214 protein-coding genes, 2 tRNA genes, 3 riboswitches and 1 other annotated feature (1 of these 220 cut by a window edge) are annotated in these 227,440 nt (G+C 66.0%); of the genes, 110 read left to right on the top strand and 106 right to left on the bottom strand.

Annotated features, from left to right (window positions below):
- The 5 genes in view from B215_RS0105395 to B215_RS0105375 are tightly spaced (at most 51 nt apart) and all read left to right on the top strand, a layout consistent with a single transcriptional unit that may run on beyond the window.
- Positions 1-337, top strand: partial view of an alpha/beta hydrolase gene (locus B215_RS0105395; protein WP_192813032.1) — the 3' portion only. 617 nt of this gene lie to the left of the window's left edge; 337 of the gene's 954 nt are visible here — the last part of the coding sequence; its start codon lies off the left edge, out of view; the stop codon is at positions 335-337.
- Between the two features lie 2 nt (positions 338-339).
- A complete protein-coding gene (gene dut / locus B215_RS0105390) occupies positions 340-786 on the top strand; it encodes a dUTP diphosphatase (protein WP_019368614.1) in 447 nt (148 codons plus the stop codon).
- Positions 783-1,163 (top strand): hypothetical protein, encoded by a 381-nt coding sequence (locus B215_RS0105385; protein ID WP_019368613.1) that lies wholly within the window; start codon positions 783-785, stop codon positions 1,161-1,163. The genes dut and B215_RS0105385 overlap by 4 nt, the downstream gene beginning before the upstream one ends.
- Complete coding sequence (locus B215_RS0105380) at positions 1,160-1,924, top strand: HesA/MoeB/ThiF family protein (RefSeq protein WP_019368612.1); 765 nt, start codon at positions 1,160-1,162, stop codon at positions 1,922-1,924. The genes B215_RS0105385 and B215_RS0105380 overlap by 4 nt, the downstream gene beginning before the upstream one ends.
- 51 nt (positions 1,925-1,975) lie before the next feature.
- A complete protein-coding gene (locus B215_RS0105375; RefSeq protein WP_019368611.1) occupies positions 1,976-2,995 on the top strand; it encodes an NAD-dependent epimerase/dehydratase family protein in 1,020 nt (339 codons plus the stop codon).
- A gap of 39 nt (positions 2,996-3,034) precedes the next feature.
- Here the strand turns inward: B215_RS0105375 and galU are convergent, their stop codons facing one another.
- Positions 3,035-3,904, bottom strand: coding sequence for a UTP--glucose-1-phosphate uridylyltransferase GalU (galU, locus tag B215_RS0105370; protein WP_019368610.1), 870 nt, complete (start codon positions 3,902-3,904; stop codon positions 3,035-3,037).
- Positions 3,905-4,016: 112 nt separating this feature from the next.
- Between galU and wecB the strand changes: the two genes are divergently transcribed.
- On the top strand, positions 4,017-5,213 hold the full coding sequence (wecB, locus tag B215_RS19595; protein ID WP_082664508.1) for a non-hydrolyzing UDP-N-acetylglucosamine 2-epimerase: 1,197 nt from the start codon (positions 4,017-4,019) through the stop codon (positions 5,211-5,213).
- Here the strand turns inward: wecB and B215_RS0105360 are convergent, their stop codons facing one another.
- Positions 5,214-6,710 carry a SulP family inorganic anion transporter gene (locus B215_RS0105360; protein WP_019368608.1) on the bottom strand — a complete coding sequence of 499 codons (1,497 nt, stop codon included), beginning with the start codon at positions 6,708-6,710 and terminating at the stop codon, positions 5,214-5,216.
- Positions 6,711-6,766: 56 nt separating this feature from the next.
- Positions 6,767-6,822: a sequence feature (sul1 is cis-regulatory element that is thought to sense ions involved in sulfur or methionine metabolism; They are found in Alphaproteobacteria), on the bottom strand.
- Between the two features lie 97 nt (positions 6,823-6,919).
- Here B215_RS0105360 and B215_RS0105355 point away from each other — a divergent pair.
- The gene (locus B215_RS0105355; RefSeq protein ID WP_019368607.1) at positions 6,920-7,681 is read left to right on the top strand and encodes a metallophosphoesterase family protein; all 762 of its coding nucleotides are present in this window, start codon (positions 6,920-6,922) and stop codon (positions 7,679-7,681) included.
- Positions 7,682-7,747: 66 nt separating this feature from the next.
- Here the strand turns inward: B215_RS0105355 and B215_RS0105350 are convergent, their stop codons facing one another.
- The gene (locus B215_RS0105350) at positions 7,748-8,317 is read right to left on the bottom strand and encodes an FKBP-type peptidyl-prolyl cis-trans isomerase (protein ID WP_019368606.1); all 570 of its coding nucleotides are present in this window, start codon (positions 8,315-8,317) and stop codon (positions 7,748-7,750) included.
- An 84-nt stretch (positions 8,318-8,401) separates the two neighbouring features.
- Entirely contained in the window at positions 8,402-8,608 is a 207-nt protein-coding gene (gene rpsU / locus B215_RS0105345; RefSeq protein ID WP_019368605.1) for a 30S ribosomal protein S21, read from the bottom strand.
- 222 nt (positions 8,609-8,830) lie between these two features.
- Between rpsU and B215_RS0105340 the strand changes: the two genes are divergently transcribed.
- From B215_RS0105340 to B215_RS0105325, 4 genes are all read left to right on the top strand, one after another.
- Positions 8,831-9,568 carry a response regulator gene (locus tag B215_RS0105340; protein ID WP_019368604.1) on the top strand — a complete coding sequence of 246 codons (738 nt, stop codon included), beginning with the start codon at positions 8,831-8,833 and terminating at the stop codon, positions 9,566-9,568.
- Positions 9,565-10,845, top strand: a complete 1,281-nt coding sequence (locus B215_RS0105335; RefSeq protein ID WP_026008977.1) for a sensor histidine kinase — start codon at positions 9,565-9,567, stop codon at positions 10,843-10,845. The genes B215_RS0105340 and B215_RS0105335 overlap by 4 nt, the downstream gene beginning before the upstream one ends.
- 122 nt (positions 10,846-10,967) lie before the next feature.
- On the top strand, positions 10,968-11,816 hold the full coding sequence (locus B215_RS0105330; protein WP_050990135.1) for an intradiol ring-cleavage dioxygenase: 849 nt from the start codon (positions 10,968-10,970) through the stop codon (positions 11,814-11,816).
- Positions 11,817-11,901: 85 nt separating this feature from the next.
- Positions 11,902-13,188, top strand: a complete 1,287-nt coding sequence (locus tag B215_RS0105325; protein WP_019368601.1) for an MFS transporter — start codon at positions 11,902-11,904, stop codon at positions 13,186-13,188.
- A gap of 20 nt (positions 13,189-13,208) precedes the next feature.
- Here B215_RS0105325 and B215_RS0105320 read toward each other — a convergent pair whose 3' ends face one another.
- The 3 genes from B215_RS0105320 to B215_RS19590 form a co-directional block, all read right to left on the bottom strand.
- Positions 13,209-13,595 (bottom strand): response regulator, encoded by a 387-nt coding sequence (locus B215_RS0105320; protein WP_019368600.1) that lies wholly within the window; start codon positions 13,593-13,595, stop codon positions 13,209-13,211.
- A gap of 69 nt (positions 13,596-13,664) precedes the next feature.
- Positions 13,665-16,130 (bottom strand): ATP-binding protein, encoded by a 2,466-nt coding sequence (locus B215_RS0105315; protein WP_152997934.1) that lies wholly within the window; start codon positions 16,128-16,130, stop codon positions 13,665-13,667.
- On the bottom strand, positions 16,127-17,695 hold the full coding sequence (locus B215_RS19590; RefSeq protein ID WP_236704541.1) for an EAL domain-containing protein: 1,569 nt from the start codon (positions 17,693-17,695) through the stop codon (positions 16,127-16,129). The genes B215_RS0105315 and B215_RS19590 overlap by 4 nt, the downstream gene beginning before the upstream one ends.
- 254 nt (positions 17,696-17,949) lie before the next feature.
- On the opposite strand from B215_RS19590, the gene B215_RS0105305 reads away from it, so the two are divergent.
- The 4 genes from B215_RS0105305 (at position 17,950) to B215_RS0105290 (ending at position 22,953) form a co-directional block, all read left to right on the top strand.
- On the top strand, positions 17,950-19,266 hold the full coding sequence (locus B215_RS0105305) for a UDP-glucose dehydrogenase family protein (protein WP_026008974.1): 1,317 nt from the start codon (positions 17,950-17,952) through the stop codon (positions 19,264-19,266).
- Positions 19,267-19,367: 101 nt separating this feature from the next.
- Positions 19,368-20,306: a sulfate adenylyltransferase subunit CysD gene (cysD, locus tag B215_RS0105300; RefSeq protein ID WP_019368595.1), complete on the top strand. Its 939-nt coding sequence runs from the start codon at positions 19,368-19,370 to the stop codon at positions 20,304-20,306.
- Entirely contained in the window at positions 20,306-22,219 is a 1,914-nt protein-coding gene (gene cysN, locus B215_RS0105295; RefSeq protein ID WP_019368594.1) for a sulfate adenylyltransferase subunit CysN, read from the top strand. The genes cysD and cysN overlap by 1 nt, the downstream gene beginning before the upstream one ends.
- The gene (locus B215_RS0105290) at positions 22,216-22,953 is read left to right on the top strand and encodes a 3'(2'),5'-bisphosphate nucleotidase CysQ (protein WP_019368593.1); all 738 of its coding nucleotides are present in this window, start codon (positions 22,216-22,218) and stop codon (positions 22,951-22,953) included. Before cysN ends, B215_RS0105290 begins: the two co-directional genes overlap by 4 nt.
- 265 nt (positions 22,954-23,218) lie before the next feature.
- Here the strand turns inward: B215_RS0105290 and B215_RS0105285 are convergent, their stop codons facing one another.
- A complete protein-coding gene (locus tag B215_RS0105285; protein WP_019368592.1) occupies positions 23,219-25,996 on the bottom strand; it encodes a TonB-dependent receptor in 2,778 nt (925 codons plus the stop codon).
- Between the two features lie 231 nt (positions 25,997-26,227).
- Between B215_RS0105285 and B215_RS0105280 the strand changes: the two genes are divergently transcribed.
- Positions 26,228-27,442 carry a histidine-type phosphatase gene (locus tag B215_RS0105280; RefSeq protein WP_082664509.1) on the top strand — a complete coding sequence of 405 codons (1,215 nt, stop codon included), beginning with the start codon at positions 26,228-26,230 and terminating at the stop codon, positions 27,440-27,442.
- A gap of 8 nt (positions 27,443-27,450) precedes the next feature.
- Here B215_RS0105280 and B215_RS0105275 read toward each other — a convergent pair whose 3' ends face one another.
- The 4 genes from B215_RS0105275 to B215_RS0105260 all read right to left on the bottom strand — a co-directional run bounded on the left by B215_RS0105275 (position 27,451) and on the right by B215_RS0105260 (position 32,332).
- Positions 27,451-28,620, bottom strand: a complete 1,170-nt coding sequence (locus B215_RS0105275; protein ID WP_019368590.1) for a glycosyltransferase — start codon at positions 28,618-28,620, stop codon at positions 27,451-27,453.
- Positions 28,620-29,399: a DUF2334 domain-containing protein gene (locus B215_RS0105270; RefSeq protein WP_050990134.1), complete on the bottom strand. Its 780-nt coding sequence runs from the start codon at positions 29,397-29,399 to the stop codon at positions 28,620-28,622. The genes B215_RS0105275 and B215_RS0105270 overlap by 1 nt, the downstream gene beginning before the upstream one ends.
- Positions 29,400-29,561: 162 nt before the next feature.
- Entirely contained in the window at positions 29,562-30,326 is a 765-nt protein-coding gene (locus B215_RS0105265; protein ID WP_419724229.1) for a copper resistance protein B, read from the bottom strand.
- 239 nt (positions 30,327-30,565) lie between these two features.
- Positions 30,566-32,332, bottom strand: a complete 1,767-nt coding sequence (locus B215_RS0105260; protein WP_019368586.1) for a copper resistance system multicopper oxidase — start codon at positions 32,330-32,332, stop codon at positions 30,566-30,568.
- A gap of 127 nt (positions 32,333-32,459) precedes the next feature.
- Between B215_RS0105260 and B215_RS0105255 the strand changes: the two genes are divergently transcribed.
- A complete protein-coding gene (locus tag B215_RS0105255; protein ID WP_083844709.1) occupies positions 32,460-34,790 on the top strand; it encodes a heavy metal translocating P-type ATPase in 2,331 nt (776 codons plus the stop codon).
- Complete coding sequence (gene cueR / locus B215_RS0105250; RefSeq protein WP_026008968.1) at positions 34,787-35,191, top strand: Cu(I)-responsive transcriptional regulator; 405 nt, start codon at positions 34,787-34,789, stop codon at positions 35,189-35,191. The genes B215_RS0105255 and cueR overlap by 4 nt, the downstream gene beginning before the upstream one ends.
- On the opposite strand, the gene glmS is transcribed toward cueR, so the two are convergent.
- From glmS to glmU, 3 genes are all read right to left on the bottom strand, one after another.
- Positions 35,178-37,001, bottom strand: coding sequence for a glutamine--fructose-6-phosphate transaminase (isomerizing) (glmS, locus tag B215_RS0105245; protein WP_019368583.1), 1,824 nt, complete (start codon positions 36,999-37,001; stop codon positions 35,178-35,180). The two genes, cueR and glmS, sit on opposite strands and share 14 nt — an antisense overlap.
- Positions 37,002-37,175: 174 nt before the next feature.
- Positions 37,176-37,487 carry a hypothetical protein gene (locus tag B215_RS0105240; protein ID WP_019368582.1) on the bottom strand — a complete coding sequence of 104 codons (312 nt, stop codon included), beginning with the start codon at positions 37,485-37,487 and terminating at the stop codon, positions 37,176-37,178.
- Positions 37,484-38,851: a bifunctional UDP-N-acetylglucosamine diphosphorylase/glucosamine-1-phosphate N-acetyltransferase GlmU gene (gene glmU / locus B215_RS0105235; RefSeq protein ID WP_019368581.1), complete on the bottom strand. Its 1,368-nt coding sequence runs from the start codon at positions 38,849-38,851 to the stop codon at positions 37,484-37,486. The genes B215_RS0105240 and glmU overlap by 4 nt, the downstream gene beginning before the upstream one ends.
- A gap of 67 nt (positions 38,852-38,918) precedes the next feature.
- On the opposite strand from glmU, the gene B215_RS0105230 reads away from it, so the two are divergent.
- Positions 38,919-39,599: an HAD hydrolase-like protein gene (locus tag B215_RS0105230; protein WP_019368580.1), complete on the top strand. Its 681-nt coding sequence runs from the start codon at positions 38,919-38,921 to the stop codon at positions 39,597-39,599.
- Between the two features lie 28 nt (positions 39,600-39,627).
- Positions 39,628-39,717, top strand: a riboswitch (glycine riboswitch).
- 102 nt (positions 39,718-39,819) lie between these two features.
- Positions 39,820-41,205: an L-serine ammonia-lyase gene (locus B215_RS0105225; RefSeq protein WP_026008967.1), complete on the top strand. Its 1,386-nt coding sequence runs from the start codon at positions 39,820-39,822 to the stop codon at positions 41,203-41,205.
- Positions 41,206-41,242: 37 nt separating this feature from the next.
- On the opposite strand, the gene B215_RS0105220 is transcribed toward B215_RS0105225, so the two are convergent.
- From B215_RS0105220 to B215_RS0105190, 7 genes are all read right to left on the bottom strand, one after another.
- A complete protein-coding gene (locus B215_RS0105220) occupies positions 41,243-43,138 on the bottom strand; it encodes a glycoside hydrolase family 2 protein (protein ID WP_152997936.1) in 1,896 nt (631 codons plus the stop codon).
- A gap of 82 nt (positions 43,139-43,220) precedes the next feature.
- Positions 43,221-44,531, bottom strand: a complete 1,311-nt coding sequence (locus B215_RS0105215) for an alpha/beta hydrolase family protein (RefSeq protein ID WP_019368577.1) — start codon at positions 44,529-44,531, stop codon at positions 43,221-43,223.
- A gap of 63 nt (positions 44,532-44,594) precedes the next feature.
- On the bottom strand, positions 44,595-46,874 hold the full coding sequence (locus B215_RS0105210; protein WP_082664511.1) for a TonB-dependent receptor: 2,280 nt from the start codon (positions 46,872-46,874) through the stop codon (positions 44,595-44,597).
- 103 nt (positions 46,875-46,977) lie between these two features.
- Positions 46,978-49,371, bottom strand: coding sequence for a glycoside hydrolase family 31 protein (locus tag B215_RS0105205; protein ID WP_019368575.1), 2,394 nt, complete (start codon positions 49,369-49,371; stop codon positions 46,978-46,980).
- Positions 49,368-50,624, bottom strand: coding sequence for an MFS transporter (locus tag B215_RS0105200; RefSeq protein ID WP_019368574.1), 1,257 nt, complete (start codon positions 50,622-50,624; stop codon positions 49,368-49,370). Before B215_RS0105200 ends, B215_RS0105205 begins: the two co-directional genes overlap by 4 nt.
- An 83-nt stretch (positions 50,625-50,707) precedes the next feature.
- Positions 50,708-51,490, bottom strand: a complete 783-nt coding sequence (locus B215_RS0105195; protein WP_019368573.1) for a DeoR/GlpR family DNA-binding transcription regulator — start codon at positions 51,488-51,490, stop codon at positions 50,708-50,710.
- A complete protein-coding gene (locus tag B215_RS0105190; RefSeq protein ID WP_026008965.1) occupies positions 51,490-53,022 on the bottom strand; it encodes a glycerol-3-phosphate dehydrogenase in 1,533 nt (510 codons plus the stop codon). Before B215_RS0105190 ends, B215_RS0105195 begins: the two co-directional genes overlap by 1 nt.
- Before the next feature lie 80 nt (positions 53,023-53,102).
- Here B215_RS0105190 and glpK point away from each other — a divergent pair, with 80 nt between their 5' ends.
- The 3 genes from glpK to B215_RS0105175 all read left to right on the top strand — a co-directional run bounded on the left by glpK (position 53,103) and on the right by B215_RS0105175 (position 56,482).
- Positions 53,103-54,620 (top strand): glycerol kinase GlpK, encoded by a 1,518-nt coding sequence (glpK, locus tag B215_RS0105185; protein WP_236704543.1) that lies wholly within the window; start codon positions 53,103-53,105, stop codon positions 54,618-54,620.
- Positions 54,621-54,686: 66 nt separating this feature from the next.
- The gene (locus B215_RS0105180; RefSeq protein ID WP_019368570.1) at positions 54,687-55,271 is read left to right on the top strand and encodes an ANTAR domain-containing response regulator; all 585 of its coding nucleotides are present in this window, start codon (positions 54,687-54,689) and stop codon (positions 55,269-55,271) included.
- Complete coding sequence (locus B215_RS0105175) at positions 55,268-56,482, top strand: CmpA/NrtA family ABC transporter substrate-binding protein (RefSeq protein ID WP_019368569.1); 1,215 nt, start codon at positions 55,268-55,270, stop codon at positions 56,480-56,482. The genes B215_RS0105180 and B215_RS0105175 overlap by 4 nt, the downstream gene beginning before the upstream one ends.
- A gap of 394 nt (positions 56,483-56,876) precedes the next feature.
- Here the strand turns inward: B215_RS0105175 and B215_RS21235 are convergent, their stop codons facing one another.
- Complete coding sequence (locus tag B215_RS21235) at positions 56,877-57,212, bottom strand: hypothetical protein (RefSeq protein ID WP_152997937.1); 336 nt, start codon at positions 57,210-57,212, stop codon at positions 56,877-56,879.
- Positions 57,213-57,506: 294 nt separating this feature from the next.
- Between B215_RS21235 and B215_RS0105170 the strand changes: the two genes are divergently transcribed.
- From B215_RS0105170 to cobA, 6 genes are all read left to right on the top strand, one after another.
- A complete protein-coding gene (locus B215_RS0105170) occupies positions 57,507-58,754 on the top strand; it encodes a nitrate/nitrite transporter (RefSeq protein WP_019368568.1) in 1,248 nt (415 codons plus the stop codon).
- Positions 58,755-58,814: 60 nt separating this feature from the next.
- Positions 58,815-60,020 (top strand): alginate export family protein, encoded by a 1,206-nt coding sequence (locus tag B215_RS0105165; RefSeq protein ID WP_019368567.1) that lies wholly within the window; start codon positions 58,815-58,817, stop codon positions 60,018-60,020.
- A gap of 225 nt (positions 60,021-60,245) precedes the next feature.
- Positions 60,246-62,747: a nitrite reductase large subunit NirB gene (gene nirB, locus B215_RS0105160; protein ID WP_019368566.1), complete on the top strand. Its 2,502-nt coding sequence runs from the start codon at positions 60,246-60,248 to the stop codon at positions 62,745-62,747.
- A gap of 5 nt (positions 62,748-62,752) precedes the next feature.
- Positions 62,753-63,079, top strand: a complete 327-nt coding sequence (nirD, locus tag B215_RS0105155; protein WP_026008963.1) for a nitrite reductase small subunit NirD — start codon at positions 62,753-62,755, stop codon at positions 63,077-63,079.
- On the top strand, positions 63,076-65,664 hold the full coding sequence (locus B215_RS0105150; protein WP_019368564.1) for a nitrate reductase: 2,589 nt from the start codon (positions 63,076-63,078) through the stop codon (positions 65,662-65,664). Before nirD ends, B215_RS0105150 begins: the two co-directional genes overlap by 4 nt.
- On the top strand, positions 65,654-66,460 hold the full coding sequence (gene cobA / locus B215_RS0105145; protein ID WP_019368563.1) for a uroporphyrinogen-III C-methyltransferase: 807 nt from the start codon (positions 65,654-65,656) through the stop codon (positions 66,458-66,460). Before B215_RS0105150 ends, cobA begins: the two co-directional genes overlap by 11 nt.
- On the opposite strand, the gene B215_RS0105140 is transcribed toward cobA, so the two are convergent.
- The 6 genes from B215_RS0105140 to B215_RS0105115 all read right to left on the bottom strand — a co-directional run bounded on the left by B215_RS0105140 (position 66,436) and on the right by B215_RS0105115 (position 72,993).
- Entirely contained in the window at positions 66,436-67,122 is a 687-nt protein-coding gene (locus B215_RS0105140) for a response regulator (protein ID WP_019368562.1), read from the bottom strand. The genes cobA and B215_RS0105140 overlap by 25 nt on opposite strands.
- Before the next feature lie 182 nt (positions 67,123-67,304).
- Positions 67,305-68,180, bottom strand: coding sequence for a 3-hydroxyisobutyrate dehydrogenase (gene mmsB / locus B215_RS0105135; protein WP_026008962.1), 876 nt, complete (start codon positions 68,178-68,180; stop codon positions 67,305-67,307).
- Positions 68,181-68,313: 133 nt separating this feature from the next.
- The gene (locus tag B215_RS0105130) at positions 68,314-69,090 is read right to left on the bottom strand and encodes an enoyl-CoA hydratase (RefSeq protein ID WP_019368560.1); all 777 of its coding nucleotides are present in this window, start codon (positions 69,088-69,090) and stop codon (positions 68,314-68,316) included.
- 12 nt (positions 69,091-69,102) lie between these two features.
- Complete coding sequence (locus B215_RS0105125; protein ID WP_019368559.1) at positions 69,103-70,140, bottom strand: enoyl-CoA hydratase/isomerase family protein; 1,038 nt, start codon at positions 70,138-70,140, stop codon at positions 69,103-69,105.
- On the bottom strand, positions 70,137-71,282 hold the full coding sequence (locus tag B215_RS0105120; RefSeq protein WP_019368558.1) for an acyl-CoA dehydrogenase family protein: 1,146 nt from the start codon (positions 71,280-71,282) through the stop codon (positions 70,137-70,139). The genes B215_RS0105125 and B215_RS0105120 overlap by 4 nt, the downstream gene beginning before the upstream one ends.
- A gap of 214 nt (positions 71,283-71,496) precedes the next feature.
- Positions 71,497-72,993 (bottom strand): CoA-acylating methylmalonate-semialdehyde dehydrogenase, encoded by a 1,497-nt coding sequence (locus B215_RS0105115; RefSeq protein ID WP_019368557.1) that lies wholly within the window; start codon positions 72,991-72,993, stop codon positions 71,497-71,499.
- Positions 72,994-73,115: 122 nt separating this feature from the next.
- Between B215_RS0105115 and B215_RS0105110 the strand changes: the two genes are divergently transcribed.
- On the top strand, positions 73,116-74,012 hold the full coding sequence (locus B215_RS0105110) for a LysR family transcriptional regulator (protein ID WP_019368556.1): 897 nt from the start codon (positions 73,116-73,118) through the stop codon (positions 74,010-74,012).
- 92 nt (positions 74,013-74,104) lie between these two features.
- Here B215_RS0105110 and B215_RS0105105 read toward each other — a convergent pair.
- A tRNA-Ala gene (locus tag B215_RS0105105) sits at positions 74,105-74,180 on the bottom strand.
- An 84-nt stretch (positions 74,181-74,264) separates the two neighbouring features.
- A complete protein-coding gene (locus tag B215_RS0105100; RefSeq protein WP_026008961.1) occupies positions 74,265-74,591 on the bottom strand; it encodes a TIGR02300 family protein in 327 nt (108 codons plus the stop codon).
- A 106-nt stretch (positions 74,592-74,697) separates the two neighbouring features.
- Here B215_RS0105100 and aroA point away from each other — a divergent pair, with 106 nt between their 5' ends.
- Together aroA and cmk are read left to right on the top strand one after the other, a co-directional pair.
- On the top strand, positions 74,698-76,023 hold the full coding sequence (gene aroA, locus B215_RS0105095) for a 3-phosphoshikimate 1-carboxyvinyltransferase (RefSeq protein WP_026008960.1): 1,326 nt from the start codon (positions 74,698-74,700) through the stop codon (positions 76,021-76,023).
- Positions 76,024-76,209: 186 nt separating this feature from the next.
- Positions 76,210-76,839 carry a (d)CMP kinase gene (gene cmk, locus B215_RS0105085; RefSeq protein WP_019368552.1) on the top strand — a complete coding sequence of 210 codons (630 nt, stop codon included), beginning with the start codon at positions 76,210-76,212 and terminating at the stop codon, positions 76,837-76,839.
- 28 nt (positions 76,840-76,867) lie between these two features.
- Here cmk and B215_RS0105080 read toward each other — a convergent pair whose 3' ends face one another.
- Complete coding sequence (locus B215_RS0105080; RefSeq protein WP_019368551.1) at positions 76,868-78,511, bottom strand: alkaline phosphatase family protein; 1,644 nt, start codon at positions 78,509-78,511, stop codon at positions 76,868-76,870.
- A gap of 32 nt (positions 78,512-78,543) precedes the next feature.
- Here B215_RS0105080 and B215_RS0105075 point away from each other — a divergent pair, with 32 nt between their 5' ends.
- The 6 genes from B215_RS0105075 (at position 78,544) to B215_RS0105050 (ending at position 86,032) form a co-directional block, all read left to right on the top strand.
- The gene (locus tag B215_RS0105075) at positions 78,544-80,619 is read left to right on the top strand and encodes a protein-disulfide reductase DsbD family protein (protein WP_019368550.1); all 2,076 of its coding nucleotides are present in this window, start codon (positions 78,544-78,546) and stop codon (positions 80,617-80,619) included.
- Positions 80,620-80,731: 112 nt separating this feature from the next.
- Positions 80,732-82,168 (top strand): circularly permuted type 2 ATP-grasp protein, encoded by a 1,437-nt coding sequence (locus B215_RS0105070; protein WP_019368549.1) that lies wholly within the window; start codon positions 80,732-80,734, stop codon positions 82,166-82,168.
- Positions 82,169-82,232: 64 nt separating this feature from the next.
- Positions 82,233-83,168 carry an alpha-E domain-containing protein gene (locus tag B215_RS0105065; protein ID WP_026008958.1) on the top strand — a complete coding sequence of 312 codons (936 nt, stop codon included), beginning with the start codon at positions 82,233-82,235 and terminating at the stop codon, positions 83,166-83,168.
- Complete coding sequence (locus B215_RS0105060) at positions 83,168-83,977, top strand: transglutaminase family protein (RefSeq protein WP_019368547.1); 810 nt, start codon at positions 83,168-83,170, stop codon at positions 83,975-83,977. The genes B215_RS0105065 and B215_RS0105060 overlap by 1 nt, the downstream gene beginning before the upstream one ends.
- Positions 83,978-84,105: 128 nt before the next feature.
- Positions 84,106-85,629: a fumarate hydratase gene (locus tag B215_RS0105055; protein ID WP_019368546.1), complete on the top strand. Its 1,524-nt coding sequence runs from the start codon at positions 84,106-84,108 to the stop codon at positions 85,627-85,629.
- A 4-nt stretch (positions 85,630-85,633) separates the two neighbouring features.
- Positions 85,634-86,032 (top strand): DoxX family protein, encoded by a 399-nt coding sequence (locus B215_RS0105050; RefSeq protein WP_019368545.1) that lies wholly within the window; start codon positions 85,634-85,636, stop codon positions 86,030-86,032.
- A 56-nt stretch (positions 86,033-86,088) separates the two neighbouring features.
- On the opposite strand, the gene B215_RS0105045 is transcribed toward B215_RS0105050, so the two are convergent.
- From B215_RS0105045 to B215_RS0105030, 4 genes are read right to left on the bottom strand one after another with little or no spacing between them, the layout of a single operon-like run.
- Entirely contained in the window at positions 86,089-86,466 is a 378-nt protein-coding gene (locus tag B215_RS0105045; protein WP_026008957.1) for a hypothetical protein, read from the bottom strand.
- Complete coding sequence (locus B215_RS0105040) at positions 86,408-86,881, bottom strand: hypothetical protein (protein WP_019368543.1); 474 nt, start codon at positions 86,879-86,881, stop codon at positions 86,408-86,410. Before B215_RS0105040 ends, B215_RS0105045 begins: the two co-directional genes overlap by 59 nt.
- A gap of 42 nt (positions 86,882-86,923) precedes the next feature.
- Entirely contained in the window at positions 86,924-87,424 is a 501-nt protein-coding gene (locus B215_RS0105035; protein WP_019368542.1) for a hypothetical protein, read from the bottom strand.
- A 23-nt stretch (positions 87,425-87,447) separates the two neighbouring features.
- Positions 87,448-88,089: a TetR/AcrR family transcriptional regulator gene (locus B215_RS0105030; RefSeq protein WP_019368541.1), complete on the bottom strand. Its 642-nt coding sequence runs from the start codon at positions 88,087-88,089 to the stop codon at positions 87,448-87,450.
- A gap of 90 nt (positions 88,090-88,179) precedes the next feature.
- Here B215_RS0105030 and B215_RS0105025 point away from each other — a divergent pair, with 90 nt between their 5' ends.
- From B215_RS0105025 to B215_RS0104995, 6 genes are all read left to right on the top strand, one after another.
- On the top strand, positions 88,180-89,646 hold the full coding sequence (locus tag B215_RS0105025) for an efflux transporter outer membrane subunit (RefSeq protein ID WP_152997717.1): 1,467 nt from the start codon (positions 88,180-88,182) through the stop codon (positions 89,644-89,646).
- Positions 89,639-90,832 carry an HlyD family secretion protein gene (locus B215_RS0105020; RefSeq protein ID WP_082664390.1) on the top strand — a complete coding sequence of 398 codons (1,194 nt, stop codon included), beginning with the start codon at positions 89,639-89,641 and terminating at the stop codon, positions 90,830-90,832. Before B215_RS0105025 ends, B215_RS0105020 begins: the two co-directional genes overlap by 8 nt.
- A gap of 12 nt (positions 90,833-90,844) precedes the next feature.
- On the top strand, positions 90,845-92,374 hold the full coding sequence (locus B215_RS0105015) for a DHA2 family efflux MFS transporter permease subunit (protein WP_019368538.1): 1,530 nt from the start codon (positions 90,845-90,847) through the stop codon (positions 92,372-92,374).
- Positions 92,375-93,106: 732 nt separating this feature from the next.
- On the top strand, positions 93,107-95,716 hold the full coding sequence (locus tag B215_RS0105005) for a TonB-dependent receptor plug domain-containing protein (protein ID WP_019368536.1): 2,610 nt from the start codon (positions 93,107-93,109) through the stop codon (positions 95,714-95,716).
- A 66-nt stretch (positions 95,717-95,782) separates the two neighbouring features.
- A complete protein-coding gene (locus tag B215_RS0105000; RefSeq protein ID WP_026008955.1) occupies positions 95,783-96,619 on the top strand; it encodes a sulfite exporter TauE/SafE family protein in 837 nt (278 codons plus the stop codon).
- 35 nt (positions 96,620-96,654) lie between these two features.
- Positions 96,655-97,824, top strand: a complete 1,170-nt coding sequence (locus tag B215_RS0104995) for a pyridoxal phosphate-dependent aminotransferase (protein WP_037513147.1) — start codon at positions 96,655-96,657, stop codon at positions 97,822-97,824.
- A gap of 164 nt (positions 97,825-97,988) precedes the next feature.
- Here B215_RS0104995 and B215_RS0104990 read toward each other — a convergent pair whose 3' ends face one another.
- A complete protein-coding gene (locus tag B215_RS0104990; RefSeq protein ID WP_192813031.1) occupies positions 97,989-104,672 on the bottom strand; it encodes an autotransporter domain-containing protein in 6,684 nt (2,227 codons plus the stop codon).
- A 466-nt stretch (positions 104,673-105,138) separates the two neighbouring features.
- On the opposite strand from B215_RS0104990, the gene B215_RS0104985 reads away from it, so the two are divergent.
- On the top strand, positions 105,139-105,774 hold the full coding sequence (locus B215_RS0104985) for a phage tail protein (RefSeq protein ID WP_019368532.1): 636 nt from the start codon (positions 105,139-105,141) through the stop codon (positions 105,772-105,774).
- Positions 105,775-105,955: 181 nt separating this feature from the next.
- On the opposite strand, the gene B215_RS0104980 is transcribed toward B215_RS0104985, so the two are convergent.
- Positions 105,956-106,246: a DUF6916 family protein gene (locus B215_RS0104980; RefSeq protein ID WP_019368531.1), complete on the bottom strand. Its 291-nt coding sequence runs from the start codon at positions 106,244-106,246 to the stop codon at positions 105,956-105,958.
- 99 nt (positions 106,247-106,345) lie between these two features.
- Here B215_RS0104980 and B215_RS19580 point away from each other — a divergent pair, with 99 nt between their 5' ends.
- Positions 106,346-106,849, top strand: coding sequence for a GNAT family N-acetyltransferase (locus B215_RS19580; protein WP_050990133.1), 504 nt, complete (start codon positions 106,346-106,348; stop codon positions 106,847-106,849).
- A gap of 25 nt (positions 106,850-106,874) precedes the next feature.
- On the opposite strand, the gene B215_RS0104970 is transcribed toward B215_RS19580, so the two are convergent.
- The 3 genes from B215_RS0104970 to B215_RS21750 form a co-directional block, all read right to left on the bottom strand.
- Positions 106,875-108,041, bottom strand: a complete 1,167-nt coding sequence (locus tag B215_RS0104970; RefSeq protein WP_019368529.1) for a sensor histidine kinase — start codon at positions 108,039-108,041, stop codon at positions 106,875-106,877.
- Positions 108,031-109,275 carry a sigma-54-dependent transcriptional regulator gene (locus B215_RS0104965; RefSeq protein ID WP_019368528.1) on the bottom strand — a complete coding sequence of 415 codons (1,245 nt, stop codon included), beginning with the start codon at positions 109,273-109,275 and terminating at the stop codon, positions 108,031-108,033. The genes B215_RS0104970 and B215_RS0104965 overlap by 11 nt, the downstream gene beginning before the upstream one ends.
- A 154-nt stretch (positions 109,276-109,429) precedes the next feature.
- The gene (locus B215_RS21750) at positions 109,430-109,843 is read right to left on the bottom strand and encodes a hypothetical protein (protein WP_019368527.1); all 414 of its coding nucleotides are present in this window, start codon (positions 109,841-109,843) and stop codon (positions 109,430-109,432) included.
- 157 nt (positions 109,844-110,000) lie between these two features.
- On the opposite strand from B215_RS21750, the gene B215_RS21745 reads away from it, so the two are divergent.
- The 4 genes from B215_RS21745 to B215_RS22065 all read left to right on the top strand — a co-directional run bounded on the left by B215_RS21745 (position 110,001) and on the right by B215_RS22065 (position 113,905).
- Positions 110,001-110,696 carry an efflux RND transporter periplasmic adaptor subunit gene (locus B215_RS21745; protein WP_019368526.1) on the top strand — a complete coding sequence of 232 codons (696 nt, stop codon included), beginning with the start codon at positions 110,001-110,003 and terminating at the stop codon, positions 110,694-110,696.
- 10 nt (positions 110,697-110,706) lie between these two features.
- Entirely contained in the window at positions 110,707-111,387 is a 681-nt protein-coding gene (locus B215_RS0104955) for an ABC transporter ATP-binding protein (protein WP_019368525.1), read from the top strand.
- A gap of 94 nt (positions 111,388-111,481) precedes the next feature.
- The gene (locus B215_RS22070; RefSeq protein ID WP_019368523.1) at positions 111,482-112,918 is read left to right on the top strand and encodes an ABC transporter permease; all 1,437 of its coding nucleotides are present in this window, start codon (positions 111,482-111,484) and stop codon (positions 112,916-112,918) included.
- A gap of 9 nt (positions 112,919-112,927) precedes the next feature.
- The gene (locus B215_RS22065; protein WP_019368522.1) at positions 112,928-113,905 is read left to right on the top strand and encodes an FtsX-like permease family protein; all 978 of its coding nucleotides are present in this window, start codon (positions 112,928-112,930) and stop codon (positions 113,903-113,905) included.
- A 7-nt stretch (positions 113,906-113,912) separates the two neighbouring features.
- Here B215_RS22065 and B215_RS0104940 read toward each other — a convergent pair whose 3' ends face one another.
- The 8 genes from B215_RS0104940 to B215_RS0104905 are packed head-to-tail and all read right to left on the bottom strand — an operon-like array spanning position 113,913 to position 119,928.
- Positions 113,913-114,320, bottom strand: coding sequence for a DUF1636 domain-containing protein (locus B215_RS0104940; RefSeq protein ID WP_019368521.1), 408 nt, complete (start codon positions 114,318-114,320; stop codon positions 113,913-113,915).
- 22 nt (positions 114,321-114,342) lie between these two features.
- A complete protein-coding gene (gene bluB, locus B215_RS0104935; protein WP_152997716.1) occupies positions 114,343-114,990 on the bottom strand; it encodes a 5,6-dimethylbenzimidazole synthase in 648 nt (215 codons plus the stop codon).
- Positions 114,984-115,586: a cob(I)yrinic acid a,c-diamide adenosyltransferase gene (cobO, locus tag B215_RS0104930; RefSeq protein ID WP_019368519.1), complete on the bottom strand. Its 603-nt coding sequence runs from the start codon at positions 115,584-115,586 to the stop codon at positions 114,984-114,986. Before cobO ends, bluB begins: the two co-directional genes overlap by 7 nt.
- Positions 115,583-116,326, bottom strand: coding sequence for a precorrin-6A synthase (deacetylating) (cobF, locus tag B215_RS0104925; protein WP_019368518.1), 744 nt, complete (start codon positions 116,324-116,326; stop codon positions 115,583-115,585). The genes cobO and cobF overlap by 4 nt, the downstream gene beginning before the upstream one ends.
- Positions 116,323-117,633 carry a cobyrinate a,c-diamide synthase gene (locus B215_RS0104920; RefSeq protein ID WP_019368517.1) on the bottom strand — a complete coding sequence of 437 codons (1,311 nt, stop codon included), beginning with the start codon at positions 117,631-117,633 and terminating at the stop codon, positions 116,323-116,325. Before B215_RS0104920 ends, cobF begins: the two co-directional genes overlap by 4 nt.
- Positions 117,630-118,391: a precorrin-4 C(11)-methyltransferase gene (gene cobM / locus B215_RS0104915; protein WP_019368516.1), complete on the bottom strand. Its 762-nt coding sequence runs from the start codon at positions 118,389-118,391 to the stop codon at positions 117,630-117,632. Before cobM ends, B215_RS0104920 begins: the two co-directional genes overlap by 4 nt.
- Positions 118,388-118,735: a cobalamin biosynthesis protein gene (locus B215_RS0104910; protein WP_026008952.1), complete on the bottom strand. Its 348-nt coding sequence runs from the start codon at positions 118,733-118,735 to the stop codon at positions 118,388-118,390. The genes cobM and B215_RS0104910 overlap by 4 nt, the downstream gene beginning before the upstream one ends.
- Positions 118,732-119,928, bottom strand: coding sequence for a bifunctional cobalt-precorrin-7 (C(5))-methyltransferase/cobalt-precorrin-6B (C(15))-methyltransferase (locus tag B215_RS0104905; protein WP_019368514.1), 1,197 nt, complete (start codon positions 119,926-119,928; stop codon positions 118,732-118,734). Before B215_RS0104905 ends, B215_RS0104910 begins: the two co-directional genes overlap by 4 nt.
- Here B215_RS0104905 and B215_RS0104900 point away from each other — a divergent pair.
- Positions 119,927-120,685, top strand: a complete 759-nt coding sequence (locus B215_RS0104900) for a cobalt-precorrin-6A reductase (RefSeq protein ID WP_019368513.1) — start codon at positions 119,927-119,929, stop codon at positions 120,683-120,685. The two genes, B215_RS0104905 and B215_RS0104900, sit on opposite strands and share 2 nt — an antisense overlap.
- Here B215_RS0104900 and cobJ read toward each other — a convergent pair.
- The 7 genes from cobJ to B215_RS0104865 all read right to left on the bottom strand — a co-directional run bounded on the left by cobJ (position 120,652) and on the right by B215_RS0104865 (position 129,728).
- Complete coding sequence (cobJ, locus tag B215_RS0104895) at positions 120,652-121,410, bottom strand: precorrin-3B C(17)-methyltransferase (RefSeq protein ID WP_019368512.1); 759 nt, start codon at positions 121,408-121,410, stop codon at positions 120,652-120,654. The two genes, B215_RS0104900 and cobJ, sit on opposite strands and share 34 nt — an antisense overlap.
- Positions 121,407-122,132 (bottom strand): precorrin-2 C(20)-methyltransferase, encoded by a 726-nt coding sequence (cobI, locus tag B215_RS0104890; protein WP_019368511.1) that lies wholly within the window; start codon positions 122,130-122,132, stop codon positions 121,407-121,409. The genes cobJ and cobI overlap by 4 nt, the downstream gene beginning before the upstream one ends.
- Complete coding sequence (locus B215_RS0104885; protein ID WP_019368510.1) at positions 122,129-122,758, bottom strand: precorrin-8X methylmutase; 630 nt, start codon at positions 122,756-122,758, stop codon at positions 122,129-122,131. Before B215_RS0104885 ends, cobI begins: the two co-directional genes overlap by 4 nt.
- Positions 122,758-123,867 carry a hypothetical protein gene (locus tag B215_RS0104880; RefSeq protein ID WP_019368509.1) on the bottom strand — a complete coding sequence of 370 codons (1,110 nt, stop codon included), beginning with the start codon at positions 123,865-123,867 and terminating at the stop codon, positions 122,758-122,760. The genes B215_RS0104885 and B215_RS0104880 overlap by 1 nt, the downstream gene beginning before the upstream one ends.
- Positions 123,864-127,223 (bottom strand): cobaltochelatase subunit CobN, encoded by a 3,360-nt coding sequence (gene cobN / locus B215_RS0104875; protein ID WP_019368508.1) that lies wholly within the window; start codon positions 127,221-127,223, stop codon positions 123,864-123,866. Before cobN ends, B215_RS0104880 begins: the two co-directional genes overlap by 4 nt.
- 12 nt (positions 127,224-127,235) lie before the next feature.
- On the bottom strand, positions 127,236-128,273 hold the full coding sequence (gene cobW, locus B215_RS0104870; protein WP_019368507.1) for a cobalamin biosynthesis protein CobW: 1,038 nt from the start codon (positions 128,271-128,273) through the stop codon (positions 127,236-127,238).
- 186 nt (positions 128,274-128,459) lie between these two features.
- Positions 128,460-128,678, bottom strand: a riboswitch (cobalamin riboswitch).
- A gap of 27 nt (positions 128,679-128,705) precedes the next feature.
- Positions 128,706-129,728: a HoxN/HupN/NixA family nickel/cobalt transporter gene (locus B215_RS0104865; protein WP_037513141.1), complete on the bottom strand. Its 1,023-nt coding sequence runs from the start codon at positions 129,726-129,728 to the stop codon at positions 128,706-128,708.
- 174 nt (positions 129,729-129,902) lie between these two features.
- Positions 129,903-130,121: riboswitch (cobalamin riboswitch) on the bottom strand.
- A 107-nt stretch (positions 130,122-130,228) separates the two neighbouring features.
- On the opposite strand from B215_RS0104865, the gene B215_RS0104860 reads away from it, so the two are divergent.
- The gene (locus B215_RS0104860) at positions 130,229-131,611 is read left to right on the top strand and encodes a M20/M25/M40 family metallo-hydrolase (RefSeq protein ID WP_019368505.1); all 1,383 of its coding nucleotides are present in this window, start codon (positions 130,229-130,231) and stop codon (positions 131,609-131,611) included.
- On the opposite strand, the gene B215_RS0104855 is transcribed toward B215_RS0104860, so the two are convergent.
- A complete protein-coding gene (locus B215_RS0104855) occupies positions 131,608-131,979 on the bottom strand; it encodes a JAB domain-containing protein (protein ID WP_236704386.1) in 372 nt (123 codons plus the stop codon). The genes B215_RS0104860 and B215_RS0104855 overlap by 4 nt on opposite strands.
- Positions 131,980-132,116: 137 nt before the next feature.
- Between B215_RS0104855 and B215_RS0104850 the strand changes: the two genes are divergently transcribed.
- From B215_RS0104850 to B215_RS0104835, 4 genes are all read left to right on the top strand, one after another.
- Complete coding sequence (locus tag B215_RS0104850) at positions 132,117-132,911, top strand: thymidylate synthase (RefSeq protein ID WP_019368503.1); 795 nt, start codon at positions 132,117-132,119, stop codon at positions 132,909-132,911.
- On the top strand, positions 132,908-133,384 hold the full coding sequence (locus B215_RS0104845) for a dihydrofolate reductase (RefSeq protein ID WP_019368502.1): 477 nt from the start codon (positions 132,908-132,910) through the stop codon (positions 133,382-133,384). The genes B215_RS0104850 and B215_RS0104845 overlap by 4 nt, the downstream gene beginning before the upstream one ends.
- Positions 133,381-134,553: a dipeptidase gene (locus B215_RS0104840; RefSeq protein WP_019368501.1), complete on the top strand. Its 1,173-nt coding sequence runs from the start codon at positions 133,381-133,383 to the stop codon at positions 134,551-134,553. The genes B215_RS0104845 and B215_RS0104840 overlap by 4 nt, the downstream gene beginning before the upstream one ends.
- 61 nt (positions 134,554-134,614) lie before the next feature.
- Positions 134,615-135,538 (top strand): bifunctional riboflavin kinase/FAD synthetase, encoded by a 924-nt coding sequence (locus B215_RS0104835; protein WP_019368500.1) that lies wholly within the window; start codon positions 134,615-134,617, stop codon positions 135,536-135,538.
- A gap of 10 nt (positions 135,539-135,548) precedes the next feature.
- Here the strand turns inward: B215_RS0104835 and fliP are convergent, their stop codons facing one another.
- Genes fliP through B215_RS0104820 form a run of 3 tightly spaced genes read right to left on the bottom strand, consistent with a single transcriptional unit; the run spans position 135,549 to position 137,195 of the window.
- Positions 135,549-136,292, bottom strand: a complete 744-nt coding sequence (fliP, locus tag B215_RS0104830; RefSeq protein ID WP_019368499.1) for a flagellar type III secretion system pore protein FliP — start codon at positions 136,290-136,292, stop codon at positions 135,549-135,551.
- Positions 136,285-136,944, bottom strand: a complete 660-nt coding sequence (locus B215_RS21230) for a flagellar biosynthetic protein FliO (RefSeq protein ID WP_236704385.1) — start codon at positions 136,942-136,944, stop codon at positions 136,285-136,287. The genes fliP and B215_RS21230 overlap by 8 nt, the downstream gene beginning before the upstream one ends.
- A gap of 14 nt (positions 136,945-136,958) precedes the next feature.
- The gene (locus B215_RS0104820) at positions 136,959-137,195 is read right to left on the bottom strand and encodes a FliM/FliN family flagellar motor switch protein (protein WP_019368498.1); all 237 of its coding nucleotides are present in this window, start codon (positions 137,193-137,195) and stop codon (positions 136,959-136,961) included.
- Positions 137,196-137,310: 115 nt separating this feature from the next.
- Between B215_RS0104820 and flgC the strand changes: the two genes are divergently transcribed.
- The 5 genes from flgC to flhB are packed head-to-tail and all read left to right on the top strand — an operon-like array spanning position 137,311 to position 140,169.
- Positions 137,311-137,718, top strand: coding sequence for a flagellar basal body rod protein FlgC (flgC, locus tag B215_RS0104815; protein WP_019368497.1), 408 nt, complete (start codon positions 137,311-137,313; stop codon positions 137,716-137,718).
- Positions 137,719-137,741: 23 nt separating this feature from the next.
- Positions 137,742-138,059, top strand: coding sequence for a flagellar hook-basal body complex protein FliE (locus tag B215_RS0104810; RefSeq protein WP_026008950.1), 318 nt, complete (start codon positions 137,742-137,744; stop codon positions 138,057-138,059).
- Between the two features lie 18 nt (positions 138,060-138,077).
- Complete coding sequence (locus B215_RS0104805; RefSeq protein ID WP_019368495.1) at positions 138,078-138,341, top strand: flagellar biosynthetic protein FliQ; 264 nt, start codon at positions 138,078-138,080, stop codon at positions 138,339-138,341.
- Positions 138,338-139,096: a flagellar biosynthetic protein FliR gene (fliR, locus tag B215_RS0104800; RefSeq protein ID WP_019368494.1), complete on the top strand. Its 759-nt coding sequence runs from the start codon at positions 138,338-138,340 to the stop codon at positions 139,094-139,096. The genes B215_RS0104805 and fliR overlap by 4 nt, the downstream gene beginning before the upstream one ends.
- On the top strand, positions 139,096-140,169 hold the full coding sequence (gene flhB, locus B215_RS0104795; RefSeq protein ID WP_019368493.1) for a flagellar biosynthesis protein FlhB: 1,074 nt from the start codon (positions 139,096-139,098) through the stop codon (positions 140,167-140,169). The genes fliR and flhB overlap by 1 nt, the downstream gene beginning before the upstream one ends.
- A gap of 10 nt (positions 140,170-140,179) precedes the next feature.
- On the opposite strand, the gene B215_RS0104790 is transcribed toward flhB, so the two are convergent.
- From B215_RS0104790 to B215_RS0104780, 3 genes are all read right to left on the bottom strand, one after another.
- The gene (locus tag B215_RS0104790; protein WP_019368492.1) at positions 140,180-140,662 is read right to left on the bottom strand and encodes a GNAT family N-acetyltransferase; all 483 of its coding nucleotides are present in this window, start codon (positions 140,660-140,662) and stop codon (positions 140,180-140,182) included.
- A 54-nt stretch (positions 140,663-140,716) separates the two neighbouring features.
- Positions 140,717-141,682: an SGNH/GDSL hydrolase family protein gene (locus B215_RS0104785; protein WP_019368491.1), complete on the bottom strand. Its 966-nt coding sequence runs from the start codon at positions 141,680-141,682 to the stop codon at positions 140,717-140,719.
- A 195-nt stretch (positions 141,683-141,877) separates the two neighbouring features.
- Positions 141,878-142,267: a flagellar assembly protein FliX gene (locus B215_RS0104780; RefSeq protein WP_019368490.1), complete on the bottom strand. Its 390-nt coding sequence runs from the start codon at positions 142,265-142,267 to the stop codon at positions 141,878-141,880.
- 153 nt (positions 142,268-142,420) lie between these two features.
- Between B215_RS0104780 and B215_RS0104775 the strand changes: the two genes are divergently transcribed.
- From B215_RS0104775 to B215_RS20545, 4 genes are all read left to right on the top strand, one after another.
- On the top strand, positions 142,421-143,482 hold the full coding sequence (locus B215_RS0104775; protein WP_419724247.1) for a flagellar basal body P-ring protein FlgI: 1,062 nt from the start codon (positions 142,421-142,423) through the stop codon (positions 143,480-143,482).
- Positions 143,482-143,772, top strand: a complete 291-nt coding sequence (locus B215_RS0104770) for a rod-binding protein (protein ID WP_037513135.1) — start codon at positions 143,482-143,484, stop codon at positions 143,770-143,772. The genes B215_RS0104775 and B215_RS0104770 overlap by 1 nt, the downstream gene beginning before the upstream one ends.
- The gene (locus B215_RS0104765) at positions 143,769-144,194 is read left to right on the top strand and encodes a hypothetical protein (protein ID WP_019368487.1); all 426 of its coding nucleotides are present in this window, start codon (positions 143,769-143,771) and stop codon (positions 144,192-144,194) included. Before B215_RS0104770 ends, B215_RS0104765 begins: the two co-directional genes overlap by 4 nt.
- 493 nt (positions 144,195-144,687) lie before the next feature.
- Positions 144,688-145,188, top strand: a complete 501-nt coding sequence (locus B215_RS20545) for an FxDxF family PEP-CTERM protein (protein ID WP_019368486.1) — start codon at positions 144,688-144,690, stop codon at positions 145,186-145,188.
- A 106-nt stretch (positions 145,189-145,294) separates the two neighbouring features.
- On the opposite strand, the gene B215_RS0104755 is transcribed toward B215_RS20545, so the two are convergent.
- Positions 145,295-145,711 (bottom strand): flagellar basal body protein, encoded by a 417-nt coding sequence (locus tag B215_RS0104755; RefSeq protein WP_152997713.1) that lies wholly within the window; start codon positions 145,709-145,711, stop codon positions 145,295-145,297.
- A gap of 2 nt (positions 145,712-145,713) precedes the next feature.
- Positions 145,714-148,497, bottom strand: a complete 2,784-nt coding sequence (locus tag B215_RS0104750) for a hypothetical protein (protein WP_026008948.1) — start codon at positions 148,495-148,497, stop codon at positions 145,714-145,716.
- An 87-nt stretch (positions 148,498-148,584) separates the two neighbouring features.
- Here B215_RS0104750 and B215_RS0104745 point away from each other — a divergent pair, with 87 nt between their 5' ends.
- The 3 genes from B215_RS0104745 (at position 148,585) to B215_RS0104735 (ending at position 151,521) form a co-directional block, all read left to right on the top strand.
- Positions 148,585-149,619, top strand: coding sequence for a flagellar motor switch protein FliG (locus B215_RS0104745; RefSeq protein ID WP_152997712.1), 1,035 nt, complete (start codon positions 148,585-148,587; stop codon positions 149,617-149,619).
- Positions 149,620-149,632: 13 nt separating this feature from the next.
- Positions 149,633-150,280, top strand: coding sequence for a FliH/SctL family protein (locus B215_RS0104740; RefSeq protein WP_019368482.1), 648 nt, complete (start codon positions 149,633-149,635; stop codon positions 150,278-150,280).
- A 92-nt stretch (positions 150,281-150,372) separates the two neighbouring features.
- Positions 150,373-151,521, top strand: coding sequence for a TonB family protein (locus B215_RS0104735; protein ID WP_019368481.1), 1,149 nt, complete (start codon positions 150,373-150,375; stop codon positions 151,519-151,521).
- A 183-nt stretch (positions 151,522-151,704) separates the two neighbouring features.
- On the opposite strand, the gene B215_RS21225 is transcribed toward B215_RS0104735, so the two are convergent.
- Both B215_RS21225 and B215_RS0104730 read right to left on the bottom strand, forming a co-directional pair.
- Positions 151,705-152,121 (bottom strand): hypothetical protein, encoded by a 417-nt coding sequence (locus B215_RS21225; protein ID WP_156804356.1) that lies wholly within the window; start codon positions 152,119-152,121, stop codon positions 151,705-151,707.
- 41 nt (positions 152,122-152,162) lie between these two features.
- Positions 152,163-152,399 carry a hypothetical protein gene (locus tag B215_RS0104730; RefSeq protein WP_019368480.1) on the bottom strand — a complete coding sequence of 79 codons (237 nt, stop codon included), beginning with the start codon at positions 152,397-152,399 and terminating at the stop codon, positions 152,163-152,165.
- Between the two features lie 515 nt (positions 152,400-152,914).
- On the opposite strand from B215_RS0104730, the gene fliF reads away from it, so the two are divergent.
- The 6 genes from fliF (at position 152,915) to B215_RS0104700 (ending at position 160,689) form a co-directional block, all read left to right on the top strand.
- Complete coding sequence (gene fliF, locus B215_RS0104725; protein ID WP_019368479.1) at positions 152,915-154,519, top strand: flagellar basal-body MS-ring/collar protein FliF; 1,605 nt, start codon at positions 152,915-152,917, stop codon at positions 154,517-154,519.
- Between the two features lie 10 nt (positions 154,520-154,529).
- Entirely contained in the window at positions 154,530-154,883 is a 354-nt protein-coding gene (gene fliN, locus B215_RS0104720; protein ID WP_019368478.1) for a flagellar motor switch protein FliN, read from the top strand.
- Positions 154,883-156,214, top strand: coding sequence for a sigma-54-dependent transcriptional regulator (locus B215_RS0104715; RefSeq protein WP_019368477.1), 1,332 nt, complete (start codon positions 154,883-154,885; stop codon positions 156,212-156,214). The genes fliN and B215_RS0104715 overlap by 1 nt, the downstream gene beginning before the upstream one ends.
- Positions 156,215-156,236: 22 nt before the next feature.
- Positions 156,237-158,318 (top strand): flagellar biosynthesis protein FlhA, encoded by a 2,082-nt coding sequence (gene flhA / locus B215_RS0104710; RefSeq protein ID WP_019368476.1) that lies wholly within the window; start codon positions 156,237-156,239, stop codon positions 158,316-158,318.
- A gap of 76 nt (positions 158,319-158,394) precedes the next feature.
- Complete coding sequence (locus B215_RS0104705; protein WP_019368475.1) at positions 158,395-160,023, top strand: flagellar hook-length control protein FliK; 1,629 nt, start codon at positions 158,395-158,397, stop codon at positions 160,021-160,023.
- Positions 160,024-160,032: 9 nt separating this feature from the next.
- On the top strand, positions 160,033-160,689 hold the full coding sequence (locus B215_RS0104700) for a flagellar hook assembly protein FlgD (protein WP_019368474.1): 657 nt from the start codon (positions 160,033-160,035) through the stop codon (positions 160,687-160,689).
- A gap of 420 nt (positions 160,690-161,109) precedes the next feature.
- On the opposite strand, the gene B215_RS0104695 is transcribed toward B215_RS0104700, so the two are convergent.
- From B215_RS0104695 to B215_RS0104670, 6 genes are all read right to left on the bottom strand, one after another.
- Positions 161,110-161,511, bottom strand: a complete 402-nt coding sequence (locus tag B215_RS0104695; RefSeq protein WP_019368473.1) for a hypothetical protein — start codon at positions 161,509-161,511, stop codon at positions 161,110-161,112.
- Positions 161,512-161,649: 138 nt separating this feature from the next.
- On the bottom strand, positions 161,650-162,507 hold the full coding sequence (locus B215_RS0104690; RefSeq protein WP_026008946.1) for a flagellin: 858 nt from the start codon (positions 162,505-162,507) through the stop codon (positions 161,650-161,652).
- Positions 162,508-162,762: 255 nt separating this feature from the next.
- Positions 162,763-163,515 (bottom strand): flagellar basal body L-ring protein FlgH, encoded by a 753-nt coding sequence (gene flgH / locus B215_RS0104685; protein WP_026008945.1) that lies wholly within the window; start codon positions 163,513-163,515, stop codon positions 162,763-162,765.
- 12 nt (positions 163,516-163,527) lie between these two features.
- Positions 163,528-163,956, bottom strand: coding sequence for a flagellar basal body P-ring formation chaperone FlgA (flgA, locus tag B215_RS0104680; protein ID WP_019368470.1), 429 nt, complete (start codon positions 163,954-163,956; stop codon positions 163,528-163,530).
- The gene (gene flgG, locus B215_RS0104675; RefSeq protein WP_019368469.1) at positions 163,956-164,738 is read right to left on the bottom strand and encodes a flagellar basal-body rod protein FlgG; all 783 of its coding nucleotides are present in this window, start codon (positions 164,736-164,738) and stop codon (positions 163,956-163,958) included. The genes flgA and flgG overlap by 1 nt, the downstream gene beginning before the upstream one ends.
- 22 nt (positions 164,739-164,760) lie before the next feature.
- Positions 164,761-165,501: a flagellar hook-basal body complex protein gene (locus B215_RS0104670; protein WP_019368468.1), complete on the bottom strand. Its 741-nt coding sequence runs from the start codon at positions 165,499-165,501 to the stop codon at positions 164,761-164,763.
- 115 nt (positions 165,502-165,616) lie between these two features.
- Here B215_RS0104670 and B215_RS0104665 point away from each other — a divergent pair, with 115 nt between their 5' ends.
- From B215_RS0104665 to B215_RS0104650, 4 genes are read left to right on the top strand one after another with little or no spacing between them, the layout of a single operon-like run.
- Positions 165,617-166,165 (top strand): flagellar basal body-associated FliL family protein, encoded by a 549-nt coding sequence (locus B215_RS0104665; RefSeq protein ID WP_019368467.1) that lies wholly within the window; start codon positions 165,617-165,619, stop codon positions 166,163-166,165.
- The gene (fliM, locus tag B215_RS0104660; RefSeq protein ID WP_019368466.1) at positions 166,162-167,181 is read left to right on the top strand and encodes a flagellar motor switch protein FliM; all 1,020 of its coding nucleotides are present in this window, start codon (positions 166,162-166,164) and stop codon (positions 167,179-167,181) included. The genes B215_RS0104665 and fliM overlap by 4 nt, the downstream gene beginning before the upstream one ends.
- Complete coding sequence (locus B215_RS0104655; protein ID WP_019368465.1) at positions 167,178-167,606, top strand: DUF6468 domain-containing protein; 429 nt, start codon at positions 167,178-167,180, stop codon at positions 167,604-167,606. The genes fliM and B215_RS0104655 overlap by 4 nt, the downstream gene beginning before the upstream one ends.
- Complete coding sequence (locus B215_RS0104650) at positions 167,603-168,163, top strand: MotE family protein (protein WP_019368464.1); 561 nt, start codon at positions 167,603-167,605, stop codon at positions 168,161-168,163. Before B215_RS0104655 ends, B215_RS0104650 begins: the two co-directional genes overlap by 4 nt.
- A 64-nt stretch (positions 168,164-168,227) precedes the next feature.
- Here the strand turns inward: B215_RS0104650 and B215_RS0104645 are convergent, their stop codons facing one another.
- Positions 168,228-168,650 carry a hypothetical protein gene (locus B215_RS0104645; protein WP_026008944.1) on the bottom strand — a complete coding sequence of 141 codons (423 nt, stop codon included), beginning with the start codon at positions 168,648-168,650 and terminating at the stop codon, positions 168,228-168,230.
- An 88-nt stretch (positions 168,651-168,738) separates the two neighbouring features.
- Between B215_RS0104645 and B215_RS0104640 the strand changes: the two genes are divergently transcribed.
- Both B215_RS0104640 and B215_RS0104635 read left to right on the top strand, forming a co-directional pair.
- Positions 168,739-168,972: a hypothetical protein gene (locus B215_RS0104640; RefSeq protein ID WP_236704384.1), complete on the top strand. Its 234-nt coding sequence runs from the start codon at positions 168,739-168,741 to the stop codon at positions 168,970-168,972.
- Positions 168,972-170,780, top strand: coding sequence for a hypothetical protein (locus B215_RS0104635; RefSeq protein ID WP_019368461.1), 1,809 nt, complete (start codon positions 168,972-168,974; stop codon positions 170,778-170,780). Before B215_RS0104640 ends, B215_RS0104635 begins: the two co-directional genes overlap by 1 nt.
- Here B215_RS0104635 and B215_RS0104630 read toward each other — a convergent pair.
- Positions 170,770-172,944, bottom strand: a complete 2,175-nt coding sequence (locus B215_RS0104630) for a TonB-dependent receptor (RefSeq protein WP_019368460.1) — start codon at positions 172,942-172,944, stop codon at positions 170,770-170,772. The two genes, B215_RS0104635 and B215_RS0104630, sit on opposite strands and share 11 nt — an antisense overlap.
- 567 nt (positions 172,945-173,511) lie before the next feature.
- Here B215_RS0104630 and B215_RS0104625 point away from each other — a divergent pair.
- Positions 173,512-174,492 carry a right-handed parallel beta-helix repeat-containing protein gene (locus tag B215_RS0104625; RefSeq protein WP_236704383.1) on the top strand — a complete coding sequence of 327 codons (981 nt, stop codon included), beginning with the start codon at positions 173,512-173,514 and terminating at the stop codon, positions 174,490-174,492.
- Between the two features lie 79 nt (positions 174,493-174,571).
- On the opposite strand, the gene B215_RS0104620 is transcribed toward B215_RS0104625, so the two are convergent.
- Positions 174,572-174,647, bottom strand: a tRNA-Lys gene (locus B215_RS0104620).
- A gap of 12 nt (positions 174,648-174,659) precedes the next feature.
- The gene (gene folK, locus B215_RS0104615; protein ID WP_019368458.1) at positions 174,660-175,136 is read right to left on the bottom strand and encodes a 2-amino-4-hydroxy-6-hydroxymethyldihydropteridine diphosphokinase; all 477 of its coding nucleotides are present in this window, start codon (positions 175,134-175,136) and stop codon (positions 174,660-174,662) included.
- A 23-nt stretch (positions 175,137-175,159) separates the two neighbouring features.
- On the opposite strand from folK, the gene B215_RS0104610 reads away from it, so the two are divergent.
- A complete protein-coding gene (locus B215_RS0104610; protein WP_026008943.1) occupies positions 175,160-175,786 on the top strand; it encodes a uracil-DNA glycosylase in 627 nt (208 codons plus the stop codon).
- Between the two features lie 42 nt (positions 175,787-175,828).
- Here B215_RS0104610 and B215_RS0104605 read toward each other — a convergent pair whose 3' ends face one another.
- Genes B215_RS0104605 through B215_RS0104595 form a run of 3 tightly spaced genes read right to left on the bottom strand, consistent with a single transcriptional unit; the run spans position 175,829 to position 180,263 of the window.
- Positions 175,829-176,734, bottom strand: a complete 906-nt coding sequence (locus B215_RS0104605; protein ID WP_026008942.1) for a flagellin — start codon at positions 176,732-176,734, stop codon at positions 175,829-175,831.
- A 12-nt stretch (positions 176,735-176,746) separates the two neighbouring features.
- Positions 176,747-178,849 carry a flagellar hook-associated protein FlgK gene (locus tag B215_RS0104600; RefSeq protein WP_019368455.1) on the bottom strand — a complete coding sequence of 701 codons (2,103 nt, stop codon included), beginning with the start codon at positions 178,847-178,849 and terminating at the stop codon, positions 176,747-176,749.
- 25 nt (positions 178,850-178,874) lie between these two features.
- On the bottom strand, positions 178,875-180,263 hold the full coding sequence (locus B215_RS0104595) for a flagellar hook protein FlgE (protein WP_082664388.1): 1,389 nt from the start codon (positions 180,261-180,263) through the stop codon (positions 178,875-178,877).
- A gap of 196 nt (positions 180,264-180,459) precedes the next feature.
- On the opposite strand from B215_RS0104595, the gene B215_RS0104590 reads away from it, so the two are divergent.
- From B215_RS0104590 to B215_RS0104545, 10 genes are all read left to right on the top strand, one after another.
- Entirely contained in the window at positions 180,460-180,858 is a 399-nt protein-coding gene (locus tag B215_RS0104590) for a flagellar biosynthesis repressor FlbT (protein WP_019368453.1), read from the top strand.
- Between the two features lie 13 nt (positions 180,859-180,871).
- A complete protein-coding gene (gene fliI / locus B215_RS0104585; protein ID WP_019368452.1) occupies positions 180,872-182,233 on the top strand; it encodes a flagellar protein export ATPase FliI in 1,362 nt (453 codons plus the stop codon).
- Positions 182,230-182,661 (top strand): hypothetical protein, encoded by a 432-nt coding sequence (locus B215_RS0104580; protein ID WP_019368451.1) that lies wholly within the window; start codon positions 182,230-182,232, stop codon positions 182,659-182,661. The genes fliI and B215_RS0104580 overlap by 4 nt, the downstream gene beginning before the upstream one ends.
- Positions 182,658-183,689: a hypothetical protein gene (locus B215_RS0104575; protein WP_019368450.1), complete on the top strand. Its 1,032-nt coding sequence runs from the start codon at positions 182,658-182,660 to the stop codon at positions 183,687-183,689. The genes B215_RS0104580 and B215_RS0104575 overlap by 4 nt, the downstream gene beginning before the upstream one ends.
- A 238-nt stretch (positions 183,690-183,927) precedes the next feature.
- Positions 183,928-184,983, top strand: a complete 1,056-nt coding sequence (locus B215_RS0104570) for a sigma factor-like helix-turn-helix DNA-binding protein (RefSeq protein ID WP_019368449.1) — start codon at positions 183,928-183,930, stop codon at positions 184,981-184,983.
- Between the two features lie 59 nt (positions 184,984-185,042).
- Positions 185,043-185,555 carry a hypothetical protein gene (locus B215_RS0104565; protein WP_019368448.1) on the top strand — a complete coding sequence of 171 codons (513 nt, stop codon included), beginning with the start codon at positions 185,043-185,045 and terminating at the stop codon, positions 185,553-185,555.
- A 52-nt stretch (positions 185,556-185,607) separates the two neighbouring features.
- A complete protein-coding gene (locus B215_RS0104560) occupies positions 185,608-186,264 on the top strand; it encodes a dTMP kinase (RefSeq protein ID WP_019368447.1) in 657 nt (218 codons plus the stop codon).
- A 118-nt stretch (positions 186,265-186,382) separates the two neighbouring features.
- Positions 186,383-187,495, top strand: coding sequence for a fumarylacetoacetate hydrolase family protein (locus B215_RS0104555; protein WP_019368446.1), 1,113 nt, complete (start codon positions 186,383-186,385; stop codon positions 187,493-187,495).
- A gap of 8 nt (positions 187,496-187,503) precedes the next feature.
- Entirely contained in the window at positions 187,504-188,301 is a 798-nt protein-coding gene (locus tag B215_RS0104550) for an SDR family NAD(P)-dependent oxidoreductase (RefSeq protein ID WP_019368445.1), read from the top strand.
- A gap of 1 nt (position 188,302) precedes the next feature.
- On the top strand, positions 188,303-189,196 hold the full coding sequence (locus B215_RS0104545) for an SMP-30/gluconolactonase/LRE family protein (RefSeq protein WP_019368444.1): 894 nt from the start codon (positions 188,303-188,305) through the stop codon (positions 189,194-189,196).
- Between the two features lie 74 nt (positions 189,197-189,270).
- Here the strand turns inward: B215_RS0104545 and B215_RS0104540 are convergent, their stop codons facing one another.
- The 4 genes from B215_RS0104540 to B215_RS0104525 form a co-directional block, all read right to left on the bottom strand.
- Positions 189,271-189,900, bottom strand: a complete 630-nt coding sequence (locus B215_RS0104540) for a TetR/AcrR family transcriptional regulator (RefSeq protein WP_019368443.1) — start codon at positions 189,898-189,900, stop codon at positions 189,271-189,273.
- A 91-nt stretch (positions 189,901-189,991) separates the two neighbouring features.
- Complete coding sequence (locus B215_RS0104535) at positions 189,992-190,642, bottom strand: 3-oxoacid CoA-transferase subunit B (protein WP_019368442.1); 651 nt, start codon at positions 190,640-190,642, stop codon at positions 189,992-189,994.
- Positions 190,642-191,517 carry an HAD family acid phosphatase gene (locus B215_RS0104530; protein WP_019368441.1) on the bottom strand — a complete coding sequence of 292 codons (876 nt, stop codon included), beginning with the start codon at positions 191,515-191,517 and terminating at the stop codon, positions 190,642-190,644. The genes B215_RS0104535 and B215_RS0104530 overlap by 1 nt, the downstream gene beginning before the upstream one ends.
- Positions 191,514-192,221 carry a CoA transferase subunit A gene (locus tag B215_RS0104525; protein ID WP_019368440.1) on the bottom strand — a complete coding sequence of 236 codons (708 nt, stop codon included), beginning with the start codon at positions 192,219-192,221 and terminating at the stop codon, positions 191,514-191,516. Before B215_RS0104525 ends, B215_RS0104530 begins: the two co-directional genes overlap by 4 nt.
- 329 nt (positions 192,222-192,550) lie before the next feature.
- On the opposite strand from B215_RS0104525, the gene B215_RS0104520 reads away from it, so the two are divergent.
- The 4 genes from B215_RS0104520 to B215_RS0104505 are packed head-to-tail and all read left to right on the top strand — an operon-like array spanning position 192,551 to position 195,823.
- Complete coding sequence (locus B215_RS0104520; RefSeq protein WP_156804355.1) at positions 192,551-192,946, top strand: hypothetical protein; 396 nt, start codon at positions 192,551-192,553, stop codon at positions 192,944-192,946.
- Entirely contained in the window at positions 192,946-193,827 is an 882-nt protein-coding gene (locus tag B215_RS0104515; protein WP_019368438.1) for a glycoside hydrolase family 25 protein, read from the top strand. The genes B215_RS0104520 and B215_RS0104515 overlap by 1 nt, the downstream gene beginning before the upstream one ends.
- Before the next feature lie 40 nt (positions 193,828-193,867).
- Entirely contained in the window at positions 193,868-195,523 is a 1,656-nt protein-coding gene (locus B215_RS0104510) for a thiamine pyrophosphate-binding protein (protein WP_019368437.1), read from the top strand.
- Between the two features lie 54 nt (positions 195,524-195,577).
- Complete coding sequence (locus B215_RS0104505) at positions 195,578-195,823, top strand: hypothetical protein (protein ID WP_236704382.1); 246 nt, start codon at positions 195,578-195,580, stop codon at positions 195,821-195,823.
- Between the two features lie 108 nt (positions 195,824-195,931).
- Here B215_RS0104505 and B215_RS0104500 read toward each other — a convergent pair whose 3' ends face one another.
- The 3 genes from B215_RS0104500 to thiS all read right to left on the bottom strand — a co-directional run bounded on the left by B215_RS0104500 (position 195,932) and on the right by thiS (position 197,968).
- Positions 195,932-196,102: a CsbD family protein gene (locus B215_RS0104500; RefSeq protein WP_019368435.1), complete on the bottom strand. Its 171-nt coding sequence runs from the start codon at positions 196,100-196,102 to the stop codon at positions 195,932-195,934.
- 91 nt (positions 196,103-196,193) lie between these two features.
- Positions 196,194-196,964: an alpha/beta hydrolase gene (locus B215_RS0104495; RefSeq protein WP_019368434.1), complete on the bottom strand. Its 771-nt coding sequence runs from the start codon at positions 196,962-196,964 to the stop codon at positions 196,194-196,196.
- On the bottom strand, positions 196,964-197,968 hold the full coding sequence (thiS, locus tag B215_RS0104490) for a sulfur carrier protein ThiS (protein ID WP_019368433.1): 1,005 nt from the start codon (positions 197,966-197,968) through the stop codon (positions 196,964-196,966). The genes B215_RS0104495 and thiS overlap by 1 nt, the downstream gene beginning before the upstream one ends.
- A 79-nt stretch (positions 197,969-198,047) precedes the next feature.
- On the opposite strand from thiS, the gene aroQ reads away from it, so the two are divergent.
- From aroQ to arsC, 4 genes are read left to right on the top strand one after another with little or no spacing between them, the layout of a single operon-like run.
- Positions 198,048-198,482, top strand: coding sequence for a type II 3-dehydroquinate dehydratase (aroQ, locus tag B215_RS0104485; protein ID WP_019368432.1), 435 nt, complete (start codon positions 198,048-198,050; stop codon positions 198,480-198,482).
- Between the two features lie 44 nt (positions 198,483-198,526).
- Entirely contained in the window at positions 198,527-199,012 is a 486-nt protein-coding gene (gene accB / locus B215_RS0104480) for an acetyl-CoA carboxylase biotin carboxyl carrier protein (RefSeq protein ID WP_019368431.1), read from the top strand.
- A gap of 10 nt (positions 199,013-199,022) precedes the next feature.
- On the top strand, positions 199,023-200,387 hold the full coding sequence (gene accC / locus B215_RS0104475; RefSeq protein WP_019368430.1) for an acetyl-CoA carboxylase biotin carboxylase subunit: 1,365 nt from the start codon (positions 199,023-199,025) through the stop codon (positions 200,385-200,387).
- Complete coding sequence (gene arsC, locus B215_RS0104470) at positions 200,384-200,719, top strand: arsenate reductase (glutaredoxin) (RefSeq protein ID WP_019368429.1); 336 nt, start codon at positions 200,384-200,386, stop codon at positions 200,717-200,719. Before accC ends, arsC begins: the two co-directional genes overlap by 4 nt.
- Positions 200,720-200,750: 31 nt before the next feature.
- On the opposite strand, the gene B215_RS0104465 is transcribed toward arsC, so the two are convergent.
- Positions 200,751-201,599: an NAD(P)H-binding protein gene (locus B215_RS0104465; RefSeq protein ID WP_019368428.1), complete on the bottom strand. Its 849-nt coding sequence runs from the start codon at positions 201,597-201,599 to the stop codon at positions 200,751-200,753.
- Between the two features lie 91 nt (positions 201,600-201,690).
- On the opposite strand from B215_RS0104465, the gene B215_RS0104460 reads away from it, so the two are divergent.
- Genes B215_RS0104460 through B215_RS0104450 form a run of 3 tightly spaced genes read left to right on the top strand, consistent with a single transcriptional unit; the run spans position 201,691 to position 203,195 of the window.
- Positions 201,691-202,095 (top strand): winged helix-turn-helix transcriptional regulator, encoded by a 405-nt coding sequence (locus B215_RS0104460; RefSeq protein WP_019368427.1) that lies wholly within the window; start codon positions 201,691-201,693, stop codon positions 202,093-202,095.
- Between the two features lie 33 nt (positions 202,096-202,128).
- Complete coding sequence (locus B215_RS0104455; protein WP_019368426.1) at positions 202,129-202,497, top strand: CidA/LrgA family protein; 369 nt, start codon at positions 202,129-202,131, stop codon at positions 202,495-202,497.
- Entirely contained in the window at positions 202,494-203,195 is a 702-nt protein-coding gene (locus tag B215_RS0104450; protein ID WP_019368425.1) for an LrgB family protein, read from the top strand. Before B215_RS0104455 ends, B215_RS0104450 begins: the two co-directional genes overlap by 4 nt.
- A 6-nt stretch (positions 203,196-203,201) precedes the next feature.
- On the opposite strand, the gene B215_RS0104445 is transcribed toward B215_RS0104450, so the two are convergent.
- Positions 203,202-203,576: a hypothetical protein gene (locus tag B215_RS0104445; RefSeq protein WP_019368424.1), complete on the bottom strand. Its 375-nt coding sequence runs from the start codon at positions 203,574-203,576 to the stop codon at positions 203,202-203,204.
- 98 nt (positions 203,577-203,674) lie between these two features.
- Between B215_RS0104445 and purL the strand changes: the two genes are divergently transcribed.
- From purL to bfr, 7 genes are all read left to right on the top strand, one after another.
- A complete protein-coding gene (gene purL, locus B215_RS0104440) occupies positions 203,675-205,891 on the top strand; it encodes a phosphoribosylformylglycinamidine synthase subunit PurL (protein WP_019368423.1) in 2,217 nt (738 codons plus the stop codon).
- A 177-nt stretch (positions 205,892-206,068) separates the two neighbouring features.
- On the top strand, positions 206,069-207,088 hold the full coding sequence (locus B215_RS0104435; RefSeq protein WP_019368422.1) for a sensor histidine kinase: 1,020 nt from the start codon (positions 206,069-206,071) through the stop codon (positions 207,086-207,088).
- A gap of 64 nt (positions 207,089-207,152) precedes the next feature.
- The gene (locus B215_RS0104430; RefSeq protein ID WP_037513054.1) at positions 207,153-207,557 is read left to right on the top strand and encodes a DUF3052 family protein; all 405 of its coding nucleotides are present in this window, start codon (positions 207,153-207,155) and stop codon (positions 207,555-207,557) included.
- Positions 207,558-207,679: 122 nt separating this feature from the next.
- On the top strand, positions 207,680-208,303 hold the full coding sequence (locus B215_RS0104425) for a nitroreductase family protein (RefSeq protein WP_019368420.1): 624 nt from the start codon (positions 207,680-207,682) through the stop codon (positions 208,301-208,303).
- A gap of 9 nt (positions 208,304-208,312) precedes the next feature.
- Positions 208,313-209,554: a DUF418 domain-containing protein gene (locus B215_RS0104420; protein ID WP_019368419.1), complete on the top strand. Its 1,242-nt coding sequence runs from the start codon at positions 208,313-208,315 to the stop codon at positions 209,552-209,554.
- A 38-nt stretch (positions 209,555-209,592) separates the two neighbouring features.
- Complete coding sequence (locus B215_RS20800) at positions 209,593-209,763, top strand: (2Fe-2S)-binding protein (protein ID WP_082664387.1); 171 nt, start codon at positions 209,593-209,595, stop codon at positions 209,761-209,763.
- A gap of 85 nt (positions 209,764-209,848) precedes the next feature.
- Entirely contained in the window at positions 209,849-210,331 is a 483-nt protein-coding gene (gene bfr, locus B215_RS0104410; RefSeq protein ID WP_019368417.1) for a bacterioferritin, read from the top strand.
- Between the two features lie 52 nt (positions 210,332-210,383).
- Here the strand turns inward: bfr and der are convergent, their stop codons facing one another.
- From der to B215_RS0104325, 17 genes are all read right to left on the bottom strand, one after another.
- Positions 210,384-211,754, bottom strand: coding sequence for a ribosome biogenesis GTPase Der (gene der, locus B215_RS0104405; protein ID WP_019368416.1), 1,371 nt, complete (start codon positions 211,752-211,754; stop codon positions 210,384-210,386).
- A 127-nt stretch (positions 211,755-211,881) separates the two neighbouring features.
- Positions 211,882-213,207 carry an outer membrane protein assembly factor BamB family protein gene (locus tag B215_RS0104400; RefSeq protein WP_019368415.1) on the bottom strand — a complete coding sequence of 442 codons (1,326 nt, stop codon included), beginning with the start codon at positions 213,205-213,207 and terminating at the stop codon, positions 211,882-211,884.
- A complete protein-coding gene (locus B215_RS0104395) occupies positions 213,204-213,914 on the bottom strand; it encodes a tetratricopeptide repeat protein (protein WP_019368414.1) in 711 nt (236 codons plus the stop codon). The genes B215_RS0104400 and B215_RS0104395 overlap by 4 nt, the downstream gene beginning before the upstream one ends.
- A 73-nt stretch (positions 213,915-213,987) precedes the next feature.
- On the bottom strand, positions 213,988-214,845 hold the full coding sequence (gene panB, locus B215_RS0104390) for a 3-methyl-2-oxobutanoate hydroxymethyltransferase (protein ID WP_019368413.1): 858 nt from the start codon (positions 214,843-214,845) through the stop codon (positions 213,988-213,990).
- Between the two features lie 41 nt (positions 214,846-214,886).
- Positions 214,887-215,324 carry a hypothetical protein gene (locus B215_RS0104385; protein WP_236704381.1) on the bottom strand — a complete coding sequence of 146 codons (438 nt, stop codon included), beginning with the start codon at positions 215,322-215,324 and terminating at the stop codon, positions 214,887-214,889.
- Between the two features lie 83 nt (positions 215,325-215,407).
- Complete coding sequence (locus tag B215_RS0104380; RefSeq protein WP_019368411.1) at positions 215,408-215,755, bottom strand: ArsC family reductase; 348 nt, start codon at positions 215,753-215,755, stop codon at positions 215,408-215,410.
- Positions 215,756-215,762: 7 nt separating this feature from the next.
- Positions 215,763-216,173, bottom strand: a complete 411-nt coding sequence (locus B215_RS0104375; protein ID WP_019368410.1) for a GNAT family acetyltransferase — start codon at positions 216,171-216,173, stop codon at positions 215,763-215,765.
- A 32-nt stretch (positions 216,174-216,205) separates the two neighbouring features.
- Positions 216,206-217,504, bottom strand: a complete 1,299-nt coding sequence (locus B215_RS0104370; RefSeq protein WP_019368409.1) for an MFS transporter — start codon at positions 217,502-217,504, stop codon at positions 216,206-216,208.
- 42 nt (positions 217,505-217,546) lie between these two features.
- Entirely contained in the window at positions 217,547-219,679 is a 2,133-nt protein-coding gene (locus B215_RS0104365) for an acetate--CoA ligase family protein (RefSeq protein ID WP_019368408.1), read from the bottom strand.
- 14 nt (positions 219,680-219,693) lie between these two features.
- Positions 219,694-220,530 carry a p-hydroxycinnamoyl CoA hydratase/lyase gene (locus B215_RS0104360; RefSeq protein WP_019368407.1) on the bottom strand — a complete coding sequence of 279 codons (837 nt, stop codon included), beginning with the start codon at positions 220,528-220,530 and terminating at the stop codon, positions 219,694-219,696.
- A 56-nt stretch (positions 220,531-220,586) separates the two neighbouring features.
- The gene (locus B215_RS0104355; RefSeq protein WP_019368406.1) at positions 220,587-222,038 is read right to left on the bottom strand and encodes an aldehyde dehydrogenase; all 1,452 of its coding nucleotides are present in this window, start codon (positions 222,036-222,038) and stop codon (positions 220,587-220,589) included.
- A gap of 140 nt (positions 222,039-222,178) precedes the next feature.
- On the bottom strand, positions 222,179-222,601 hold the full coding sequence (gene rplQ, locus B215_RS0104350; RefSeq protein WP_019368405.1) for a 50S ribosomal protein L17: 423 nt from the start codon (positions 222,599-222,601) through the stop codon (positions 222,179-222,181).
- A 124-nt stretch (positions 222,602-222,725) separates the two neighbouring features.
- Positions 222,726-223,529 carry a formate/nitrite transporter family protein gene (locus tag B215_RS0104345; RefSeq protein WP_037513121.1) on the bottom strand — a complete coding sequence of 268 codons (804 nt, stop codon included), beginning with the start codon at positions 223,527-223,529 and terminating at the stop codon, positions 222,726-222,728.
- Positions 223,530-223,698: 169 nt separating this feature from the next.
- Entirely contained in the window at positions 223,699-224,766 is a 1,068-nt protein-coding gene (locus tag B215_RS0104340) for a DNA-directed RNA polymerase subunit alpha (RefSeq protein ID WP_019368403.1), read from the bottom strand.
- Positions 224,767-224,865: 99 nt separating this feature from the next.
- The gene (rpsK, locus tag B215_RS0104335; RefSeq protein WP_019368402.1) at positions 224,866-225,255 is read right to left on the bottom strand and encodes a 30S ribosomal protein S11; all 390 of its coding nucleotides are present in this window, start codon (positions 225,253-225,255) and stop codon (positions 224,866-224,868) included.
- Between the two features lie 74 nt (positions 225,256-225,329).
- Positions 225,330-225,698 carry a 30S ribosomal protein S13 gene (gene rpsM, locus B215_RS0104330; protein WP_019368401.1) on the bottom strand — a complete coding sequence of 123 codons (369 nt, stop codon included), beginning with the start codon at positions 225,696-225,698 and terminating at the stop codon, positions 225,330-225,332.
- 1,009 nt (positions 225,699-226,707) lie between these two features.
- Positions 226,708-227,235 carry a DUF4269 domain-containing protein gene (locus B215_RS0104325; RefSeq protein WP_019368400.1) on the bottom strand — a complete coding sequence of 176 codons (528 nt, stop codon included), beginning with the start codon at positions 227,233-227,235 and terminating at the stop codon, positions 226,708-226,710.
- Positions 227,236-227,440: the final 205 nt, after the last annotated feature.

The raw sequence follows: 227,440 nt of genomic DNA, 5'->3' as shown, positions 1-227,440 counted from the left end.
GATGGTGCTGGTCGGCTGCCCCTGCGCGCTGCCCGAATGGCGCAAGGGCATGCAGAAGCAGCGCCAGGGCGCGGCTTGGGCGACGCCGGTCGCCAGTCTCGATCCGCTCAAGACCGCGGGCGGGGTGATGCCCGGCCTGCGCGCCGCCGTGCTGGTCGGCCTTGACGACAAGATCACGCCTCCGGCGCTGTCGCGCGCCTATGCGGAGGCCCTTGCGCTTCGCGGCATCGCTACCGATCTGCGGATCGTCCCCGGGCGGGGACATGATTTGCTCAACGATCCCGAAGTGCTGGCGGCTACCGTGCGGTTGGCGGCAGCACTTCCGATGAAAGGCTGACCTTGCTGCCGCCGATCCGCATCGCGATCCAACGCCTCTCCCATGGCGAGAATCTGCCGCTTCCCCGCTATGCCACCGACGGCGCCGCCGGCATGGACGTTGTCTCTGCAGAGGATGTTACGCTTCCGCCCGGCGGTCGTCACGCCGTCGCGACCGGCTTCGCGATGGCCATTCCGGCCGGCTTCGAGGTGCAGGTGCGCCCGCGCTCCGGTCTGGCGCTCAAGCATGGCGTCACTTGCCTCAACACGCCGGGCACGATCGACAGCGATTACCGCGGCGAGGTCAAGGTGATCTTGGCCAATCTTGGTGCGGAGGATTTCGTCATCGCGCGCGGCGATCGAATCGCGCAATTGGTGCCCGCCCCGGTCCAGCACGCCACGCTGGACGAAGTGACCAGTCTGGACGAGACGGCGCGGGGGGCCGGCGGCTTCGGCTCGACCGGCCGGTGATCCCCGCCGTTGCCTTGGCACTGGCGCTGAACAGCGCCCAAGTGCGGACGATCGATTGGCGCGCGCTTGCGCCGCTTCCCTATCGGTCCACACCGGTTATCACGCCGGAGATGCTCGCCTTCGTTGCCAATGAAGTAACGACGCGGAAATGTCCGCTGGCGATCGGGCCGGGCGTGACGCTCGCCCTGGACGTAGCCGTACTGGTCGATGCGCAGGATGGCATCCGCACCACGGTGCCTCGAGCGGTCCAGTGCCCGACCATCGAACAATATGCCGCAGCAATGGTGGCATCTTCCGCGCGCGGCAATCTGCTGCCGCGCATGGCAACCGCCGATCAATGGTATCGCGCCACCGTCACCTTCACCTGGCCCAGATGACGCTCTCCGACGAGGAGCTTGAGCGCTATGCCCGCCACATCGTCCTTCGCGAAATCGGCGGCGCAGGCCAGGCTAGGCTGAAGGCCGCGCGGGTACTGGTGATCGGTGCCGGCGGGATTGGCGCGCCTGCGATCCAGTATCTTGCCGCCGCCGGTCTTGGCGCGCTTACCATCGTCGACGACGATCGCGTTGATCGTTCCAATCTCCAGCGACAGGTGTTGTTCACCACCGCCGATGTTGGCGCAGGCAAGGCAGAAACAGCCGCGGCGCGCGTTGCCGGGATCAACCCGAACGTCGCCGTCACCGCCCATGCCCAGCGCCTGACTGCGGCCGAGGCCCCGGCGTTGATCGCCGGCCATGATGTCGTGCTGGACGGCACCGACAATTTCGCCACGCGCCTCGCCGTGGCCGATGCTGCGCTCGCGGCGCGCGTGCCGCTTGTCTCCTCGGCCGTCGCCGAATTTGAAGGCCAGCTCGGCACCTTTCGGGGTTGGGAGGCGGAGAAGCCCTGTTACCGTTGCTTCGTCGGGACGGATCCGGAGCGGGAAGGCGTGAGCTGCTCGGAGCAAGGCGTACTCGGCGCGCTTACCGGTATCCTGGGCAGCCTCGCCGCGCTGGAGGTGATCCGCGCGGTCGCGCCGTTCGGCGAGGATAGTGCCGGTAAGCTGCTGCTGGTCGATGCACTTGGCCTCCGCTTCCGCACGCTTCACCTACCCAAGGATACGGGGTGCCCTGCTTGCGGCACGGGAACGCTCCGGTAAGGAGAACGCGGCTACCGATTGGCGCGCCAGCAATCGACAGGAATCCGCACGATGCCCGAACCGACCGTTTCCGCCCCGCGCGTGCTCGTCACCGGATCGGCAGGTTTCATCGGATTTCACACCGCCAGTCGCCTGCTGCAGGCGGGCGCAACCGTACTGGGCGTCGACAATTTCTCTGATTATTACGACGTGGCGCTGAAAGAATCGCGCAACGCGATTCTGGCCAACCACCCAAGCTTCCAGCTGGCCCGGCTCTCGATCGAGGATCAGCCTGCGCTCGCCGCTGCCTGGGAGTCGTTTCGGCCCGATGTGGTGATTCACCTCGCCGCCCAGGCGGGCGTGCGGTTCAGCATCGAACAGCCGGCGAGCTATGTGGGTGCCAACATTGTCGGCACGTTCAATCTGCTCGAATTGGCGCGCCACCACCCGGTGCGTCACCTGCTCGTCGCCTCCACCAGTTCGGTGTACGGCGCCAACACCGAGATGCCGTTCGGCGAAACGCAGCGCACCGCGACGCCGATGAGCCTCTACGCCGCAACCAAGGGCGCCACCGAACTGATGGGCCACAGCTATGCCCATCTGTTTGGCACGCCGATGACATTTTTCCGCTTCTTCACGGTCTATGGGCCTTGGGGCCGGCCGGACATGGCGCTGTTCAAGTTCACCCGCGCGATCCTCGCGGGCGAGCCGATCGACGTTTACAATAACGGCAATATGGTGCGGGATTTCACGTTCATCGACGATCTCGCCGAAGCGATCGTGCGGCTGATCGATGCCGTGCCGGGGACTGTTCCGGTGGAAGGCGACAGCCTGTCGCCGGCGGCGCCCTTCCGCATCGTCAATATCGGCGCCGGCCGCCCGACCCCATTGATGGACTATATCGCCGCGCTCGAAAAAGCGCTGGGGCGGGAAGCAATCAAGAACTTCCTGCCGATGCAGGCAGGGGATGTGCACGCCACCGAGGCGTCGTCCGATCTGCTTCGCAGGCTCACCGGCTACGCCCCTTCTACCGCGCCGAACGAAGGCGTCGCCGCCTTCGTCCACTGGTATATGGAACAGTATCGGGACTGAAGCGGGGCGCCGGGTTCGCCGGCGCCCCTGCCCCATGACTCAACCGAGCGCACGCTCGGCAAAATCGCGCACCGCTGGCGCCAGATCCGGCCGCGAAAGCGCGACGGCGATGTTGGCGGTGATGAAGCCGGCCTTGTCGCCACAGTCATAGCGCGTGCCTTCGAAGGTCACGCCGTGGAACGGCTGGTCGCCGATCATCTGCTGCATCGCGTCGGTCAGCTGGATCTCCCCGCCGGCGCCCTTGCCCTGGTTCTCCAGGATCCGCATGACTTCCGGCTGCAGGATGTAGCGTCCGATCACCGACAGGTTCGACGGCGCGGTGCCCGGCGCCGGCTTTTCCACCAGCCCCTTCACTTCCGTGAGCGTGCCTTCCTGCGTGCCCGGGGTGATGATGCCATAGCGATGCGTCTGGTCGTCCGGCACGATCTCGGCGCAGATCAGGTTGCCGCCGACGCGGTTATAAGCATCCACCATCTGCTTCAGGCAGCCCGGCTTGCCGAACATGAAATCGTCCGGCAGCAGCACCGCGAACGGCTCGTCCCCCACGATGTCGCGCGCGCACCATACGGCATGGCCCAGGCCCATCGGCTCCTGCTGGCGAACATAGGCGATGTTGCCGGGCTTCAACCGGGTGCCGTCGAGCACCTCAAGCGACTTTCCGCGCGCGGTCATCGTCGCTTCCAGTTCGTACGCGATGTCGAAATGGTCCTCGAGCGCGGACTTGCCGCGACCGGTGACGAAGATCATCTGCTCGATCCCGGCCTCGATCGCCTCGTCCACCGCATATTGGATCAGCGGTCGATCGACGACGGGCAGCATCTCCTTCGGCATCGCCTTGGTGGCGGGCAGAAATCGGGTGCCGAGTCCCGCAACCGGGAAAACAGCCTTGCGCAGCGGCTTGATCGTCATAACCCCCTCAGAGCGAAAATTGGGTGCAGTGCGGCATAGCGATACGCCGCGAATGTGGCAAACGGTTGCTAAGGCCTATTCGTTCATCCGTCGCTTACGTTATGCTGACTGCATGGGGTGGGCACGAAAAAAGCTGTTCATTGTCTTTGGCACGCGGCCCGAAGCGATCAAACTCTTCCCCCTAATTCGGGCGTTAGCCGCCTATCCCGAATTGGAAGTCGTCACGTGTGTTACTGGCCAGCACCGGGGATTACTCGATCAAGTGCTTGGCATTGCCGGGATAAGACCGAACTTTGATCTCAACCTGATGGTGCACGGTCAGTCGCTCGATCAGCTTACCGCGCGACTGCTCCTCGGCATCGGCGAGGCGCTGGATGAGGCACGTCCCGACCGCGTGATCGTCCAGGGCGATACGGCAAGCGCCATGGCTGGGGCGCTTGCCGCCCAGTATCGGAAGATTGCGGTGAGTCATGTCGAGGCCGGTCTGCGCTCCGGCGATCTCCATCGCCCTTGGCCTGAGGAGGCGAACCGCCGAATCATTGGCGCTCTGGCCGATCAGCATTTCGCGCCCACCGAAGCTGCGGCGAGCGCCCTGCGCGCAGAGAATGTCCCTTCCGGTCGCATCCACATCACCGGCAACACGGTGATTGATGCGCTGGTGGAGATGCGGCGCCGCATCGCGGCCGATCCGTCGCTGGCAGCGGGGCTCGACGCGACAGCCCGGCGTTTCGCCGGCAAGCGGATCGTGTTGGTCACCACGCATCGGCGGGAGAATCTCGACGGAGGAATTGCAGGCATCGCGGCGGCGTTGCGGCGCATCGCCGCGCGGCCCGACATTGCCATTCTCTATCCCGTGCACCCCAATCCGGCGATTGGCGCGGCGTTGGATGCCCATCTGCCCGAACATCCCCGCATCGTTCGCACCGCGCCGCTCGACTACCTGCACTTCGTCCGCGCGCTGGAGATGGCGGACATCGTGCTCAGTGATTCCGGCGGCGTCCAGGAAGAGGCCCCGGCCCTGGGCAAGCCGCTGCTCGTCCTCCGCGACACGACGGAGCGCGCCGAAGGCCTTGCTGCGGGTACCGCGCGCCTGGTGGGCACCTGCACCGATCGCATCCACCGGGAAGTCACCCGGCTGCTGGACGATCCGGCGGCTTATGCCGCCATGGCGAAGGCCCACAATCCGTTCGGAGACGGCAACGCTGCGGCGCGCATTGCCGCGCTGATCCGCGCGGGATTCGAAGGCGAGCGTGCAAGCCATAACGACGCCGGCATCTCAGCCGCAGGCAGGGTGCGACTCGACGCGTGATCAGTGCGGCACGGCACCCAGCGCTACACCGGTCTTGTCGTGCAAGGCGAAGCGGTCAACCAGATCCGCACTGGCACGATTGAAGCCGACGAGTTCAACCTCCCGTCCGTCGCGACGCAACCTCGCCACGATCTTATCGAGGGCGCCGACGGCGGAGATGTCCCAGAAATGCGCGCCGCTCACGTCGATGCGCACGCGCTTTGCGCGGTCCTCCGCGTGGAAGGCGCGGGTAAACCGGTCGACCGAAGCGAAGAAGATTTCGCCCGCCACACGATAGGTTGCGTCCAAGCCGTCGCTGGAGACCGCCCGGTCGACCGAAAACATGCGCTGAACCTTGCCGGCGAAGAAGATGCCGGAAAGCAGCACGCCGGCCAGCACACCCATCGACAGATCCTGCGTCGCGACTACGACGGCCACCGTGGTCAGCATGACCACCGACGATGTTGGTGGGTGCCGGCGCAGGTTGGGGATCGAGTTCCAGCTGAAAGTTCCGATCGAAACCATGATCATCACCGCCACCAGCGCCGCCATCGGTATCCGTCCGACCAGCGGCCCCAGCACAGCGAGCAGGAACAGCAGAAATGCGCCTGCGGCAAAGGTGGAGAGCCGACTGCGCCCGCCAGAGGTGACGTTGATCACCGACTGCCCGATCATCGCACAACCGCCCATGCCGCCGAACAGCGCGGAGACGATGTTCGCCCCGCCCTGCCCGGCACATTCCTGGCGCTTGTCGCTTTCGGTATCCGTCATGTCGTCGACGATCTGGGCGGTCAGCAGCGACTCCAGCAGGCCTACCGCCGCCATCGTGACGGCATAAGGGAGAATGATCCGCAGCGTTTCGAACGTCAGCGGGATCTGGGGCAGCACGAAGCTCGGTAGCCCATCGGGCAGCTTCCCCATGTCGCCCACGGTATGGACGGGCAGGCCCAGACCGATGCTGATCGTGCTGAGAACGACGATGGCCACCAGGGGCGAAGGTAACGCCTTGGTCAGGCAGGGAAAGCCATAGATGATCGCCAGACCGCCAGCGACCATTGCATAGGTTTGCCAGCCGACGTTGGTCAGCTGGGGCAGCTGTGCGAGGAAGATCAGGATCGCCAGCGCGTTGACGAAGCCGGTAATCACCGATCGCGACACGAATTGCATGATGAGGTCGAGCCGGAGCAGCCCCGCAACGATCTGGATCAGGCCCATGAGGATGGTGGCGGCGAAGAGATAGTCGACGCCATGTTCCCGCACCAGCGGGCCAACCAGCACGGCGACCGCCGCGGTAGCGGCAGAGACCATGCCGGGGCGGCCACCGATCAGGGCGATCGTCATGGCGATCGCGACCGAGGCGTACAGGCCGACACGCGGATCCACGCCCGCGATGATCGAAAAGCCGATCGCTTCGGGAATGAGCGCGAGAGCGACGACGACGCCGGCCATAAGGTCGCGGCGCGCGCTGGCCACATCGGTGAACCATTGGCGCCGATAGGCAGAAAAGGTGAAAGTCATTGAAAATCCACAACAGAGCACGTGGCGCAGAACTGCGCATCGATATCGGTGCATGTTGTTGTCCGGCGGATCGGCGGCCGGAATAGCCACCCGGAATTGCACCGGGTCCTTGCGAATGCGCGGTCTGTAGACGCTTGCGGTGAGGGAAGCAACCGCCTCCACGGGCTGCCCTTGTTGCCCGCCGGCGCGCTGCGCTCTACCTCTGGCGCGTGAAGCTGCTTTCCTCCCTGTTCCGCTCCCGCTCGCCACGTGCCTTTGCACTGCCGCCGGATGTGCGGGCGATCGCGGTGGGCGATGTGCATGGCCGGCGCGACCTGCTCGTCCGGCTGCTGAACGAGATCGATGCGCTACGCACCGCCGATCCCCGCCGTGACGACCATCTGGTGTTCCTGGGCGACCTGATCGATCGGGGCCCCGATTCACGCGGCGTGCTCGATCTGCTGGTCGCCCGGCGGGCGAGCGATCCCGGCCTGACGATCCTCGCCGGCAACCACGAGGAGATGCTGCTGGCCATCCTCGACGGCGCCAGCGAGCATCTGGGCGAATGGCTGCGATTCGGCGGCCAGGAATGCATCGAAAGCTATGGTCTGTCGGCGGCAGACCTGATGGCGACCACTCCCGAAGAGGCGGTCGAGCGGCTGCGCGACGCGATCCCAGAACCTCACGTCGCGCTGATGCGGGAAATGCGCGATACGGTCGCGCTCGGCGACTATCTGTTCGTCCATGCCGGCATCCGCCCCGGCGTCGCGATCGAAGACCAGCAGGCGCAGGACCTGCGCTGGATCCGCGCTCCGTTCCTCACCAGCAGGGCGGATCATGGCGTAATGGTCGTCCATGGACACAGCATCAGCGAGGCGCCCGAAGAACGCCCGAATCGCATCGGCATCGATACCGGCGCTTATGCCAGCGGCCGGCTGACTGCCTTGTGCATCGATGGCGACGCGCGGCGCTTCCTGGCCGTCAGCAGCTGAATACGCACGAAAAAGCCCGCGAGCGGAACCGCGCGCGGGCTTTTCGATCTTGCGTCGTGTCCCGGCTTATTGGCCGGCAGCACCCGGCGGCATCGCGCCTTGCTGCTGCATCATCTGACGGATCACCGCAGCAGGAACCAGTTCTTCCATCTTCACGTCGAAGATCAGCACCTGATCCGCCAGCTCGTTCGCGGCGCCGGGCTCGGCCCCATAGCCCAGCTTCGGCGGCAGCCAGAAGCGATAGTGCGACCCCTTCTTCATCAGCTTCACGCCTTCGGTGAAGCCGGGGATCATCGGCTGGCCCAGCTGAAAACGCATCGGCGTCTTCGGCTGAAATTCCTTGCCGTCGCGCAGCACGCCGCGGATTTCCAGGACGACGCCGTCCTGCTCTTCCGGAGTGGCGCCACTGCCGGGCTCGATCACCTGATATTGCAGCCCCGATGCCGTGGTCTGCACGCCTGGCTGGCCTTTGTGCCATGCCATGAAGGCGTCGGCATCATAGCGGGAGACCACCGCGGTGCGCGTACCGCCCCAGGCGAGCGCGAACGCGACGGCGATCGCCGCCAGCACCCCCAACCAGATCCAGAGCTTGTAGCTGCCCTTGACGGGCTGGAGCGGAACGGCGGTAACCGACATGATCGGACTCCGGTAGGGGCATCGGCCCCGTCATGGAACATAGACAAAGACGACGAGCGCGATTCGCGCTCGTCGTACCGCAGCTTAGCGGGCGCTGTCGCGCTCGACGCGCTTGCGCTCCAGCTTGCGCGCGCGGCGAACCGCAGCCGCACGCTCGCGAGCGCGCTTTTCGCTGGGCTTTTCGTAGTGACGGCGGAGCTTCATCTCGCGATACACGCCTTCACGCTGCAGCTTCTTCTTGAGCGCCCGCAGCGCCTGGTCGACGTTATTGTCGCGAACGATGATTTGCATGAGGCCGTACAACTCCGATCAAAACTCAATAGAAAGGGGCCGCCGAAACCATAGTTACGGCGTCGAACGGGCCTCCTACCAGCGAGAAGGCGATTCTTCAAGCGAAAGCGTGCACCGCCGGCTGCGAGCCGCCGCTGTTGCATCAAAGCAACGCCGCTGTAGATTACACCAGATTGCAGGGCTGTAACCCGCTCGATAGATTCTGGCGGCACAAGCTCACCCATGATGCAGTCAGCCCTCGCCATGGATCTCGAAACCCGCCTTCTGATTGTCGATGACGACCCGGGGATCCGTGAACTCACCGCGGCATTCCTGTCGCAGCATGGCTATGTGGTCGACACCGCCGAGGACGCGACCACGATGCGGGCCGCGCTTGCCGAGAACGAATATGCGCTAATTGTTCTCGATCTGATGATGCCGGGCGAAGACGGCCTGTCGATTCTGCGCACCATGGACAGGGATGCGCGACCGGCGGTTATCTTCCATTCTGTGCTCAGCGACGATATCGATCGCATCGTGGGGCTGGAAATGGGCGCGGACGATTATGTCGCAAAGCCCGCCAATCCGCGAGAGCTGCTCGCCCGCATCCGTTCGGTGCTCCGCCGCTTCGCCAGTGCCCCGGCCGCATCGGTGCCGCAGGGGCGCACCTTTCTTCGCTTCGCCGGCTGGCGGCTGGATCCGCTGGGGCGGCAGCTTTATGATCCCGATGGCGTGCTCATCAACCTTTCCGATGGTGAGTTCCGCCTGTTGATCGCGCTGGTGGAGCGTCCGCGCCGGGTGCTGTCGCGCGACGCGCTGCTCGATCATTCGCGCGGGCCCCAGGCAGAGCATTTTGATCGTGCAATCGACGTCCAGATGAGCCGGCTACGCAAGAAGCTCGCACGGCCGAGCGACGACGAGCTGATCCGCACCATTCGCAACGAAGGCTATATGTTCGTGGCCGAAGTCACGACCAAGTGATCCGCAGGCCCGTTTCCATCGTCGTGCCGATGATGCTGTTCGCCATTACCTCGGCGGCGGTGGTGATGCTGGTGCAGTTCGCGATCGTGTTTCGCGGCCCTCCTCCAGGCTTCAGCCCCGTGCCGATCGCGCGGATCGCCGAGGCGCTGCGCACCGGTCGGGCGCCGACCGGCAACCCGGGCCATCCCATCCAGCTACGCTATGCCGCCGACGAATATTTCGGCCGTCGCGAGGAGCGCCCCTCGCCCGCACGCGATCGGTCGATCGCAGCACTGATCCCGCTCCCCGCCGATCAGGTGCGCGGTTATTATGAATGGCCGGTGCGCGATCCCGATCAGGATGTGCATGGCAGCTTCAGCATTGGCCGGCGAACCGACAAGGGCTGGCTGGTGGTATCGATCAGCCGCGCGCCGGCGCTGGGCCGCTGGCGGCTGGCGATCCTGCAATGGATGCTGATCACGCTGTTCATCCTCTCGTTGCTGGCCTGGGTGGCGGCGCGCCGGATATCGCGGCCGATTCGTAGTTTGGCCGAGGCGGCGAAGCGCGCGCGGCTGGGCGCTCCCGAAGCGATACCGCTGCACGGCCCGCGCGAGATCCGCGATCTGGGTCACGCGATGGAAGCGATGCAGACCCGCATCCTGCACCAGGCGGAGAATCGCACGGTGATGCTGGCCGCGATGGCGCACGATCTCGGCACCCCGTTGTCCCGCCTCGCTTTCTGGGTCGAACAATTGCCCGATGCCGCGCGCGATCGTGCCAATGCCGACATCGAAGAGATGCGCGGCATGCTTGCCGCCACGCTGCGCTTCAACCGCGATGATCGCGCCCATGGCGAAATGGTCCGGCTCGATCTCGGCAGCGTTGTCGAAAGCCTGGCCGATGATCTTTCCGCCGCCGGGCAAAACGTAACCGTCGACCCAGGCCCCCGCATGGTCGTGATGGGAGACGCGCAGGCGCTGCGGCGGCTGTTTGGCAATCTGGTCGAAAATGCGATTCGCTACGGCCAGGCCGCCGAAATCTCGTGGACCGTGGGACAGGGCTATGGCGAGATACTGGTTGACGATCATGGTGCGGGCTTCGATCTCGCGCGCGCCGATCAATTGTTCGCGCCGTTCGTCCGCGGTGAAAGCTCGCGAAACCGGGCGACGGGCGGCACCGGCCTCGGGCTCGCCATCGTCCGTTCGATCACCGAACTGCACGGGGGCGAGGTAACGCTCGCGAATCGGCCGGGTGGCGCCGGCGGGCGCGTTCGCGTCCGGATGCCGCTTGCAACCTGACGCAACACGCCGCGAAACGGCGACATCGGCAAGCAAACTCGCTCGATCAGTTCAGCCTTCATCACAGGAGGGCTGTTTTGAACGACCATCACGACCACGGACTCTTGCACGACCTGGAAGCAATGACCGCGCTTGCCAGCCGTCGTCGCGCGCTGCGCTGGTTCACCGGCGCGGGTACCGCTGTGGTGCTCGCCGCCTGCGACGGCAGCAGCTCCAGCGGCACCACCACCGCGACGGCCACCGCCACGCCCACGCCGACACCCACCGCCACCAGCACGCCCACGCCCACTCCGACGGCAACAGCGACCGGCAGCTGCGTGGCCGACCCGACCGAAACCAACGGCCCCTACCCGGCGGACGGCACCAATACCTCGTCGGGCCTCACATCCAACGCGCTCACGGCCAGCAATGTCGTGCGCAGCGACATCCGCCCCAGTTTCATCGGCAGCTCGACCACCGTGGCAGCGGGCGTCCAGCTCACTCTCACGCTTACCGTGGTAGACGTGAACAGCAGTTGCGGGCCGCTAGCCGGCTATGCGATCTATCTCTGGCATTGCGATCGGAACGGCAAATACTCGCTCTATGACCTGCCGAACGAAAGCTATCTGCGCGGCGTGGGCGTCACCGATGCAAACGGCCAGGTGACCTTCACCACGATTTTCCCCGGCTGCTATGCCGGGCGCTGGCCGCACATCCACTTCGAGGTGTTCTCCAGCCTGGCCACCGCCACCAGCGGCAGATACGCAACGCTGATCTCGCAGTTGGCGATGCCGTCCGCCATCTGCTCGACGGTATATAGTACCGCCAGCGGATATAGCAGCAGCCTGACGAACCTGTCCGGCGTCTCGATCGCCCGCGACAACGTGTTCGGCGACAACAGCGCCGCCCAGATTGCCCAGCAGACGCCGACGATGAGCGGCAGCGTCGACGCGGGGTACACGGCAACGGGAATTATCGGAATCGCGCGTTAGAAGCGCGCGGTCTGCGTCGCTCGCCGAGGGGTACGTCCCCCTGCGCGCGCCTTTCCGGCGGGCGACGCTCTGCTATAGACCGGGCATGGCCGATGCTTCCGATGCACCGCTCGATCGCGGTACCCGCCTCCGTTCGATCCTGGGCGGCTCCGCCGGCAATCTGGTCGAATGGTATGACTGGTATGCCTATGCCGCGCTCGCGTCTTATCTCGCGCCGCATTACTTCGCGCCGGGCACTGCCCAGACTTTAAACGCCTGGATCGTGTTCGCGATCGGCTTCTTCATGCGGCCGATCGGCGGCTGGCTGATGGGTGTCTATGGCGATCGCCATGGGCGCAAGGCGGGGCTCAGCCTCTCCGTGACGCTGATGTGCGCAGGCTCGCTGGTGATCGCACTCACCCCCGGCTATGACAGCATCGGCTGGGGCGCGACCGCGGCGCTGGTGGTGGCGCGACTTCTCCAGGGCCTGTCGCTCGGCGGCGAATATGGTGCCAGCGCCACCTATCTTTCCGAAATGGCCGGGAGGCGCCACCGCGGCTTCTTCTCCAGCTTTCAATATGTCACGCTGATCTCGGGGCAGCTTACCGCGCTGCTCGTCCTGTTGGGGTTGCAGGCGGTGATGCCGGAAGCGGCGCTGCGGGAATGGGGGTGGCGCCTGCCGTTCGCGCTGGGCGGCGTGCTGGCGCTGCTGGTCTATTGGCTCCGCCGCCGCTTGGCGGAGACCCCCAGCTTCGCCCAGCGAGATCGCCAGGCGGCGTCCGGCTTCTTCACGCTGTTCCGCCAGCACCCGCGCGAAGCCGGACTGGTGCTGCTGCTCACCGCCGGCGGCACGCTCGCCTTCTATGCCTACACCATCTATCCGATCACGTTCCTGCGAAACACCGCGGGCCTTTCCGACGCGGTGACCACGCGGGTGAACACGGCGGCGCTGTTCGTCTTCATGCTCGTCCAGCCACTGGCGGGCGCACTATCCGATCGCATCGGCCGCAAGCCGCTGATGATCGGCTTCGGCATCCTCGGCGTGGCGTTCACCTATCCCATCTTCGTCGCGATGGAGGGAGTTCGCGACGGCATGTCTGCCTTCTGGCTGATGGTCGCAGCGCTGCTGATCGTCACCGGCTACACCTCGATCAACGCCGTGGTGAAGGCGGAGCTGTTCCCTGCCCATATCCGCACCTTGGGAGTGGCGCTGCCCTATGCGCTGGCCAATGCCCTGTTCGGCGGGACGGCGCCATCCGTCGCCCTGTGGTTCAAGCATCAGGGCTGGGAGCGCGGATTCTACTGGTACGTCACGGCGATGATCGGCATTTCGCTGGTCGTGTATGTGGTGATGCGCGACACTGCACGGCACAGCCGTATCGCCGAAGACTGATGAGCGAGCGGCAATGCGCCTCAGCCGATCACCGTTCCTTCGCGCCCGGCGAGCACGCGGCCGATTGAATCGAACAGAGCATCCATCGCGACCGGCTTGAACAGCACATCGTCCGCACCGGTGGCGAGGCAGCGCTCCCGCAGGTCCAGCGCGGTGTCTGCGGTCACGACGATGATCGGCAGCGTCGCCTTGCAATCGCCTCTGCCGCGGATCCGGCGAATCGTCTCGAATCCATCCGTGCCCGGCATGCGGAGGTCGACCAGAACGATGTCGAAGGTTTCAGCGTCGATTCGGGCAAGCCCCTCCTCCGCCCAAGCCGCTTCCGCCATCGTGGCGCCCGCTACATCGAGCATGTCCTTGACGACCCGTCGGTTCATGGGATCATCCTCGATGAAGAGGATGTTCATCGGGCCTTGCCCATCCCGGTGTCCACGCGTGTTGCGACCGAATATCTCATTTCGTGGTGTATTATCGCCCTAGGCCGCTTGGGAAACAAGCGGGTCTTTCCCCAAACCATCTGGTATGCGCAAAGCCGCAGGTACGGCTACCGCAACCAATCTTTCCCCCGCTATCGGCTTTTCTACCACCTGCGTTGCGCCCGCGTCCATAAACTGTGCTTTCTTGTCGTCATCCGCGGCACCAACCAGCAGCGTGATTTCCGCCGACGCCAAACAACTTCTCAGTTTCTCCAATGTTTCCTTTATCTTATCTGCATCTATCAGTGCCGCATCATCCATGACGATCGCCGTAAGCCCGGGCGTTGCACTCGCAATTGCGAGCGCTTCTTCGCCCGAGCCTACGGCATGCACAATCTCTACCCGCGCTTCAAAAAGCCGACGCAGCATCGCGCGCACGATCGGGTTGCGTTCGACGATCAACATCTGTGCAGAATCGAGTGCCTGCGCCGGTGCCTGCCCGGGCGCTTCCGCACGCACCAGCGGGAGGTCCAGCGTGAAGATTGATCCCTCGCCCGGCTGGCTTGCCACTTGGATGTCCCCACCCAGAGCTCTGGCGAGGTTCCGGCAGATCGTCAGCCCTAGCCCGGTGCCGCCATATTCACGGGTGGTGGTGGAATCGGCCTGACGGAATGATTCGAAAATCTCCTCAAGCTTTTCCGGCGGAATGCCGATGCCCGTATCGCGCACCGAAATCTGCAAGCGGGAAGACTCCCCTGTCGGCGCTGTGGCGAGGGCCCGCAGCGCGATTCCGCCGGACGCTGTGAACTTTATCGCGTTGGAAAGCAGGTTGAAGATCACCTGACGCAACCGGCCGGGATCGCTGACAATCCAGTCCGGAGCCCCGTCGATATCGAGGGTGAAGGCAAGACCCTTAGCCCGGGCTTGTTCGGCCCAGAGTTGCGCCACCTCGGCCGCAAGCGTGCGGAACTGCATCGGCACCGGGTCGACCGTCAGGTTGCCGGTTTCCATTTTCGCCACATCGAGAATGTCGTCGACCAGCGCGCGCATTGTCAGCCCCGCGCCATGCACCACTTGGATGCGCTCACGCGCAGCCTCGCCCAGCGCGGTATCGACCAACATCACCTGCGTCATCCCGAGAATGCCGTTCAGCGGAGTGCGAATCTCATGGCTGGTCGTCGCCAGGAACTCGGTTTTCGCGCGCAGCGCCTTCTCCAGCGCCGCATTGGTGCCGGCCAGCACGGCATTGGCCGCCTGCACTTCGTTCCGGCTGCGCCGAACCGTGACGAGGCCAAGCGTGAGCAGCGCGAGCACGATCATGGTAGCGCCACCGATCAGCAGAAAAAGCGTGCGCTGCACCTCGGCCGCCTTGCGCAATTGTTCGGTCTGCAGCCGCTGGATGGTGAGTTCCTGATTGGCATAGTCAAACCGCGCGGCCATCAGTGCCGCGCTATTGGTGGTGGCGACCTTCGACGCCTCATCGCTCAGCCGCTTCAACGCTTCGAGGTGCACCAACGCGCGGCGATCGTCGCCGAGTTGCCGATAGATGCTGTACGCAAATAGGTGCGGAGTTCGGTAATCAGGCGTGGTCCGCTCGAGGTCTACACCCTTGAATGCGTTGCCGATAAGCTCTGCAGCACCGTGTAAATCACCTTGCTTCTGTGCAAGCTTTGCTGCCGTCGCATTCAATAGCCGTGTCAGTCCAATCGAATCTTCACCGTTGATAAGCGTGAACGCTCGCTTTAGCGTCTCACGAGCAGCTAGCAGAGAATTCGCCTCTATTTGATTGCGCGCGAGATTATCTAATATTCTTGCTTCCAAAATCGGTTTTTTCAAGTCCTTGGCAAGCCCTGCCGCCGCCTTGTACTCAGCCTCCGCCTCAGGATACCGCCTGAGATCAAGCAGAATGTTTCCTCGACTATTGTGCAAAGACAGTGACAACAAGGTATCTTTACTAAACGTCAAAGCCGCCTGCTTGTAATATCTTTCAGCTCGATTTCCGTCATGCGCCGAAGTATAAAGAGCCCCGATATTCTGCAGAGCAATAGACTGACTGCGCGGTTCGCGAAGTTTCTCGAACACGCGGTATGCCTGCTGAAACGAACTAAGTGCGTCTGCAGCTCTGTCTTGCATGAGGAACAAAGTTCCTCGAGACATCAACAGGTCTCCACGCAACTTGCTTGGCTCTCGTAGAAGGGCGATAGATTGCTGCCCTCGCTTTAGAAAATAGTTGGCCTGATCAAGGCGGCTAGTACGGAGCGCGACTTCTGCGCGCAACCAATCTGCCGTGCCCCTCAATATGGCTCGTTGCGCCGGATCTGTTACACCGCCGCTAAATCGCTCAATTTCGCTTGCGAGAGGGATGGCAGCAAGCGGCTGTTCGACGAGATGAAGCTTGGCCTCGGCCAGCTTCGGGGCGATGGCTTTAGGAATGGATAAGTCTGCACTCAGACAAGGAAACGACAGCAATAGGAGAACAAGGCTTATAAACAGCAGACGTACCCGGGAGAGTAAGTTGCGGGTCACGCTCGTTTCCAGAAGCTTTCGGAACGCAGGAACATAGGCTTGTTTGACAAAGTCTCCGCCAGACGGTCCTGTTCGCCGAGATAGGTCATCAGTGCAGGAAGGGGCAACGGGCGCGATATCAAATAGCCTTGTACAAGATCACAGCCCATGACGCTTAACAACGCCAGCGCCGCCGGCGTCTCCACCCCTTCTGCCGTGACTTCCATCTCCAGCGCATGTGCGAGATCAATGGTCGATCGCACGATCAATGGATCCCGATGGCTGGAGGTGAGCTGGGTTACGAACATCTTGTCGATCTTCAGCTCCTTCGCGGGAAGCTGCTTTAGATAGGCCAGCGAAGAGAGGCCTGCACCATAATCGTCGATGGCGAGGACAATGCCGTGATCGGCAAATTGCTGCAGGTGCCGGATCGCGGACTCGGGATCGCGGATTACCGCGGTCTCGGTGATTTCGAAGCCAAGGCTTACCTCGGGGTGCGCGGTGATGATCTTACACGCCTCGTGCACGAACTCCGCATCCGCTAGCAGCATGCCGGAAATGTTGAGGAACAACGGAAGATCATGACCGGCGGCCGCCATTACCTGCTGGTCGGCGATCCCTTGACGTAACGTCCAAAGCGTCAACGGCGCAATCTGTCCGGATTGCTCGGCCGCGCCGATGAAATCGCCGGGGAATATCAGCCCGCGGCTGGGGTGGTCCCAGCGGATCAGTGCTTCCACGCTCGTCACCTGCTGGCGCCGGACGCTCACTTTCGGCTGATAATGCAACGTCATCTCGCCGGCGCTAATCGCGCGTGGCAGATCGTGCATCAGCATCAGACGATCCACCACTTGGTCGTCACGGGACAGATCCAGGGCTACAAGCCCGCCTTCGTCCGCTGCTCGCAGGATTGCGGCCTCTGCCGCCTCTACAAGCTGAAGCGGGTCACAGTCGCCTTCCGGTCCCGCCGCCATGCCGAATTGAAACTCAATGGGAGATGGGAGATTCAACGACGCTTCCGCGGCAGCGACAAGGCCGCGAAGCGCATGAAGCATATCGGCGGCAGCTCCGAAGTCGCCGCACCGGCAGTCAAACTCGATAAGGTCGCGGCCACGCGAAACGACTGCAAGCTCCAGGGGAGCCGCAGTCACCATATCCACCACAACGTCGATCACCCCTTCGAGGCGCTCGCGTCCTAAATTTCGGCGCGCTGTCTCAAAGTTGGGCACTTGGCACAAGATTGAGACGATCCACCCATGTTGCACCGACGCTCTCCCGCCCCTTGCTCCGGCTTTGGAAGGAATAGTCCAGCACGTGCAGAAGCGCCACTGGCCCGAGTCGAAAATTCGACCTGCGAGGCGTTTTTGGCGAAATTTCCGCCGCATACGCGCCTTGCCGGATCGAATCCCCTCCGTCGCACAACCTGCGTAGTCCGCCGATGTCAACACTTGGTAAACAGGGGCCTGCACCAGATCCCGCATTTTCGGGCTCCGCAGATTCCCGGATTGAAGAATCGTAAATTTTTCGTTAACGAAATGACTTGCGCGTAACAGCGCAGAAATGGGAGAACATAAAATGACCTTCATCACCCTCTTCTTCAAAGATGGCGCAATGGGCACCGAGATCCGCCCGGTCTAAAGGCGCTTCGTCAGGCCGGTGGAGCGTCCGCCGGCCTGGCACATGCTCAGGTGATCAAGGTCTGCGTTTCGCAGGCCTTTTTTATTTCGCAGGTGCCGTCACGAACGCCTTTGCTGCACTGCAATGGCTTGCCGTCCGCCCAAGTTGCGCTAAGAGCGCTGGCTACCCGCTGGAAACAGCAATCGAGCCACAGGGGATAATCGTGCGCATTGCGATGATTGGCACGGGCTATGTAGGCCTGGTTTCAGGAGCCTGCTTTTCGGACTTCGGCCACGAAGTTGTTTGCGTCGATAAGGACGCACGCAAGATCGAGCTGCTTCACCAGAATGTGATGCCCATCTACGAGCCGGGCCTTGATGCGCTGGTGGCTAGCAACGTGAAGGCCGGCCGTCTCTCGTTCACCACTGATCTTGCCGAGGGCGTGAAGGATGCCGATGCGGTGTTCATCGCGGTTGGCACGCCCAGCCGCCGCGGCGACGGCCATGCCGATCTCTCCTACGTGTTCGCCGCAGCGCGTGAGATTGCCGAAAATCTTACCAAGCCCAGCGTGATCGTCACCAAGTCCACCGTGCCGGTCGGCACCGGCGACGAGGTCGAGCGGATCATCGCGGAGGTTGCCCCGGACAGCGGCGCCAAGGTCGTATCAAATCCTGAATTCCTGCGTGAGGGCGCGGCAATCGAGGACTTCAAGCGCCCCGATCGCGTCGTCGTCGGCACCGATGACGAATTTGCCCGCCAGATCATGCGCGAAATCTATCGCCCGCTGTCGCTCAACCAGTCGGCGCCGGTGCTGTTCACCGGCCGCCGCACGTCCGAACTGATCAAGTACGCCGCCAACGCCTTCCTCGCGGTTAAGATCACCTTCATCAACGAGATCGCGGACCTGTGTGAACAAGTGGGCGCGGACGTGCAGGAAGTGTCCCGCGGCATCGGCATGGACAACCGCATCGGTGGCAAGTTCCTCCATGCAGGTCCCGGCTATGGCGGTTCGTGCTTCCCCAAGGACACGTTGGCGCTGATGAAGACCGCGGCCGACAACGAGACGCCGCTGCGCATCGTGGAAGCCACCGTGCAGGTGAACGATGCCCGCAAGCGCGCGATGGGCCGCAAGGTCATCAAGGCGATGGGCGGCGACGTGCGCGGCAAGACCGTCGGCATCCTCGGCCTGACCTTCAAGCCGAACACCGACGACATGCGCGACGCGCCGAGCCTCTCGATCATCGCCGCGCTGCAAGATGCCGGCGCGACGGTGAAGGCCTATGATCCGGAAGGCGTCGAGCAGGCGAGCAAGATGCTCACGGACGTCGAGTTCGTCGAGAACCCCTATGCGGCCGCTGATGGTTCCGACGCACTTGTGATTGTGACCGAGTGGGATGCGTTTCGCGCACTCGACCTCTCCCGCATCAAGAATAGCCTGAAGTCGCCGGTCCTTGTCGATCTGCGCAACATCTATCCGCCGGCCGAACTCGAGCGCGCCGGCCTGCAATACACCGGCGTCGGCAAGCCGAGCCGCGACTGATCCGTTTTCCCGCCCCTGCCGATCGAACGGCGGGGGCGGGTATGCCGGACTAAACAATAACTAGATCGCACGCGCGCGCCGGCCTTTTTACATGCCCTACCATGCTGCAAACGAGCACCATGGATTCCGCCACCGCATCCCCCTCTCCGCTGACCCATCTCCAGCGGCTCGAGGCCGAGAGCATCCACATCCTACGCGAAGTCGTTGCCGAGGCCGAGCGGCCGGTGATGCTCTATTCGATCGGCAAGGACAGCGCGGTGATGCTGCACCTCGCCCGCAAGGCGTTTTATCCTGCGCCCCCGCCCTTCCCGCTCCTTCATGTCGACACGACATGGAAATTTAAGGCGATGTACGCGCTGCGTGAGCGCTCTGCAGCCGCAGCGGGCATGGAACTGCTCGTCCACCAGAACCCCGAGGCAAAGGCACGCGGGATCAACCCATTCGACCATGGCGGCCTCCACACCGATCTGTGGAAGACCGAGGGGCTGAAGCAGGCGCTCGACAAATACGGTTTCGACGCAGCCTTCGGCGGCGCACGGCGGGACGAAGAGAAGAGCCGCGCCAAGGAGCGCATTTTCAGCTTCCGCACTGCCTCGCACCGCTGGGACCCCAAGAACCAGCGCCCCGAGCTGTGGCGGCTGTACAATGCCCGCAAGGCCAAGGGCGAGAGCATCCGCGTGTTCCCGCTCTCCAACTGGACCGAGCTCGACATCTGGCAGTACATCCTGGCGGAAGGCATCGAGATCGTGCCGCTCTATTTCGCCGCGCCGCGCCCGACGGTGGAGCGCGACGGCATGCTGCTGATGGTCGATGACGAACGCTTCCGGCTCAACCCCGGCGAAGTACCGGTCGAACGCTCGATCCGCTTCCGCACCCTCGGCTGCTATCCGCTGACCGGCGCGGTGGAGAGCACGGCCGACACGCTGGAAACGGTGATCCAGGAAATGCTGCTCACCACCACCAGCGAGCGCCAGGGCCGGGCGATTGACCATGATCAGGCCGCCAGCATGGAGAAGAAAAAGCAGGAGGGGTATTTCTGATGACCGCCTATCGCCCCGATGCGCTGATCGCTGCCGACATCTCGGCCTATCTCGAACTGCACCAGCACAAGTCGCTGCTACGTTTCATCACCTGCGGATCGGTGGACGACGGCAAGTCGACGCTGATCGGCCGGCTGCTCTACGATTCGAAGCAGATCTTCGAGGACCAGCTTTCCGCACTGGAGAATGATTCCAAGCGCGTTGGCACCCAGGGTCAGGCGATCGACTTCGCGCTGCTGGTCGACGGCCTCGCCGCCGAGCGCGAACAGGGCATCACGATCGACGTCGCCTATCGCTTCTTCGCCACCGAGAAGCGCAAGTTTATCGTTGCCGATACCCCCGGCCACGAGCAGTATACCCGCAACATGGTCACCGGCGCCTCTACCGCCGATCTCGCCATTATTCTGATCGACGCGCGCAAAGGCGTGCTTACCCAGACCAAGCGGCACAGCTTTCTCGCGCACCTGCTCGGCATCCGCAATCTGGTGCTAGCGGTAAACAAGATGGACTTGGTCGGCTATGATCAGGCCATCTTCGACGAGATCGTTGAGGACTATACCGCATTTGCGCGTTCTATAGGCATCCAGGATGTCACACCCATCCCCATTTCGGGATTCCAAGGCGACAATGTCACCACGCGCAGCGACGCGATGCCCTGGTTCAGCGGCCCAGTGTTGCTGGAGCATCTCGAAGCGGTCGAAGTCGACGCCGACACGAATCGCGTGAAGCCGTTCCGAATGCCGGTGCAGTGGGTCAACCGCCCCAATCTCGACTTTCGCGGCTTTGCGGGCCCGATCGCCAGCGGCACCATCCGGCCAGGCGATGCGGTGCGCATCCTCCCTTCAGGACGCACCAGCACCGTCGTCCGCATCGTTGCGATGGGCGGCGATAAGGATATCGCGGTGGCGGGGGAATCGATAACCCTGACGCTTGCCGATGAAGTTGATTGCTCGCGGGGCGACGTGATCGCTGCAGCCGACGCCCCGCCCCAGGCGGCGGACCAGTTCAAAGCCACCCTTGTCTGGATGGACCAGGCAGAGCTGCTCCCCGGCCGCGCCTATTGGCTGAAGCTCGGCACGAAAACCGTTAGCGCCGTAGTCCGCGCGCCAGAATATGCGATCGATGTTAACACCATGGCTCGCGGCGCCGTAAAAACGCTGGCGCTCAATGACATCGGTATCGCGGAAATTGCGACCGACCGGCCGATCGTGTTCGAGCCATACGCCGAAAGTCACGATCTCGGCGGCTTCATCCTGATCGACAAGCTGACCAACGCCACCGTCGGCGCCGGCATGCTCGATTTTGCGCTGCGTCGTGCCCAGAACGTGCACTGGCAGGCGGTGGAAATCACCCGCGAGGCGCACGCGCACCAAAAGGGGCAGCAGCCGCGTATGCTTTGGTTCACCGGCCTGTCCGGATCGGGCAAGTCAACCATCGCCAACCTTGTGGAAAAGAAGCTTTATGCGCTCGGCAAGCACAGTTTCTTGCTCGATGGCGACAATGTGCGCCACGGGCTGAACCGCGATCTGGGCTTCACCGATCAGGATCGCGTGGAAAACATCCGCCGCATCGGCGAGGTTGCCAAATTGATGACGGATGCCGGCCTGATCGTGCTCACCGCTTTCATCTCTCCGTTCCGCGCCGAAAGAGCGATGGTGCGATCGATGATGCCGGAGGGTGAATTCTTCGAGATCTTCGTTGATACGCCGATCGAAGACGCCGAACGTCGCGACGTGAAGGGACTCTACAAGAAGGCCCGTGCCGGCGAGATCGCCAATTTCACGGGCATATCGAGTCCCTATGAGGCGCCGGAGGCTCCGGAAATCCGGATCGACACAACCCGCACCACCCCCGAAGAGGCAGCCGAACAGATTGTCGAGGCCATCATGGGCGTCTGGGCACCCGCGCTATGATCACCGAACTGACCGACGCCGAGCTGGCTCACGCCATCGCCACGGAAGCCGGAGAGCTACTGCTCCGCATTCAATCAGATTGCGCCGGGGGCGCCCGCGGAGATCGCGAAGCCAATCAGTTGATCCTCGATCGCCTGCGCGCCGCGCGGCCCTACGACACGATCCTGTCGGAAGAATCGGCGGACGATCTGTCGCGCTTGGCACAGGCGCGGGTCTGGATCGTGGATCCCCTCGATGGCACCCGCGAATTCGCCGAACGGCGCGAGGACTGGGCGGTACACATCGCGCTGGCGGTCGATGGCGAGCCGACGGTGGGCGCCGTCGCGCTGCCCCGCTTGGGCGTAACACTGGCAAGCGACATGCCGCCTCCACTCGCGCCGGCGCAACAGCCCCCTCGCATGCTGGTGAGCCGCACACGTGCCAGCCAGCTCTGTGCTGAGGTGGGGCAGTCGATCGGCGCCGTCAATGTCGGCATGGGGTCGGCGGGTGCCAAGGCGATGGCGATCGTGCGCGGGGAAGCCGAGATCTATCTTCACTCCGGCGGCCAGCATCAATGGGACAATTGCGCGCCTGTGGCGGTCGCGTTGGCAGCAGGTCTGCACGCCTCGCGGATTGATGGTTCGCCGATCATCTACAACCAAGCCAGCACCAGTATTCCGGATTTGCTGATCTGCCGGCGCGAATGGGCAGAGCCGGTACTCGCCGCCGTGGCCGCCTGCGAACCACAAGAATAAGGGCAAACCCGGAACGGAGTGCTCCCGACTGCGCTGGGCCGACCGAATCGCTTAGAAGAGTGCATGTGGAAGCGGCGATACCCCCCACCCTTCCGCGAGTAACAGCGTATTGGCGACGACGGCCATACCCCCGGCCACGCCAATGGTTGCAAGCCGGTGCGACACTTTCCGATCCCCTCGTGGCGCACCGGCTTGCTTCGATGTCGTAAGAACTGCTTGCGCACTGGGCCGGCCGCTTTCTTATATTGGCGGACCGGCTTTGCGCCTAGAAGTTGTACGACAGATTCAGCATATACGTGCGGCCGGCCTCAACATAGCCACCCTTGCGATCTACCGAAAGCAGAGCCTTGCCCATGCCGGCGGTCGACCAGAAGGTGTGGGCGTTGAGCAGGTTCTGAACCGATACGCCTGCCGTAAGATGCTGGTTCAGCGTGTAGCTCAAGATCGCATTCATCGTAGAAACCGGCTGGATATAGGTATCCGGCTGAGACGAGCGCAGATCGTACAGCTTGTTGCCGGTATAGACATAATTCAGAGCGGCGTTGATCCCGCCATGCATCCAGAACAACTCGGTGTTGAACATCACCTGTGGCGCCTGCGGCATGCGCTGGCGACGATAGGCGTTGGAGACGAACACCGTCGCGTCCGCACGCTGCAGCGTGATGTTGCCCTGAAAGCCCAGGCCATCTAACAGGCCCGGCAGCCCCTTCACACTATATCGCGCGAAGAGCTCGACGCCGTAGACGCTACCCTTGCCACTGGTATCAAGCGTTTCGATCTCGACGCCGTCCGGCGAAAGCTGGCTATTTGGGGCGGTCCAGACGTTCAGATCGCCCGACTGGTTGGTCGAACCGGTTGAGAACATCACATGGTTCAGCCGCTTGTAGAACAAGGCCGCCGAAAAGAGATCGGTGCCCGCACCCTTGTGCTCGATCGAGGTATCGATGTTCCACGCCTCGACCGCATCCAGGTTAGGGTTCGGCACGAAGATCGAGGTGATCTTGCCGCTATCGTCGCGCGACACGCTGGTCGGTCCGAGCAGCAGGTCGAACGCCGGTCGTGAATAGCTCTTGCGTACCGAGAAACGGTACACGGTGTTCTCGCCCGGGCGGTACGATGCGATCAGGCTCGGCAGCCACTGATCGTAGCTGCGGGCGCTGGTGGTGAAGCCGGCAGTCTTGCCGTCTTCCTGCCAGTAGCGGCCCCAGAACCAGTTGTGCTCGAAACGCAGCCCCGGCGTGATCGTTAGTCCACCGAAGGCGAGGTTCGCGAGCATATAAGCGCTCGCGCGGTGTTCCTTGCCGTCCAGCCGGTTCTCGTTGAGTTTGACAGGGTTGAGGCCGGGCAGCTTCGCAAGCGACAGCTTCGCGTTCTGGGCTTCCACCCAGCTGCGGTCGGGAATGAAGAAGGGCACCTGGGCATTTTTCATGAAGCCATTCAGCCGCTCGCCCGGCACAGCGCTCAGGCGCGTGATGTTCGGGTCGTTGGCCGAAAAGCTGTACTGCAGAGCGCCGTCATCCCCCAGGCTGTTTGAGTAGCGCTTGGCCGCTTCGAACTTGCCGCCTGCCTGTATCGAGGACAAGCCGTGCTCGCCGAACCGCCACGTAGCATCCATCCGGCCTTCCAGCTTCGATTCCCACGAATCCTCGAACTGCGCGGTCGTGTACGCTTGGGCGAAAGTATCGAAGTTGGTGATCGCGGCGCGCGCTGCTTCGTTCAGCACCACCTGCGGATTCGTGCGGTCCGCCATCCCGGTGATCAGCTGGTAGGTCGCCGGCCCGGTGGCGTTAGGGCCGATGTATGTGGGGCTGCGCCAGCTCGCCTGAATGCGCAGGGGGTAGCTTGTCGCGCCACGCGAATAGGCGCCGTTATAGTCCAGCGTCAGGTCGCCTAAACGGGTTTCGCCTCCGATCTTGGTGGTGAACAGCCGCTGGTTGCTATGCTCGGTGCGGAAGTAATTGCTGCCGCCCAGACCGTAGACCGCAAGATAGCCGGCCGCGTCATAATTGGCCCCCAGCTTGCTGCCGGCATTTGGATTCGTCTGTCCCGCCGTCAGGTTCGAAATGCGCGCCGCGGTCTGGTCCATCCAGCTCTTTAGGCGATATTCACCATAGGTGGTGCGGGCATACAGATCGGTGCTGTCGCCCCGCCATTCCAGGTTCACCGTGCCACCAAGGCGTTCGATGCGGTTCTGGAACACGTTCCACAGCACGCCAATCGGCATCACATTGTTCAGATTGTCGCGCACGGCGCCCGGCTGGTTCCCGTCGATCTTCGTATAGTCGCGGTGCATCGCCACTGCCTCGCTGAACACGTTCTTCTTGCCGTAGTAACCAGACGCGAAGATGCCGAAATTCCCGAACTGCTGCGCAGTCTCCAATTGGATCGTGCCGCCCCACGGGTCCTGGCCGCGCGCCGCTGCCCGACCCGCGATCAGCCCCTGCGCACGGATCTGAACATGGTGCGCGCCGAAATCGAATGGGGAAGCGGTGCGCAGATCGATCACGCCGGCGATAGCGTCACCATCCTGAGCGGCGGTCGGCGCCTTGTCGACGCGCACTTCAGACAGCGCGAAGGGCGATAACAGGTTCATCGAAATGGCGCGGGTGCGCGCATCGGTCTGCGCCAGGCGCACGCCGTCGAAAGCATAGGCATTGTACGCGGTGTCGAGACCGCGGATCGACAGATACTGCGCCTCGCCGGTCGCCGCCGCATTCCGCGACTGATCGACCGAGGAATTGAGGCCCGGCAGGCGGGTGAGCAGATCCGCCAAGTTCTGCTGTGGCTGAGCGCGTAATTCTTCACCGGAAACGATGGTGACCAGCGAAGGGCTCTTCACCTGTTCGTTCTGCGCATTCTTGATCGCGACCGTTTTTCCGGTGACGACGATCGTGTCTCCGTCCCGCGACTGATCATCAGTTTCCGCAAATGTATCCGCAATCGTGTCTTCACGCGTAGTCGCGGCGAACGCGTGGCTATGTGCGAAAAGTGCGACCGTGCCCCCGCCCAGGAGCAGCGCAAAGCGCTTGTTCCAGTGTCCCATTGGTATTTCCTTTGTCTTCCATTGTACCCGGCACATCCCCGCCGGCTGCCGCGGCCGCTAGCCGCACGAGGCGGCATTGCCGCGTCGCGATGATGGCGATACCGCTACAAGATGGTGACAGACATGCTGCATGGCCTGCGAAGAGACTAAGGACATTGGAATAATACCAATTTTGATTTGGTATTATTTTTTGTCACAGAGCGTTCATTGTGCCGAGCTAAGGGCGGGGGCATGAAAGCCTCACTCATCCGGCGCTTCGGCCTGCTCGCCATTCTTCTCCTTGCGCCATTAGCAGTGTCGGCGTCGGAGCAGTCGTCCCGCATCGAACGTGTGGTGCTGCTGATGCGCCACGGCGTGCGGGCGCCTCTCGCGGGTGAGGTGCCGCCCGCTACCCGCACCAGCCAACCCTGGCCGCGCTGGGAGGGGGAAGCGGAGCAAGTCACGCCACATGGTGCCGCCGCGCTGCGCGCGCTGGCTGAAGCGGATCGCCGCTGGTTCGCAGCCGCCGGATTGCTCCCCGCCAGCGGCTGCGTCGATCCGGCAGCCGTGCGGATCTGGACCAACAGCTCGCCTCGGACAATCGCGAGTGGAGAAGCCTATGCCAAGGGCTTGGCTCCCGGCTGTACTCTGCCGGTCACCCACCGCCCCGCAGGGGAGGATGATGCGATCTTCGAACCGCTAGGCGCACGTCCGACGAGCTTCGACGCGGCACGCGCCGTCGACTCGATCATTCGCTACACTGGCGGAATAGCGGCGCTGGCGAAACGCCATGCGGGCGCGCTCGCGCTGCTAGAGCACGTGCTGGCCTGTCCAGCGCGTCCATGCAGCCCGCTCGCGCCCTCCTCCGTACAGGCGACGGCGGACGGCCGCGGCATCGATCTGCAAGGTCCGATCCGCAGCGCTTCGGGAACCGCTCAGGTGCTGATGCTTCAATATCTGGAGGGGTTGCCGGTGGCGCAGGTCGGCTGGAGCCGCGCAACGCCCCGTCAGCTTGCGACGCTCGGCGCCATACACGCAGCGCTGTTCGATGTTTTCAGCCGTCCGCCCTATATGGCCGCTTTCCAAATGGCGCCTACCGTCGATCGCATCGTGCAGGATTTCACGGCTGACACCGCGCCGAGCATAGACCTTCTGATAGGTCACGACACGAACGTCGCGGCGCTGGCGGCAGTGCTGGGCGTGCCGGTGCAGGCGCAAGGCTTTGCGACCGGCGATCCCTCGCCCGGCGGCGGTATCGCGATCGCCCTCGTCAATACGGCCGAGGGCAACCGCGCCGTACGCCTTTGGTATCGCAGCCAGAGCGCGGCGGACATCCGCGCCGCGCGCGCTCGATCCCGATGGATCCCCTTGCAGCTACACGGTTGCGATCAAGGTCGCGAGCATCGTTGCCCGCTTCCCCAGTTCATCAAGCGGTTGGAAATCGCCACCGCGCCTGCACGCGGCTGACCGGCCGATTACGCGGCGCGCGAGTACGCCTTGGCACGGTAGCTCGCGAAAAGTTCCTCGAAATGCGTGTCCATTGTCCGCGTCGACGGCGCGTCAGCGGTGGCACGCAACCGATGGAACAACGGCGTCGTTTCGACGAACCGCCCCAATGCATCGCGAAGACTCACCGGATCGGCTGCGGCGTACAGCATCCCTTGGCCTTCGACGAACTGGTCGGCCGCGCCGCCCTGATCAGGCACGATCAGCGGCAGGCCGCTGGCGCGCGCTTCCGCCGCCACCATGCAGAACGTCTCCGCCTCACAGCCATGGACGAGCGCATCGGCGCTGGCTATCACGCGAGCAAGCTGTTCACGGCTGCTGGTCGGCTCGAACAACTGCGCATGCGGGTTCCGCCCGATGGCGGATATAACACGAGACCGCGCCGTGCCCGTACCGATCAGGATCAGCCCCATCGGCTGTCGCACCGCCGCTGCTTCGGCCGCTTCGATGACCATGGGCCAGCGCTTCTCGGCAGCCAACCGTCCCACTCCAATCAGCAGCGTAGCATCCGGCGCGAGGCCGCAGCTCGCCAGCAGCTCGATGCGCAAATTCTCGTCGCGCAGCCCAGGGCTGAAATAGCCGGGCTCGACTCCCATCGGGATCGTCACGATCTTCGACAACCCGCCTTCGGTCAGCCGTGCGGCCAAGTCGCGCCCGGCCGTCACCACCAAATCGAATCCCTCATCCAGGCGGCGCAGATGTTGCCAGAAGGACGAGAAGCCCCGGTCAATTGTCTCGCGATTGGCGATGGTGCCGAACCAGCGATAGGCATAGGCCGCCAGCGGATCCGCGTGCATCACCAGCGCGCGCGGCGCCGATCCCTGCCATCGCGCGACCATCGATGCACTGCGCCACGGCGAGGAAGCCTCGACGAAATCGGGCTTCCACCGGTCCAGCGCAGCGTGTAAGGCCGGCTCGTCGTCGAAATAGCGGTACCGCCGGTCTAGAGGCAGGAGCGGCGCGGGGATGGTGGCAAGCACCGCACCTTCATGCTCCTCGATGATCTCGTGGCGTTCGCCGGGAGCGAGGATGACAATCTCGTGCCCCAGCCTCGCGCCTAATTCCATTTTGCGGCGGACATAAGTTTTCACGCCGCCGCCATAGGGGCTGTAAAAGGCGCAGACGTCGACGATACGCATCAGCGCATCTCCAGAAGATCGCGATACTGGCCAAAACGGCCGCCTTTGGAGAGGGCGCCTAGGGTGCGATCGATGCTTCTCAGCAGCGCCGGCACGGTCACGTCACCGGGGTGCACGCCCAGGCGCATCGCAGGGCGGCGAGGCAGTAACGCACGGGCGAGCGCTGCCACTGCCAGCGACGAGGCAATCCGGCTCTTGCTGCGACTGGCCCAGGTGATCACCGGCCCCTTTGCCAGCACGCGATCCTGCTGCTGCGGCGCCCAGACTCGGAAATGATCCTCCGCCAGTGCGAAGCCGCAATCACGCATCGCAGCCCGGGCGCCGTCGCCATAGAGCCACGCGGGAGCGATGAAGCCGGTCACCGGGCGCCCGGTAACATCTTCGACCAGCGCGCGCCCGCGCTCCATTCTGTCGCGTGCGGTGGCATAATCAAGGCCCAAGAACTCGCCTTCGCCCGCCGTCATGTGCTTCGCCTTGAACCGTGCGCCGGCCGATCCATGCTTGGTGGTATCTCGGTGGAACCAGCCGTGCAGGAACATTTCGACCCCGGAATCTGCCCAGCTCCGCAGGCGCGTGGCAAACGGGCTCCCCCGTACCAGCGGTGCCGATCCCCAATGATCGGGGACCACCAGCATGGCATAGCGCGGCGCACCGATATGGCGCAGGAACAGCTCCGAAAGCTGGTCGACCGGGCTTTCCGAACGGGGGCTGACGTCGTGGATCGATGCCAGGAGGCTAGGGCCTTGAAGCAGGCCTGGAGAGTGGTTCGGCAGAGGCATTCGGCTATCTTTGCTGCGGGTGCGAACGATATAGAGCCGGAGAACAGGGCGGCAAGCGGGCCGAATTTCGGCATTTTCTAACGCACGGAAATGCAAGGCACAAAACCGCACGTCTGCCGCAACCGACGCGCTTATGCCGTATTTGGGTCGAGTCGGCGCCGGCTAGAACCAGGTGCGCACGCCCGCTACGAAGGCGAAGCCACCCGTCCCGTCGCCCCGCGCACGGGCAAGTCGCGCCGTGTCACCCAGGCGCCGCTCCCACGATACGCCGACATAAGGCGCGAACGCCCGCTGCCGCTCGTATCGCACGCGCAGCCCCAGCTCGAGATCGGTTACGCCGGCACCAAGCTGCGTGGCACGCACCGTCTGGGCCGAGAAATTGGCCTCCACCCGCGGCTGGAGCACCAGATTCTGGGTCAGGCGCTGGTCGTACGAACCCTCGGCCCGTGCCAGCAAATCCCCCTTCTCGGAAAGGAACACGGCACCTTCCATCTGGAACCAGTACGGCGCCAGCCCCTCGATTCCGATTGTGGCATAGCTGCGCGACCGTCCAGGCCGGATGTCGTGCCGCATGCCGGCCTGCAGGTTCCAGTAGGGGTCGATCGCGCGGCTGTAGAGCGCCTGCACCTCGACCTGTTCAGCCCGGCCGCCAAACGCGCCCTCGCCTTCCGATTTGAGGGTGAAGCGGTTGATGTCGCCGCCGATCCATGCCTCGCCGTCCCACCGATAGCCGTTGCGGCCGTCGCGTACCTGCACCTCGGCAAGGTTTAGCATCACCTGCCGGAAGGCCATGCCGCCATGATGGTGGCGCAGATGATGGTTCGCCATCGCCATTGCCTCCGCCCCCCAATAGCGCGCCGCAGCCAGTCCAGGCTTCGGTGCGGGTGGCGGCGCATTCCCGGCAGGCAGATCGGTCCCCGTCGCCATTGCCACGGGCACAGGGGGCGCCGACAGGTGGTGTCCGGCGTGCGGGTCTGCCTTTGGCGGCTCGGGCATCCGATGCCTCGCATGAGGATCCTCGACCCTCTCGGACTGCGTCTGCTCGGCTGGCGGGGAAGCGGGCGCGGCGGGTATATGCATAGCGCCATGGTGGCTGTGGTCCACAGTCTGGGCCGAAGCGGAAGTGGTCCAGCCGATCGCGCCGAGGCCAGCTAGCAGCAGCGCCTTCATGCCGCATCTCCATCGCCGCGCACCTGCACGACCTGCATCATGCCAGCGGCCATGTGATAGAGCATATGGCAGTGGAACGCCCAGTCACCTTCGTTCGCCGTAACGTCCCAGCTCACTTTCCCGCCGGGCTGCACCAGCACCGTGTGCTTGCGGGGGCTGTGCGCGCCGTGGCCGGTAACAAGTTCGAAAAAATGACCGTGAAGATGGATGGGGTGTCCCATCATCGTGTCGTTCACCAATGTGACCCGCACCCGCTCACCGGCGCGGAACGCGATCGGCGCAGTCACCTCCGACAGCTTCTCGCCGTCGAACGCCCACATATAGCGTTCCATATTGCCGGTCAGATGGATTTCCAGCTGACGCGAAGGAGCGCGCACGTCCGGATTGGGATCGAGCGCGATCAGGTCGCGATAGGTGAGCACACGGTGCCCCACATCGCCCAATCCCTGTCCAGGCTCACCGGTGCGGTCGACCGGCATCGGGGAAATAGTCTGGACCCCAGGCCCCTTCTTCACGCCGGGCGCGTTCGAGAAGTCGCGCATGCTGTGGTCCATGCCCCCGCTGTCGGCATTGCCACGCGTCATGCCCGGCATGGCGCCATGGTTCATGGTGCCGTGATCCATGGCGGACATAGCGCCATGGTCCATCCCACCCATTCCCATATCCTTCATCGTCGCGACCGGGCGGCGACGCAGCGGCGGCACCGCCGCCGTCATCCCGGCGCGCGGCGCCAGCGTCGCGCGGGCCATGCCCGAGCGATCGATGCTCTCGCCAACGAGCGTGTAGGCACGATCCTCACCGGGGGTGACGACCACGTCATAGGTTTCGGCCGGCCCGAACTGGAACTCGTCCACCTCTACGGGGCGGACGTTCAGTCCATCCGCCTGCACCACCGTCATCGGCAGGCCCGGAATGCGCAGGTTGAAGGTGGTCATCGCCGAGGCGTTGATGATGCGCAACCGCACCCGTTCGCCCGGGCGAAACAGTGCCGTCCAATTATCCTGCGGGCCCTGGCCATTGACGAGATAGCGATAGGTCGAACCCGTCACATCGGCGATATCGGTGGGGTCCATCCGCATCGCGCCCCAAGCGCGCCGATCGCCGGTGGCCTGGTCCTTACCCGCCAGCAGGCCGTCCAGCGCCTGCCGCTGCTGGTTGAAATAGCCCGGCTGCTGCTTGAGCTTGGCGAAGATCGCCTGCCCCGAAAGCGGGCTGTGATCGGACAGCACGATCACATGCTCCCGATCGGACAGCACCGGATCTGCGCCGGCAGGATCGATCACGATGGGGCCGTATAGCCCCTCCTGCTCCTGAAAACCCGAATGGCTGTGGTACCAATAGGTGCCAGCCTGAACGATGGGGAATTCATAGGTGAAGCTGGATCGCGGCGCGATTCCGGGGAAGGAAACGCCAGGCACCCCGTCCATGTGAAACGGCAGCAACAGTCCGTGCCAATGGATCGAGCTTTCCTCGCCCAGTTCATTGATCACGTGCAGCCGCACCTTCTGCCCCTCGCGCAGCCGGATCAGCGGCGCGGGCACCGTGCCATTCACCGCTACAGCGCGCATCGTGCGGCCGTCGATCCGCATCGTCGTTCGCGCGATGCGCAGGGTGATGTCTTCACCGGAAAGCACCGGCAGCCCTTGGGCCAGCCCCGCCGAGCCTGGCAGCGCCCAGGCGGGCAACGCCCCGGCAAGCGCGCCCCCCCCGGCTCCCAGGGCAGCTTTGCGCAGGAAATCGCGACGATCGATAAAAACGGTCATGCCTTCTGGTCTCTCGGCTGGATCGCCATGATGTAGGGCTTGACATCATGTTAGGGTCAAGCTGCCTTTTCGCCCTTGACCCTGACATGATGTCAGCCTGCATATCCGCTGCCGCTGGAGGATTGTAATGGCGAGCGAGCACAAGCATCAGGGCTGCTGCGGCGGCAGGAGCGGAACCGCGCGAGATCCTGTTTGCGGCATGATGGTCGATTCAGCCACCACACCGCACCACATTCGCCATGACGGCGCCGACTATCATTTCTGCGGTGCCCGCTGCCGCTCGCGTTTCTTGGCGGATCCACAGTCCTGGCTGGGCGACGTATCGCGCCGGCAGCCCCAGGCAGTCCCAGGTGCGATCTGGACGTGCCCGATGCACCCGGAAATACGCCAGGAAGGCGCGGGCACCTGCCCGATATGCGGCATGGCGCTGGAGCCGGAGGCGCCGAGCCTGGAAGATGCGCCAAATCCCGAACTGGTCGATTTCACCCGGCGAAGCTGGGTGGCGGCAATCCTGTCCGCCCCGTTGCTGATGCTATCGATGGGCGCGGAAATGTTGGGACTGCACCTGGTGCCGACGTCGTGGAACGCATGGGTGCAACTGGCGCTGGCCGCGCCGGTAGTCCTTTGGGCCGGGTTGCCCTTCTTCCAGCGAGGGCTCGCATCGCTGCGTACCGGCCATCTGAACATGTTCACGCTGGTGTCGCTCGGCGTAGCGGCCGCCTTCCTCTACAGCCTCGTCGCGACGGTCGCCCCCGGGCTGTTCCCGCCCGCCTTCCGAATGCACGGCAGCATTCCAGTCTACTACGAAGCTGCGAGCGTCGTCATCACCCTGGTCCTGCTTGGACAGGTGCTGGAACTGCGCGCACGCGCCGCGACCGGCCGCGCCATCCGTGCACTTCTGCACCTCGCGCCTAAAACTGCGCACCGTATTGACGACCAGGGGCAGGAGACGCAGGTCGATCTCGCGGAAGTCTCCACGGGCGATCGTCTGCGTCTGCGTCCGGGCGAGACGGTACCGGTCGACGGCGAGGTGTTGGAAGGTCGGTCGGCGATCGACGAATCCATGCTCACCGGTGAACCCGCGCCGGTTCCGAAGCGGGCGGGCGCGAAGGTCACCGGCGGAACAGTGAACACCACCGGCACACTGGTGATCCGTGCGGCGGCAGTGGGCGCGGATACCGTACTCGCCCGCATCGTGAAGATGGTCGCAGAGGCACAGCGCAGCCGCGCGCCGATCCAGGCAGTGGCTGACCGCGTCTCCAACTGGTTCGTGCCGCTGGTGGTGATCGTCGCCGCAATGACATTCCTCGCCTGGAACCTTGCAGGTCCGGAGCCGCGCTTCGGCCACGCGCTGCTCAACGCCATCGCCGTGCTGATCATCGCATGCCCATGCGCGCTCGGCCTCGCCACGCCGATGTCGATCATGGTTGGCACCGGGCGAGGCGCCCATGCCGGCGTGCTGGTGAAACACGCCGAGGCACTACAGGCGCTGGAAAAGGTCGATACACTGGTCATCGACAAGACCGGTACGCTGACTGAAGGTAAGCCGAAATTGGTGGCGATCCAAGCGACCGCCGCCTTCGCGGAGGACGAGTTGCTCGCCCTTGCCGCTGCGGTCGAGCGTCATTCCGAACATCCGCTCGCCCACGCAATTGTTGGTGCAGGCGAGGAACGGGGGCTGGTGCTATCCGAAGCAGCGGATTTCGTCTCCACCACTGGCGCGGGCGTCCGCGCAATGGTGGGCGGGCGCAACATCGCGATCGGCAATGCTGCGATGATGCGCGCCGTCGGTGCCGATCCAACGCCGCTCCAGGATCTGGCACAGGCCCATCGCCGCACCGGCGCCGGCGCGATGCTGGTCGCCGTCGATGGCAGCCTCGCCGGCGTTCTCGCCGTTGCCGATCCGATAAAGGAGTCGGCCCGCACGGCGCTCGCCGATCTGCACCGCGAAGGTCTGCGCATCGTGATGCTCACCGGCGACAGCCGCACGACCGCCGAGGCGGTGGCCGCACAACTCGGCGGAATCGACAGCGTTCAGGCCGAATGCACCCCGGAAGAAAAGGCACGCGCCGTCGGTGACCTCAGGCGGCAGGGCGCAGTCGTCGCCATGGCCGGAGATGGAATCAACGACGCCCCCGCATTGGCGGCGGCAGATGTCGGCATCGCCATGGGGACGGGCACGGATGTCGCAATCGAAAGCGCCGGCATCACGCTTACCGCAGGCGACCTCGCCGCGCTGGTCCGTGCCCGCCGCCTTTCCCATGCGACGATGCGCAACGTGCGGCAGAATCTGTGGTTCTCGTTCTGCTTCAACGGCATTGGCGTGCCGGTCGCGGCGGGTGGGCTGTACCCCGTGGCGGGGATTCTGCTATCGCCGATGCTCGCCGGCGCTGCGATGGCGCTTTCCTCCTTCGCAGTTGTCTCGAACGCGCTGCGATTGAACGGAGTCAAACTTTGAACATCGGTCAGGCATCCAGCGCGAGCGGAGTCTCGCAGCGAATGATCCGCCATTACGAGAAGATCGGATTGATCCCGGAGCCTGCGCGACGGGACAGCGGCTATCGCGACTATGCCGATACAGACGTGGCCCGACTACGCTTCGTCGCGCATGCACGCGATCTCGGCTTCCCGATCGACGACATTCGCGCGCTGCTCAGCCTTTGGCAGGATCGGGGCCGGTCGAGCGCAGACGTGAAGGCACTCGCCCAGGCTCGCGCCGAAGAACTCGGCCGAAAAGCCAAGGCGCTGGAGGAGATGCGTGCCACCCTGCTCGATCTGGCGGCCCGCTGCCACGGCGATGATAGGCCCGACTGCCCGATCATCGACCGGCTCGCCAGCAGCCCGGTCACTCCACCGTGACGGATTTGGCCAGGTTGCGCGGCTGATCCACATCGGTGCCCTTCGCAACTGCCACATGGTAGGCGAGCAGTTGCACCGGCACCGCATAGACTAGGGGTGCGATCAGGGGGTGGACTTTGGGCATGGTGATGGTTGCGATGGCCCCGTCACCGGCTGCCTGGATGCCGTCATAATCCGAAATCAGCACCACCTTTCCGCCGCGTGCCTGGACTTCCTGCATGTTGCTGACGGTCTTATCGAACAACGGGCCCGAGGGCGCGATGACGATCACCGGCACGGCATCGTCGATCAGTGCGATGGGCCCGTGCTTCATCTCGCCGGCGGCATAGCCTTCGGCGTGGATATAGCTGATCTCCTTCAGCTTGAGCGCGCCTTCCAACGCCAGCGGGTAATCGGTGCCGCGCCCCAGATACAGCACGTCGCGCGCCGCAGCGATCACCCCGGCCATCGCCTGGATCGATTCGTCATAGGCAAGCGCGGCATTGAGCGAGGCCGGGGCTTCGGCCAGATGCCGGACGACGCGGCGCTCCTCGGCCTCGGACAGCCGACCCTTGGCCTTGGCCAGATTGGCCGCCAGCGCCGCCAGCACCGCCAGCTGGCAGCTGAACGCCTTGGTCGATGCGACGCCGATCTCCGGCCCGGCATGGGTGGGCAGCAGCAGGTCCGCCTCGCGCGCCATGGTGCTGGTCGGCACGTTGACCACCGCGGCGATCGTCTGCCCCTCGCTGCGGGCATGACGGAGCGCGGCCAGCGTATCCGCCGTCTCGCCCGACTGGCTGATCACGATCATCAGCCCGCCCTCTTCCATCACCGGAGCGCGGTAGCGAAACTCGGAGGCGACATCGATGTCCACGGGCACACGGGCGAACTGCTCGAACCAGTATTTCGCCACCATGCCGGCATAATAGCTGGTGCCGCAGGCGACGATGGTGACGCGCTTGATCGCTGAGAGATCGAACTCCGGGATCGGCAGCGTGATCTTTTCCTCCATGCGCTGGAGGTAGGAGCGCAGCGTCTGCGCCACGACGATCGGCTGCTCGTAAATCTCCTTCAGCATATAGTGCCGATGGTTGCCCTTGGAGATCAGCTCGCCGGTGACGCCGGAGATGGTGATCGGCCGCTCGACGGGGTTGTTGTCCTTGTCGAAGATCGCCGCACCTTCCTTGGTGATGACGACCCAGTCGCCCTCCTCCAGATAGGCGATGCGCTGGGTGAGCGGTGCCAGCGCCAGCGCGTCCGAGCCGAGATAGGTCTCGCCCTCGCCATAGCCGACGACCAAAGGCGAGCCGAGCCGCGCGCCGATCAGCAGATCCGGATGTTGGCGGAACAGGATGGCGAGCGCGAAGGCACCATGGAGGCGCGGCAGCACCTCGCGCACCGCATCGGTCGGGGCAAGGCCGGCCTCAACCTTCTCGCTGACCAGATGCGCGACAACTTCAGTGTCGGTCTCGCTGGTGAAGGTGCGGCCGCGCGCGGTCAGTTCCTCGCGCAGCGCCTTGAAATTCTCGATGATGCCGTTGTGGACCAGCGCCACTTCCCCGGTGGCGTGCGGGTGGGCGTTGTTGGTGGTCGGCCCGCCATGCGTCGCCCAGCGGGTGTGGGCGATTCCGGTGGTGCCGGGCAGCGGGTTGGCGGCGAGTTCCTTGCCGAGATTGACCAGCTTGCCCGAAGCGCGGCGACGCTCGATCCGCCCGTCTACGTCCGTCGCGATGCCGGCCGAATCATAGCCGCGATATTCCAGCCGCTTGAGGCCTTCGAACAGACGCTCTGCGACGTCTTCCTTGCCCACGATTCCAACGATTCCGCACATGGCATCCGCCCTCCTTCCCCTGCCCTAGCGCGGGTACGGGGCCGCCGCCAGCGGGGGGCCGCGGAGAGTTGCTCCAGTCAGCACGTCCTGCCCGGAAAAGCATTTGGGGGAAGATTTCAGAACTCTTCTATCCTCCCGGCCACACAGCCCCACCCAAGCGCCGCACCGCCTGCGTTAATGCGGGAAATTGGTGTCGATGAAAATTCGCGTGAATTCGCCAGGGTCGGGCTCGCGCCCCTGGGACTCGACGAATTTCTCGCGGCCCTTTTCCCACACTTCCAGAATCGCGCCCTGCATGCCGTCTTGAAAGCCCATCCGGTTCTCGACGATGCCGCGCCACGGGCCTTCGGCTTCGAAGACCTGGTGCAGCTGCGGCTCGAGCGACATCAGTTCCGCATCGGTGGACGGCGGCAGATGGCCGATCGCGTCGAGCACATAGCAGTCGAGCAGCTTGAGGAACGGCTTGCCAGTGTATCGATCGCTCATTTTGCGGCCTTTCGTGCCTTCATGGTTGCACGGAAGGTCGTGGCCCAGCCCTGTTTCTTCAATGTCTCCGGCCGAGTGACGGCCAGCGCATCGGCCTCCACATCGCGGGTAATGACCGATCCGGCGCCGATGATGGCGCCCTCACCGATTGCCACCGGGGCCACCAGCGCGCTGTTCGATCCGATGAACGCCCCTGCCCCGATTACCGTCTTCTGCTTGAGAAAGCCATTGTAATTGCAGGTGATCGTGCCCGCACCTATGTTTGCGCCGGCACCTACGCTGGCATCGCCCAAATAGGTGAGGTGGTTGGCTTTGGCGCCCTTGCCGAGCACCGCGTTCTTCAGCTCGACGAAATTTCCGACATGGGCATTAGCCTCCAGCACTGCGCCGGGCCGCAGGCGCGCGAACGGGCCCACGGTGGCGCCGCTCGCAATGACCGCGCCCTCGATATGGCTGAACGCGCGCAGCACCACGCCGTCCGCCACGGTGACGCCGGGGCCGAACACGACGTTGGGCTCGATCGTCACGTCACGGCCTATCTGGGTGTCATGGGCGAACCACACTGTCTCCGGCGCGATCAGAGTCGCGCCTTCGACCATCGCGCGGGCGCGGCGGGCCCGCTGCCACTCGGCCTCCAGCGCCGCCAGCTCGCCGCGGCTGTTGACGCCGGTGACTTCGGTAGCATCGGTTTCGATCACCGCCGCGACCCGTCCGTCGCCATTCGCCAGCTCGACGATGTCGGTGAGGTAATATTCGCCCGCTGCATTGTCGCTGGTCACGCGCGCGAGCAGCGCGAACAGGTCCGCGCCGCGCACCGCCATAAGCCCCGAATTGCACAGCGTGACGGCGCGTTCCTCCGGCGAAGCATCCTTAAACTCGACGATCTTCGACAGACGATCGCCGCCCTCGACGATCAGCCGGCCATAGGCCCCGGGATCCGCCGGGCGGAAGCCGAGCACTACCACCGCGGGCGCGTCGTCCTCATGCAACCGCTCGACCATGCGCCGCATCGTCGCGGTGGTGACCAGAGGCACGTCGCCGTAGAGGATCAGCACGTCGCCCGAGAAGCCGGCCAGTGCCTCCTTCGCCTGGAGCACCGCATGGCCGGTACCGAGTTGTTCGGCCTGGTGCGCCGTCTCGGCCCCCAGCGGCGTAACGGCCGCTTCCACCTGCTCCCGACCCGCGCCGACCACCACCACCTCACGCGCGGCGCCCAGCGCCTTCACGCTGTCGATCAGGTGGAGCAGCATCGGCCGCCCGGCGATCGGGTGGAGCACCTTGTGCATGTCGGATTTCATCCGCGTGCCCTTGCCGGCGGCGAGGATGATCGCGGCGATGGGTGCAGTCACGTGGCCAGTCTCCATTAGCGGGGCCATGGCACCTGCCACGCATCGGTTGCCTTTTCCAGCATGGCGGTGCCATGGCCGGGCCATGGCCGCTTTTCCCTTCGCCACCATCGGCTTTGATCTCGACGGAACGCTGCTAGACACCAGTGGCGACATCGCTGCCGCGCTCAACCGGGTGCTGGTAGCCGATGGCCGCCCCGCCCTGCCGATGGCGAAGGTGCTGGGGATGGTGGGCCGCGGTGCGCGGGTGCTGCTGGAGCAGGCGGTGCGGGCGACCGGCGGCGGCGAGAGAGGCACGGTAGAGCGCCTCCACCAGCACTTCGTCGACGCCTACGCCGCGCATATCGCCAATCATAGCCACCCCTATCCGGGCATGATCGCGGCGCTCGACACGCTGGGGACGCGCGGCGTCGCGCTGGCGGTGGTCACCAACAAGCCGGAGGCGCTTACCCTGCCGCTGCTGAAGGCGACCGGGCTTCTCCCCCGCTTCGCCTGCGTGATCGGCGGCGATACGCTAGGCCCCGGCACCGCAAAACCTTCGCCTGCGCCGATGCTGGAGATGCTGCGCCGCTGCGGGGGGCCGGCTGCATTCGTGGGTGATTCGATCTACGATGTGCAATCGGCACAGGCCGCCGGCCTGCCGGTGATCGCGTGCAGCTTCGGCTTCTCGGCAGTGCCGGTCGCGACGCTCAACGCCGAAGCGGTGATCGATTCCTATGCCGAGCTCCTCCAGGCGCTCGAGGCACTTCGGCCAATCAGGGTTTGACAGCCAGCGCCCCCACGGCGAAACACAAGCTGTCGGAAAGGGAGAGAATCCGGGAAACCGGATCGCCGAAGGAGCAACCGCCCCGGAAACTCTCAGGCAAAAGGACCTTCCGGCCACCACATTCTGGAGAGTGGCGCCGCGCGCGCCCGCCGACGGGATAGCGATCTCAGGCAAACGGACAGAAGGGGCCCGCAACCGAGTGTTTCAGGAGACGGGTTCCGTGGCGACCAAAGGCGTCGGGCCGAATGCAGGGCCGATCAGCATCACCGACGTGTTCACCATCGGCATCGGGCCGTCGAGCTCGCATACCGTGGGGCCGATGCGCGCCGCGCGCGACTTCGCCGCCTGGGTGGTTGCGGATGGACGCAGCGTCACCAAGCTGTGCTGCGAGCTGTTCGGCTCGCTGGCGCTGACCGGGCGGGGCCATGCGACCGATCGCGCGGTGATCCTGGGCCTCGCGGGCGAGCGGCCCGACGGCGTCGATCCGGATGCGGTGGAGCCGATGCTGGCGACGATCGTCGCCGAGCGTCGCATCCTGCTGGGCGGCACCGCGTCGGTGGGATTCGACCCGGACGCCGACATCAAGTTCCGCAAGCGCCAGTTCCTCCCCGGCCACCCCAACGGCATGAAGCTGCGCGCGACGCTGGTCGACGGCGCAGTGCTGGAGCGGACCTATTATTCGGTCGGCGGCGGCGCGATCCGGCGTGAGGGCGAAGAAGACGCGGCCGGGCTCTCCGCCGGCACCAACCACCCCTTCGCCAGCGCCCGCGAGATGCTGCAGCGCTGCGATGAGCTCGGCCTCGACATCGCCGGGCTGATGCTCGCCAACGAGCGCGGCTGGCGCGATGATGCCGCGACGCTCGCCTTTGTCGACGGTATCCATGCGGCGATGAACGCGTGCATGGATCGCGGCATGGTGCAGGACGGCATCCTGCCCGGCGGGCTGGAAGTACCCCGCCGCGCGCGGAAACTGCACCAGAAGCTGATGGCGCGCGGCCCCCGCGTCGAGCCCGCCTCGGTGCTCGAATGGGTGAGCCTGTGGGCGTTGGCGGTGAACGAGGAGAATGCCGCCGGCGGCCGCGTCGTCACCGCGCCTACCAATGGCGCGGCGGGGGTGATCCCGGCGGTGCTGCGCTATTACGAATGCTTCGTCGGCAACGCGACCGAGGCGGGCAGCCGCCGCCTGCTGCTCACCGCGGCGGCGATCGGCATCCTCTACAAGCGCCAGGCCTCGATCTCGGCCGCCGAGATGGGGTGCCAGGGCGAAGTGGGCGTCGCCTGCTCGATGGCCGCGGCGGGGCTTGCTGCGGCGCTGGGCGGCAGCAACGCGCAAATCGAAAATGCCGCCGAGATCGGCATGGAGCACAATCTGGGGCTGACTTGCGATCCGATCGGCGGGCTGGTGCAGATTCCCTGCATCGAGCGCAACACCATGGGCGCAGTGAAGGCGATCAACGCGGCGATGCTGGCGCTGCACGGCGACGGGACGCACAAGGTATCGCTCGACGCCGTGATCGAAACGATGCGCCAGACCGGCCTCGACATGCGCTCCAAATACAAGGAGACGAGCCTCGGCGGCCTGGCGGTGAACGTGGTGGAGTGTTGAGGCTGCGGCGCCGGATCGATCCGGCGCCGATTGCCGTTCACTTCTGCGCGGCGGCCTTTTCGGTGTAGAAGCGCGCCAGCACGTCGAAGGCGGGTTTGCGCTGGCCCGTTTCCGAGATCAGCCCCTTGCGGTTCCAGCCTTGCTGGAAATCCGGGTGCTGGCGGCGTGGCGAGCGGAAATCCTTCAGGATCCAGGGCGACATGCCCTGCAGCGTCGGGATCCGCGCGGCCATGGCCAGCGTGTTGCGGTAGAATTCGGTCTGGAATTCCTCGGAGAATTTCTGCTGGTGGACCGGATCGCTAAAGCCCGCCTTCGCATCCGCCCCGAATTCGGAGAAGAGCAGCGGCTTGTCTGCCGGCACGTTCCACACGCTGGATGGCAGGTCGTTCAGCCGGTCGCCGGTGTACCAGCCGTTATAGGTGTTGATCGACAGCACATCGAGCGAGTCCGCGAGCGGATCTGCGAGCGTCATCACCGGCTTGGCTGCGCTGCGATCGCGCTCGACGAGCAGGGCCGCGCTTACCAGCCGGGTGTCGTCCATTTTCCGCACATCGGCGATCAGCGTGCGCAGGAAACTGTTGCGCGCATCGGTGACCGGCGTTTCGTTGGCGACGCTCCAGATGCCGATCGAGGCGCGGTTGCGATCGCGCAGCACGTTCTCCGCGATCATGTTGCGCGCGGTGGCCAGCGTGCCGGGATTCGACCATGCAACGAGCCAATAGACCGGCACTTCGCTCCACACGATCAGGCCCAGTTCGTCCGCCACCCGCAGGGTAACATCGGCATGGGGATAATGGGCCAGGCGCACAAAGTTGCCGTGCAGTCCGTCCTTGATCTCACTCAGCAGCGCGCGTGCGGCCGCGGGGCTCATCGCCCGGGTGGGATCGGTGCCCAGTTCCTCCTCGTGCATCGAGATGCCGCGCAGATAGACGGGCTTGCCGTTGAGCAGGATCTGGGATCCGCGCGTTTCGATCGTGCGAAAGCCGATCCGGTCGCGCCATTCGTCGGCGCCGGCGGTGATGGTCACGTCGTACAGCCTGGGACTTTCCGGCGACCAGCGCTGCAGTGCGCGCGGCGCGGCCAGCGTGGCGCGCCAATCGCCCTTCGCGTCGGTCTTGCCCGCCAGTTCCACGCCCAGGCTGTTGATCCGCAGCCGCAGCGTCTGGTTGGCGGCGCGGGGGCCGTCGAGATGCGCGTCGACGGCGATCTTGCCGTCGCGGGTCATCCGCACCCAGGCATCGTCGACATAGGTGTCGGGCGTGGAGATCAGTCGCACCGGGCGTGTGATGCCGCCATAATTCTCCCAGTCGGTCACCGGCGGCGGCACGGTGGTTTCGGTCGCCTGCGAATCCACGCCGATGGTGATCTGGTTGCTGCCGTCGCGCAGCAGCTTGGTCACTTCGAAGGCGAAGGGCGTGAACCCACCCTCGTGCTTGCCGACCGGCTTGCCGTTGACGAACACATAGGTGGTGTAGTTGGCGGCGCCGAAGCGCAGGAACTGGCGACCCTGCCGCTTGGCCGGAACCTGGAACTGGCGCTGATACCATACCAGGCCCTGATAATGGCGCATCGCCGGCGACTGGGTCAGCCAGGAGGACGGCAATGTGGTGACGGGCGAGTTGGCGAGATCGAACTCGTACAGCACCCGGTTGTCCCCCGCCATTTCGGCACGGGCGTCGATCTCGCGGTGGCGCTGCTGGCCACGATCGGGGGCGCTGCCGTGGAAGCCGGCGATGCCGGAGCGATAGGGGTCGATCGAATAATGCCAGGGGCCGGAAAGGTCCGTGCCCGCCCGCATGTCCGCAGAGACCAGGAGCGGGCCGGTGGCCGCCGTCGCCTGGGGCAGATCGCTGCCGGTTTCCTGCGCGAGCACCGGGGCGGCAAGCCCCAGCGATGCCATGGTGAGCCATCCGATCGAGTGAAGCCAGCGCATATCCATTCCCCTTGTTCGGGCATCGCCGCTGCGGCCATGCCCGCTTTCCGAATAACCTGCAATTGCCTGCGTGCCGATGGGTCTAGGGGCCGATCGGCTTGAATTCCATCGACATTCCCGAGGCCTTGTTCGGCTGAAATCCCTTCCACAACGTCGCCTGCGGCGCACCGGGGCTATAGCCGGCATAGCGGCCACCGGGCGCGTCCGGCCAGCGGCCGTCGTTGGAATTGGGAACCAACCCGTCGAGATAGGTCGCCCGGGCGCGATCGTCCTTCACGTAGCGGTCGAGAAAGGCGGTGATGAAATGCGCCTGGATCGCCATCAGCCGATCCTTGCGCCACACGGCATCCTCGAACCAGTCCACATCCCAGAAGCTGTTGCGCAGTGTAGGCGGCGCGCCGATCAGGGCGATGCTGTGGCCGGCCTCGCGGAATGTGAGCAGGTAGCGCGGCGCGTGCACCGCCTGATCGAACAGCGTCCGCACGCCGGGATCATAGCCGACAACATGGTCCTGACTGCCGACGATGAACAAGGTGGGCGCGCGCACTTCGGCGACACCGGGCGGCGCCCACAGGCGCACGCCTCGCAAATTGTTGGGCGGCGCTATCGCCACTACGGCCTTCAGATCCGTGACCTTGAGTTGGGCCGCCCTGGGCGCGCCCGCGACGAAGGGCGCCAGCACGCCGCGCGTCGCGCCCGCAAGGCCGGGGTCCAGCGGCGCACCCGCGGCGGTGAGTACGCCATAACCGCCCATCGAATAGCCGATCAGCGCCGTGCGCGCCGCGTCGGCAGCGGCGAACAGGCCCGTGCCGGCACGCGCGCGGCGCTGCGCTTCGGCAGCAACGAAGGCGATGTCGAGCGGACGGCGCGAAAGCGGGCCAGCAGCAGCAGCAGCGGTGCGGATGGTGATAGAAGGATCGCGGAAGGCGGGCGCGACGACGACATACCCCTTGCTGGCAAGGTTCTCGCCCAGCCAGGAAAGCACTTCGGGCGTGTTGCTATAGCCGTGCGCCAGGATGACGAGGGGGAAGCGCCCCTTCGCGACCGCCGCCTGCGGCGTGGCGATCCCGGGCACCTCGAAGGCGACGTCGGTGCCATGCTCGCCCGGCAGCGCGGTGCGATAGCGCGTGCCAGGCCCGGCGGCAGTCGCGGGATACCAGAGTTTCAACAAAATGTGGCGGTCGACAATGGCGGGTTCGTTCGCGCCTTGCAGCGCATCGGCTTGCCCGGGCTGCACAAACTCCAGGTCCGCCACACCCACCGGATACGCGCCAAGCGCCGCCAGTTCGGGCGCATCCACCGGCGGCGTTGCCGGTGCCTGCTGCGCCCCGATCGGGCCGGGCCCGACCAAAAGCGCCGCCAATGCGGCAGCGCCGATCCCCATCATCTTCATACTTCGCCGATCCCCAAAGGCGAAAGAGGCGGGAACATCGTTCCCGCCTCGGTCTCGTTCAGATCAGTAGTTCACGCTGAAACGGATCCCACCAAATCGGCGGAAATCGCGTGGCAGGATCGCCTGCGTCGCGATCTGGTTGCCCCAGTTACCAGCAGAGTTCACAAGCGACGGATAATATTGCTTGTCGAACAGGTTGCTGACGAACACGGTCGCTTCCCAACGCCGGTTGTGCTCGCGCACGCCCAAGGCGAGATTGAAGATGCTGAACGCCGGCTGGAACTGTTGCGGATCGCGCGCCGCATAATAGACGCTCGACTGATACTGCCAGCTCATCTGCGCGACGCCGCTCAACTTGTCGTTGATGGGCGGCGTGAAATCGATGCCTGCCGACGTCTTCCACTCCGGTGCCTGCACGGCACGGGTGCCGGTCAGGTTCTGGCTTGCCGGCGAACCCACGCAACCCAGCGCCGCAGTTTGCAACGGATAGCATTGTGCCGCCGGGAACGAGGTATAGGTCGCATCCAGATAGGTCGCTGAGGCATTCAGGCTCAGATACCGCGTGATCCGGGCCGCAGTCTCGAATTCCAGGCCCTTGGTGTTCAGCCCGCCCACGTTGGTCAAACGGAAGTTGCTCGTTCCGTCCGCAAGCGTTTCGATCGTCTGCGCCTGCAGATCGGTGTAGTTCGTATCGAAATAGGTTACGTTGAACGTCATCCGGCGATCGAAGAACTGGGTACGAATGCCGAGTTCCTTGTCCTTCGAAAGCTCAGGACGGATCGGGCCTGCCGCTGCGCGGTTCTGGTTGAAGCCCGTGGTCAGATCGTAGGTCTGGCCCTTATACCCCGTCGAGTAGCTGCCGAACGCCATCACGTCCGGTGTCACCTGATAATTCATGCCCAGGCGATAGGTCGTGGCGGTGTCGCTGGCGTGGCCGGCATAGTTGGTCTTCGGAATATTGTCGCGGAAGGTATATTCCACGCGCTCGTTCTGAATGCGACCGCCGACCGTGGCAGTCAGTTTCGGAACGAATTCCCAGTCAATCTGGCCGAATGCGGCAACCTGGCGCGAGCCCGCGGTCGCATACCAATCAGCAAGCGAGTAAACCGGACCGCGCTTGAACGGACGCTGGAACTGGGTGTTGGCGTAGTACAGGCCGAGCGCGTAGCGGAAGGCATCGGTGCCCGGCGAGAGCAGACGGATTTCCTGCGTGAACAGCTTGGACTTGAACGCACCGATCTGGAGGTTCTTGATGGTGGCCGACGACGTATCGTCGTGGTCCAAATAGTCGTCCAGGCGGAAGCGATCATAGCTGGTCAGACCCAGCACCTGCAGCTTGCCGATATTGATGTCGGTTCGAAGCAGCCCGCCATAACCCCAATATTTGGTGCGCGACGGATAATCGTTGCTCACGGTCTGGTTCATCGGGCTGATCGTCACACCCGGCATGGTGACGTTGCTGGTCTGGCCTGCCGTATTGCGCAACAGCGCGCCCGGCGCCATGCGGACGAACGGACGGCCGACCGTGGTGTTGCCGTTCAGATAATTGGCCGAAAGCGTGAAGACGACGTCGGGATCCGCCTTCCAACGCAGCTTGCCGCGAGTGTTCAGCGTTTCGCGGCCATTGACGTTCTGCCCATTGAACAGATTGCGGACATTGCCGTCCCAGTTCGAATAGCTGGCCGAGAAGACATAGCCCAGCTTGTCGTTGATCGGACCGCTGACGCTGAAATTGCCGCCATATTCATTGTCGTCGGTGACGGTCGTGTTCGCCTTGACATGGAAGTCGTTGGTGGGCTGCGTGGTCATGATCTTGATCAGACCGGCCGACGCCGCCTTGCCGTACAGGGTGCTCTGCGGACCGCGCAGCACTTCGATCTGGGCCACGTCGGGCAGATCGGTGAACGCCCGCGCCTGGAACGCCAGCGCAGCGCCGTCGACCGTCACGGCCACGCTTGATTCGACGCCGATGCCGAACGCGAAGGTGCCCACCCCGCGCAGCGAGACGTTGGCATTCACCGGATGCTCGGCCGGTCGGATGGTCAGCGACGGCGCGACCTTGCCCAGATCCTGGAAATTGCGAACACCCTGCGCTTCCAGCAGGGCGGGCGTGACCACCTGCACCGCGAGCGGAACGTTCTGAATGTTTTCGAAACGCTTCTGTGCCGTGGTGGTGACGATGATTTCGACGTCATCCTGCGCCGGCTTGGCGGCCGCCTGCACCGTCGCGACACCCGTCGCGGCAGTGGTTGCCGCCACGTCGCTGGTCTGTGCCTGTGCCGCCCCCGCGGTCAACGACGCGACGATTGCAAAATGACATGCGCTCAGATGTAGTGCCTTCATAATACTCCCCTTTGCCCGCGAGTAGGTCCCGCCCTTTAGTTTTAGGATCGTCACTCCGAGGTTAACGTTCACCACCGAACTTTTTGAAATTCCGTGATCACCGTCAGACGATGACTTTGACCCCCGTGCGTTGCTCGGAAGCAACACTTGTCGCGACCACGCCATCTACATCAACCGCGCGATGGTCGCCGGGAGGCAGCAGCAGCAGCAGCGCGCGGTCGCCACTCGGCGCACCGCCTTCGACGCTGAGCCGCAACGTCACCGTGTCGGCATAAGCGGTGCCCTCGACCTGCCAGCGCGTCACGGGCCCGTGCCCATCCCCGTCATCTTCGATCGCATCGCAGGTGAAGGCGCCGTCGCGGGGCGGAAACAGCCACAGGCCGCGCCGCGCCGCGCCCGGGCGCCAGCCGGGTTCGCCAAGGTCCACCAGCATCGCCGAACCCGCCCGCGCGAACAGCGGCGGAGGCCCGTCGAGCGGCGCCGCAACCGTGACCGTCGCGCCGCCCGACAGGCGCTCGCCGCTCCACACGTCGATCCATTCCGTACCGGCCGGAAGGTAGAGGTTCCGTGCCGAAGCGCCGGCTTCGACAACGGGTGCGGCAAGCAGATTGGGGCCAAGCAGATGCTCGTCGCATTCTGCCCAGGCCCGCGGATCGTGCGGGAAATCGAGCCACGTCGGCCGCACCATCGGCGCATACTCGGCATGGTAGCGGTGCAGCAGATCGTAGAAGAACGGCACCAGCCGCTGACGCAGCGCCATCAGGGAACGGATCGCCGGCAGCACCTCCGGATACATCCACGGTTCGTTGACGGTGCGATCGTCGTTCCAGCTATGGATGCTGAAGCGCGGCATCAGCACCCCCGCCTGCACCCAGCGCACCAGCAGTTCCGGCGACGGGGCCGGGCCGGAAAAGCCGCCTACGTCATGGCCGCTGTTCGAAACGCCGGACAGCGCCAAGCCAATCGCCATGCGGCCATTGTAGCGCAGCGTCTTCCATTCGGTGCGGTTGTCGCCGCTCCACGTCTGGGCATAGCGCTGCAGCCCGGCCATGCCGGAGCGGGTGACGACATAGGGGCGCTGCGCCGGACGCGCCTCGATCTGCGCCTGGCGGGAGGCGCGCGTCATCAGCAGCGGCTGGATCGGCCGAGCCGCCGAGGCGGGGATCGCCGCGCCGAAGCCGGCGAAGCGCGCCCGCGCATCCCAAATCTCATATTCGTTATTGTCGTTCCAGGTCGCGACGATCCCCTGGTCCAGCAACGCACTGCGCACCTGCCCTCGCCACCAAGCGGCGGCGGCCGGGTTGGTGAAATCGACATAGCTGCCCACTTCGTCCCAGAACTGCGCCTCCACCGGGACGCCCTGTTCGTCCGCGACGAAATGGCCGGCCGCCGCAACCGCATCGTACAGCGGATGGCTGCGCAGCAGCGCCGGCTTGATGTTCGGCACCAGCGCCACTCCGGCATCGGCATAGCTTGCGACGAATGCCTGGGGATCGGGAAACTTCTCCCGGTTCCAATGGAACACGTAACGCTTGTCGCCGATCGACGTGTAGCCGGACGAAAGATGAAACGAGGTGCAGCCGATATCGTGTTCGGCCAGCTTTTCGAGGAAACCGCCCATCTGCGCCGCCGCGTCGGGCGCGTCGGTATAGGTCATGGTCGAACCCGAATATCCGAGCGACCAGCGCGGCATCAGCGCCGGCCGGCCGGTGAGCCAAGTGAAGCGCTGCGTGACCGCCAGCGGATCCGGACCGGCGATCATCCACAGGTCGATATCGCCGTGCTCGGCCACGACATGGCGGAACAGTCCGTGATAATTGTCCAACTCACGCCCGAAATCGAAGGCGATATCGGCGACGCTGTCGTAAAAGGCGCCGTGGCAGCGCCCCTCCGCATCCGCCACCAGCACATAGGGGATCGACTTGTACAGCGGGTCGCTATGCTCCGTGTCGTAGCCCATTGGATCGAGATTGGTGAGGCGGAAGCTGCGGCCGGCGCGATCGCAATCGCCGGTGCGATCACCGAGGCCGTAGAAGCGCTCGCCCGGCCGGCGCGCGACATAATGATGCGCCTTTCCGTCCCACCAGCCGAAATCATAGGCCTGGGTAGGCCGATCCTCCGCCATCAGCCGCCAGCCCTCGCCGTCGTGCTGTTCCCAGCGGCAGTGGAGCCCGTGCAGTTGCACGCTCAGGCGGATGTGATCGGTTTCTACCCCCAGCCGCTCGGCATCTTCCGTCCGCCGATAGGCCGGGCAGGCAAAGCCGCTGACGTCCATCCGGTCGCGACCTGGATCGGCAATGTCGTCCTGGCCCGGTGCGATCGCCCAACTGGGCGGGCTGGTGACGGTGCCGTCTGCCAGCAGCAACAGGCGCATCACGTCCGGCTCCAGCACGAACAGATGCGCGACGGCGCCGGTATCCGCTTTGAGTGTGATCCGCCCCTGCCCCTCCCCGGCGACGGCGAAGCGCGGGGGATTGGAAAGCGTGGCGCGTCTCATTTCACAGGCTCCGGAAGGCGAAGGTGGCGCAGGCCGGCGATCAGCACGATCGCGCCGAGGATGTCGAAAACGGAAAGCATGCCGAACAGCGGGGCATAGCCGACGCGATCGGCCAACTGGCCGATCAGCAGCGAGAACATTAGGCCACCAATCCAGCCAGCCTGGCCAATGAAGCCGTTGGCGGCGCCCACTTCTTCCGCCGTGAAGACGTCAGCAGACAGGGTGTTGATCAGCACCGAGATCATCTGGTGGGCGAAACCGCCGACGCAGAACAGCGCGATGGCGACATAAGGGCTGGACGCCAGCCCGATACAGCCCGGCGCGATCATCAACACCGCGGCCAACGCGACCCCTGCCACGCGCGACGCGATCAGCGGCATGCGGAAACGCCGGACCAGGAAGGGCGAAAGATATCCGCCCAGCACGCCGCCGAGGTCTGCGGCAAGGAAGGGCAGCCAGGCGAACAGCGCGATCTGCTTCAGATCCATGCCGCGCTCCGTCGCCAGATAAAGCGGGATCCAGAAGCTGAAGGTCTGCCATGCGGGCTCGGCCAGGAAGCGTGGAACGGCGATGATCCAGAAGCGGGCAGTGCTCAGTATCTCCCGCGCAGAGGCACGTCGCGCCGGCCCGGTCGGCCGGTCGGCGGCGATCAGCGCCCGTTCGGCATCCGTGATTGCCGGATGCGCGGCCGGACTGCGATACCAGCGATACCATGCTGCAGCCCAGACGAGTCCGACCGCGCCGGTCACCACGAAGGCGATGCGCCAGTCCGCCCAGATAGAAACGATCGCCACCACCGGCGGCGCCAGCAGCGCGCCCAGCGACGTGCCGGCATTGAACCAGCCCACCGCCACCGATCGCTCGCGCGACGGAAACCATTCGGCGATCGCCTTGATCCCCGATGGCACCGCCGCCGCTTCGGCAAGCCCCAGCAGTCCGCGGAAGAACAACAGGCCCAGCCATCCCGCGGCAAAAGCGTGGAGCATGTTGGCGACCGACCAGGCGACGCCGAACAGCGCGAAGCCGGCGCGAAGCCCCACCCGATCGACGATCATGCCGGCAATTGGCTGCATTACCGTATAGGAGAGCTGAAATGCGCCGACGACATAGCTGTATTGCTGCGTCGTCATGTGCAGCACCGATTTCAGTTCCGGCGCCAGCACGCCCAAAGAATTACGCGCAAGGTAATTGGCAATCGTGCCGGCGCAGATCAGCCCGACGATCCACCAGCGAAGATGCGGAATGCGCCGCATATGCCCCCTGCTCTCTCCAGCTGCCGGATTCGGCTGCACTTATTTTATTGGTAAGGCCATAATAGCTAATGAGGCCTTACCAATCAACGAGTCGTTTCGCGTACGTTCACTTTTCCGGCCTGACATGCTGCAATGATGCCGTCGTGCAACAGGCGGTCGGTGACCAGGTAATCCACTGCCGCAATCTCGGCGATGCGAACCGGCGCGGGCCGCCCGAACTTGCTCTGATCAGCGGCCAGAATGACGGTGCGCGCCTGTTCGATGATGGTCTGGGAAACGCGCACCTCGTCGACGTCAAAGTCGAGCAGCGTTCCCCCTGCATCGATCGCCGACGCGCCGATCAGCGCGAAGTCGACCTTGAAGCCGCGCAGGAAGTCCATCGCCAGCGCGCCTACCACCGCGCGATCGCTGGCCCGCACTCGTCCGCCGGCAACGATCACCTCAATCGTCGGAACCCCGCCGAGAATGTCCGCCACGTTGAGGTTGTTGGTAACGACCAGCAGGTGCCGGTGGTTGACCAGCGCACGGGCGATCGCTTCGGTCGTCGTGCCGATATTGATGAACAGACTGGCGCCGTCCGGCACCAGCGCCGCCGCCGCCGCGCCGATCGCGGCTTTCGCACTTGCTGCCACCTGGCGCCGCGCCTCGCGATCGAGATTGTCCACGCCCGACGTGACGATCGCGCCGCCATGAACTCGCGACAGCATCGCCCGCCTGGCGAGCAGGTTCAGGTCGCGGCGGATGGTCTGCGGCGTCACCTCCAACTCAGCTGCCAGCGCTTCCACGGTGACGCTGCCAGTGTGGCGGGCGAGTTCCAGGATCCGCGCATGGCGCTGGGCAACGATATCGGGCAGTTCCTCCGCCATCAGGCGCGCCGACGCAGACCGGGCGAATGCTCGCCGGCCAGATAGGCGGCGAGGCGAGCCGCCGTGTCCGGCGGCACGTGCAGGCCCAGCTTGCTGCGGCGGAACAATATGTCTTCCGCGGTCTGCGCCCATTCATGGGCGCGCAAATACTCGACTTCGCGTTCGGTCAGGCCCCCGCCGAAATCCTCGCCCAAGTCCACCATTGCGCGGGCATCGCCCAGCAGTGCCGCCACGCGCGTGCCATAGGCGCGGGCAAGGCGCCGCAGCAGCGGTGTGGGAAGACTAGGCCGCTCGGCCCGCAGCGCCTGCAGATAGGCCTCGAAATCGCCGTTCGCCATGTCACCACCCGGCAGCGCCGCACCCGCCGTCCAGGCACCCCCCGCCGCGGGCACGTGCGGCGCGAGTTCTGCCAGCGCATGCTCGGCCAGCTTGCGATACGTGGTGATCTTGCCGCCGAAAATGCTCAGCATCGGCGCCTGGCCCTCGCCGCCGTCCAGATCAAGCACATAATCGCGCGTGACCGCAGAGGCATTACCTTTCCGATCATCGTACAGCGGGCGGATGCCGGCATAGCTCCATACGATATCCGCTTCACGCGGCGCGCGCTCGAAATAGCGGGCGGCAGTGTCGAGCAGGTAGCGCGTCTCGCCTTCGCTGATCTGCGCCCTGCCCGGCGCGCCGTCCCAGGCCTCGTCGGTGGTACCTATCAGAGTGAAAGCACCTTCATAGGGAACCGTGAAGACGATCCGACGATCCGGGTTCTGCAGCATGAAGGCGTGGTCACCTTCGTACAGCCGTGGCACCACCAGATGGCTGCCCTTCACCAAGCGAAGTCCCCGGTCGGCGATAACATCGGGCACGCGGCCCAGCACATCCGCAACCCAAGGCCCCGCCGCGTTTACCAGCCCCCGCGCCCGCCCCTGCCACTGCGGGCCCGCTTCCTGGGCGATCGTCGCCTGCCACACGGCACCTTCCCGCCGCGCGTCGACCAGACGGGTGCGGGTGCGGATCTCCGCGCCGCGCGCCGCCGCGTCCATGGCGTTGAGTACCACCAGGCGACTGTCTTCTACCCAGCAGTCGGAGTAGACGAACGCCTTGCCTTGCGCCTGCTTCAGCCCGCGGCCGAAGGGCGTGTGCGCCAGATCGATGCTGTCGGTGCCAGGCAGTTTCTTTCGCCCGCCTAAGTGGTCGTAGAGAAACAGCCCCAGCCGCACCATCCAGGCCGGGCGCGGGGATTGCGTCTGCGGCAGCACGAACCGCAGCGGCCAGATGATGTGCGGCGCCATGCCCCAGAGCCGCTCGCGCTCTATCAGCGCCTCGCGCACCAGGCGGAACTCGCCATACTCCAAGTAGCGCAGCCCGCCATGGATCAGCTTGGTCGATGCCGAAGAGGTGTGGCTGGCGAGATCGTCCTGCTCGACCAGCAGGACGGAAAGGCCGCGCCCAGCCGCGTCGCGGGCGATGCCGGCGCCGTTGATGCCGCCGCCTACCACCAACAGGTCGTACAGGTCGCGGGATTGCGTTTCAGCCATGCTTCGTCCCAGCCAATTCTTCATACTTCTATAGCAGGATCGGCACGAAAACGAAAGCGTTGACGTGCGAACGAAAATACATGAGCCTTCAAACGAACATGGAGGGGAAGAAAGTGAAGAAGGTCCACATCCTGGCGATCGATCAGGGCACGACATCGACGCGCAGCGTGATCTTCGATTCGCAGGGGCGGCGCGTCGTCACGGCGCAGGTGGAATTCGCCCAGCATTATCCGTCACAGGGCTGGGTCGAGCATGATCCCGAGGATATCTGGCGCGACACGCTGTCCACCGCGCGAGAGGCGCTGGGAAAGAGCGGCCTCGGCGCCGCCGAGATCGCGGCGATCGGCATCACGAATCAGCGCGAGACCACCATCCTGTGGGATCGCGCGACCGGTGCTCCCATTTATTCGGCGATCGTCTGGCAGGATCGCCGCACCGCCGATCGCTGCCAGCAACTGAAGGCGGAAGGGGCCGAAGATCTCGTCCGCGCCCGTACGGGCCTGCTCGTCGACCCCTATTTCTCGGCAACCAAGATCGGCTGGATTCTCGACCATGTCGAAGGCGCCCGGGCCCGGGCAGAGCGCGGCGAGCTGGCGTTCGGCACCGTGGACTGTTTCCTGCTGTGGCGGCTGACCGGCGGCACGGTTCATGCAACCGATGTCACCAACGCCGCTCGCACCTGCCTGTGGGATATTCATCGCGGCGCGTGGGACGAAGACCTGTGTCGGCTGTTCGGCGTGCCCATGGCCGTGTTGCCGGCGGTGGAAGACAATGCCCATCTGTTCGGCACCACCGATCCGGCGCTGTTCGGGGCTCCCATCCCCATCGCCGGTATGGCGGGGGACCAGCAGGCAGCACTGTTTGGCCAATGCTGCTTCGCGCCCGGCATGGTGAAGTCCACATATGGTACCGGCTGTTTCATGCTGATGCACACGGGCGAGGAAGCAGTGGCCTCTACCCACCGCCTGCTCACCACTCCCGCCTATCGCATCGAGGGGCGCACCCAGTACGCGCTCGAAGGATCTATCTTCATCGCCGGCGCGGCGGTGAAGTGGCTGCGCGACGGCATCGGCGTCATCACCCATGCGCGGCAGACCAACGACATGGCGACGCGGGTACCCGACAGCCACGGAGTCTACATGGTACCCGCCTTTGTCGGCCTGGGTGCGCCGCATTGGGATCCCGATGCGCGCGGCGCGATCTTCGGCCTCACGCTCGGCGCCACCCAAGCCCATCTCGCCCGCGCCGCGCTCGAAGCGGTCGCCTATCAAACGCATGACCTGCTGGAGGCCATGGTGCGGGATGGCGGCGGCCAACCCGCCACGCTGCGCGTCGACGGCGGCATGGCGGCGAACGACTGGCTTTGCCGCTTCCTCGCCGACATCCTCCAGGTCTCGGTCGAGCGGCCGGACGATCTGGAGACCACGGCCCGCGGCGCGGCCTTCCTTGCGGGTCTTGCAGTCGGGCTGTGGTCCGGCCTGGACGAGCTTTCGCGCATCTGGTCGCGCCAGGCCTGTTTCGACCCGGACATGGAGGCCGGCCATCGGGCAACCCTGCTCGCCGGCTGGCACGACGCCCTGGAGCGAACGCTCCGGTAACGCTCGGAAATTGACGGGCCGCAGCTTTGCTGCCACCCCTGCTGCATCTGCGAAGGGGACGCTGGGGTGCGGATCGTCATAGTCGATGACAGCGGTGCGCGCGCGTCGGTCCTGGAAGAGGGCCTGCGCGAGGCCGGCTATGACGACATCCATTTCGTGCCGCCGCGCGGCGCCTTTGTCGCGCGGATCGAGCGGATGGCGCCCGATGTCGTGCTGATGGACCTGGGCAGCCCCAGCCGCGACACGCTGGAGGAAATGCTCCTCGTAAGCCGCGCACTCGCCAAGCCGATCGCGATGTTCGTCGACCAGTCCGACGATTCGATGATCGGCGCAGCGATCGATGCGGGCGTTTCCGCTTATGTCGTCGACGGCTTGCGCAAGGATCGGGTGAAGCCGATCCTCGAGCTGGCGGTGCGGCGGTTCACCGCTTTTTCCCGTATGCAGAGCGAACTGGACGAAGCGCGCACCGCGCTCGCCAACCGCAAGACGATCGACAAGGCCAAGGCGATATTGATGGCGCAGCGCGGATTGAACGAACCCGATGCCTATGCGCTGCTGCGCTCGACGGCGATGAACCAGGGACGGCGGCTGGTCGACGTGGCCGAGGCGCTGATCACCGCAAGCAGCCTGTTGGGCGGAGGCGGCGCATGACCACGATACGCGCCGCCTTCCTGCCACTGACCGACAGCGCCGTGCTGGTCGCCGCGCGCGAAAAGGGGTTCGCCGAGGCGCAAAGCATTGACCTGGAGCTGGTTCGCACCACCAGCTGGGCGACGCTGCGCGACCGGCTGGTCTATGGCCAGGTACAAGCCGCGCAGATGCTCGCGCCGCTCGCCGTCGCGGTGACCCTGGGTCTTAGCCAGCAGCCGGCAGCCCTTTCGGCGCCGTTCAAGCTCAACAGCAACGGCAACATGCTGGTGATGTCCGGCGAGTTCGCGGCGGCGCTGGAGCCCGACCTTCCCGCCCGGCTGGCCGATCCGCTGGGCACGGGCCACGACTTTGCCACCGCGATCGGGCTGTTCCGCCGCAAGCCGATCATCGGCATCGTGCACCGCTTTTCGGGCCACGCGCTGATGCTGCGCTATTGGCTGGGCAGCGTGGGCATCGATCCCGACCGCGACGTGGTGCTCCGGGTGCTGCCGCCCTCGCTGACCGTGGAGGCGATGCGGCTGGGCGAGATCGACGGGTTTATCGCCGGCGACCCCTGGCCGGCTGCGGCGATCGCGCAGGGCCTGGCCGAAGCGGTGGCGATCGGCGCGCGCATCTGGCAGCGCGGCGTCGAGAAAGTACTGGCGCTGCGCACCGACTGGATGGAGGCGCATGCCGACACCGTCGACCGGCTGCTGCTTGCACTGGCACAGGCGGCGCGCTGGTGCGACGACCCGGCGAACCGCGGCGAACTGGCGGCCTTGCTGGCGCGCGACGCCTATGTCGGCGAGCCCGCCGAGCTGATCGAGGCATCGCTGGCCGGCATCGTGATCCCCCGGGCCAGCGCCCCGGCGATCCTGCAGCCCGATTTCCTGCTGTTCCACCGCGAGGCGACCGCCTTCCCCTGGCGCAGCCAGGCGCTGTGGATCTATTCACAGCTCGTCCGCTGGAAACAAGCGGAACCCAGCGCGGAGGCCCAGGCAGCCGCCGGCGCGGTGTTCCGCCCGGACATGTACCGCCGCGCACTGGCCGCCAGCGGCGAGCCGATGCCCGGTGCCAGCATGAAGCTGGAAGGCGCCGTCGGCGTCTCCACCGGGGTGGGATCCCACCATGGCGCCCTGACGCTCGGGCCCGACCGCTTTTTCGACGGACGGGTTTTCGATCCCGAGCGACTGGAGGAGTATCTGGCCGCCTTTGGACAGGTGCGCAGCTAGGCCGTAAGCCATTGATGTTGGCTAAAATAAAAGGATACGGACTGCTGGTGAGCGCCGTCGCGCCGGGTGGCAGCCACCGGCCAAAGTTTAGGAAGTTTAGGCCTGTGCGCCTCGACGGTGCGCACCACAGGCCGACCCGACGACATGAAGTTTAGGAAGTTTAGGCTCATGCGGCGTTTGTCATGTGCCTGATTGTCGAAACGCTGACCGGGGCCACGAAGCGCGTCGCTTCGCGAGCAGGACGAAGTTACCGAACCAATCAAAGAGCACGATGTGCGGAACATATAGTGAATATCACTAAACGCGCAAGTCAACGTCTGCGGAGGTTCGACGCGGCGAACAAGGATCGCCGCAACCACGCGAGTTGGTCGGAAGCAGTCGTTTGTGAAGTTGTTCAATCTGCTTCGACAAGTAGTGCGCAGGGCCTTTTTCCGACGATGCGCACTGCCGTGTGCAGGCCTCCCGTCACAGACCCCCATTGTTTGCGCACACCGTTTGTGCACCGAACCTCGATGGTACCTTCGACCCGAGGAATAGCGAAGAAGTAGCCGTTCCAAATGCGACGCAGCCTTTGCTCGGCTCCGCCGCTGTTCGTGACAAAGGCGGTTTCCACCCCGCCAGTTTCATCAATGACAATCGCGGTGCCCGATATCCAGAAGAAGGCCGCCGTTACAGCCAACGCCCCCGCGCCGATCAGCCATGGAAAAGGACCGGAAAGCAAAGTGCGCATGCGGCAGCATCAACCAATTCACGAATGTCAGCAAGCGGTGCAGCAGCCGTCGGCAGAGCGTCGGCCTATCCGCCTGAAGACGTCTTTCCAACTTCGCGCTTGCAGCAAAACGCAATCCGCGCGATGATCCCCGAGTCGCGCATCGAAGCGCGCCCATCGGGAGGGCACCCCAAGGCCGGGGCAAGCCTCCCCCTCTGAACGCAGCAAAGCCGCTGACCGGATTTCGCAACCGTGCGAACGTCCGGCGAGCGGCTTTTTTCATGTCCTTTTCAGATCGGCATTGGGGAAGTCATCATGGCAACGGCATTTCTGGATCAACGCGTGCAAGAACCTGGCAGCACGACGAAAGACGGCAGTTTCTGGCGCAGCGGGCATTGGCCGACGCTCGTCGCCGCGTTCCTCTATTTCGATCTCGCCTTCATGGTGTGGGTGCTGCTCGGGCCGCTGGCGCCCGACATCGCCAAGACGCTGCACCTCACCGCCGCGCAAAAGGGGCTGATGGTGGCGACGCCCACGCTCGCCGGTGCGTTCCTGCGCGTCGTCAATGGGTTGCTGGTCGATCGCATCGGCCCGAAGCGCTCGGGTGCGATCAGCCAGCTGATCGTGATCGGCGGCCTGCTTTCCGCCTATCTGATGGGCGTGAACAGCTTTGGCGGCACGCTGGCACTGGGCGTGATCCTGGGCTTTGCGGGGGCGAGCTTCGCGATCGCGCTGCCGCTCGCCAGCCGCTGGTATCCGGCCGAGCACCAGGGCAAGGCGATGGGCCTGGCCGGGATGGGCAATTCGGGAACGGTTCTCGCCGCGCTGTTCGCGCCGGCGCTCGCCAAGCTGTTCGGGTGGAACGCGGTGCTGGGGCTGGCCTGCATCCCACTCGCGATCGTGTTCGTGCTGTACATGGCGATGGCGAAGGATGCACCGAACGCCCCAGCGCCGAAGAGCTGGCTCGAATATCTCCACCCGCTCAAGTCCGCCGACGCCTGGTGGCTGATGGGCTTCTATTCGGTGACGTTCGGCGGCTTTGTCGGTCTCGCGGCATCGCTGCCAATCTATTTCACCGACCAGTTCGGACTGAGCACCATCGTTGCGGGCTATTGCACCGCGGCCTGCGTCTTCGCCGGTTCGCTGGTTCGGCCGCTGGGCGGCGCGCTGGCCGACAAGATCGGTGGCGTGAAGGCGCTGACCGGCGTGTTCCTGGTCGCCGCCGCTGCACTGGCGGGTGTCAGCGTGGCTGCCACCCTGCCCGCCGCACTAGCCTGCTTCGTCCTGGCGATGCTGGCGCTGGGCACCGGTAACGGATCGGTGTTTCAGTTGGTGCCGCAGCGCTTCCAGGCGGAGATCGGCGTGATGACCGGGCTCGTCGGCATGGCAGGCGGCGTTGGCGGCTTCTATCTCGCTTCCTCGCTGGGCTTCGCCAAGCAACTGGCGGGCAGTTTTTCGCCCGGTTTTCTGATCTTTGCCGGGCTGTCGCTGGCGGCGCTCGCGGGGCTCAGCGCGGTAAAAATGAAGTGGCGCGCGACCTGGAACACGGCCGCTCGGATATAATTGACTGGATAGGCGGCGTTTCTTGCGAGATGCCGCCGCTTTCGGACCGAAGGAAGATCGATGCGTTTCTGGATCCCCATGGCGACGGCGCTCGTCGCCGCCGCCCCGGCTTGCGCGCAGGAGGTTAGCGTCAAGCCGCTGATCGAGGGGCGCACCCGCTACGAACATGTCGACCAGGACGGACTGGCGGCGGCGTCCGACGCCGTGACGATCCGCCTGCGGGCGGGCGTGGAGGCGACCCGCGGGCCCTGGTCGGTACTGGGCGAGGCGCAGGGCAACCTGGCCGTCGTCGACAAATATTATGACGGATTGCGCGGAGTGGCCGATCGACCGGTGATCGGCGATCCGGAAAACGCCGCCATCTATCGCGCGCAGATCCGCTATCGCACCCAGCCGCTGACCGTGACCGCCGGGCGCCAGCGCATCACCCTGGACGACGAGCGCTTCGTGGGTGCCGCCGGCTTCCGCAACAACGGCCAGACCTATGATGCGGTGCGTACCGAACTCGTGCCGCTGAAGGGGGTGAAGGTCGACGTCACCTATGCGTGGAACGTCCGCACCGTATGGGGCAGCGACGGGCGCGGCTTCCGGCAGCGCGGCGTCTCCGGCGACAATGTGTTCGCCAACATATCGGCCGCGACGCCGATCGGCACGCTCACCGGCTTCGCCTATCTGGTGGATCAGGACGAAGCCGCCGTGCAGGGTTATCGCCTGTCGAACCAGAATTACGGCGCGCGCCTGGCGGGCAGCCAGCCGATCGCCCCAAAAGTGAAGCTGAACTATCAGTTCAGCTATGCTCGCCAGTCCGATTATCACCGCAATCCCAACGACTATAAGGCCGATTACTGGCTGGCGGACGGGGCGCTCGATATCGGCAACTGGACGCTGAATGCCGGGTACGAAGTGCTCGGCGCGGGCAACGGCACGGCGCTCACCAGCTTCCAGACGCCGCTCGGCAGCGTGTTCAAGTTTCAGGGCTGGGCGGACAAGTTCACCACCAATCCGCCGAACGGCCTGCACGACATCTATGTCGGCGGCAGCCATAGCTGGAAGAAGGTGGGCAAGATCGACCTTCTCTCGTTCCAGGCGCTGTACCACCGTTTCCAGAGCGACCGGCTGGACCAGCATTATGGCGACGTGGTGAACCTGCTTGCCACGGTGAAGGTGAAGAAGACCGCAATCTCCGCGCGCTACGCCCGCTACAAGGCGGATCGGTTCGCCACCGACACCACCAAGATGTGGCTGCAGCTCGACTGGACCTACTGACCGGATCCTCCCCGCGCAGGGGAGGATTTTCCGGAACCACTTGAGCAGTCGCCCGAATCGGGCTATGCTGCACCGCGAAGGACAAGGCTGTCCTTACCCACATAGCCACGCCAGCCCGCCGATGGGCAAAACGTGGTCCTGTTGATGGCAAAGCCGCCATCCAGCGCTCGGTTCGAAAGACCGGGCGCCGGATGGCGGCTTTTTTTTCGTTTTGGAGCCAAGCGGATGGAGTTTCTGGAACCCACGGCGATCCTCGCCGACGAAAGCCCCGCCCCGGCGGAACACCCCGCCGACACGCGCGAGCATCTCGTCGTCATCGGCAACGGCATGGCCGGTTGTCGGGCGGTGGAGGAACTGCTCGCGCGGGACGGCACGCGCTACCGCGTCACCATTTTCGGCGCCGAGCCGCATGTGAACTACAACCGGATCATGCTGTCGCCGGTGCTGGCAGGCGAGAAGACATTCCAGGAAATCGTCATCAACGACCATGGCTGGTACGCGCAGCACGGCATCGAGCTGGTCGCCGGCGATCCCGTGGTGGCGATCGACCGCGCCGCGCGCATCGTGACGGCCAAGTCGGGTCGCGTCACCGGCTATGACAAGCTGCTGATCGCCACCGGCTCGGATCCGTTCATCATCCCGGTGCCGGGGCATAGCCTCCCCGGCGTGATCAGCTTCCGCGACATGGCCGATGTCGATGCGATGCTGGCGGCGGCAGGCGAAGGCGGCGATGCGGTGGTGATCGGCGGCGGGCTGCTCGGGCTGGAGGCGGCGCATGGTCTCACCCTCCGCGGCATGAACGTTACCGTGCTCCACCTGATGCCGACGCTGATGGAGCGCCAGCTCGACGAAGCGGCCGGGTGGCTGCTCAAGTCCGCGCTTGAGGCGCGCGGGCAGACGATCCTCACCGGCGCCGACACCGCCGCGATCCTGGGCGACGGCAAGGTCGAAGGCGTGCAGCTGAAGGACGGCCGCGTCATTCCGGCCAAGCTGGTGGTGATGGCGGTGGGCATCCGGCCTTCGGTGAAGCTCGCCCGTGAGGCCGGACTGGCAGTGGGCCGCGGCATCCAGGTCGACGACCATATGGTGACCAGCGACGCCAACGTGCTCGCGGTGGGCGAATGCGTAGAGCATGACGGGCAATGCTATGGGCTGGTGGCACCCTTGTGGGACATGTGCCGCAGCCTGGCCGACGGGCTGGTCGCACGCGAGAATCCCTATCGCGGATCGGTGACCTCGACCAAGCTCAAGGTCGCCGGGCTCGACGTGTTCTCGGCCGGTGACTTCTCCGGCGGCGAGGGCTGCGAGGACATCGTGCTGCGCGATGCGGCGCGCGGCATCTACAAGCGGGTGGTGCTGAAGGACGATCGCGTGATCGGCGCGGTGCTGTTCGGCGACACCGCCGATGGCGGCTGGTATTTCGACCTGCTCAAGAAGGGCGAGAGCGTCGCCGCGATCCGCGACGTGCTGATCTACGGCCAGGCCTTCGCCTCGGGAGGGGGGCAGCTGGACCCTAAGGCTGCCGTTGCGGCGCTCTCGGACGATGCCGAGATCTGCGGCTGCAACGGCGTCTCGAAGGGGCAGGTGGTCGCCACGATCCACGGCGGGGCGTGCAGCCTCGATGCGGTGCGGGCCGGCTGCAAGGCTTCGGCCAGCTGCGGATCGTGCACCGGCATCGTCGAGAACCTACTCGCGCTGATTCTGGGCGAGGACGGCGTACAGGCCGGGCCGAAGACGATGTGCAAATGCACCAGCTATGGCCATGACGAGGTGCGTCGCGCGATCGTCGAACAGGGCATGCGCGCCATTCCGGAGGTGATGCAGCCGCTGCCCTGGTCGACGCCCGACGGCTGTTCCTCCTGCCGGCCGGCGCTCAACTATTATCTGCTCTGCGCGCTGCCGGGCGAATATATCGACGACCAGCAGAGCCGTTTCGTCAACGAGCGGCTCCACGCCAACATCCAGAAGGACGGCACCTATTCGGTGGTGCCGCGCATGTGGGGCGGAGTGACCACGCCCACCGAGCTGCGCGCGATCGCCGATGTGGTGGAGAAGTACAACGCGCCGATGGTGAAGGTCACCGGCGGCCAGCGGCTGGATATCTTCGGCATCCGCAAGGAGGACCTGCCTGCGGTCTGGGCGGACCTGAACGCGGCGGGGATGGTCTCGGGGCACGCCTATGCCAAGGCGCTGCGGACGGTGAAGACCTGCGTCGGCTCCGAATGGTGCCGCTTCGGCACGCAGGACTCGACCGGGCTCGGCATCAGGCTGGAGCGGGGCTTCTGGGGCAGCTGGATGCCGCACAAGTTCAAGATGGCGGTCTCCGGCTGCCCGCGGAACTGCGCGGAGGCGACGATCAAGGACTTCGGCGTGGTGTGCGTCGACTCGGGCTACGAGCTGCATGTCGGCGGCAATGGCGGCATCCATGTCCGCGCGACCGACCTGCTGGTGAAGGTCGCGACCGAAGAGGAGGCGATGCACTACGCCGCCGCCTTCGTGCAGCTCTATCGCGAGGAAGCACGCTATCTGGAGCGCACCGCGCCGTGGATCGAGCGGGTAGGGCTCGCTTCGGTGAAGGCCCGTGTCGTGGAGGACGAGGCCGGCCGCGACGCGCTCGCCGCGCGCTTCTGGCATTCGCAATCCTTCAGCCAGGACGATCCCTGGGCCGATCGCGTCGCCGGCGCCGATGCCGGTCTCCATCAGCCCCTTCTTGCCGCCGCGGAGTGATGTCCATGACCGACTGGATCGATATCGGCACGCTTGCCGACCTGCCGCTGCGGGGCAGCCGCACGCTGACGCTGGGCGGCGAGCCCATCGCGGTGTTCCGCACCCATGACGACCGGGTCTTCGCGCTGATCGACCGCTGCCCGCACAAGGGCGGCCCGCTGAGCGCCGGCATCGTCCACGGCCATGCGGTGGCCTGCCCGCTCCACAACATGCGCATTTCGCTGGCGACCGGCGCAGCGGTCGGCGAAGATGTCGGCTGCACGCCGGTGGTGCCGGTGCGGGTGGAAGGCGAGCGGATCCTGCTCGCCAGCCCGGTGCGGGCGGCGGCGTGAGGAGGGCCACCCACACCACCTGCGCCTATTGCGGAGTAGGCTGCGGCGTCCGCGCCACCGTCACCGGCGAGCGCACCGTGCGCATCGAGGGTGATCCCGAGCATCCCGCCAACCGGGGACGGCTCTGCTCCAAGGGCACGCATCTTGGCGAGACCGTTGGTCTGGAGGGCCGCCTGCTCCACCCGATGATCGGCGCGCGTCGCGCCAGCTGGGACAAGGCGCTCGACCTCGTCGCCCGTCGCTTCCGCGAGACAATCGCCGAGCACGGCCCCGACAGCGTCGCCTTCTACGTCTCCGGGCAGCTGCTGACCGAGGATTACTACGTGGCCAACAAGCTGATGAAGGGGTTCATCGGCTCGGCCAATATCGACACCAATTCGCGGCTTTGCATGTCGAGTGCGGTTGCCGGCCATATGCGCGCATTCGGCGAAGACGTGGTGTCGGGCAGCTATGCCGACCTCGACGCCGCCGACCTGATCGTACTGGTCGGATCGAACACGGCGTGGTGCCACCCGGTCCTCTATCAGCGCATCATGGCCGCTCGCACCGAACGCGGCACCAAGCTGGTGGTGATCGACCCGCGCCGGACGGAAACCGCAGAGGAGGCCGACCTCCACCTGCCGCTGCGCCCGGGCAGTGACGTGGCGCTGTTCAACGGCCTGCTCGCGCACTGCCGCGCCGAGGGACTGGCCGACGCCGGCGAGCTCGACACGCCGGACGGGTTTTGGGAAGCGCTGGGCGAGGGCCACGATCTCTGGACCACGGCCCAGACCTGCGACCTACCCCCGGCCGATCTCCAGCGCTTCTACCAGCTGTTCGTCGCACATCCCCGCACGGTGACCTTGTTCAGCCAGGGCATCAACCAGTCGATCCGCGGGACGGATCAGGTGAACGCGATCCTCAACCTCCATCTCGCCACCGGCCGCATCGGCAGGCCCGGCGCGGCGCCCTTCTCGATCACCGGCCAACCCAATGCGATGGGCGGTCGCGAGGTGGGCGGCCTTGCCTCGACGCTGGCGGCGCATCGCGGCTTCGGGGAGCAGGACATCGCCGATGTCGGTCGCTTCTGGGCCGCCGAGCGCATGGCGACCAAACCCGGACTGAAGGCGGTGGACCTGTTTCGCGCGGTCGGGGAGGGACGGATCAAGGCCTTGTGGATCATGGCGACCAACCCCGCCGTGTCGATGCCCGATGCCGGCCGCGTGCGCGAGGCGCTGGCCGCCTGCCCCTTCGTCGTCGTCTCCGACGTGATCGCCGAGACCGACACCAGCGTCCACGCCCATGTCCGCCTGCCCGCCGCGGCCTGGGGGGAGAAGGACGGCACCGTCACCAATTCCGAACGCACGATCAGCCGCCAGCGCGCGTTTCTGCCGCTTCCAGGAGAAGCGAAGCCGGACTGGTGGATCGTGACCCAGGTGGCGCGGCGGATGGGGTTCCGCACCGCCTTCACCTATGATCGGCCGGCCGAGATCTGGCGCGAACACGCCCGGCTCACCGCCTTTCGCAATAATGGTACCCGCATGCTCGATCTTCGCGCCAAGGCGGCGATCGGCAATCACGATTATGATGCGATGGCACCGTTCCAGTGGAGCGCACGGCCTTTCGCGGACGGTCGATACCCGACCTCCACCGGCCATGCCCGGCTGGTCGCAGTCACGCAGCGCCCGCTGGAAGCACCGCTTCGCGACTGGCCGATGACGCTCAATACCGGCCGCTATCGCGATCAGTGGCACACCATGACCCGCACCGGCCTGTCGCCCAAGCTTGCGCGCCACCGGGAGGAGCCACTGGTCGAGATCCACCCCGAGGACGCCGTGACACTGGGTCTGGACGACGGCGGGCTGGCACGGCTGACCACGCCGCAGGGGGAGAGCGTGTTTCGTGTCGCGCATCATTCCGGCCAACGGCGAGGCGAGCTGTTCACGCCGATCCACTGGACCGACCGCCAATCGAGCGGCGGTCGCACCGGCCTGCTCGCCCGTGACCTTGCCGATCCGCATTCGGGCCAGCCCGGCTTCAAGCTGTGCCCGGCCAGGATCACCCCCGTCGCTGTTGACTGGCGCGGCTTTCTGATCGTCCATGGCGACGCGCCCTCGCCCGACTGCCTATGGGCGACTCGTGTTACCGTGCCCGGCGGAGCGCTGTTCGAGCTGGCCGGCCGTGGCGGTTCGACCGAACTCGATCGCGCTCTTCCAAAAGGCGAGCGCATCGAGGCGATCGATCCCGCGCGCGGCACCCGGCGCATCGCCATCCTGCGCGAAGGCAGGCTCGCCGCCATATTGTTCGTCACCCGCACCGGTGAATTGCCAGGTCGCGACTGGCTGATCGCACAGCTTGGCCGCCCCCAGGGCTTGCAGGTGCTGGCAGGGCGCGCGCCGGGGGCGCAGGTCGATCGCGGGCCGGTGGTGTGCGCCTGCTTCGATGTCGGCCTGCACACGATCGTCGCGGCAATCCGCGATCAGCAGCTGGTGGACGTCGCCGCGATTGGCGCCGCCATCGGCGCCGGCACCAATTGCGGCTCCTGCCGCCCCGCACTTGCCCGCATCCTCACCGAAATGCCAAAGGAAGCCGCACATGGTCGATGATTTCCCTGCAGGCAGCGTATGGCTGGTCGGCGCAGGCCCGGGCGATCCGGATCTTCTGACCCGCAAGGCCGAACGGCTGCTGCGCACCGCGACCATCGTGTTCTACGATGCGCTGGTCGGCGCCGGCGTCCTCGACCTCATCCCCAAGGCGGTGCAGCGCGTGCCGGTGGGCAAGCGCTCCGGTCGCCATTCCAAGGACCAGGATTCGATCAACAGCCTTCTGGTGCAGGCGGCCCAGGCGGGCGGGCGCGTCGTGCGACTGAAGGGGGGAGATCCTTCGATCTTCGGCCGCTCCATGGAGGAAATAACCTCCTTGGCGGGCGCAGGCATCGCCACTCGCATCTGTCCGGGCATCACTGCGGCAAGCGCCGCCGCCGCCGCGGCCGGGCTGTCGCTGTCGCTGCGCGGTCTCGCCCGTCGCGTTCAGTTCGCCACGGCGCACAAGCGCGGCGAGGAGCCGCTCGACCTCGATTGGCCGGCGCTCGCCGATCCCGCCTGCACCACGATCTTCTATATGGGTCGCGGTGCCGCGCCGGAAATCAGCCGACAACTGCAGCGCGCCGGGCTGGCGGGATCTACCCCGGTCCTCGTCGCCTGCGATGTGAGCCTGCCGGCGGAACGCTTCCTCCACACCCGGCTCGATCTGCTGCCGATCGCTGTTCAGGGGCTTGCGGGCGACGGGCCGACCTTGATCCTGGTCGGCGCCGCCATGGCGCAGGCGGCCGCACCGGGGCACGCCCTCTCGGCGGAGCAGCGGGCCGCAAGCCCGTATCAGCCCTCCGCAATCAGCCGATAGCCGACGCCCGGTTCGTTGCGGATCAGCGACCGGGCAGGATCGGCATCGAGCTTGCGGCGAACGCCGCGCGCCGCCACCCGCAGATATTCGACATCGTCTTCGCGGCCGATGCCCCAGATCGTGCGCAGCAACTGACTATGCGTCACGACGCGGCCCGGGTGCCTGGCCAATTCGGCGAGGAATGCAAATTCCTTCGGCGTCAGGTGCACCTCCTCCCCTGCCCTGCGTATCTGGCGGTTGGCGATATCGATCGCGACATCGCCGATCCGCACCGGCGGCGCGTCCGTCTCGCGCGCACGACGATGGCGCAGGGCGGTTCGCACGCGGGCCAGCACTTCCGCCATGTCGAACGGCTTCGTCACATAGTCATCGGCTCCCAGGTCCAGCGCCGTCACTTTCTGGTCGGTGCCGTCGCGCGCGGAAATCACCAGCACGGCAACCCCCGCACCTTTCAGCAGCGGCACAAGCTCCATCCCGTCCCGATCCGGCAGGCCAAGGTCGAGCAGCACCGCATCAAGTCGCTCCGCCTGCAGCGCGGCCAGTGCGGCATGCGCCGTGCCGGCTTCCACCACCCGATATCCGGCGCGATCAAGGCCGATGGCCAGCAATCGCCGGATCGCGGCATCGTCTTCCACCACCAGCAAGGTTGGGGAGGGGCTCATGCCGGCTGCACGCCACTGACGAACAAGGTTTCGTCGAAGCTGCCGGCACAGCATGGGCCAGCGCCATGGCTGGAGCGGGCCGCAGCGATACATGGAGGATCGGGTGGAGCTGCCTGGCGCACCCGGTGCTTGTGCCCCGATCGCGGCCATGCTGTCGAGAGCACCTCTGCGGGCGCGCCGGATCAGCGCAGCGTCTTGATGATCCCGGAAAAGTCGAGACCGGCCCCCTCACCTTCGACGAAGGCGGCGTAGAGCTGCTGGGCGCGCTCGCCCATCGGCACCTGCGCGCCGACGCTCGCCGCCGCTTCCAGTGCCAGCTTGAGATCCTTGAGCATCAGCGGCGCGGCGAACCCGCCCTGATAGTCCCGGTCGGCAGGGGTTTCGGGTCCGACACCGGGGACCGGGCAATAGCTCGTCATCGACCAGCTCTGCCCCGAGGAGACCGAGGCAATGTCGAAGAAGCGCTGCTGGTCCAGACCCAGTTTCTCGGCCAGCGCAAAGGCCTCGCACGTCGCGACCATCGTCGCGCCGAGGATCATGTTGTTGCAAATCTTCGCCGCCTGGCCCGCCCCGCTGGCGCCGGCATGGATCACAGCCTTGCCCATGTCCTCGAGGAACGGCTCCGCCCGCTCGAACGCCGCGACTGCGCCGCCGACCATGAAGGTGAGCGTGCCGGCAGTCGCCGCGGCGATCCCGCCCGAGACCGGCGCATCGACCGCGAGCAGCCCGCGCTGAGTGGCGGCTTCGGCCACGCGGCGGGCGGTGGCGACGTCGATCGTCGAACAGTCGATCAGGATCGCGCCGGCATCGGCATGGTCGAGCAATGTCTCGGTGTAGAGCGCCTCCACATGGGCGCCGGCGGGCAGCATGGTGACGATCGCCTCGGCGCCGGCGATCGCCTCGGCGGCATCGGCGGCAGGCAGGCAGCCCGCCTTCTTCGCGCGCTCCAGCGCTTCCGGGGACAGATCGAAGGCGCGGACGTCGTGGCCGGCCTTGGCGAGGTTCGCCGCCATCCCGCCACCCATATTGCCCAGGCCGATGAATGCTACGCGTGCCATTCAGGTACTCCCCTCCCGCTTGGCGGAGGGGCTGGGGGTGGGCGCTCCCTCTCCACAAGCGATGGTGTCGCGGATGCCGGGGGCCCACCCCCCGGCCCCCTCCCGCACGCGGGAGGGGGAGTGGTTCAGTGACTCAACGCCCGGTCCAGTTCCCCGGGCGCTTCTCGACGAACGCCGTCATGCCTTCCTTCTGGTCCTCGGTGCCGAACAGCGCGTGGAACAGGCGGCGCTCGAACTGCACGCCTTGCGCCAGCGTTGTCTCGAACGCCACGTTGACCATTTCCTTGTTGGCCTTCACCGCCAGCGGGGGCATCGCGGCGATCGTCGCGGCGGTCTGCACCGCTTCCTCGACGAGCTCGGCGGCGGGCAGGATGCGGCTGACGAGGCCCGCGCGCTCGGCCTCGGCGGCGTCCATCATCCGGCCGGTGAGGCACATTTCCATCGCCTTGGCCTTGCCCACCGCGCGGGTCAGCCGCTGCGAGCCCCCCATGCCCGGCGACACGCCCAGCTTGATCTCGGGCTGGCCGAACTTGGCCGTGTCCGCGGCGAGGATAAAGTCGCACATCATCGCCACTTCACAGCCGCCGCCCAGCGCATAGCCGGCGACAGCCGCGATGATCGGCTTGCGGGTGCGGGTGAAGGCGTCCCAGCCGGCGAAGAAGTCGTGGCCGTACATGTCGGCGAAGCCTTGCGCCTGCATCTCCTTGATGTCGGCACCCGCCGCGAACGCCTTTTCGCTGCCGGTGAGCACCGCGCAGCCCCGGGTCGGATCCGCATCGAAGGCGCGCATTACGTCGAGCAGCTCGCTTAGCACCTGGCTGTTGAGCGCGTTGAGTGCCTTGGGCCGGTTGAGCGTGATCAGCGTGACGGCGCCGCGCTGTTCGACGAGGAGAGTTTCATAAGCGGACATGTTCTTCTCCGTTCAGGGCTTCCACGCCGACTCGGCCGGCATCGGCGCGAAGATGGCGTCGATCGCGGCGCTGTCCACCGCTTCCGGGGTAGAGGGAGACCAATGCGGGGCATTGTCCTTGTCGACGATCACGGCGCGCACGCCCTCGGCGAAATCGGGCAGGCGGCAGACGCGGGTGGCGACGGCATATTCCTGCGCCATTTCGGCGGCGAAATCGGGCATATTGCGGCCTTCGTGGACGATGCGCAGCGATACCTTGCACGCCTGCGGCGACTTGGTACGCAGCGTGGCCAGCGTCGCCGCAGCCCACTCGCTGTCCTCGGCTTCCAGCGCAGCGACGATGTCCTCGACGGTATCGCCAGCGAACAGCCGGTCGATATCCGCGTAGTGCGCCAGGATCTTGGCGATCGGCGGCTCGATCGAGAGATCGTCGAGGATCGCCAGCGCCTTGTCGGGCGCGGTGGTGATCTGCGCCTTGGCGGAGGCGAGCGCCTCGGCGGGGAGGTAGTGGGTGGCGAGGCCGAGCGCGAGACATTCGGCGCCGTCGAGCCGGTGGCCGGTCAGCGCCAGATACTCGCCCATCCGCCCGGGCAGCCGCGAAAGATACCAGCCGCCGCCAACGTCGGGGAACAGGCCGATGCCGGTCTCGGGCATGGCGAACTTGGTGTTCTCGGTTGCCACCCGGAACCGCGCCGGCTGCGAGATACCGACGCCGCCGCCCATCACGATACCGTCGGCGAAGGCGACGATTGGCTTGGAATAGGTGAACAGCCGGTGGTTGAGCCGGTATTCGGTGCGGAAGAAGTCGGCGGCTTCGGTGCCGTCGCTCGCGCCGCTCTCCGCGATCATGCGGATGTCGCCGCCGGCGCAGAAGCCGCGGCCCTCGGCATGGTCGAGGAGCACGATGTGGATGGCATCGTTATGCTCCCACGCGTCGAGCGCGTCGAGCATCGCCCGGCACATCCCGGTGTTGAGCGCATGCAGCGCCTTGGGGCGGTTGAGGCGGAGGCGGGCTGCCGCCCCGTCGATCTGCGTCAGGACGTCGCTCATTCGCGCACCAGATCCCGGCCGACGATCATCCGCATCACCTGATTGGTGCCCTCGAGGATCGAATGGACGCGCAGGTCGCGCCAGAAGCGTTCGATCGGATAGTCCATAAGGTACCCATAGCCGCCGTGCAGCTGCAGCGCGCGATCGACCACCGACGAGCCGGTGTCGGTCGCGAGCCGCTTGGCCATCGCGGCGAAGCGGGTCTTGTCGGGCGTGCCCGCGGTCACCTTGGCGGCGGCGAGGTAGAGCAGCGCGCGGGCGGCCTCCAGCTCGGTCGCCATGTCGGCGAGGGTGAACTGGGTGTTCTGGAAATCGGCGATCGCCTTGCCGAACTGCTTGCGCTCCTGGGTGTAGCGCACCGCCTCGTCGAGGCAGCGCTGCGCCCCGCCGAGCGAGCAGGCGCCGATGTTGAGCCGGCCGCCGTCCAGCCCCATCATCGCGATTCGGAAGCCCTCGCCCTCGGCACCGATCAGGTTCTCCACCGGCACGCGGACGTTATCGAGGATCACCTGCGCGGTCGGCTGCGAGTGCCAGCCGAGCTTGCGCTCCTGCGCGCCGAAGCTGACGCCGGGCATGTCCTTCTCGATCACCAGCGCGGAGATGCCCTTGGGCCCCTCCTCGCCGGTGCGGACCATGGTGAGGTAGAGGTCGTTTGCGCCGCCCCCGGAGATGAACTGCTTGGTGCCGGTGACGATGTAATGGTCGCCGTCGCGGACGGCCCGCGTCTTGAGCGCCGCCGCGTCCGAGCCCGAGCCGGGCTCGGTGAGGCAGTAGCTGGCCAGCCGGTCCATGGTGACCAGGCTGGGTAGATACTTGTCCTTGACCGTCTGGCTGCCGAAGCGGTCGATCATCCAGGCGGCCATGTTGTGGATCGAGATGAACGCGGATGTGGACGGGCAGCCATAGGCCATCGCCTCGAAGATCAGCGCGGATTCGAGCCGGCCGAGGCCGATGCCGCCCGATTCCTCCGAGACATAGATCGCCGCGAAGCCGAGCTCGGCGGCAGCCTTGATCGTCTCGCGCGGGAAGACGTGCTTCTCGTCCCACTCGGCGGCGTGCGGGGTGATCGCATCGGCGGTGAACTTCTGCGCCATCTCCTGGATCTGGCGCTGGTCGTCAGTGAGGTCGAACTGGTGGGTCATGGGTTCAGCCGTGTTGGATCGTGGAAATTCCTCCCCGGTACGGGGAGGGGAACCGCGCGGCACAGCCGCGTGGTGGAGGGGCCGCGCCGCAGGCGCGGGGAGCGTGGGGGCCGCAGGAACACCGCCGCGTGCGCGGCGGCCCCTCCACCAAGCCACGGCGTGGCTTGGTCCCCCTCCCCGTTCCGGGGAGGAATGAGGCCTGCCCGCACCACCCTCACCCCATGGTCGGGATGACGAAGGCGTTGCTGCCGTCGGGGGCGCCGTCGGGCCAGCGCTGGGTGACGGTCTTCACCTTGGTCCAGAACTTCACGCCTTCCATGCCGTGCTGGTTGGTATCGCCGAACGCCGAGCGCTTCCAGCCGCCGAAGCTGTGATAGGCCACCGGCACCGGGATCGGCACGTTGATGCCGACCATCCCCACATTCACCCGTGCCGCGAACTCGCGCGCGGCGTGGCCGTTGCGGGTGAAGATCGCGACGCCGTTTCCGTACTGGTGCTCGCTCGGCAGGCGCAGCGCCGTCTCGAAATCGGGCGCGCGGACGATCTGGAGCACCGGGCCGAAGATCTCCTCCTGGTAGCTCTTCATGTCCGGCGTCACGCGGTCGAACAGCGACGGGCCGATGAAGAAGCCCTGCTCATGGCCCTGCAACTGGAAGCCGCGGCCGTCGATCACCAGCTCGGCGCCTTCGTCGACGCCGGTCTGGATCCAGCCTTCCACACGCGCCTTGTGCGCCGCGTTGACCACCGGGCCGTACTGCGCCTCGGCATCGGTGGAGACGCCAACCCGCAAGGCCTCGATCGCTGGAATCAGCTTCTCGCGCAGGGCATCGGCCGTCTTGTCGCCGACGGGCACCACCACGGGGAGCGCCATGCAGCGTTCGCCCGCCGAGCCGAACGCCGCGCCGGACAGGTCGGCAACCACCTGGTCGAGATCGGCGTCGGGCATGACGATGCCGTGGTTCTTGGCGCCGCCCATCGCCTGGACGCGCTTCCCCGCCGCGACGCCGCGCTGGTAGACATAATGGGCGATGTCCGACGAGCCGACGAAGCTCACCGCGCCGATCGCCGGATGGTCGAGGATCGCGTCGACCATCTCCTTGTCGCCCTGCACCACCTGCAGTATGCCTTCGGGTGCGCCGGCCTCCAGCATCAGTTCGGCGAGGCGAACGGGCACGCTGGGATCGCGCTCGGACGGCTTGAGGATAAACGCATTGCCGCAGGCGATCGCCACCCCGAACATCCACATCGGGATCATCGCCGGGAAGTTGAACGGGGTGATGCCCGCGCCGATGCCGAGCGGCATCCGCATCGAATAGACGTCGATGCCCGGCCCGGCGCCCTGGGTGTATTCGCCCTTCAGCGCGTGGGGGATGCCGCAGGCGAACTCGATCACTTCGAGCCCGCGCTGGATGTCGCCCTTGGCGTCGGCGATCACCTTGCCGTGTTCGGCGGAGAGCAGATGCGCCAGCGCGTCCATGTTCGCCTCGACCAGTTCCTTGAAGCGGAACATCACGCGGGCGCGACGCTGCGGGTTGGTCGCGGCCCAGCCGGGCTGGGCGGCCTGGGCGGCGGCGACCGCGCGCTCGAGATCGGCGGCGGTGCCGAGCGCCACCTGCGCCTGCACGGCGCCACTATTGGGATCGAACACGTCCGAGCGACGACCCGCGCCGCCTCCCGCGTGGCCGACGATCACATGCTCTATCAAGCGCATATCAGGTTCCTCACTCTCCGAATTCCTTCGTTGGAGCACCCCAGTAGCGCAGGCAAGAGCACGAAGTTGCAGGTTGTAGCTGCAATTTTGCAGCACAGCCACTGCGCCGCTACAAGACGGGCATGAACTGGGACGACCTCCGCATCTTCCTCGCCGTGGCGCGCGCGCAACGGCTCAGCCGTGCGGCGGCGGCGCTGGACATGGACGCCACCACCGTCTCGCGTCGATTGCGCAAGCTGGAAAGTGCCCTTGCGCGGCGCCTGTTCGAACATGCCACCACCGGCCATACGCTGACCGAGGAAGGCCAGCAGTTGCTGGATCAGGTTGAGCGCATGGAAGCGGAGGCGCTCGGCATCGTGGGCATGGGAGCGAGCGGGACGGAACTGGCCGGCACCCTCCGGGTCAGCGCGTCCGAGGGATTCGGCACGCAGATCATCGCCCCGCGCCTGCATGCCTTCACGCGGCGATTTCCAAACATTCAGATCGATCTGATTGCATCCAGTGGGTTCCTCAGTCCCTCCCGGCGCGAAGTCGATGTCGCGGTGATGCTGGCGAGGCCCCGCGCGGGTGCGCTCGTCGCGCGCAAACTCACCGATTATGCGCTGGGGCTTTACGCGACGCCCGACTATCTCGCTGCCGCTCCGCCGCTGCAGCAGCCGGCGGACCTGCTTGGACATCGAATGACCGGTTATGTCGCCGATCAGATCTATGCGCCGGAACTGCGCTACCTGGCCGAAATCGACCGGCGCCTGGTGCCGCAGGTGCGCAGCACCAGCATCAACGCCCAGGCCGAAATGATCGCGCGAGGCCATGCCTGTGGCATCCTGCCCTGCTTCATCGGTGATGCGATGCCGGAACTGCGGCGCGTGCTGCGCGCGAGCATTGATATCCAGCGCAGCTTCTGGCTCGTGGTGCCCCGCGATCTGCGCGGGCTGCCGCGCATCGATCGGTTCCTCACATGGCTGGTGGAGGAGATGCGACCGCTGCACCACGTCATGCGCGGCACGCTGGACGAGTAGACGTCGAGTCGCTGAAGCTGGTCTAAAGAGGGCGGGCCGGCAGGGTTTCGTGCCCGGTTCCGCTACGCCCGGTACGGCCTAGCGAGAGGAAATGGTGGAGCCGAGGGGGATCGAACCCCTGACCTTCGCAATGCCATTGCGACGCTCTCCCAGCTGAGCTACGGCCCCATTCCCTCGGGAGGCGTGCCCTTTAGAAGGGGCTCGCCAGCTTGGCAAGGGCCGTTTTGTGCCCTTGCCAAACTTTTTTTCAACTCAGTTTTCGTCTTCGTCGCTGTTGGTCTCGACGCCCAAGTCGTCGTCGCCGCCCAGATCGACATCGTCGTCCGCCGAGGGCTCCTCGTCGTCCGCCGACAGATCCAGATCGTCGTCGCCCACCAGATCCGAATCTTCGGCCTCCGCCTTGTCCTTGTCGGCCTTGACGGCTTCGAACGGCAGCGGCTGCTTGGACTTTAGGATCGGCTCAGGCTCCCAGGCATAACCGCAGTTGATGCAGGTGACGGGCTCGTCCTTGGTCAGATCGTAAAAGCGCGTACCGCACTTCGGGCAGCTGCGCTTGGTGCCCCATTCCGGCTTCACCATGTGTTGCCTCTTCGCCTTTCGCTTGTTCGGATGTTCGGGATTTTGGTGATCCCGGAAAGTGGGGCGCGCCTTGCCATGGTGCAAGCCGCCTGTCAAAGCCGCGGCCATGTCGAATGCTCCTTCCCGCCCCTTAACCGCTTCCGCGCGCGGTCCGCTGCGCGGCACCGTCACCGTTCCCGGCGACAAGTCGATCAGCCACCGCGCCATCATGTTTTCGGCGCTGGCCGTGGGTGAAAGTCGCATCGAAGGCTTGCTGGAGGGCGAAGACGTGCTCGCAACCGCCGCCGCGATGCGGGCGATGGGCGCCACCGTCGAGCGTGGCGACGACGGCGTCTGGCGCGTGTACGGCGTAGGCGTGGGCGGGCTGCAACAGCCGGCGCAGGCGCTCGACATGGGCAATTCCGGCACTTCCACCCGGCTGCTGATGGGCCTGGTTTCGAGCCACCCGATCAGCGCCACCTTTGTCGGCGACGCCTCGCTCTCCGGCCGCCCGATGGGCCGGGTGATCGAACCGCTGGGCCAGATGGGCGCGGAGATCACTGCCAGCCCTGGCGGCCGCCTGCCGCTGATGGTGCGCGGCACGTGCCCGGCGGTGCCGATCACCTACACGCTGCCGGTCGCCTCCGCCCAGGTGAAGTCGGCGATTCTGCTCGCCGGGCTCAATACGCCGGGCATCACCCGCGTCATCGAACCCGTGCCTACCCGCGACCATAGCGAGCGGATGCTGCGCGGTTTCGGCGCGACGCTGACGGTGGAAGACAGCCCCGAGGGCAAGGTCATCGCGATCACCGGCGAGGCCGAACTACAGCCCCAGCACATCATTGTGCCTGGCGATCCCTCCTCCGCCGGCTTCTGGATGGTCGCAGCGTCCATCGTGCCGGGGTCGGACGTCACCATCGCCAATGTCTGCATGAACCCAACCCGCACGGGCCTGATCACCGCGCTGCGCCTGATGGGCGCCGACATCGCCGAGACCAACGCCCGGATTGTGGGCGGCGAACCGGTGGCCGATCTGGTGGTGCGCCACGCGCCGCTGAAGGCGATCGAGGTGCCCGCCGATCTGGCGCCGAGCATGATCGACGAATATCCGGTGCTGTTCGTCGCGGCAGCGCTGGCCGAAGGGCGCACCGTCGCCCGCGGCGCGCACGAACTGCGGGTGAAGGAATCGGATCGCATCGCCGCGATGCGTGCCGCGCTGACGGCGGCGGGCGTCGAGACCGAGGAATTCGAAGACGGGCTTGCCATCCATGGATCGGCCGGCGCCCCACTGCCGGGAGGCGGTGCGGTGGCGACGCTTCTCGATCATCGCATCGCGATGAGCATGACGGTGGCGTCGCTCGCCGCAGCCAAGCCGATCTCGATCGATGATGTCGCTCCGGTGGCGACCAGCTATCCGAACTTCTTCGCCACGCTGGACTCGCTGACCGGCTGATCGCATCTCCGGCTTGACTAGGCGCGGCATCGTCCCGATTCAGGTGGCCTGCCGCAATTTCTTGCAGGTCTGGCGCCGCCCGCCTGTTTCGCTTTCGATCAGGGTCTTCGTGTTCTTGCTTCCGCTGCCTTTCCTGCCGATCGCCACGCCGCACCGCCGGCGGACCTGCTCCGCCGGAGCCGTGGCATGATCATCGCCGTCGACGGCCCCGCCGCATCGGGCAAGGGCACCATCGCCCGCGCACTCGCACGGCATTACGGCCTGCCGCACCTCGACACCGGGTTGCTCTATCGTGCCGTGGCGGCGAGCGTGCTGCGCGAGGGGCTCGATCCCGAAAAGGAAGCCGATGCGGTTTCCGCCTGCAGCTTCGAAGACGCGCTGCTCGCCGATCCCTTGCTGCGCACCGACGACGTGGGCCAGGTCGCGTCGATCGTTTCCGCCCATCCGTTGGTGCGCGCCGCGCTGCTCGCCCGACAGAAAAAATTCGCCCGCCAGCCCGGCGGCGCGGTGCTGGACGGGCGGGACATCGGCACGGTGATCGCGCCGGATGCGGAGGTGAAGCTGTTCATCAAGGCAACGCCGACGATCCGCGCCCAGCGCCGTCATCTCGAACTTCGCAAGAACGGCATCAACAGCAGCCTGGATAAGGTGCTGGCGGACATTCGCGCCCGCGACGACCGCGATTCGCGCCGCAGCGAAGCGCCGCTTTCCCAAGCGGCCGACGCGGCGACGCTGGACACCAGCTTCCTATCGATCGACGCGGCCGTGCAGCGCGCGATCGAACTGGTCGAGCGCCGGCGGACCGCGCAGGGCTGAGCATCGCTCGCCTGCACGGCCGCGGAAGTTACTTGCAGCTGTCCCCCGGCCCCGCGTCCAGATCGAGGCAGCGTCCGTCGATTTCCACCGGCACCGGCACCTTGATCAGCGCCGCCAGCGTCGGTGCGATATCCACCGTTTCTACCGACAGCGGCTGTTCGAAGCCGGTCATGCCCTTGCGCCAGAACAGCATCGGCACGCGGCGATCATAATCCCAGAAGCTGCCATGCGTGGCGACATAGCCGCCCACCGGATCGAGGATCGGCGTCACGCGCGGCTTGAGCGCGACCACCAGATCCCCGGAACGCTGCGGATCATAGGAGGCTCGGGCGCGCTCCAGCAGGCTCCACGTCTCTGGAGGGGTATGGACGATCGGCGTGGCTTCGATCTGCGCGCGGGTGAACACCGCCTGCACCTGCGGATTCGCCGCATAGAGCTTCGCCGCCTCGGCTAGCACCGACGCCCGCTTCGCCTGCGGCACGGTGGGCGAGACGTAGACGTCCCCGCCGGGACCACCCACCAGCACCGCGCCGGTGAGGCCAAGCTTGGCGGCGAGGGCACGGCTGATCGTACCGACGGTGGCATCCGCAGTAAGGCGCTGCTCGGTCGGCGCGGCATGTTCGCGGTGGCGCTCGGGCAGGTCATGGCCGCCATGATCGGCGGTCAGCACCACCTGGTAGTCGACGCCGGTACGGTCCAGCGCCTCGAACAGCCGGCCCAGCGTCTGGTCGAGCGAGAGCAGCTGCAGGCACATTTCGCTGCCTTCGGTGCCGTAGCTATGGCCGACATAGTCGGTCGCCGACGCGCCCAGGATCAGCAGATCGCTATGCCCCTGCTGGCCCAGCTTCATGTCGGTGGCGAGCTTTGCGCCCAGCGCCAGCACCGCATCGTCGAATTCGGGCGAGGCCCGGAAAGCCTTGGCGTCGCCGGCGGCACGCGCGAAGCGGCCGTCGCCCACCGTCTTCGAGCCGCCCAGCGCGATCGCGCGCGATCGCGCCTGGCAGAAGGCGGGCAGGTTCAGCGCCGGCTGCGCCTCGGCAACGCGCGCAGCCGTCGCGGCGTTGATCCGAGTGACCGCATCGGGGGCGGTGCGGCCGGCATAGGAAACAAATGCCTTGCCGTCCCACCACCAGAGCTCGTCGACCTTGTGGCCGCCCATCATCACTGCGGCGCGATCCTTGCCGGCAACAGAGACGACGCGGGACTGTGGATCGGCCGACTTCATCCACTCGCCCAGCGTCGGCACCTTCAGATGCTTGTCGGACACCGTGTAATGTTCCGAATCGCTGCCGGGCACGCTCTCGTCCTCAGCGCAATAGACCCGCTTGTCGGCGCGCGGCGCGGCGAAATCGGTCCAGTCATTGGCGATGATGCCGGTGCGCGACGGATGATCGCCGGTCAGGATCGTCGAGTGGCCGGGGCAGGTCTCCGTCGCGGCGTGGCTCTGATAGCCGGCGGGGAAGACGGCCCCCGACATCAGCCGGGCGAAGCCGCCGGTGAACTGACCGCGATATTCGGCAAACAGGTCGGCCGAAAACTGGTCGACGGAAATCACCACCAGCAGCTTGGGCGGAGCCGCCGGCGCCGCAGCGGCGGGGGCCGCCTGCTGGGCAAAGGCAGGCGTGGCGGCAGCCAGCGCAAGCGCGGCGGCAAAGGGTGCAAACAGTTTCATCAAGGCCGGCTCCGGGCACGGTGGGAGGTTGGATGTACCCAGCTATTGTCGAACGCGGCGAACTGGGCAAGGACGGCGACATGGCCCAGCTTCGTTTCGCTTTGATGTCGCTCCTGCTACTCCTTGGCCACGCGGTGCCGGCAGCGGCGCAGGGCTTTGCCAAGGGCCCGCATGTTCGCAGCACGCTGGTGACAGAAGCGCCGCGCCCGAAACCCGGCAGCACGATCACGCTGGCGCTGATCTCCACTCCCGATCCGGGCTGGCACGCCTATTGGCAGAATCCGGGCGACGCCGGCCTGCCTGCCGAGGCGCAGTGGACGCTGCCTGCCGGCGCGCGTGCGGAAGCGTTCCGCTATCCCGTGCCGCAGCGGCTGCTCATCGCGGGCCTGATGAACTATGTCTATGAAGGCACCTTCGTCCGGCTGACCACCCTGCACATCCCGGCGGACGCGAAGGGCGTGCTGCCGGTAAAGCTGAAACTCGACTATCTCGTCTGCACCGATACGCTGTGCGTGCCGGAAAAGGCCGAGCTGGAAACCAGCCTCGTCATCGGGGACGGCGCGATCGACGCCGCGACCCGCGCGAAATTCGACGGCTGGCGGGCGAAGCTGCCCCGGCCGCTGAGCACGCCCGCGGCCTTCCGGGCAGAGGGCGGCGCTCTCCGGCTGGCGGTGCCCTACCCTGCCGACGCCGCGGCCAAGGACGTCTACTTCTACCCGCTGACCGCGAACGCGATCGACTATGCCGCACCGCAAAGCGTGACGCGCGACGGCGACCGGCTGGTGATTGAGACCAAAGCACGCACCGCACCGGCCAAGCTGGAGGGCGTGCTGGCGATCGACGGCCAGGGGCTGACCGTTACCGCCACGCCCGGCGCGGTACCGCCCGCCAAGCCCGCCAGCGCCGCGACGCCGTGGCTGGCCGCGATCGGCGCCTTCTTCGCGGCGGTGCTGGGCGGGCTGATCCTGAACGTCATGCCCTGCGTCTTCCCCATCCTCAGCCTCAAGGCACTGAGCCTCGCCAAGGCGAACAAGGACGGCGGCAGCCCGCGCACCGAGGCGCTCGCCTACACGGCAGGCGTGGTGCTGGTGTGCCTCGCGCTCGGCGGCCTGCTGCTCGGCCTCCGCGCGGCCGGGGCGACGGTGGGCTGGGCGTTCCAGTTGCAGGATCCCCGCGTTATCCTGGTGCTGCTGCTGCTCGTCACCGGGATCGCCTTCAACCTTGCCGGGTTGTTCGAAATCATGACGCCCGCCGTCGTCAACCGGGCCGCAAGCAAGGGCCATGGCGGAGCCTTCGCCACTGGTGCATTGGCGGCCTTCATCGCCACGCCGTGCACCGGGCCGTTCATGGCATCGGCACTGGGCGCGGCGCTGGTGCTGCCCTGGTTCGCGGGGCTGGCGATCTTCGGCGGGCTGGGCCTCGGCATCGCCCTGCCCTTCTTGGCTCTGGGCTTCGTCCCTGCTTTCCGCCGCGCGCTGCCCAGGCCGGGCCCGTGGATGGCGACGATGCGGCACATCCTCTCGGTTCCGATGTTCCTCACCGCGGTTGCGCTCGCCTGGGTGCTGGGCAAGCAGGCAGGGGTGGACGGCATGACGATCGGCCTCGCCGCCACGCTGCTGGCGACACTCGGCCTGTGGTGGGCGGGCGCGCGACAGGCCCGGGGACGCAGCCGCGCCTGGCTGCCCGCGCTGCCGCTGGTGCTGGTCGCGGTCGGCGGCATCGCGCTGGTCCGCCCCGCCGCCGCCGGCGGGCAACCCGCTGCGATAGCCGGCGCCGAGCCGTTCAGCGAGGCCCGCCTCACCGAGCTGCGCGCACAGGGCAAGCCAGTCTTTGCCTACTTCACTGCCGACTGGTGCCTCACCTGCAAGGTCAACGAAAAGGGTGTGATCGAAACCGCCGCGGTCGAGCGCGCGCTTGCCGATGGCAAGGTCGCGGTACTGGTGGGAGACTGGACCAACGGCGACGCCACGCTCGGCCGCTTCATCGAAGCGCACAATCGCGCCGGCGTGCCACTCTACCTCTGGTACAAGCCGCGCAAGGCTACGCCCGAGGTGCTGCCGCAGGTGCTGACACAGGATCTGCTGACCGGGTTGGCAAAGGGGCAGTAATCCTCCGCGTTTTCGAAAGAGGATCTCTGCTCCCTCCATTTCCCCGCTTGTGCGCCGCAACGAAGCATTGCAGCATGCATCCGAACGACGACACGAACGTTTGGGAGCTCTGATGGGATCAACGGGGGCGTTCGACGAGATTTGGGGGCATGGCGGGCCGGAACAACCGCGCGCGGAGTTCTCCGCTCTTTCGCGCTGGATCGCCGATACACCTGCGGACGAACTGCAACGGCGGCAGCAATCCGCCGAAGCCGCCTTCCGCCAGCTGGGCATCACCTTCGCCGTTTATGGCGACAGCGATGCTGCCGAACGCATCATCCCCTTCGATATCGTGCCCCGCATCTTCCTGCAGCACGAATGGGAAAAGCTGAGCGAAGGGCTGGTCCAGCGGGTCGAGGCGATCAACGCCTTTCTTGAGGACATTTACGGCGCGCGGCGCATCCTCGACGAAGGCATTATTCCGCCCGAGCTGATCCTGCGCAACGATCAGTTCCGCCCCGAAGTCGCCGGCATCCGCCCGCCGCACGGCGTTTGGGCGCATATCTGCGGAATCGATCTGGTGCGCACCGGGCCGGACGAATTCTATGTGCTGGAAGACAATGCCCGCACGCCTTCCGGCGTTTCCTACATGCTGGAAAATCGCGAGGCGATGATCCGGCTGTGTCCGGAGCTGTTCCGCGACTTCCGCGTGGCGCCGGTCGACAGCTATCCGGACATGCTGCTGGAAACGATGCGCTCGGTGGCGCCTTCCGGGCGGACGCGGCCGGTATGCGTCGTGCTGACGCCGGGCCATTTCAACTCGGCCTATTACGAACACAGCTTCCTTGCAGATTCGATGGGGGTCGAACTGGTCGAAGCCGCCGACCTGGTGGTGGACGACGACATCGTCTACATGGAGACGATCGCCGGCCGCGTGCGGGTGGACGTGATCTACCGCCGCATCGACGACGATTTCCTCGATCCTTTGGTCTTCCGGCCGGACTCGCTGCTTGGCGTGCCGGGGCTGATCGCCGCCTATCGCGCGGGCAATGTCGCGCTGCTCAACGCACCGGGCAATGGCATCGCCGACGACAAGGCGATCTACAGCTACATGCCGGAGATCGTCCGCTTCTATTCGGGCGGCGAGGCCAAGCTGCCCAATGTCGAGACCTGGCGCTGCCGCGAACCGCAGGCACTGAAATATGTGCTCGATCACCTGCCCGAGTTGGTGGTGAAGCTGGTCGACGGATCGGGTGGCTATGGCATGCTGGTCGGCCCCACCGCGACCAAGGAGCAGATCGAGACCTTCCGCGCTGCGCTGATCGCCGAGCCGCACCGTTACATCGCGCAGCCGACGCTGGCGCTCTCGACCGTGCCGACGCTGACCGAGAAGGGTCTTGCGCCGCGCCATGTCGATTTCCGTCCCTTCGTGCTGACCGGCAGCGACAAGGTGCGCGTGGTGCCGGGCGGCCTCACCCGCGTGGCGCTGCGCGAGGGATCGCTGGTGGTAAACTCCAGCCAGGGCGGCGGCACCAAGGACAGCTTCGTGCTGCTGGGAGACGCGGCATGAGGGACACCTTCTTCGATCCTTCCCGGCACGGGGAGGATCTGGTCCGGGAGCACCGTCTATGATGATGCTCTCCCGCACGGCCGCCGCGCTTTACTGGCTCGGCCGCTATGTCGAGCGCGCCGACTTCATCGCGCGGCTGGTGGAAGCAACGATCCGCCTCGACGCGCTCTCGGCCCGCCCTGCCGGCGAGGCCGCGTGGCTTAGCGCCCTCGCCGTCAGCTATACCGACGAGATCTTCGCCGCGACCGGCCATCCCGCCACGCAGGCGCATGTCGCGCGCTTCCTCACGCTCGACACCACCAATCCCGGCTCGATCATCCGTTGCCTGGAAATGGCGCGCAACAACGCCCGCGCCGTTCGTACGGCGCTCACCCGCGATGCATGGACTGCGATCAACCGCGCCTGGTGGCTGTTCGCCAACCGCGCCTCCACCGGCGGCGCAACCGAGACGTTAAGCCTGGTCGAGCAGATCAAGGGGGAGACGCGCGGGTTCGAAGGCGCGACGCACCGGATGATGCGCAACGAAGCGACGCTGCTGATCCAGCTCGGCGCCGCGATCGAGCGGGCCGACAACACCGCCCGGCTTGTCGACGTCAAATACCATCTGTTGCTGCCGGCAGGCGAGAGCGTCGGCGGCGCGGTGGATCGCGACCAGTGGACGACGATCCTCCAGACGGTCTCCGCCGTCACCGCCTATCGCTGGCTCTATTCCGAAGGGCTGCGGCCCGATAATGTCATCGATCTGCTGGTCAGCCGCGCGGAGCTGCCGCGCAGCCTGGCCGCCTGCGTTGAGGAAACGGTGGCACTGCTCAGCGCGCTGGCCAAGCGCACCGGCCTGCAGGGCGAGGCCGATCGCATGGCCCGCGCCCGCCTCGCCCGCGTCCAGAAGGCGCGAACGCCGGACATCATCGTCGGCGGCCTGCACGAATATCTGGAAACCTTCATCACCGAGAACGCGCTGCTAGACGGCGCGATCGCTCGCCAGTTCCGGTTCCTCTGATGCGCATCGCCGTCGAACACCGCTCCGTCTATCGCTTCACCCAGCCCCAGGCGCGGATCGTCCAGATGCTGCGACTCACCCCCTGCGACACCCAGCACCAGACGGTGGTGAGCTGGATGGTCGGCGTGGATTGCGACGCGCGGCTGCGCGATGCGGTGGATGGCTATGGCAATGCCGTGACCATGCTCTACGCCGAAGGGCCGATCGAGGCGATCGAGATCGCGGTGACGGGCGAAGTGCTGACCAGCGACAATGCCGGCATCGTGCGCGGTACTGCGGAGCCGCTGCCGCCGGCCCTGTACCTGCGCACCACCCAGCGCACGGCGCCGAGCGAGCGCCTCGCTGCTTTCGCTCAGGACGTGACGGGCAGCACGAACGACCCGATCGAACGGCTGCACCGCCTCAATCAGGCGCTGCATGCTCGCTTCCGCTGCGTGCCCGACGTGCCGGATACCGGGCTGACTGCCGCCGAGGCTTTTGCCGGCAAGGCGCAGGGATCGCGCGACATGGCGCAGATGTTCCTTGCCGCCGCGCGGACGTTCGACACCCCGGCCCGCTACGTCTCCGGCTATCGGCTGGACGACCTGGCGCAGTGCGCGCCGCACGGCTGGTGCGAAGCGTGGGTCGCGGGGCTCGGCTGGGTCGGGTTCGATCCCGTCACCGGCGCTTCGCCGGGCGATGGACATGTCCGCGTCGCGGTGGGTCTCGACGCAGACGGCGCTGCCGCCATCGCCGGCCGACGGATCGGCCAGGGCGAGGAGGAACTGGCGGTCGACGTGCAGGTCGACCGGCTGGGCAACGAGGAATAGCGGCCGCATCGTTGCCGATGCGCAACGCGTATCGCGCAATCACTCGCCCCCGCTGGCACGGCGTAAGAATGGCCTATAGAGGAACCACGAGCCCGTGCCCGGGCGCCCATTTTCTGCAGGCAGGATCCATGACCGTCCTCATCCAGGAAGCCGATCTGATCGAGAGCGTCGCCGACGCGCTCCAGTACATCTCCTATTATCACCCGATGGATTACATCCGCGCGCTGGGCGACGCCTATGAGGCCGAACAGTCCCCCGCCGCCAAGGACGCCATCGCCCAGATCCTGACCAATAGCCGCATGTGCGCGGAAGGGCATCGTCCGATCTGCCAGGATACCGGGATCGTCACGGTCTTCATCCAGTGGGGCCAGAAGTGCGTGCTGGATAGCGAACGCTCGCTGCAGGACGTCGTCGATGAAGGCGTGCGCCGCGCCTATCTCCACCCCGAGAACCGTCTGCGCGCCTCGATCCTGCGCGATCCGGCCTTTTCCCGCGTCAACACCAAGGACAATACCCCTTGCGTGCTCAACGTCGAGATGGTCCCCGGCGACCATGTCCATGTCGAGCTGGCGGCCAAGGGCGGCGGTTCAGAGAACAAGTCGAAGTTCGCGATGCTCAACCCGAGCGATTCGATCGTCGACTGGGTGCTCGAGATGGTCCCGAAAATGGGTGCCGGCTGGTGCCCGCCGGGCATGCTCGGCATCGGCATCGGCGGCACCGCCGAGAAGGCCGTGACGCTCGCCAAGAAGTCGCTGATGGGCGACATCGACATGGCGCAGCTCAAGCAGCGCGGGCCCCAGAACGATATCGAGCGGCTCCGCATCGAGATTTTCGACAAGGTCAACGCGCTCGGCATCGGTGCGCAGGGCCTGGGCGGGCTGGCGACGATCCTCGACGTGAAGATCCTCGACTATCCGACCCACGCGGCCTCCAAGCCGATCGCGATGATCCCGAACTGCGCTGCCACCCGGCACGCGCATTTCAGCCTCGACGGCAGCGGCCCGGTCTATCTCGATCCGCCGAGCCTCGACGAATGGCCGAAGGTGGAATGGACGCCGTCGAAGGAATCGATCCGCGTCGATCTCGACACGCTGACCCCCGAAGTGGTGGCGAGCTGGAAGCCGGGCGACCGCCTGCTGCTCAACGGCAAGATGCTCACCGGGCGCGACGCCGCGCACAAGCGCATCCAGGACATGCTGTCGCGCGGCGAGGAGCTGCCGGTCGATTTCAAGGGCCGGGTGATCTATTATGTCGGCCCGGTCGATCCGGTGCGCGACGAGGTGGTCGGTCCCGCCGGCCCCACCACCGCGACGCGGATGGACAAGTTCACCGAGATGATGCTCGCCCAGACCGGGCTGATCGCGATGGTCGGCAAGGCCGAGCGCGGTCCGGTGGCGATCGAGGCGATCCGCAACCACAAGGCCGCCTATCTGATGGCGGTCGGCGGTGCGGCCTATCTCGTCGCCCGTGCGATCAAGGGCGCGCGCGTCGTCGGCTTCGAGGATCTCGGCATGGAAGCGATCTACGAGTTCGACGTAAAGGACATGCCGGTCACCGTCGCGGTGGATGCGACCGGCGAGAGTGTCCACCACACCGGTCCGCTGGTGTGGCGCGAGAAGATCGCCAAGGAGCGGCTGCTCCAGACGGCCTGATCCTATGGGCCCGCCAGCAGAATCGCGCTTACGCCGTGGTGCGCGTCTGCTGCTGGCGGGCCTTTACCTGCTGGCGGGGGTGCTGCACCTGTGGGTGCCTCGGCCGTTTCTGCACATCACCCCCGCCTGGGTGCCCTATCCCGCTACCGTCATCCCGCTCACCGGGCTGTGCGAGATTGCCGGCGCTCTCGCCCTGCTCACGGTGAACTTCCGCAAGGCTGCCGGGGCGATGCTCGGGCTTTACGCGGTCTGCGTGTTCCCGGCGAACCTCCAGCATGCCGTGCAGGATCTGTCGACCGACACCGGACTGGGCTGGGCCTATCACGCCCCGCGCCTGTTCGCGCAGCCGTTGCTCTGTTGGTGGGCGCTATGGGCGGGCGGGTGGACGCGGCGGGGCAACTAAGCCTGCTGCATCGCGCTTGTCCGGCTAGCGCCTGTACGACGGTATCGAGACGCCCCTCATGCGCAGCCGATGGGCCCACCCGATCGCCAGTGCGGCTTGAGCTTGGCTTCGAAACGGCGCAGTTCCTCGTCCAGCACCGCCACCGTGGCGTCATCCTCTTCGGCAATGGCGAAGCGGATCCGATCGGAAAGCTCCGCAATGGCATATTGGGCATGCGCCAGCGCATTCGGCTCCCGATCGATGACGGACGTGGCATTGCTCGCCAGAGAGGCCAACAGGTCGAGATCGGTTGCGTCCACGGTTCGCGGCTTCTGATCGAGCAGGCACAGCGTGCCAAGCGCAAAGCCGTCGCTCGTGACCAGCGGCGCCAGGCCTTCAGCGAAGGCTCTTCTGCCCTGCATCGCGCCGTCGGCATTGCGCCAAAGCACCTTCATAGACGCCGCCAGCCAGCGCACCGCCGAACAGGTATAAGATCGTGGTGACGGTTTCGAACCGCGCCCCTGTCAGCCCGGCGGCGAAACCCCGCGAGAAGGCCAGCGGCACGACTGCCATCGTGACGAGGACCGCGAGCAGCCCGATGAGTATCGCGGCGGCAAAGCGCCCAGCGCCCGGAATCCTGGTGCGCGCCAGCAGCAACAGGCCGCCGAGCAGCAGGCCGCCGATCATCAGCTTGACAGCCGGTCCCACATCATCGGCGACTTTCCAGGTCGTGGCGGGCAGACGATCGAACCCGGTGCCGATCGCCGCCGCCGCCGGTGAAAGCCCCGCATAGGCAATGAACATGCTGGGGACAAACACGGCGACCGCCCAGGCGAGGATGAACGACGATAGAAAACAACGAAACGTCATCGGCTTCCCCTTATTGGATCCTGCCGTCGCAGCCGCAACGGCTCACGCCGGCAGGATGCGCACCCGCCGCTTGCCCCAGTAACTCAGATCGATCGAAAACCGCACCGGCGCGCCCTTGCGGGTCAGCACCATCTGATCGCCGCGGCTGCCGTCGCCGGTATAGCTATATGCCCAGCCCTGCTGCTTCAGCGCATCGCCCACCTTCAGCACCGCCGATTGGTCGCGATCGTGCCAGAAGGTGATCTGCCGGAAGCCACCGCTGCCATCGCCGCCCGCCAGGTCGAGCGCAGCTTCATACGGCCCCTGGCCCAGCAGCATCACGCCCGACCGGCGGCAGCGAAGATGCCCGCCGTCCATTCGGATGCAGTTGTCGAACCCCGCGCGCCTGGCGTCGGCAAGGCTGCCACGGACCGGCAGGTCGGCATAGATCAGGGTCGGCGGGGGCGGCGGGGCAGGCTCGGACGCACATCCGGAAACGAGCAGCGCCGCACCGGCCGCCACGGCGAACCAATACCGGCGATCCTCCCGAAACGGTTGCGACATTCCACACTCCCCTCGCCAGAAGCCTAGGGTGCGGCGGGCTCCGGTGCAAACGCCCGCAGGAAAAGATCGACATTATAGTCCGTCTCTTCCTCCAATTCGGCCTGGCTGAACTGGTGGCCCAGCATCGCACGCTGCTGCGCGCCCATGCACAGGCTGGTCAGTGCGAAGGCCGCGCGCAGCGGATCGGATTGCCGCAACTGCCCCTTTTGCATCGCATCTTGAAGGTGCGCCGCCAGCATTTCGCGGGTGCGCTGCGGTCCACGGCGGAAAAAGATCGCACCCATTTCCGGGGATCGCTCCACTTCGGCATGGATCACCCGGTGCAGCTGGATGGCGTCGCGCGACGTGATCTTGCGCAAAAGGCTGAGGGTGAATGCACACAGCGTCGCGCGCAGATCGTCCGATGGCACCAGCAGCTTCAGCACCTGCTCGCGATACTCGCGCGTGGCTTCGTCAACGCACGCGTCGAACAGTTCTTCCTTGGACGCGAAATAGCTCCACAAGGTGCCCTTGGACCCGCCAAGTTCGGCCGCGATGGCGGACATGGATACGGCCGCATAGCCCTGTTCCATGAAATGGCGCTTGGCGATCACCAGGATGGCCGCGCGCCGATCCTGCTTGCGCGACTCCCGCTTGCCAAGATGCTTTACCGATACGCTCTCCATAACCGTACTATAGGGTACGATTTTCTATTGACAATAGCGGACCCTCTCTCCATCTGGAACTCGTACCCAATAGTACGGTTTTCACGATCCATGATGAGTCGTTTCTCAACAAGGCCCTTGTTGCTGTCGGCGGTCGCCGCATCGGCGCTGGCCGCCTGCGCGCCCGTGCCTGATCTCGGCGCCCGGCCCGAAATACGCGCGGCGAACAGCTATGCGGCCGACGCGTCGCTGGGGGGCAATGCCCAGGCGCAGTGGCCTGTCACCACTTGGTGGACCGCCTATAACGATCCCCAGCTCAACGCATTGATGGACGAGGCCTTTCGCAGCGCACCGAATCTCGCCGCGGCTGCCGCCCGGCTGCGTTCGGCCCAGGCCTATGCGGTACAGGCTGGCGCTGCACGCCTGCCGCGCGTTGATGCCAGCGGCTCGGCGGCCGCCAATCGGATCGACACCGGTAGCAGCTTGCCGATCGACATCCCCTCGAATGTCCAGACCATCGGCTATGGCACGCTGAACCTGGCGTTCGATCTTGACCTGTGGGGCAAGAGCCGCGCGCAACTCGCAGCCGCCACCTCGGAAGCAGAGGCGGCACGGCTGGAGCTGGAACAGGCGCGGCTCGCCCTCTCCACGAACATCGCCGCCGCCTATGCGGATCTCGCTCGCCTCGCCGCCGACCGCCGGGTGCAGGAACGTGCGCTGGAGGTTCGCCTCGCGACACAGAAGCTCGTCACCGACCGGGTGACCAACGGGCTCGAGACCCGCGCCGAAGAAAAGCAGGCCGCCGCCGCCGTCCCCGCTGCTCGCGCACAGCTGGCTGCGATCGACGAGGAGATCGGCCTCACCCGCAACCGCATTGCCGCATTGCTGGGCCAGGGCCCCGATCGCGGGCTGAGCATCGCCCTGCCCGCCGCTCCGACTGCAGCGCGCGGCATCCCCGCCGATGTGACGACCGATCTTATCGGCCGCCGCCCCGACATCGCGGCCGCCCGTGCCCGCGTCGAAGCCGCCGCCAGCCGGATCAAGGTCGCCCGCGCCAACTTCTACCCGTCGATCCGCCTCAGCGCGCTTGCCGGCTATGGCGCGCTGGGACTGGATACGTTGGTCAAGGGCGAGGGCGCTTCGGTGCTCCAGGCAGGCCCGGCCATCAGCCTTCCGATCTTTCACGGGGGGGAGCTGCGCGGCCAATATGCCGGCGCACGCGCTACCTTTGACGAGGCGGTGGCCAATTACGACAACAGCGTCACCACGGCATATCACGACGTGGCCGACGCGGTGACGAGCCAGAAGGCGCTGGCCACACGCTTGTCCCAGAGCCGCCAGGCGCTGGAAGATTCCGAACAGGCCTATTCGATCGCCCAGCAACGCTATCAAGGCGGGCTGTCGCGTTTCCTGGATGTTCTGACCGCCGAGGAGAGGGTGTTGCAGAACCGCCAGATCGTCGCAGAACTGGAAGCACGCGCGTTCACGCTCGATATCCAGCTCGTCCGCGCGCTCGGCGGAGGCTTTTCCACCAACAACGCGGCGGTTGCCGCTTCCGAGGTCAAGACCAATGGCTGACGCAGAACCCGCCATCCACTCCGCCCGCGCAGACGCCGATCGCACCGCGACACCTGCCCCCGCCATGCCCGCGGCAGACGTTGAAGATACCCGCCGCTCCTCGCTGCGTAAGCGGCTGATGCTGGGCATCGGCGGCCTCGTGCTGCTGGGCGGGGTCGGCTATGGCGGCTATTACGCGTTGGTCGGCAGCCATTATGTCAGCACCGACAACGCCTATGTCGGCGCGGACAGCGCGAGCATCACGCCGATGACCGGCGGCCAGGTGCTCCGCGTCGCGGTTGCCGACACGCAGGCGGTGCGCAAGGGCGACATGCTCGTCCAGATCGACGACAGCGATGCCCGTATCGCCCTCGCCCAGGCCGAGGCCGATCTCGCCCGCGCCACTCGTCAGTTCGGCCAAACCTCCGCGACGAGCGAAGCGCTCGCGGCGCAGGTTCAGGCGCGGGAAGCGGATATCGCCCGTGCACGCGCACAGGTAACGGCCGCCCAGGCCGATTTCGAAAAGGCTCGCATCGATCTCCAGCGTCGCCAGCGGCTTGCCCCCAATGGCGCTGTTTCGGGTGAGGAGCTGACGTCCGCGACCAACGCATTCGCCGCCGCCCGCGCCAATCTCGAACTCGCGCGGGCCGGCCTCGCGCAAGCCAATTCGACCCGGGTTGCGGCCAGCGGGCAGCTGGCGGCGAACGACGCCCTGGTGCGCGGCACCAACGCCAACACCGCACCCGAAGTGCTCGCCGCACGCGCCAAGGTGGAACAGGCCAAGCTGGACCTGAGCCGCACCGTCATCCGTGCGCCGTTCGACGGTGTGGTCACGCGCCGCAACGTGCAGGTCGGCCAGCGCGTGGCTCCCGGCGCGCAGCTGATGCTGATCGTGCCGCTCAACCAGCTCTATGTCGACGCCAACTTCAAGGAAGGCCAGCTGGCCCGCGTGAAGGTCGGTCAGCCGGTCGAGTTGACGTCGGACCTCTATGGCGGCGACGTCACCTATCACGGCCGCGTGGTCGGCTTCTCGGGCGGTACCGGCTCGTCCTTCGCACTGATCCCGGCGCAGAACGCGACCGGCAACTGGATCAAGGTGGTCCAGCGCCTGCCGGTGCGCGTTGCGCTCGATCCGAAGGAACTGCAGGCGCATCCGCTGCGCGTCGGCCTGTCGATGGACGCCGAGATCGATACCTCGGCCAAGTAAGGATTGCGTGCCATGGACGGCCAGACGCAGCGCGGGGGCTTCCTTTCGGGGCCCTCGCTGATCCTCGCCGGCGTGGTGCTGGCGTTGACCAACTTCATGGTGGTGCTGGACACCACGATCGCCAACGTCTCGGTGCCGCACATCGCCGGCAGCCTGGGCATCTCGGCGAGCCAGGGCACCTGGATCATCACGTCTTATGCGGTGGCGGAGGCGATCTGCGTGCCGCTCACCGGCTGGCTCGCCGGTCGCTTCGGCGTGGTGCGGGTGTTCATCCTCGGCGTGATCGGCTTCGGCATCTTCTCGGTGCTGTGCGGCCTGTCGACGTCGCTGGGCATGCTGGTCGCCTGCCGCATCGGCCAGGGGCTGTGCGGCGGTCCGCTGATGCCGCTCACCCAGACGCTGCTGCTGCGCATCTTCAAGCCCAGCCAGCATGCCCAGGCGATGGGTCTATGGGCGATGACCACGGTCGTCGCACCGATCCTCGGCCCGATTGCCGGCGGCACGATCAGCGACAACTGGTCGTGGCACTGGATCTTCTTCATCAACATTCCCGTCGCGGCGCTCTGCGCATTCGGTGCGATGCGCCTGCTCACGCGCGCGGAGACGCCCACCGAGAAGCTTTCGGTGGACAAGGGCGGGCTGGGCCTGCTGGTGCTGTGGATCGCCGCACTGCAGATCATGCTCGATCTCGGCCGCGAGCACGACTGGTTCAACAGCGCGAGCATCGTGTGGCTTGGCGTCGTCGCCGCGATCGGCTTCCTCGTCTTCCTCGCCTGGGAGATTACCGCGAAGAACCCGATCGTCGACCTGCGCGTCTTCCGTCACCGAGGCTTCACCGTTTCGGTGCTTTCGTTGTCGTTCGCGTTTGCGACGTTCTTTGCCTCGGCAGTGATCATCCCCCAATGGTTGCAATCGAGCCAAGGCTACACCGCAACTTACGCAGGCTATGCCACTGCCTTTTCCGGCGTGGCGGCGGTGTTCATGTCGCCGGTGGTCGCCAAGCTCTCGAACAAGGTGGATCCGCGCCTGCTGGTGTCGTTCGGCATCCTCTGGCTCGGCCTGTCGTCGCTGCTGCGCGTCTATTGGAACAGCCAGGCCGGGTTCTGGACCTTTGCCTTCCCGCAATTCCTGCAGGGCTTCGGCATGCCCTTCTTCTTCATCCCGCTCACCACGCTCGCTCTGGGTTCGGTGCGGCCGGAGGAAACCGCCTCGGCGGCAGGCGTAATGAGCTTCCTGCGCACCATGGCGGGCGCGATCGGCACGTCGATCTCGACAAGCATCTGGGATGACAGCGCTCGCGTCGCACGCAGCGAGATCGTTTCCCGGATGAACACCGATCCGACGCTGACGACGCTATCGGCGCAAGGTTTTTCGGTAGATCAGGTGCGCAGCGTTGTCGCACGACTGGTCGAGCAGGAAAGCCTGACACTCGCGACCACCCATATTTTTCTGCTGTCGGCGATCATTTTTGTATTCGCTGCCGGGATCATCTGGTTCACGCCGCGTCCGCAGCGTGCGGTCGATCCAAGCGCTGCGCACTAGCTGCAATGTTCCTGCTTGCCGCATCTCAATCTTTACGGATGCGGCAAGCGGCATTGCGAATGACGCAAAAGCTTAACAATACGTCATTCGCGCATTGACAACGATTGTCCCCCAGCTAGCTTCTTCGGAGCAAAGCAAAAAATTTGTGCCGGGGCGGATGTTTGATGGCGCTTTGATCAGATTGGGGTGATCAAATGGCCGACCATCTTCAGCAAGGCATCACCGTGATGCCGCCAAACAGCTTCATGCTGGAAACGACGCCGATCGGCGTCGCAAGTCCGAAAAGCACCAGCGTCTTCTGATGGCCTTGGCGCAACGGACGGTCTCGCTGACCATCAACAGCGCCACAACTTGTTCCGCGTAGTTTGAGACCAGAAGCGGCATCGTGCGCCGTTTCGCTTCGGCTCCACCGCGATAGGATAGCAGCCCCGCACTTGGGCGGCGCGGCGTAGCCGAAGGATCTCCCGTTCGTATGACGATGCCGCTTCCCGGTTGCGGGGGCGGGATGGAAATGTGCGGCGAGCGCTTCGGGCGAGGCCCGTACTGCGTACCCCAGTGTCGATCGAGTCACTCCGAAGCTGCGCGCTTCCGGAGACGCGTCTTTGCGCGCCGACGCGGCCGACACCAACCGACGAGAAGAACCGGAAAAGCAACAACAACAAGAACAAGCGGCAGACACCGGGTCCAGGAGCGAACGAGCGTCAACCAACAGCCTTCGGGGGGCAGGATCGAATGCGATTTCGTGAAACAGGTTCGTTTACGGCATTAGCCATCGCCACGGCGCTTGCCGCCACACCGACTTTTGCCCAGGACAATGCCGCACCGGCGCAAGAAGCCGGCGACATCATCGTCACGGGCACACGCGTCACCGGCCTGCGCGCCGCCGACAGCCCGGCACCCATCCAATTGTTGAGCGCCGCCGAACTTTCCCGGACGGGGCAGCCGGACCTCATCCAGGCGCTTGCCCAGAACCTGCCGAGCGTCCAGGCCCAGGCGTTCGGCAGCGACCTTCAGGCGCACAACCTGCAGATGAAGCTTCGCGGGCTCAGCCCCAACCACACGCTGGTCCTGCTGAACGGCAAGCGTCGTCACGGAACCGCCAATGTTTCGATTGCCGGCGGTCCCTATGGCGGCAGTGCCGCGCCGGACATCAGCTTCATCCTGCCGCTGTCGATCGACCATATCGAAGTGCTGCAGGATGGTGCAGCCGCCCAATATGGCACCGACGCGATCGCCGGCGTCATCAACATCATTCAGAAAAAGGCCGATCATGGCGGCATGATCACGGCGACGGGTGGTCGCTATTTTGATGAAGGCGGCAAGACCTATGCGGTCGCCGGGAATGTCGGCTTCGCGCCGATCGAAAACGCCTTCGTCAACGTGACCGTGGAGAAGAAGCGCAAGGGCTTCAGCTTCCGCGGCGACATCAACCCGCAGGTCTATGGCGACAACGCGGTGGCGCAGCGCTACCTCTCGCTCTACCCGGCGATCCGCACGCTGCCTCATTATCCCTATACCAACCGTATCCTCGGCGATCCCTCGATCAGCCAGACCTCGGTGATGGTGAATGCCGGCTATGATTTCGGCGACTATGAACTCTACGCCTTTGGCAGCTACGGCCATAAATATGCCCGCGCCTATGAGAATGTCCGCACCCCGGACGTGATCGTCAGCGCAGCAGGCGTGCCCTTCTACCCTGCCGGCTTCCAGCCGCTCGAGGCCATTCGCGAGACCGACTATGCGGTCACCACCGGCTTCCGCGGCGCGCTTGGCGCCGGCACGTTCGACATCGCCTCCACCTATGGCGACGACTTTGTCGGGGTCTATGTGCAGAATTCGGGCAACGCCCAGCTGTACCGCGCCACCGGCTTCACCCCCACCGAGTTCCACAATGGCGACTTCAAGGCCAGCCAATGGACCAATACGCTCGACCTGACCTACCCGATCGAACTGGGGCTGTCTGAACCGGCCAACCTGGCCGGCGGGCTGGAATGGCGGCGCGACACCTATGGCATCGTCTCCGGCGACCCCGCCTCCTATTTTGGCGGCGGCGCCCAATCCTTTTTCGGCTACAGCCCCAATGACGCGGGCAACCACAGCCGCACGAACTTCTCGCAATATCTTGATCTCAGCATCAAGCCAGTCGCGGCGTGGCTGATCGACGGCGCTGTCCGCCACGAACATTACAGCGATTTCGGCGACACGACGGTGTTCAAGCTGACCAGCCGCTACGACGTCTCCGAAGCGTTCGCGGTGCGCGGCACCGTTTCCACAGGCTTCCGCGCGCCCACCCTTGCCGAGGGCTTCTACTCGGGCATTAACGTCGCCCCCAGCGGCATTTCCGGCGTGCTGCCCGCCAACTCGGCGGCTGGCGCAGCGCTCGGCTTTGGCGGGCTCAAGCCGGAGAAGTCGACCAACTTCAGCGCAGGCTTCGTCTTCCATCCCGCCAAGCGCCTGAGCGTGACGATCGACGGCTACTGGATCGACATCCGCGATCGCATCCTCATCTCCAGCTCCTTCTACGGCTTTCGTGGGCAATTCTGTCCGCAAGGCTATGCCGGCTCGAACGCCAGCCGCTGCGTCGCCTACAATGCCGACAATTATCTGACCTACAACCAGAGCTCGGTATATAACGCGGTAGCTACCGCACTCGGCGGCTCGATCCCCAGCTATGTGCTGCTCGACGTGAACGGCGAGCGCAACATCGACGGATCGGTAGCGGTGCAGACCTTCGTCAACGGTGCCAAGGTGCGCACGCGCGGTATCGACTTCACCGCGAACTACATGTCCGATTTCGGCGATCTCGGGACCGTCGACTGGTCTCTCACCGCGAATTACAACGAGAACCAGGTACGCAGCATCTCCGGCCTGCCCACCCCGCTCTACGTCAATCGCACCGATCCCAGCCGCTCGGCCCTGATCGACCGCTACAGCCTGGTCCAGCTGGAAAACAGCACGCCCAAGTTCCGCGCCACCTTCGGCGCCTTCTGGACGCGCGGCATCTTCAGCCTCAACCTGCGCGAGAGCTATTACTCCCGCGTCTACGCGCTGGAATCCACGCCCGGCAACAGCCCGCTGCGCGGTGCTGATACGATCGTACCGGTCAACGCTGCCTTCATCACGGATGCCGAACTGACGGTTCAGGTGCTGGAGCCGATCCGGCTATCGATCGGCGCAAACAACCTGTTCAACCACTACCCGACCGAACGGTCTGCGGAGAATATCCGAAACCCGCAGTTGATCGCCGGATCCCGCACCTATTCCAGCAACCTTTATCCCACAATCTCGCCATACGGAATTAACGGCGGGTATTATTACGGCCGCATTACCGTGAAATTCTGATGAGTTATCGGCCGGGACATCCTTCCCGGCCGATTTGTCGCGTTCGAGAACATAAGTTCGGGAGTGATGCATTTGCTATCTTCTTCACAGGACTGGCTGATCCCCATGCTGGGTCTGCTGGCCGCCGGGCTCGCTGCCGGTTTCGCTGGTGGCGTGTTCGGCATTGGCGGCGGCTTCGTCGTCGTGCCCGCCCTTCTCGTCATGCTGCCACTGCTCGGCGGCGCGCAGCATCAATATGCCCATGTCGCAATCGGCACCTCGGCAGCGACGATCATCATTACGTCGATCCGATCGGTGATGAGCCATCATAAGCGCGGATCGGTAGATTTCGATATCCTCAGAACCTGGGCACCCTGGGTGGTATTGGGCGACGCGATCGGCGTGCTGCTCGCCAGCCATGTCGACGGGCATGTGCTGACGCTGGTGTTCGCCAGCGGCGTGCTGCTGATGTCGATCAATTTCCTGGTGCCACGCCTGGGCAACCGGGTGATCAGCGACACGATGCCGATGGGCGTCGCCCGGGTTGCCATCGCCGGCGGGCTTGGCACTTTTTCGTCGCTGTTGGGCATCGGCGGAGGCACGATTGCCATCATGGTGATGACGTTGTGCGGTCGCTCGATCCACCGCGCCGTTGGCACCGCCTCGGGAATCGGAACGCTAATCGCGATCCCCAGCGCCATCGGCTTCGCGATCATCGGGCTGCGGGAGCCCGGCCTGCCCTGGGGCTCGCTCGGCTTCGTCAATCTGCCCGCCACCGTCGCGATCGCTTCGATGTCGATGCTCACCGCCCCGCTCGGGGTCGCGGCCGCCCATGCCTTACAACCAGCCATGCTGAAACGGGTATTCGGCATTTACCTCATCGTGATTTCGCTCGTGATGTTCCACAACGCGCTCAAGTTCTGATGCGTGTCTTCAATCCATTCTGGGAGACCATCCACATGACCATCCTCGAAACGCTCAAGACTTCCGAAGTGCAGGAAGATCTGCACGGCCGTGGCTATTCGCGCCGTGACCTTGGCAAGATCGCCGCGCTGCTCGGCGGCGGTGTCGCGCTCGGCCGGGCCGCGCCAGCCTTGGCCCAGCAATCGGCCAGAGCCGTGGTGGGCGCCGTGCGCATCGGTTCGAACGAATGCTGGACCGGCCCGCTGCCCGCTGGTGCCCAGGCCGCGATGAAGATCGTGATGGAGGGCAATCGCTACGAACCGAACAACGAGCATGAGAAGCTGTTCGCTGCAGTTTCCGCCGTGGAAGGCCTGCCCGCCACGCACATCAAAGCGTGGCCCGGATCGAGCGACCCGCTCAACCGCGCGGCGGTGACGTTCGCCTCGCCCACCCGCGGGATCGTCACGGCGGACCCGACATATGAACAAATCTGGCGCACCGGCGCCTGGTTGGGCGCGAAGGTCACCAAGGCGCCGCTCGGCCCGCAATATCAGCACGACGTGAAGGCAATGCTGGCGGCGGATCCCAATGCCGGGCTCTATTATGTCTGTTCGCCGAACAACCCCACCGGCACGCTGACCCCGATCGAAGACATAATGTGGCTGGCGGAAAACAAGCCGAAGGATGCGGTGCTGATCGTCGATGAGGCCTATATCCACTTCGCGGGCACGCCAAATGCAGCGAAGCTGGTTGCCACGCGCGACGACGTGCTGGTGATGCGCACCTTTTCCAAGCTGTTCGGGATGGCCGGGATGCGGCTGGGCCTCACCTTCGCGGCGCCCTCGCTCCACGAGAAGATGATGCGGTATGACGGGATGCAGGTTACGAACATGCTGCCGATGACGGCGGTTGCATGCGGCACGGCATCGGTGCCGCTCGCAAGCGAGATCAAGGCGCGGCGCGACGAGATGATCGCCGTGCGCGAAAAAGCGATCGCGCATCTCCAGCGCCGCGGGCTGAAGGTGCTGCCGGGCAGCCATGCCAACATGTTCATGGTAGATTGGAACGGCAAGGCGCCGAAGGAAATGATGGCAGCGCTTCTTGCGCAGAAGGTGCAGATCGGGCGTTCCTGGACCGCCTATCCCACGATGTCGCGGGTCACCGTCGGCTCGGCGGAAGACATGCAGAAGTTCACCCTGGCCGTCGACAAGGTGCTGCTCGGCTGATCATTTAGGACTGCGCGATTGCAAGGGGCTGCGCTTTGCTCCCGGCGCAGCCCCTTTTCGCGTATGGAGCAGCCGTGCACGCCATCACTGCTCTACACGCTCCGTCTATCCATGTTCCGGGCCATGCTCCGTCGCGCATGGCCCGGCCGCTGAACAAGAAGGCATCAGAACTCCTTGCTGATCCGCACGCGGGCTTGGCCGACGCGCTCGCCCGCCGCGCCACGCATGCCCACTTCCATGTCGATCATCCAGCGCACGAAGAGGTTCAACCGGCTTCCGATCGTGAACTGATATTGTTCGCGCTGCCAGCCGGTGGTGCGAAGGCGGTATACGGAGTCACCGGTGAAATCCGCATAATCGAGCGCCTGGATCCCCGCGCCGCGGAACTCGTGCAGCCATTCCGCACCAACGCGCGGGCTCACTAGCGCGAAGCCGATGTTGCGAGTGAACTCGACCCGGCCGCCAAGGACCCCGGTGAGCGAACGGATGCCACGCGCGTCGAACCGTAACGAATAGCGGTCGGCCCCGGTTTCGGCATAGGCATCCAGCGTGCCCTGGAGCCATTCCATCCGCCCATAGCCCGACCAGCGCAGTCCGGCGTCCTGACGGTCCACCCCGGCCGAGACCGCGCCGAACGTCATGTCGCCTTCCCGCTTGCCGAGCGCCACAGCACCATTGTCGACAACGTTGCGTCGCGTACGGTAATCGAGCGTGCCGCGACCGATCATCGCATCGATGAACGTGCCGTCGATCGGCGCGAAGCTGCCATAAGCGGCGAGTATTTTGGTTTTGCTCTGCACGCGTGCCGCCTCGCCATCGATGCGGCTCACATCGCTGCCGAAGCCGCCGCCAACACCCAGCGACGCCCACTCGGCAAGCCGCACATCGGCGCCACCCGACAGGCCACCGCTCGAAAGGCTGATCTTGGCCCGTCCCGATCGCCGATCCAGCGTGCCGACTTCGATGGAACCGCCGGTCCACAGCGCGACCGAACCAATCGCACGGCTGCCCGAGCCCGAAGCGTCGTCGGCATCTTCGCCCTCTTCTCCCGTCGCCGCTTCTGCCTTGTCGCCGCTCCGCCGATCGGAATCGCGGGTAACGCGGCCCGGCAGGGCAGGATTGGTAACGGCATCGTCCATGCCACCTGCCCCACGGCCCATCATCATGCGATCGCGATCATTGAGCGACAGGGCCGCATCATTCGCCGTATTGTCGGGTGCTCGCGGCGTAGCGAACACATCCCGCAGGCTCACGGCGATACCGAACGGGTTGGTGGCACCGCCGCCATGGTGGAGCTGTTGCGCCCGCGCCATGAAGTTGGACACCTGTGTCCGTGCAAAGCGGCGCGCCGTTTCCACCTGGGTGTCCGAGATTGCCCGGACAACGGGATCGGCCGACGGATCGGGCCGAGCAGTAACGGTGACCGTCACCTCCGCCGGTGCGGAGTTGCCGAACGCATTTGCCAGGCGATAGCGCACCACCACCACTCCGCCGAAATGCGCCTTGGTGGTCACATCAAGCCGGAAGGTGGGTTCGGCAGCGGTGCCGCCCTGAACCACACGCGCCGTCGCCGCATCGGCGGGCGTGATGCTTTCGATGACGGCGGCGGGGAAGGGTCCGCCGATGGCACCTTCGGTCAGTTCCACCGATACGGTTTGCGCGTCGCCTATGCTGGCGGTTTTCGGCTGCGCCGTCGGAACTTGTCCGGTCACGACAATCTCCACCGTCGCGGGAACCGAGCGGCCGCCCGGGCCCACCGCGACGAACTGGAAACTATCCGTTCCGGAGAAGCCCGGACGAGGCGAATAGATGGCGGTCCATCCCTGCGTCGCCATGACTCTCGCGCCGCCGCCGGTCCGCGTCGCCGCGGCTGCCGCGACTGCGGGCCCCCGCAACGTGAGCGTGCCGTTACGCGGGGGCTCGGCGATTTCCACTTCGGTGAAGTTGCCGGACACGAGGGTCGACAGGTCGATACCGACGCTGGAACCATTCTCCACGGTCGTACCCGCCGCAGCGACGTTGACCGGCTCCGCCGCAGGCGGTGGCGGCATGGCGATCGCTACCGTCACCGTCGCTGGTGCGGAGGTGCCGCCCGGGCCCGTCGCGGTGTATGTAAAGCTATCCTCTCCGAAGCTGCCGGGCGTCGGCACATAGGTGGCCGTGGTGTCGCTGATCGTCACCGTGCCTTTGCTAGGCGCCGTGCCCAGCGCCAGCGCGGTGAAGACCCCCGCAGGCTGCAGCGTGATCGCCTGTCCCGGGCTGTCGAATGCGACATCCGCGCTCAGATTGCCGGCAGTCGGCGCACCCGGCGTGGCAATCGTCAGCGTCACCGTCGCCGGCGCTGAGGTGCCGCCGGGACCGGTTGCCGTGTAGGTAAAGCTATCCGCACCGAAGCTGCCTGCTGTCGGCACATAGGTGGCCGTGCTGCCGCTGATCGTCACCGTGCCCTTGCTGGGCGCGGCGGCCACCGCCAGCGCGGTGAACACGCCCGCCGGCTGCAGGGTTAGCGCCTGACCGGTGCTGTCGAACGCGACGTCCGCGCTCACGTCGCCCGCAGTCGGGGCCGCCGGTGTGGCGATCGTCACCGTCACCGTCGCCGGTGCCGATGTGCCGCCCGGGCCCGTCGCCGTGTAGGTGAACGTGTCCGCCCCGAAACTGCCTGCGGCCGGCACATAGGTAGCCGTGGTGCCGCTGATCGTGACCGTGCCCTTACTCGGCGCCGTGCCGATCGCCACGGCGGTGAAGACTCCGGCGGGCTGCAGCGTAATCGCCTGGCCCGTGCTGCCGAAGACGACATCCACGCTGACGTCCGCGACGGTCGGCGCTGCCGGCGTCTCCACCGTCAACGTCACGGTTGCCGGCGCCGAGGTGCCGCCGGGGCCCGTCGCGGTATAGGTGAAGCTGTCGTTGCCGAAATAGCCGCTGGCAGGCGTGTAGGTCACAATGTCACCCGCGATGGTCGTGGTGCCATGCGATGGACCTGCAGCGACCGCGATCGTCGTATACGCGCCGCCGCTTATGGTCGTGGAAAGGTCGATTGCCGTTCCTGTGCTGGCATATGGAACGATCACGCCTGAGCGACCGCCGGCTACGGGCGCCGCAAGAACGGTGATCGTCTGGCTGATCGAAGCGGCGGCGTTATAATTGGCGTCACCTGCCTGGCCCACAACGACAACGCAGTTGCCCGCACCGGTGAACGTCACGGACGCGCCGCTGATCGCACAGACACCTGCGCTGGCAGCATCGATCGTGTAGGCAGGCACCAAGCCGGCCGACGAGGTTGCGCTGACCGCATAGGCGCCGGCCCCGACGGCGACAGAGCCCGGCGCAGTAGAGGTGAAGCTGAGGCTCTGGTCGCCCTTGGCAATCGTGCCGCTGACGGTGCTGCCGGTCACTGTCACGGCAGGGCTGTCGCCATCGGTGACTGCAATGGCATAGCTGAACGCGCCCGCATTGGTCGGCGTGCCGCTGACCAGCCCGGTGCCGGCGTCCAAGCTGGTGCCTGCCGGCAGTGCGCCCGATACGAGCACGAAGCTGTACGGCGGAACACCGCCGGTGGCCGTGTTGCTCTGCGTGAACGCGGTGCCGACCTGCGCCGTGCCAGACGCGCCTGGCGTGATCGCCAGCGTCGGTGGCCGGACCGTGAAGCTACGCGTCACCGCGGGCGCAGCGTTCCACACGCCATCGCCCGCCTGATTGGCCACGACCGTGCAGAGCCCCTCCGCCGCCAACGTCAGCGTATTGCCCGAGACAGCGCAAATCGACGCGGTGTTGCTGACAAAGCTGACCGGCAGTCCGGAGGTCGCGGTGGCACTGAGCGCCACCGTCGATGTCGTAATCGCCACGTCGGGAAGCACGGCGAAGCTGATCGTCTGATCGGCGCGGTTCACCGTGAAGCTCTGCTGTACCCGGACAGCGGGGCTGTAGTTGGTATCGCCTGCCTGATCGGCATTGATCACGCACGTGCCCGTGCCGATGAAACTCACCGCGGCGCCAGAGATCGTACAGATCGTGTTGCTCGACGCATCGATGGTAAAGGCCACCGCCAGCCCGGACGTTGCCGTGGCGGTCGGCGTATAGGTCGCTCCACCCACCGCCGCCGCCGTCGGGGCCGTCGATGTGAAGCTGATCGTCTGGCTGCCTTGCCCGACGGCGAAGCTCTGCTGCACCTGAACGGCCGGCCCGTAGCTGCTGTTGCCCGCCTGATTGGCGTTGACCCGGCAGGTGCCTGCGCCCGTAAAGCTCACCGTGGTGCCAGAGATCGTACAGACCGTGTTGCTCGACGCATCGATGGTGAAGGCCACAGCCAGCCCGGACGTTGCCGTGGCCGTCGGCGTGTAGGTCGCTCCACCCACCGCCGCCGCCGTCGGGGCCGTCGATGTAAAGCTGATCGTCTGGCTGCCCGGCCCGACGGCGAAGCTCTGCTGTATCTGCGGCGCAGGATCGTAGCTGGCATTGCCCGCTTGGTTGGCGTTGATCGTGCACGTACCGACACCCGTGAAGCTCACGGTGCTGCCCGCCATTGTGCACACCCCGCTGCTGGATGCGTCTATCGTCAGAGCAACTGTGAGCCCGGACGAAGCGAGCGCAACCGGTGTATAGGTTGCGCCACCCACCACCGCCGCCGACGGCGCCGTCGATGTGAAGAGCATATACTGCGCGCGATCCGAATTGACCCTGAGCCGCAGCGTTCTGACCAGCGTCTGCGAAATCGCATCGGTCACGGTGATCGTGAAGTCGGTGGCAGCGAGCACGGATGTGGGCGTGCCGCTCAGTGCGCCCGTCGAAGTGTCGAAGGATACGCCGGTCGGCAGCGTAGCGCCGCTGATCGCGAACGTGTACGGGGTCTTGCCATTTGACGGGAGCACCGGCCGAAGTGCGCTGAAGGTTGACGTATTGGCGGTAGCCGTGATCGACGTTATCGGCTGCGTCGCGGTGAGTTCGCTGTACGCGGTGAACGTTCGCGTGACGGAATCGCTCGATGTGTTGCCCACTGCGTCGGTTGCTCGTGCCTTCACGGTGCGAGAGCCGGCCGTCAGTCCGGAGAGCGTGTAGGTCCAGTTGCCACTGCCGTCCGCAGTCACGGTTCCATCGGCGCTCCCGTCCAGATAGACCGTTATCGTGGCATTCGCTTCACCCACACCGCTTACCGTTCGGTTCGTCACCACACGTTCCGAACCACCACTGGGGTTCGTAACCACCGGCGCGTTTGGTGCCGTCGCATCTACCGTCCAGCTGTAGTTCACTGAAGCGCTGGTACCCCCTGCACTCGTCGCGCGCACTTGGAACGTGTGGTTGCCATCGGCCAGGCCTGCATAGGTCACCGGGCTGGAGCAGTTGGTGAAGGCGCCACCATCCAGGGAACATTGCGCCGTGCCGCTAGCCAGGGTGAATTGGAAGGTAGCGTTCGCGCTGTTCGTGGTTGCCGTGGGCGTGGCGGTCAAGGTCGGCGTGGTGGGCACGCCCGCAAAGGTGAACTGGCTCGATGCACCCGTGGCGCTGGTACCGCTGGGGGTGGTGACGGTTACATCCACCGTGCCCGCGCTGGCGGCAGGGGCGGTCGCGGTGATCTGCGTGGCGCTGTCCACCGTAAACCCTGCAGCCGCCGTTCCCCCGAAACTGACGGCGGTGGCGCCGGCAAGGCCGGTGCCGGTGATCACCACGGTCGTGCCACCCGCAATGGGTCCGCTGGTCGGCGATAGGGCGGTGATCGCCGGAAGAACGACCAGGTTATTGGTCATGCTGAAGTTGGTCGAGGCACTTCCGGCGGTTGCGGTCACCGAATAGCTGCCGCCAGACCCGTTCGCGGTGAAGATGCCGGCGCTGGCCACCCCCGAACCATCGGTGTTGACGGTGATGCTGTTGCTGTTGTTCGAAAAGGTGCCGCTGGCGCCGGAGGCCGGTGCGGTGAACGTCACCGGCGTGTTGGCGATCACGGCGTTGGACGCGTCCAGCACGGTTACGCTCAAGGGCGTGGCGAACGCGGCGCCGGTGGACGCGGTCTGATTGTTCCCGCCGCTTAGTGTTACGGTTGTCGGCGTCTGGACCGCAGCGATCGTCGTCGGGTCGCTGGCGCTGGCCGAACTTCCGGCATTGCCGCCCGATAGGGTGACACTGGGCGTAACGCTCGCCGCCGCATTGCTCGCGATGTCGTACCGCAAGGTTAGCGGATTGCCGCTGGCGCCGTTGGCAATCGTATTCGAATAGATGCAGCGAGAGGAAGTGCAACTCCAGCCAGAACCGGAGCCGCTATTGTAGGTCATCCCGGTCGGCTGCGTGAACTGCAGCGTCAGGTTGGTGCCGGTGTTCGCGCCGCTGGCGCTGGGCGTGATCGTGTAATCGACCGTGCCGCCCTGCTGCGGCGTCCCGGAGTGCGTCATGGTAACGCCCAGGGACAGGCCGGAATCGATGTAAGGTATGCAAGTGACAGTAGCGGTCGTCAGGCTTCCGGACGTCGTGCCAAGGTGGTCGACCGCCATGCCGATCCCCTGCAATCCGCTCGGCACGTTATAGTAGCCGGTATAGGTGCCGGTACTGGTCGGGTCCGGGGTGACCCGTGCGCCGGTGGGCGCGCCAACGAAGGTGTTGTTGATCCGGAAGCGAATGCGCATGCCGCCGGTACCACTGTACTCGCTGACCACGGCCGTGAATTCGAGCCTGTCTCCAACGGTAAAGGGGCGCGTGCCGGGAACAAGGTTCGGTCCGGTCGTGTCCGTATACCCGTCCACGGCGCCGATCATCGACAAAGCGACCGAGTTCGTGGCGTTTCGGGACGTAGTCTCTGGCTGACGCGGGTCGCCGGCGACGATCCTTGCAGTGAAATTGATCAAGCCGTCATTGACAGCCATGCACCCGCTACTTTGCGCTTGTGCCGATCCGGGAAGCAGAAACGTCGCCGCCATTGTCGCTGCAACAACAGCATGGGCCATGTGCCCTGTGCGGTACACAATGGCTCCAAGCACCCCCGAACACCCCATCACTTTCATACATCCCCCTCACGAACACGCCAGCCCAAGGCGGTTCATGCACAGATCGCTGACCTTTCATGCGACCCAGATTCTTCTTTTTTATATACCCGACTCGGATCCGATACTGCAAATCGGATCAAATTTCACGACTTTCCCGCAATCGCACAACTGTTTCGCGGGCGATACAAATATGTTGTAAATTCGATATTTTACACGTTAAATAGGCATTAACGATAACGACGGTTGTCGTTTTACAACCGAGTCCGTGCAATTTCCCTTTTCTGGATATTGCTTACGCCGCTACTGTATCTTGAATAAGAGGCAATCAACAGCAAGGAGGGTGGAGATGGATCCGTTTATAGGCCAGATCATGCAAGTCGGATTCCGGTACGCACCAGTCAATTGGCTGCTCTGCAACGGCACCGTGATGCAAGTGAACCAGAACCAGGCGCTCTTCGCCCTGCTGGGAAACACGTTCGGAGGCAACGGCCAGACGACATTCGCGCTGCCGGACGCGCGAGGGCGCGTGTTCCTGGGCACGGGATCGGGACCCGGACTTACGCCTCGCAACCCAGGCGCGAATGGCGGGCTGGAGCAGGCTTCACTCTCCGTCCAGCAATTGCCGGTTCATAACCACACCGCCACCTTTTCGCAGACAACGTCCGCCGCCTTCAGCGGCCAACTGACTGCCTTGTCCGGCCTTGACAACGCCACGGAAGTTGCGGCGCCTGAGAACGGTGCCTTCTTGGGTACCATCTCCGATCCCGATACCAGCCCAAAATTCTACGTCCCCGCAAGCCATGCCAACGATCCGGGGGTGACGGCCGTCAACCTGGCTGGTGTCTCCGGCCAAGTCGGTAGTATTTCCGGCGGCGTAGTGGTCAATAACGCCGGGGCCAGCGCGCCGGTATCGATGATGCAGCCGTTCCTCGCAGTCACCACGATCATCGCCGCCGTCGGCGTTTGGCCGGAGCAGCCCTGACAGCCTCCATCAAACCGCGATGGCAAGCCAAGTCGCCGGGAGGTTCATCCTCCCGGCAAAGGCCACGACGCCGACCACCGGCTAAGGAGATGGTGCTGCAATACCATATGACCGGTGTGCCGCAGGCAGGCGGCAGCCCGGCCCTATCTAGGGGCAACACCGCCTCCGCGAACGCGGACGATCAGGTGAAGATCGCCTGATAGCGTCGGGTCTGCTGCCTGGGCAGGATCTGGGTTATGTGGATCAGATAAGGTCCACCGCGTCCGCAATCGCATTCGTAGCTGTCGTCAAGCAAAACTACACTCCACGGCGCTTCGAATATCAGTTCGAAAGGCTCGCGGAAATCGGCGCCGATAATCGGCTTCAGCCGCTGAACGCACGCCAGCAGAATTTCCACCGGATGCGGCGCAGTATTCACGCGCACCTTCTTGCCGACCCAAGGCTCGAAATCCTCTGGCGTCATCAACCGCATCACATGCCTTCTCCGAAACCCTCTCTTCTTCTGCCGCAGCACTGCACAATACGAAAGAGACGTTTTGCAGCGAGACGAGACTTGATATCCTCGCCGAACATGATGGGCGCCCTTCCCCCATTTGCTGGGACTGCGCGGCTACGTGCCGTCTTGCGGCAGGACGAGCCCTTTCTCCTGCGCCTCTACCACTCGGTGCGGGCGCCGGAACTGCTGCTGCTGCCATGGAGCGAGGCGGAGAAGCGCGCCTTCGTCGCCGATCAGTTCCGGCTACAGCAGGCGCATTACCGCAAGAACTGCCCCGGCGCAGCATACTGGATTGTCGAGGACATGAACGGGTGCGCGATCGGCCGCCTCTCGCTCGATCGTACCGGCGCTGAGTGGCGGTTGATCGAACTTGCCTTGCTGCCGGAAGCGCGCAGTCGCGGCATCGGCACGCAGTTGATCGGTTGGGTCCAGCAGGCGGCGCGAACCGCCGATGCAGAGGCGGTAACCCTGCATGTCGAGGTCACCAATCAGTCGGCCTGCCGCCTTTATCGGCGTCTGGGCTTCATGGAGGCGCCGTCGCAGTTCGCAACGCACCGGTTTTTGCGCTGGACCGGCTAGCCGCGGGTGAGGCAGCGCCCAGATGTCAGGCGATCCACCCCAAAAAGGCTGCACCTTCCCCACTCGGATCGAGCCGGAGGTCCCCGCCATGCGCCAGGAAGATCTGGCGGGCGAGCGCCAGTCCAACGCCTGTACCTTGCGGTTTGGTGGTGAAGAATGGCCGGAAAATCGCGTCTCGGTCCGCGGCGTCGATGCCGGGGCCGTTGTCCGCCACGCGAACCAGCGTTTCGCCTGCACCCATGTCGATCCTCAACGAAACCGCGCCGCCCGCCCGATCGTCCACGGCTTCGGCGGCATTCTGCAGCAGCGCCCATAGCGCTGCGTTCAACTGATCGGGATCGGCATGCAGCGGCAACGCGTCCCGCACCTCAAGCTGGAGCGATATGCCAGGCCAGCGCGTGGCGAACAGCCGCGCCATATCCTCCCCGAGTTCGCGCGCCGACATTTGCTGCCGCACCGGCGCCGGCAGCCTTGCCAGCGCGCGATAGGATTCGCCGAAGCGCTGTAGCCCGGCCGCGCGACGCGCCACCGTGCCGACCGCCTCACGCAGTGCGGGCAGCGGCGGGGCGGCATCTTCCAGCATGTCCGCGGCCGTGCGGCTCAGCGAGGCGATCGGCGTCAGCGCGTTGACGATTTCGTGGCTCAGGACCTGCACCAGATCGCGTAAGGTCGCTGCTTCCGCCGCCTTCAACTCGGCGTCGATGTCGATCAGTGCGGCCAGCCGGCTCTGCGCGCCGCCGAGCGCGAAATCGCTGGTGGCTAGGGCATAACTCCGCCCGGCGATCACGACCGTCGCCGCGCGCGTCGTGCCGTCGGCGGCGATGGCCTGGATAAGCGAGGGCGGCGGATCGGCGACGAAATCGGCGGCCCCGAAAAGCCGCCGGGCAGCGCGATTGATCGCGTGCAGCCGTCCACCGCCATCCAGGGTAACGAATGGCGCCGGCGATACGTCCAGCAACGCCGTGAGGCGTCGTTCGCCTTGGCCGGGCGGCGGCACCGGCGCAGCCTGCGGCGGCGGCGACGGGCGAGGCTGGCGCGCATGGACCACGGCCATCGCCACGCCCCACAGGCCCGCGAGCGATGCCACCAGCGCGCTGGCGTACAGCCCCGCCTGCCATGCCAGCGCCAAGCCAGCCCCCGCCGCCAGCAGCAACAGGCCGCGGAACAGTGCGGTGAAGGCACTAGAGCCCATATTTGGCCATCCGGCGATACAGCGCCGCACGAGTCAGCCCGAGTTCGGCCGCTGCCCGACTGACGTTGAACGCATGCCGCTTCAGCGCCGCAGCTACCAGCGCGGATTCGCTGCGGTGCAGGTTCAGATCCGCGCGAATCGCGCGCGGCTCGGTCGAATCCGCGGCCAATGCCAGGCCCAGCGCGGCAACGTCGATGGCGTCCCCGCCGCCCAGCAACACCGCCCGCTCGATCGTCTGGCGCAGCCCGTGAACGCCATCTGGCCAGCTATCCGCAGCGATGGCGCGCATCGCTTCGTCGGTTAGCGTCCGGAGCGGCTGGGCGTGACGGCCGGCGAACAGAGCCAGGAAATGGCGCGCCAGCAACACGGCGTCATCGTCACGGCCCGCGAGGGGCGGCAGCGTGATCTCCACGGTGTTCAGGCGGTACCGCAGGTCACTTGCCAAGACACTCCGCAGCGCGTCCCGGCCCAGCCTGCTCGTGGCAAGAACGCGAACGGCCCCCAACTTTCGCGCCAGTTCCGGCTGCAGCGCGGGCGCGAGCTCGTCCACGCTCTCGATCAACAGCGTCGCATCGGTGGCTGCATGCACGCGCGCTTCGATCGTCGCCAGATCCGCGCCGGCGGCATCGAGAACAACCAACGGCCGCTCCGCCCTGGCGGAGGCACGGTGGAGCAATCGCGCGGCCAGCGTCTTGCCGCTGCCGGGGGGACCGCTGATCGATACTGCGGCGTCGGTTGGCCCAACCCGCGCGATCAGGCGCCGCGCGGCATCGATCGGCGGCGCTTCGCCGAGCAGCAACAGCGCCTCCTCGCCCGCCGGTGCAGGTGCTGCCGCCAAGCGGGCATGGCGGAGCGCCACCGCCCGCTCGACGGTGGCGAGCAGGCGCTCGTTGCTCCATGGCTTGATCACGAAATCGCTCGCCCCGCCGCGCATCGCCTTCACCGCCACGGCGATCCCGCTATGCCCGGTGACGACCACCACCACAGCGTTACGATCCGCGGCAAGTAGTCGATCAAGTATCCGAAAGCCTTCCTCCCCGTTCGTCCGCCCACGAGCGAAATTCAGATCGAGCAGGATCGCATCCACCGGCCCCTCTGCGAGCCGTACCCAGGCTTGGTCGGGATCTGCCGCGGCACGCACGCGCATGCCGTTCCGCTCGAGCAGCAGCGTCGCTGCGTGAAGGATGTCCGGATCGTCATCAATGACCAGAAGGATTGGCGATTCGGATCGCATAGACTTGACCGCTCCGGGCGAGTGTTCGGAATCGAACACTAGCTTGAACACTGTTCGCTCGTTGCGCCAACGCCTTCTGATAATCGTAAAGATCTCAGTACTTTAGCTGAAAATTCCTGACTCCTGTACGCTGGCGAACATGGACGCGACTTCCCTAGCGAACAGCGGTGCCGCGATGGACCGGCGGATCGAGCGCCCGCATGCTAAACGGCTGAAGCTGGCGCTGCGGATCGGCCTGGGCCTTGCCGCGCTCGCTGCCCTGCTGGTGCTCTGGTGGGTCCTGCCCGGTTCCGGGAGCCTGGCCGTCGAGGCATCGACCATCCGCAGCGCACTCGTCGCCCGCGCCGCCTTTGCCGATTATGTGCCGTTGCGTGCGCAGGTCGCCCCGCTGCAGACCGTATACGTAACGGCGATCAACGGCGGCCAAGTCGAGGCGCTGATCGCCAGTGACGGTCAGTCGGTGGCGGCGGGCGCGCCGCTCGCGCGGCTGGCTAATCCGGATCTGGCGCTCGACGTCGCCAGCCGTTCGGCCAATATCGCCGGGCAGCTCAGTTCGATCAGCGGCCAACGTCTGTCGATCCAGCAGAGCCGGGAGGAGACCGGACGCGACATCGCTTCCGCCCGCAACGAGCTTGCCAAGGCGGAAATGCTGCTGCGCCAGAAGGAAACCCTATTCGACAAGCAGATCGTCACCGTCGCCGCCGTAGCCCCCTTGCGCGAAGAGGTTGCCTATCAGCGCGCGCCTCGCCGCGCTCACCCGCAGTGCCGCCGAGGCCGACCGGATGCTGGCCGATCAGTCCGCCGGCGTCTACGCCACCGCCGGAGAGTTGCGCGACAGCCTAGCGATGACGCGGGCCGGTCTTGCCGCCCTGATGGTCCGCGCGCCGGTCGCCGGACGGTTAACGGCCTTCACGCTGCTACCGGGCCAGATGGTGAAGCCGGGCGACGCCGTGGGCCAGGTCGATTCCGAACGCGCATGGAAGCTGATTGCGGATGTCGACCAATTCTACCTCGGCCGCGTACGCGCCGGGCTGAAGGCGGTGGCAGATATCGACGGAAGTGGTGTGCCGCTGACCTTCCTCAAGGTGCTGCCGCAGGTGACCGAGGGGCGATTCCGCGTCGAACTTGCCTTTGACGGCGCAGCGCTCACCGGCCTCAACCGGGGCCAGACGCTTGACGTGCGACTGACGCTGGGCGCCGACCGCCCCGCGGTGGTGGCGCCGGCGGGGGGCTGGCTGGATGCCGGCGGCACCGTCGCCTTCGTGCTAACCGGCGAGAACCGCGCCGTGCGGCGGGCGATCACCACCGGCCGCCGCAACCCGGACCAGGTGGAAGTCACCAGCGGCCTTGCGCCCGGAGACCGCATCGTGACCAGCCCGCTTGCCGCCTACACCCCGTACCAGACCCTGCTCCTCCGATAGGAAACCCGCCATGATCCAGCTGAAAGCCATCGATCGCCGCTATCGCTCCGACGAAGTCGAGACGACCGCCCTTGCCGACATCGACCTGACGGTCGAGGCCGGCGAGTTTGTCGCGATCATGGGGCCATCGGGCTGCGGCAAATCGACCTTGCTCAACATCCTCGGCACGATCGATCGGCCGACCAGCGGCGCCTATTTATTCGAGGGGGAGGATGTGGCCCGTGCGCCCGAAGCGCAGCTGGCGAAGCTGCGCCGCGATCGGCTCGGCTTCGTGTTCCAAAGCTTCAACCTGATCGATGAATTGACCATCGCCGAAAATGTCGCGCTGGCGCTGGCCTATCGCACAATGCCGGCGCGTGAAAAGCGGGAACGGGTGGATGCAGCGATGGACCGGGTGGGCATCGCGCACCGCCGAAACCATCATCCGCACCAACTGTCCGGCGGCCAGCAGCAGCGTGCCGCCATCGCACGCGCGATCGTCGGCGAACCGAAGCTGATCCTGGCGGACGAACCGACGGGCAATCTCGATACCGAAAACGGCGCGCAGGTGATGGAAATCCTGACCGGGCTCAACGCCGATGGCGCCACGATCGTGATGGTCACCCATTCGCCCGCCCATGCCGATATCGCCCGGCGCACGGTGCACATGCTGGACGGAAGGATCCTCTCTGCGGTGCGGCGGGCAGCGTGAAGCTGGATCGTGCGCTGACGGTGCTCGTGCTGCTGCTCCTGGCCGGCACCCTGCTGCGCCACCTCTCCGACACCCGCCAACCGGAAGGGATGCCATGACGTCCGTGTTTACGAGCTTCTACCGCTCACTCACCCGCGACAAGCTCTATGCCGCGCTCACCATCGGCGGGTTGGCGGTGGGGATGGCGACGTTTCTGGTGTTGGCCCTGTACGTGCGCTTCGAGACCAGTTTCGAACGCTGGGTACCGCGTTACGATCAGGTGTATCGAGTGGACACGGCCATCCAGTTCCCGGGCAGCCCGGTCAATGGCGCTTATCCGGCAACCATGCCGGGCCTGCTGGAAATGATGCGGGACGATTTTCCCGGCCTGATCGGCACGCGGATCCGTGGGGGTGAACGCGGCGGCGCAGTGCTGCGCGGCGCGATTGCCGCAACCGAGGATGTCGCGCAGGTCGATCCGAGCTTCTTCGACGTCTTTGCGCTGCCGATGGTGCAAGGCGCCGACGCCCGAGTCCTTGCCGATCCCAGTGCAGCGCTGCTCAGCCGATCGGCGGCGCGACGCTATTTCGGCAGCGCGGATCCGATCGGGCAGACGATTACCGTCAGCATGGACGCTCCCGCCAACTATCGCGTCGCTGGCGTCTTCGAGGATCTGCCGACGAACAGCGAGTTGCGGCTCGCCATCCTGATCCCGATCCCGAAAAAGCCGCCCCCGGCCGAATGGGCGTGGTACAAATGGGGCACCGCGTCGCTGACGACCTGGCTGCGATTCGAGACGCCGGAGGCCGCGCGTGCCTTCGCCGCCAAGATACCGGCCTTCATCGATCGCCGCGCCAAGGGCGATTTCGGACCGGGCGCATCGAAATGGCTTTCCCAGCCGCTCGTTCCACTCGCCGATACGCATCTGAAGCCGATGGGCGCCGAAAGCGCCAGCCGCCAGCTGATGGTGACCACGCTCGGCACGATTGGGCTGCTCACGCTGCTGATCGGCATCGTCAATTATGTGAATCTCGCCACCGCCCGCGCCGGCCTGCGCGCCCGTGAGGTGGCAATGCGCAAGGTGCTGGGCGCCAGCCGAGCTGCGCTGATAGGCCAGTTCCTCGGCGAGGCGATCGCCACGGTCGTCCTTGCCGCGCTGCTCGGCCTCACGCTGGCGGAAGTGGGGCTGCCGCTGGTCAACGCCGCGGGCGGCACCGCGCTTGCCATCCCCTATGGCTGGGCGTTGCCGCTGCTCGGGGGCGTCACGCTGGTCGTCGGACTCGCCGCTGGCCTCTACCCTGCGCTCGTCCTGTCGCGCTTTCCAGCCGCCGCCGTGCTCGCTTCTGCCCGCACGCCCGGCGGCGGGAAGGCAGGCGCGCGGCTGCGCGAGGCTCTGGTCGTGCTGCAGTTCGGCCTCGCCATTGCCTTCCTGATCGGCACCGTCGTGATGGCCGTGCAGATGCGCCATTTGCGGGAGACGGATCTGGGCTTCCGCCGCGAAGGGCTGATCACCATCTCCTCGCTCGCCGACCCCAAGATCGGCCAGGACTAGGCCAGAGCGATGATCCGTGTTCTGCAGGCGCTGCCCGGTGTCCAAAGCGTCGGCACCGCGAACACCGCCCCCGGCGGCGAAGGCGCGAGCAACATCGACATCGTCGAACAGCCCGGCCCGCCGGGAACTGGGCCGATGCTGCGACTTGTCAGCGTCGGACCAGGCTTTTTCGATGCCTATCGACCTCGCCTGCTAGCCGGCCGCCTGTTCGACGACGCCCATGCCGCCGACGATTCCAGCGATTGGAAGCGGTGGAACCTGGGGCGCAACATCATCCTCAATCGCAAGGCGGTGGCCGCGCTTGGCTTCCGCACGCCGGAGGAAGCGATCGGCAAAACGGTGGGCACCCCCCGCCCCCGCACGATCATCGGCGTGATCGACGAACTGCGCTTCTACTCGCCGCGCATGCCCGACATGGGGACTTACTACATGTACACGCCGAACGCGGTGTTCTTGCATGTCGGCGCGCTGCGCTTCACCGGCGATCCGCGCACGATGCTCGACAAGGTGGCGGAACGGTGGCGGCAGGTGATTCCAACTGTTCCGTTCGCCGGCGAAACCGCCGATCGCCGCTTGGCCGACCTTTATGCCGAAGATCAGCGCGCGACCCGGCTCGTCGGGATCGGCACCGGCCTGGCGGTGCTGATCGGCTGCGTCGGCCTGTGGGGCCTCGCCGCGTTCAGCACCGCGCGCCGGGTGAAGGAAATCGGCATCCGCAAGGCGATCGGCGCTTCGGCTTACGATGTCCTTCGTTTGCTGATCGGCCAGTTCCTGCGGCCGGTGCTGCTCGCCAACCTATTCGCCTGGCCGCTGGCTTGGCTGGCGGCACGCGCCTGGCTTGCGGGCTTCGGCGATCGGATCGCGCTGTCGCCGGCCTATTTCCTCGGCGCCAGCCTGATCGCCACCGCCATCGCGGTGTTGACCGTGCTGGGCCAATCCCTCCGCGCAAGCCGTGCCGCCCCGGCCTGGGCATTGCGGCACGAATGACGTCACATCACTCCGCAACGAAGCCCGGCGGGGGCGTGCGTACGAGGAAATGCCCCTTCACCCCCGCCGGCCATTCCTTGAACGGCACGCGACCATGCTCGCTTTCCGCATAGCGGACAGCGTAGTCGAGGATGGCGGTGGCCGCGTCAGCGTCGGGAGTGAAACGGCCCAGGACGTAACCAACCTTGTCCGGCGCGCGCAGATGCACGGTGCAATGCTCGGTGCAGGCGAATAGGCAGGGCATTTCCTGCACCGCGACGCCTGCATAGCGAGGATCGCCGGCCTGGGCAGTGCGCAGCGCCTCCACCAGCCGGGCGCCGCCCCGCACGCCCTCCTCATCCTCGCGCATGGCAGCACTGTGGCGGCAGGTGTTGCAGGCGACGACGGCAGGGCCGTTCTCCACGGGCTTCAGCATTCGGTTTTCTCCGGAAAGGGGATCATCGTTCAAATAGGCGATCGGCCAGCGGCTCACGTGCCTGCCAACCGCGGCGTTCGAGTTCGGGCGTTTCCGAATTGTCGGCGGGGTAGCCGATGCACAGCAGCGCGATCAGGGACCAACGGTTCGGCACGTCCAGCATCTGGCCGACGGTCTGCGGATCGAGGATCGAAACCCAGCCCATGCCGATACCCCGCACGCGCGCCGCCAGCCAAAGCGTGTGGATCGCCGTGACGCAGGAATAACGCAGCATTTCCGGCATGGTGGCGATACCGAGGCCGTGGCCGGCCGCCGCCGCTTCGTCGCAGAAGATGGCCAGAAGTTCCGGCGCCTCGCGGATGCCGTGGAGCTTCAACGCGCGATAGGCGGCCTCGCGCAATTGCCCTGCATAGGCCGCAGCCGCCCGGGCATTTTCGGCGTCGACATGTGCGGCAAGGCACTTGCGGACCTCCGCCGAGCGCAACCGCACCACCCGCCACGGCTGGGCATTGCCGACTGAAGGCGCGAGCGCCATGCAGGCGAGCAGATCGCGCATCTCCGCCTCTGCCACCGGATCGGGAGCGAAATGGCGAACGTCGCGCCGCCAGCGCAGCAGCGTATCGAACTGCTGGCGGAATTCGGCATCAAAGGGGGGCGGAGAGCTCAGAATTCGATCCCCGCCTGCGCCTTCACGCCGGAGCGGAATGGGTGCTTCACCTGCGTCATCTCGGTGACCAGATCGGCGGCGTCGATCAGACCATCGGGCGCGTTGCGACCGGTGACGATGACATGCTTCATCGGCGGGCGGGCGGCGAGCACCGCCAGCACTTCGTCGAGCGGCAGATAGTCGTAGCGGAGCGCAATGTTCAGCTCGTCCGCCAGCACCATGTGATAGCGAGGATCGGCGATCATCCGCTTCACTTCGTCCCAGGCGGTGCGGGTGACGGCGATGTCGCGGGCGCGGTCTTGCGTATCCCAGGTGAAGCCTTCGCCCATCGGCTTGAATTCCACCTGATCGGGGAAGGCATCGAACACCGCCTTCTCACCCGTGACCATCGCGCCCTTGATGAACTGGACGACGCCCACCTTCATGCCATGGCCGATCGCGCGGACGACCATGCCCATGGCGGCGCTGCTCTTGCCCTTGCCCTTGCCGGTATGGACGATCAGCAGTCCCTTTTCCTCGGTCTTCGTCTCCATCATAGTGGCGCGGGCGGCCTGGATCTTGCGCATCTTTTCGGCATGCGCGGCATCGTCGCGAGTCATTCGGCGGGGTCCTTTCGAAGCAGATACACGTCCATGATCCAGCCATGCCGAGCGCGCAGGGCTGCACGGGCGGCGACGATGCGCGGCCGGGCTTCGGCAAGCAGGCCGTGGTCAAGTGCCTGCTGCGACATACCGAGATAGGCGCCCCACCAGATGCGCATGCCGTAAGGATCGAGCGTTTCGAACGCACAAGCGCCATCCAGCATCACCGCCAGCATCTCCACGCCTTCGGGCCAGCCATGCGTGCGCAGCAGGCGGCCGGTGGTGATCGTCACCGAGCCGGCCAGCGGGTTGAGGGGGATTGCATGGGCGGCGGTGAGCGCCTGAATACTGGTGATTCCCGGCACCACCCGCACTGACACATCCGGCAGCCGCGCCGCGATCCGCAGCGAGCTGTCATAGAGCGAAGGATCGCCCCAGACGAGCAGTGCCACCGCTCCCCCCCGCGGCAGATGCGTGTCGATCGTGGTGCGCCACGCCGTGGCGATCGCGCCGTGCCAGTCCTGCACCGCCTGGAGATAGTCGCCCGCACCTGCGCGTACCGGCATGTCGAACACGGCGATCGGCACGGGCCGCGCCAGCACCGCCGCGCAGATCGCGTGGCGCAGATCGGCGAGATCGGTGGCATTGTCCTTGCGGGGCACCAGGATCAGATCGGCGGCGTTGAGCGCGCGCACCGCCTCCAGGGTCAGATGCTCCGGATTGCCCGTGCCGATGCCGATCAGTTGGAGCGCGATCATGCCGCGGCCGCGATCAGATGGAAGAAGCTGCCGGTCACCGGCCCGCGCACCGATCCGGTCTCGGCAACGCCATTGCCCTCCGCATCGACGACCTGCGCAAGCGGGGCATCGCCCTGCGTCACAATGGTAGAATAGTGGAATTCATGGCCGGTGAGCCGCGTGCCCGCTGTGATGCCGGCAATCGGCGCCAGCAGCGTCGCCTGGCGATAGCCGAGATGCATCTTGCGATGTGCGTGGCTGGTGACGAGACCGAGGAGGCCGGCCATGCGGTGCTCGATCCCGCTTTTGTCGATCAGCGCCTCACCGAGCACCATATAGCCGCCGCACTCGCCGTGCACCGGCCGAGTGCCGGCATGGCGACGCAGGCCGGCGAGGAAGGTAGCGGCGGCGGCGATGGTGCCGGCGTGCAGCTCCGGATAGCCGCCGGGCAGCCAGACCAGATCGGCATCCGCTGCGGGCGCTTCATCGGCCAATGGCGAGAAGGGCAGGATTGCCGCACCGGCCGCCCGCCATCCTTCGAGCAGGTGCGGGTAGAGGAAAGAGAAGGCGGCATCCTGCGCAATGGCGATGCGCTGCGCCGGCGGGGCGGGCAAACGGCCGTCGGTGGCATCATCGCCTCGGCATGCCGCCGCGCGGTGAATAGCCGCCAGATCGAGATGCGCACGGATGAAGGCCGCGTAGGCGGCGATCGTTTGATCGAGATCAGGATGTTCCACCGCCTGCACCAGCCCCAGATGTCGCTCGGGCAGGGCGAGATCTGCGCAACGGGGGAGCGCGCCCAGCACCCGGATGCCGGCCGCTGCCATGCCTGCCCGCACCAGCCGCTCGTGCCGCGGGCTCGCGACACGGTTGAGGATCACGCCCGCGAACGGCACCGACGAATCGAGGCGGGCGAAGCCGAGCGCGGTTGCCGCCGCCGACTGCGCCTGGCCGGACACGTCGATCACCAGCACCACCGGCCAGCCCATCCGGCGGGCGAGATCGGCCGTGGCGCCGGTGCCGCTCGCCCCGGTCTGCGCGACGCCATCGAACAGCCCCATCGATCCTTCCGCCAGCACCAGATCGGCCCCCGCCGCCCGCGCGGTGACTCCCGCGAGCAGGGGCGCGCCCATCGCCCAGCTGTCGAGATTGAACGACGCGCGCCCGCACGCCGCCCGGTGGAAGGCAGGATCGATATAATCCGGCCCGTTCTTGAACGGCTGCACCGTCACGCCGTCTTCGGCCAGTGCCCGCAACAGGCCCAGCATCACCGTTGTCTTGCCGGTGCCCGATGCGGGTGCGGCAATGATGAGGCCGGGGAGGCTCATAGCGCCGCCTGCAGGCGGAAGCGGCGATCATAGCCGGGCGCGTACAGACTGCTTTCGGCGAAGTCCGTCGCCCCCAGCACCGGCCCGACGAGAATCAGCGCCGTCCGTTCGATGCTGCCGGCCACCGCCGCTTCAATCATCGCTAACGTCGCGCACACGATTCGTTCATCGGGCCAGCTCGCTCGCCACACCACTGCGGCCGGGCAGTGTGCACCATAGACCGGCAGCAGATCGGCCACGACCTTCGCCAGGTTGTGGATCGAAAGGTGGATCGCCAGGGTAGCGCCGGTGGCGGCGAAGTTGGCCAGGCTCTCGCGTTCGGGCATCCGGCTGGCACGGCCGGGAGTGCGGGTTAGCACCAGCGACTGGCCGAGTTCGGGCAGCGTCAGCTCCGCCTCCAGCGCGGCCGCCGCCGCCGAGAAGGCGGGCACGCCGGGCGTGACGGTGAAGGGAATGCCAAGCGCGCGGAGCCGGCGGAGCTGCTCGCCCATCGCCGACCAGACCGAAAGATCGCCCGAATGCAGCCGGGCAACATCATGGCCCGCCTCCTCCGCCGCCTGGATTTCCTCAACAATCTGATTGAGATGCATCGGCGCGGTGTTCACGATCCGGGCACCGGGCGGGCAATGGCCGAGGATCGCTTCCGGGATCAGCGAGCCGGCATAGAGGCACACCGGACTGGCCGCGATCAGGTCGCGGCCGCGCAGCGTGAGCAGATCGGGTGCGCCGGGGCCGGCGCCGATGAAATGGACAGTCATGCAAGGGTCCCTTGAGCGATGGCGCAGGTGGCTAGGCGGTCTTCGGAAATGCGGCGGGACACGAGCAGCCGCGCACCCGGGCCGGCAGCGGCAAGCGCGGCGGCCTCGGCGACGCTGCCGGTGCCGCGAGCGGCAAGGCTGGCGGCGGACCGAGTGGCCGTTTCGATCGCGTGCAGTTCCGCGACATCGATCGTCGGCAGGCCGAGGCCGACGACCAGCGGCAGCTTGTCCGCCACGGTCGCGACGTGCGTGACGCCGGGGGCACCCCGCTGGGCCAACGCAAGCGCGGCGCGCAGCGACTCCAGCGTCGCGCCGCTGCGATAGCCGAAGCCGGCGACGATCATCGCGTGACGCTCCATTGCACCACGGGATAGCGCGCCTTCCAGCCATGCCGACTGCCGAGCGGCGCCGCGTCGGCGAGGTCGATGCGTAGCAGGCTGCCGCCATTTGCGCCGTGCCACTGCGCGAGCAGCGCTTCGGATTCGAGCGTCACCGCATTGGCCACCATCCGCGCCCCCGCCGGCAATCGCGCCCAAAGGGCGTCGAGCATCCCCTGCGAAAGGCCGCCACCGATGAACACCGCATCGGGCCGATCGGATGGCAACAGGCCCGGCGCCCGCCCAGTCAGCACGGTCAGCCGATCGACCCCGAGCGCGGCGGCATTGGCGCGAGCGCGGTCGGCGCGGATCGGATCGGCCTCAATCGCCACGGCACGGTTGGCAGGATGCGCCAGCAGCCACTCGATGCCGATCGAACCCGATCCCGCGCCGATATCCCACAGCAACTCACCCGGCTGAGGCGCCAGCGCGGATACCGTGAGTGCACGCACCGGCCGCTTGGTGAGTTGGCCGTCCGACGCAAACCAGTCGTCCGGCAGGCCGGAGGCAACCGGCAGCACCGCACCCCCCCCGGTTAGTTCGATGCCGACCAGCACCGGATGCGCGATGTCGTCGAGCGCGAAGCCGGCAGCCGGCACGCACCGGCGTCGCTCGCGCTGCCCGCCCAGCGCCTCCAGCACATGCAGCGCGGAAGCGCCGAATCCCTGCCCCTCCAGATAGCCCGCCAGCCCGGCCACTGCCGCGCCGTCTCGCACCAATACCAGCAGGCGGCGGCCCCGCGCCAGATGCGGGCGCAGCCGGGCCAAGGGCGCCGCATGGAGGCCCAGACAGCCGGTCTCCTCCAGCGCCCAGCCCAGCCGCGCGGCGGCGAGCGCGAAGCTGGAGGGCGCCGGATGCGCGACCCATTCATCGGGCGCGAGGTGGCGAGTCACGCTGGTCCCCGCGCCGAACCAGAACGGATCGCCGGATGCGAGCAGCACCACCCGCCGCCCACGCTTGGCCAGTAGCAGCGGTACACCATCGGCGAAGGGCACTGGCCATTCCACCGCTCCGCACTTAAGCCCCGGCAGCAGTGCCAGGTGGCGGGCAGCGCCCATCACCAGATCGGCGTCGTCGAGTGCCGCGCGGGCGGCGGCGGAGAGGCCGTCCACCCCGTCTTCGCCAAGGCCGAGGATGGTCAACCAGGGGAGCTCAGCCATGCCGAACATCCTGCTGCTGGGCGGCACCACCGAAGCGAGCGCGCTTGCCCACCTGCTGGCGCAGCGGGGCGTGCCCGCGACGCTGAGCTATGCCGGCCGCACCGATCATCCGCGCGCGCAGCCGATCCCGATTCGGGTCGGCGGGTTCGGCGGCGCGGAGGGGCTGGCGACCTATCTGCGCGAACAGCAGGTGACGCATCTCGTGGATGCGACCCACCCTTTCGCCGCGACGATGAGCGGTAACGCCGTTACCGCGGCGGCAGCCAGCGGCGTGCCGCTGCTCGCACTCACCCGCCCTGCCTGGGCGCCGGTCGCAGGGGATCGCTGGCAGCATGTGCCGGACATCGATGGCGCCGTCGCTGCGCTCAATGGATCGGCCCGGCGGGTGCTGCTGGCGCTGGGTCGGCTGCATATCGCAGCTTTCGCCCGCCAGCCCCAGCACCACTATGTCCTGCGCTTCGTCGATGCACCGGCCGTGCCGCCGCCGCTGCCCGACCATCATCTGATCGTCGATCGCGGCCCATTCACTCCGGAGCGCGACCATGCGCTGATGGCCGCGCACCGCATCGACCTTGTTGTCTGCAAAAATGCCGGAGGCAGCGGCGCCGAAGCCAAGCTGATCGCCGCCCGTGCGCTGGGCCTTCCCGTGCTGATGATCGACCGTCCGGCGCTGCCGCCGCGCGCCGAGGTGACGAAACCCGAAGCGGTGCTCGACTGGCTGGCTCACACGCCCTCCGCCACGAAGCGCGGCGTGTAGAGGATCGGCCCGGCCGCGCGATCGATAACGCGTGTGCGGCTGGAGCCCAGGATCACCATCGTGCGCATGTCCGCCATTTCGGCGCGGGCATCCCCTAGCGGCACGATGCGCAGCGCCTCCTGCGGCGTGGAAACCGCGCGGGCGAAGAGGACGGGCCGATCTGCGCCGCAGCATGCGCGCAGCACGTCCAGCACGCGCGCAAAGCCCTCCGGCCGGGCCTTCGACCGCGGATTGTAGAAGGCCATCGCGAAATCCGCCTCGGCCGCCAGCCGGAGGCGCTTTTCGATCAGCGCCCAGGGCTTGAGATTGTCCGAGAGGTTGATCGCGCAGAAATCATGGCCGAGCGGCGCGCCGGCCCGCGCGCTTGCCGCCAGCATCGCGGTGATGCCCGGCAGGACGCGGATGTCGAGCGCGCGCCACGCCTCCGGCCCGGTCTCCAGCGCCTCGAACACCGCAGCCGCCATGGCGAACACGCCCGGATCGCCCGAGGAGACGACCACCACCCGCCGGCCCCGCACCGCCAGATCGAGCGCGAGCGCAGCGCGATCCAGTTCCACCCGATTGTCCGAAGCGTGCAGCGTCAGCGCCGCACGCGGCGCGATCCGCGCGACATAAGGGATATAGCCGACGATATCCGTCGCCTGCGCCAGCGCGTCGGTGACCTCCGGCGTGACCAGTGCATCGTCGCCCGGTCCCAGCCCGGCAATGGCCAACCAGCCGGTCATGGCCGCCGCCCCCGACCGTGGATCAGCAGGATCGAGAAATAGGGCGTTACGCTCGTCGCCTCCGCGAGCAGCGTAACCCGCTGATCGGGCATCGCCGCGTGTTCGACCAGCCAGGCCTCGGCCTCGCGGCCCGCCGCCGCAACCGCACGGCGCAGCTTGGCCAAGTTGCGGCCGATCTTCATCACCACCAGCGCATCGGTATCGCGAATGCGGCGGACCAGTTCCTCTTCGGGCAGCGTCGCCATGGCGATCGTCAGCACGTCGTCGCCCCAAGTGATCGGCTGGCCGGTGGCGTTCCAGGCGCCTGCCATGCCGGTGATCCCCGGCACCACCGCCACCGGTGCCCGGCCGGAAAGCCGCGCATGCAGGTGCATGAACGAGCCGTAGAAGAACGGATCGCCCTCGCACAGCACCACCACGTCCTCGCCCTCCCTGGCCAGCGCGAGCAGACGTTCGGTGCAATCGGCATAGAAGGCCGAAAGCCAGGCATTGTACCGCGGATCGGTGACGGGGATCTCCGTCGTCACCGGATATTCCATCGGCAGTTCGACCGCGTCGGCGCGCAGCATTCCTTCGGCGATGCGCCGCGCCTGGCCCGGCCGCCCGGCCTTGCGGAAATAGGCGACGTGCCGCGCGCCGCGCACCAGCCGATCGGCACGCACGCTGAGCAGATCGGGCGCGCCGGGGCCAAGACCGACGCCGTGAATGGTGCCGGAGCTCATTCGGCGCGGCTCGCCAGCGCGTTGACGGCGGCGACGGTGATCGCGCTACCGCCGAGCCGGCCTTCGACGATGCAGCACGGGGCCGGGGGAGCGGCCCAAAGCGCTGCCTTTGATTCCGCGGCGCCCACAAAACCCACTGGACAGCCGATGATCGCCGCGGGGCGCGGGCAATGCGGATCCTCCAGCATGTTGAGCAGGTGGAACAGCGCGGTAGGCGCGTTGCCGATCGCGACGACCGATCCGGCGAGATGCGGACGCCACAGCTCCAGCGCGGCGGCCGAACGGGTGTTGGCCATGCGCTGCGCCAGCGGCGGCACCGCAGCGTCGTGCAGGGTGCAGAGCACGGGATTGTTCGACGGCAGGCGGACGCGGGTGATCCCTTCCGAGACCATGCGCGCGTCGCACAGGATCGGCGCACCGTCGGCCAGCGCCGCCCGCGCCGTGCTGGCGAAGCCGGACGAGAAGCGGATATGCGGCGCCAGCGCGATCATGCCGGCGGCATGAATCATCCGCACCGCCACCGGCTCTTCCTCGCCCGAGAAGCGGGAGAGATCGGCCTCGGTGCGGATCATCGCGAAGGACTGCTGGTAGATGGCGGCGCCATCGGTTTCATAGGTGTGGGGCATCAATCGATTCCGAACAGGGCGCGCAGGCCGGCAGGGTTGAGCCCGGCATGGGCTGGCTGCGCACCGGGACGAGCATGAAAGGCCAGATCGAGCAGCCCGTCGCGCCCGGTGACGACCACATCGGCGCTGTCGGCGCGGGCACAGCCCTTTGCGCAGCCAGAGACGTGCAGCCGCCCCACGACATGCGGCGCGAGTTGGCGAGCGAGATCGCGGGTGGCGATGCTCGCCTGTGGGCAGGCGGGCGCGCCGGCGCAGGCATCGGCGCGCAGCAGCGGATCGGCGGGATCGTCGATCAGCCCGGGCAGCGTGCCGTCGACGCCCTCGGTGAGCAGCAAGCGCCAGGGCGTGACGCGGATCGCCGCCTTGTCGGACAACAGCGCAGCATGGACCTGCCCGAACGGCAGGCCCAGGACGCGGCCCAGTGCGTGGCGCCCAGGCGCGAGGCGCGGCCCACCGGCGGCCGGCATCGCGTCCCCCGCCGCCCAGCCGGGCAGCGGCGCGGCGTGTCGCGCCATGCGCCCCGCCGCCGATCCGCCGCTCTCGACGAACCAGTGCGCGATCCGGACCAGTGCCTCCGCCGCTTGCCCCGGTGCAACCACGACGCCACGCTGCCGCCCCGCGGCGCGGAGCAGGAGGCCGCCGTCCGCCGCTCGCTCGACCCGGAAGTCGCCGGGCGCGTCGGCGAGCACCGGGGCAGAGCCGGCATCGATCACGAAGCCCATCTTGCTGGGAAGCGCGGGCAGTGCGCCGAGTTGCGCCAGCAGATCGGTAGCGATGCGGTGGCTGTCGTCCCCCGCGCGCCAATCGGGCGCGACGAGCAGGGTGCGCCGCGCTTCCCGCGCGGGATCAGGATCGACCAAGCCAAGTGCGACCAACTGCTCCAGCAAGGCCGGCCATGTCGCTTCGGCAACGCCGCGCAGCTGCAGATTGGCGCGGCTGGTGCAATCGATCCAGCCATTGCCATGCGCCAGCGCCGCCGCGCTCAGCCCGCGGACCTGCGCCTGCGTCAGCCGGCCGAGCACGGGCTTCACCCGTACCAGCAGGCCGTCGCCCGCTGCCATCGGCCGCCACGCGTCGGGGCACCAACCGCGCACCGCGAAGCCGCTCATGCCGCGCCTCCCAGGCCGGCGAGGATCGAGTTGCGGCGCGTTTGCCACAGCCCCGCCGCGTGCAGCGCCGCGAACCGCGCCTCCATGGCCGCTAGTGCCGCTGGGTTCTCGCGGGCGAGGAAATCGCGCACCTCCGCATCGCCGAGCGTCGCATCAAAATAGACGTCAAACAGCTGCGGCGGCACCGCGTTCGCCAGATGCGCGAAGGCGCCGAGATGGTCGAGCGTCGCCGCGATCTCGGCCGCGCCGCGAAAGCCATGGCGGCGCATGCCTGCGATCCAGCCCGGCTGCGCGGCGCGGGCACGGACGACACGGGCGATCTCCTCGGTCAGCGGACGCGCCACCGGGCGGGCCGGGTTGCGCGCGTCGAGATGGTAGAGCGCGGCACTGCCCCCACCCAGCGCCTTTGCGGCGGCGAACCCCGCCTCGTGCGCGGCATAGTCGGCAGCGAGCAGCAGATCGGTCTCCGGCAGATCCTGGAGGTGGACAAAGGCATCGGCGGCACCCACGCGGGCACGGATGCCGGCGGGATCGGCCTGCGCCTCGCGGCCGTCAAATGCATGATCCGAGGCAGCGAGCCATGCTTCGCCCGCCGCCTGCCGGGCCGATGCGCTGTAGCGCTCTGCCGCGTCGCCGATCCCAAGGCCATAGCTTCCGGGCTGAGGGCCATAGACGCGCGGGGCCGCCTCCTGGCCCACAAAGGGGTTCCGCTCGGCTGGCTCGTCGCGCGCCGCCAGCGCCCGAACCGCCTGGCCGAACAGCTGAGGCAGCGCCGGGAAGGCATCGCGGAACAGGCCGGAAATGCGCAGCGTGACGTCGATGCGCGGGCGATCAAGCAGCGCGATCGGCAGGATCTCCACGCCCGTCACTCGTTCCGAGGCCGGATCCCAGAGGGGCGCGGCACCGAGCAGGTGCAGCGCCATCGCGAACTCCTCACCGGCGGTGCGCATCGTCGCCGACCCCCACAAATCGATCACCAGCCCCTTGGGATAGTCGCCATGATCCTGGAGGTGGCGGCGGATCAGCTCGTCGGCGAGGACGATGCCCTGGGCGTGCGCCGCGCGGGAGGGCACTGCGCGCGGATCGATGGTGTAGAGGTTTCGCCCCGTGGGCAGCACATCGCTGCGGCCGCGATAGGGAGAGCCTGAGGGCCCGGGCGGCACACGCCCGCCCGCCAGCCCGGCGAGCAGCCCCTCCCGCTCCGCCGCGCCGCACGCGCCGCGCCCGAAGACATGGAGGCCGTCGCCATACTGCCCCTCCTTCACGTCGCAGACGAAGCGATCGATGCGGGCGATCGCCTCGGCCGTGCTAGCCGCGCAATCCAGCCCGAGTTCCGCTTCCAGCCCGACGGCGCGCGCCTCGTCGCGGATCGCGGACTGGAGCCGATCGCGCCGAGCTGGATCGAGACCCACCGCGCTCGAGAATTCGTCGAGCAGCGCCTCGATCCGCGCCAGGCCGGCGCCGGTGCCGGCGGTCTTCAGCGGCGGCGGCAAGTGGCCGATCGTGACGGCGCCGGTCCGCCGCTTCGCCTGCGCGGCCTCGCCGGGATCGTTGACGATGAAGGGATAGAGGATTGGCAGGTCGGCGATCAGCGCCTCGGGCCAACAGCCGCCCGACAGCGCCACTGCCTTGCCCGGGAGCCATTCCAGCGTGCCGTGCGCGCCGATATGGACCAAAGCATCGACGCCCTGGGCGCGCAACCAGAGGTAAAAGGCGACATAGGCATGGCGTGGCACGCGCGTAACGTCGTGATAGCTGTCCTCCCGCGTCGCCGGGTCGCCGCGCTCGGGCTGGAGCGCGACCAGCAGCTTGCCCGCACGGAGCGCGGCGAAATGGAAGGCGCCTTCGCGGAAGGCGGGATCGTGCGCGGCATCGCCCCAGGAATCGCGCAATGCCGCCCGCAGCGGCTCCGACAGACTGGCGAGCGCTTCCTCATAGGCGGCGAGCGGCCAGCACAGCGTTTCCGCCTGTAACCGCAGGGCGAGGTCCTTCACCGGCTCACCCAGATCGGCGGCGATGGCCTCTGCCGAGGCAAGTGCATCCAGCCCCACGGCATGCGCAAGCTGCCAGTCCCTGCCCGGATAGGTGGAGAGCAGCAGCGCGATCCGCCGCTCGGCCAGTGGCTTGGCGGCCAGCGTCACCCAAGCCCCGACTCGATCGGCAATGGCGCCGATCCGCTCCGGCTCGGCGCGATGAGCGGTGCGGGCAAAGCCCAATGCTTCGTCGCGCGCTTCCGCCTGTTTGAAGCTGGCGACGCCGGCGAAGATGCGGCCGTCGATCTCCGGCAGCACGACATGCATTGCGAGATCGGCGGGCGACAGACCGCGGTCCGAGCTCGCCCATGCGTCCCGCGAGGTGGTGGCGAGCGCAAGCTGGAACACGGGTACGCCCGCCACGTCGAGTGGGCTTTGCCCTGAATCGTCGCGGGCGGAGAAGGCAGTGGCGTTGACGATCGCGGCGGGGGCAAGGTCACGCACCCAAGCCTCGACCTGCGCACGGGCGTCCGGTGCTTTGAGCGATGGCACGAAGATCGACAACGCGTCGAAGCCGCGCTGGTCGAACGCGGCATGCAGCGCCTCGAAGGGCGCGACGTCGCAGGCGGCAAGGTAGGAACGGTAGAAGACAATGAGGACCAGGGGCCGGCCGGTGCAGGCCCAGCTTGGTTGCCCGGCCCGCTCACCCCCCTCGTCATGTCCACGAAGGCGGGGATCCATCGCTGGAACGCTTTCGGCTCCTGTCCCCGACGTGCTGGCAAATGGATCCCCGCCTTCGCGGACATGACGGGTAGGGAGGAAGATGACGCCGTGGCTCGGGTGCCAGAGGCCGAACGCCGGCAGCGGCTCGGACGCCTCGACGCCCCCTGCACCGACATTCGCGGCCCTTGCCAGCAGGCCCAGTGCCGCCCGTGCAGCATCAGCGCCACCCGCTTCGCAGAGCGCCGTTAGATCCCGCAGCACCCCAAAAGGCACCGTCGACGCCGCCTCTAGCCGCGCGTCCGGCCGGCCGTCTGCCGGGAGTACTGCCAGCGCTATCCCCCGCTCCCGAGCGAGCGCCTCGACCTGCTGCAGGCCGTAGCTCCAATAGGGCATGCCGCCGATCAGCCGGATCAGGATTCCCTTCGCGCCAGACAATGTGCGTTCGACATAGGTATCGACCGACAGCGGATGCATTAGCGTCGCCAGGTTGGCCAGCCGCAGCGACGGCAGTACCTCCCGCGCCCCGGTCCAAGCAGCTGCGAACGCGCCGAGATCGCTGTCGGAAAAGGACAGCACCACCAGGTCCGCTGGCGCTTGCCCGAGGTCCTGGGGCACGGCGTTTTCCTCCAGCCCGTGCGTTTCGCGGAACAGGACGTGCATCGCCCTTGTGCCTCAGCCCGCCAGCACCGCGCGGAAGGCTGCGGCATCGACATGGTCATGCTCGGCGATCGCCACCAGCGCGGTGCCGCGCGGCTCGCCCCGGCGCCAGGGACGGTCATACTGATGGCGCACGCGGCTCCCCACCGCCTGAACGAGCAGCCGCATCGGCTTGCCCGCCACCGCCGCATAGCCCTTCACCCGCAGCACCTTGTGCTCGCGCGCCAGCCGCTCGATGCGGGCGACCAGCTCGGCCGGGTCGGCGATCTCGCCGAAGGTCACGACGGTACTGTCGAAATCCTCATGCTCGTGATCGTCGGCGCCGTCATGGTGCGAGGGGCGCGCGGCGAGGTCGTCCTCGGCCGCGGCGCCCAGCCCCAGGATCACGCGCGGGTCGATCGCGCCCTCGCGGATCTCGACCACCGGCACCGGCCGCGGCGCCTCGGCGGCGATCACCGCGCGGGCGGCGGCGACGCCCTCCGGTCCCGCGAGATCCACCTTGGTGAGCAGCACCATGTCGGCGCAGGCGAGCTGGTCCTCGAATACTTCGGCCAGCGGCGTCTCATGGTCGATCCCCGGATCGGCCGCACGCTGCGCCTCCAGCGCAACCAGATCGGGCGCGAACCGGCCTTCCGCCACCGCCTCGGCATCGGCCAGTGCGAGCACGCCGTCGACGGTGATGCGGCTGCGGATCGCCGGCCAGTCGAACGCCTTGAGCAGCGGCTTGGGCAGCGCGAGGCCCGAGGTCTCGATCAGGATGTGGTCGGGGCGCGGCTCCAGCGCGAGCAGCCGCTCGACCGTGGGGATGAAGTCGTCGGCGACGGTGCAGCAGATGCAGCCATTGGCCAGTTCGACGATGTTCTCGGCGGGGCAATCGGGAATGGCGCAGGATTTCAGGATTTCGCCGTCGACGCCGAGCGTGCCAAATTCGTTGACGACCACCGCCAGGCGGCGCCCTCCGGCATTCTGGATCAGGTGGCGGATCAGCGTGGTCTTGCCGGCGCCGAGAAAGCCGGTGACGATGGTAACGGGGACCTTGGACAGGTCGGTCATGCATGTCTTCCCCCGCGCCCGAGCGAACACGCGGAGGGGCTTGCCGGACCAAACGTCCAGCCGGCGCGCGACGACGGGCGGGCGCGAAGAACGCCCGACACCACGCGACCGTGCAGCCCCAGCCGCACAGCTTCGTCGCTCGAACGGAAGCAAGACCGTGCCGCGGCCATCCCCTGGACCAAGGCAAGAGCGACCGTTGCGCCGGCAGGTCTCCTGGCTCGCGGGTCACGGCACGCTGCACGCCTTCCCAGGCCGTCGTGGCCCAGTGGCTGCCTCTCACAAGGAGGCCAGTGCATCGCGCTATCCGCTCACAGTTGCAGGGACAGCCGCGGATTTGGGGAAAGCTCCCCGCACCGCATTCCCGATTAAGCCCCTTTATGGGGCACCGGCGCGATCTTTGGTGAAAGCCCGTGAGAGCCTTCGCCCAAGTCTCTAGACCCGCACCTCGATCTCGTCCAGCCTCTGCCACCGATAGATGGCGACGCTGATCACCCAGCAGGCGACGAATAGGGCGATGATCGCGAAACCCAGCCCATTGAAATGCGCCCCCAGATTGGCGGCGAGGCCGAACGCCCCGCCGGTCCAACCCATCTTCTCCCCGATCAGCGCCAGCGCCTCGATGCCGCCGATTCCGATCGCCACCAGTGCCGAGATGAGCGTGATAGTGATGTTGTAATAGAGTTTGCGGATCGGCTTCACGAACGCCCATCGATAGGCACCGAGCATCACGACGCCGTCCAGCGTATCCACCAGCGCCATCCCAGCGGCGAACAGCGCCGGCAGCACCAAGAGCGTGCCGAGCGACACGCCGTGTGCCGCCTGCCCCGCCGACATGCCGAGGATCGCCACTTCGGTGGCCGTATCGAAGCCCAGACCGAACAGGAAACCGAGCGGCGCCATGTGCCAGCTCTTGCGCACGAGTCGGAACATGGGCCCGAACAGCCGGGACAGCGGCCCGCGCGCGGCGAGCAGCAGGTCGAGGTCGTCATCCACATAGGCACCGCCGGCGCGGACGTGCCGGAAGGTCTTCCAGACCGAGCGCAGGATGAGGAGGTTCATCGCGGCGATGGCGAACAGGAACAGCGCCGAGACGGCGGTGGCGATCACCCCGCCGACTTCCTGAAACGCGCCCATGCCCGTCAATGCGTGGGTGGTGAGCGCGACGGCGGTGGCGGCGATGGCGATGATACCCGAATGGCCGATCGCGAACCACAGGCCGGTGGCGATCGGCCGCTGGCCGTCGTTCATCAGCTTGCGGGTGACGTTGTCGATCGCGGCGATGTGATCCGCATCGACGGCATGGCGCAGCCCCAGCCCCCAGGCGAGCAGCGCGGCGCCGAGCATCAGCGGCTCGGCGTGGAACAAGACGAACGCCCAGCTCCAGGCGGCGAGATTGGCGGCGATCAGGCCTGCAAACAGCAGGGCGATGCGCGAACGCAAGGAAGGAACGGGCACGTTTCGGTACTCCGGCGGCGTCGTGCGACCTGGCGGGAGCCTTGCCGCACGCGGCCGGCCCGCACCCCGGCCGGACGCCATGAGCGACCGACGCGCGAACCCATGGCGGCCCCCGCCGCTCATGCGTCGCTCAGACGGAGTACACCGTGCCGCGGTCATCCCCTGGACCAGGGCAAGAGCGACCGGACGCCGGCAGGTCTCCTGGCTTGCGGGTCACCGCGCGCTGCACGCCTTCCCAGGCGTTGCCGCCCAGTGGCTGCCCCTCGGACGGAGGCCAGTGCATCGCGCTATCCGCTCACAGTTGCAGGGACAGCCGCGGATTTGGGCGCCGGAGCGCCCGCACCGCATTCCCGATTAAGCCCTGGTCAGGGCACCGGCGCGATCAACACGCTGGTTAGGGGAGCGCGACGCGGCTGGCAACCGCCGGTACGCGCGATTGACGTCCCTCGCTCAGCGGCTAGGCTTTCCGCCAAACCGAAGCTGGGGATCTGTTCATGTCCATGCCGTTCTTTGCCGCCGCTGCTGCGGCGCTCGCGCTTGTCAGCGCACCGCTGCCCGCGAGCCAGGCCGAGGCGCAGGCGCTGGAATTGTTGAAGCGCGGCATCGCCTATCGCAGCGTGGCGGGGCCCGGCAACCAGACGCCGGCCTACGCCGCCTATCTGAAGTCCGTGCTGGTCGCAGGAGGCTTTGCCGATGGCGATGTGGAGATCGTGGCGATGGGCGATACGGCCTATCTGGTCGCGCGCTATCGCGGCACCGGCAAGGCGAAGAACGGCGCCAAGCCGCTGCTGATTTCGGGCCATATGGACGTGGTGGAAGCCAAGCCGGCGGATTGGACCCGCGATCCGTTCACTGCAGTGGTGGAAAACGGCTATATCTTCGGTCGCGGCGCGACCGACATGAAGTACGACATCTCGACGATGGTCGCCACGCTGATCGATCTGAAGCGCAGCGGCTTCCGCCCCGGCCGCGATATCGTGCTGCTCCTCTCCGGCGACGAGGAGACGGCAATGAAGACTACCGCGGCGATGGCCGATCGGTTTCCCGACGCGGAAATGCTGCTCAACATCGACGGCGGCGGGGGCGGGCTGGACGAAGCGGGCAAGCCTACCACCTTCGGCATCGACGGCGCCGAGAAGACCTATGCCGATTACGAGCTGACGGTGACCAATGCCGGCGGCCATTCGAGCGCGCCGCGCAAGGACAATGCGATCTATGCGCTCGCCCATGCGCTGGCGAAGATAGAAGCCCATAGCTTCCCCGGGCAGGTGGACGCGATCACCCGCGCCAGCTGGGAAGCCGCAGCGAAGGAAGCGACGCCCGAACGGGCGGCGGTGATCCGCCGGTTTGTCGCCAACCCGCAAGATGCCGAAGCACTGGCCCTGCTACGCGGCGATCCCGCCACGGTGGGACAGACCGGCACCACCTGCGTCGCAACGATGGTGAGCGCCGGCCACGCCACCAACGCGCTGCCCCAGCGCGCGACCGCCAACGTTAACTGCCGCATCTTCCCCGGCACGCCGGTGGAGGCTGTGCGTGCAACGCTCGCACAGGTGGTGGGCGACCCGACGGTGCAAATCCGCACGCTGGACAGCGGCAGCGTCGCCAGCCCGGCCTCGCCCCTTCGCCCCGATGTGATGCAGGCGGTTACCAAGGCGGTCCAAGCCCGCTTTCCCGGCGTGCCGGTGGTGCCGGCGATGAGCGCGGGGGCCAGCGATTCGATGTGGTTCCGCGCCAAGGGCATACCCAGCTACGGCGTGAGCCCGAAGTTCATGAAGGACAGCGATAGTTTCTCGCATGGACTGAACGAACGTACGCCGCTGAGCGAGATCGCTCCGTCGATCACATATTATCGCAGCCTGCTGACCGCGCTGGCCGGCTAAAGCCAGCCGAGCTCGCGGAAGCTGGCGATGCCGGCGCGGGCGATCACCAGGTGATCGGCCAGCCGCAAGTCGAGCGGCTCCAGCGCACGCAGCAGCAGGTGCGTGGTCGATCGATCGGCAGGACTGGGCGTGGGATCGCCGCTGGGATGGTTGTGCGCCATCAGCACCGCGCGCGCATCGAAGGCCAGCGCATCGGCCACCACCGCACGGACCGGCACGTCCAGCCGGCCTGCGGCCTGGCCGGCGACGTGACGCATGCCGAGCAGTCGCCAGTCGCGATCGAGATAGGCGAAGGCGCCGATTTCCTGCGGTGCATCGGCCAGCCGAACGAACAGCCCGGTTGCCGCCCGCAGATCGGCGATGCGCAAGGGGGAATGCCGCACCAGCATCGCATCGGGGTGCCATGACGGCGTGCCCGCGCGAAGCGGGATCGGCTCCGGATCGGAGGTCCGAAGTGGAGCAAAGGCGGATGACTCGGGCGCCTGCCGCCGCTAGGTTCCGCGCCATGCAGCAATATCTCGACCTGATGGCCCGCGCGCTCAACGACGGCGTGGAAGTGATGGACCGTACCGGCACCGGCACCCGCAGCGTGTTCGGCGCGCAGATGCGGTTCGATCTGCGCAAGGGCTTCCCCCTTTTGACCACCAAGAAGCTGCATATCCGATCGATCCTGATCGAGCTGCTGTGGTTCCTGCGCGGCGACACCAATGTCCGCTGGCTGCAGGAGCGCAAGGTGCGCATCTGGGACGAGTGGGCCGACGAACAGGGCGATCTAGGCCCCGTATATGGCAAGCAGTGGCGCGACTGGGAGTCTGCCGACGGCCGCCATATCGATCAGATCGCCGAACTGGTCCACACGCTGAAGACCAACCCCGCTTCGCGGCGGATGGTCGTCTCCGCCTGGAATCCAGGCGAACTGGGCGCGATGGCGCTCGCGCCGTGCCACTGCCTGTTCCAGTGCCATGTGGCGAACGGCCGGCTGAGCCTGCAGCTCTACCAGCGTTCGGCGGACATCTTCCTGGGCGTACCGTTCAACATCGCCAGCTATGCGTTGCTCACCCATATGCTGGCGCAGCAGGCCGGGCTGGAGGCGGGCGACTTCATCTGGACGGGCGGCGATTGCCACCTGTACCTCAACCATCTCGACCAGGCCCGCGAGCAGCTGGGCCGCACCCCCGGGCCGCTTCCCCGGCTGGAGATCCTGCGCCAGCCGCCGGCGATCGACGCCTATGCATTCGAGGATTTCGTGATCCACGACTATGTCGCCCAGCCGCACATCAAGGCGGACGTGGCGATATGATCACCTTTCATCTCGCCCGGGCCGACAATGGCGTGATCGGCCGCGACGGCCAGCTGCCGTGGCGGCTGCCGGCGGACCTGAAGCGCTTCAAGGCTCAGACCATGGGCCGGCCGATGATCATGGGGCGCAAGACATTCGACTCCTTTCCCTCGCCACTGCCGGGCCGCCGCCATATCGTGCTGACCCGCGACACCGACTGGCACGCCGAGGGAGCTGAGGTTGCGCACACGTCGGATGCGGCGCTATTGATGGCGGGCGCGGATGCTGCGGTGATCGGCGGGGCGGAAATTTTCGCGCTGTTCCTCGACCACGCCGACCAGATCGAACTTACCGAAGTCCATCTGGATGCCGATGGCGACGCGCTTGTCCCCGCGTTCGATCCCGGAGTTTGGCGCGAAACCGCACGCGAGGACCATGCCGCCGAAGCCGACCGCCCGGGCTATAGCTTCGTAACGCTCGCAAGGCGGCGATGAAGCAGGGGGTCCTGATTGGGCTGTTCGCGGTGGTCGCCACCGCCGGGATCGGCTTTTTCGGGATCGCCCCGGTGGTGGTGGAAGCGGGGATGAACCGGGTGGTCGCCACCGCCCTGCCCCGCGTGACGACGCAGACCCGCAGGCTGCACGCCAGGCTCGCCATCGCCGACCTGCATGCCGATACGCTGCTCTGGCGGCGCAGCCTGCTGGACCATGCCAATCGCGGCCAGGTGGATCTGCCGCGGCTGCAGGCGGGCAATGTCGCGCTGCAGGTCTTTTCCTCCGTCACCAAGACGCCGCGTCACCAGAATTACGACGCCAACGACGCGGACAGCGACAATATCACGCTGCTCGCCATCGCCCAGCTGCAGCCGCCGCGCACCTGGCGCTCGCTACTCCAGCGTTCGCTGTGGCACGCCGAGAAGCTGGCGCGCGCCGCCCAAGGATCGGACGGGCAACTGCGCGTGATCCGATCGGCCGCTGACCTAGACACGCTCCTCGCCGATCGTGCGCGGGGGAAATCGGCCGTGGGCGGGCTGCTGTCGATTGAAGGATTGCACGATATCGAGGGCGATATTGCCAATCTCGACCGCCTGTACGCTGCCGGCTTCCGCATGGCGGGTTTCGCACATTTCTTTGACAATCGCGTCGCCGGGTCGATGCACGGCATGGCGAAAGGCGGACTGACCCCGCTGGGCCGACAGGTGATGCGCCGGATGGAGGCGATGGGCATGATTGTCGATGTCGCCCATGCCAGCCACGCAGCGGTTGCCGATATCCTCGCGATCGCGCGCCGCCCGGTAATTTCCAGCCATGGCGGCGTGCAGGCGACATGCAAGATGAACCGCAACCTGACCGACGAAGAGATCCGCGGCATCGCCCGCACCGGCGGCGTCATCGGCATTGGCTATTGGGACGCGGCGATTTGTTCGACCAGCCCAAGGGCGGTGGCGGAAGCAATCGCCCATGTCCGTGACCTGGTGGGCGTCGATCATGTTGGACTGGGATCGGATTTCGACGGTGCGGTGGCCACGGGGTTCGATGCGTCGCAGCTGTTGCTGGTGACGCAAGCGCTGGTCGATCGCGGCTTTTCGGAACAGGAAATAGCCAAGGTGATGGGCGGCAACGTCTTGCGCGTGCTGCGATCGGGGATGGTGCCGCAGCGCTGACGCCCGGCAAAGCGCCCCCAACCCATTGGCATCGCCCGCACCGATCCCTATAGCCAGCCGCATGCAGCGGCTGGACGGCGGCTCGGCGGTTCCGCTTCCCCTCCGGGGCGCGATCGTCGCGCTCGGGAATTTCGATGGCTTCCATTTCGGGCACCAGGCCGTGGTCGGCCGGGCGGTGGAACGCGCGCGGGCAGAAAGCCGGCCGGCGATCGTCGCTACGTTCGATCCCCATCCCCGCCGCTTCTTCCAGCCAGATGCGCCGCCCTTCCGCCTGACGACGTTGGACCAGCGCGAGCGCCTATTCGCCGCCGCTGGCGCCGATGCCATGCTGGTCTTCCATTTCGACGCGACGCTGGCGCGGCTGTCCGCGCGCCAGTTCGCAGAACAGCTGATCGAAACGATCGGCGCGGCGGGCGTGGTGACGGGCGAGGATTTCACCTTCGGCAAGGGCCGTGAGGGCGATGTCGCGACGCTCGCCGCATTAGGCACTGCGCTGGGCTTCACGGCGGAAGCGGTGGCGCCAGTGATGCAGGAAGGCGCGATCGTCTCTTCCAGCCGCATCCGCGCGCATCTGCAGGTGGGCGAGCCGCGCGAAGCCGCGGCACTGCTCACCCGGCCCTTCGCGATTGCCGGCGTTGTGGAAGGCGGCGCCAAGCTCGGCCGGCAGCTGGGCTATCCCACGGCAAACATGCGCCTCGGCAAATATCTCCGCCCCGCCTATGGCATCTATGCCGTGCGCGGGCAGCTGGCCGACGGGCGCGTACTGGACGGGGTTGCCAATCTGGGCATCCGTCCCAGCTTCGACCCGCCGGTGGAGCTGCTGGAGAGCTATTTCTTCGATTTCAGCGGCGACCTCTATGGCCAGACGGTAGAAGTCGCGCTGATCGACTATCTCCGTCCCGAGGCGAAGTTCGACAGCCTGGAAGCACTGACCAAGCAAATGGACGCCGATGCGGCTCGAGCGCGGGAGCTGCTGAAGGCCTGAACTGCCGCGGTCAGTGTGGCAGGAAGCTTTTCACCAGCGAGCCTGCAACCAGCGCCCAACCATCGACCAGCACGAAGAAGATGATCTTCATCGGCAGGGCGATCGTCGGCGGCGGCAGCATCATCATGCCCATCGCCATCAGCACGGCGGATACCGCCAGATCAATCACCAGGAACGGCAGCAGCAACAAGAAGCCGATCTCGAACGCGCGGCGCAGTTCGGAGATCATGAAGGCCGGCGCGAGCGTCGTCAGCGGCGTTTCCGCCCGCGTCGCGATCTTCTTGTTCGCCAGATCGGCGAACAGCTTGAGATCGCTGTCACGCACCTGGCCAAGCATGAACTGGCGAAAAGGCTCGGTGGTCTTCTCGAACGCCACTGTCTCGGTCAGCTTGCCCTTGGTGTAAGGCTCGACCCCGTCGGCCCATGCCTTTTCGAAGGTCGGCGCCATCACGAAGAAGCTGAGGAACAGCGCGAGGCTGATGATAACCGGGTTCGGCGGAACGCCGGGCGTACCGATGCCGGTGCGCAGCAGTGACAGCGCCACCACCATCCGGGTGAAGCTCGTCACTGTCATGAGCAGGCCCGGTGCAAGGCTGAGCACCGTCATCATCAGGACGAGCTGGATCGCCTTCGCCGAAAGCGGTCCTTCGCCACCGATGCTGATGGTCGCACCCTGTGCCGGTGCGGCCACCTGCGCGTGCGCCGCAACGGGAAGCACGATCAGCAGGAAGGCCGCGACGAGGAATTTACGCATTGAGCGCCTCGCGCACCGCGCGCTTGTTCCAGCGCGTGGTGTCGCGCGGGGCGCGGGTACGGGCGGCTGCACGGGCGCGGGCGCGCGACCCGGTCGCCGCGGCGGGCTCGGGATCGGCGGGCGCGGGTTCGGCATCGTTCGCCGCGACAAGCGCGCGCGGTTCGGGCGCGGCCGCAGGGACGGGCTCCATCTCGGTCGACGGCACGAACTCCGCTGCAACGGGCGCCACCAACTCGGGCGTAGGTTCGACGGCAGGCGCTTCGGCGTCGGGGCGGATACGATCCACCATCGCGCGGAAATCGAGCTTGCCGGCCAGCTTGGCCACTCCGGCCTTCAGCGTGGCGACGTCGTCCTCGATTCGAGCGGGCGCTTCAGCGGGCACTTCGGCAGTCGGCTGCACCGGCGCCACGATCCCGGTTTCGATCGTCGCATGGCCTTCCGGCCCGATCAGGATCAGGTGCTCGCATCCGTCGCGACGGATCAGCGCCACCGACCGCTTGGCGTCGACGGCGAGACGTTCGACCAATTCGACGCGCTTGCGCCCGCCCCCGGCCACGCGGCCCGGCAAGCGCAAATCATAGCGTCGCACCGCCCAAAGGGCACCAGCGAGCATCCCCAGCACCAGCCCGAGCGCACCCAGGGTACGCAACATCGACAAGAGGTCCATCAGTTGCGCGACTTTTTAATGAGTTCGGAGATTTCGAGCGACATAACCTCGCCGTCGACGAGGATGCGGCCCGTGGCGACGAGCTCGCCGTTTACATAGACCATGCTGGGATCGTCCTGGCCGCAATCCAGCGGGATCATGGCGCCGCGGCTCATCTGCAGGATCTGCCGGACGGGCACTTCGGTAGAACCGAGCACTACCGCCATTTCGATCATAATTCCGTCGAGTACCGACATGCGTCTCCCTTTCCACCAGACTTATAGGAACCTTTTTTCCGCCCCCTGCGCCCGGCCCGGCAAAAATTGCCTACAATGATGGGGTGGGCCGTTTCGGGCCGTGGAGGATGGACAGATGGATTTGGATGCTTCGCTGGGCATTTCCGCATCGGGCCTGCGCGCCCAGTCGCTGCGCATGCGGGTGATCGCGGAAAATCTGGCGAACCAGGACTCGGTGGCCGAAACGCCGGGAGGCGACCCCTATCGCCGCCGCGTGGTGAGCTTCCAGGCCGAAGTCGATCGGGCGACCGGCGCGACCGGCGTAAAGGTGAAGTCGATCCAGGGCGACCAGTCGAACTTCACCCGCGTCTATCAGCCGGGCCATCCCGCGGCCGACGCGCAGGGCTATGTGCTGCGGCCGAACGTCAACGGGCTGATCGAAAGCGCCGACATGAAGGCGGCGCAGCGCAGCTACGAAGCCAATCTCAACGCCATCGAAGCGGCAAAGAGCCTGACGATGCGCACCATTGATCTGCTGAAATAAGCGAAACGAAGGGGTAGTCTCTCATGTCTATCGGAGCATTGGACGCCACCAAGGCGTATGGCCGAGTCGCGTCCCTGGGGGATAGCCTGGGCAAGGCGAGCGACACCGGCGAGACCGGCGGCGCTTCGGGCTTCGGCGCGATGGTCGAAAACCTGGTCGGCGGCACGGCAGACAAGCTGCGCTCCGCCGAAGCGGCATCGGCCAAGCAGGTGGCCGGCAAGGGCGACCTGATCGACGTCGTCACCGCGATCGGCGCCGCAGAAACCGCGCTCGACACGATGGTGGCGGTGCGCGACCGCGTGGTCGGCGCCTATACCGACATCATGCGCATGCAGATCTGATCCGGCCAGGCCAGCGCCATGACGCCTACCGAACTCATCGGCCTTACCGAAGCCGCGCTGGTGCTGATCCTCACGGTGGCAGGGCCGCTGCTGCTCACGTCGCTGATCGTGGGCGTTTTCGTCGGCCTGCTGCAGGCGCTGACTCAGATCCAGGAAACCACCCTCACCTTCGTGCCCAAGCTGGTAGCGATGGGGCTGGTGTTCCTGCTGATGCTTCCCACGATCGGCCAGGCTCTGGGCCAGTTCATGGGCAAGATCAGTGACATGATCATCCACGGATGATCGTTCCCCCCGATCTCGCGCTGCACGTCTCCGCGTTTTTCATCGTGTTCGCACGGGTGGGCGCGGTGCTGATGCTGCTGCCGGTGTTCGGGGAAGATGCCATTCCCGGCCGCATTCGCCTGTTCATCGCCTTCGCCATGTCCGCGGCAATGTATGGGCTGATCGGCGCCCCCGCCCGCATGGCGGTGGAAGCCGGCGCGATCCTGCCGGCGGTGCTCGTCACCGAGCTGATCACCGGCCTGGCGATGGGAATGATCGTGAAGATCCTGTTCTTCGCCATCTCCATGGCCGGATCGCTGATCAGCATGCAGATCGGCCTGTCAGCCGCGGTGATGTTCGATCCCTCGCAATCGGGCCAGGCGCCGATCCTGTCGAAGCTGGTCGGCCTCGTCGCGGCGCTGACCTGCATGGGCATGCAGGTGCATCACCTGTGGCTCGGCGCGATCGTGCATAGCTACCAGTCCTTCCCGATCGGCGGCATGCCGCCGATGCACGATTTCGCCGAACTGGCGGTGCAGGCGATTGAGCGCTCGATGACGCTGGGGATCAGCCTGGCCGCGCCGTTCCTGGTTTATGGCATCGTCTTCAACGTCGCGCTTGGCCTCGCGGCCCGAGTGGCACCGGCGATCCAGGTGTTCTTCATCGCCCAGCCGCTCAACCTGCTGCTCGGCATCGCGCTGACCATCACCACCATCGGCACCATCCTAACCTTCTTCACCCGCGCCATGGGCGATGCGATGCAAGGGGGCTGGTGATGGCGGGCGGCGGCGACGAGTCGGACGACAAGACACAGGAACCTACCGACAAGAAGCTGGAAGACGCCCGAAAACGTGGCGACGTGCCGATGGCGCCGGAGATGCGTCACGCCGCGATGTTCACCGCCGCGCTGGTGGTGATGGGCGGTCTTGGCACCTATACAATCCAGCATCTCGGCAACTTGTTCGTGCGGCTATGGGGCGGCGCAGAGGATTTCCAGATCACGCCGGACGGCGGGCAGGATTTTGCCACCGGCCTGTTCGCCGCCATTGCCACGGCGCTGACGCCGATCCTGGCGGCGCTGTTCGGCTTCGCACTGCTGGGCGGCGTGCTGCAGGGCCGGCCGATGATCTCCTGGTCGCGGATCAAGCCCAAGTGGAACAAGCTGAATCCGGCCAGTGGCGCCAAGCGCATGTTCGGCAAGCAGGCCATGGTCGAATTCCTCAAGACATTCGCCAAGCTGTGCCTGGTCGCGGGCATCGCCGGCGCTATCGCCTGGCCGCATGCCGCCACAATCGATCGGCTGGTGGGCGCCGACCTCGTCGATGCAGGTGGCGTCGCCAGCGGCATCGTGCTGGCGATGCTGCGGCCGATCGCGACGCTCGTCGGCGCGCTCGCGCTGTTCGACTTCGTCTGGCAGCGCCGCTCCTACATGAAGCGGATGCGCATGAGCCTTCAGGAAGTGAAGGACGAATACAAGCAGAGCGAAGGCGACCCCAAGATCAAGGGCAAGATCCGCGCCATGCAGATGCAGCGGTCGCGCAGCCGGATGATGGCAAATGTGCCAAAAGCCAGCGTCGTGATCACCAACCCGACGCACTATGCCGTGGCGCTGCAATATGATCATGGCGCAATGGGCGCGCCGGTGGTGGTGGCCAAGGGCGTCGACACCATCGCGCTGAAGATCCGCGAGATCGCGACCGCCAACAACATCCCGCTGGTGGAAAACCGCCCGCTCGCGCGCGCGCTCTATGCCAGTGCGGAGCTGGATCGCCCGATCCCCGTGGAACATTACGCCGCAGTGGCGGAAGTGATCAGCTACGTCCTGAAAATCGCCCGCAACCGGCGCTGACTGGCATGTTCTAAAGCCGGCGGTACAGCACCAGCGCGTCGACAAACCCCAGGGTGGGATGATCAAAACCCTGTGGAACTCGCCCCACCGTTTCGAAACCCAGTGCATGCCACAGGCGTACGGCGGGCGCGTTGCTGCTCACCACGAAGTTGAACTGCATTGCCCGGAATCCCCGCGCCTTTGCCTCGGCAAAGGAGTGTTCGGCCATGGCGCGCGCGACGCCCCGCCCCCGCGCCTCGGCCAGCGTGGCATAGCCGCAATTGGCGACATGCGCGCCGCCGCCGCCCTGGTTGGCGCGAAGATAATAGGTGCCCAGCACCCGCTCCCGCTCGACGGCAACGAAGGCCTGGCGATCCGTGTTCAGCCAATAGCCGAGCGCATCCTCGCGTGGGAGATTGCGATCCAACGCGTAGGTTTCGCCCGCACGCAGAACGGGTTCGAGGATCGACCAGAGAGCGTCGGCATCGGCCGATGTGGCGGTTCGCACGTCCATGTTCGTCGCCTAGCGGAGATCTGGCGGCACGCAAACAGGCCCGGCGGCCCAAGCTCAGGCGGGCGCAGCCGCCCGGAACCGCTGGCGACGGAGCACCACGCCCGTTCCGGCAAACCCCATGATCAGCAGCGCCCAGCTTTCCGCTTCGGGAACTGCGCTGGCGTTCAGCTGGCCGATAATCGCAGTCGCGATCGCGGCATGAACCTGCGTGGTGGGATGGATGGCATCAAAGTATAGCGCATTATCGCAGTTCGCGATCTGCGGCTCGCCACCGCCGACGATCTGGCAGGGCGTAGTGGTGTTCAGGCCGGCGGGCAGCCCGAAGCTGCCCGGATCGGCGAGCAGCGCCTGCTGATAGGCGAAGAGATCGAAGAACTGCGCATTCGCGCCCTGCATCGAATCGAGCATCGTGGTCTGCGTCGACAGCACGGTGCTGATCTGCTGCGAACGATCGGTCAGTTCCGCAAGCCTACCGGGGATGGCCCCCGCCGTGCCGATCGATACCGGCAGCTGCCCGATATCCGGGGCACCCGTGACCACGAAGTTCCGAGCGCCGAGCGCATATAGCTGGTTCAACCCGAGCGCGAGATCCGTCGCCGCCGCGGTGAAATCGATCGTGCCGCCGGTGCCGATCGTGTCGCGCACATCGTTGCCGCCAAAGGTGACCAGCACGAGCGCATCGCTGGTGATCGGCGTGCCGCCGCTGGCGAAGGCCGCCACCTGTGCGAGGAAGCTGGGGCTCACTTCACCCGGTGCGTACGCCGCATTGGCGCCACCGACGGCGAAGTTGCTGCCGCCGAGCAGCGCCGCCGTAGCGGGCGTGCCGGCAAAGTGGATCGACAGATAGTCGGCGAAGTTGAACCCGTTCGAGAAACGGCCGCCATAATAGCCATCGGCACCGCTTGCCAGCGCGCCGCCCGTTTTGACATAGACATTGCCTGAGTCCACCAGGCTGTCGCCGAATACATATAGTCCGGAATAGCTGACCGCGCCTGCCGACGCAGGACAAGCCACGAGCATGGCGCACACGCCAAGAATCCGCGCAATTTGCATAGCGATTCCTCTCCCTGTTAACCATTGTTTAACGCAAAATATGCGTCACACCAAGCAGGTTGTCAGGGCCGGCGAATACTATTCGATATTTGCAGGAACATCGGCAAAGACGCCGCAGTATAAACATTGCGGCTTCGAACCAAAGCAAAGCCGCGGCTTCGCCTATACCTCGATGTCGAGCTTGGCGAGTTCGACCCGAACGCGCAGTTCGATATCGCTCATCAGGCTGGCCAGCGCCGGATCGTCGGGCGGCGACATCGTCTTCGTCCAGTCGACGATGTCGCGCAGCCGCTCGGCACTAGCAGTTCCGGACACCAGTTCCTTGTGCAGCCGATCGAGCAGATCAATGCCGCGTTCGGCCTTGCGGGCGAGCTTGCGACGACGCTCTGCCACCGGATTGGTGACCGCGATCGCGACCAGCATCTGCACCGTGGTCACCGGAACCGCAGCGGTCGCAGGCGAAGGCTGCAGGGCCGGAGCGGGCGCTTCTTCCGCCCCCGCGCGCAGGCCGGACACGGATTTTGGCAACACCCCCAGCAGGTTGCGCGCCATAATCGGTGAAAGGCTGTCGATACGCACGAATTCCAACCCTCTCGAGCCCCGTTGGCTCTCCTCTTTCTATAAGAAGATTAGCGTTAAGTTTCCACTTCCACCGAGAGGTTTATGCACCGTCTGTTCCCATCGCTGCTGGCGCTTCTGCTCGCCATGACCGGCGCGCCCGAAGCGATCGGGCAGACGCGGATCAAGGACATCGTGGACGTAGAAAATGTCCGTGAAAACCAATTGGTTGGCTATGGCCTGGTGGTCGGCCTCGCTGGCACCGGCGATCGCATCCGCAACGCGCCCTTTACCGAGGAGTCGATGCAGTCGATGCTCGAGCGGATGGGGGTTAACATCCGCGGCACCCAGATGCGGACGCAGAATGTGGCGGCCGTGTCGATTACCGCGACCATGCCGCCGTTCGCACGATCGGGATCGCGGATCGATGTCCAGGTATCAGCGCTGGGCGACGCCACCAGCCTGCAGGGCGGCACGCTGATCGCGTCGTCGCTGCGCGCGTTGGACGGCGAAATTTACGCCGTTGCCCAGGGGCCGCTCGCGGTTTCCGGCTTCCGGGGCCAGGGCGCTGCTGCCAGCGTGAGCCGCGGCGTCACCACCTCCGCCCGGATCGCCGGCGGCGCGATCATCGAACGCGAAGTGCCGTTCGCGCTGCGATCCTCGACCAGCCTCAAGCTGGCGCTCAAGAATCCCGACTTCAACACCGCCGATCGGATCGCCCGGGCGATCAACGGCCGCTATCCCGGCGCCGCGCAGATGCTGGATCCCTCGACCGTGGAGGTGCGCGGCACCGCCGGCGGCCAGGGTTCGGTGATCGATCTCGTCACTCAGATCGGCGATCTGGAAGTGAAGGTGGATCAGGCAGCGCGCGTCGTGATCAACGAAGCATCGGGCACCGTGGTGATGAACAGCGACGTGCGGATCACCCCGGTCGCGATCGCCCAAGGCGGCCTAACCATCACGGTAACCGAGGCACCCCAGGTCTCCCAGCCCGCCCCCTTTTCCAACGGCCAGACGACGGTGGTGCCGCGCACGCAGGTGCAGGTGAACGACGGCAATGGCGCCAGTCTAGCGGTGATCAATGGCCCCTCGCTCCAATCGCTCGTGAGCGGCCTCAACACGCTTGGCGTATCGCCGCGCGACCTGATCACCATCCTTCAGGCCATCAAATCTGCCGGTGCGCTCCAGGCTGAAATCGAGGTGCAATGATGGACAGCAAGCCGATTCTCGCCTCCACCCCCGCGCCGCAAACGCCCAAGGTGGACCCCAAGAACGCCAAGACGGCAGAGGATTTCGAAGGCGTCTTCCTGGGCCAGATGGCGAAGCTGATGCTCGAAAGCGTCGAGCAGGACAGCAACTTCTCTGGCGGTGCGGGCGAAGAGATGTTCCGCGGCATTCTCGCCGAAAAGCTCGGCACTGAAATGGCGCGTCGTGGCGGCGTGGGCCTCGCCCCGGCCGTGCTCGACCAGATCCTCAAGCTACAGCAAGGACAGAAATGATCACCCAGCTCGTCGACGCCATGGTGTCCCTAACCGCCTTGATGGAAGAGGAGAGCGAGCGCCTTTCGCGCACGCCCTACATTCCGGAGCTAGGCGAGATCGCCAATGCCAAGCTGCGCCTTGCCGGCAAGATCGAGGCCGAAATCGCCCGCATGAAGCGCGAACATCCTGAGGACTGGCTGGAAACGCTGGCACTGGAAGACCGCACATGCCTGGCGGAGGCGAGCCAGGCGCTGCGCGACGCTTCGCTGGTGAATTCCCGCATTCTTTCGCGCCAGATCGAGCTGTCGGCGGACATGATGGCCGCGATCGCCGCAGAGGCCCAGCGCCTCACCGGCAGCCGCAGCACGACCTATGGCGCCTGTGGCGGCATAGCCGGGCTAGACGCACCAGCCCCGATCTCGATCAACGCGCGGCTCTGAGCCGCGCGCAATACACTTGCGAAAGCGCGACCGCATTCGCTGGTGAGCTGGTGAGCTGGTGAGCTGGTGCGAGAACATTGCCCTAGAGCCCGTGGATCCCGCCCATGCGCGATGACGGCGTTTTTCGTCCCGTGCGACGGACAGCCGACCAGGGTGCGGCCTGCTCCTAAGCAGGGGTTGCCGCCGCTTCGGCCCTTTAGGGCAGTAGGAACACTATCCCGATGACTTCGCTTCTTCTTTCCGATTCTTTGTTGCACCGCGACGAACCGGTGTGCCAATCCGGGTTGTCTGCCACCTAATACTTGCGAAGAAATGCCAGCTAAATTATTGTTTTCATTTTCTAAAAATGATGGTTAAACAGTCTTTAAAATGTAGCTGTAAATTATGTGCAGTTGAGCTATGAAGGACCTGTCAGCCAGAACGAGTCTAAGTGAACCTGTCCATGTCGGCGGAGGGCTCATGGCTGGAAGCTTGGCTAGAGGGAGGTCTTAATATGAAGCGTTTGAAGACGATTTTTGCGAGCGCGGCGATGATCGCCGGCGCCTATGCCATGACCGGCACCGCGCAGGCAGCAACCTATTTGTGCGACGGTTCGACCGTTTGCTCGTTCGACGGCACGACCGGCGGTTTCTCGAACGTCCGCCGTACCGCGGGCGTTACGGCGAGCGACACGTTCAAGATCAGCCTGCCGTCGGCAGGCCAGGCGAAGCTCACCTTCACCACGGCGAATCTGACGTTCCTGTCGGCTTCGTTCAACGGCGTGACGTTCACCCCGGTCGCGGGCGTCGAGACGATCTTCAACATCGCCGCTGGCGGTACCTATGACCTGATCGTGTCGGTGCGCAACACCACCAACCGCGTCGCTTCGTACAGCGCGACGATCGACTTCGTCGCGGTGCCGGAGCCGGCTGCTTGGGGCATGATGATCGCCGGTGTCGGCATGGCGGGTGCGGCACTGCGCCGTCGCCGCTCGCCGCGCGCTGCGATCGCCTGAACCTGCTGCAAAGCCAAGAAGAAGGGGCGCAGGCATTGCCTGCGCCCCTTTTTTTTGTGGGTGCACCCGCCGGTCTACGCGCAACCGGCCGCGCGGTGAACGGCGATCAGCCGTTGCCGCCCTTCCCAAGCGCCGTCTTCAGCATCGAAAGCTGCTTGCGATAGATGTTGGTCATCGCGCTGAAATCGGCCTGGACCTTGCCCATCTTCAGCAGCTGCTCTTCAAGCGTGACGTTGTTGCCGTCGGGCTTGGTCTCGCTCACATTCTTGTCAAAGACGATGCCGCTGCCCACCGGCTGCACTGCGCCCAGACTCTTCATCGCACCGGTCAACTGCACCTGCGGCTTCGATACGGTGACCCCGCTGCTTCCCAACAGATCGCCGAAATTGGGCTCGGAGACGTCGCGCGCCTTGTAGCCCGTGGTTTCGCTGTTCGCGAGATTCTGGGCTATCACCTGCTGGCGTTGCGCCAAGTTCTGCATCCGCAGCTGGATCGCAGAAAAGATCGATGGCATTTCAGACATGGTTACAGCCCAAAGAAAATGGAAGTTGAGTTATTCTGGCTGAGCCGTGACAGCGCAGCCTGGTAATTCGCGAGTTGCGACTTCTGGATCGCGGTCGAACCCTTGCCGGTCTTGGTATTCTTCACCGTGCCTTCGGCAAGGGTTGCCTTGGCATCATCCCAATAGAGCGATCGATAGGCGCTCTGCGATACCGATATGGCATCGGTGATCTTCGCCAGCGCAACTTTGGCGTTGTCCAGATTCGAAAGACTCAACGCTTCGCTCAGATCGAGACCATAGCTGCCGCCGGGGCGCACCTTCGGCGCCGACGCGCTAACCGAGCCCTGGTTAACGATGCTCTGCGGCTCAAGCCCCAGCTTCGCCAGCGCGTCGGTCTCGCCGGGGCCGGCGATCAGGTCCAGTTCGTGACCAGCCTTCATGCTGATACGCAGCGACTGGACGCCGTCGACGGAGGTTGCGGTCACCGTAGCTCTCGATGCACCGATCATGCCCTGCATTCGATCGGCGATTGTCTTCAGCGTATCATTGGCTTCGATCGTGATCTTGCGGATTGCACCATCGTTGACACGGATCGAGAAGCTGTCGCCGGGTCGCATGGTCGTCTGCGTCGTTACCTTGTCCGATACTACGGGGTTCAGCGTTCCGCGGCCAAAGCCTAGTGCGGCCAGCGCATTGTCGCCGCCTTTGTCCGCCGTGATGCGCACCGGTTCGGTGCGAAGCAGCGCCTGGCCGAACTGCTGCGTGCTGGCGATCTGGCCGGTGGCCGTATCGATCCGAGTGACGAAGCCGTCCACGGGGCCGCGCCGCGTCTGCGCCAGATCGCCCGTCGTGCGGCCGCCAGCGTATAGATCGTTGCCGAGGAACGCGATGCTGTCGACCTGTTCGTCGGCACCGGTACCGATATAGGTTGTGCTCGCGCTCGTCAGGCCCGCATCGATCCGGGTGACGAAACCGTCGCGCTCGCCGCTGATGCTGTTGATTTGGTTGCCGCTGATCGCGCTGTTCGTCGCGCCACCGATGGCGATGCTGCCATCGGCTGCGACGGCGATCGCGCGGGCATCAGCCTTGCCGAGGTCGATGCTGCCGAGATCCGTCGATAGCGCCGCCGCGTCCATTTTCAGGACCTTGGCATTCCCGTCCTGCGAGACCAGCGCGAGGACGTTCCCGTCGGCACCGATCGCGAGCGCGTTGATCGAATCACTGCCCGTGGTGCCGATCGTACGGCGCTCGGCGAGCTTGCCGGTGCTGTCTATCCGGGCGATCATCGCGTCGCCGCCTTCGCCGGAGACCCGACCCGCGACATAGACCGAGCCATCGGTGCCTACCGTCACCGCCTTCGCGCTGTCGATCCCAGTCGAGCGCACGACGGTAGAGAATTTCTCGTCGCCATTGGCAGCATATTTGGCGACGACCATGTCCCCATCGGCCGTGACGCCGTTGAAATTGCCGGTGACTGTGCCCGCAACGACGATGCTGCCATCTGCGCCCAGCGACACCGACGCTCCGGTAGCCGTCCCGGTGGCGCCAAGGCTCCGTTGCCACACGACGTTGCCGGCCCCGTCCATCTTGGTGAGGAACAGATTGTTGTCGCCATCCGACAGGTTGGCGCCCAGATCGCCCTTGGTTGTGCCGACGACATAGGTATAGCCCTGCCCGTCGCTGACCGCCGCCGCCGCATCCGTGCTGGCATAGGCGTTGCTGGTCTTTTCGGTCTTCTTCTGTACCTTCCCGTCGAGGTCCACGGTAGTGGTGGTGACGTTGGTCGTCTTGCCGGCGAGTTCGTTCTGCTTGGTCAGCGTGCGATCAAGCGCCTGGATCGTCCCCATCGCCACGTTGGTGGGCGTTCCGGCAGGATCGTTCAGGCGGAACACCTGGGTAGCGGTCGGCGCATCGAGCGCCGTCTGGCCGGTGGCGACGACCAGAGAATCCTTCGAATTTATCTGGTCCAGCGAAACCTGCTCGAGCCCATCGGGCACGCTGAGCCGGAGGCCCCATTTATTGTCCTTGAACTCCGGCTCGAAACGGGCAAGCCAGCGCGATACGGGATTGCCCTTGCTGTCGAGCTGGGGCGTGCCGTCCGCCTGGTAGACCAGGACCGAGCTGATTTGCGCATTGAGCGCATCGACAACCGAGTCCATCGTCGGCGGCTGCGGGCCCTGGGCCAGATCGATCGTGAACTTCTGCGTCAGAGCTGGGCGGTTAAGGGTGATTTCGAACTGCTCATCGCCCTTGAGTCCAGGCAACGGATCGGAACGCTTGCTCACCAGGGGCTTGCCGGCCACCTCGTAGATGTTGGAGGATGCGAGCTGACTGGAAGCGACCGTCGAGGTCGGACGGCCGAAGGCGAGGTTGACCTTGTCAGACGGCGCGGTGGCCAGAAAGCCTTGGATCTCCGCGAGCCCCTTGGAGAACGCCTTCTGATAGCTTGCCCGCTGCGCATCGGACGTCGTCTTGGCCGCCGCGGCTTCGGCGAGCACCCGGAGCTTGTCGAGCGCCTTATAGGTGGTGAAGCTGGTCTGCACGTCGTCCGGCAACAGCTTGCCGCTGCCGTCGACATTGGATTTTTCGAGGAGGGTGCGAGCGGCGAGGATCGAGGAAATCTGCGATGCCGAAGCCGGCTTAACGTCCGGATCCTTCCAGGGCGGCGTCGTCGGCGCGAGAGTGAACTGCGCCTTGGCGGTGCGCACCGCCTTGCTTTCGAACGCGATAGGCGCAGTCAACGAAAAGGCATTCTGGCCGCTGAGCATGCTCAGCCCCACAAGACTTGCCGATAAATTAACCGTCATCCGATCCGTTCCTTCCCCTAACAAGTCTATAATAGAGGAAAGCGCGGCCCTGCGGCGGCGCACGGTCCATTTTCTGCAGGGATGAACATGGCTTCTGTCGCCACGGTGGGTGAACCGCCCGAACTGAAGAAATATTCGGGGCCGCAGCGCGCGGCTGCGCTGATGCTCGCGCTCGGCCGTGAACATGGCGCGCCGATCTGGGATCAGCTTTCCACCGACGAAATCAAGGAGCTGTCCTCGACGATTGCCGGCCTGGGCCGTATCCCCAGCACCGTCGTGGAGTATCTGCTCGTCCAATTCACCGGCGAAGTCGCGAGCATGGCCTCGCTCCACGGCAGCTACGAGACGACCGAACGCCTGCTCGCCGGCATTCTGCCGAACGACAAGGTGAAGGAGATCATGGAGGATATCCGTGGTCCCTCGGGGCGGACGATGTGGGACAAGCTGTCCAACGTGTCCGAAACCGTGCTGGCCGGCGCGCTCAAGCAGGAATATCCGCAGACCGTCGCGGTCATCCTCTCCAAGCTGCGCCCGGACCATGCCGCGCGCGTGCTGGCCGAGCTGCCGCGCGAATTCGCGGTCGACGTGATCATGCGCATGCTGCGGATGGACACGGTGCAGAAGGAAGTCATCAACCAGGTCGAGCAGACGCTCAAGACCGAGTTCATGACCAACCTCTCCCGCTCGCAGAAGCGCGATCCGCACGAAAGCATGGCCGAGCTGTTCAACTCGCTCGACCGCTCGACCGAGGAAGCGATGCTCACCGCGCTCGACGCCAAGGCGCCGGAAAGCGCCGAACGCATCCGCGCCCTCATGTTCACCTTCGAGGATCTCGCCAACCTGCTGCCGCCGGCGATCGCGTCGATCGTCCGCAATGCCGACAAGCGCGAGATGGCGCTGGCGCTGAAGGGCGCCCCGGATCAGCTGAAGACGATGTTCTTCAACGCGATGACCGAGCGCGCCGCCAAGCTGATGCGCGAGGACATGGCCGGCATGGGCCCGGTGCGCGCGCGCGATTGCGAGGAGGCGCAGTCGAGCCTCGTCCGCCTGGCCAAGGACCTCGCCGATCGCGGCGAAATCCTGCTGGTCGATCCCAAGTCCGACGACGCAATGATTATCTGAGGAGCATGGCCGCATGAGCATCCATGTCGAACGTTTCGCCTTCGATCGCGTCTTTTCCGCGCCGGTGCCGGAAAAGAAGCTGGTCGACGAAGATGCACTGATCGAACTTGCCGCGCTTCGCGCCGAGATTGCGCTGCTCAAATCGGATCAGGAGGCAGTGATTGCCCGCGCCCGCGCCGAAGGCTTCGAAGCCGGGCTGGCGCAGGCACGCGGTGAGCGCGAAGTCGCGTTGCTCAACGCGGTCGACGCGCTGCATGCCGGCATCGAGGTGATCGATGCGCAATTCACCGAAATCGCCGAGCGGGTGACCAGCGAGGCGACCGAAGTCGCGCTCGCCGCCGCCGATCACATCGCGGCACGCGCCATCGAACGCGCGCCGGGCGATGCCGTGGACGCGGCGATCGGCCGGGTACTGGGCCAGGTTGCACGCGGCACCGAATTGCAGGTGCGCGTCCACCCCGATCTGGTGGACGACATCGAAGCCAAGATCGCCGAACGCCAGTCGAAGGACAGGCGCCGGCTGAACCTGAGCGTCGCGCCCGATGCGACGCTGGCGCTGGGCGATGCGCTGATCAACTGGGACGAGGGCGGCCTTGCCCTCAGCGCCCAGGCGCGTCGCGATGCCGTGGCAGCCGAACTGGAGAGCCTGCTGCTGCATTAAGACAGGCCGAGTCTAGCCGCGCTTAAAGAAAAGCGCGCGCTTTTCTTGCATTTGACTTGAAGATGTAAGCAAAGGGCGGCAGCCTGCGCGGCATGATCCTGCGCTTGCTCCCCTTGTCGCTGCTCGCTTTCTCCGGCGCCGTGCAGGAGTGGAATGCGCCACCGCCGCCGATTGCAGCGCCGCATGCCGCTGCGCCCAGCCTGTCGCTGGTGGAATTGGCGCCGGGCGAGGCGCGCTGTGAGGGCGGCCCGGTGGCATTCGCCCGCTATGAACCGCCCTTGCCGGTTGCAGCGTTCGGCACGGGCGCCAACCAGCTGCAACCGGTGACGATATCCTTCCGGATCGACGCCCAGGGTCGCCCGCTCGGCATCGCGCGTATGAACCCGTCTCCCGATGCGCTGAGCCCGAGCCGACTCTTCTATAGCGACGACGATCTGGTGCCCGCGTTCGCAACCGCGCGCTTCGCGCCGGGCGAACGGCGCAACTGCACGGTACGGTTCGAAGCACGCAAATGGTCGATCGCGGACGCGCCGCCGCCGGTGGTGGCACGATATCTGGTAGCGCCGCATCCGCGACAGGGCGGCCAGCAGGCGCTGTTCCGGCGCATCCACCCGGCCGATACCGACTGCATGGGCGCCGGAAGCCCGAAGTTGCGGCTGCGCGCCTACCCAGCCTTCGAGGACATCGCCATCGCGCCCGGTGCCTGGGCCTATGCGATGACGGCGTTTGACATAAACGCGAAGGGCCGGCCGGTGAACGTCCGTATCGTCGCGTCGGACGGCAATGCCGCGCTCGACCGCGCGTCGATCAAGGCGGTGCGGCAAACGCGCTACGCCCACGAAGCGCGGCACGGCTGCACCTACCCCTATTATCGCAGGAGCGAGGCGACGATCGCCGCGCCGCCGCCTCCGGAAAAGAGCAGCATGCAGCCGGCCGACGCACGCTGCCCGGAAGCCGACACCAAATGGACGTCGATGCCCAGGCTGCAATTTCCCGCCGGCTTCGTGCAGCGCCGGATCGAGGGTTGGGCGATCATCGCCTATGACGTCGCGCCTTGGGGCGAGATCGGCAACGTCCGTGTCCTAAGGGCCGAACCCGCCGATGCGTTCGGCTATCAGGCGCGCGACATCGTTCGCAATGCGCGCCAGGGATCGTCGCCAACGGGGCGAAGCGGCTGCGTCGATCTCGTGCGCTTCGTCATGCCCAACAAGGGCCAGGAGCCCGCGGCTACCGACAGCTGACCGCCAGCGCCACGCCGACCCGCGTCCTGGGGGATGCGCCCTCCCCACCCGCCGGAGCGCCATGACGACCGACTGAGAAGGCGTGCAAAGTCGCCGCACCGAGGCGGTGGCCAACCGGCAAAGTTTAGGAAGTTTAGGCGTACGCACGTTTTGACGGGTCGCTCAACGGACCGCCGAGGAACCCTAAAGTTTAGGAAGTTTAGGCGTGCGCGCGTTTCGGCGGGTGTCGCGACGGGCCGCGGAGGGAATGCCGAAGTTTAGGAAGTTTAGGCGCGTGAAGCGTTTCGCCTTGTACCTGCAGGGCGAGCCCATGAAGTGTGTTGCTTCATGCGCAAAGGCAGCATCGAACAGGGTCAAAGAGCGGCCGCCCGAAGCGGAACTTCGGCACATATGGGGAACATAGCAGCCGGCGCAAGTCGCCGCGGATGCCGGAGCGGGAGGGAAGCGGACCTGACCGGTTTCGGGGAAACCGATGCGCATAGCTGTTGCCAGCTGCAACTTGCGGCAGTTGCCAACCGAGATGCGTCGCGTGCCGGTCGAGCCTTTTACGGCAGCTTCCGCCAGAACCTTCCCATCGCCCAGCGCAAAACCTTGCAGCATCGCTGGTCCGAGAAAATGCCGTTGTGCAGAGCGGATACGGATCAGGATTGGTTGCCGATCCGTTCGTTCAACGATCGGCCGCGCAGGGACGACGAGGTCTTCGAGATCAACCTGGACAGATCGCCCACTTCGGCAAACAGGCCTCCATAGGCTTTCATTATCAGCGATCGGCAATGTTGGAATCGCTCAACTTGGCGGTGGCCTTCGGCAGTCAGCGAGAATGCCCGTTTGCGGGCGTCATTGCCGTCAGGCGCGCTGATTAGCAGCCCCAGCTTCACGAGCTTCGGAATCTTCTGAAAAACCTGCTGCGCTTCATCTTCATCCTCCTTGATCGAGGACTACCTCACACTGGAGGAGTTTCAGGGGAGCACGTCACCGCATGTCGGCCAAGCGAACGCGAAAGTGCGAGCTTTCGGACCTTAGACCCGCCTTTTCGCAGCGCTCCACGTTCCGTGGTTCCGCCCAACGGTCGAACAAACGATGGAGGTTGGCTTCGGGGAGGAGGAGTCATCCGACGTGCCGTTTCGGAACGACGGCAAAGGCCCAAGCCCCGTCAAGCGAACCTTCGCCGTCGGAGATGGACCAACGGCAGGTTCGGGTACCAGGATTGCGACGCTGAGCGACTGGGATCGGGCGGCAGCCCGCGCCTTCTGGTCCGTGGACGTGCCGGCTTCTGCTCCGTCGCGCGCTAGGCAAAAAATTCCCACCCGGCAGAAACTGCCGCGCCCCGGCCTTCTATAACTAGGAAAGACCAGGGGCATTCCGCGCCCCGTAGTTAGTGCATGGGGCGGCTTTGGAAGCGATCAAGAATCTGGTAGCTCAACTGGGCTCCAAGCGGCTCATGCTGATGGGGGGCGTGGCGATCGCGCTGATGGCGGCGCTGACCATCGTGGCGATGACCAGCTCCAAGTCCAACATGGGCTATCTATACACCGATCTGGATCCCGCGGCCGCCGCGACGATCACGGAGAAGCTGAAGGCGCAGAACGTGCCGTACACGCTCTCCGCCGACGGCACCGCGATCATGGCGCCCGAGGAAAAGCTCGCGCAGCTGCGCATGAGCATGGCCGGCGAAAAGCTGGGCGGCAAGATCGGCTATGAAGTGCTGGACGAGGAACAGCCCTTCGGCGTGTCCGCCAGCCGCGCAAAGATGAACGAGACGCGCGCCATCGAGGGCGAGCTTTCCAAGTCGATCCAGACCATCCAGAACGTCACCGCCGCGCGGGTGCACATCGTGATGCCCGAACGGGCGATGTTCGCCAATGAAAGCCGCAAGGCGACGGCGGCCGTGACGGTGAAGACGAAGAGCCATCTCAGCTCGGAATCGATCGCGGCGATCCGCTATCTCGTCTCGTCCTCGGTGCCCGAGCTGTCGCCCGACGCGATTTCGGTGGTCGACCAGACCGGCGCACTGCTCGCCCGCGCGGGCGACCCCGACACGGCCGGTGCCGGCGACGCCGACGAACGCCAGCAGGCCGTGGAAGCCAAGCTGCGCGCCGAGATCGAGGCGCTGCTGCAACCGATCGTCGGCGAGGGCAAGGTGCGCGCGGAGGTCTCCGCCCAGATCGATCGCGACCAGACGCGCGAGGAATCGAATATCTATGATCCCGACAAGCAGGTCGTCGCCCGCCAGGTGAGCGTCGAGACCGGCGACCAGAATCGCGAAACCGATCCGGGCCCGCAGACGGCGTCGGTTGCCAACCAGCTGCCGGACGCGCAGGCCAATCCGGCGGCCCCCGGCTCCTCGCGCCAGTCGAACAGCAACCAGACGTCGGAAGACACCACCTATTCGAACAGCTCGACCCGGACGGTTACCGTCCGCGCGCCGGGCAAGGTCACGCGCCTGACGGTTGCGGTGATGGTCGATGGCGGCCCCAAGGGACTTCCGGCCGACCAGATCCAGCGTCTGCAGCGGCTGGTGGAGAACGCCGCCGGCATCGACACCCAGCGCGGCGACAGCGTGGTGGTGGAAAGCATGCCCTTCTCCGCCGTGCCGGTGGAAGAAGACAAGGGTGGCCTGTTCGCCAACCTGCCGCTCGACCGGATCTGGACGTTCCTGCAGCTCGCCCTGATCGCCGGAGTCGGCCTGCTGGTGCTGCGGATGCTGAAGCCGAAGCCCGAACCGCTGCCGGTCGCGCCGGAAATGACCCAGATCGAAGCGCAGCAGCATGCTGAGGAAGTCCGCCTGCTCACCGAGCGTGCCGCGGATGGAGACCCCGAGGCGCTGCAGCAGCTGGAAGCGATCGGTGCCACCGAACCGGCGCTGCTCGATCAGGAAATCGCCCTCGCCCAGGTGGACGGGCGCATCAAACTCTCCGCGCTGAAGCGCATCGGCTCGACGATCGCCGCCAGCCCGCCCGAGGCGGCATCGGTGATCCGCCAATGGATGAACGCATAGGAACTATCAGATGACGATCGATCCCCACGACATCATCCCTTCGGACGGCAGCGAGCCCCAGCAGGTGCCGGACTTCGAGGATTTCGAACTGCCCGGCGGCAACCCGGAAGCGCCCGCCGGCATGAGCGGCCTGGAAGCCGTGCACGACGTGCCGGTAAAGGTACAGGCCGTGCTAGGCCGCGCCCGCATGCCGATCGGCGATCTGCTCAACCTCACCTCGGGTACCGTGCTCGAACTCGACCGCCGCGTCGGTGAGCCGGTCGACATTTTCGTCAACGATCGCCTGATCGCCCGCGGCGAAGTGGTTCTGATCGACAATGCGCTGGGCGTGACCCTCACCGAAATCGTACGGGCCGATCGCTGATGGCATCCTCGATCCGCATGCTCCTGATCGGCGCACCCGGCAGCGAATTTCGGCTCGCCGCCGAGCTGGCCCGCAGCGCCGGCGCGGAAGTGGCGATGGCCGATACGCCGCAGGACGGGCTGATCGAGCTTCGCCAGGGCGGCGCCGATCTGGTGATGATCGACGTGGAGGCGGACATCGCCGGCTTCATGCAGAGCATCCGCGCCGAACGCTTCACCATCGCCGTGCTCGCCTGCGGCATCGACGCGCCGGCGGAGCGCGCCGTGGCGGCGATACGCGCCGGTGCCCGCGACTACGTACCCCTGCCCCCCCAGCGCGAGCTGATCGCCGCGGCGATCGCATCGGTCGTCGAGCGCAAAGCGCCCGCCTGGATCGGCGGCCACCCGGCGCTGGCGCGCGCGCTTTCGCTCGCCGCCGCCGTGGCGCCCAGCGGCGCCCCGGTGCTGATCACCGGTGAAAAGGGCAGCGGCAAGGAAGTGACCGCCCGCGCGGTGCACGATGCCTCTGGCCGGGCGCAGCCGATGCTGGTCGCCGAGTGCGCCGGCGTCGCCCCCGACGTGCTCGAATCCGAACTGTTCGGCCATGAAGCCGGCGCCTTCCCGGGCGCCGTCGCCCGGCGCATCGGCCGGCTGGAAAAAGCGGGTCACGGCACGATCCTGCTGCGCGAGGTAGGCGTGCTTTCGCCCGCGCTGCAGGCCAAGCTGCACGACGTGCTGCAGAAGCAGCAGTTCCGCCGGCTGGCGGGCGACGATGTCGTTCCCTTCCACGCCCGGCTGATCGCCACGACCAGCATCGACCTGGATGCGCTGGTGAACGCCGGCGCATTCCGCGCGGACCTGCTGGTCCGGCTGGGGCTGGTGCGGATCGAAGTGCCGCCCCTGCGCGAGCGCGGCGACGACATCATCGCGCTGGCCCGCTATTTCGCCAAGCGCCATGCCGAAGCCGACGGGATGCCGCCGCGCGCCTTCACCGACGAGGCCATGGCGCTGATCCAGCGTCATTCCTGGCCCGGCAATATTCGCGAGCTCGATGAGACCGTCCATCGCGCGATCCTGCTCGGCCGCGCCGCCGCCATCCAGCCGGGCGATCTCGTCCGCGCCGACGGCACGCCGCTCGCCGAACTGACGACAGACGCCAGCGCGCTCGACATCAACAGCCTGGTGGGCCGCACCGTGGAAGAAGTGGAACGCGAGCTGATCCTGCAGACGCTGGAGCGCTGCCACGGCAATCGCACTTCCGCTTCCAACATCCTCGGCATCTCGGTTCGCACGATGCGCAACAAGCTGCGCAGCTTCATCGAAGCCGGCATTGCCGTCTCGCCCGCGCCCTGACTCCTATTTCCGGTAGCAGCCCATGCCTCCCGTCATCCTGAACTTCTTCCAGCGGATCGGCGCCAATCGCGACATGGCGCTGGCCGGCGGCGTGATCGCGATCATCGCGATGCTGATCCTGCCGATGCCGGGCTGGCTGCTCGACATGGGACTGGCCTTGTCCATCACTCTTTCGGTGATGATCCTGATGACGGCGCTGTTCATCGAGAAGCCGCTGGAGCTCAGCGCCTTCCCGACGATCCTCCTGATCGCGACGATGCTGCGCCTGGGCCTCAACCTCGCCTCCACCCGCCTGATCCTCGGCCATGGCCATGAAGGCCCCGATGCCGCCGGCGGCGTGATCGGCGCCTTCGGCGAGTTCCTGATGGGCGGCGAGACCATCATCGGCCTCACCATCTTCATGATCCTGGTGGTGATCAACTTCGTCGTCATTACGAAGGGCGCCGGCCGCATCGCCGAAGTCGCCGCGCGCTTCAGCCTCGATTCGATGCCGGGCAAGCAGATGGCGATCGATGCCGATCTTTCCGCCGGCATGATCAACGAGGAACAGGCCAAGGCCCGCCGCGCCGAAGTGGAAGCCGAGAGCGGCTTCTACGGCGCGATGGACGGTGCGTCGAAGTTCGTGAAGGGCGATGCCGTTGCCGGCCTTTTGATCACGGCGATCAACATCATCGTCGGACTGGGCATCGGCGTGATCTCGCACGGTGTGCCGATCGGCGAGGCGTTCCGCACCTACACCGTGCTCACCGCAGGCGATGGCCTGGTCAGCCAGATCCCCGCGCTGATCGTATCGACGGCAGCGGGTCTGCTCGTCTCCAAGGGCGGCGTGGCCGGCAAGACCGGCGCCGCGCTGGGCGAGCAGCTGGGCCGCTATCCCAAAGCGTTCGGCATGGTCTCGTTCCTGATGGGTGCCCTGGCGCTGATGCCCGGCCTGCCCTTCATTCCCTTTGCCGCCTTCTCCGCGCTGTCGGGCTGGGTCGCCTGGGAAATGTCGCGCCGCGCCAGCGCCAAGCAGGCCCGCGAGCGCATCGTCGCCGCGCAGGAAATCGCCCAGGCCCAGCATGTCGAACAGCCGATTTCGGAAACGCTCGCCATCGACGCAGTGCGCATCGAGATCGGATATGCACTGCTGCCGATGATCAACGACGACACGCGCGAACCGCGGCTCGACGATCAGGTGCGCGCGCTGCGCCGCCAGATGGCGACCGAATTTGGCTTCGTGCTGCCTTCCGTCCGCATCATCGACAATATGGGCCTGAAGCCGAACGAATACGTCATTTCGATCAAGGAGACCGAGGCGGCGCGCGGCGAGATCAAGCTGGAAAAGCTGCTGCTGATCAACCCGGGCGGCGCCCCTGTCGGCCTGCCGGGCGAGAACACCAAGGAGCCGGTGTTCGGCCTGCCCGCTTTGTGGATCGACCGCGAACTGCGCGAGGAAGCCGGCTTCCGCGGCCTGACCGTGGTCGATTGCGGCACGATCATCGCGACGCACCTGACCGAGCTGGTGAAGGACAATATCGCCGATCTGCTCTCCTATACCGAAACGCAGAAGCTGCTGACCGAAGTGCACAAGGAATCGGAAAAGCTGGTCGCCGACATCATCCCGTCGAAGGTGTCGATCTCCAGCGTCCAGCGCATCCTGCAGAACCTGCTGGCGGAGGGCATCTCGATCCGCGACGTGCCGACGATCCTGGAAGGCATCGCCGAAGCCGCCCCGCTGACCAGCAATCTGACCCAGATCACCGAGCATGTCCGCAGCCGCCTGGCCCGCCAGATCAGCGCACAGCAGGTGCGCGGCGAGGCGATCCCGGTGGTCACGCTGTCTGCCGACTGGGATCAGGCGTTCGCCGAAAGCATTCTCGGCACCGGCGACGAGCGCCAGCTGGCCATGGCACCCTCCGCGCTGCAGCAGTTCATCGCGGCCGTGCGCGAGACCTATGATCGGCTGGCCGCCGATGGCGAGATCCCCTGCCTGCTCACCAGCCCGTCGATCCGCCCCTTCGTCCGCTCGATCATCGAACGGGTCCGTCCGGCAACGGTGGTGCTGTCGCAGAACGAAATCCACGCACGCGCGCGCATCCGGGCGCTGGGCGTAATTGGCTGATCCGAACGGTCGCCGCGGCGATCCCTCTATAATGGTTTGAAAGGGCCCTTTCCGGCCCTGCGCACGAGGCGACTGAATGAACGTCACGATGATCGGCTTCCCCCTGGCATCCCCTTCGCCCCAGACCGGCGGCATGGATACGGGCGCCGCGGGCGGGTTTGCCGGCATGATCGGCGGAGCCCTTGGCCAGCCGACGCTGGCGGGTGCAACCATCGCCATCGGCAGCGCATCGGCGGCCGATCTCGCCGCACAACTTCCTGCCCGGACGAACGCGCCGATTCTGCCGGCCGCCGACAATGCGCTCCCCAAGCTGCCGGGCGACAAGCCGCAGGTCGCGATGGCGCAACTGCTCGCGACGGCAACGCCCGCCGCGCTGGTCGCCGCGCCGATCGCGGTCGGGAGCAGCCCGCTGGGAGACGCGATCGCCAAGGCGCTGAACCAGCCGGCGGCTTCCACCGCCCTGACCGATGTTGCAGGCGCGACGCCGCACTCCGCAAACGGCATTCTGGAGCAGGCGCTTCCCGGAGGGCCTGATGCCGAAGTGCACGTTCCCGCCACGAACGTTGGTGATCCGCTGATCGACGGCAAACATCCGACGGGCCAGCCTGCACTTGCCGAGACGCCGCCCGCGCCGACGGAAACCATGATGCCCGTCGTCGCGCAACCCGGCACGGCGGATGCCGCTGCCGTGGCGCTCGATGCACCCGCGCAGATCCAGTTGGAGGTCCCGACGCTCGATCGCGCCAAGGCTCCCGCAAAGCTGACCAGCAAGTCGGGTCGCAACGCTGCTTCGGCCGATGCGCAGCATGACGCTCCGGCCACGAATGCCGCCGGGCTGGAAAGTCTGGTGTCGCCGCACCCCCAGACGCAGCCGCAGCCGCAGCCGCAGCCCGTTGCAGTCGCGCAAACCGTTCAGCAGCCGGTGCCCGCCGCCCCACCGCAGCCGGCGCCTTCCGGCGAGATCACGACCAAGCCCGCACGCACGGCCCCGCCAACGGCAGCGGTCACCGCGCAGAACGGCCCTGCCGTCGACGTCTCAACGGACTTTGCGAGAGCCATCGAAGGCAAGGCAGACACTCATAGCGGCGATGCCGGCCACCAGGGCGATCAGGGCGCCGCCTTTGGCCAGCAGCTCGCCGCCGACACATCCCGCACCGGCCCCGCCGCCAGCGCCGCCACCACGACGGCCGCATTCTCCGTCGCGCCAACCACCACCACGGCCGCTACCCACGCGCCCGCAGCAGAAGCGCCGAGCGCCGCTGCCGGCGAGCCGGTGATCCAGGCGCGCCCGGGCGAACTCGGGCGCAGCTTGGGCGTGGAAATCGCGCGCAAGGTAGATGCAGGCGAAGACACACTGCGCGTGCGGCTGAACCCTGCCGAGCTGGGCCGAGTGGAAGTAACCCTCGCCTTCGATCGTGAGGGCCGCGTCCAAGCGACCATGCGGGCCGAAAGCCAGCACACGCTGGATCTGCTGCGGCAGGACGCGCCCGATCTCGGCCGCGCGCTACAGCAGGCAGGAATCCGCAGCGACACTCAAAGCTTCCGCTTCGAAGGCCGCGATGGCGGCGCCGGCAGCGGCAATGGCCAATCCGCCTTCCAGCAACAGTCGCGTGGCGGCAACCAGCAGTTCCGCGACGAACCCGAACCCCAGGCCCCGGCCTATCGCCCGATCCGCGGCGATGGCCAGGTCGACCTGATCGCCTAGGAGCAGTTCATGACCCTCGTCACCAGCGCGACGACCACCACGAGCACCACCACCGATGCGGCGAGCAGCAAGCTGACCGCGGATTACAGCCTGTTCCTGAAACTGCTGACCACCCAAATGCAGAATCAGGACCCGATGAATCCGATGGACAGCTCGCAGTTCACGCAGCAGCTCGTTCAGTATTCGCAAGTTGAACAATCGATTCAGCAGAACAAGACGCTGAACACGATGCTGTCGACGATGAACATGCAGTCGCTGACGCAAAGCTCGTCGATGATCGGCCAGGCTGTCGAGGTCGACTCCGACATGGCTGCGACCAGCGCGACGAAGCCGGCGCAGTGGAACTGGATCGCTGCGAACGCCGTGACGAGCGTGACCGCCAAAATCCTGGATTCGAAGGGCAGCACGGTCGATACCCGCACCTTCGACGCGACCGGCACCAGCGGCAGCTTCACCTGGGATGGCACCACCAAGGACGGCAAGGCGCTCGACCCCGGCATCTACCGCGTCGAATTGACCGGCAGCAATGCTACCGTCGCATCGATCAAGATGACCGCCAGCGCCGCAGGAACCGTTGATAACGTACAGATGATCAACGGTTCCCCCGTGGTCTCGATCAACGATGCACAGTATCCGACCAGCTTGATTACCCGCATCCAGAAGTAAGTTAGCGCGGTCGATTAAATCCGCACTAACTGGACCTCCGTATAAATCCTGTAGTAAATCAAGTCAGTACCGACTTTTACAGGGTCGAAATCTGCGATATAAGTAGATCAGGAGATGAGAGGACGTTCCGATCCCCTCGCGATCCTCTCGTCTCTCCTTCATTGCCGGGCCCCCCTCGCCCGGCATAGCGGCAGGCCAGTTCCCCCCAACTGGCCTGCCGCTCGCATTTGTACGCCATGAGACAATGCGCCGATCGGACCGATACGAAGGTCTTCGGACGGGGATCTGTGCCCTTTCCTTGTCATCCCAGCGAATGCCGGCACTCGTCGCTTCCTACTGGTAGCGGGGCCCGGTTTCGGTGGGACATGCGCGGCCCGCGGGCGCGCGGATCAATGGATGCGCAGCCTGCGGGTGCGCAGGTCAGTGGACGCGCGCCTCGGCCCGGCGGGTCAGCTCGCGCGCATGCGCGGCCACGATGCACAATTCGGCGTAGAAGCGATCCCAGAACGGCGCGGCGATCTCGATACCGCTGCCGCCCTCCTGCGTCAGGATCACGACTGCGGAGGGGTCCACCTCCAGGCGCAGGCGCGTACCGAACATGCCGTCGACATGCTCGTCGGGCAGCTGCTGGGGCACCGACAGGCGGGCGGACATGATGTAGCCGGCAAGCACGTCGACGCCATAGCCATCGAGCAGCACGCGCGGGCGGGCGGCCAGATCGGGTCGTTCGAGGACGATGAGCGCACCCGAGGGATGCTCCTCGACGCTTACGCGCAAGCGGCCGCCAAAGGCGTCGGTGATTTCACGAATGCGCGGAAACACTAACCATTCTCCCGTTCGGTATCCTTATAGGACCGATAACCATTCGATGCCGTGCGAAACCGACAAAAAAAGGGCCGGGATGGCGTACCATCCCGGCCCCGTTCGAACCTTTGGCCCCCAGGGTTGGGCCGCGGGTTCTTAGCGGAACAGCGAAGTGATCGTCTGCGGCGCCTGGTTGGCGATCGACAGAGCCTGAACACCGAGCTGCTGCTTGACCTGCAGTGCCTGCAAGCGTGCCGATTCCTTCGCGAGATCGGCGTCGACAAGGTTGCCGATGCCGCCCTCGATCACGTCCGACAGCTTGCTGGTGAAGGTCTGCTGAGCATCGATCTTGCGCGAAGCGGCGCCGAGCGTGCTGAGCGAGGTCTTCAGGTTCGCCTGCGTGGTGGTGATCGTGTCGATCATCGCCGCCGCAGCCGACTGGCTGCTGATGTTGCCGCCCGATGCGATCGTAACCACCGAACCGCCGAGATCGAGGCCCTGGTTCGCCACGCTGAGCGAATCCGGGTTCCACGTGGTGGCGCTGGTGGTGTCCGCGTCCTGCAGCGACTGCAGCGCGGTAACCGTGCCGCCCGAAGCCTTCAGCAGGTTCGTGCCGTTGAAGTCCGACGAGTTCACGATGGTCGTGATCTGGTCGCGCAGCGCGACGAAGTCGTTGTTCAGCGCGGTGCGGGTCGCGGTGTCGATACCGTTATCCGCCGACTGATAGGCCTTCGCCTTCATCTGGTTGACGATGTCGGAGATCTGCTCGGCACCGGCAACGGCGACGTCGGTCACGCTCTTGGCGCGGCTGAGCGACGACGAAACCGACTTCAGGCCGCCCAGGTCGCCACGGAGGCCCTGTGCGATCGTGTAGGAAGCCGAGTCATCCTTGGTCGAGGACACGGACAGGCCGGTGTTGATGCGGCTCTGCGTGGTAGCCAGGTCCTTGTTGGTCGAGGTGAGGCTCTGGAGAGCCGCCATTGCGCCAACGTTGGTGTTAACCGAAAAACCCATGATCATTTCCTTCTTGGAACAGAGTCGCTTCTGCGACCCGGATCGGAACCGCCGATCCACGGCCGGGCGCTTGGCGCGCCCTGCACTTCCATTGTGGAAAGGAAATCGTTCCGACCAAAATTTCCCAGCATATTTTGATGGTTAGCAAGTGGTTAAGTTAAAAAACTGAAAAGACCGGGGGTGCGCCGTTGCGGAACGACGCACCCCCGGTCTTTTTCTTTCAGGCTATTGTTCCGAAGCGCTGCGATCGCGCGATCAGAAGGGGAAGAGCGCGTCGTAGATCTGCTGGCCCCAGCGCGCCTGCTGCGCATCGGTCAGCTGGCCCTTGCCGCCATAGATGACCCGCGCCTCGGCGATCTGGCTGTGCGCGATCGAATTGTCGCGGGCGATGTCTTCCGGGCGGATGATGCCGGTGACGATCAGCTCGCGCATCTCGAAGTTCACGCGCACTTCCTGCCGGCCGCGGATCATCAGATTGCCGTTGGGCAGCACCTGGGTGACGATCGCCGCCATCGTCATGTTGATCGTTTCCGACCGGTTGGTCGTGCCGCCGCCCGTATATTTGGAGCCCGAGCTGGTATCGACGAGCGACGAGGGATCGCTGTTGGTCAATTTGCGGATCGGCGTCTGCAGGCCCAGCAGGCCGGCGATGCCGGCGGTTTCGGTGCCGCCGCGCGTGCGCGCCGTGTTGTTGCCGATATCGGCACGATCGGCGATGTTGATGCGGATCGTCAGGATGTCGCCGGTCTTGCCCGCGCGCTGATCGCGGAAAAAGGCACCTGCGCCGGTACGGAACAGCGATGCGCTCGGCGCCGCGGTCGGCGTCGATGCCTGGCGAACCCGGCCCGAGCGGTCCGAGGGATCGGCCAGCGAAGGCTGCACGTCCGGGGTCTCGATCGGCTCCATCGAGGAAAGGCGCGGTGCCTTGCCGACAGCCTTCAACCGCCCGACCGCACCGCAGCCCGAAAGCGTGGCGCCCAGCGCCACCACGAGGATGAGTTTACGCATGAACCTTGTCCTTCAGGGAGTAGAGACCCGCACCGTGCCCGATCCATCGACGAATCCGTCGAGCGTGCGGTTGGTGGCACTGACGACGATGCGGACAGGATCGCCCTGTGCCCCGCCGCCCAACGCGCGGCCGGCGGCGGTGATCACCAGCGGGCCGCTCACGATCCGCGCCGTCACCGGCTCGCCGCGTCGAACGAGCTGCGGCTTCATCACATCGCCGCGGCGGAGCAGCGCACCTGCGTTGAGGTTGCGCGTGGCTTCCATGCCGACGACGTCGTCCATTCGCAGCGCGGTGCGCGCGACGCCTTCCGGCCGCGGCTCGACGACGATGTCGCTCGCGTCGATCCGCTCGCCGCGCGCCACCGACTGCTGGAGCACCGCCACCGGCACCTCCTCGCCCGGCGCGGCGGCGAGCAGCAGCAACCCCAGCAGCGCGGACATCAGCGCAGCTGGCTGGTCGTCGCCAGCATTTCGTCCGCGGTCTTCACCACGCGGCTGTTCATTTCATAGGCGCGCTGCGCAGTGATCAGCGCGGTGATTTCGGAAACCGGGTTGACGTTCGACGCTTCGATGAAGCCCTGGGTCAGCGTGCCGATGCCGGGATCGCCGGGCGACCCAACGGTCGGCTGACCCGAGCCGGCGGTTTCAACGAACAGATTGCCGCCGCGCGCTTCGAGGCCGGACTCGTTCATGAAGGTCGCGAGCTGCAGCTGGCCGAGCTGCTGCGGCTGGGTGTTGCCGGCGACGGTGACTTCCACCAGCCCGGTCTTCGAAACGCTGAAGCTCAGCGCGCCCTGCGGCAGCGTGATGCCCGGCTGCACCGGATAGCCATCCTGCGTAACCAGTTCGCCCTGATCGGAAATCTGGAAGGTGCCGTCGCGGGTATAGGCAGTGGAGCCGTCCGGCATCGTCACCTGGAAATAGCCCTGGCCCTGGATCGCCATGTCATAGGGATTGCTGGTCTGGGTCAGCGCGCCCTGTTCGTTGATGCGATAGACGCCGCCGGTCTTCACACCCGCGCCGATCTGAATGCCCGACGGCACCCGCGTGTCGCCGCCGGTGGACGAACCGGGCCGCGAGACCTGCTGATACAACAGGTCCTGGAACTCGGCGCGCTGCTTCTTGAAGGCGGTGGTGTTCATGTTGGCGATGTTGTTCGAGATGACATCGACGTTGGTCTGCTGGGCGAGCATGCCGGTGCCGGCAATGGAAAGCGAACGCATGACGGGTATCCTTTCGTGAAATTCAGCCGACGCGGCCGAGCTTGTCGATCGCGCTCTTGCGCATGTCCGACATCGAGTTGGAGAGGCTCTGGCTGGTCTGATAGGCGCGCAGAATCTGGATCATGTCGGTGGTTTCGACGATCGCGTTGACGTTCGATCCCTCGACCCCTCCGCTCATCAGCTTGGTCTGGTCGGCAGGAAGTTCGCGGCCGCCGGTGGCGGTGAACATGCCGTCGCCGCGTGGATCGACCGCAGCTTCGCTTTCGAACACGGTCACGGCGATGCGACCGAGCGGGCCGGTGCTGCCCATCACGGTGCCGTCGGCCACGACGCTCACCCGGCCAGCTTCCTCGGGCGGAACCTTGATCGGCTTGCCGCCCGCGCCCAGGATCACCTGGCCGCCGGCCGTCGCCAGTTCGCCGCTCTCGAGCACCTTCACGAAGCCCGCGCGGGTATAGGCAATGCTGCCGTCGCCCGACTGCACCGAAAGATAGCCCGGCCCGTCGATCATCACGTCCAGCGGATTGCCGGTCGGCTGGAACGCGCCGTTCGAAACATCGTGCACGGCGCCGTAATCGAGCACGAACGACGTTTTCTGCGCCGGCTTCACGGCGGAATCGGTCTGCTCCACATATTCGCGGAACACCGGCTGCTCGCGCTTGAAGCCCACCGTATTCATATTGGCGATGTTGTTCGACACGATGTCCAGCCGACGCCTGAGCGCCTGTTCCTGGCTGAGAAGCACATAAGAAGAGATGTCCACCGGACCGTCCTTCGAAAAAGTGTCACTAGGCAGAAATTGCCGGGTGATGGTCCTATAATAGAGGGAAATCGGACGTGCGGACGCCGCGGCCGATAAATCGGGAAGGTCCAGGAGTATGTCGGCGGAAATCGTCGAGGATAAGAGCGCGCCCGCAAGCCCGGCGCCCAACAAGAAAAAGAAGCTGATCATCATCGGCGCTGCGACGCTTGCCGCGCTGACGCTGGGCGGCGGCGGCGCTGCCATGTTCCTTGGCGGCGGCAAGACCGAAGCCAAGGCCGAAGAAAGCCATGGCGAGGAAGCCGCGGCGGACGCGGGCGAAGGCGAGGGCCATGGCGGCGAAGAAGGTGGCGAGGGCAAGGGCGAAAAGTTCGTCGACGTCCCGCCGCTGTCGGTGAACCTGCGCTCGCCCGATGGCACGGCGCACTTCCTGAAGCTGCACCTGATGCTGGTGCCCGGGGCAAAGACCACGGACACCGCACTCAAGGACAAGCTGCCGGTGCTGCTCGACGCCTATCAACCCTTTCTGCGCGAGCTGCGTCCGGAGGATCTGAACGGCTCCGCCGCCGTGTTCCGCCTGAAGGAGGAACTGATGGTGCGCGCCACGCGGACCCTGGGGCCCGGCATGGTGAAGGAAGTCCTCATTCAGGATCTCATTCAGCAATGATCGATCTCGACGATTTCGACCTGCCCGATCCGCCCGCTGCACCGTTCGGCGACGACATCGGCAATTTCGCGCAGGCGGACATCGACGCGCTGTTCGGCGGCAGCGAACCGGTTCTGAAGAAGAAGGGCCTGCGCGCCGTTCTGGAATCGAAGGTCATCAGCCACGAACGGCTGCCGATGCTGGAAGTGGTGTGCGACCGCGTGGTGCGCAGCTTCGCCAGTTCGATGCGCAACATGACCTCCGACGCGATCGACGTGAGCCTGGAGGAGGTCACCTCCGCCCGTTTCGGCGAGTTCATGAACCGCGTGCTGCTGCCCGCCATGGTCGGCGTGTTCAAGGTCACCGAATGGGAGAGCTACGGTCTCATCACGGTCGAATCCGGGCTGATCTATTCGGTGGTGGACGCGCTGCTCGGCGGCCGCGGCGGCAATTCGCCGACCGTGATCGACGGGCGCGGCTTCACGCCGATCGAAACCTCGCTGGTGTCGCGCGTGCTGGAAACTGCCCTTCGCGATTTCTGCGAGGCATTCCGCCCGATCGAGCCGATTTCGATGCGGCTCGAGCGCATCGAGACCAATCCCCGCTTCGCCGCGATCGCCGCCACATCGAACATCTGCGCCATCGCCACCTTCCGGGTGGACATGGACGGCCGCGGCGGCTGTTTCACGCTGGTGTTCCCCTATGCCACGCTGGAGCCGGTGCGGCACAAGCTGCTGCAGCGCTTCATGGGTGAGAAGAGCGGGCGCGACAGCATCTGGGAGGCGCACATGGCCTCCGAAGTGCGCAAGACCAACGTCACGGTGAACGTGCTGCTTGGCGAAAAGGCAGTGCCGCTCGCCGAACTCGAAGAGCTTCAGGTGGGACAGACCATCGCCTTCAACAACAGCCCCGACGACCCCCTGGATATCGCTTGCGGCGACGTGAAGCTCGCCCAGGCACAGATCGGCCAGCGCAGCGGCCGTGTCGCCGTGCGCCTCGTCAACGATGTTTCCCGCTCAAGGAAGAAGACCTCATGAGTATCGCGTTATCCGCCAATGTGCTCACGATCATCCTGTGCATCGCCGTGCTGGTGCAGAGCCTACGGATGATGCGCAGCCTGCGCGCCGTGAAGGATGGCGCGCTCACCGACGTGGTGAAGGCGCTCGACAACGCCACCATACAGGCGCGCGCCGTGCTGTCGGACATGAAGTCGACGCTCGGCACCGATTGCGCGCGGCATGCCCGGCTGGTGGAACAGGCCCGCGATCTGCGCGACGAACTGTCGGACATGATCGGCATCGCCGATTCCGCCTGCGAGCGCATCGTGTCCGCCGTCAGCCTGGCCAATGCCCTGCGCAGCGACAACGAAGACAAGGCCGAACGAGCTGAGGCGGATGCAGAGGCCGATGCCGAAGCACTCGCCGCCCGCTTGGCCGGCGATATCACGCGGGAAGCGGCATGATGGCGCGCCCTTCCCTGCTGCTGCTGATGGCGGCGGCCTCTGCCATCGCGGCAGTGGCCAATGCCGCCAGCATTGCCACCGGCGATCAGGACGGCAGCACCGCCACGCGGCTGGGCAATTCGATCCAGCGCGACCTGAACGCACGCGACGCCGAAGCCGCCAAACGCCAGCGCGCGCTGGACCTGCGCGAACAGGCGACCAAGGCCGCCGAAAGCCGGCTGCAGGCCGATCTGGAAGCGAGACAGAAGGACACCGCCACCGGAACCGGCGCGCCTGGCGCGCCCTCGCCGGCCGAAGCACAGTATGACGATCTCGCCCGCATTTATCAGGCGATGAAGCCTGCAAAGGCTGCGGTCGTGTTCGAACAGCTCGACATGGAAGTACAGATGAAGGTGGCGCAGCGGATGCGGGCCGCCTCCACCGGCGCGATTCTGGCGGCGATGTCGCCCAAGGGTGCGGCGGCGCTCAGCATGGCGTTGGCTCGCAAGAGCGCTGCGCGCCCGGCCGCGACCCCTGCCGTCGCCGGGACGGCGATGGCTGCGCGAAAGCCGGGCTGAGCGGCTCGTTTCAATGTTCGAAGGCATGGCGCGGCTCCGGCATCTGCCGGGGCCGCCGCTGCGTTCAGCCCTGCGACGCGCCGACTTCGACGATGAGCACGCGGGCGACGCCCGGCTCCACCGCGTGAATCGCGTCGGTCAGCGCCTTGTCGAGATCGGCGACGTTCACCGCCCGCAGTGCGGACGCATCGAGTCGGGCGAACTCCACGCCGCTGGCGATCGCTGCCATGCGCAGCGCGGGCAGATTCTCCGTCATGCGCTGCGCGGCAGCGGCATCGGTAGCTTCGACCACCAGCTTGAAGTTCAGCGTGCCGCTGACGCGATCGGCATCGATGATCGGCACGGCGATCGGATCCATCGCCAGCAGGTGCAGGCCGGCGGCGCCGCCACCGCCCCCGCCGCCCGAAGCGAGCGCCCGCCCGGCCGGGACCGGCGACAGCGCCGCCGCTACCAGGAAAAGCATTGCCAGCTTGGGCCTGCCGCTCACAGAAAATCTCCCGTCCATGCATGGTGCCGCGCGCCCGGCGGGCCGCAGACGTCCTATAAATAAGGGACAAGCACTTAACGGAATCCAAATGAGCCACGATCAACGACCAGCCCGGATGCGCGTCGTCAGCGACGCGGCTGCCAGCCGCGGCAACGCGGTTGCGGCGGACGCGACCGGCACGCCGGCGCAGCAGGCCGCCGCCAAGGCGGCAGCGGAAGCCGAAGCGCCCAAGGGTCTGCCGATCGTGCCGGCCCTGATGTTCCTGGTGGCATGCGGCGCGGGCAGTGCGCTCGTGACCATGCTGGTGGCGGGAGGCCATTGATGCGCCGCTTGCTGATCCCCGCCCTTCTCGCCAGCGCCGCCGCGGCCACAGCCAGCGAACCGGTGCACCCGCCCGCCGATGCGCATGCTGCGCCCGCCGAAGCCGCCGCCCCGGCAGCCGAGCCGATGGCCGCCGGCCCGATGGCGTTGCCGCCCTTCGCCGCGACGCTGGCGCAGATGCCGACGATCACCTCCAGCCGCGACTGGCCCGAACTTACCGAGGAGCAGGCGTGGGACGGCCTTGTCAACGCCAAGCCGGACACGCGTCAGCTCGCGCGGTGGCGCTATGCCGGCTCGCTGATCCGCCGCGGCATGGGCGCGGAAGCGCTGGGCGTGCTGCGCACCATGGCGGCGGACGACGCGGATCTCGCTCTGGTCGCGCCGTTCCAGCTCGCCACCGGCGCGGCCCTGACGATGATCGGGCACGATCGCGCTGCCGTAGAGGCGTTGTCGCTGCCCGAACTGGACGGCAATGCGGAAGCCTGTGCCTGGCGGATGCGGGCGCTGGCAGCGCAGGGGGATGAAATGGCCGCCGCGCGCCAGGTCAACTGCGCCGTCCCGGCAATCAACGGTCGCGATCCGCAGGCGCGCAAGCCCTTTACGCTTGCCGCCGCGCGGGGCGCCATCGCCGCCGGCCAGACGGCGCCGGTCTTCGCCTGGCTGAAGCTGTTCGGCGAACAGGATGCCGCCGCCAACCTGCTGCGCGGCCGGGCGCTGCTCGTCTCCGGCGATCCCGCAGCCGGGCTGTTCCGCCTCTCGCGCGCGGAGCTGAGCGGCACGCCGCAGATCAAGGCCGAAGCCGAACTCGCCCGCATCCAGGGCGAGGTGAAGCTGCACCGCATCGCGCCGGCGGAAGCGATCAAGCGGCTCGAGTCGCTTCGCTATGGCTGGCGTGGCGGCATGGTGGAAAAGGGCGCGCTGGAGCTGGAATTCGCGCTTGCCAAGGAACAGAATGATCGCCGCGCCGCGCTTCGCAGTGCTGCGACGCTGTTCCGCTATTTCCAGCCCGGTCCCGAAGCGGCTGCGATGCTGGTGCAGATTCGCGGCTGGCTCGCCGAAATGCTCGCGCCCGACAGCGGCACGCCGCTGCCCGAGGCAGCCGGGTTGTACTGGGATTACAAGGAACTGGCGCCTGCCGGTGCTGAGGGCGATGCCCTGGCGATGCGGCTGGCCGATCGGCTGGAAGCGGCGGGCCTTTATCCCCGCGCGGCCGAGCTGCTGCAATATCAGGTGATGCAACGCCGGCAGGACGTGGCGCAGGGCCCGCTATCGGTGCGGGTAGCGACGTTGTTCATCCTTTCCGGCAATCCGGTACGCGCGCTCGACACCCTGCACGCGACCGAGCAGGCCAGCTATTCGGACATGATGCGCTTCGATCGCAAGCGCGTCGAAGCGGTCGCGCTGTACAAGCTGGGTCGCGAGGCGGCGGCGATGGCCGCGCTCGACGGCGTTCCCGGCGGCGCAGGCGTGCGCAGCGAGATGCACTGGCGCACCCATAATTGGGGCTCGTTCATCACCGAGAACGAAGCCAGCCTGCCCTCGGCCGGTGCACTCAGCGCCCCGAACCAGGCGATCGTGCTGCGCCAGGCGGTGGCGCTGGCGATGCTCGGGCGCGAAGACAAGCTGCAGGCGCTGCGCGCGCGCTATGGCGCCGCGTTCAGGACGTTGCCAAGCGCGCAGGCCTTCGACCTGCTCACCCAGCCCGCCCAGACCATCGATCCGGCGCGGATCAGCGGCGCAATGGCCGCGATCCCCGCCGCAAGCCCCACCGGGGCGATCGGTGACCTGCTCGACGCGCCTACAGGCTGAGGCGCAGCGTCACGCGGATGTCGCGCCCGGCCAGCGGCGCGAAGTCCTTGAGATAGCTGGCCGCCCGCCGTGCCTCGACGTCGAACAGGTTGTTCGCCGACACCATCAACGTCGTACCCGGCAGGCTGCGGAACGGCCGCAGGCTCACCATCGCGTTGACCATGGTGTAGGCGGCGGTGGGCGTTTCGAACGCGGCGATGCGATCCTGCTTGAAGACGTGTTCCGCCTCGAGGCGACCGGTCAGCAGATCCGACTGCGCCTCGATGCCGCCCAGCACGCGCATGGCGGGGATGCGCGGTGCCGGCCCCTGATCGACGATATTGGCCCGAACATAATCGCCGAGCGCGTCGAGGTTGATCGTGTAGCCGCCGATGCGCGCCAGCCGCACCGAGCCTTCGGCTTCGAAGCCGTAATAGCGCGCGTCGCGCTGGGTGAATTGGAAGCACGGCAGATCGACAGTGCGGCCGCTGGGCGCCGCAGCATCCTCGCACACCGCCTGAAGCGTCTGGTTGTCGCTGATATAGTTCGAGAACCAGTTGTAATAGGCCGACGCATCGAAGCTGAAGCCGTCGCCATGCGCGTGGAGCGTCGCTTCCAGGCCCCAGCTCTTCTCCAGGCGAAAACCGGGATTTCCGAGTTCATAGGCTTCGGTGCCGGCATGAGCGCCGTTCGCGAAGAGCTCCTCGGCCGAGGGCGCGCGTTCGGTGTGCGAGCCGTTGAGGCCGATGCGTACTGTCTCGCTCAGGCCATAGGACGCGCCGATCGAGCCCGACAGCGCCTCGAAATGGCGCTTGCCGCGGAAGAAGCGTTCGTCGCCCAGCAACGTATCCGCGGACAAATCGGTGAACTCGTAGCGCAGGCCCGCTTCCGCCTTGAGGCGCCCGAAGTCGAGCTGCTGCAAGGTGAACAGGCCCAGCTGACTGGTCTGGTTCTTGGGCAGGAAGGCCTCCTCTCCCTGCACGTCGAAATTACGGCTGAAATATTGTAGGCCGCTCGCACCCCGCCAGGCGCCACGTTGGGACTGGACCAGTTCCAGACGACCTTCGAGGCCCTTGTTGTAGAAAGCGGTACCCACCGCACCGTCTTCCTCGAGCTCGAAATGGCGGTAGGCGGCATAGCCGGCCCGCAGGCGAACGCGCTCCAGAACGCCGCCGCCGGTCTCTGCCTCGGCACGCAGATCGACGCGGTTCTGCACCACACTCAGACGCGGACCTTCCTGTTCCTGGCCGGGCTGCGTCGCATAGCGCACCGGGATGCCATACAGGCTGTCATAATGGCTGTAGGCAATGCCCAGCATGCCCGTCTCGGTGATCAGCGAGGCGCCGGCGCCGGCGGTCCAGGTCTCCGAAGCGCTGTTCGGCAGGGTGCCGCGGATCCGCGCATTGTCGGCGAAGTCGATCGGTTCCTCGGCATCAGGGTCGGCCGGCAGCGCCGCACTGGCCAGGGCCTCACGCCGCTTGGCCGCAGAAAGCGCGTAGCCGCCGATCTTCAGGTCGTCCGACTTGGTGTAGGAACCGTCCGCATGGAGCACGATGCGGCCGCCCAGCGCCACGTCGCCCGCGCCGCCCACGCTCCGCTCGTTCGCCGCCGATCCATAGGTGCCGATGGCGTTCAGGCGATAGCCGTTCTCCGGCACGCTGCGCGGGATGCGGCTGTCGATCACATTGACGACGCCGCCCATTGCCGAGGAGCCGAACAGCAAGGCGGACGGACCACGCAGCACTTCGACGCGCTCGGCCAGCAGCGGATCGATGATCACGGCGTGATCGGCCGAGGTGTTGGAGACGTCGATCGATCCAATACCGTCGGTCAAAACGCGCACACGCTCGCCCTGGAAGCCGCGCAGGATCGGCCGCGAGGCGCTAGGGCCGAACGAGCTCGCCGAGACGCCCGGCTGACGCGCCAGCGTCTCGCCGATCGTCGGGCGCAGATTGCGCGTCAGTTCCTCGCCGGTGACGACCGAGGTGCCGGACAGCACGTCCTGCTCGCTCTGGCTATAGGGCGCGGAGACGATGATGTTCACGCCCTGCCCACGCTGCGCCGCCCGGTCCTGATCGTCTGTACCGGAAGCCGCAGCGGCCGGCGCATCGGGCTCCGGATCGGCGAAGGCCGGCAGGGACAGCAGCGGTATAATGGCGGAGGCAAGCAACAGCGCACGCGACATCGGATCTTCCCTTTGATTGCTCTTTGTGCACTGCACTAGCGGTGACGTTATATAGTATCAATAGCGGATTCGCTTTTAAGCCTCTGCGAGAAATAATTTTTAGACGAACACTGCCGAACACGGACGCTCGACCGGCGTATCTCGCCAGCACAGCACCATTAGATCCACAGGCAAGCGCCTAGCGGCTTTGGTCTCGAGAGAATCCACTGGCCTGCGCTCATCAACGAGCCCCGGCTAATGCTGCCTTGCCTCACAGCAGCTTGCCGCGGCCAAATCCAGATCGGCCTCGCAACGGGATGATGCGCCGCGGCACAATGCGGCCCTACCCTTCCCCCGTGTATCGCGAAAAATCGGAAATCATGACCGCACCCAGCTCAGAGGGCTAGCCAATACATGCTGCTACATAGCAAAAATTGGCGGTTTGGCAGCGATACCGCGGAAGCGCCGGCGCTCGTCCCATCAAGAGCCCGTCTCGCCGCAATGCAACAAAATTTCACTCTGCCGTCGGCTAGATCAACTATAGTTAATTAGTTCCAACCGCTCGTCGCACATTTGGAGAGATTCACCGTGATTGCTACACTCGCCATGCTGTCCGCAATTACCGTAAACACCAAAGCCCAGCTCGATGCCGCGATTAACCGCGCGCGAGGTGGCGAGGTGATCCGGTTGGGCCGGGCGAACTATGGCACCGTGGTTATACAAAACCGCTCTTTCACGTCACCGGTAGTCATCAAAAGTGCCTACCCTGCCGCTCCGGCCCTATTCAGCGAACTACGGGTGCGCAACGTTCGCAATGTGACGTTCAACGATATCGAAGTTACGCGTATTCGCGGGACTGATCCCGATTGGGCCAAGATGATTGACATCAACGGCGGATCGAACATCACGTTCACCGGAGGCTTCGTCCATGGGCCAGCCAATAATCTTTGGCAAGATGACATGTATGGAATGTACATCCGGAACGTAACCAACCTAAAAGTAAGCGGGGTTACTTTTCACGACCTACGTGTCGCACTGGTGGTGGAAGACAGCTCGAGCTTCAACATCGAGAACAACATGTTCACCCATCTAAGCCGTGACGCGATGGAAATCCCCGGCACGCGAGACGGGCGCATCTACAACAACTCTATGGCTCTGTTCGGGGTCAAACCGGGCGATCACCCCGACGGGATCCAGTGCTGGACCGCCGGCAAGACCTCTGGCTGCAGAAACATACAAATCGTCATGAACCGGTTCATCGGCTCACCGGGCAACGAGTTTCAGGGCATATTTTTCGGGGACGAGGCCAAGGTGGGCGGCTATGACGGCGTGCAGATCATCGGCAACACCTTCGCCAATGTCATGTGGCACGGGATCAACATTGCCGGACCAGGTAGCGGAATCGTGATCCGGAACAACATTCTTACGGCAGGACCAAATTATCGCCCGTGGATCCGTACGCTGGGACCGGCGACGCTCTCGGGCAACTCGGCGCCGACTTATGTAATCAATGGGAAGGAGGGCGCACCTTCCGGCAATCAGATTGGCGGCATCTACAGGGCGCAGTAAGCGCCCGCACTGCCGCCGCGCGTCCGGGCGGTAGCGTGTCATCCAGGCGCCCGCGGCCGTCTGCTGCATGGAGAGGCGGTGGTGGGTCCGCCGGGATTCGAACCCGGGACCTCTCGATTAAAAGTCGCTTGCTCTACCGACTGAGCTACGGACCCACGCCCCGCCACCTAGGCGCGCGGACGCGGCCGGTCAACAGCGTGGAGCAATGCGTGCGTCTTGCGGCCGCTCACCGGGTCGCGCCAGTCAGGGGCGATTTCGGCGAGCGGCGCCAGGACAAAGCGGCGCTCGCGGTAACTGAGATGCGGCACGGTCAGCGCAGGCGTGCGCCAGCAGCCTCCCGACCACAGCACGATATCAAGATCGATCACCCGCGCGCCCCAGCGCTGGCCGCGGCGTCGGCCGAATTCACGCTCGATCGCCTTCAGCCGGCGCAGCAGGGCGTCCGGTGCCTCCTCGCTGCGAATCAGCGCCACCGCGTTGGCGAAGCGACGGCGCGAAGGACCCAGCGGCGCGGTTTCGCGCAGGCGTGACACCGCCTGGACGCGGCCGAGCAAGGCAAGCGCCGCACGCACTTGCGCGCGCGGGCTGCCGTGGCGGCCGCGGCGATTCGATCCAAGGGCGATAACGTAGCTTGAGATGGGCACGTCTCCGCGCCTATCGCGGCACCATGGCCACGCCAAGTCTTGAACCTGATCGGGATTGCCCGCGCTGCCCCCGGCTGGTGGCGCTGCGCATGGAATTGCGGGCCGAACAGCCCGATTGGTGGAACGCGCCCGTACCGGCGCTGGGCCAGCCCGATGCGCCGATCGCGATCGTCGGCCTGGCGCCGGGGCGCGCCGGCGCCAACCGCACCGGCCGTGCCTTTACGGGAGACGCCTCGGGCGATCTGCTCTTCGCGGTTTTGGAGAAGCTCGAGCTGATGCGTGAGGGTGAGCCGCAAGGGCTGCTGATCGTGAATGCGGTGCGCTGCCTGCCGCCGGAAAACCGGCCACTTCCGGCAGAAGTGCAGGCGTGCCGGCCGTTCCTCGCCGGCCAGTTGCGGGCGCCGATAACGGTGGCGCTGGGTGAAATCGCACACCAGTCCGCGGTGAAGGCGCTGGGAGGGAAGCTGCCGAAGCTTCGGTTCGCCCATGGCGCGGAGCATCGCCTGCCCAAGGGGCAGGTGCTGCTCGATAGCTATCACTGCTCGCGCTACAACCAGAATATCGGCCGACTGACCGAACCGATGCTTACCGCCGTGTTCGAACGGGCGATGGCGCTGCGGGACGCACTGGGACGAACCGCGTCGGGTTGAGTCCGCCGGCGGGCCGTTACGCCCGCCGCACGTCCCCCGGCATCATAGATATTTCGCGAGGCTCAGGCTGGAGAGCTGCGAGAACACCGAGTAGCTCGCTTCCAGAACCGCCTTTTGCTGCGCAAGATCGATCGCCACCTGACCCAGGTCGGCATCCTCATTGTCTTCGATCACCTGCTGCAGCAGCAGCGCGCGCGTTTCGCCGCGCGTGGTAAGATCTTCGACTTGGTTCTGCTTGCGCCCGTTGTCGGCATTTACCAGCCCCAACTGGGTCAAGCCGTCGTTGAGCTTGGACACGCCTTCCTGCAGCACTGTCTTCTGCGCATCGGTAAGCGTATTGCCGATCTGGCCGGCGCCGGCGAGTGCCCGAAAGGCTTCGTACAGCCCCTTGCCGATCGAGCTGGCATTGACACCATAGGTCAGGTCCACGCCGTCGGCGACGCGGGCGGAGGCGAGCACATCGTCGTCGTGAAACGCCTGATCGGCCGGCACGGTCGCCGCGTCGGCCAGCGTAGCCACCGAAAACGGCGCCTGATCGATCTGCGAGCCGGCGAACAGCGGCGTGCCGCCCTCACCTGCGTTCAGCGAGGCGCGCATCTGCTGAAAAGCGCTCTCGATCGCTTCCTGCAGACCCGCCGACTGGCCGGTGCCCAGCGCCGTGAGGATCTGCTGGCGCAAGTCCCGCGCCGACGTGTCGATGCCTTCGATATGCCCCTGATAGAGCGACATGGTCGTGCCCACCCGCTTCGACACGGCGGCCTGGGCGTTCTGCTGCTCGAGCATGCTGTGCGCGGAAAGGTTGCGCACGGTTTCAGTGCCGAGCGACGCGAAATCGGCGGCCTTCTTGCCGGTCGAAAGTCGCTTCTGCGTGATGGCGAGCTTTTCCTGCGAGGTCTGGATAGCATTCGCCATGGTACGCTGGAGCGGAATAGTGGCAACACGGGACATGGGTCGGCTCCCTTAACGGACCATTTCTAGAAGCGTATCGTACATCTGGGTGGCGGTCGTCATGATCCGCGCAGCGGCCGCATAGCTATTCTGCAACACCACCATCTGCGAGAGTTCCTCGTCGATGTTGACGCCCGAATAGCTGTCGCGGCGATTGACCGCGTCGGCCTTGCGCGCATTGGCGTCCTCCAGCCGACTGCTGGCCTGATTGGCCTCAAGGCCCGCCCGCCCCAGCAGCTGAGTGGAAAAGCGCCCGATCGTGGTGACACCATCCTTGCCGAGATCGACGGACTTTTGCAGTTCGTTGACGAACGCGGTGGCGCCGCGCGTATCGCCGGTGCCGAGGGCACGCTCCCCCACTGCCGCGCTTGCGTTGAGCATGGCGAGCGGAAGCTTGCTGCTGTCGGCGGCGATGTCGCTGCGCACCTCGGACTCGGCGAGGCCGGCGTTGAGGCCGCTCATTCCCATCAGCGACGAGAAGCTGCGACCGGTGCCGAAGCGATCGGTGGAATCCGCAGCGACGGACAGCACCGCGCCCGAAACCGCGGTTGCCGGATCGAAGCGCACGCGCCCGCGATCGTCGAGGCTGAAAGCGCCGAATCGGCCGAGGGGACTGTCGTTCAGCTCGGTGATGATGTCATCGAAATCGTCGCCCGTTTGCGGCTGCAGCGTGTAGCTGGTCAGCGCCAGGCCCGAAGCGTCGCGCAGGATGATCTGCGCGCTTTCTCCGGTGGTGAAACCGTGCGGATCGGTACCTTCGAACCCGCTGGGCACCAGGCTGCTCTTGTCGCTGCGAATGAGGTCGTTCATCCCGAAGAACTGGGAAACGCCCACGCCGGCGCGATCGCTGGGATTGCCCTCGGTCTGCGCGATGGCCACGCCGTTCGCGCTGTTCGCCGCAGAGAAGGTCAGAACGCCGTCCGTGAAGTTCGCCGTCGCGGCCCCCCCCAGATTGGCGTTGATGGTCGCGACCATCTGATTGACGGTGTTGGGGCTCAGCGTGCTGAAGTCGATGGTCGTCTTGGCCACCATGCTGCCGTCCTTCGCGGTGACCGCAAAGGTGGCCGAACCAGTGAAGTTCAGCCGATCGGTGCCGACCAATCCCGTCTGGCGGCCGATCAGGTCTTTCGGCGCAGGCACGGTGGTGCTGGCGTTGGAAACGCGGTTCAGCGTTTCGGCGAGACCGTTGAACAGCACGCCCATCTGTTCCGAGAAGGCGGGCAGCGCGCGGTCGCGCAGATCGAGCAGGCCGCCCAGCTTGCCGCCGACCGCAGCCGAATCCAGCTTTTCGCCGGTCAGCGCGCCCATGGTGCCATTGGCGTTGGCGAACTTGATGTTGATATCGGGATAGGTCGTCTGCGACGTGCCCGTACCGTTGCCCGAATTGGCGTAATCGAGCTGGCGCAGCCGCGTATCGAGGAGCATCTGCCCCGCCTGCGTCTCGATCGTGACGCGGCCGTCCGGCTGGTCGCGGACGTTGACGGAAATCAGGCCGCTGAGTTCCTCGATCGCGTTCATGCGCTGGTCGGCCGCGCCGCTGGCGCTGCGGCCAAGGCCGGTGGCCTGCGCCACCGTGCCGTTCAGGTCGTGGATCCGCTTGAGCAGCGTGTTGATCTTATCGACCGAATAGCCGACTTCGGATTCGACATCCGCGCGCAGGCTGTCGACGTCGTTCGTGGTCTGCTTCATCGATGCGAGCGCGTCTTCGACATCGCCGGTGAACACCGCCACCGTCTGTGCCGAAGACTGCGAGCCGGTCATGGCGATAGCGGAGGCGTTGATCGCGTCCAGCCGTGCCGGCAGGCCGGACTTTGCGCCCGGTTCGCCCAGCAGCGACTGCAGGCGGCCGAGATAGCTCGACGTCACCTCGGCGCGACCGGCATCGCCGGCCCGGCGATACACGGTCGCTTCGAGGAACCGGTCGGCGACGCGTTCCGCCTCGCCGACCTTCACGCCGCTGATCTGCCCTGCCACCACGGCGGTGGAGAGCGTTACCTTTTCGCGCGCATAGCCGGCAACGCCGACATTGGCGATGTTGTTCGATACCGCGCGCAGCCCCGCCTGGGCGGCTGCGAGCCCGGAAACCGCGGTTCCCAGAATGTCGTTCAACGCCATGACGGCATTCCCCCGGTTTCAGCGATCAGCGCTTGAGATCGCTGACTTCGCGCAGCATGTCGTCGACGGTCGTGATGATCTTCGACGAGGCGCTGTAGGCGCGCTGGAAGCGGATCATGTTGGTGAACTCGCCGGCGAGGTCGACGGTCGAGGCCTCCAGCGTGTTCGCAGAAAGCGAACCAGCGCCCAGTTCCCCCGGCGGGTTCATCGTCATCGTGCCCGACTGCCGGTTGGCAGCATAGGCATTGCCCGAGATCCGGGTAAGGCCGTTCGAGTTCGGGAAGGTCGCGATCGGCAGCTGGAACACCTTGCGGGTCGAGCCATCGTCGAAGATCGCGCTGACTTCGCCCTTCTTGGAGACTTCCACCGACGCGATGTTGCCGAGCACGCCGCCATCGGTGCCGCCCGAGACGAGCGACGAAGGCTGGCCAAATGCGGTCAGGCCGCTGATGCCCTTGTCCTCACCCAGCGACAGCTTGATCGGAACGGATTCCGCTTCGTTGCTCCACTTGATGCCCTGGGCGGCGAAATCGAGATCGTCGAACAAGCCGGCCGAGGTGGCCGGAGCAACGCTGAGGTTGAGGCTGCCGTCACCGTTGAAGGTGACCGTGCCGCTGCGGAGCATGCCGTTCGTCACGGCCGCGCCCGCGGTCGTCTCGATATCGGTGGCGGGAACGGCATACATTTCCATCTGCCATTCGTTGGAGCCCGTCTTCAGGAACGACATGTTGACCTGGTGGCCGCCGCCCTGCGAGTCATAGATGGTGAACGAACGCGAGAAAGTCGGCGTAATGGTGCCGGAGGCCATGTTGCCCTGAGCCGGCGTGACAGCGGGCGCTGCAGGATCGAAGGTGCGGTTGTAAACGAGGGTACCGGCATAGTTCGCCGCATCCGACTGCAGGTTGATGCGGGCCTGCAGCTTGGTGGTGGGCGCCGCCGTGCCGACCAGATCGCTCAACCGCACGGGCGAAAGCGCGTCCAGGTTGCCGGTATTGGTGAACGCGCCCTCGGCATCGAGGCGCCAGCCGTACAGGTACAGGCCCGACGAATTGCGCAGATAGCCTTCCTCGTCCGGCTTGAACGAGCCGGCGCGGGTATAGGCCACCTGATCGGTGGAGCTGAGCCCGGTGCGGGTGATGAAGAAGCCGCCGCCGTCGATCGCCAGATCGGTGCTGCTGCCGGAAGCCTGGAGCAGGCCCTGCTTCGCCACCTGCGCGATCGGCGATGCGGCGACGCCGCCCGCGGAATAGTTGGAGGAGGTACGGCCATCCGTCACCAGAGTGCGAAACTGCGCTTCGACACCCTTATAGGCCACCGTGTTGATGTTGGTGATGTTGTCGGCGACCGTGGCCATCGCACTAGACTGCGCGCTCAGCCCGGAAACGCCAGCGTAAAGAGCGGAATAGAGGCTCAACTTCTACACTCCTGAGGATGCCCGCGCGATCCCCACGCCGGCGACACCCTCATTGTAGAACGGTAAATGAGCGACCCAAACCAAAGGGCGAATTTGCCTATTGAACGGCCTTGGGCGGCAAAATTTGCCGGGTCATCACCGCTCCGGCGCGCGATCCGCCTATAAATTTAGAAACGCTTATCGAAAGGCCCGTGCCATGCTCCGCATCACGCTCCGCGACGGCGAGAAAGCGATCGTCAACGGCGCGGTGCTGCGCGCGGTTGGGCGGACGCAGATCGCCGTCGAAAACCAGGTTTCCATTCTGCGCGGCCGCGAAGTGATGCGGCCGGAAGAAGCGACCACCGCTGCCCGCCAGCTCTATTTCGCTGCGATGCTCGCCTATATCGATCCGGCCGGGCGCGACGCGCACCACGACGCCGTGGTGCAGCTGCTCAGCCTGCTGATCGCCACGATCGACACGGCAGAAGGCCGCGACCTCTGCATCCGCTTCGCGCACGACATTGCGCAAGGCGATTATTACAAGTCGCTCAGCGTCGCGCGCGACCTGATCGCCATCGAAGACGCGCTGGGTTCCTCCGCGCCGCAGGCCGCCTGAAGGCGAAGCCGCGATGCAGACGCTCGCCAGCGCAGCCCGTGCGATCCGAGAGATGGTCCCCGACCGTCGCTTCGGGCGCGTGGTTGCCGTGCGCGGCGCACTGATCGAAGTGGAAGGCTTGGCGGGTGTTGCCCAGATCGGCAGCCGCGTCGAAATCCAGTCTCCGACCGGCAAGGTGGAAGCCGAAGTCACCGCACTGGATCGCGGTGTCGCGCTGTGCCTGCCCTTCGTCGATCCACAGGGCGTTGGCCTGGGCGCGATCGCCGAGCTGGGGGCTGGCCAGTTCACCGTTCGGCCCTCGGCCGGCTGGCTGGGCCGGATGGTGGACGGCCTCGGCCGACCCGTCGACGGGCTGGGCCCGCTGCCGCGCGGTGCCGATCCCCAGCCGATCAAGGCCGCCCCTCCGGCGGCGGCCAGCCGTACCCGCGTCGCCGAGCGCATCGAAACCGGCGTGCGCACGCTGGATCTGTTCGTGCCGTTGTGCCGTGGCCAGAGGCTGGGCCTGTTCGCCGGCTCCGGCGTCGGCAAGTCCGTCCTTCTCTCGATGCTCGCGCGATGGACCCAATGCGACGTCGCGGTGATCGGCCTGATCGGCGAACGCGGCCGCGAAGTGCAGGAATTCATCGAAGACGATCTGGGCCCGGAGGGCATGGCGCGATCGGTGGTGGTCGTCGCTACTTCCGACGAACCCGCGCTGATGCGACGCCAGGCCGCCTGGACGACGCTCGCCATCGCAGAACATTTCCGTGACCAGGGGCTGAACGTGCTGTGCCTGATGGATTCGGTCACGCGCTTTGCCATGGCGCAGCGCGAGATCGGCCTTGCCTCCGGCGAGCCGCCTGCCACCAAGGGCTATACCCCCACCGTGTTCGCAGAACTGCCGCGCCTGCTTGAGAGAGCCGGCCCCGGTGCGCCAGGATCGGGCATGATTACCGGCCTGTTCACCGTTCTGGTGGACGGCGACGACCATAACGAACCCGTGGCCGACGCGGTGCGCGGCATCCTGGACGGTCACGTCGTGATGCGTCGTGCCATCGCCGAGCGCGGCCGCTACCCTGCGATCGACGTGCTGAAATCGGTATCGCGTACCCTGCCCCACTGCATGGACGACGAGCAGAACGCCACGCGGGTCGCCGCGCGGACGCTGCTGTCCACCTATGCCGATATGGAAGAAATGGTGCGGCTCGGCGCCTACAAGGCCGGATCGTCGCCCGAAGTGGATCGTGCCGTGGCGCTTGCGCCGCAAATCGAAGCGTTGCTCAACCAGGGCAAGAACGATCACGGCCATGCCGATGCCGCCTTCGCCGAACTCGCGGCGATCCTCAGCGGCGAGCAGGCCAGCGACGGCGACCACACCGTAGGCCTCGCCGCATGAAGACGCCCTATGACACCGCCCTGCGGATGCAGCAGCGCGAAGTGGACGCGGTGAAGGTGGCGATCGCCGCCGCCGTCGAGCGCGTCGCGTCGCTGGAGGAGGAGGCGAGCGCGCTGCAGGGCCGCACCCGCGAAGAGCGCGTGCTCGCCCATGCGTTGCCGTTCGATTCGGATGCCTGGCTGGCACTGGCCAAGCGCGAACTCGCCCGCCTGGCCGCCGAGGCCGAAGCGGCACGGGGCCGGCTGGTGCAACTGCGCGCGCAGGCGCTGGAAGCCTTTGGCCGGCTGCGGGCGATCGAAATCGCCGCCGAGCGCTATCGCGACGAACAGGCGCGTGCGCTGGAAGCCGCCGAACAGGCGGCAATCGACGATATCGCGGCGGCGCGCTTCTTGCGCGAGCGCAAGCGCATGTTGGTGAAGGCCGGATGATTCAGCGACCCGATCTAGCCGCGCTGACCCCTGCGCAGCGCGCCAACGTCATCTATGCACAGGCGCAGTCGGAGCTTTCCAACCGACTGTGGCGGGCGGCGATCGGCGATGGCGAGCGCGATCCGAACAAGAGCGGAATGCCGCTGGGTGGGGCCGGCATGTCGATGGATTCGCTGCTCGAAATGCTCGGCACGCAGGTGCCGCAAACGGCGCGCGGCAAGTGCAACTGCCGCTGCGACTGCGATTGCCACCGCGGTGGCGAAGATCGCGAAGGCGAACCCGGCGTGATCGCCAAGGCGCTGGGAGCCGCACCCGCGCCGGCAGCGGCAAGTTCGCGTCCATCTCCGCCACCGTTCGAAACCAACGCGACCGGCGACAACACGCCGCTCGCGCTAGGCCCGAACGCCCGATACCATGCCACGCTGGCCGAAGCCGGCGCGCGCAGCGGCATCCCCGCATCGGCTATCGCCGCGATCATCGATGCCGAAGCGGCAAAGGGCGGAGACGGCAGCTGGAATCCGCTGTCGCGCAACCCACGCTCCAGCGCCGCCGGGCTCGGCCAGTTCCTCAGCGGCACCTGGCAGACGCTCGCCGAACAGCCCGGCACCTGGCTCAACCAGGTAGCGCAACAACGCGGTTGGCTTACGGGATCGGGCAAAGTCGATCCGGCTCGGCGGGGCGAAGTGTTGGCGCTTCGCTATGATCCGCAAGCGTCGATCATGAGCGTCGCCGACATGGCGTGCAGCAATCTGCGCCAGCTCGAATCGGCCGGTCTCAAGGTACGCGCCGATTCGGAAACCTTGGCCAAGGCCGCTTATCTTGGCCACCATCTGGGGCTGGCGGATGCCCGGCGCTTCCTGGCCGGCGAAATCGCGCCCGCACGGGCCCGCCAGTTGCTGGCCGCCCAGATTGGCGGCGCGGCCGCCGATCAGCGCATTGCCAGTGCCGGCGATGCGAAAAGTGCGCACCGCGAATGGTTACTCGGCTTCATCGATCGCCGCATCCAGCCGGAAAAATTCTCCCTTTAAACCACGGGGATACACGCGCGCCGAGCGCGTTAACGGTCGTCGTTTCGACGAATTAACCATATTTTTTTCAATGACTTGTCCCTTCACGCGAATCGTCGCGCCTATAATAACCGAAATGGCTTTTCGGGATTCTACCTAAGCCCCGGGTTAGCAGTGTTTTAAGTTATTCAGCCCAAATCTGCCCCTGTCGACGGCGCCGAAACAATCGGACCCGCCGGCTCGAATCAGGGGAAGTTAGATGTCGAAGATCACGATCGCTCTCGAGGCAGCCGTTGCCACCGTTATCGAGAATTCGCCCAAGGACGGTACGCAGACCAACCGCCAGCGCGCCGAAATCGATCGTGCTTTCGCTCGCATCCTGAAGCTGATCGCACCCCGTATCCGCCACTTCATCCGCCAATATGGCCTGACCGCCCACTGGGACGATGCCGAGCAGTGCTGCGCCATCGCGGTGCACCGCGCCATCCAGGCCTATGAGCCCGAAAAGGCCCAGTTCACCACCTTCGTGAACTGGCAGATCCGCGGCGAGCTGCAGAGCCTGCGCTTCCGTCTGATGACCGATCAGCGCCCCTCGGCGAAGAAGGTCGAAGCCACCACCGTTTCGCTCACCGCGCTCGGCACCTCGGCCGATGGCGAGGAACTGTCGCCCGAAGCGATGATCGAAGACGAAGATGCGCTGTTCCGCACCGAAAGCGCCGCCTCCGATTACCTCGCCGATGGCGCGATCGCCTCGCTGATCGACGCCTATGTCGATCATCTCCGCAAGGTCGGCATGGAGCAGCTTCGCCGCCGCCCTCGCCCGAAGCGGGAAGAAGCAGCGCTGCGCCGCGAAGGGCCGCGCCTCCGCCACGCTACCCATGGCATCGACCCGGTCGAGCTGGAAAAGCTGGAAGCCAAGCTGGAGCGTGATCGCGAGATCGTCGCCCGCCGCGTGTTCCAGACCGCGACGCTGGACGATCTGTCGCTCGAAACCGGCGTCACCAAGGAGCGCGTCCGCCAGATCACCAAGCGCGCCGCCAAGGTGATCGCCGAAATCGCTGCCGCCGATCCCCGCTTCTCGGTCATGGCCGAATATGGCACTCCCGCCACCGCCAAGCGCCGCCAGCCGGCCGCTGCACGCAACGCAGCGCCGATCCTGCCGGACCCCAGCCAGCCGCACAATCTGCTGTCCAGCGTTCGCGCGATCGACCCGGCCAGCGTCGCCACCGTCGTTGCCGCAGAAGCGACCCGCGAGACCGTGGAAGCCATCTCATTGGCTGCGACCGCCGCACCGAGCAGCGCCGCGCTGCACTGATCCCGCATCGGGCAGGATCGTTCTATAATGGAAGAACAGCTCTTCCCCGGAACGGTTCGATGTCCCATGATTCGCGTGCCAATGATCTCGCCGCCCAGCACCTGCTTCCGCGGGCGAATTACAAGCTTACCGAACTGGCGGAAGAAGTAGCGCGCTGCGCGCGGCCGCTGCTGCCGGACGGCAGCAAGCTGTTCCTGGGGCTGGAGCAGAACGATGCCGGCTCGCTGCGGATGATCTGGTGGCGGGGCGACGACTTTCGCGTGATCGCGGAGATCGAGGCCACGCCCGAAGCCTTCTGTCCCGAAGACAGCGACGAGGGCATCCTGCAGGATGCGGCCGCCGCGTGTCTCACCTATCTCGCCGGGCGCTGGCCAACTCCGCCGCGCCGGCTCGGGATAATCACGGACGGCACCGGCGTCGCCTTCTCTCCCGCGCGCCCGGCCGTTGCCCAGGCGGGCTGGCTGATGGCGCACGCCAGCGGCGAAGCGCCGCTGACCGCCATCGTTGCGCTGGCGCCGCGCGGGCCGTGCGCCTTGCTCTGCACCCCCTCGGTCGCCCCCTCGCGCCATTGATCGGATGCGGCTGAAGCCGTGACAAGCCGCGCCGCCATGCTATGGCGCGGCCATGGGTGATCTGATCGCGATCGAAGGCGCCGACGGCGTAGGCAAGAATACGGCGGCGCGCGGGCTGTGCGCCGCGCTGAACGCACGCGGGCGCACTGCCACCGTACTCGGCTTTCCGCGCTATGGCGAAACCGTCGCCGGGGTGACCATCGGCCGGATGCTCGCCGGGGAGCTCGAGGTACCCGTCAGCCCCAAGGCGGCCGCCGTGCTTTATGCCCTTGATCGACTCGAATGGCGGGATGCGCTGCTCCAGGCGCAGGCGGAGCATGACGTGGTAGTGCTCGATCGCTATGTCGCGTCGAACATGGCGTATCAGGGCGCCAAGCTCGGCGGCGACGATGGCCGGGCGCTGATGGACTGGATCCTTGCGCTCGAAATCGGCCAGTTCGCCCTGCCTCGTCCACGCCTGTCGCTCTATCTGGATACGCCGTGGGATCTCGCCCGCGAACTGATCCTGCAAAAGGCGCAGCGCAGCTATACCGATCGCAGCTTCGACGAATATGAGGCGGATATCGCCCTGCAGCAGCGCGTACGCGGCAATTACGAGGCGATTGTCGCCGCCGATCTTCTGGGCCCGTGGCGCATCGTCCATGCGAGCGAAAACGGTGCGATGCGGGCTCCGGAAGCAATCGTGGAAGAAATCCTCTCTCATATTTGAAACTTAGAACGCGTGCGCTAATGCCGACGCTTGACATTTGCGTTCGTGGAGCGGCAATGGTAGCGCTATCACAATTTGAAATCAGCTAAGGGTGAGGGTCTTGGAAGCGTCTTCAGCAATGCTGCCTGCCGATCATACGCAGGCAATCTTGGTCGGTCGTGTTCTTACGCCGGCCGGTCCCAGCCCAGTTCTCCTCCGCAACGGGGACGTGATTGACGTATCGGCGACCGCGCCGACCGTCGCCGACCTGCTCGAACGCGACGATATCGCCACCCTTACCGGCGAGGTGCTGTGCAGCGTCGATGCGCTCGGCACCGATTCGGCGCCGCAGATTCTTGCGCCCGTCGACCTGCAGTGCGTCAAGGCGGCCGGCGTCACCTTCGCCGTTTCCGCGCTCGAGCGGGTGATCGAAGAACGCGCTCGCGGCGATGCCGACAAGGCTGCCGAGATTCGCGGCGATCTGGAAGCCAAGGTCGGTTCGGGCATCCGCTCGGTTGTCCCCGGCACGCCCGAAGCCGCCAGCCTGAAGGCCGCGCTGATCGATGCCGGCATGTGGTCGCAGTACCTCGAGGTCGCGATCGGCCCGGATGCGGAAGTATTCACCAAGGCGCCGGTGCTTTCGGCGATGGGTTGGGGCGCCGATATCGGCATCCGTTCCGACAGCGACTGGAACAATCCCGAGCCGGAAGTGGTGCTCGTCGTCGACCGCAACGGCACCATAAAGGGGGCAACCCTCGGCAACGACGTCAATCTGCGCGACTTCGAGGGCCGCAGCGCGCTGCTGCTCGGCAAGGCAAAAGACAACAACGCCTCCACCGCGATCGGCCCCTTCATCCGCCTGTTCGATGCCAGCTTCACGATGGACGATGTGCGCAGCGCCGTGGTCGATCTCACCATCGACGGGCCGGAGGGCTATCGCCTTTCGGGCACGAACAAGATGAGCGAGATCAGCCGCGATCCCACCGAACTCGTCCGCCAGACGCTGAGCGAGCACCAGTATCCGGACGGCTTCGCGCTGTTCCTCGGCACGTTGTTCGCGCCCGTGCAGGATCGCGACCATCCCGGCCGCGGCTTCACGCACAAGCCGGGCGATATCGTCCGCATCTCCACGCCGAAGCTCGGCACGCTCGTCAACCGCGTCACCACGTCGAAGGCCGCCGCGCCCTGGACGTTCGGCATCCGCGACCTGATGCGCAATCTCGCCGCGCGCGGCCTTCTCTCGAACTCGTAAGGTAGTCCATGTCCGAAGCCGATCTCCAGCAGGGCCCGATTCCGGCCGCTGAGCGTGCCGTCTATCCGAGCCTCAAGGGCAAGCGGGTCCTGATCACCGGGGGTGGTTCGGGCATCGGTGCCGGGCTGGTCGAAGGGTTCGTCCGCCAAGGCGCGGACGTGACCTTCTTCGACATCGCCGAGGAGGACTCGCAGGCGCTGGTCGCCAGCCTGTCGGGCGCGGCAATCGCGCCGCGCTTCTACAAGGTCGACCTCACCGACATCCGCGCCGCACAGGCGCAGGTTCAGGCGCTGATCGACGCCGAGGGCGCGTTCGACGTACTGCTGAACAACGCCGCGAATGACGACCGCCACACGATCGAGCAGGTGACCCCGGAGTACTGGGACAACCGCATGAACGTGAACCTGCGCCACCAGTTCTTCATGGCGCAGGCGGTGATCCCGGCGATGAAGGCGAAGCGCGCCGGCGTGATCATCAACCTCGGCTCGATCTCCTGGCACCTGGCACTCGAGGAGTTGACCCTCTACCAGACCGCCAAGGCAGCAATCGAAGGCCTCACCCGCAGCCTGGCGCGCGAGCTGGGCCCGGACGGCATCCGCTCGGTCTGCATCGTCCCCGGCAACGTCAAGACGCCGCGCCAGATGAAGTGGTACACGCCCGAGGGCGAGGCCGAGATCGTCAAGGCGCAGTGCCTGCCCGGCCGCCTGGTGCCCGATGATATCGCAGCGGCGGCGCTGTTCCTTGCATCGGACGATGCACGCCTGATAACGAGCCATGAATTCTTCGTGGATGCAGGCTGGAGATAAGATGACCGACAAGGTGGTGGTTTCGGCGCCGGAGAGCGTGTGGGGGCTCAGCGCCCCGCTTCTCGAAGGCCCGGTCTGGGTGGAGCGCGACGCCGCGCTGTGGTTCGTCGATATCAAGAGCCACAAGATCCACCGCTATGATCCCGCCACCGGCGACAAGCAGAGCTGGGACGCGCCGGCCCAGGTGGGCTTTGCGCTCCCGGCCGCCAGTGGCGGCTTCGTGGCCGGCCTGCAGACCGGTCTCGCCAAGTTCGATCCGGCCGATGGCAGCTTTACCCCGCTGATCGATCCCGAGCCCGATCTGCCCGGCAACCGGCTGAACGACGGCACCGTCGATCCGGAAGGCCGGATGTGGTTCGGCACGATGGATGATGGCGAGAGCGCAGCAACCGGCACCATCTATCGCCTCGCCGCAGACGGTAGCTGTGTGCCTTCCAGCCCGAAGGTCTCGATCACCAACGGCCCTGCGGTATCGCCGGACGGCAAGACGCTCTACCATGTCGATACGTTGGGGGCGGTGGTCTATGCCTGCGACATCGACGCCGAGGGCGCGCTGGTCAACCGCCGCGAATTCGTCCGCATCGCCGAGGGCGAGGGCTTCCCGGATGGTCCTTGCGTCGACAGCGAAGGCTATGTGTGGGTGAGCCTCTATGCAGGCTCAGAGGTTCGCCGCTATTCGCCGGCGGGCGCGTTGGTCGAGACCGTCCCCTTCCCCGTCGATGCCATCACCAAGATCGCGTTTGGCGGCCCGGACCTGAAGACGGTGTATGCCACCACCGCGAACAAGCACCTGTCCGCCGAGGACAAGGCCGCCCGTCCGACTTCGGGCGACCTGTTCAGCTTCCGCGTGACGGTCGCCGGCCAACCGGGATCGATGATCCGGGTCGGAGCATAAGGAAGCGCCCAGCGGCGTGCCCGCCCTTTTCACCCCCTCCCGCTCGCGGGAGGGGTAGGCAGCGGCCAACAACGTCAGCCCTGGCGGTACATTGCCCGCGTCAGCCCTGCGATGCCGCTGCGCACCCGTTCCCAGCCCGCATCCCCCGTCAGGTCCAGCCCCAGGAAGCGCCCGCTCGCGGCACCGGACAGCACCAGTTGCTGGATGGCCGCGATCAGCAGTGCGTTGAGCATCGGCGCATCGATCCCCGACGGCCGCTGCAACGTGCCCCGCTCACGCGCGATCCATGCACTAAGCGCCTTGCCGCGCGCCTCCGAAAAGGCCGTGGCGAGCTTCGACGAGGCGGAGAGTTCCCAAGCCAGGATCTTCTGCGCCAGCGGATCGCTGCGCAGCGCATCAAGCAGCGCCACCGCGACCCGCGCCATCAGTTCGGCATAGTCGGCAGGCGGCGTGCGGTGATCGGGTTGCGCGAGCGCGGATTGCATCCAGGTGGAAACATCCTCGGCAATGGCCTCCGCCAGCCCATCCATGCCGCCGAAATAGCGATAGATCAGCTGTTTGTCGTATCCGGCCGCGCGGGCGATGGCGTTCACCCCCCAACCGGCGAACCCCTTCTCCGCCAGCAGCGCCTTGGCGGCCGCCAGGATCGTCGCACGCGTGCTCGCCGCGTTGCGCGGCCGCTTCGCCGGTGCCTCGGTGTCCACGCCTTCCCTTCCCCCAACTCACAGGAAGGCGTTAACTATCACTGGATAGTGACACGCGCCACCTCCGGATCGGTCCGGAGGGGGCGCAGGATCACGCCGTCGCCAGTGCTACGTCGTAGCTGGCGGTGGTCTTGGCCGCCACTTCCTCGGCCGTCACGCCGGGTGCCAGCTCGATCAGCCTAAACGGCGAAGCATGATCGGCACGGCTGAACACGGCGAGATCCGTGATGATCATGTCCACCACGTTCTTGCCGGTCAGCGGCAGCGTGCATTCGGGAATGAATTTGGGGCTGCCGTCCTTGGCGTTGTGTTCCATCACGACGATGATCTTCTTGACGCCGGCAACCAGGTCCATTGCCCCGCCCATCCCCTTGATCATCTTGCCGGGGATCATCCAGTTGGCGATGTCGCCCCCCTGGCTCACTTCCATTGCGCCGAGCACGGTCAGGTCGATATGCCCGCCGCGGATCATCGCGAAGCTGTCCGACGAGCTGAAATAGACCGAGCTGGGCAGTTCGCTGATCGTCTGCTTGCCTGCGTTGATCAGGTCGGGATCCTCGTCGCCTTCTAGCGGGAACGGGCCGATGCCGAGCATGCCGTTCTCGGACTGGAGCGTCACTTCCACGCCCGCGGGGATGTGGTTCGCCACCAGCGTAGGAATGCCGATGCCCAGATTGACGTAGAAGCCGTCCTGCAGCTCCTGCGCGGCACGCGCCGCCATTTCGTCGCGGGTCCAGGCCATTATCGCTTCTCCTGCGGGTCCGCCCAGCGTGTCGCCGGCGGGAAGGTTTGGTCATAGGTGGAACCGAGCCCGGTTCCGTACACGGGATTGGGCAGCACGAACCAGCTGCGGCCCCACATTGCCCCGATCGCCGGTCCGGCGGCGGCAGTGCGGCGTTCGGGCGGGCGGAGCGGTGCGAACAGATCGGTGAAGTCGCCCAGCTGATCACCGCCCATCGCCACCACGCACCATCGCTGTGCGATGGCGGCGCGGCGGCCGTCCTTGGCGGATTTGCCGTCGACATCGCCCTTCAGAAACAGCGTTTCGCCGTGCTTGGCGGGGCCGATGCCGGCAAAGGCGATCGCCGCTTCCGTCTCGGCGGCGTTTGCGGCGGCGCGATTGGTGTTGAAGATCACCGCAACGCCCATCGCCCGCAGCGCCCGCACCGCCTCGATCGCGCCCGGCACTGCCGCGACCTTGCTGGCGCCGGTCTTCTCCCAGCGATCCCAGCGGGCAGAATCCCAGCCGCCGGTGCGCTGCGCATCGTCGCCTTCATAGCCCAGGTTGAGCACCATCGTCTCGTCTACGTCGAACACCGCTGCCGGGGGCTTGTCGCCGCAGGATTCGAAGCGCGGTGCAGCCAGCGTCGCACCGGGTGCGAGAACCGCCGAGGTGGAGACACCCTTGGCCATGCGGGTGCGCACGCTGTCCACCAGCGCGTTATACGCCTGCACGCTGAGCGCCGCCGCCTCGCCAGAGCCGTAGAGATACTGCATGCCCGCGGGCACGGCACCAGGCGCGGCGACGGGTGCAGGCGGCGCCTGCATTACCGTCGTGTCGACGACGCAGCCCGAAAGTGCCAAGCCGGCCGCCAGCAGCAGCCCTGCCCGGATCATACCGCCTCGCGCGAGCGCACGGTGCGGAATTCGATCTTCTTGTCGTACGGCGCGCCGACGATCATCCGCTTCACATAGATGCCCGGAAGGTGGATCTGGTCTGGATCGAGGCTGCCGACCGGTACCACTTCCTCCACCTCCGCGATGCAGAGGTGGCTGGCGGTGGCCATCGGCTGGTTGAAGTTGCGCGCCGTCTTTCGGAAGATCAGGTTGCCCGCCTCGTCGGCCTTCCAGCCCTTGATGATCGAGATGTCGGCGCGAATGCCGCGCTCGAGGATATATTCCTCGCCGTCGAACACCTTCACTTCCTTGCCCTCAGCCACCTTCGTGCCGACGCCGGTCTTGGTATAGAAGCCGGGGATGCCCGCGCCGCCGGCGCGGCAACGCTCGGCCAGCGTGCCCTGCGGGCAGAACTCCACCTCGAGCTCGCCGGAGAGATACTGCCGCTCGAATTCCTTGTTCTCGCCGACGTACGAAGAGATCATCTTCTTCACCTGACGGCTGCGCAGCAGCTTGCCCAGGCCCTCGTTGTCGATGCCGGCATTGTTGGAGGCGATGGTGAGATCCTTGACGCCCGAAGCCTGGATCGCGTCGATCAGCCGCTCGGGGATGCCGCACAGGCCGAAACCGCCCGCGCAGATCATCATCCCGTCGAACAGCAGCCCTTCCAGCGCTGCGTTCGCGTTGGGGTAGAGCTTGTCCATCGACGATTCCCTCCATCTGATTGCGGCGGCGATAATACCGGCGGGGCGGCCCGGTCAAGCGAACCTGAACCGGCTTTCAACTTTGGCGCGGGCGTCGCGACCCTGCCGTCGCGCCGTTCGGAACAGGACGTCCTGCAGGCACAGCACGCTCCATTTTCGTACCTTGCAACAGACGAAGCCATTACATCCCTGCACGATAGGACATAGTATTTCCTACCACACCATCTGCATCTATATTTATGTTTCACCGGCCCGATATAGTTCCGACTCGCCTCTGGAAGCACTCTGTGCCAATATTATCTTGGCTTGACTGGCTTCAATCCTGAACGATGGAGGGTAAGATGGGGGCAATGGCTTGGATTCAACTACTCGTGCTCGGCGGGCTTGCCGGGGCCATGGGTCAGGCGATTCGTGTGATCGTCGGAATGAAGAAACTCAACGATCAGGCTTCGACCTCGAACGCCACGCTGGCGGAGATGATCGTGCCATCGCAGCTGATCGTGTCGCTGCTGATCGGCTTCATCGCGGGAGCGCTCGCCGCGGCGCAGCTGATCCAGAACCTTGCGCAGATTTCGGCCGAGCAGATCTTCACGCTTGCCGCCGCCGGCTATGCCGGAGCGGACTTCATCGAAGGGTTTATGTCCCGCTTCGCACCGAAAGAGGGCAACGGCACACCCACCCCGACGTCCGTGCCAGCAACTGCCGCGGATGGAGCGGTCGGCTGATGGCGGGGGCAGGTACGACGCCGATCAGCGGGACGGTGCGCACGACCACGCTGGTCAATCTCCGCTCCGGGGCGCCACGGACGAGCGCGCCGGTCGTTCGCAAGCTGGCGCCAGGCACCACCATCGCCGTTACGAGCGTGGCGGTGGGCGATCCGGTGCAGGGCAATGCGCTGTGGTACGGCACCGCCGAGCAGAACTTCGTGTGGAGCGGCGGGTGCGGCGCGTTGCAACCGGCACCGGCTGCCCCTGTGGCGGCCGCCGGGCTGCCACGCATTCCGGCGGTGGTCGATCTCTACCATCGCAACAGCGTCACCGATTTCGCTGCAGCGCGCGCGGCCGGCGTGCTCGGCATCATCCACAAGGCGACGACCGGCACCAGCGGCCGCGACGAACTCTACGACGATCGCCGTGCGGCCGCCACCAAAGCGGGGCTGCTATGGGGCGCCTATCATTGGGGCACCGCCCTGCCCCCGGCGGCGCAGGTGGAGAATCTGCTTGCCTGGGCCAAGCCCGACGACCGCACGCTGATCGCGCTGGACTACGAACCGAGCCCGAACAACCAGATGACGCTGGACGGCGCCCGCGAATTTCTCGAGCGGATCTACGACAAGCTCGGCCGCCGCGCAGTGTTGTATTCGGGGCACCTGATCAAGGAGCAGCTCGGCAATCAGGTCGATCCGTTCTTCGGCGCGCACCGGCTGTGGCTGGCGCAATATTCGGGGACGGCCGTCGTCCAGCGCAGCTGGAACAGCTATTGGCTGTGGCAATATTCGGACGGTCCTACGCAGGTGCCCGGTATTCCCGGTGACGCGGCCGGCGGCGTCGATCGCAACCATTATGCCGGCAGCGCGGAACAGCTCGCCGCCGAATGGGCAAGCTGAACGCTCGACTTGGCGGCCCCCGCGCGCCTACCATGGCGGCATGACCGCAAAACGCACCGGGGGCCGCATCCTCGTCGACAATCTGGTGGCGCAGGGCTGCGACCGGATCTTCCAGGTACCGGGCGAGAGCTTTCTCGCCGTGCTCGATGCGCTGCACGACACGCCCGACATCGATGTCGTCACGTGCCGGCAGGAAGGCGGCGCCGCGTTCATGGCTTGCGCGGACGGGGCGATGACCGGGCGGCCGGGCGTGTGCTTCGTGACGCGCGGACCAGGCGCCACCAATGCCAGCATCGGCGTGCATGTCGCACTGCAGGATTCGCAGCCGATGCTGCTGTTCGTGGGCGATGTCGACCGAGGCATGCGCGACCGCGAGGGGTTTCAGGAAGTCGATCTGCCGGCAATGTTCGCGCCGCTCGCCAAATGGGCGACGCGTATCGAGGATGCGCGGCGCATCCCCGAATATGTGGCACGCGCCTGGAACGTCGCGACCTCGGGCCGGCCGGGGCCGGTGGTGATCGCGCTCCCGGAGGACATGCTCCTGGACGTCGTTGAGGCTGTCGATCGCCCCGCCGTCGCCGAGCCGATCCAGGCGGCCGACCCGTTCGACCTCGATCAGCTGTTCGAATTGCTGCGCGGCGCCGAGCGACCGATCGCGATCGTGGGCGGCGGCGGTTGGGATTCGGACACGGCCGAGGACTTCGCCCGCTTCGCGGAAACGATCGACCTCCCAGTGGCCTGCGCGTTCCGGCGGCAGGATGCGATCGACAACACCTCGCCGATATGGGCGGGGAACCTCGGCTATGGCCCAAGCCCCAGGCTGGTCGAACGGATCCGGGCGGCGGATCTGCTGCTCGTCGTCGGTGCGCGACTCGGTGAGGCGACGACCGATGGCTACAGCCTGATCACGCCGGATCATCCGGGCCAGATGCTGGTCCATGTCCATCCCGATCCCGGCGAGTTCCACCGCGTCTATCGCGTCGATCTGCCGATCTGCGCCCGGCCTTTCGAATTCGCCGTTGCCGCGGCCGCGATGGTCGAAGCGGCGGGCTTGCCTCGCTTCGACGGTGCCGCCGCGCACGCCGAATGGCTGGAATGGTCGACACCGCAGCCCCGCGAGGGCGTGGCGCTGGACCTGGGCCAATGTGTTGCCGCCATGCGCACTGCGCTGCCGGCGGACACAATCATCTGCAACGGCGCGGGCAACTTCTCGGGCTGGTGGCATCGCTACTGGCACTACGCTCCGCAGCCGAGCCAGCTCGCCCCCACTGCCGGTGCGATGGGCTATGGCGTGCCCGCCGCCGTCGCCGCCGCGCGCCGCTTTCCGGAACGTCGCGTCATAGCGTTGGCGGGTGACGGCGATTTCCTGATGAATGGCCAGGAACTGGCCACCGCCGTGCAATATGGCTGCGATCTGCTGGTGATCGTGGTGGATAACGGCGCCTATGGCACCATCCGGATGCACCAGGAGCGTGAGTTCCCGGCGCGCCTTTCCGGCACCACCCTGCACAATCCCGATTTCGCCGCCCTGGCGCGCGCCTATGGGGGATGGGCCACCAGCGTCGACACTACCGAAGCCTTCGCTCCCGCGCTGGCTGAAGCGTTGGCCCGGCCCGGCCTCAAGCTGTTGCATTGCAAGACGGATATCGAATTTATCAGCCCCGCCACCACCGTCCAGAAGCTGCGGAATCGCTGAAAGGATAGGAACCCATTAACCGCCTCTGCTTACATTGGGCACATGGTACAGCAGATGGTTGATCGGTGGCGTACGGCGCATCTCGGCAAGCGGGGGGATCGCGCCCGAATCAACGGTCAGCCGGTCTGGCAGCGGGAATGGCGCTGGATCGACAAGAAGACGGTGCGCCTGCCCCATCCGCTGCATACCAGCGACATGTTCTCGTTCATGATCTGCGAAATCGGCCCGGCAACGGCCCCGGTGCGATTCGCCGCCGCGCAGGTCGAGCCCGATCTATGGGCGTTCTACGTGCCAGACTGATCGGCTTCTTCAGCCCCTCTTCGCTGGACGAGGATTCAAGGCCCCAAAACCGCGAACGGGCCGCGCCTTTCGGCACGACCCGTCCAAATGTCCGGTCTCTCAAACGGCTCAGATGTCGTCGCCGAGGGCGCCCTTCACCTTGCCGCCGAACTGCTGGGCCTTGCCCTTGGCTTCCTGCGCCGCGCCTTCGTCGCGCGTTTCGGGGTTGCCGCTCTGCTGCTTCACCTTGCCGGCCAGCTCATTGAGATTGCCTTTGATCTTGTCGGTCAGCTCGCCCATGATCGATACTCCTGGCTAAGGTCGGGTGCCACACAACACGACACCTGCGACTTGCCTGAAATAACGTGCATCGGGCTGAACCGGTTCCCGCTCAGCCGCGCGTCGCCTCGTCGAGAAACGCCATGGTTGCGCGCCATGCTTCCAGCGCGCCTTGCGGGTTCTTGGTCCGCAACAGTGTCGAGCTGCCATGCACACCGCCCAGCTTCGGCACGAACTGCGTCTTCTGGGTTGCCGGCGACGCGGCGAGGATCGTCCGCGCGGCATCCACTTCATGCCCATCCTGGGAGGAAGTGACGAAGATCGGCACGGTGACCTGCTTCGCTGCGCGCGCCACCGCACCCTTGTCGTCAAGATACTCCGCAGGCGAAAAGGCGAGCAGCGCCTTCACTGCGCCGGGATGCGCGGCTGCGAGCGGGAAGACCAAGGCCGCTGAATAGCTGCTGCCCCACAGCACGATCGGCATCTTCTGCTGCTGCGCCCATGCAAAGGCGGCATCGAGGTCCTGCTGCGCCTCCGCATAGCTGGCCGAATGGCCGCGCGCCTTCACCGTTTCGTTCACGCCGTACAGATCGCCGCCTGCGCGCTGATCGATTCGCAGCGAGGAATAGCCGGCCTGCGCCAGCTGGGGCGCGAGCAGCGCATATTCGTCCTTGCCTGACTTGTCCTGGTGGAACAGCAGGAGCAGCGCCTTGGGCTTTGCTGCGCGGGTATAGACGCCGGCGATCTTCACCCCGTCGGCGGCGGTCAGCGTCACCGGCTCGGCCGAGATCGGGCCTTCGTTGACGACGGGGTCGGACTGCGGCCGGGGATGGCAGCCCGCCACCGCGACCAGCGCCAGCACCGCCAGTCCAGCCGCGCGCATCAGATGAGCCCCGCCAGCGGGCTCGACGGATCGGCATAGCGGCGCTTCGCCATGCGGCCTGCGCGATAGGAAAGCCGCCCGGCCTCCACCGCCGCCTTCATCGCCGCCGCCATCAGGATCGGGTCCTTGGCCTCGGCGATCGCGGTATTCATCAGCACGCCGTCGCAGCCCAGCTCCATCGCCACCGCCGCGTCCGATGCCGAGCCGACGCCGGCATCCACCAGCACCGGCACCTTGGCGCCCTCGACGATCAGCCGGATCGTCACCTGGTTCTGAATGCCGAGGCCCGATCCGATCGGTGCGCCGAGCGGCATGATTGCGACGGCGCCGGCATCCTCCAGCCGCTTGGCGGCGATGGGATCGTCGACGCAGTAGACCATCGGCTTGAAGCCTTCCTTGGCCAGCACCTCGGTCGCGCGCAGCGTCTCGACCATGTCCGGGTAGAGCGTACGCGCCTCGCCCAGCACTTCCAGCTTCACCAGCTCCCAGCCGCCCGCCTCGCGCGCCAGCCGCAGCGTTCGGATCGCCGATTCGGCATCGAAGCAGCCCGCGGTGTTGGGAAGATAGGTGATCTTCTTCGGATCGATATAGTCGGTGAGCATCGGCGCCTTGGGGTCGCTCACGTTCACCCGGCGCACCGCGACGGTGACGATCTCGGCGCCCGAGGCGGCCACGGCGGCCGCGTTCTGCTCGAAATCCTTATACTTGCCGGTGCCGACGATGAGGCGCGAGCGGAAGGTCTTGCCCGCCACCGTCCAGCTGTCGTCCGCCAGCGGGCCGGCATGGTCGCCGCCACCCACGAAATGCACGATTTCCAGCTCGTCTCCATCTTCGACGATCACCTGGGACAGCGTCGAGCGCGGCACCACCTCTAGATTGCGTTCCACCGCGAGCTTTTCGGGCACCAACCCCAGCTCCTCGGCCAGCTGCGCGAGCGTAAGCCCGGCGGTGATGCGCTTGTGTTCGCCGTTGACGCGGATGGAGACGGTGCCGTCGCTATGCATGAAGAGCCTTGGATTTGATCGGAGACGCCGGCTCATATAGGGAGGACCGCATCCTGCCCGCAACCGAAAGGCGCCTGCTTTGGCCGATACGATCTTCGTCTTGAACGGTCCCAACCTGAATTTGCTGGGCCTGCGCGAGCCGGAAATCTATGGGTCGGACACGCTGGACGACATTGCTGGCATGCTGGAGGACCGCGCCCGCGAGCTTGGCCTGGAGATCGAGATGCGCCAATCGAACCACGAGGGCCATCTGATCGACTGGCTGCACGAGGCACAGGCCGATGGCGCCCGCGCCGTCCTCCTCAATCCGGGCGGCTACACCCACACCTCGGTCGCGCTACACGATGCGATCAAGAGCATCCGAACGCCGGTGATCGAAGTGCACCTCTCCAATCCGCACGCTCGTGAATCCTTCCGCCACACGAGCTTCGTCGGCCGTGCTGCGAAAGGCACAGTGGCCGGGTTTGGTGCAAACTCCTATATGCTCGCGCTTGAAGCAGCCGCGCGTCTCTGACAGAGGGCGCCGTTTCATTTACCGAATTTCAAAAGAAGGGTCGTATGGCCGAAGAATCCAAATCGGGTGCAATGATGGTCGACATCGAGCTGGTCCGCCAGCTCGCCGCCGTGCTCGATGACACCCAGCTGACCGAAATCGAAGTCGAAGACGGCGAACGCCGCGTCCGGGTCGCCCGCAAGGTGACGGCGGCGTCTGCGCCGGTCCAGTATGCGGCGCAGCCTGCGCCGATGCTCGCCGCCGCGCCGGCCGCAGCCGCTGCCCCGGCCGAGATCGTCGCCGCGCCACAGCCGGCCGCCAACGCGGTCAAGTCGCCGATGGTCGGCACCGCCTATCTGAAGCCCAATCCGGAAGCGAAGACCTTTGTCACCGTTGGCCAGCAGGTCGCCGCGGGCGACACGCTGCTGATCATCGAGGCGATGAAGGTGATGAACCCGATCCAGGCGCCCACCGCCGGCACGGTCAAGGCTATCCTGGTCGAGAACGGCCAGCCGGTCGAGTTCGACCAGCCGCTCGTCGTGGTCGAGTAACGGAACGGCCATGCCCGAGATCAAGAAGCTGCTGATCGCCAATCGCGGCGAGATCGCGCTGCGCATCCACCGCGCCTGCCATGAAATGGGCATCAAGACGGTGGCGGTGCACTCCACCGCCGATGCCGATGCGATGCATGTGCGCCTGGCGGACGAGGCGATCTGCATCGGCCCGCCGTCGGCGGCGGAGAGCTATCTCAACATCCCGAACATCATCTCGGCCGCCGAGATCTCGGGCGCGGATGCGATCCACCCGGGCTATGGCTTCCTTTCGGAGAACGCCCAGTTCGCCGAGATCGTCGAGGCGCACGGGCTGATCTTCGTCGGCCCCAAGCCCGAGCATATCCGCACCATGGGCGACAAGATCGAGGCGAAGCGCACCGCCGGCGCGCTCGGCCTGCCGCTGGTGCCGGGCTCGGACGGCCCGATCGCGGATCTGGAAGAAGCCAAGGCGATCGCCGCCAAGGCCGGCTATCCGGTGATCATCAAGGCTGCCTCGGGCGGCGGTGGTCGCGGCATGAAGGTCTGCACCAGCGAGGACCAGCTCGAAACGCTGATGCAACAGGCCGGCAGCGAGGCGAAGGCTGCGTTCGGCGATGCCACCGTCTATCTTGAGAAGTATCTCGGCAATCCGCGCCACATCGAATTCCAGGTGTTCGGCGACGGCAACGGCAACGCGATCCATCTCGGCGAGCGCGACTGCTCGCTCCAGCGCCGCCACCAGAAGGTGCTCGAAGAGGCGCTGTCGCCGGTCATCACGCCGGAAGAGCGCGCGCGCATGGGCGGGATCGTCGCTAAGGCGATGTCCGACATGGGCTATCGCGGCGCCGGCACGATCGAGTTCCTGTGGGAAAATGGCGAGTTCTACTTCATCGAGATGAACACCCGCCTCCAGGTCGAGCATCCGGTGACCGAGATGATCACCGGCATGGACCTGGTCCGCGAACAGATCCGCGTCGCCGAAGGGCATGGCCTGTCGGTGCGCCAGGAGGATCTGGAGTTCCGCGGCCACGCGATCGAATGCCGCATCAACGCCGAGGATCCGCGGACTTTCGCACCCTCGCCGGGCACGATCACCCACTTCCACGCGCCGGGCGGCATGCACGTCCGCGTCGATAGCGGCATCTATTCGGGCTACCGGATCCCGCCTTACTATGATTCGATGATCGCCAAGCTGATCGTCTATGGCCGCACCCGCGAGGGCTGCATCCTGCGACTGAAGCGCGCGCTCGAGGAGTTCGTGGTCGACGGCATCAAGACGACGATCCCGCTCCACCAGGCACTGCTCGACGATCCCGAGTTCCAGAAGGGCGAGTACACGATCAAGTGGCTCGAGGAGTGGCTGGCTCGCCAAGACGAGACAGCCGCGGCGTGAAGGCCACGATTTACCACAACCCGCGCTGCTCCAAGTCGCGCGAGGCGCTGGCGATCCTCAAGGACGCCGGCGCCGAGGTGGAGGTGATCGAATATCTGAAGACCCCGCCGGCCCGCGAGACGCTGGCGGAGCTGTACAAGCGTGCGGGGATGACCGCCCGTGAAGGCCTGCGCATCGCGGAGGGCGCCGCCAAGCCGCTGAAAGGGGCGGACGACGACACCATCCTCGACGCGATGGCGGCGAACCCGATCCTGATCGAACGCCCGCTGGTGGTAACCGAGCGCGGCGTGCGGCTGGGTCGCCCGCCGGAAAAGGTGCGGGAAATCCTGTAAAAAGCTCCTCCCCGGTACGGGGAGGAATTTTTCAGCCCCGCACCCCCGCCACAATCGTCTCGCGCCACGGCGTGGTCGGGCGGCCGATCAGCCCGGACAGCGTCTTCGAATCATCGAACAGGGCGCCGTCCGCGACCCGCGCATCGCTGTCCGCGAGGATCGCCGCGAACGGGCCCGGCAACCCCGCGCCTTCCAGCGCCTTGGCATAGTCCGCCTGCGGCAGGTCCTGATACGCCACCGGCTTGCCCGAGGCCTCGGCCAGCGCCGCCGCCAGTTCGGCGTGGGTGAAACCGCTATCGCCGGCCAGCTCGAACGTCCCCGCCTCGCCACGCGCCAGCACCACTGCGGCCGCTTCGGCATAATCCGCCCGCGCCGCACCCGAGACCAGCCCCTCGCCCGCGCTGCCGATCAGCACGCCATGCTCGATCGCGGGGCCGGCGCTCATCAGGTAATTCTCGGTGTACCAGCCGTTGCGCAGCAGTGCATGCGGCACGCCGCTGGCGGCAAGCAGCTCCTCGGTCGCCTTGTGCTCGACCGCCATCTGCATCGGCGAGGTCTGCGCGCGGAGCAGGCTGGTATAGGCGATCAGCGCCACCCCCGCCGCCTTCGCCGCGTCGATCACCGCGCGGTGCTGCGGCACGCGGCTGCCGATCGCATTGCCCGAGATAAGCAGCAGGCGGGTGACACCCGCAAGGCTCGAGGGCAGCGTTTCCGGTGCATCATAGTCGAACGGGCGCACCGTCACGCCCTTGGCGGCGAAATCGGCGACGCTTTCGGGATTGCGCACCAGCGCGACGATCTGGCCGGGGGCAACCTTGCCCAGCAGCGACTCGATCACGAGGCGGCCCAGCTGGCCCGAGGCTCCGGTAACGGCGAACATGGCAGGTCTTCCTTTCGGTTGTGGATTGACGCCTGCGATCTAGCGCCCCACTTACGAATCGTAAGTACGCACACAAAGGTAAGTATTAAAAATGTCGAGCGAGGCGCTTCGCACCCCCTCCCGCACGCTGGCCGCGATGATGGATCGCGGCGATGTGTTCGTGCCCGATTGCCCGTCGCGCGCCGTGCTCAAGCGGATCACCAGCAGCTGGGGCCTGCTCGTGCTGGTGGCGCTGCAGGATGGTACCCGCCGCTTCAGCGAGTTGCGCCGACGCGTGAACGGGGTGAGCGAACGCATGCTCGCCCAGACGCTCCAGCAGTTGGAGGTACATCATCTCGTCACGCGTCGCAGCCTGCCGGTGGTGCCCCCGCATGTCGAATACAGCCTGACCCCGCTCGGGCGCGACGCTGCCGCCAAGGTCGAGGATCTGGTCGAGTGGATCCAGGCCAACCTTGCCGATCTGATGCCGGCATCGCTGGACGAGGCGGCAGAATAGCGCCCATCCCGCAGTGTACCACGTCGCGCCGCCATGGCATGGCACGCCGCCATGATCGCCGCCATCGCCACCCTGCTCCTCTGCCAGCTGCTCGGCGAGGGGATCCACCTGCTCTCCGGCCTGCCGCTGCCCGGCGCTGTGATCGGCATGTTCCTGCTGCTTGGCTGGCTGCTGCTCCGCCCGGGCGAACGGCCCGCCCTGGTGCAGGTCTCTGCCTGGCTCACCGCGCATCTTTCGGTGATGTTCGTACCCGCCGCCGTCGGCCTGATCGAGGAGGGGCCCGTGCTGGCGAAGAACGGCGTCGCGATCATCCTTGCGACCCTCGCCTCGACGCTGCTGACCATGGTGGTGACCGCGCTCGTTTTCCGCTGGGCGCTGGCGAGGATGGAGCCGGGCGCATGAGCGTGCTCTGGCAGTCTCTTCAGACCACACCGCTCCTGTGGCTCACCACGACGCTGCTCGTGTTCGAAGGCGCCGACCGCCTGTCGAAGCGCAGCAATCGCCACCCGCTCTGCCATCCGGTACTGACCGCGACCCCGGTGCTGATCGCGATCCTGCTCGCCACGCGCACCCCTTATCCCGTCTATGCCAAGCACACGGCAATGCTCAGCTTCCTGCTGGGCCCGGCGACGGTGGGGCTGGCGGTGCCGCTGTGGCGCAACCGCGCGCTGGTCCGCCGTGTCGCCGTCCCCCTGTTGCTCGCCCTGTTCGCCGGCTCGCTGACCGCAATCGCTAGCGTCACCGGCATCGTCTGGGCGTTCGGCGGCACCGCGCAGATCCTCGCAACGGTCGCGCCGCGTTCGGTTACGACGCCGGTCGCGATGGCGCTGGCGACTCAACTCGGCGGCATCCCGGCGCTGGCGGCAGTGGTGGTGCTGATCGCCGGCGTGTTCGGCGCGATGGTTGCCACGCCGCTCCTGAACGCGTTGCGGATCGCGGACTATCGGGTCCGCGGGTTTGCGGCCGGCGTATCCGCCCATGGCATCGGCACCGCCCGCGCCTTTCAAGTTTCCGAACTCGGCGGCACCTTCGCAGGCATCGGCATGGCACTCAACGCCGTGATGACCGCGCTGCTGCTGACGCTCTGGGCAGTGCTGTAGTCGCCCCTATTCGTCCGTCACATCCTGTTTGGTGCCATAGAGCCGCACCGGCTGGCGATCGCGGCACTCCACGTCCGCCGTCAGCCGCATCCGGCGAAACGCGCCGTCGCGGCGTTGGATCGTCACATCGATGGTGAAGCTGCTTGCCTCGGCAATCGCTCGGCTTCGCACCGCCTCCAGCAGCGCCGCCGATTCCGGCGTGTACATCGCCACCGCCTCGCCCCGCGTCACCACCAGGCCGCGGGGAAATCCGAACAGGTCATAGACTCCGGGAGACCAGCGCAATGCATTCGTCAGCAGGTCGCACTCCCACGCCGCCGGCAATGGTGCCAGCGGATCGTCGGCGCGCAGTCCACAGCCGGAAAGGGGCAGGATGGGCATACCGCCTGATAGCACAATCTATGTTAATGGCATCTTCGCTTCTTCTGCTGCAACTGCCGGGGTGACGCGCGGCGAACACCCCGCTAAGGGGTCCGGCCATGACCCAGATCACGCCCGAGATCGTGGCCGAGCACGGCCTGTCGCCCGAAGAATATGACCGCGTCCTGAAGGCGCTCGGTCGCGAGCCGAACCTGACCGAGCTCGGCATCTTCTCGGTGATGTGGTCCGAGCATTGCAGCTACAAGTCCAGCCGCATCCACCTGAAGAAGCTGCCGACCACCGGCCCGCAGGTGATCTGCGGCCCCGGCGAGAATGCCGGCGTCGTCGACATCGGCGACGGCCAGGCAGCCATCTTCAAGATGGAGAGCCACAACCACCCGAGCTACATCGAGCCCTATCAGGGTGCGGCGACCGGCGTGGGCGGCATCCTGCGCGACGTGTTCACCATGGGCGCGCGCCCGATCGCCAACATGAACGCGCTGCGCTTCGGCCGGCCCGATCATCCCAAGATGAAGCACCTGATCGCCGGGGTCGTCCATGGCATCGGCGGCTATGGCAATTGCGTCGGCGTGCCGACGGTCGGCGGCGAGGTGAACTTCCACCCGGCCTATGACGGCAACATCCTGGTCAACGCGATGACCGTGGGCATCGCCGATACGGACAAGATCTTCTATTCGGCCGCCTCGGGCGTCGGCAATCCGATCGTCTATGTCGGCTCCAAGACCGGCCGCGACGGCATCCACGGCGCCACCATGGCCTCGGCCGATTTCGGCGAGGATTCGGAAGAGAAGCGCCCCACCGTCCAGGTCGGCGATCCGTTCACCGAGAAGCTGCTGATCGAAGCCTGCCTCGAGCTGATGGCCTCGGACGCGATCGTCGCGATCCAGGACATGGGCGCCGCCGGCCTCACCTCCTCCTCGGTCGAAATGGCGTCGAAGGGCGGCGTCGGCATCGAGCTGATCATGGACGACGTGCCCCAGCGCGAAACCGGCATGACGCCCTATGAGATGATGCTCTCCGAGTCCCAGGAGCGCATGCTGATGGTGCTCAAGCCCGGCCGCGAGGATTTCGCCGAGGCGATCTTCCGCAAGTGGGAGCTCGATTTCGCCGTCATCGGCCATGTCACCGACACCGGCCGCATGGTGCTCAAGTGGAAGGGCGACGTGGTGTGCGACATCCCGCTCGCCCCGCTGGCCGACGACGCACCGCTCTACGATCGCCCGCACGTGCCGACGCCCAAGCAGCCCGAGCTGCAGAACGTGCCGGAATGCACCGATCCCGCCGCCGACCTGCTCAAGCTGATGGGCTCGCCGGACATCGCCAGCCGCCGCTGGATCTGGGAACAGTATGACCACATGGTCGGCGGCGACACCGTGCAGCGCCCGGGCGGCGACGCGGCGGTCGTCCGCGTCCACGGCACCGACAAGGGTCTGGCGATCACCACCGATTGCACGCCGCGTTATTGCTTCGCGGATCCCGTAGAGGGCGGTAAGCAGGCGATTGCCGAAGCGTGGCGCAACCTCTCCGCGGTGGGCGCGACCCCGCTGGCGGTGACCAACTGCCTCAACTTCGCCAACCCGCAGCGCCCGGAGATCATGGGCCAGATCGTCGGCTGCCTCGAAGGCATGAGCGACGCCTGCCGCGCGCTCGACTTCCCGATCGTCTCGGGCAATGTCAGCCTCTACAACGAGAGCAAGGCGACCGGCGGCGGCTCGGCGATCCTGCCGACGCCCGCGATCGGCGCGATCGGCCTGCTCAAGGATTGGCAAAGGAACTGCACCATCGCCTTCAAGGGCACCGGCGACGTGATCATCGCGGTCGGCGAGCGCGGCGGCCATCTCGGCCAGTCGATCTGGCTGCGCGAGATCTGCGGCCGCGAGGAAGGCCCGCCCCCGCCCGTCGACCTGATGATGGAGCGCCGCACCGGCGCCTTCATCCGCTCGGCGATCTGCGGCGGCGCGATCACCGCCTGCCATGACGTGTCCGACGGCGGCCTTGCCGTTGCCGTTGCCGAAATGGCGCTGGCCTCGAACATAGGCGCGATCCTCGATCAGCCCCAGCCGTTCGGCGTCGCCGGCAGCTGGTTCGGCGAGGACCAGGGCCTGTACGTCGTGACGGTGAAGGACGAGGCGCTGGCCGACTTCCTGGTCGCCGCCGACAAGGCCGGCCTCGCCGCCGATCCGATCGGCCGCACCATCGCGAACCGCATCATCTTCGAGCTGGAGGAAGGCGATTTCTGCGTCAGCCTTGAGGATCTGCGCGTCGCGCATGAGGGCTTCTTCCCCGCACTGATGAGAACCGAAGCCGCCGTCTGACCGGCGCCGCACCATCGTCCCACGTTGCTCGAATCGCGCACTGGCTGCGCGGTTACGTTTGGCGATGATGAACGGCTTGCGTCCGATTTATTTCTGGCGGAAGGAACATGCCAGGCAGCCTCCATTTAGGAGAGCGCTGCGCCGTTGCGCGGCACAGACCGGGGAGATGCGCGAGGAATGACGTCTTTCGGTCGATCGCTGGAACGGTTGCCGTTGCTCGCGGATCGGCGGCGTCTTGCCTATGGCATCGCGATCGCGCTTTGTATCGCTTCCTGGTGGCTCCGCCTGGTGCTCGACCCGCATTTCCCGCCGGGCTTTCCCTACCTCACCTTCTTTCCTGCGGTTATCCTGTCCTCATTCCTGTTCGGCCGCGGGCCGGGGATTGTGGCGGCGGTGCTCTGCGGGCTGCTCGCCTGGTATTTCTTCATCCCGCCGTTCCGCAGCTTCGGGCTCCAGCGCGGCACGCCGGTCGCGCTGGCCTTTTATGTGGGGGTGGTGACGGTCGACATTCTGCTCGTGCACTGGATGCAGCGGGCGAATCGCCACCTGTCGCTCGAGCGCGAGCGCAGCGCCGAACTGGCCGAACGCAGCGAGATTTTGTTCGAGGAACTGCAGCACCGCGTCTCGAACAATCTTCAGATGGTCGGCGCGCTGCTCAGCCTGCAGCAGCGCAGCACGCAGGACGAGGAAGCTCGCCGCGCCATCGGTGATGCGGCGAGCCAGCTGCAGCTTATCGGGCGCATCCAGCGCGGGCTATATGGCTCGCGTGGCGAGCCGCTGGCGATCGGCGCCTTCATCAGCCGACTGGTGGATGATCTTGCGGAGAGCAGCGGCAAACCCGGCGTGGTCCATAGGGTCGAATCGTCCACCAGCCTGATGCTGCCGCCCGATCGTGCGATTCCGATCGCGTTGATCGTCGCGGAAGCCGTCGCCAACGCGATCGAGCATGGCTTTGCCGGGCGCGATCAGGGGACGATCACGGTTTCGATCTGTTCTGAGGGCGCGGCGCTGTCGCTGTCGGTCGTCGATGACGGGCTCGGCGTAGCCGATGACTTCGACGTCGCGCGCACCGACAGCCTGGGCCTGCGAATTGCCCGCAGCTTGGCGCAGGGCATGGGCGCAACGCTTTCGATCCGCCCGGCACATCCCGGCACGATCCTGCGCTTGCAGAATATCCCCGCAAACGACGAGCGTTGATTCCGGTCAACGCTGCTGGCGCTGCGGAAGCGGATAGGATAGGCTAGCTGTAAGGAGCGCCGCCATGTCCGAACGCTACCCGGGAAGCCCCCTCGCCGCCCGCCTTGGCCTGAAGCCCGGCATGCGCGTGTGGTTTCACGATATGCCGCCAAGCATCAGAGAGGCGATCGCTCCCGATCGCAGCGACGTGGAGGAGCTTTGCTGCGCCAGCGACGGGCTGCAGGCCGCCTATCTGTTCGCACCGACGGCGCACCACCTTGACCGGGAACTGGGCGCCCTCCGGCCGTTGATCGCCTCCAATGGGTTCATCTGGGTTTCGCATCCGACCGGCGGCGGCACGCAATGCGGCGCGGAGCAGCTGACCTCGACAGCGGCGATGCACGGCCTGGTCGAGCAGGATCGCTGCGCGATCGGCAGCGACTGGACCGGCGTGAAGCTCGTCCCGCACAACCAGGCGACGCCGGCATAGCCTAGCGAAAGCAGCCACGTACGCAGAAGAACCGGATCGACATCTGGGGCCGGATGGGCGAGATTCGCGCCTTCCCCTTGGATCTATGCCCCACCATGCCGCATTGGCCGAAAACCCGTGAAATGACCGATGACGAGCGCACCTCTCGTGCGACAGCGTTCTTCAAGCAAATCGCATCCCGCCACAGCTGCCGCAGTTTCTCCGGCCGGCCGGTGGCGCGCGCCACCATCGAAGCCGCGCTGCGTGCTGCCGGTTCCGCACCCAGCGGCGCCAACCGTCAGCCTTGGCACTTCGCCGTGCTCTCGTCGCCGGGCGCAAAGACCGCGCTGCGTGTAGCGGTCGAAGAGGAGGAGCGGAACTTCTATGGTGGCATCGGGGGCAGTGAATGGCAGGGGCTGCTTCGCGGCTTGGGAACGACTGCCGAAAAGCCGTATCTGGAAATTGCCCCCTTCGTGATCGTCGTGTTCGGTGTGACGCGGAACGGGACTGACAGCGTTCCCAACCCGCATGTGACCGAAAGCGTCGGCATCGCGTGCGGGCTGCTGCTCACCGCGCTTCACGAAGCGGGGCTGGCCAGCCTGGTCCACACCGCGACGCCGGCGCGATTTTTGAACCGGCTCTGCCGCCGGCCCGCGCATGAACGGCCGATCGCGATGATCGTGGTGGGCCACCCGGCCGAGGATGCCGCGATCCCGGAGGCGGCGGCCGTCCGCAAGCCTCTCGATCAGATCAGCAGTTGGTTGTAACGCCTAGGCGTGAACACACCCGTCCTCCAGCGCCTGCCCACGATCGACATGGTGCGCGGCGTAGCCGTTCTCGGCATCCTGTTGCTGAACATCGTCAGCTTCGCGATGCCCGACGCCGCCTATTTCAATCCGCGCGCCTATGGCGGCTGGCACGGGGCCGATCTTGCCGCCTGGCTGATCAACTTCCTCTTCTTCGACGGCAGGATGCGCGGCCTGTTCTCCTTCCTGTTCGGCGCATCGCTGCTGATCGTGGCGGATGCGGCGGAGGCCAAGGGGGACGATCCCGCCCGCGTTCATTATGCCCGCATGGGCTGGCTGCTTGTCTTCGGCTTCGCCCATCTCTGGCTGGTATGGCATGGCGATATCCTCGCCCATTATGCGCTGGTGGGCATGGCTGCCTTTCCGCTGCGCAAGTTGCCGGTGCCGCGACTGTTGGGCCTGGGCACCGTACTGGTGCTGGTCAGCACCTTTCTGTTCGGCGATCTTACCGTATCTGCCTGGCATCTCACGCATTCGACGCAGCCGGGCGGTTCCGGCGCGCTGAAGGCGCTGGTCGAGACCTTCGGCACGCCCGCGGCCGATCACATTACCGATAAACTTACCCTCCACCGCAGCACCTACACCGCACTCCTGTCCCAGCGCGTGGCCGAACATGGCACCAGCCCGCTCTCGATGTTGATGGTCTATGGGTGGGAGACGTTAGGCTATATGCTGTTCGGGATGGCGGCGCTGCGCAGCGGCCTGCTGACCGGCGCATGGCCCCCCGAGCGCTATCGGCACTGGTTCCTGTGGTGCTGGGCGATCACCCTGCCCATCTATGCGGCGCTTGCCGCGTTCGTGCTCGGCGCGAAGTTCAGCCTGTTCGCCGTGATGCTCGGCGCCGTCACCCTCCCAGGCCTGGTGCGCCCGGTCATGATCGTCGGCTGGATCTGCCTTATCCTGCTTGTGATGCGCACCGGCAGCCCGCTGGCGACCCGATTGGCGGCGGTGGGGCGCATGGCGTTCACCAATTATCTTGCCACCAGCATTCTCTGCACGCTGCTGTTCTACGGCTATGGCGCGGGAATCTATGGAAAGCTCAGCCGCTGGCAGCTTTACCCGGTCGTGCTTGCCGTGTGGACACTTCTGCTTCTGTGGTCGCCCTTGTGGCTGCGGCATTTTCGCTACGGCCCGTTCGAGTGGCTGTGGCGCAGCCTCTCACGAGCAGAGCTGCAACCCATTCGCAATAGCCTTGCAAGTCGCTCGCAGTAGCCTTATACGGGCTGCGCGAGAGATTCGAGGGATTTCCGATGGTTGTTTGCGTGTGCAATGCCCTTCGTGAACGTGAAGTACGGGAAGCGGCGCGCCAAGGCGCCCAAAGTGCATGCCAAGCCTATCGCGCGCTGGGCTGCCAAGCCAAATGCGGCCAGTGCGTGCCGTTCGCGCGAGCCATTATCGCGGAAGAACGTGCGGCTGCGTGACAGTCGCAAGTAAAAAACCGCAGATTTCCTAGGTTTTTTTCTCTTTCCATTCGCGCTAGAAGCTTCCGGGAAGGAGTTTCTCGCGATGCAAGGCGACGCAAAAGTAATTGAGTATCTGAACGAAGTCCTCAAGAATGAACTGACCGCGATCAACCAATACTGGTTGCATTATCGAATGCTCGATAATTGGGGCATTCACAAGCTCGCCGAATTTGAGCGTCACGAATCAATCGACGAGATGAAGCACGCCGATAAATTGGCGGAGCGCATCTTGTTCCTCAACGGCCTGCCCAACTTCCAGCTGCTCGGCCGTCTCCGCATCGGCGAAAATGTCGAGGAAATCCTGCGTGGCGATCTCGCGCTCGAGATGGAAGCCATCGCCGTACTGCGCGATGCTGTTCAGCATTGCGAAGCGGTGCGCGATTTCGTGAGCCGCGACCTGTTCGCCTATATCCTCACCAGCGAAGAAGAACATGTCGACACGCTGGAACGCCAGTTCGACATGATCGCGCGCATGGGTCTGGAAAATTATATTCAGCTCAACAGCAAACCTGCGGAAGCCGATTGATCGCAGGGCAGGCCCGGCGCAGCGAACCGCGCCGGGCCTGCCATAGCCGGGTTCAGCTCTTGTCGCGGTCGAACGGGTTCTTGGGCGCGCGCAGCGTGAGCCGCACCGGCACCGCGCCGAAGTCGAACTCGCGGCGTAACCCATTGATCAAATAGCGTTGATAGCTCGTCGGCAGCAGATCGACCCGCGTTCCGAACAGCACGAAGCTGGGCGGTCGCGTCTTGTTCTGCGTCACGTAGCGCGGCTTGATCCGCTTGCCGCCCGGTGCGGGCGGCGGATTGGCTTCAATCGCGCGTTCGAACCAGCGGTTCAGCTGGCCGGTGGAAACGCGACGCGACCAGGCGTCGCGCGTTTCGAACGCCACCCGAATCAGCACGTCCAGCCCCTTGCCGGTCGCAGCCGATACGGTGAGCAGCGGCACACCCTTCACCTGCGCCAATCCCTCGTCCAGTGCCCCCTTCACCCCGTTGAATAGGCTGGACGCGTTCTCTGCCACATCCCATTTGTTGAGCGCGATGATCAGCGCGCGACCTTCCTGCAGCACGCGATCGGCGATCTTCAGGTCCTGCACTTCCAGCCCGCGCGTGGCATCGAGCAGCAGCACGACCACTTCGGCGAAGTCGATCGAGCGCAGCGTATCGGCCACGGAAAGTTTCTCCAGCTTCTCTTCGACTCGGGCGCGCTTGCGCAGCCCAGCCGTGTCGATCAGCCGCACAGGGCGTCTCTGGCCGTCCGCGTCGGTCCATTCCCAATCGATCGCTATTGAATCGCGGGTGATCCCCGCCTCGGGGCCGGTGATCATCCGGTCTTCACCTAGCAGGCGGTTGACCAGGGTCGACTTGCCGGCATTGGGACGACCGACGATCGCCAGCTTCAGCGGCGCGTTGGGATTGTCGGGGTTTTCGTCCTCAACCTCTTCCTCGTCGCGCTCGAGATGGGGAAGCAGCGCCTCGAACAGATCGGCAACGCCTTCACCATGTTCGGCGGAAAAAGGGATTGGCTCGCCCAGGCCCAGCGCCATCGCCTCCAAGATACCCGCCTCGCCGGCGCGCCCTTCGGCCTTGTTCGCCACGAGCACGACAGGGCGATCGGTCGAACGCAGCCAGCGCGAGATTTCCTCGTCGAGCGGCGTCACGCCTGCCCGAGCGTCGACCAGAAACAACGAGACGTCCGCCTCGCGCACCGCAGCCTCGGTCTGAGCGCGCATCCGGCCTGGCAGCGTCGCCGCATCTTCGTCTTCATATCCAGCCGTGTCGATCACGCGGAAATCCAGGCCGAGCAACGAAGCCTCGCCCTCGCGACGATCCCGCGTCACGCCCGGCTGGTCGTCCACCAGCGCGAGCCGCTTGCCGACCAGGCGGTTGAACAGGGTGGACTTGCCCACATTGGGGCGTCCGATGATGGCGACGGTCGGCAAAGGCATAGCTGATCTCTTTACTCATACGGGCACGCGGCGAAAAGCCCGGCGCCGAATACGACGGGGGCCGGAGCATGAAGCCCCGGCCCCCGCATGGGTTCTGGTCCCCCGGCATTCCGCCGGAGGCGTCGGCTCAGCGATAGGCGGTCAAGCGGCCTTTGTCGTCGAGCAGATACAGGGTGTTGTTGGCGATCACCGGCGGGAGCGTCACCGAATCCTTGGTTTCCATCTTCGACAGGATGCTGCCGTCCTTAGGCGAAACCGAAACGACGTCGCCAAGGCTGTTGACGAGCAGCAGCCGCCCACCAGCCGCCAGCGGGCCCTTCCAACTGATCGGGTTCTTCGCCTTCTTCTCGTTCTTGTAGCGCTGCAGCTGGACGATCCAGCGCGGCTTGCCGCTGCTACGGGCAAGGCAAAGCAGCCGCGCGTCATCGGTGACCACGAACAGCCATTCGCCCGCCGCCCAAGGCGAGGAAAGCCCGCCGATGCTTTGCTCCCACAAGGTCGATCCACTGGTGATGTCGACCGCGACCATGCGGCCGCCCTCGCCCAGCGCATAGACGCGGCCCTGATCGATCACCGGCTCGGCATCGATGTCGGACAGCGAGGAGACCGAGGTTGTCATCGTGTTGCGCGTCAGCACGTCGCCCCACAGCGACAGCCCATTCTCGTAGCGATACGCGTTGAGCTCGCCCGAAGAGAAGCCGGCAATCACCGTGCCCTGCGCGGAAGCGGGAGCGGCCACGCCGAACACGCCCTGCGATTCCAGGCTGGCGGTGGCGCTCCACGAAAGCTCGCCCTTCTCCTGGCTGAGCGCGAAGAGCTGGTTGTCCTGCGTCACCACATAGACGTTGCCGTTGGCCAGCGTGGGCGCCCCGCGCAGCGGGCCGCCGGGGCGGGTGCGCCAGATCTCGCTGCCATCGGCGATGTTCAGCGCCACCACGTCGCCAAGCCCATTGGCGGCGAACACGCGATCGCCCTCAACGCTCACGCCACCGCCGAACAGCGCGCCCCGATTGCCCTTGCCCTTGCCGGTCGGCACTTCCCACAGCCGCGCACCGGTATCAGCCGCCAGCGCATGGACATTGCCGTCGGTGTCGATCACGAACAGCTTGTTGTTTTCCACGACCGGGGAAGCGGCTAGCCGCTCCTTCTTCGATGGCTTGGCAACCTGCGCCGACCAAGCCCGCGACAGCGACTCGCGGAGCGCTAGATGGCCCATCGACTTCGCGGCGTTGCCACCGGGCTGCCCCCAGTTTTCGTTCACCGCCGCCTCGGGTAGCAGCACCTCGACACTGGCCAGCGTCGTGTCGGCGCTGATGTCGTTTTCCGTGACGAGGATCGGCACACGTTCCCCAAGCACCGGCGTCTTGCGGCTGCCGCTGCCCTTGAAAACGCCGCAACCGCTTACCAGCGCGAGCGCCGCTACCGCCGCAACTACGCGAACCTTGGTCTTCATTTAGCTTGCTTTTCCTGGGTCTGGCTGGCCGCCGGAGCGACCGAAAGCGTCTTCGCGACTTCAGCGGTGCGCTCGCGAATCGAAGCGGGCACGCGATCTCCGGCTTCGCTGATCTGGCGATAGAGTTTCGCCGCTTCGGCGCGCTTGCCCGATTTCACATAAGCAGCGGCGACCATTTCACCGGCCGTGCCGAACCACGGCGAATCGGGGTTCGAGAAGGTGCCGAGGCGCTGGATCACCGCCTGCGGCTGCAGGCTGTCGAATTCGGCCTGGGTCTGGCGCACGAGCGCCAGGTCGCGATAGGGCTGGCCCAGCTTGGCATCATTGACGACGCTGGCGAACTTCGCCGCCGCGGCCGCTTTGTTCCCCTGCGCGAACAGCAGATTGGCCTGGGTGAAGCGCGCCATCGCGGCATAGCCATCGTCGCCCTGCGCGAGCTTCTCGAGCGCGGGGCCTGCCTGGCCGGGTTGATTTTCAACCACCAGCTGCAAGGCGGCATCATATTCTTCGCCGCGCGCTTCGGCAGCGGTGCGACGGCTATGATCGTAATAGAGCCAGCCGGCGAGCGCGATCAGGACCAACACCACGCCGATGACGATCCACAGCCCATAGCGGCGCCCGACCCGCATCAGCTGGTCGCGACGATATTCCTCGTCGACTTCACGAAGAAAGGCCTCGTCGGTGGTACCGGAAGGAGGAAGCGCCAAAATCTACTCCATGGGTCTGGTGCGGCCGCGGACCTTAGCGCCGCGTGCCGTGAACGCAAATCGCCCTACTCCGTCAGTCCCGCGGCGCATAGACCTGATCCGGTCCCGGAAAGGCCCGGGACCGTACTTCTTCGGCATAGGTTTCAACCGCGGCGGAAATGCGGCCGGAAAGGTCGTCGTAGCGCTTCACGAAACGTGGCGTCCGCTCAAACAGACCCAGCATGTCTTCGGCTACCAGCACCTGCCCGTCGCACTGCGCGGATGCGCCGATACCGATGGTGGGGCATTGCACCTTCTGGGTGATCTCCACGGCGATCGGTTCGATTACGCCTTCGACGACAATGGCGAAGGCGCCTGCCTCGTCCATCGCTACCGCGTCGCCCACCAGCTTGGCGCGCTCGGCATCGCTGCGGCCTCGCGCACCATAGCCGCCCAATACGTTGATCGCCTGAGGGGTGAGGCCAATATGACCAATCACGGGGATGCCGCGCTCGTTGAGGAACCTGACCGTCGGCGCCATCGCCGCGCCGCCTTCCAGCTTCACCGCCGCAGCGCCGGTCTCCTTAAGCAGTCGAGCGGCGCTTTCGAACGCCTGCTGCGGGGAGGCTTCATAGCTGCCGAACGGCATGTCGATCACCACAAGCGCGTGATAGCTGCCGCGCACCACCGCCGCCCCGTGCGCCGCCATCAGCTCCAGCGTCACCGGCACAGTCGAAGGCAGGCCGTAGATCACCTGCCCCAAGCTGTCGCCCACCAGCAGCATGTCGCAATGCGCATCCATCAGCTGCGCCATGCGGACAGTATAGGCGGTCAGCATCACCAGCGGCTCGCCGCCCTTGCGCTTGCGGATCGCCGGCACCGTGACGCGCTTCATCGGAGCGGGCGTGGGATTGGCGCGGCTGGTGGCGGTATCGAGGGTGAGGTGCGACATGCAGGCGGTCTAGGACTGCGAACCGCGAACGGCAATGGCCGCTACAGGATCCACCCCCGCCGCGTCGCCAGCCCCGCCAGCCAGATCTGGAAGATGCCGACTCCCAGGATAAACAGCGGGAACACCGCGGTAGCGACGCCTTTCACCGCCAACAACGGCGTGAAGACAAAGACATAGCCGAACTGAACGACCACCGCGGCCAGCGAAAGCACATAGAGGATATTGGCTGATCGTGATCGCCGCAGCATCGCGATGGAGCCCAGCAGCGCGGCGCCCACGGCAATCGCATAGTCATAGGCGAACCATCCCGGCAGCGCGCGATGATAGGCGCGTTCCCATACACCGACATCCGATGGTTGCGCAGGATCGAAGCTGGCGTGCCAATAGAAGGCGATACATCCAAGCACACCCCACAGGAACAGCAAAGTTGCGGTGGCCTGGAACCAGTAGGCAGGTCGTTGTCGAATGTAAGACGCCATGCGACCCCATTATAGTATGGGTGTAATGTGGTTAACCTAGGAAAATTCCAGAGGTTTATCCAGTTTATCCGGCCACTTTCAGCTCAAAGCAGCGCGCGTGCATAGCGTTCCGGCGCGAAACCGATCAGCAGGCCGCCGGGGATTTCCAACACCGGCCGCTTGATCATGGATGGCTGCGCGATCATCAGCGCACTGGCCTTGGCCGCATCCAGATCGACCTTATCGGCATCGGAGAGGTTTCGGAAGGTCGTGCCAGCGCGGTTGAGCAGCGACTCCCAGCCCTCCAGCGCGATCCAGCGGGCAAGCCGCGCCGGATCCACGCCTTCCGCCTTATAGTCATGGAACGCATAGGCGACGCCGTTGGCATCCAGCCAGGCTCGCGCCTTCTTCATCGTGTCGCAGTTCTTGATGCCATACAGTGCAATCGTCATGGTCGTCCTAGTGGAGGAAACGGCCGAGCGTCACAACCGGCTGCGGCGACAGACCCAGCGCACGATAGAAACCGATCGCCGCATCATTGTCCTCACGCACCATCAGTTGCAGCTTGGGGCACCCGCGCGCGCGGAGCCATGATTCGGCGGCGGCCATAAGGGAGCGGCCATGGCCGTGTCCGCGTGCCGCTTCTGCCACAGCGAGATAATAGACCCAGCCGCGATGCCCGTCCTCGCCCACCATCACCGTGCCGAGCAGGGTTCCGTGGCTGCGGAGCAGGAGGATAACAGAGCTTGCCCCCTGCACCGCACGGTCGAAATCAGCCGTCGGGTCGTTCCACGGGCGGGTAAGGGCGGCGGCCTGCCACAGCACCACCACTTCGTTCCGATCCGCCGCGCGCGCTTCGTCGATCTGCATCGCACCAGCCTATCGTGGAGGCCGCCGCGCGGCTATCCCCGCCGGAGTGCCAGCAGCGCCGCCGCCGCGATCAGCGATCCGCCCGCCATCGCCAGCGCCACCAACGGCAAGCCAAGGTTCATCGCGAACAGAAGGCCGGCGACGATCGGGCCCAAGGCCGCGCCGCCGCGCCCAACCCCGATCACGAAGCCGGTACCTAGCCCGCGCGCCTCGGTGGGAAAGCTCTGGGCGATCAGCGCGTACATCCCCACCACCCCGGCATTGGTGAAGAAGCCTGCGATGGCGGCGATCAGCGCCAGCCCCGTCAGATCCTGCTGTCCCTGCCCGAACAGCGCCACCATCGTCGTCGCGGCGACCAGCGCGATCACCAGCAGAGCGCGCAACGGCACGCGCCAGCTGAGCACGCTCAGCAGCACCGCACCGGCCAGCCCTCCGACATTGGCCCAAACCAGCACACCCGCCGCCTGCGATGCGGGATAGCCCATGTCGACGACGATCTTGGGCACCCATTTGATGATGAAGTAGAAGGTCATGATATGGCAGAAATAGGCGAGGGTCAGCAGGATCGTCGTGCGGGCAAGCGGCGCGGCGAACAATTGCGCGAGCGGCAGTTTGGTGCCGGACTCCGCCCGCGCTGGCAGCGCCGCAATCGCACCCTGCCCCATCCGCACCAGCAAGCGGTTGGCACGGGCGAGCGCGTTCGCCGGCCGGCGCTGGAACAGATAGCGGACCGATTCGGGGAGCAACCACCAGGCAAGCGGCAGGAACAGCGCCGTGATGCCCGCGCCGAAAAGGAAGACGTGCCGCCAGTCCCCGCCGACCAGCAGCTTCGCCGCAATCGATCCACCGACGATCGCGCCGATCGGATAGCCCGACGCCATCAGCCCCACCGCCAAGCTGCGGGTGCGGGCGTTGGCGAGTTCCGCCGCCATCGCGTTGGTGCAAGCAAGCATGCCGCCGATGCCTAGCCCTGTGAACAGGCGGAAGCCGGACAGCATCTCGACATTGCGAGCGAAGGTCGCGGCCAGCATGCCGGCAGCCATGATCGCGAGGCATAGCAAGATCGCCGGCCTCCGCCCGACACGGTCGGCATAGCCCCCCAGCACGACCGAGCCGACCGCCATGCCGATCAGTTCCATCGACAGCACCAGCCCCAGCGCCGCGCGATCGATGCCCCATTCCGCCGCGATCCCCGGCGAGGCGAAGCTGATCGCCAGCACATCGAACCCGTCGAGCGCGTTGAGCAGCAGGCAGAGCAGAATGCCCAGCATTTGCGTGCGGCTCAGCGGCGCCTCGTCGAGCCGCCGCAGAATTTCGGACGACTCCGCCATCTTCAACCTCTCCTTCGGGGCTTTCCGCCCGCTTGTCGTTCGTCAGGCGGTGAGCATCAGCGCGTCGAGCGCCACCACCCCTTCGCCGGCAGGGTGCACCACCACCGGATTGAGATCCACCTCGCGGATCGAAGGTTCGGCAATCAGTACCTGCGCCAGGCGCGCGATCAGCGCCGCGACGGCCGGCACGTCCAGCGCGGGTGCGCCGCGCCAGCCCCGCAGGATCGCTGCGCTCTTCAGCTGATGCAGTTCGCCCTCAATCGCCGCGGGGGTGAGGTCGCACGGCAGCAGGCGGACGTCCTGAAGGATCTCCGCGGTCACCCCGCCGAACCCCGCAAGGATCACCGGCCCCCATTCGGGATCGCGCTTTGCGCCGACGATCAGTTCTACCCCGCGCTTTCCCATGCCCTCGACCAGCACGCCGTCCAGCGTCAGGTCCGCTCGATATCGGCTCACATCGCCGTGCAACTTGCGCCACCCGGCGCGCAGCTCCGCTTCGTCAGCCAAATTCAGCACCACGCCGCCGGCATCGCTTTTGTGGCTGAGCTCGGGCGATTGCGCCTTCAGCACCACCGGATAACCTATCTCGCCGGCGATCTGCACCGCCTCTTCCGCGGTGCGGGCAAAGCCGCCTTTCGGGAAAGGCAGGCCAAGTGGTGCCAGCACCGCCTTGGCGCGGTATTCCGGCACCACCCCGCCGAGTGGCAGACCCTCGCACGCAAGCGGCGCGGCGTCGCAGGTGGAGAAGTCGCGCGCCGCGTGCCGCGAAAGCCGGGCGATTGCCCGAAACACCCGCTCGGTCGACGCGAAGCACGGCACTCCCGCCGCTCGCAGCCGCGCGGTATATTCCGCCCCCAGCGGCGCGCCTTCGTCCAGTCCCGCGAAAATCAGCGGCGTGGTCAGCGCCGCTTCTTCCACCGCGCGCAGGATCGGCGGCAGCTTGATGGCCGCCGTTGCCGCATCGGTTAGGATGATGCCGGCAACGATGCAGCCGAAGCGATCGTCCGCGCCCAGCGCCTTGAGCAGGCGATAGTACATGTCAGGCTCGACCAGCCCCTGCGCGGTGATGTCGAGCGGGTTGCTGACGCCGACAAAGTCGGGCATCGCCGCCCGCAGCAGCGGCGCGTTGCCATCGTCGAGCGCCGGCAGCGCCACTTCGAGTTCTTCGCACAGATCCAGCGTCAGCGCCTTAAACGCACCTGACTCGCCGAGTACCGCGGTGCCGCCGCCGGGCAGCGCCGGGCAGCGCGCGGCGATTTCGGTGATGTCGCCCAGTTCCTCCAGCGTCTCGGCAAAGACCACGCCGGCGCGCTCCACCATCACCCGCATCAGCTGATAGTCGCCGGCCATCGCGCCGGTATGCGTCGCGGCGGATTCGCGCGCGGCGCTGCTCTTGCCGGGATGCAGCAGCACGACGAGCTTGCCCGCGGCCCGCGCCTTGCGCGCGGCATCGAGAAACCGCTGCGGCTTGCGAAACTGCTCGACGATCATCGCAACCACCTGCGTATTCGGATCGCTCACGCAGTAATCGACATAGTCCTCGACGCCGCTCGCTGCTTCGTTCCCCGTCGAGACCGACAACGTGACCGGCAGATCGCGGCTGAGCAGCATCGTCGCCAGCACCGCTGCCATCGCCCCGCTCTGCGAAACGATGCCCACCCCCGCACCGGGCCCACGTTCGGGCACCAGAGTTTCGACAAAGGTCAGCGGCACCCGCTCGACATAATTGACCAGACCCAGGCAGTTCGGCCCTTCGATGACCATTCCCGCTTCGGCGGCGATGCGGGCGATCTCACGCTGATCCGCCAGTCCCTGCTCCCCACCCTCTGCAAAGCCCGCGGAAAAGACGATCGCCGCGCCCACCTTGCGCGCGGCGAGCGCCCGGATCGTATCGACGACGCCCGCCCGCGGAATCGCGAGCACGGCGGCGTCGACGCCCTCCGGCAGCGCTCCGACCGACGGCAGGCAGGGCCGCCCGCCGATCGTCTCGCGCTTCGGATTGATCAGGTGAATGTCCCCGCCAAAGCCGTTGCGTTCCAGGTTGGCGAGCACCGAGGCGCCGAGCGCCCCCGGCTTGTCCGAAGCGCCCACGATCACCACCGATCTCGGCCGCAATAGCCGGTCGAGCGCGAGACCAGCGGCGGCCTGGGGCGGAGCAAGGGTGTCGACGGTCATCGGTGCCCCCCAGTTCAAGCGTTCTGCTTCGACTTGTCGTACGCGCCGAGGCCCGGCTTGTACGTCTTGTCGTCGATGAACTGCTTGATGCCTTCCTTGCGGCCTTCATTGTCGAAGCTGTTGGCTGCTTCCTGCGCGCGGATCAGATAATCCTCGGCATTGTCATACGTCATCTCGCGCACGCGGCGAATCGCATCCTTGGTCGCCTTCAGCGCAACCGGGTTCTTGGCGAGCAGCACCTTGGCCACATCCTCCACTCGCGCCTTGAGGCCATCGAGCGGCACCGCTTCGTTGACCAGCCCCCATTCGGCGGCCTTCTTGCCGCTGATGTTCTCGCCCATCATGGCGTGGTACATGGCGTTGCGGAAACCTGTGAGCTCGGCGATCACCTTCGATGCACCGCCGCCGGGCAGGATGCCCCAGTTGATTTCCGAAAGGCCGAACTGCGCATCTTCCGCCGCGAAGGCGAGGTCGCACGCGAACAGCGGACCATAGCCGCCGCCGAAGCACCAGCCATTGACCATCGCGATCGTCGGCTTGTGGTACCAGCGCAGGCGGCGCCACCAGGTGTATGCCTCCCGCTGCGCCCCGCGTGTAGCGCCCAGTCCCTTGGCCTCGTTCTCGCGGAAATACTCCTTCAGGTCCATGCCGGCGGACCAGGCGGTGCCCTCACCGCTCAGCACCAGCACGCCGACATCGTCGCAATATTCCAGTTCGTCGAGCACTTCCGCCATCCGGCGATTGAGCCGGGGGGACATGCAGTTGCGCTTGTCGGGACGGTTGAAGCGCACCCAGGCGATGCCGTCGGCGACGTCGTATGCGACAGTGGCGGCTTGGATTGGATCGGTCATCGTTTCAAGGTCTCCGTGGGGGAGCCGCGCACCCCGGCGCGGCCAGGGTGTTGCAATCAGATTGGGAAATGGCCGGGCTGAGTTTCCAGCGTGATCCAGCGCAATTCGGTGAAGCTCTCGATCCCCGCCTTGCCGCCGAACTTGCCATAGCCCGATGCCTTGACGCCGCCGAAAGGCATCTGCGCCTCGTCATGAACGGTCGGGCCGTTGACATGGCAGATGCCGGACTGGATCTGCCGCGCCACGCGCAGGCCACGCGCCGCGTCGCGGGTGAACACCGAGGCGGACAGACCATATTCGGTATCGTTGGCGAGTTCGACCGCATGCGCCTCGTCGCGGGCGCGGATGACGCCCACCACGGGGCCGAAGCTCTCGTCGCGGAACAGCTTCATCGCCGGTGTCACCTTGTCGACGACATGCGCGGGCATCAGCACGCCATCGGCTTCGCCGCCATTCACCAGCGCCGCCCCCTGCGCCACCGCATCGTCGATCAGGCTGCGGACATGCGTAACCGTCTTGGTGTCGACCACGGCGCCGAGGGGCGTCTTGCCCTCGCGCGGATCGCCCACAGCCATGGTGGCAACTTTGGCCCGGAATTTCTCGACAAACGCATCCGCCACGGCATCGACGACGATGATCCGCTCCGTCGACATGCAGATCTGGCCCTGGTTCATGAAGGCGCCGAACGCGGCGGCCTTCACCGCCTCGCCGAGATCGGCATCCTCCAGCACGATCAACGGGGCCTTGCCGCCGAGTTCGAGCACCACCGGCTTCAGATTCTGTGCGCAGCGCACCGCGATGATACGGCCTACGCCCGTGGATCCGGTGAAGTTCACCCGGCGCACCGCCGGCGCGTCGATCATCGCGCCGACCACCTCACCCGCATCTTCCGGCGCGTTGGTGACGAGGTTGACAATCCCGCCGCCAAAGCCCGCTTCCACGAACGCCTCGACGATCAGGGCATGGGTGCGCGGACATTGCTCGCTGGCCTTGAGCACCACCGTGTTGCCGCAGGCGAGCGGCACCGCGATTGCGCGGGTCGCCAGAATGATCGGCGCGTTCCACGGCGCCATCGAAAGCACCACGCCTGCCGGCTCGCGCACCGCCATCGCGATACAGCCCGGCTTATCGCTGGGAATGACTTCGCCGCTGATCTGAGTGGTGAGACCCGCAGCCTCCCGAACCATGGAGGCGGCAAGCATCAGGTTGAAGCGCGCCCAGCCCTCGGTAGCGCCGATTTCCGTCATCATCGCCGAGACGAACGCGTCGGCGCGGGCTTCCATCGCGGCGGCGGCCTTCGTCAGCAGTGCGCGGCGGGCATTCGGCCCCTGCGCGGACCAGGCGGGGAAGGCTGCCTGGGCGGCCGCGACTGCCGCCAGAGCATCTTCGGGAGTCGCCGCAGCGGCACGGGTGGCGAGTTCGCCGGTTACCGGGTTGCGGCGCTCAAACTGGCGTGCCGTAGCGAGCGGCGCACCACCGACCAGCAGCGAAACGTCGTTGTGGGACATGAACCTCTCCGTCCTCTTCGTTATTGTTATGGATCATAACGTTTACGAAGCAGACGGCAAGAGGGGATTTGCGGGCACGCAAACGAAAAGGGCGGCCGCTCGCGCGACCGCCCTTCTTGCAGCTTTTCAGACGGAGCCGATCAGGCGGCTTCGTCGAAATCCTCGTCGCTCATCACCGGGCCCGAGTCCTGACCCTTGGCGGAGACATCACGATCGACGAACTCGATGATCGCCATCGGCGACGCGTCCGAGGCGCGGATGCCGGCCTTGATGATGCGGGTGTAGCCGCCGTTGCGATCGGCGTAGCGCGCTGCCAGCACGTCGAACAGCTTCACCAGCTGGGCGTCGTCCATCAGCCGCGCATGCGCGAGACGACGGTTGGACAGGCCACCCTTCTTGGCGAGGGTGATCAGCTTCTCCACGTACGGGCGAAGCTCCTTCGCCTTGGCGACGGTGGTGGTGATCTGCTCATGCTTGATGAGCGCTGCGCTCATGTTGCGGAACAGAGCAATACGGTGAGCCGAGGTACGCTGCAGCTTACGACCGCCTACGCGATGGCGCATAATTCAATCCTTTCGTTCGTCAGAGGGCCGTTTCAGGTACCCCGAGCCAGGCTGCATTACGGCTGCAGCCCCCTGCCGTCCTCCGTCGAGGAAGCGCGCCCTGAACCCGATTTCACCCGAAGAGTCAAGATCGGCCGTGCTCGGCGCCGAGTTTCCCCTGGCCAAAGCCCAGCCCAAGTGCGACCACGGCGCCGCCCGCAATGTTGCCGACCGTACTCAGGGCAAGATTATACGCGATCCCCGCACCGCCGACCGCATCGCCCGACTGAACCAGCCATCCGATCGGCAGCAGCGACTGATTGGCGATCGAATGTTCGAAACCGGCTGCCACGAACAACGTCACCGGTCCGACGATCGCCAAAACCTTGGACGACACCGACGTCGCGGTCATCGCGCCCCACACGGCCAGGCACACCAACATGTTCGCCAGCATGCCGGAGAGAAGCAGCGCGCCCGCTCCCTTGCCGACCTTCTCGGTCGCGACTCGCACCGCCGCCGCCGCGACGCCGCCGTCGACACCCTCGGCGCCACCCGCAGCGACGAACGCCGCCGCCAGCGCGGCGCTGCCGAGCAGATTGCCGATCCAAACCACCGTCCAGGCGACGATCATTCGGCCTGCAGACAGGCGCCCCTCGGCCGCAGGCAGCACGAACATCGTGTTGCCGGTAAACAGTTCGGCGCCGGTGACCATCACCAGCATCAGGCCCACGGAAAAGGCCAGGCCGGATAGCAGTTGCCCCGCGCCGGAAGGGGCGCCGGGACCGGCCTGGACGATAAGGTACCCGATCGAACCGAAGCCAATCAGCGCCCCGGCCAACATGGCGAGCACGAGCATCCGCGGGTAGGAGCGATCCACCTTCGCCGCCAAGGCGTCCGGCGCGCCGGCTGCGATTTCCTTGGGCGTCGGGTCTTCACCAGCGTCGGCCATGCCGCTCTCCTTGCTGCAGCCCCGGCGCGCACCTTCCGCCACGCCTACCCCACCGAACGCCGACGCCGCGGGTTTCGATCCGCCCCGGGGCCACGCCGTTGGCCGGCAACGCAAAAGGGCCGCCCCGGTGGGACGGCCCTTCGCAACCTTGTCACTCCGCAGGATGGGCTCAGCCCATGATCTCCTGCTCGAGCTTCTTGGCCATTTCCTCGATATTCTCGGGCGGCCAGCCCGGGATTTCCATGCCCAGGCGCAGGCCCATGCTGGAGAGGACTTCCTTGATCTCGTTGAGCGACTTGCGGCCGAAGTTCGGCGTGCGCAGCATCTCGGCTTCGGTCTTCTGAACCAGGTCGCCGATATAGATGATGTTGTCGTTCTTGAGGCAGTTGGCCGAGCGGACCGAAAGCTCCAGCTCGTCGACCTTCTTGAGCAGATAGCGGTTGATCTGCGCGGCATCGCCCGCGCCACCTTCCGCCGGCGCCGCCGCCGGGACCATGCCGACCGGTGCCGCACGGGTGACCGACGAGTCGTCGAAGTGGACGAACAGCGCCAGCTGGTCCTGAAGAATGCGAGCCGCATAGGCGAGCGCATCGTCCGGGGTCACCGTGCCGTCAGTTTCCACCGTCAGGGTGAGCTTGTCGTAATCGAGCTCCTGGCCGACGCGGGTGTTCTCGACCTTGTACGAAACCTGGCGGACCGGGCTGAACAGCGCATCGACCGGGATCAGGCCGATCGGCGCATCGGCCGGGCGGTTCGCGGTTGCGGGCACATAGCCCTTACCCACGTCCGCGGTCAGTTCCATGTTCAGCGTCGCACCGTCGTCGAGATGGCAGATCACCAGCTCGGGGTTCATCACTTCGATGTCGCCCGAAACCGCGATGTCGCCTGCCTTCACTTCGGCGGGGCCGGTAGCCGACAGCTGGAGACGCTTCGGGCCTTCGCCCTGCATCTTGAGCGCGATCTGCTTGACGTTGAGGACGATGTCGGTCACGTCCTCGCGCACCCCGGCGAGCGACGAGAATTCGTGCAGCACATTCTCGATCTTGATCGAGGTGACCGCCGCGCCCTGCAGCGACGACAGCAGCACGCGACGCAGCGCGTTGCCGAGCGTGAGGCCGAAGCCACGCTCCAGCGGCTCGGCAACGAACGTCGCCTTCCGCTTGGGATCGCCACCGGGCTTCTTCTCGAGGCCGTTGGGCTTCTTGAGTTCCTGCCAGTTCTTAGCGTTGACCGACACGGGCTTTCCTCATGTTGGGCGGGGAAGAGGCATCCCCCGCCAGGTATTTACTGCAAGACCGCAGACCCGCCTCAGGGCCTGCGGCACAAGCAGGACGTATCAGACGCGACGGCGCTTGGAGGGCCGTACGCCGTTATGGGGGATCGCCGTCACGTCGCGGATCGAGGTGATCTGGAAGCCGACCGCCTGCAGCGCGCGCAGCGCCGACTCGCGGCCCGAACCCGGACCCTTCACTTCGACCTCAAGGGTACGAACGCCGTGCTCGGCGGCCTTGCGGCCTGCGTCTTCAGCGGCGACCTGCGCGGCGTACGGGGTCGACTTGCGCGAGCCCTTGAAGCCCATCATGCCGGCCGACGACCAGCTGATCGCATTGCCCTGCGCATCGGTGATGGTGATCATGGTGTTGTTGAAGCTGGCGTTCACATGCGCGACGCCGGCGGTGATGTTCTTGCGCTCGCGACGGCGAATGCGCTGCGGTTCACGTGCCATTTTGGAATTCCTGACCTAGAAGCTCTGACCTGGAGGCGCGGGGCCTCGGGAGGAAATAATCGCGGAGTGCGCGATTACTTCTTCTTGCCGGCGATCGGCTTGGCCTTGCCCTTGCGGGTGCGCGCATTGGTGTGCGTGCGCTGGCCACGAACCGGCAGGCCCTTGCGGTGACGCAGGCCACGATAGCAGGCCAGGTCCATCAGGCGCTTGATGTTCATCGCCACCTGGCGACGAAGATCGCCTTCCACGGTGTAGCCGGCGTCGATCGCTTCGCGGATCTGCAGCACTTCCTGATCGCTCAGGTCCTGCACGCGGCGCTCCGGTGCGATGTTCAGCTTTTCGGTGAGCTCCTTGGCCTTGGTCGCGCCAATGCCGTGGATATACTGCAGCGCGATAACGACGCGCTTGTTGGTCGGGATGTTAACACCCGCAATACGTGCCATGAAATTTATTCTCCCAGCTCCACGGAGTGCTGCATGGCAGCGGGCACCCCATCTCGTAGCGTTGCTTCCGAAATGCAGCGGCACGACGCACGCGATGGAGCGCCGCCGTATCCACCTATTCCGGAAGTTGCGCGAGATACGGGTCCGCAGGCGAACTGTCAAGCGCCGCGGGGCCGGAAAATGCTGAACCTTCTCTATATAGCAAGGTTCCCGGCCCGCCAAGCGCGGCGCGCGCTGCGGAGGTGAAGCGCGTCCCGTTTCGGATAGCGGGAGCGGCGCTGCGGTCGGGGAGCCGCCCATCTCCCGCAGCGACCAGGGCGACGGCAGACGCCATCGGATAGCGCCGCCGTTGCAACCCGCCGCCATCCCGAAGCGGCAACCCATTCCTGTGCGCTAGAGGAATGAACCGGAAGATCAGCGCCAATGGATCCCCGCCTTCGCGCGAACGACGACAATTTTGGATGGAGAACCGCCGAGCCGCACAGCTGGCCACCGCATGAAGTTTAGGAAGTTTAGGTCTGCACGCGTTTCCGCAGGCTCGCCCACGCGCCGGCGAAGGAGGTGTGAAGTTTAGGAAGTTTAGGCTCGTGCGCGTTTCCGCAAGCCCTGCCACGCACCGATGAATGAGGTGCTAAGTTTAGGAAGTTTAGGCTCGCGCGCGTTTCCGCAGGCTGGGCCAAGCGCCGGCGAAGAGATGCGAAGTTTAGGAAGTTTAGGCTTCCGGAGGATCGGGCATGCGCCCGCCCGTTGAAGCATCGGCCAAAGAGGCGAAGCGTGTCGCTTCGCAGGCAGGAGCATTGGCAAACGATATCAAAGAGCGGCCCCGGATAGCGAAGCGCCTGGTACATATAGAGAACACCACCGAGGCGCAAGATGGTGTCGTGCGTGCAGCCGTGCGGGTGATAATGGCCGCGCGTCCCCGGAGCTGGGCGGAGAGCGGACAGGCGACTTTCGGGATAGCGGCAGCTATAGCTGCCGTCCCAATAATGATGGTTTTCGGGCAGCGCCCTCACCTGAATCCCTGATCCTTCAGCAGAGCGGTCAGTTCCACGTCTGAGCAGCCCTCAAGGCTAAGCAACGCCTGATATGGATCACCATCAAGACCAAGCACGGCCGCAAATGCCGGCTCTGTCTTCATGCCATTGGTACGCCGCGCCATCACCGCAGCGTGGAAGATGTCGCCACCAAGCGCCAGCAGTCTTTGCTCCACAAGAAAATGCCGCCACCCATACTGTTCGGAGATGGGAGACGCTTGACCGAATAACTCGATGGTCCAGCCGGCGGCGACAAAACTGGCTACGACGGCCCGACCAAGGTTGATCTTCTGCCACATGCCGAACTTCGCGGACGTGCCAAAGGCGTTCCATACGGTGTAGGCGAACGCGTCCGCATCGGGGGCGAAGCAAACAACATCGATATCGCTCGTTGGAAGATCCAAACCCAATGGCGGCGTGCCGACAACATGGGGATTGAACGCAGCCAGCTTCGGCAGAACGCCCGTTCGTTCCAGTGCCTCCAGATAGTGCGGCCTTTCCATCGTAGCGTTTCTATGATGGGTTTGCGGGCGTGCAAAGGACGACACCGGCTGATGCGCGTCGCGCAAAGGGAGCAATTTTGGCATCGGTGCCCCGGCGGTCCGTCCAGAAGCCGTTCAACCCATTCGCTTGTCCAAAATATGCTCGATCGCTGTTTTCCGAACTAGAGCGTTTTCCGATCAATCTGGATCATATCCGCAGGAACTG

This window comes from Sphingomonas sp. ATCC 31555 (assembly GCF_000282895.1).
Classification (GTDB): Bacteria; Pseudomonadota; Alphaproteobacteria; order Sphingomonadales; family Sphingomonadaceae; genus Sphingomonas.
The sequence above is the reverse complement of the archived record's forward strand: the minus strand, read 5'-3'. Positions and strand labels throughout refer to the sequence as shown.

Coding starts and splice junctions, on each gene's coding strand:
- B215_RS0104755 (WP_152997713.1), bottom strand. CDS start 145,711: ATGTCTGAAATGCCATCGATCTTTTCTGCGATCCAGCTGCGGATGCAG.
- B215_RS0105195 (WP_019368573.1), bottom strand. CDS start 51,490: ATGGCGGAGGAACTGCCCGATATCGTTGCCCAGCGCCATGCGCGGATC.
- B215_RS0105200 (WP_019368574.1), bottom strand. CDS start 50,624: ATGCGGCGCATTCCGCATCTTCGCTGGTGGATCGTCGGGCTGATCTGC.
- B215_RS0105055 (WP_019368546.1), top strand. CDS start 84,106: ATGACCGTCCTCATCCAGGAAGCCGATCTGATCGAGAGCGTCGCCGAC.
- B215_RS0104700 (WP_019368474.1), top strand. CDS start 160,033: ATGACCCTCGTCACCAGCGCGACGACCACCACGAGCACCACCACCGAT.
- B215_RS0104780 (WP_019368490.1), bottom strand. CDS start 142,267: ATGGCGCGCAACCTGCTGGGGGTGTTGCCAAAATCCGTGTCCGGCCTG.
- B215_RS0104520 (WP_156804355.1), top strand. CDS start 192,551: ATGGAGGGTAAGATGGGGGCAATGGCTTGGATTCAACTACTCGTGCTC.
- fliR (WP_019368494.1), top strand. CDS start 138,338: ATGATCGTTCCCCCCGATCTCGCGCTGCACGTCTCCGCGTTTTTCATC.
- B215_RS0105030 (WP_019368541.1), bottom strand. CDS start 88,089: ATGGAGAGCGTATCGGTAAAGCATCTTGGCAAGCGGGAGTCGCGCAAG.
- B215_RS0104665 (WP_019368467.1), top strand. CDS start 165,617: ATGTCGGCGGAAATCGTCGAGGATAAGAGCGCGCCCGCAAGCCCGGCG.
- flhB (WP_019368493.1), top strand. CDS start 139,096: ATGGCGGGCGGCGGCGACGAGTCGGACGACAAGACACAGGAACCTACC.
- fliP (WP_019368499.1), bottom strand. CDS start 136,292: ATGCGTAAATTCCTCGTCGCGGCCTTCCTGCTGATCGTGCTTCCCGTT.
- B215_RS0104745 (WP_152997712.1), top strand. CDS start 148,585: ATGGCTTCTGTCGCCACGGTGGGTGAACCGCCCGAACTGAAGAAATAT.
- fliM (WP_019368466.1), top strand. CDS start 166,162: ATGATCGATCTCGACGATTTCGACCTGCCCGATCCGCCCGCTGCACCG.
- cysD (WP_019368595.1), top strand. CDS start 19,368: ATGCTGCAAACGAGCACCATGGATTCCGCCACCGCATCCCCCTCTCCG.
- B215_RS0104450 (WP_019368425.1), top strand. CDS start 202,494: ATGAGCGTGCTCTGGCAGTCTCTTCAGACCACACCGCTCCTGTGGCTC.
- B215_RS0104850 (WP_019368503.1), top strand. CDS start 132,117: ATGCAGCAATATCTCGACCTGATGGCCCGCGCGCTCAACGACGGCGTG.
- B215_RS0105080 (WP_019368551.1), bottom strand. CDS start 78,511: ATGAAACTGTTTGCACCCTTTGCCGCCGCGCTTGCGCTGGCTGCCGCC.
- B215_RS0104835 (WP_019368500.1), top strand. CDS start 134,615: ATGCAGCGGCTGGACGGCGGCTCGGCGGTTCCGCTTCCCCTCCGGGGC.
- B215_RS0105210 (WP_082664511.1), bottom strand. CDS start 46,874: ATGAAGGCACTACATCTGAGCGCATGTCATTTTGCAATCGTCGCGTCG.
- B215_RS0104940 (WP_019368521.1), bottom strand. CDS start 114,320: ATGCTGAAGCCCGTGGAGAACGGCCCTGCCGTCGTCGCCTGCAACACC.
- B215_RS0104980 (WP_019368531.1), bottom strand. CDS start 106,246: ATGCGGTTGATGACGCCAGAGGATTTCGAGCCTTGGGTCGGCAAGAAG.
- flgA (WP_019368470.1), bottom strand. CDS start 163,956: ATGTCCGCGCTGCTGGGGTTGCTGCTGCTCGCCGCCGCGCCGGGCGAG.
- B215_RS0104640 (WP_236704384.1), top strand. CDS start 168,739: ATGAGCCACGATCAACGACCAGCCCGGATGCGCGTCGTCAGCGACGCG.
- B215_RS0105040 (WP_019368543.1), bottom strand. CDS start 86,881: ATGACGTTTCGTTGTTTTCTATCGTCGTTCATCCTCGCCTGGGCGGTC.
- B215_RS0104515 (WP_019368438.1), top strand. CDS start 192,946: ATGGCGGGGGCAGGTACGACGCCGATCAGCGGGACGGTGCGCACGACC.
- B215_RS0105350 (WP_019368606.1), bottom strand. CDS start 8,317: ATGTCGGTTACCGCCGTTCCGCTCCAGCCCGTCAAGGGCAGCTACAAG.
- B215_RS0104705 (WP_019368475.1), top strand. CDS start 158,395: ATGAACGTCACGATGATCGGCTTCCCCCTGGCATCCCCTTCGCCCCAG.
- B215_RS0104735 (WP_019368481.1), top strand. CDS start 150,373: ATGATCCTGCGCTTGCTCCCCTTGTCGCTGCTCGCTTTCTCCGGCGCC.
- B215_RS0104445 (WP_019368424.1), bottom strand. CDS start 203,576: ATGCCCATCCTGCCCCTTTCCGGCTGTGGACTGCGCGCCGACGATCCG.
- B215_RS0104370 (WP_019368409.1), bottom strand. CDS start 217,504: ATGGCGGAGTCGTCCGAAATTCTGCGGCGGCTCGACGAGGCGCCGCTG.
- B215_RS0104400 (WP_019368415.1), bottom strand. CDS start 213,207: ATGAAGACCAAGGTTCGCGTAGTTGCGGCGGTAGCGGCGCTCGCGCTG.
- B215_RS0104920 (WP_019368517.1), bottom strand. CDS start 117,633: ATGAGCCTCCCCGGCCTCATCATTGCCGCACCCGCATCGGGCACCGGC.
- B215_RS0104790 (WP_019368492.1), bottom strand. CDS start 140,662: ATGGACGTGCGAACCGCCACATCGGCCGATGCCGACGCTCTCTGGTCG.
- B215_RS0104775 (WP_419724247.1), top strand. CDS start 142,421: ATGACCGGCGCGCCCGAAGCGATCGGGCAGACGCGGATCAAGGACATC.
- B215_RS0105045 (WP_026008957.1), bottom strand. CDS start 86,466: ATGAAGGTGCTTTGGCGCAATGCCGACGGCGCGATGCAGGGCAGAAGA.
- B215_RS0105125 (WP_019368559.1), bottom strand. CDS start 70,140: ATGAGCGACGTCCTGACGCAGATCGACGGGGCGGCAGCCCGCCTCCGC.
- B215_RS0104690 (WP_026008946.1), bottom strand. CDS start 162,507: ATGGGTTTTTCGGTTAACACCAACGTTGGCGCAATGGCGGCTCTCCAG.
- B215_RS0105255 (WP_083844709.1), top strand. CDS start 32,460: ATGGCGAGCGAGCACAAGCATCAGGGCTGCTGCGGCGGCAGGAGCGGA.
- B215_RS0104465 (WP_019368428.1), bottom strand. CDS start 201,599: ATGTTCGCCGTTACCGGAGCCTCGGGCCAGCTGGGCCGCCTCGTGATC.
- B215_RS0105285 (WP_019368592.1), bottom strand. CDS start 25,996: ATGGGACACTGGAACAAGCGCTTTGCGCTGCTCCTGGGCGGGGGCACG.
- nirB (WP_019368566.1), top strand. CDS start 60,246: ATGGAGTTTCTGGAACCCACGGCGATCCTCGCCGACGAAAGCCCCGCC.
- B215_RS0105130 (WP_019368560.1), bottom strand. CDS start 69,090: ATGTCCGCTTATGAAACTCTCCTCGTCGAACAGCGCGGCGCCGTCACG.
- B215_RS0105330 (WP_050990135.1), top strand. CDS start 10,968: ATGACCGCGCTTGCCAGCCGTCGTCGCGCGCTGCGCTGGTTCACCGGC.
- accB (WP_019368431.1), top strand. CDS start 198,527: ATGGCCGAAGAATCCAAATCGGGTGCAATGATGGTCGACATCGAGCTG.
- fliI (WP_019368452.1), top strand. CDS start 180,872: ATGCAGACGCTCGCCAGCGCAGCCCGTGCGATCCGAGAGATGGTCCCC.
- B215_RS0104740 (WP_019368482.1), top strand. CDS start 149,633: ATGAGCATCCATGTCGAACGTTTCGCCTTCGATCGCGTCTTTTCCGCG.
- B215_RS19580 (WP_050990133.1), top strand. CDS start 106,346: ATGATGGGCGCCCTTCCCCCATTTGCTGGGACTGCGCGGCTACGTGCC.
- B215_RS0105260 (WP_019368586.1), bottom strand. CDS start 32,332: ATGACCGTTTTTATCGATCGTCGCGATTTCCTGCGCAAAGCTGCCCTG.
- B215_RS0105360 (WP_019368608.1), bottom strand. CDS start 6,710: ATGACTTTCACCTTTTCTGCCTATCGGCGCCAATGGTTCACCGATGTG.
- B215_RS0105165 (WP_019368567.1), top strand. CDS start 58,815: ATGCGTTTCTGGATCCCCATGGCGACGGCGCTCGTCGCCGCCGCCCCG.
- B215_RS0105290 (WP_019368593.1), top strand. CDS start 22,216: ATGATCACCGAACTGACCGACGCCGAGCTGGCTCACGCCATCGCCACG.
- B215_RS0104715 (WP_019368477.1), top strand. CDS start 154,883: ATGGCATCCTCGATCCGCATGCTCCTGATCGGCGCACCCGGCAGCGAA.
- B215_RS22070 (WP_019368523.1), top strand. CDS start 111,482: ATGACGTCCGTGTTTACGAGCTTCTACCGCTCACTCACCCGCGACAAG.
- B215_RS0105320 (WP_019368600.1), bottom strand. CDS start 13,595: ATGAACATCCTCTTCATCGAGGATGATCCCATGAACCGACGGGTCGTC.
- B215_RS0104905 (WP_019368514.1), bottom strand. CDS start 119,928: ATGGCTGAGCTCCCCTGGTTGACCATCCTCGGCCTTGGCGAAGACGGG.
- B215_RS0104345 (WP_037513121.1), bottom strand. CDS start 223,529: ATGGCCGACGCTGGTGAAGACCCGACGCCCAAGGAAATCGCAGCCGGC.
- B215_RS0104565 (WP_019368448.1), top strand. CDS start 185,043: ATGTCCCATGATTCGCGTGCCAATGATCTCGCCGCCCAGCACCTGCTT.
- B215_RS19590 (WP_236704541.1), bottom strand. CDS start 17,695: ATGAAGGTCATTTTATGTTCTCCCATTTCTGCGCTGTTACGCGCAAGT.
- flhA (WP_019368476.1), top strand. CDS start 156,237: ATGCCTCCCGTCATCCTGAACTTCTTCCAGCGGATCGGCGCCAATCGC.
- fliN (WP_019368478.1), top strand. CDS start 154,530: ATGACGATCGATCCCCACGACATCATCCCTTCGGACGGCAGCGAGCCC.
- B215_RS0104990 (WP_192813031.1), bottom strand. CDS start 104,672: ATGGCTGTCAATGACGGCTTGATCAATTTCACTGCAAGGATCGTCGCC.
- B215_RS20545 (WP_019368486.1), top strand. CDS start 144,688: ATGAAGCGTTTGAAGACGATTTTTGCGAGCGCGGCGATGATCGCCGGC.
- cobF (WP_019368518.1), bottom strand. CDS start 116,326: ATGATCGCGCTCCAACTGATCGGCATCGGCACGGGCAATCCGGAGCAT.
- B215_RS0104425 (WP_019368420.1), top strand. CDS start 207,680: ATGACCGATGACGAGCGCACCTCTCGTGCGACAGCGTTCTTCAAGCAA.
- B215_RS0105170 (WP_019368568.1), top strand. CDS start 57,507: ATGGCAACGGCATTTCTGGATCAACGCGTGCAAGAACCTGGCAGCACG.
- B215_RS0104355 (WP_019368406.1), bottom strand. CDS start 222,038: ATGTCCCACAACGACGTTTCGCTGCTGGTCGGTGGTGCGCCGCTCGCT.
- B215_RS0104560 (WP_019368447.1), top strand. CDS start 185,608: ATGGGTGATCTGATCGCGATCGAAGGCGCCGACGGCGTAGGCAAGAAT.
- B215_RS0104510 (WP_019368437.1), top strand. CDS start 193,868: ATGACCGCAAAACGCACCGGGGGCCGCATCCTCGTCGACAATCTGGTG.
- B215_RS21235 (WP_152997937.1), bottom strand. CDS start 57,212: ATGCGCACTTTGCTTTCCGGTCCTTTTCCATGGCTGATCGGCGCGGGG.
- B215_RS0104910 (WP_026008952.1), bottom strand. CDS start 118,735: ATGATCGTCGCCGGCTTCGGCTATCGCAGCGGCGCGACGCTGGAGTCG.
- B215_RS20800 (WP_082664387.1), top strand. CDS start 209,593: ATGGTTGTTTGCGTGTGCAATGCCCTTCGTGAACGTGAAGTACGGGAA.
- B215_RS0105000 (WP_026008955.1), top strand. CDS start 95,783: ATGCATTTGCTATCTTCTTCACAGGACTGGCTGATCCCCATGCTGGGT.
- B215_RS0104495 (WP_019368434.1), bottom strand. CDS start 196,964: ATGCGCGCGGCTGGACTGGCGGTGCTGGCGCTGGTCGCGGTGGCGGGC.
- galU (WP_019368610.1), bottom strand. CDS start 3,904: ATGACGATCAAGCCGCTGCGCAAGGCTGTTTTCCCGGTTGCGGGACTC.
- B215_RS0104605 (WP_026008942.1), bottom strand. CDS start 176,734: ATGTCCCGTGTTGCCACTATTCCGCTCCAGCGTACCATGGCGAATGCT.
- B215_RS0104360 (WP_019368407.1), bottom strand. CDS start 220,530: ATGACCGATCCAATCCAAGCCGCCACTGTCGCATACGACGTCGCCGAC.
- B215_RS0104965 (WP_019368528.1), bottom strand. CDS start 109,275: ATGCGATCCGAATCGCCAATCCTTCTGGTCATTGATGACGATCCGGAC.
- B215_RS0105220 (WP_152997936.1), bottom strand. CDS start 43,138: ATGCGCTGGCTTCACTCGATCGGATGGCTCACCATGGCATCGCTGGGG.
- B215_RS0105175 (WP_019368569.1), top strand. CDS start 55,268: ATGACCACGATACGCGCCGCCTTCCTGCCACTGACCGACAGCGCCGTG.
- B215_RS0104650 (WP_019368464.1), top strand. CDS start 167,603: ATGATGGCGCGCCCTTCCCTGCTGCTGCTGATGGCGGCGGCCTCTGCC.
- B215_RS0104880 (WP_019368509.1), bottom strand. CDS start 123,867: ATGAGCGGCTTCGCGGTGCGCGGTTGGTGCCCCGACGCGTGGCGGCCG.
- B215_RS0104365 (WP_019368408.1), bottom strand. CDS start 219,679: ATGACCGTCGACACCCTTGCTCCGCCCCAGGCCGCCGCTGGTCTCGCG.
- glpK (WP_236704543.1), top strand. CDS start 53,103: ATGAGCCTTCAAACGAACATGGAGGGGAAGAAAGTGAAGAAGGTCCAC.
- B215_RS0104325 (WP_019368400.1), bottom strand. CDS start 227,235: ATGGAAAGGCCGCACTATCTGGAGGCACTGGAACGAACGGGCGTTCTG.
- B215_RS0104555 (WP_019368446.1), top strand. CDS start 186,383: ATGCTGCCTGCCGATCATACGCAGGCAATCTTGGTCGGTCGTGTTCTT.
- accC (WP_019368430.1), top strand. CDS start 199,023: ATGCCCGAGATCAAGAAGCTGCTGATCGCCAATCGCGGCGAGATCGCG.
- B215_RS0105265 (WP_419724229.1), bottom strand. CDS start 30,326: ATGGCGACGGGGACCGATCTGCCTGCCGGGAATGCGCCGCCACCCGCA.
- B215_RS0104785 (WP_019368491.1), bottom strand. CDS start 141,682: ATGCTCGTGGCTTGTCCTGCGTCGGCAGGCGCGGTCAGCTATTCCGGA.
- B215_RS0104820 (WP_019368498.1), bottom strand. CDS start 137,195: ATGTCGGTACTCGACGGAATTATGATCGAAATGGCGGTAGTGCTCGGT.
- cobI (WP_019368511.1), bottom strand. CDS start 122,132: ATGAGCTCCGGCACCATTCACGGCGTCGGTCTTGGCCCCGGCGCGCCC.
- B215_RS0105230 (WP_019368580.1), top strand. CDS start 38,919: ATGGCCGCTTTTCCCTTCGCCACCATCGGCTTTGATCTCGACGGAACG.
- B215_RS0105375 (WP_019368611.1), top strand. CDS start 1,976: ATGCCCGAACCGACCGTTTCCGCCCCGCGCGTGCTCGTCACCGGATCG.
- cmk (WP_019368552.1), top strand. CDS start 76,210: ATGATCATCGCCGTCGACGGCCCCGCCGCATCGGGCAAGGGCACCATC.
- B215_RS0104430 (WP_037513054.1), top strand. CDS start 207,153: ATGTCCGAACGCTACCCGGGAAGCCCCCTCGCCGCCCGCCTTGGCCTG.
- B215_RS0105035 (WP_019368542.1), bottom strand. CDS start 87,424: ATGTCGCAACCGTTTCGGGAGGATCGCCGGTATTGGTTCGCCGTGGCG.
- B215_RS0104525 (WP_019368440.1), bottom strand. CDS start 192,221: ATGGACAAGCTCTACCCCAACGCGAACGCAGCGCTGGAAGGGCTGCTG.
- B215_RS0104995 (WP_037513147.1), top strand. CDS start 96,655: ATGACCATCCTCGAAACGCTCAAGACTTCCGAAGTGCAGGAAGATCTG.
- cobW (WP_019368507.1), bottom strand. CDS start 128,273: ATGACCGACCTGTCCAAGGTCCCCGTTACCATCGTCACCGGCTTTCTC.
- rplQ (WP_019368405.1), bottom strand. CDS start 222,601: ATGCGCCATCGCGTAGGCGGTCGTAAGCTGCAGCGTACCTCGGCTCAC.
- B215_RS0104900 (WP_019368513.1), top strand. CDS start 119,927: ATGCCGAACATCCTGCTGCTGGGCGGCACCACCGAAGCGAGCGCGCTT.
- B215_RS0105270 (WP_050990134.1), bottom strand. CDS start 29,399: ATGCCTCTGCCGAACCACTCTCCAGGCCTGCTTCAAGGCCCTAGCCTC.
- B215_RS0104770 (WP_037513135.1), top strand. CDS start 143,482: ATGGACAGCAAGCCGATTCTCGCCTCCACCCCCGCGCCGCAAACGCCC.
- B215_RS0105205 (WP_019368575.1), bottom strand. CDS start 49,371: ATGAGACGCGCCACGCTTTCCAATCCCCCGCGCTTCGCCGTCGCCGGG.
- B215_RS0104580 (WP_019368451.1), top strand. CDS start 182,230: ATGAAGACGCCCTATGACACCGCCCTGCGGATGCAGCAGCGCGAAGTG.
- cobN (WP_019368508.1), bottom strand. CDS start 127,223: ATGCACGTCCTGTTCCGCGAAACGCACGGGCTGGAGGAAAACGCCGTG.
- flgG (WP_019368469.1), bottom strand. CDS start 164,738: ATGCGTTCGCTTTCCATTGCCGGCACCGGCATGCTCGCCCAGCAGACC.
- glmU (WP_019368581.1), bottom strand. CDS start 38,851: ATGGAGACTGGCCACGTGACTGCACCCATCGCCGCGATCATCCTCGCC.
- cobO (WP_019368519.1), bottom strand. CDS start 115,586: ATGACTCGCGACGATGCCGCGCATGCCGAAAAGATGCGCAAGATCCAG.
- purL (WP_019368423.1), top strand. CDS start 203,675: ATGACCCAGATCACGCCCGAGATCGTGGCCGAGCACGGCCTGTCGCCC.
- B215_RS0104575 (WP_019368450.1), top strand. CDS start 182,658: ATGATTCAGCGACCCGATCTAGCCGCGCTGACCCCTGCGCAGCGCGCC.
- B215_RS0105275 (WP_019368590.1), bottom strand. CDS start 28,620: ATGCGTATCGTCGACGTCTGCGCCTTTTACAGCCCCTATGGCGGCGGC.
- flgC (WP_019368497.1), top strand. CDS start 137,311: ATGGATTTGGATGCTTCGCTGGGCATTTCCGCATCGGGCCTGCGCGCC.
- B215_RS0104505 (WP_236704382.1), top strand. CDS start 195,578: ATGGTTGATCGGTGGCGTACGGCGCATCTCGGCAAGCGGGGGGATCGC.
- B215_RS21230 (WP_236704385.1), bottom strand. CDS start 136,944: ATGTTGCGTACCCTGGGTGCGCTCGGGCTGGTGCTGGGGATGCTCGCT.
- flgH (WP_026008945.1), bottom strand. CDS start 163,515: ATGCGTAAACTCATCCTCGTGGTGGCGCTGGGCGCCACGCTTTCGGGC.
- thiS (WP_019368433.1), bottom strand. CDS start 197,968: ATGCATAGCGACGGCACCGTCTCCATCCGCGTCAACGGCGAACACAAG.
- B215_RS22065 (WP_019368522.1), top strand. CDS start 112,928: ATGATCCGTGTTCTGCAGGCGCTGCCCGGTGTCCAAAGCGTCGGCACC.
- B215_RS0105020 (WP_082664390.1), top strand. CDS start 89,639: ATGGCTGACGCAGAACCCGCCATCCACTCCGCCCGCGCAGACGCCGAT.
- B215_RS0105140 (WP_019368562.1), bottom strand. CDS start 67,122: ATGAGCCCCTCCCCAACCTTGCTGGTGGTGGAAGACGATGCCGCGATC.
- B215_RS0104435 (WP_019368422.1), top strand. CDS start 206,069: ATGACGTCTTTCGGTCGATCGCTGGAACGGTTGCCGTTGCTCGCGGAT.
- B215_RS0105050 (WP_019368545.1), top strand. CDS start 85,634: ATGGGCCCGCCAGCAGAATCGCGCTTACGCCGTGGTGCGCGTCTGCTG.
- glmS (WP_019368583.1), bottom strand. CDS start 37,001: ATGTGCGGAATCGTTGGAATCGTGGGCAAGGAAGACGTCGCAGAGCGT.
- wecB (WP_082664508.1), top strand. CDS start 4,017: ATGGGGTGGGCACGAAAAAAGCTGTTCATTGTCTTTGGCACGCGGCCC.
- B215_RS0104970 (WP_019368529.1), bottom strand. CDS start 108,041: ATGGGCTCTAGTGCCTTCACCGCACTGTTCCGCGGCCTGTTGCTGCTG.
- B215_RS0105240 (WP_019368582.1), bottom strand. CDS start 37,487: ATGAGCGATCGATACACTGGCAAGCCGTTCCTCAAGCTGCTCGACTGC.
- B215_RS0104840 (WP_019368501.1), top strand. CDS start 133,381: ATGAAGCAGGGGGTCCTGATTGGGCTGTTCGCGGTGGTCGCCACCGCC.
- B215_RS0105325 (WP_019368601.1), top strand. CDS start 11,902: ATGGCCGATGCTTCCGATGCACCGCTCGATCGCGGTACCCGCCTCCGT.
- cysN (WP_019368594.1), top strand. CDS start 20,306: ATGACCGCCTATCGCCCCGATGCGCTGATCGCTGCCGACATCTCGGCC.
- B215_RS0104655 (WP_019368465.1), top strand. CDS start 167,178: ATGAGTATCGCGTTATCCGCCAATGTGCTCACGATCATCCTGTGCATC.
- B215_RS0105215 (WP_019368577.1), bottom strand. CDS start 44,531: ATGAAGATGATGGGGATCGGCGCTGCCGCATTGGCGGCGCTTTTGGTC.
- B215_RS0104385 (WP_236704381.1), bottom strand. CDS start 215,324: ATGGCGTCTTACATTCGACAACGACCTGCCTACTGGTTCCAGGCCACC.
- B215_RS0104845 (WP_019368502.1), top strand. CDS start 132,908: ATGATCACCTTTCATCTCGCCCGGGCCGACAATGGCGTGATCGGCCGC.
- B215_RS0104630 (WP_019368460.1), bottom strand. CDS start 172,944: ATGTCGCGTGCGCTGTTGCTTGCCTCCGCCATTATACCGCTGCTGTCC.
- B215_RS0104810 (WP_026008950.1), top strand. CDS start 137,742: ATGTCTATCGGAGCATTGGACGCCACCAAGGCGTATGGCCGAGTCGCG.
- B215_RS0104750 (WP_026008948.1), bottom strand. CDS start 148,497: ATGACGGTTAATTTATCGGCAAGTCTTGTGGGGCTGAGCATGCTCAGC.
- B215_RS0104610 (WP_026008943.1), top strand. CDS start 175,160: ATGGCCACGCCAAGTCTTGAACCTGATCGGGATTGCCCGCGCTGCCCC.
- B215_RS0105070 (WP_019368549.1), top strand. CDS start 80,732: ATGGGATCAACGGGGGCGTTCGACGAGATTTGGGGGCATGGCGGGCCG.
- B215_RS0105075 (WP_019368550.1), top strand. CDS start 78,544: ATGTACCCAGCTATTGTCGAACGCGGCGAACTGGGCAAGGACGGCGAC.
- mmsB (WP_026008962.1), bottom strand. CDS start 68,180: ATGGCACGCGTAGCATTCATCGGCCTGGGCAATATGGGTGGCGGGATG.
- B215_RS0104860 (WP_019368505.1), top strand. CDS start 130,229: ATGCCGTTCTTTGCCGCCGCTGCTGCGGCGCTCGCGCTTGTCAGCGCA.
- nirD (WP_026008963.1), top strand. CDS start 62,753: ATGACCGACTGGATCGATATCGGCACGCTTGCCGACCTGCCGCTGCGG.
- B215_RS0104550 (WP_019368445.1), top strand. CDS start 187,504: ATGTCCGAAGCCGATCTCCAGCAGGGCCCGATTCCGGCCGCTGAGCGT.
- B215_RS0104885 (WP_019368510.1), bottom strand. CDS start 122,758: ATGCCCCACACCTATGAAACCGATGGCGCCGCCATCTACCAGCAGTCC.
- B215_RS0105110 (WP_019368556.1), top strand. CDS start 73,116: ATGAACTGGGACGACCTCCGCATCTTCCTCGCCGTGGCGCGCGCGCAA.
- B215_RS0104955 (WP_019368525.1), top strand. CDS start 110,707: ATGATCCAGCTGAAAGCCATCGATCGCCGCTATCGCTCCGACGAAGTC.
- B215_RS0105100 (WP_026008961.1), bottom strand. CDS start 74,591: ATGGTGAAGCCGGAATGGGGCACCAAGCGCAGCTGCCCGAAGTGCGGT.
- B215_RS21225 (WP_156804356.1), bottom strand. CDS start 152,121: ATGCTGCAAGGTTTTGCGCTGGGCGATGGGAAGGTTCTGGCGGAAGCT.
- B215_RS0104985 (WP_019368532.1), top strand. CDS start 105,139: ATGGATCCGTTTATAGGCCAGATCATGCAAGTCGGATTCCGGTACGCA.
- B215_RS0105060 (WP_019368547.1), top strand. CDS start 83,168: ATGCGCATCGCCGTCGAACACCGCTCCGTCTATCGCTTCACCCAGCCC.
- B215_RS0104600 (WP_019368455.1), bottom strand. CDS start 178,849: ATGGCGTTGAACGACATTCTGGGAACCGCGGTTTCCGGGCTCGCAGCC.
- B215_RS0105280 (WP_082664509.1), top strand. CDS start 26,228: ATGAAAGCCTCACTCATCCGGCGCTTCGGCCTGCTCGCCATTCTTCTC.
- B215_RS0105065 (WP_026008958.1), top strand. CDS start 82,233: ATGCTCTCCCGCACGGCCGCCGCGCTTTACTGGCTCGGCCGCTATGTC.
- B215_RS0104765 (WP_019368487.1), top strand. CDS start 143,769: ATGATCACCCAGCTCGTCGACGCCATGGTGTCCCTAACCGCCTTGATG.
- B215_RS0105115 (WP_019368557.1), bottom strand. CDS start 72,993: ATGCGCTTGATAGAGCATGTGATCGTCGGCCACGCGGGAGGCGGCGCG.
- B215_RS0104590 (WP_019368453.1), top strand. CDS start 180,460: ATGCTCCGCATCACGCTCCGCGACGGCGAGAAAGCGATCGTCAACGGC.
- panB (WP_019368413.1), bottom strand. CDS start 214,845: ATGTCGCACCTCACCCTCGATACCGCCACCAGCCGCGCCAATCCCACG.
- B215_RS0105015 (WP_019368538.1), top strand. CDS start 90,845: ATGGACGGCCAGACGCAGCGCGGGGGCTTCCTTTCGGGGCCCTCGCTG.
- B215_RS0105380 (WP_019368612.1), top strand. CDS start 1,160: ATGACGCTCTCCGACGAGGAGCTTGAGCGCTATGCCCGCCACATCGTC.
- cobM (WP_019368516.1), bottom strand. CDS start 118,391: ATGACTGTCCATTTCATCGGCGCCGGCCCCGGCGCACCCGATCTGCTC.
- B215_RS0105025 (WP_152997717.1), top strand. CDS start 88,180: ATGATGAGTCGTTTCTCAACAAGGCCCTTGTTGCTGTCGGCGGTCGCC.
- rpsK (WP_019368402.1), bottom strand. CDS start 225,255: ATGGCACGTGAACCGCAGCGCATTCGCCGTCGCGAGCGCAAGAACATC.
- B215_RS0104545 (WP_019368444.1), top strand. CDS start 188,303: ATGACCGACAAGGTGGTGGTTTCGGCGCCGGAGAGCGTGTGGGGGCTC.
- B215_RS0105120 (WP_019368558.1), bottom strand. CDS start 71,282: ATGACCCACCAGTTCGACCTCACTGACGACCAGCGCCAGATCCAGGAG.
- bfr (WP_019368417.1), top strand. CDS start 209,849: ATGCAAGGCGACGCAAAAGTAATTGAGTATCTGAACGAAGTCCTCAAG.
- B215_RS0104635 (WP_019368461.1), top strand. CDS start 168,972: ATGCGCCGCTTGCTGATCCCCGCCCTTCTCGCCAGCGCCGCCGCGGCC.
- B215_RS0105340 (WP_019368604.1), top strand. CDS start 8,831: ATGATGCAGTCAGCCCTCGCCATGGATCTCGAAACCCGCCTTCTGATT.
- B215_RS0105190 (WP_026008965.1), bottom strand. CDS start 53,022: ATGGCTGAAACGCAATCCCGCGACCTGTACGACCTGTTGGTGGTAGGC.
- cobA (WP_019368563.1), top strand. CDS start 65,654: ATGGTCGATGATTTCCCTGCAGGCAGCGTATGGCTGGTCGGCGCAGGC.
- B215_RS0105005 (WP_019368536.1), top strand. CDS start 93,107: ATGCGATTTCGTGAAACAGGTTCGTTTACGGCATTAGCCATCGCCACG.
- B215_RS0104530 (WP_019368441.1), bottom strand. CDS start 191,517: ATGATCCGGGCAGGGCTGCTGCTGGCGGCCGGCTTGGCACTTTCGGGC.
- B215_RS0104500 (WP_019368435.1), bottom strand. CDS start 196,102: ATGGGCGAGCTGACCGACAAGATCAAAGGCAATCTCAATGAGCTGGCC.
- rpsM (WP_019368401.1), bottom strand. CDS start 225,698: ATGGCACGTATTGCGGGTGTTAACATCCCGACCAACAAGCGCGTCGTT.
- der (WP_019368416.1), bottom strand. CDS start 211,754: ATGCCTTTGCCGACCGTCGCCATCATCGGACGCCCCAATGTGGGCAAG.
- aroA (WP_026008960.1), top strand. CDS start 74,698: ATGTCGAATGCTCCTTCCCGCCCCTTAACCGCTTCCGCGCGCGGTCCG.
- cobJ (WP_019368512.1), bottom strand. CDS start 121,410: ATGACCGGCTGGTTGGCCATTGCCGGGCTGGGACCGGGCGACGATGCA.
- B215_RS0104455 (WP_019368426.1), top strand. CDS start 202,129: ATGGCATGGCACGCCGCCATGATCGCCGCCATCGCCACCCTGCTCCTC.
- rpsU (WP_019368605.1), bottom strand. CDS start 8,608: ATGCAAATCATCGTTCGCGACAATAACGTCGACCAGGCGCTGCGGGCG.
- B215_RS0104380 (WP_019368411.1), bottom strand. CDS start 215,755: ATGACGATTGCACTGTATGGCATCAAGAACTGCGACACGATGAAGAAG.
- B215_RS0104460 (WP_019368427.1), top strand. CDS start 201,691: ATGTCGAGCGAGGCGCTTCGCACCCCCTCCCGCACGCTGGCCGCGATG.
- B215_RS0104375 (WP_019368410.1), bottom strand. CDS start 216,173: ATGCAGATCGACGAAGCGCGCGCGGCGGATCGGAACGAAGTGGTGGTG.
- B215_RS0104570 (WP_019368449.1), top strand. CDS start 183,928: ATGTCGAAGATCACGATCGCTCTCGAGGCAGCCGTTGCCACCGTTATC.
- B215_RS0104805 (WP_019368495.1), top strand. CDS start 138,078: ATGACGCCTACCGAACTCATCGGCCTTACCGAAGCCGCGCTGGTGCTG.
- B215_RS0104535 (WP_019368442.1), bottom strand. CDS start 190,642: ATGGCCTGGACCCGCGACGAAATGGCGGCGCGTGCCGCGCAGGAGCTG.